This is a genomic window from Ruegeria sediminis (assembly GCF_005938215.1).
GTDB lineage: Bacteria > Pseudomonadota > Alphaproteobacteria > Rhodobacterales > Rhodobacteraceae > Ruegeria > Ruegeria sediminis.
In genome coordinates this window covers 284544-510834 of record NZ_VCPD01000003.1, presented here as the reverse complement: position 1 = coordinate 510834, position 226291 = coordinate 284544, and the positions used below count along the sequence as shown (strand labels likewise).

216 protein-coding genes, 4 tRNA genes and 1 other RNA gene (2 of these 221 only partly in view) are annotated in these 226291 nt (G+C 64.1%); 95 read left to right on the top strand and 126 right to left on the bottom strand.

Annotated features, from left to right (window positions below):
* Positions 1–401, top strand: partial view of an ABC transporter permease gene (locus FGK63_RS10955; protein ID WP_138842088.1) — the final stretch only. It extends 571 nt beyond the left edge of the window; only the last 401 of its 972 coding nucleotides appear in the window; its start codon lies off the left edge, out of view; it ends in the stop codon at positions 399–401.
* Between the two features lie 22 nt (positions 402–423).
* On the opposite strand, the gene FGK63_RS10950 is transcribed toward FGK63_RS10955, so the two are convergent.
* Positions 424–1023 (bottom strand): TetR/AcrR family transcriptional regulator, encoded by a 600-nt coding sequence (locus tag FGK63_RS10950; RefSeq protein ID WP_138842086.1) that lies wholly within the window; start codon positions 1021–1023, stop codon positions 424–426.
* A 79-nt stretch (positions 1024–1102) separates the two neighbouring features.
* Between FGK63_RS10950 and FGK63_RS10945 the strand changes: the two genes are divergently transcribed.
* The gene (locus FGK63_RS10945) at positions 1103–1732 is read left to right on the top strand and encodes an NAD(P)-dependent oxidoreductase (RefSeq protein WP_138842084.1); all 630 of its coding nucleotides are present in this window, start codon (positions 1103–1105) and stop codon (positions 1730–1732) included.
* Between the two features lie 5 nt (positions 1733–1737).
* Here the strand turns inward: FGK63_RS10945 and FGK63_RS10940 are convergent, their stop codons facing one another.
* From FGK63_RS10940 to FGK63_RS10915, 6 genes are all read right to left on the bottom strand, one after another.
* On the bottom strand, positions 1738–3015 hold the full coding sequence (locus FGK63_RS10940; RefSeq protein WP_138842082.1) for a DUF3422 family protein: 1278 nt from the start codon (positions 3013–3015) through the stop codon (positions 1738–1740).
* A gap of 107 nt (positions 3016–3122) precedes the next feature.
* Complete coding sequence (locus tag FGK63_RS10935) at positions 3123–3479, bottom strand: VOC family protein (protein WP_138842080.1); 357 nt, start codon at positions 3477–3479, stop codon at positions 3123–3125.
* 99 nt (positions 3480–3578) lie between these two features.
* Positions 3579–5033, bottom strand: coding sequence for an NAD(P)(+) transhydrogenase (Re/Si-specific) subunit beta (locus FGK63_RS10930; RefSeq protein WP_138842078.1), 1455 nt, complete (start codon positions 5031–5033; stop codon positions 3579–3581).
* A gap of 13 nt (positions 5034–5046) precedes the next feature.
* Positions 5047–6618, bottom strand: coding sequence for a Re/Si-specific NAD(P)(+) transhydrogenase subunit alpha (locus FGK63_RS10925; RefSeq protein WP_138842076.1), 1572 nt, complete (start codon positions 6616–6618; stop codon positions 5047–5049).
* 132 nt (positions 6619–6750) lie between these two features.
* Positions 6751–7200, bottom strand: coding sequence for a methyltransferase family protein (locus FGK63_RS10920; RefSeq protein WP_138842074.1), 450 nt, complete (start codon positions 7198–7200; stop codon positions 6751–6753).
* Positions 7201–7392: 192 nt separating this feature from the next.
* Positions 7393–8346, bottom strand: coding sequence for an MBL fold metallo-hydrolase (locus FGK63_RS10915; RefSeq protein WP_138842072.1), 954 nt, complete (start codon positions 8344–8346; stop codon positions 7393–7395).
* Positions 8347–8465: 119 nt separating this feature from the next.
* Between FGK63_RS10915 and FGK63_RS10910 the strand changes: the two genes are divergently transcribed.
* Both FGK63_RS10910 and kynU read left to right on the top strand, forming a co-directional pair.
* On the top strand, positions 8466–9218 hold the full coding sequence (locus FGK63_RS10910; RefSeq protein ID WP_138842070.1) for an SDR family NAD(P)-dependent oxidoreductase: 753 nt from the start codon (positions 8466–8468) through the stop codon (positions 9216–9218).
* 99 nt (positions 9219–9317) lie between these two features.
* Positions 9318–10511, top strand: coding sequence for a kynureninase (gene kynU / locus FGK63_RS10905; protein ID WP_138842068.1), 1194 nt, complete (start codon positions 9318–9320; stop codon positions 10509–10511).
* Here kynU and FGK63_RS10900 read toward each other — a convergent pair.
* The gene (locus tag FGK63_RS10900) at positions 10504–11082 is read right to left on the bottom strand and encodes a TetR/AcrR family transcriptional regulator (RefSeq protein WP_138842066.1); all 579 of its coding nucleotides are present in this window, start codon (positions 11080–11082) and stop codon (positions 10504–10506) included. The genes kynU and FGK63_RS10900 overlap by 8 nt on opposite strands.
* Before the next feature lie 102 nt (positions 11083–11184).
* Between FGK63_RS10900 and FGK63_RS10895 the strand changes: the two genes are divergently transcribed.
* Entirely contained in the window at positions 11185–11649 is a 465-nt protein-coding gene (locus FGK63_RS10895; protein WP_138842064.1) for a (2Fe-2S)-binding protein, read from the top strand.
* Between the two features lie 3 nt (positions 11650–11652).
* Positions 11653–13893 (top strand): xanthine dehydrogenase family protein molybdopterin-binding subunit, encoded by a 2241-nt coding sequence (locus tag FGK63_RS10890; protein WP_138842062.1) that lies wholly within the window; start codon positions 11653–11655, stop codon positions 13891–13893.
* A 54-nt stretch (positions 13894–13947) separates the two neighbouring features.
* On the opposite strand, the gene FGK63_RS10885 is transcribed toward FGK63_RS10890, so the two are convergent.
* On the bottom strand, positions 13948–14727 hold the full coding sequence (locus FGK63_RS10885) for a gamma-glutamyl-gamma-aminobutyrate hydrolase family protein (protein WP_138842060.1): 780 nt from the start codon (positions 14725–14727) through the stop codon (positions 13948–13950).
* Positions 14728–14904: 177 nt separating this feature from the next.
* Here FGK63_RS10885 and FGK63_RS10880 point away from each other — a divergent pair, with 177 nt between their 5' ends.
* Complete coding sequence (locus FGK63_RS10880) at positions 14905–15870, top strand: phosphatase PAP2 family protein (protein ID WP_138842058.1); 966 nt, start codon at positions 14905–14907, stop codon at positions 15868–15870.
* 4 nt (positions 15871–15874) lie between these two features.
* On the opposite strand, the gene FGK63_RS10875 is transcribed toward FGK63_RS10880, so the two are convergent.
* Together FGK63_RS10875 and FGK63_RS10870 are read right to left on the bottom strand one after the other, a co-directional pair.
* On the bottom strand, positions 15875–16300 hold the full coding sequence (locus FGK63_RS10875; protein WP_138842056.1) for a GlcG/HbpS family heme-binding protein: 426 nt from the start codon (positions 16298–16300) through the stop codon (positions 15875–15877).
* 69 nt (positions 16301–16369) lie between these two features.
* On the bottom strand, positions 16370–18517 hold the full coding sequence (locus FGK63_RS10870; protein WP_138842054.1) for a malate synthase G: 2148 nt from the start codon (positions 18515–18517) through the stop codon (positions 16370–16372).
* 231 nt (positions 18518–18748) lie between these two features.
* Here FGK63_RS10870 and pepN point away from each other — a divergent pair, with 231 nt between their 5' ends.
* The 4 genes from pepN to gatB all read left to right on the top strand — a co-directional run bounded on the left by pepN (position 18749) and on the right by gatB (position 24809).
* Entirely contained in the window at positions 18749–21301 is a 2553-nt protein-coding gene (gene pepN, locus FGK63_RS10865) for an aminopeptidase N (protein WP_138842052.1), read from the top strand.
* A 53-nt stretch (positions 21302–21354) separates the two neighbouring features.
* Complete coding sequence (locus tag FGK63_RS10860) at positions 21355–21786, top strand: hypothetical protein (protein ID WP_246044007.1); 432 nt, start codon at positions 21355–21357, stop codon at positions 21784–21786.
* A gap of 141 nt (positions 21787–21927) precedes the next feature.
* Positions 21928–23169 (top strand): hypothetical protein, encoded by a 1242-nt coding sequence (locus FGK63_RS10855; protein ID WP_246044006.1) that lies wholly within the window; start codon positions 21928–21930, stop codon positions 23167–23169.
* Between the two features lie 128 nt (positions 23170–23297).
* On the top strand, positions 23298–24809 hold the full coding sequence (gene gatB / locus FGK63_RS10850; protein ID WP_138842048.1) for an Asp-tRNA(Asn)/Glu-tRNA(Gln) amidotransferase subunit GatB: 1512 nt from the start codon (positions 23298–23300) through the stop codon (positions 24807–24809).
* A gap of 128 nt (positions 24810–24937) precedes the next feature.
* Here the strand turns inward: gatB and FGK63_RS10845 are convergent, their stop codons facing one another.
* Positions 24938–26041 carry an asparaginase gene (locus FGK63_RS10845; protein ID WP_218961131.1) on the bottom strand — a complete coding sequence of 368 codons (1104 nt, stop codon included), beginning with the start codon at positions 26039–26041 and terminating at the stop codon, positions 24938–24940.
* A gap of 199 nt (positions 26042–26240) precedes the next feature.
* On the opposite strand from FGK63_RS10845, the gene FGK63_RS10840 reads away from it, so the two are divergent.
* Positions 26241–26489 carry a hypothetical protein gene (locus tag FGK63_RS10840; protein WP_138842046.1) on the top strand — a complete coding sequence of 83 codons (249 nt, stop codon included), beginning with the start codon at positions 26241–26243 and terminating at the stop codon, positions 26487–26489.
* Positions 26490–26539: 50 nt separating this feature from the next.
* Here FGK63_RS10840 and FGK63_RS10835 read toward each other — a convergent pair whose 3' ends face one another.
* Entirely contained in the window at positions 26540–27898 is a 1359-nt protein-coding gene (locus FGK63_RS10835) for an MFS transporter (RefSeq protein ID WP_138842044.1), read from the bottom strand.
* Between the two features lie 219 nt (positions 27899–28117).
* Here FGK63_RS10835 and FGK63_RS10830 point away from each other — a divergent pair, with 219 nt between their 5' ends.
* On the top strand, positions 28118–28552 hold the full coding sequence (locus FGK63_RS10830; RefSeq protein WP_138842042.1) for a DUF4177 domain-containing protein: 435 nt from the start codon (positions 28118–28120) through the stop codon (positions 28550–28552).
* Here FGK63_RS10830 and FGK63_RS10825 read toward each other — a convergent pair.
* A complete protein-coding gene (locus FGK63_RS10825; protein ID WP_138842040.1) occupies positions 28549–28803 on the bottom strand; it encodes a BolA family protein in 255 nt (84 codons plus the stop codon). The two genes, FGK63_RS10830 and FGK63_RS10825, sit on opposite strands and share 4 nt — an antisense overlap.
* A 107-nt stretch (positions 28804–28910) precedes the next feature.
* Between FGK63_RS10825 and FGK63_RS10820 the strand changes: the two genes are divergently transcribed.
* The gene (locus FGK63_RS10820) at positions 28911–29534 is read left to right on the top strand and encodes a J domain-containing protein (protein ID WP_138842038.1); all 624 of its coding nucleotides are present in this window, start codon (positions 28911–28913) and stop codon (positions 29532–29534) included.
* A 63-nt stretch (positions 29535–29597) separates the two neighbouring features.
* On the opposite strand, the gene FGK63_RS10815 is transcribed toward FGK63_RS10820, so the two are convergent.
* A complete protein-coding gene (locus FGK63_RS10815) occupies positions 29598–30503 on the bottom strand; it encodes a Hint domain-containing protein (protein WP_138842036.1) in 906 nt (301 codons plus the stop codon).
* Between the two features lie 361 nt (positions 30504–30864).
* On the opposite strand from FGK63_RS10815, the gene cobS reads away from it, so the two are divergent.
* Positions 30865–31851: a cobaltochelatase subunit CobS gene (gene cobS / locus FGK63_RS10810; RefSeq protein ID WP_138842034.1), complete on the top strand. Its 987-nt coding sequence runs from the start codon at positions 30865–30867 to the stop codon at positions 31849–31851.
* An 18-nt stretch (positions 31852–31869) separates the two neighbouring features.
* Here the strand turns inward: cobS and FGK63_RS10805 are convergent, their stop codons facing one another.
* Positions 31870–33075 carry a chloride channel protein gene (locus tag FGK63_RS10805; protein WP_138842032.1) on the bottom strand — a complete coding sequence of 402 codons (1206 nt, stop codon included), beginning with the start codon at positions 33073–33075 and terminating at the stop codon, positions 31870–31872.
* A gap of 200 nt (positions 33076–33275) precedes the next feature.
* Between FGK63_RS10805 and cobT the strand changes: the two genes are divergently transcribed.
* The 3 genes from cobT to FGK63_RS10790 all read left to right on the top strand — a co-directional run bounded on the left by cobT (position 33276) and on the right by FGK63_RS10790 (position 37438).
* A complete protein-coding gene (cobT, locus tag FGK63_RS10800) occupies positions 33276–35150 on the top strand; it encodes a cobaltochelatase subunit CobT (protein ID WP_138842030.1) in 1875 nt (624 codons plus the stop codon).
* Positions 35151–35238: 88 nt separating this feature from the next.
* Positions 35239–37029 carry an aminopeptidase P family protein gene (locus FGK63_RS10795; RefSeq protein WP_138842028.1) on the top strand — a complete coding sequence of 597 codons (1791 nt, stop codon included), beginning with the start codon at positions 35239–35241 and terminating at the stop codon, positions 37027–37029.
* A 64-nt stretch (positions 37030–37093) separates the two neighbouring features.
* Positions 37094–37438, top strand: a complete 345-nt coding sequence (locus FGK63_RS10790; protein WP_138842026.1) for a DUF427 domain-containing protein — start codon at positions 37094–37096, stop codon at positions 37436–37438.
* Here the strand turns inward: FGK63_RS10790 and FGK63_RS10785 are convergent.
* The 15 genes from FGK63_RS10785 to ftsW form a co-directional block, all read right to left on the bottom strand.
* A complete protein-coding gene (locus FGK63_RS10785; protein WP_138842024.1) occupies positions 37435–39120 on the bottom strand; it encodes a chloride channel protein in 1686 nt (561 codons plus the stop codon). The genes FGK63_RS10790 and FGK63_RS10785 overlap by 4 nt on opposite strands.
* A gap of 103 nt (positions 39121–39223) precedes the next feature.
* On the bottom strand, positions 39224–40873 hold the full coding sequence (gene recN / locus FGK63_RS10780) for a DNA repair protein RecN (protein ID WP_138842022.1): 1650 nt from the start codon (positions 40871–40873) through the stop codon (positions 39224–39226).
* A gap of 35 nt (positions 40874–40908) precedes the next feature.
* The gene (locus tag FGK63_RS10775) at positions 40909–41766 is read right to left on the bottom strand and encodes an outer membrane protein assembly factor BamD (protein ID WP_138842020.1); all 858 of its coding nucleotides are present in this window, start codon (positions 41764–41766) and stop codon (positions 40909–40911) included.
* A 127-nt stretch (positions 41767–41893) separates the two neighbouring features.
* Positions 41894–42814: a UDP-3-O-acyl-N-acetylglucosamine deacetylase gene (gene lpxC / locus FGK63_RS10770; protein ID WP_138842018.1), complete on the bottom strand. Its 921-nt coding sequence runs from the start codon at positions 42812–42814 to the stop codon at positions 41894–41896.
* Between the two features lie 213 nt (positions 42815–43027).
* Positions 43028–44674, bottom strand: coding sequence for a cell division protein FtsZ (gene ftsZ / locus FGK63_RS10765; RefSeq protein ID WP_138842016.1), 1647 nt, complete (start codon positions 44672–44674; stop codon positions 43028–43030).
* A gap of 384 nt (positions 44675–45058) precedes the next feature.
* A complete protein-coding gene (gene ftsA, locus FGK63_RS10760) occupies positions 45059–46393 on the bottom strand; it encodes a cell division protein FtsA (RefSeq protein ID WP_138842014.1) in 1335 nt (444 codons plus the stop codon).
* A 7-nt stretch (positions 46394–46400) separates the two neighbouring features.
* Positions 46401–47411: a cell division protein FtsQ/DivIB gene (locus tag FGK63_RS10755; RefSeq protein ID WP_138842012.1), complete on the bottom strand. Its 1011-nt coding sequence runs from the start codon at positions 47409–47411 to the stop codon at positions 46401–46403.
* Positions 47399–48319, bottom strand: a complete 921-nt coding sequence (locus FGK63_RS10750; protein WP_138842009.1) for a D-alanine--D-alanine ligase — start codon at positions 48317–48319, stop codon at positions 47399–47401. The genes FGK63_RS10755 and FGK63_RS10750 overlap by 13 nt, the downstream gene beginning before the upstream one ends.
* A gap of 104 nt (positions 48320–48423) precedes the next feature.
* On the bottom strand, positions 48424–49350 hold the full coding sequence (gene murB / locus FGK63_RS10745) for a UDP-N-acetylmuramate dehydrogenase (protein ID WP_138842007.1): 927 nt from the start codon (positions 49348–49350) through the stop codon (positions 48424–48426).
* On the bottom strand, positions 49347–49640 hold the full coding sequence (locus FGK63_RS10740; RefSeq protein WP_138842005.1) for a hypothetical protein: 294 nt from the start codon (positions 49638–49640) through the stop codon (positions 49347–49349). Before FGK63_RS10740 ends, murB begins: the two co-directional genes overlap by 4 nt.
* 25 nt (positions 49641–49665) lie before the next feature.
* A complete protein-coding gene (locus FGK63_RS10735; protein ID WP_138842003.1) occupies positions 49666–49932 on the bottom strand; it encodes a DUF2484 family protein in 267 nt (88 codons plus the stop codon).
* Positions 49929–50186, bottom strand: coding sequence for a DUF2484 family protein (locus FGK63_RS10730; protein WP_138842001.1), 258 nt, complete (start codon positions 50184–50186; stop codon positions 49929–49931). The genes FGK63_RS10735 and FGK63_RS10730 overlap by 4 nt, the downstream gene beginning before the upstream one ends.
* A 247-nt stretch (positions 50187–50433) precedes the next feature.
* A complete protein-coding gene (murC, locus tag FGK63_RS10725) occupies positions 50434–51834 on the bottom strand; it encodes a UDP-N-acetylmuramate--L-alanine ligase (RefSeq protein ID WP_138841999.1) in 1401 nt (466 codons plus the stop codon).
* Positions 51831–52928: a UDP-N-acetylglucosamine--N-acetylmuramyl-(pentapeptide) pyrophosphoryl-undecaprenol N-acetylglucosamine transferase gene (locus tag FGK63_RS10720; RefSeq protein ID WP_138841997.1), complete on the bottom strand. Its 1098-nt coding sequence runs from the start codon at positions 52926–52928 to the stop codon at positions 51831–51833. The genes murC and FGK63_RS10720 overlap by 4 nt, the downstream gene beginning before the upstream one ends.
* Positions 52928–54091, bottom strand: a complete 1164-nt coding sequence (gene ftsW / locus FGK63_RS10715) for a putative lipid II flippase FtsW (RefSeq protein WP_138841995.1) — start codon at positions 54089–54091, stop codon at positions 52928–52930. Before ftsW ends, FGK63_RS10720 begins: the two co-directional genes overlap by 1 nt.
* A gap of 191 nt (positions 54092–54282) precedes the next feature.
* On the opposite strand from ftsW, the gene FGK63_RS10710 reads away from it, so the two are divergent.
* Positions 54283–55320, top strand: a complete 1038-nt coding sequence (locus FGK63_RS10710) for a glucosaminidase domain-containing protein (RefSeq protein WP_138841993.1) — start codon at positions 54283–54285, stop codon at positions 55318–55320.
* Between the two features lie 57 nt (positions 55321–55377).
* Complete coding sequence (locus FGK63_RS10705) at positions 55378–56568, top strand: BaiN/RdsA family NAD(P)/FAD-dependent oxidoreductase (protein WP_138841991.1); 1191 nt, start codon at positions 55378–55380, stop codon at positions 56566–56568.
* A 64-nt stretch (positions 56569–56632) separates the two neighbouring features.
* On the opposite strand, the gene murD is transcribed toward FGK63_RS10705, so the two are convergent.
* The 8 genes from murD to mraZ form a co-directional block, all read right to left on the bottom strand.
* Positions 56633–58033, bottom strand: coding sequence for a UDP-N-acetylmuramoyl-L-alanine--D-glutamate ligase (gene murD, locus FGK63_RS10700; RefSeq protein ID WP_138841989.1), 1401 nt, complete (start codon positions 58031–58033; stop codon positions 56633–56635).
* A 97-nt stretch (positions 58034–58130) separates the two neighbouring features.
* Positions 58131–59213, bottom strand: coding sequence for a phospho-N-acetylmuramoyl-pentapeptide-transferase (gene mraY / locus FGK63_RS10695; RefSeq protein WP_138841987.1), 1083 nt, complete (start codon positions 59211–59213; stop codon positions 58131–58133).
* Between the two features lie 24 nt (positions 59214–59237).
* Positions 59238–60632, bottom strand: coding sequence for a UDP-N-acetylmuramoyl-tripeptide--D-alanyl-D-alanine ligase (locus FGK63_RS10690; protein WP_138841985.1), 1395 nt, complete (start codon positions 60630–60632; stop codon positions 59238–59240).
* A complete protein-coding gene (locus tag FGK63_RS10685) occupies positions 60629–62110 on the bottom strand; it encodes a UDP-N-acetylmuramoyl-L-alanyl-D-glutamate--2,6-diaminopimelate ligase (protein ID WP_138841983.1) in 1482 nt (493 codons plus the stop codon). The genes FGK63_RS10690 and FGK63_RS10685 overlap by 4 nt, the downstream gene beginning before the upstream one ends.
* Positions 62111–62131: 21 nt before the next feature.
* Complete coding sequence (locus tag FGK63_RS10680; RefSeq protein WP_138841981.1) at positions 62132–63919, bottom strand: peptidoglycan D,D-transpeptidase FtsI family protein; 1788 nt, start codon at positions 63917–63919, stop codon at positions 62132–62134.
* Positions 63916–64284, bottom strand: a complete 369-nt coding sequence (gene ftsL / locus FGK63_RS10675) for a cell division protein FtsL (RefSeq protein ID WP_138841979.1) — start codon at positions 64282–64284, stop codon at positions 63916–63918. The genes FGK63_RS10680 and ftsL overlap by 4 nt, the downstream gene beginning before the upstream one ends.
* A complete protein-coding gene (rsmH, locus tag FGK63_RS10670; RefSeq protein ID WP_138841977.1) occupies positions 64281–65276 on the bottom strand; it encodes a 16S rRNA (cytosine(1402)-N(4))-methyltransferase RsmH in 996 nt (331 codons plus the stop codon). The genes ftsL and rsmH overlap by 4 nt, the downstream gene beginning before the upstream one ends.
* Before the next feature lie 4 nt (positions 65277–65280).
* Positions 65281–65784 (bottom strand): division/cell wall cluster transcriptional repressor MraZ, encoded by a 504-nt coding sequence (gene mraZ, locus FGK63_RS10665; RefSeq protein WP_218961130.1) that lies wholly within the window; start codon positions 65782–65784, stop codon positions 65281–65283.
* A 912-nt stretch (positions 65785–66696) separates the two neighbouring features.
* On the opposite strand from mraZ, the gene FGK63_RS21215 reads away from it, so the two are divergent.
* The gene (locus FGK63_RS21215) at positions 66697–66921 is read left to right on the top strand and encodes a DUF1127 domain-containing protein (RefSeq protein WP_138841973.1); all 225 of its coding nucleotides are present in this window, start codon (positions 66697–66699) and stop codon (positions 66919–66921) included.
* Positions 66922–67325: 404 nt separating this feature from the next.
* Here FGK63_RS21215 and FGK63_RS10655 read toward each other — a convergent pair whose 3' ends face one another.
* Positions 67326–69725, bottom strand: coding sequence for an ATP-dependent helicase (locus FGK63_RS10655; RefSeq protein ID WP_138841971.1), 2400 nt, complete (start codon positions 69723–69725; stop codon positions 67326–67328).
* A 135-nt stretch (positions 69726–69860) separates the two neighbouring features.
* Between FGK63_RS10655 and FGK63_RS10650 the strand changes: the two genes are divergently transcribed.
* Together FGK63_RS10650 and FGK63_RS10645 are read left to right on the top strand one after the other, a co-directional pair.
* Positions 69861–70994 carry an alpha-hydroxy acid oxidase gene (locus FGK63_RS10650; RefSeq protein WP_138841969.1) on the top strand — a complete coding sequence of 378 codons (1134 nt, stop codon included), beginning with the start codon at positions 69861–69863 and terminating at the stop codon, positions 70992–70994.
* Positions 70995–71147: 153 nt separating this feature from the next.
* Positions 71148–74585, top strand: a complete 3438-nt coding sequence (locus FGK63_RS10645) for a pyruvate carboxylase (protein ID WP_138841967.1) — start codon at positions 71148–71150, stop codon at positions 74583–74585.
* Positions 74586–74656: 71 nt separating this feature from the next.
* On the opposite strand, the gene FGK63_RS20740 is transcribed toward FGK63_RS10645, so the two are convergent.
* Entirely contained in the window at positions 74657–75523 is an 867-nt protein-coding gene (locus tag FGK63_RS20740; RefSeq protein WP_171052624.1) for a hypothetical protein, read from the bottom strand.
* A gap of 254 nt (positions 75524–75777) precedes the next feature.
* Here FGK63_RS20740 and FGK63_RS10635 point away from each other — a divergent pair.
* From FGK63_RS10635 to FGK63_RS10620, 4 genes are all read left to right on the top strand, one after another.
* A tRNA-Gly gene (locus FGK63_RS10635) sits at positions 75778–75852 on the top strand.
* Between the two features lie 32 nt (positions 75853–75884).
* Positions 75885–75959: transfer RNA gene (locus FGK63_RS10630), tRNA-Gly, on the top strand.
* A 127-nt stretch (positions 75960–76086) separates the two neighbouring features.
* Positions 76087–76824, top strand: a complete 738-nt coding sequence (locus FGK63_RS10625; protein WP_246044005.1) for a vWA domain-containing protein — start codon at positions 76087–76089, stop codon at positions 76822–76824.
* 110 nt (positions 76825–76934) lie between these two features.
* Positions 76935–77801 carry a GNAT family N-acetyltransferase gene (locus FGK63_RS10620; RefSeq protein WP_246044004.1) on the top strand — a complete coding sequence of 289 codons (867 nt, stop codon included), beginning with the start codon at positions 76935–76937 and terminating at the stop codon, positions 77799–77801.
* A gap of 3 nt (positions 77802–77804) precedes the next feature.
* Here FGK63_RS10620 and FGK63_RS10615 read toward each other — a convergent pair whose 3' ends face one another.
* Complete coding sequence (locus FGK63_RS10615) at positions 77805–78044, bottom strand: Lrp/AsnC family transcriptional regulator (RefSeq protein WP_138841963.1); 240 nt, start codon at positions 78042–78044, stop codon at positions 77805–77807.
* 175 nt (positions 78045–78219) lie between these two features.
* On the opposite strand from FGK63_RS10615, the gene hisB reads away from it, so the two are divergent.
* Together hisB and hisH are read left to right on the top strand one after the other, a co-directional pair.
* Positions 78220–78807 carry an imidazoleglycerol-phosphate dehydratase HisB gene (hisB, locus tag FGK63_RS10610; RefSeq protein WP_138841961.1) on the top strand — a complete coding sequence of 196 codons (588 nt, stop codon included), beginning with the start codon at positions 78220–78222 and terminating at the stop codon, positions 78805–78807.
* A gap of 58 nt (positions 78808–78865) precedes the next feature.
* On the top strand, positions 78866–79504 hold the full coding sequence (gene hisH / locus FGK63_RS10605; RefSeq protein WP_138841959.1) for an imidazole glycerol phosphate synthase subunit HisH: 639 nt from the start codon (positions 78866–78868) through the stop codon (positions 79502–79504).
* A 24-nt stretch (positions 79505–79528) separates the two neighbouring features.
* Here the strand turns inward: hisH and FGK63_RS10600 are convergent, their stop codons facing one another.
* On the bottom strand, positions 79529–79927 hold the full coding sequence (locus FGK63_RS10600) for a DUF2147 domain-containing protein (protein WP_138841958.1): 399 nt from the start codon (positions 79925–79927) through the stop codon (positions 79529–79531).
* Between the two features lie 131 nt (positions 79928–80058).
* Here FGK63_RS10600 and hisA point away from each other — a divergent pair, with 131 nt between their 5' ends.
* Positions 80059–80781 (top strand): 1-(5-phosphoribosyl)-5-[(5-phosphoribosylamino)methylideneamino]imidazole-4-carboxamide isomerase, encoded by a 723-nt coding sequence (gene hisA / locus FGK63_RS10595; protein ID WP_138841956.1) that lies wholly within the window; start codon positions 80059–80061, stop codon positions 80779–80781.
* A 109-nt stretch (positions 80782–80890) separates the two neighbouring features.
* Here hisA and FGK63_RS10590 read toward each other — a convergent pair whose 3' ends face one another.
* Positions 80891–81334 (bottom strand): DUF302 domain-containing protein, encoded by a 444-nt coding sequence (locus tag FGK63_RS10590; protein ID WP_246044003.1) that lies wholly within the window; start codon positions 81332–81334, stop codon positions 80891–80893.
* Positions 81335–81453: 119 nt separating this feature from the next.
* On the opposite strand from FGK63_RS10590, the gene hisF reads away from it, so the two are divergent.
* The 3 genes from hisF to FGK63_RS10575 all read left to right on the top strand — a co-directional run bounded on the left by hisF (position 81454) and on the right by FGK63_RS10575 (position 83185).
* On the top strand, positions 81454–82215 hold the full coding sequence (gene hisF / locus FGK63_RS10585) for an imidazole glycerol phosphate synthase subunit HisF (protein WP_138841954.1): 762 nt from the start codon (positions 81454–81456) through the stop codon (positions 82213–82215).
* Complete coding sequence (locus FGK63_RS10580) at positions 82212–82529, top strand: phosphoribosyl-ATP diphosphatase (protein WP_138841952.1); 318 nt, start codon at positions 82212–82214, stop codon at positions 82527–82529. Before hisF ends, FGK63_RS10580 begins: the two co-directional genes overlap by 4 nt.
* 80 nt (positions 82530–82609) lie before the next feature.
* Positions 82610–83185, top strand: coding sequence for a hypothetical protein (locus FGK63_RS10575; RefSeq protein WP_138841950.1), 576 nt, complete (start codon positions 82610–82612; stop codon positions 83183–83185).
* A 12-nt stretch (positions 83186–83197) separates the two neighbouring features.
* On the opposite strand, the gene FGK63_RS10570 is transcribed toward FGK63_RS10575, so the two are convergent.
* The 3 genes from FGK63_RS10570 to rlmB all read right to left on the bottom strand — a co-directional run bounded on the left by FGK63_RS10570 (position 83198) and on the right by rlmB (position 85244).
* Positions 83198–83668 carry a CoA-binding protein gene (locus FGK63_RS10570; RefSeq protein ID WP_138841948.1) on the bottom strand — a complete coding sequence of 157 codons (471 nt, stop codon included), beginning with the start codon at positions 83666–83668 and terminating at the stop codon, positions 83198–83200.
* A 199-nt stretch (positions 83669–83867) separates the two neighbouring features.
* Positions 83868–84314, bottom strand: coding sequence for a YHS domain-containing (seleno)protein (locus FGK63_RS10565; protein ID WP_138841945.1), 447 nt, complete (start codon positions 84312–84314; stop codon positions 83868–83870).
* Positions 84315–84470: 156 nt separating this feature from the next.
* Positions 84471–85244, bottom strand: coding sequence for a 23S rRNA (guanosine(2251)-2'-O)-methyltransferase RlmB (gene rlmB / locus FGK63_RS10560; protein WP_138841943.1), 774 nt, complete (start codon positions 85242–85244; stop codon positions 84471–84473).
* A gap of 116 nt (positions 85245–85360) precedes the next feature.
* Here rlmB and FGK63_RS20735 point away from each other — a divergent pair.
* A tRNA-Tyr gene (locus FGK63_RS20735) sits at positions 85361–85444 on the top strand.
* A 144-nt stretch (positions 85445–85588) separates the two neighbouring features.
* Here the strand turns inward: FGK63_RS20735 and FGK63_RS10555 are convergent.
* Both FGK63_RS10555 and FGK63_RS10550 read right to left on the bottom strand, forming a co-directional pair.
* Positions 85589–86107, bottom strand: a complete 519-nt coding sequence (locus FGK63_RS10555) for a DUF2478 domain-containing protein (protein ID WP_138841941.1) — start codon at positions 86105–86107, stop codon at positions 85589–85591.
* Between the two features lie 72 nt (positions 86108–86179).
* On the bottom strand, positions 86180–86845 hold the full coding sequence (locus FGK63_RS10550) for an NnrU family protein (RefSeq protein WP_138841939.1): 666 nt from the start codon (positions 86843–86845) through the stop codon (positions 86180–86182).
* 166 nt (positions 86846–87011) lie between these two features.
* Between FGK63_RS10550 and FGK63_RS10545 the strand changes: the two genes are divergently transcribed.
* Genes FGK63_RS10545 through FGK63_RS10535 form a run of 3 tightly spaced genes read left to right on the top strand, consistent with a single transcriptional unit; the run spans position 87012 to position 88862 of the window.
* Positions 87012–87416 (top strand): PaaI family thioesterase, encoded by a 405-nt coding sequence (locus tag FGK63_RS10545; RefSeq protein WP_138841931.1) that lies wholly within the window; start codon positions 87012–87014, stop codon positions 87414–87416.
* 58 nt (positions 87417–87474) lie between these two features.
* On the top strand, positions 87475–88137 hold the full coding sequence (locus tag FGK63_RS10540; protein WP_138841929.1) for a DNA-3-methyladenine glycosylase I: 663 nt from the start codon (positions 87475–87477) through the stop codon (positions 88135–88137).
* 41 nt (positions 88138–88178) lie between these two features.
* On the top strand, positions 88179–88862 hold the full coding sequence (locus FGK63_RS10535; RefSeq protein ID WP_171052623.1) for a hypothetical protein: 684 nt from the start codon (positions 88179–88181) through the stop codon (positions 88860–88862).
* A 4-nt stretch (positions 88863–88866) separates the two neighbouring features.
* Here FGK63_RS10535 and FGK63_RS10530 read toward each other — a convergent pair whose 3' ends face one another.
* Both FGK63_RS10530 and FGK63_RS10525 read right to left on the bottom strand, forming a co-directional pair.
* Positions 88867–89283: a c-type cytochrome gene (locus FGK63_RS10530; RefSeq protein WP_246044002.1), complete on the bottom strand. Its 417-nt coding sequence runs from the start codon at positions 89281–89283 to the stop codon at positions 88867–88869.
* 1 nt (position 89284) lies between these two features.
* Positions 89285–89698, bottom strand: a complete 414-nt coding sequence (locus tag FGK63_RS10525) for a c-type cytochrome (RefSeq protein ID WP_138841927.1) — start codon at positions 89696–89698, stop codon at positions 89285–89287.
* Positions 89699–89833: 135 nt separating this feature from the next.
* Between FGK63_RS10525 and FGK63_RS10520 the strand changes: the two genes are divergently transcribed.
* Entirely contained in the window at positions 89834–90271 is a 438-nt protein-coding gene (locus FGK63_RS10520) for a DMT family transporter (protein WP_138841926.1), read from the top strand.
* Here FGK63_RS10520 and FGK63_RS10515 read toward each other — a convergent pair.
* On the bottom strand, positions 90255–90941 hold the full coding sequence (locus FGK63_RS10515) for an ABC transporter ATP-binding protein (protein ID WP_138841924.1): 687 nt from the start codon (positions 90939–90941) through the stop codon (positions 90255–90257). The genes FGK63_RS10520 and FGK63_RS10515 overlap by 17 nt on opposite strands.
* Positions 90934–92220 (bottom strand): lipoprotein-releasing ABC transporter permease subunit, encoded by a 1287-nt coding sequence (locus tag FGK63_RS10510; protein WP_138841922.1) that lies wholly within the window; start codon positions 92218–92220, stop codon positions 90934–90936. Before FGK63_RS10510 ends, FGK63_RS10515 begins: the two co-directional genes overlap by 8 nt.
* Positions 92221–92499: 279 nt before the next feature.
* On the opposite strand from FGK63_RS10510, the gene FGK63_RS10505 reads away from it, so the two are divergent.
* The gene (locus FGK63_RS10505; RefSeq protein ID WP_138841920.1) at positions 92500–92859 is read left to right on the top strand and encodes a hypothetical protein; all 360 of its coding nucleotides are present in this window, start codon (positions 92500–92502) and stop codon (positions 92857–92859) included.
* Here FGK63_RS10505 and FGK63_RS10500 read toward each other — a convergent pair.
* Both FGK63_RS10500 and proS read right to left on the bottom strand, forming a co-directional pair.
* Positions 92856–93749, bottom strand: coding sequence for a glycosyltransferase family 2 protein (locus tag FGK63_RS10500; RefSeq protein ID WP_138841918.1), 894 nt, complete (start codon positions 93747–93749; stop codon positions 92856–92858). The genes FGK63_RS10505 and FGK63_RS10500 overlap by 4 nt on opposite strands.
* Positions 93733–95073, bottom strand: a complete 1341-nt coding sequence (gene proS / locus FGK63_RS10495; RefSeq protein WP_138841916.1) for a proline--tRNA ligase — start codon at positions 95071–95073, stop codon at positions 93733–93735. Before proS ends, FGK63_RS10500 begins: the two co-directional genes overlap by 17 nt.
* Positions 95074–95243: 170 nt before the next feature.
* On the opposite strand from proS, the gene FGK63_RS10490 reads away from it, so the two are divergent.
* From FGK63_RS10490 to FGK63_RS10470, 5 genes are all read left to right on the top strand, one after another.
* Positions 95244–96608: an FAD-dependent oxidoreductase gene (locus tag FGK63_RS10490; protein ID WP_138841914.1), complete on the top strand. Its 1365-nt coding sequence runs from the start codon at positions 95244–95246 to the stop codon at positions 96606–96608.
* Positions 96608–97582 carry an isopenicillin N synthase family dioxygenase gene (locus FGK63_RS10485; RefSeq protein WP_138841912.1) on the top strand — a complete coding sequence of 325 codons (975 nt, stop codon included), beginning with the start codon at positions 96608–96610 and terminating at the stop codon, positions 97580–97582. Before FGK63_RS10490 ends, FGK63_RS10485 begins: the two co-directional genes overlap by 1 nt.
* A gap of 89 nt (positions 97583–97671) precedes the next feature.
* Positions 97672–98745, top strand: coding sequence for an AI-2E family transporter (locus tag FGK63_RS10480; RefSeq protein WP_138841911.1), 1074 nt, complete (start codon positions 97672–97674; stop codon positions 98743–98745).
* Positions 98746–99435, top strand: a complete 690-nt coding sequence (locus FGK63_RS10475; protein WP_138841909.1) for an HdaA/DnaA family protein — start codon at positions 98746–98748, stop codon at positions 99433–99435.
* A 49-nt stretch (positions 99436–99484) separates the two neighbouring features.
* A complete protein-coding gene (locus FGK63_RS10470) occupies positions 99485–101029 on the top strand; it encodes a Ppx/GppA family phosphatase (protein WP_138841907.1) in 1545 nt (514 codons plus the stop codon).
* Positions 101030–101061: 32 nt separating this feature from the next.
* Here FGK63_RS10470 and FGK63_RS10465 read toward each other — a convergent pair whose 3' ends face one another.
* From FGK63_RS10465 to scpA, 7 genes are all read right to left on the bottom strand, one after another.
* Positions 101062–101448: a hypothetical protein gene (locus FGK63_RS10465; protein WP_138841905.1), complete on the bottom strand. Its 387-nt coding sequence runs from the start codon at positions 101446–101448 to the stop codon at positions 101062–101064.
* 38 nt (positions 101449–101486) lie between these two features.
* Complete coding sequence (locus FGK63_RS10460) at positions 101487–102500, bottom strand: endonuclease/exonuclease/phosphatase family protein (RefSeq protein WP_138841903.1); 1014 nt, start codon at positions 102498–102500, stop codon at positions 101487–101489.
* Positions 102501–102504: 4 nt separating this feature from the next.
* Positions 102505–103185 carry a molecular chaperone DjiA gene (locus FGK63_RS10455; RefSeq protein WP_138841901.1) on the bottom strand — a complete coding sequence of 227 codons (681 nt, stop codon included), beginning with the start codon at positions 103183–103185 and terminating at the stop codon, positions 102505–102507.
* Positions 103186–103194: 9 nt separating this feature from the next.
* On the bottom strand, positions 103195–103719 hold the full coding sequence (locus FGK63_RS10450; RefSeq protein ID WP_138841899.1) for a GNAT family N-acetyltransferase: 525 nt from the start codon (positions 103717–103719) through the stop codon (positions 103195–103197).
* A complete protein-coding gene (locus FGK63_RS10445; RefSeq protein WP_138841897.1) occupies positions 103716–104318 on the bottom strand; it encodes a VOC family protein in 603 nt (200 codons plus the stop codon). Before FGK63_RS10445 ends, FGK63_RS10450 begins: the two co-directional genes overlap by 4 nt.
* Positions 104319–104392: 74 nt before the next feature.
* Complete coding sequence (locus FGK63_RS10440) at positions 104393–104878, bottom strand: MAPEG family protein (RefSeq protein WP_138841895.1); 486 nt, start codon at positions 104876–104878, stop codon at positions 104393–104395.
* A gap of 7 nt (positions 104879–104885) precedes the next feature.
* Positions 104886–107012, bottom strand: coding sequence for a methylmalonyl-CoA mutase (gene scpA / locus FGK63_RS10435; protein ID WP_138841893.1), 2127 nt, complete (start codon positions 107010–107012; stop codon positions 104886–104888).
* Between the two features lie 229 nt (positions 107013–107241).
* On the opposite strand from scpA, the gene FGK63_RS10430 reads away from it, so the two are divergent.
* Positions 107242–107688 carry a DUF4174 domain-containing protein gene (locus tag FGK63_RS10430; RefSeq protein ID WP_138841891.1) on the top strand — a complete coding sequence of 149 codons (447 nt, stop codon included), beginning with the start codon at positions 107242–107244 and terminating at the stop codon, positions 107686–107688.
* Positions 107689–107784: 96 nt separating this feature from the next.
* Here the strand turns inward: FGK63_RS10430 and FGK63_RS10425 are convergent, their stop codons facing one another.
* From FGK63_RS10425 to FGK63_RS10405, 6 genes are all read right to left on the bottom strand, one after another.
* The gene (locus FGK63_RS10425) at positions 107785–109830 is read right to left on the bottom strand and encodes an acetyl-CoA carboxylase biotin carboxylase subunit (RefSeq protein ID WP_138841889.1); all 2046 of its coding nucleotides are present in this window, start codon (positions 109828–109830) and stop codon (positions 107785–107787) included.
* Between the two features lie 120 nt (positions 109831–109950).
* Positions 109951–110154 (bottom strand): hypothetical protein, encoded by a 204-nt coding sequence (locus FGK63_RS10420; RefSeq protein ID WP_138841887.1) that lies wholly within the window; start codon positions 110152–110154, stop codon positions 109951–109953.
* 472 nt (positions 110155–110626) lie between these two features.
* Positions 110627–110980, bottom strand: coding sequence for a hypothetical protein (locus FGK63_RS10415; protein ID WP_138841885.1), 354 nt, complete (start codon positions 110978–110980; stop codon positions 110627–110629).
* Positions 110981–111049: 69 nt separating this feature from the next.
* Positions 111050–111184 (bottom strand): hypothetical protein, encoded by a 135-nt coding sequence (locus tag FGK63_RS21125; RefSeq protein ID WP_281282115.1) that lies wholly within the window; start codon positions 111182–111184, stop codon positions 111050–111052.
* A gap of 214 nt (positions 111185–111398) precedes the next feature.
* Complete coding sequence (locus FGK63_RS10410) at positions 111399–111884, bottom strand: DUF6497 family protein (RefSeq protein WP_138841883.1); 486 nt, start codon at positions 111882–111884, stop codon at positions 111399–111401.
* Between the two features lie 203 nt (positions 111885–112087).
* On the bottom strand, positions 112088–113620 hold the full coding sequence (locus tag FGK63_RS10405) for an acyl-CoA carboxylase subunit beta (RefSeq protein WP_138841881.1): 1533 nt from the start codon (positions 113618–113620) through the stop codon (positions 112088–112090).
* Positions 113621–113802: 182 nt separating this feature from the next.
* Here FGK63_RS10405 and FGK63_RS10400 point away from each other — a divergent pair, with 182 nt between their 5' ends.
* Both FGK63_RS10400 and FGK63_RS10395 read left to right on the top strand, forming a co-directional pair.
* Positions 113803–115008, top strand: coding sequence for a multidrug effflux MFS transporter (locus tag FGK63_RS10400; protein ID WP_138841879.1), 1206 nt, complete (start codon positions 113803–113805; stop codon positions 115006–115008).
* A 63-nt stretch (positions 115009–115071) separates the two neighbouring features.
* Positions 115072–116472 (top strand): helix-turn-helix domain-containing protein, encoded by a 1401-nt coding sequence (locus tag FGK63_RS10395; protein WP_138841877.1) that lies wholly within the window; start codon positions 115072–115074, stop codon positions 116470–116472.
* A 51-nt stretch (positions 116473–116523) separates the two neighbouring features.
* Here FGK63_RS10395 and FGK63_RS10390 read toward each other — a convergent pair whose 3' ends face one another.
* The 7 genes from FGK63_RS10390 to FGK63_RS10360 all read right to left on the bottom strand — a co-directional run bounded on the left by FGK63_RS10390 (position 116524) and on the right by FGK63_RS10360 (position 123051).
* Positions 116524–116763: an HP1242/YdcH family protein gene (locus FGK63_RS10390; RefSeq protein WP_138841875.1), complete on the bottom strand. Its 240-nt coding sequence runs from the start codon at positions 116761–116763 to the stop codon at positions 116524–116526.
* A gap of 101 nt (positions 116764–116864) precedes the next feature.
* Positions 116865–117485, bottom strand: coding sequence for a thermonuclease family protein (locus tag FGK63_RS10385; protein WP_246044001.1), 621 nt, complete (start codon positions 117483–117485; stop codon positions 116865–116867).
* An 84-nt stretch (positions 117486–117569) separates the two neighbouring features.
* Positions 117570–119228, bottom strand: a complete 1659-nt coding sequence (gene betA, locus FGK63_RS10380; protein WP_138841871.1) for a choline dehydrogenase — start codon at positions 119226–119228, stop codon at positions 117570–117572.
* A gap of 93 nt (positions 119229–119321) precedes the next feature.
* Positions 119322–120830 (bottom strand): choline-sulfatase, encoded by a 1509-nt coding sequence (gene betC / locus FGK63_RS10375; RefSeq protein WP_138841869.1) that lies wholly within the window; start codon positions 120828–120830, stop codon positions 119322–119324.
* On the bottom strand, positions 120827–121399 hold the full coding sequence (gene betI / locus FGK63_RS10370) for a choline-binding transcriptional repressor BetI (protein WP_138841867.1): 573 nt from the start codon (positions 121397–121399) through the stop codon (positions 120827–120829). The genes betC and betI overlap by 4 nt, the downstream gene beginning before the upstream one ends.
* A 58-nt stretch (positions 121400–121457) precedes the next feature.
* Positions 121458–122411 (bottom strand): DMT family transporter, encoded by a 954-nt coding sequence (locus tag FGK63_RS10365; protein WP_138841865.1) that lies wholly within the window; start codon positions 122409–122411, stop codon positions 121458–121460.
* Between the two features lie 40 nt (positions 122412–122451).
* Complete coding sequence (locus FGK63_RS10360) at positions 122452–123051, bottom strand: LysE/ArgO family amino acid transporter (protein WP_138841863.1); 600 nt, start codon at positions 123049–123051, stop codon at positions 122452–122454.
* Positions 123052–123137: 86 nt separating this feature from the next.
* Here FGK63_RS10360 and FGK63_RS10355 point away from each other — a divergent pair, with 86 nt between their 5' ends.
* Both FGK63_RS10355 and FGK63_RS10350 read left to right on the top strand, forming a co-directional pair.
* Positions 123138–124022, top strand: coding sequence for a LysR family transcriptional regulator ArgP (locus FGK63_RS10355; RefSeq protein WP_138841861.1), 885 nt, complete (start codon positions 123138–123140; stop codon positions 124020–124022).
* A gap of 39 nt (positions 124023–124061) precedes the next feature.
* On the top strand, positions 124062–124751 hold the full coding sequence (locus FGK63_RS10350) for a nitroreductase family protein (protein ID WP_138841859.1): 690 nt from the start codon (positions 124062–124064) through the stop codon (positions 124749–124751).
* Between the two features lie 89 nt (positions 124752–124840).
* Here the strand turns inward: FGK63_RS10350 and FGK63_RS10345 are convergent, their stop codons facing one another.
* Positions 124841–125581, bottom strand: coding sequence for a YebC/PmpR family DNA-binding transcriptional regulator (locus FGK63_RS10345; RefSeq protein ID WP_138841857.1), 741 nt, complete (start codon positions 125579–125581; stop codon positions 124841–124843).
* Positions 125582–125688: 107 nt separating this feature from the next.
* Between FGK63_RS10345 and FGK63_RS10340 the strand changes: the two genes are divergently transcribed.
* The 3 genes from FGK63_RS10340 (at position 125689) to FGK63_RS10330 (ending at position 130022) form a co-directional block, all read left to right on the top strand.
* A complete protein-coding gene (locus FGK63_RS10340; protein ID WP_138841856.1) occupies positions 125689–127461 on the top strand; it encodes an SLC13 family permease in 1773 nt (590 codons plus the stop codon).
* Positions 127462–127509: 48 nt separating this feature from the next.
* Positions 127510–128244, top strand: a complete 735-nt coding sequence (locus FGK63_RS10335) for a glutamine amidotransferase (protein ID WP_138841854.1) — start codon at positions 127510–127512, stop codon at positions 128242–128244.
* 116 nt (positions 128245–128360) lie between these two features.
* Positions 128361–130022 (top strand): FAD-binding dehydrogenase, encoded by a 1662-nt coding sequence (locus tag FGK63_RS10330; protein WP_138841852.1) that lies wholly within the window; start codon positions 128361–128363, stop codon positions 130020–130022.
* Positions 130023–130057: 35 nt separating this feature from the next.
* Here FGK63_RS10330 and FGK63_RS10325 read toward each other — a convergent pair whose 3' ends face one another.
* The 5 genes from FGK63_RS10325 to FGK63_RS10305 all read right to left on the bottom strand — a co-directional run bounded on the left by FGK63_RS10325 (position 130058) and on the right by FGK63_RS10305 (position 135370).
* Positions 130058–130516 carry a cupin domain-containing protein gene (locus tag FGK63_RS10325; protein ID WP_138841850.1) on the bottom strand — a complete coding sequence of 153 codons (459 nt, stop codon included), beginning with the start codon at positions 130514–130516 and terminating at the stop codon, positions 130058–130060.
* Between the two features lie 96 nt (positions 130517–130612).
* A complete protein-coding gene (locus tag FGK63_RS10320) occupies positions 130613–131770 on the bottom strand; it encodes a patatin-like phospholipase family protein (RefSeq protein ID WP_138841848.1) in 1158 nt (385 codons plus the stop codon).
* Positions 131771–131814: 44 nt separating this feature from the next.
* Positions 131815–132561, bottom strand: a complete 747-nt coding sequence (locus FGK63_RS10315; RefSeq protein WP_246044000.1) for a YbaY family lipoprotein — start codon at positions 132559–132561, stop codon at positions 131815–131817.
* Positions 132562–132672: 111 nt separating this feature from the next.
* Entirely contained in the window at positions 132673–134451 is a 1779-nt protein-coding gene (locus tag FGK63_RS10310) for an SLC13 family permease (RefSeq protein WP_138841846.1), read from the bottom strand.
* 106 nt (positions 134452–134557) lie between these two features.
* A complete protein-coding gene (locus FGK63_RS10305; protein WP_138841844.1) occupies positions 134558–135370 on the bottom strand; it encodes a TIGR00282 family metallophosphoesterase in 813 nt (270 codons plus the stop codon).
* Between the two features lie 161 nt (positions 135371–135531).
* Here FGK63_RS10305 and FGK63_RS10300 point away from each other — a divergent pair, with 161 nt between their 5' ends.
* Positions 135532–135768, top strand: a complete 237-nt coding sequence (locus FGK63_RS10300; RefSeq protein WP_138841842.1) for a putative hemolysin — start codon at positions 135532–135534, stop codon at positions 135766–135768.
* Positions 135769–135771: 3 nt separating this feature from the next.
* Here the strand turns inward: FGK63_RS10300 and FGK63_RS10295 are convergent, their stop codons facing one another.
* Positions 135772–136338: a 5-formyltetrahydrofolate cyclo-ligase gene (locus FGK63_RS10295; RefSeq protein ID WP_138841840.1), complete on the bottom strand. Its 567-nt coding sequence runs from the start codon at positions 136336–136338 to the stop codon at positions 135772–135774.
* Positions 136335–137729 carry a magnesium transporter gene (mgtE, locus tag FGK63_RS10290; protein WP_138841838.1) on the bottom strand — a complete coding sequence of 465 codons (1395 nt, stop codon included), beginning with the start codon at positions 137727–137729 and terminating at the stop codon, positions 136335–136337. The genes FGK63_RS10295 and mgtE overlap by 4 nt, the downstream gene beginning before the upstream one ends.
* 138 nt (positions 137730–137867) lie before the next feature.
* Here mgtE and guaD point away from each other — a divergent pair, with 138 nt between their 5' ends.
* Positions 137868–139157 (top strand): guanine deaminase, encoded by a 1290-nt coding sequence (gene guaD, locus FGK63_RS10285; RefSeq protein WP_138841836.1) that lies wholly within the window; start codon positions 137868–137870, stop codon positions 139155–139157.
* A gap of 67 nt (positions 139158–139224) precedes the next feature.
* On the opposite strand, the gene FGK63_RS10280 is transcribed toward guaD, so the two are convergent.
* The 3 genes from FGK63_RS10280 to FGK63_RS10270 all read right to left on the bottom strand — a co-directional run bounded on the left by FGK63_RS10280 (position 139225) and on the right by FGK63_RS10270 (position 141884).
* A complete protein-coding gene (locus FGK63_RS10280) occupies positions 139225–140559 on the bottom strand; it encodes an 8-oxoguanine deaminase (protein WP_138841834.1) in 1335 nt (444 codons plus the stop codon).
* 116 nt (positions 140560–140675) lie between these two features.
* Positions 140676–141467, bottom strand: coding sequence for a histidinol-phosphatase (hisN, locus tag FGK63_RS10275; RefSeq protein WP_138841832.1), 792 nt, complete (start codon positions 141465–141467; stop codon positions 140676–140678).
* Between the two features lie 45 nt (positions 141468–141512).
* Positions 141513–141884: a helix-turn-helix domain-containing protein gene (locus tag FGK63_RS10270; protein WP_138841830.1), complete on the bottom strand. Its 372-nt coding sequence runs from the start codon at positions 141882–141884 to the stop codon at positions 141513–141515.
* Positions 141885–142228: 344 nt separating this feature from the next.
* Between FGK63_RS10270 and FGK63_RS10265 the strand changes: the two genes are divergently transcribed.
* The gene (locus FGK63_RS10265; RefSeq protein WP_138841828.1) at positions 142229–143185 is read left to right on the top strand and encodes an NADPH:quinone oxidoreductase family protein; all 957 of its coding nucleotides are present in this window, start codon (positions 142229–142231) and stop codon (positions 143183–143185) included.
* Positions 143186–143197: 12 nt separating this feature from the next.
* Here the strand turns inward: FGK63_RS10265 and FGK63_RS10260 are convergent, their stop codons facing one another.
* Positions 143198–144082, bottom strand: coding sequence for a LysR family transcriptional regulator (locus FGK63_RS10260; protein ID WP_171052621.1), 885 nt, complete (start codon positions 144080–144082; stop codon positions 143198–143200).
* Between the two features lie 122 nt (positions 144083–144204).
* Between FGK63_RS10260 and FGK63_RS10255 the strand changes: the two genes are divergently transcribed.
* Together FGK63_RS10255 and FGK63_RS10250 are read left to right on the top strand one after the other, a co-directional pair.
* A complete protein-coding gene (locus tag FGK63_RS10255) occupies positions 144205–144411 on the top strand; it encodes a DUF1127 domain-containing protein (protein ID WP_138841824.1) in 207 nt (68 codons plus the stop codon).
* 145 nt (positions 144412–144556) lie between these two features.
* Positions 144557–145333, top strand: coding sequence for a Bax inhibitor-1/YccA family protein (locus FGK63_RS10250; RefSeq protein ID WP_138841821.1), 777 nt, complete (start codon positions 144557–144559; stop codon positions 145331–145333).
* A 162-nt stretch (positions 145334–145495) separates the two neighbouring features.
* Here FGK63_RS10250 and FGK63_RS10245 read toward each other — a convergent pair whose 3' ends face one another.
* Both FGK63_RS10245 and rpmG read right to left on the bottom strand, forming a co-directional pair.
* Positions 145496–146008, bottom strand: a complete 513-nt coding sequence (locus FGK63_RS10245) for a hypothetical protein (protein WP_138841819.1) — start codon at positions 146006–146008, stop codon at positions 145496–145498.
* A gap of 252 nt (positions 146009–146260) precedes the next feature.
* Complete coding sequence (gene rpmG, locus FGK63_RS10240) at positions 146261–146428, bottom strand: 50S ribosomal protein L33 (RefSeq protein ID WP_010441901.1); 168 nt, start codon at positions 146426–146428, stop codon at positions 146261–146263.
* Between the two features lie 187 nt (positions 146429–146615).
* Between rpmG and FGK63_RS10235 the strand changes: the two genes are divergently transcribed.
* On the top strand, positions 146616–146852 hold the full coding sequence (locus FGK63_RS10235) for a hypothetical protein (RefSeq protein WP_138841817.1): 237 nt from the start codon (positions 146616–146618) through the stop codon (positions 146850–146852).
* Positions 146853–146925: 73 nt separating this feature from the next.
* Entirely contained in the window at positions 146926–147258 is a 333-nt protein-coding gene (locus FGK63_RS10230; RefSeq protein ID WP_138841815.1) for a GYD domain-containing protein, read from the top strand.
* A gap of 10 nt (positions 147259–147268) precedes the next feature.
* On the opposite strand, the gene rnpB is transcribed toward FGK63_RS10230, so the two are convergent.
* The 6 genes from rnpB to FGK63_RS10200 form a co-directional block, all read right to left on the bottom strand.
* An RNA gene (gene rnpB / locus FGK63_RS10225) (RNase P RNA component class A) lies at positions 147269–147674 on the bottom strand.
* Positions 147675–147686: 12 nt separating this feature from the next.
* Complete coding sequence (locus FGK63_RS10220; RefSeq protein ID WP_246043999.1) at positions 147687–148388, bottom strand: N-acetylmuramoyl-L-alanine amidase; 702 nt, start codon at positions 148386–148388, stop codon at positions 147687–147689.
* A complete protein-coding gene (locus FGK63_RS10215) occupies positions 148372–149091 on the bottom strand; it encodes a hypothetical protein (protein ID WP_171052620.1) in 720 nt (239 codons plus the stop codon). Before FGK63_RS10215 ends, FGK63_RS10220 begins: the two co-directional genes overlap by 17 nt.
* Before the next feature lie 38 nt (positions 149092–149129).
* Entirely contained in the window at positions 149130–150617 is a 1488-nt protein-coding gene (gatA, locus tag FGK63_RS10210; RefSeq protein WP_138841809.1) for an Asp-tRNA(Asn)/Glu-tRNA(Gln) amidotransferase subunit GatA, read from the bottom strand.
* Positions 150618–150620: 3 nt separating this feature from the next.
* Positions 150621–150908, bottom strand: coding sequence for an Asp-tRNA(Asn)/Glu-tRNA(Gln) amidotransferase subunit GatC (gene gatC / locus FGK63_RS10205; RefSeq protein WP_068335936.1), 288 nt, complete (start codon positions 150906–150908; stop codon positions 150621–150623).
* A gap of 120 nt (positions 150909–151028) precedes the next feature.
* On the bottom strand, positions 151029–151853 hold the full coding sequence (locus FGK63_RS10200; RefSeq protein ID WP_138841808.1) for a YiiX/YebB-like N1pC/P60 family cysteine hydrolase: 825 nt from the start codon (positions 151851–151853) through the stop codon (positions 151029–151031).
* Positions 151854–152052: 199 nt separating this feature from the next.
* Between FGK63_RS10200 and FGK63_RS10195 the strand changes: the two genes are divergently transcribed.
* Positions 152053–152745, top strand: a complete 693-nt coding sequence (locus FGK63_RS10195; protein ID WP_138841805.1) for a metal-dependent hydrolase — start codon at positions 152053–152055, stop codon at positions 152743–152745.
* A gap of 8 nt (positions 152746–152753) precedes the next feature.
* Positions 152754–153728 carry an adenylate/guanylate cyclase domain-containing protein gene (locus FGK63_RS10190; RefSeq protein WP_138841803.1) on the top strand — a complete coding sequence of 325 codons (975 nt, stop codon included), beginning with the start codon at positions 152754–152756 and terminating at the stop codon, positions 153726–153728.
* Positions 153729–153839: 111 nt separating this feature from the next.
* Here the strand turns inward: FGK63_RS10190 and FGK63_RS10185 are convergent, their stop codons facing one another.
* On the bottom strand, positions 153840–154307 hold the full coding sequence (locus FGK63_RS10185) for a nucleoside deaminase (RefSeq protein ID WP_138841802.1): 468 nt from the start codon (positions 154305–154307) through the stop codon (positions 153840–153842).
* Between the two features lie 61 nt (positions 154308–154368).
* On the opposite strand from FGK63_RS10185, the gene FGK63_RS10180 reads away from it, so the two are divergent.
* From FGK63_RS10180 to FGK63_RS10150, 7 genes are all read left to right on the top strand, one after another.
* Entirely contained in the window at positions 154369–155184 is an 816-nt protein-coding gene (locus tag FGK63_RS10180) for a pseudouridine synthase (RefSeq protein ID WP_246043998.1), read from the top strand.
* A gap of 176 nt (positions 155185–155360) precedes the next feature.
* On the top strand, positions 155361–156275 hold the full coding sequence (locus FGK63_RS10175; RefSeq protein ID WP_138841797.1) for a 5-bromo-4-chloroindolyl phosphate hydrolysis family protein: 915 nt from the start codon (positions 155361–155363) through the stop codon (positions 156273–156275).
* 27 nt (positions 156276–156302) lie between these two features.
* The gene (locus FGK63_RS10170) at positions 156303–157493 is read left to right on the top strand and encodes a toxic anion resistance protein (protein ID WP_138841796.1); all 1191 of its coding nucleotides are present in this window, start codon (positions 156303–156305) and stop codon (positions 157491–157493) included.
* Positions 157494–157518: 25 nt separating this feature from the next.
* Positions 157519–158460, top strand: coding sequence for a DUF2927 domain-containing protein (locus FGK63_RS10165; RefSeq protein ID WP_171052619.1), 942 nt, complete (start codon positions 157519–157521; stop codon positions 158458–158460).
* Between the two features lie 22 nt (positions 158461–158482).
* Positions 158483–159610 carry an SPFH domain-containing protein gene (locus FGK63_RS10160; RefSeq protein WP_138841794.1) on the top strand — a complete coding sequence of 376 codons (1128 nt, stop codon included), beginning with the start codon at positions 158483–158485 and terminating at the stop codon, positions 159608–159610.
* A 63-nt stretch (positions 159611–159673) separates the two neighbouring features.
* Positions 159674–160162, top strand: coding sequence for a cytochrome b (locus tag FGK63_RS10155; RefSeq protein ID WP_138841791.1), 489 nt, complete (start codon positions 159674–159676; stop codon positions 160160–160162).
* Between the two features lie 4 nt (positions 160163–160166).
* The gene (locus tag FGK63_RS10150; protein WP_138841789.1) at positions 160167–161288 is read left to right on the top strand and encodes a TFIIB-type zinc finger domain-containing protein; all 1122 of its coding nucleotides are present in this window, start codon (positions 160167–160169) and stop codon (positions 161286–161288) included.
* Between the two features lie 25 nt (positions 161289–161313).
* Here the strand turns inward: FGK63_RS10150 and FGK63_RS10145 are convergent, their stop codons facing one another.
* Positions 161314–161733: an Hsp20/alpha crystallin family protein gene (locus FGK63_RS10145; RefSeq protein WP_138841787.1), complete on the bottom strand. Its 420-nt coding sequence runs from the start codon at positions 161731–161733 to the stop codon at positions 161314–161316.
* Between the two features lie 149 nt (positions 161734–161882).
* Between FGK63_RS10145 and FGK63_RS10140 the strand changes: the two genes are divergently transcribed.
* From FGK63_RS10140 to FGK63_RS10095, 10 genes are all read left to right on the top strand, one after another.
* Complete coding sequence (locus tag FGK63_RS10140; protein ID WP_138841785.1) at positions 161883–162551, top strand: nitroreductase; 669 nt, start codon at positions 161883–161885, stop codon at positions 162549–162551.
* Positions 162552–162585: 34 nt separating this feature from the next.
* Complete coding sequence (gene dtd, locus FGK63_RS10135) at positions 162586–163023, top strand: D-aminoacyl-tRNA deacylase (protein ID WP_138841783.1); 438 nt, start codon at positions 162586–162588, stop codon at positions 163021–163023.
* Positions 163023–164126: a DUF4147 domain-containing protein gene (locus FGK63_RS10130; RefSeq protein WP_138841781.1), complete on the top strand. Its 1104-nt coding sequence runs from the start codon at positions 163023–163025 to the stop codon at positions 164124–164126. Before dtd ends, FGK63_RS10130 begins: the two co-directional genes overlap by 1 nt.
* A 51-nt stretch (positions 164127–164177) precedes the next feature.
* Positions 164178–166172: a CocE/NonD family hydrolase gene (locus FGK63_RS10125; RefSeq protein ID WP_138841779.1), complete on the top strand. Its 1995-nt coding sequence runs from the start codon at positions 164178–164180 to the stop codon at positions 166170–166172.
* A gap of 123 nt (positions 166173–166295) precedes the next feature.
* A complete protein-coding gene (locus FGK63_RS10120; RefSeq protein WP_138841777.1) occupies positions 166296–167879 on the top strand; it encodes an ABC transporter substrate-binding protein in 1584 nt (527 codons plus the stop codon).
* A gap of 15 nt (positions 167880–167894) precedes the next feature.
* Positions 167895–168851 carry an ABC transporter permease gene (locus tag FGK63_RS10115; RefSeq protein ID WP_138841775.1) on the top strand — a complete coding sequence of 319 codons (957 nt, stop codon included), beginning with the start codon at positions 167895–167897 and terminating at the stop codon, positions 168849–168851.
* Entirely contained in the window at positions 168848–169663 is an 816-nt protein-coding gene (locus FGK63_RS10110; RefSeq protein ID WP_138841773.1) for an ABC transporter permease, read from the top strand. Before FGK63_RS10115 ends, FGK63_RS10110 begins: the two co-directional genes overlap by 4 nt.
* Complete coding sequence (locus FGK63_RS10105) at positions 169660–171297, top strand: ABC transporter ATP-binding protein (protein ID WP_138841771.1); 1638 nt, start codon at positions 169660–169662, stop codon at positions 171295–171297. The genes FGK63_RS10110 and FGK63_RS10105 overlap by 4 nt, the downstream gene beginning before the upstream one ends.
* A 24-nt stretch (positions 171298–171321) precedes the next feature.
* Positions 171322–171870 carry a carboxymuconolactone decarboxylase family protein gene (locus tag FGK63_RS10100; protein WP_138841769.1) on the top strand — a complete coding sequence of 183 codons (549 nt, stop codon included), beginning with the start codon at positions 171322–171324 and terminating at the stop codon, positions 171868–171870.
* 140 nt (positions 171871–172010) lie between these two features.
* The gene (locus FGK63_RS10095; RefSeq protein ID WP_138841767.1) at positions 172011–172847 is read left to right on the top strand and encodes an alkaline phosphatase family protein; all 837 of its coding nucleotides are present in this window, start codon (positions 172011–172013) and stop codon (positions 172845–172847) included.
* A 45-nt stretch (positions 172848–172892) separates the two neighbouring features.
* Here the strand turns inward: FGK63_RS10095 and FGK63_RS10090 are convergent, their stop codons facing one another.
* From FGK63_RS10090 to FGK63_RS10040, 11 genes are all read right to left on the bottom strand, one after another.
* Positions 172893–173816 (bottom strand): alpha/beta hydrolase, encoded by a 924-nt coding sequence (locus tag FGK63_RS10090; RefSeq protein ID WP_138841765.1) that lies wholly within the window; start codon positions 173814–173816, stop codon positions 172893–172895.
* 11 nt (positions 173817–173827) lie between these two features.
* Positions 173828–175717: an acyl-CoA synthetase gene (locus FGK63_RS10085; protein WP_138841763.1), complete on the bottom strand. Its 1890-nt coding sequence runs from the start codon at positions 175715–175717 to the stop codon at positions 173828–173830.
* Between the two features lie 156 nt (positions 175718–175873).
* The gene (locus tag FGK63_RS10080) at positions 175874–177694 is read right to left on the bottom strand and encodes an ABC transporter transmembrane domain-containing protein (protein WP_138841761.1); all 1821 of its coding nucleotides are present in this window, start codon (positions 177692–177694) and stop codon (positions 175874–175876) included.
* A 273-nt stretch (positions 177695–177967) separates the two neighbouring features.
* Positions 177968–178041 (bottom strand) — tRNA-Gly (locus FGK63_RS10075).
* 296 nt (positions 178042–178337) lie between these two features.
* The gene (locus FGK63_RS10070) at positions 178338–178901 is read right to left on the bottom strand and encodes a biotin transporter BioY (protein ID WP_138841759.1); all 564 of its coding nucleotides are present in this window, start codon (positions 178899–178901) and stop codon (positions 178338–178340) included.
* Position 178902: 1 nt separating this feature from the next.
* Positions 178903–179517 (bottom strand): energy-coupling factor transporter transmembrane component T family protein, encoded by a 615-nt coding sequence (locus tag FGK63_RS10065; protein ID WP_138841757.1) that lies wholly within the window; start codon positions 179515–179517, stop codon positions 178903–178905.
* Positions 179492–180253 (bottom strand): energy-coupling factor ABC transporter ATP-binding protein, encoded by a 762-nt coding sequence (locus FGK63_RS10060; protein WP_138841755.1) that lies wholly within the window; start codon positions 180251–180253, stop codon positions 179492–179494. The genes FGK63_RS10065 and FGK63_RS10060 overlap by 26 nt, the downstream gene beginning before the upstream one ends.
* Positions 180254–180260: 7 nt before the next feature.
* Positions 180261–181571: an NAD(P)/FAD-dependent oxidoreductase gene (locus FGK63_RS10055; protein ID WP_138841752.1), complete on the bottom strand. Its 1311-nt coding sequence runs from the start codon at positions 181569–181571 to the stop codon at positions 180261–180263.
* A gap of 3 nt (positions 181572–181574) precedes the next feature.
* The gene (locus FGK63_RS10050; protein WP_138841750.1) at positions 181575–182984 is read right to left on the bottom strand and encodes a Glu/Leu/Phe/Val family dehydrogenase; all 1410 of its coding nucleotides are present in this window, start codon (positions 182982–182984) and stop codon (positions 181575–181577) included.
* A gap of 30 nt (positions 182985–183014) precedes the next feature.
* The gene (locus FGK63_RS10045; RefSeq protein WP_138841748.1) at positions 183015–184469 is read right to left on the bottom strand and encodes an NAD-dependent succinate-semialdehyde dehydrogenase; all 1455 of its coding nucleotides are present in this window, start codon (positions 184467–184469) and stop codon (positions 183015–183017) included.
* Between the two features lie 2 nt (positions 184470–184471).
* On the bottom strand, positions 184472–185749 hold the full coding sequence (locus tag FGK63_RS10040; protein WP_138841746.1) for a 4-aminobutyrate--2-oxoglutarate transaminase: 1278 nt from the start codon (positions 185747–185749) through the stop codon (positions 184472–184474).
* 144 nt (positions 185750–185893) lie between these two features.
* On the opposite strand from FGK63_RS10040, the gene FGK63_RS10035 reads away from it, so the two are divergent.
* Complete coding sequence (locus FGK63_RS10035; RefSeq protein WP_171052618.1) at positions 185894–186460, top strand: cupin domain-containing protein; 567 nt, start codon at positions 185894–185896, stop codon at positions 186458–186460.
* 110 nt (positions 186461–186570) lie between these two features.
* Here the strand turns inward: FGK63_RS10035 and FGK63_RS10030 are convergent, their stop codons facing one another.
* The 8 genes from FGK63_RS10030 to FGK63_RS09995 all read right to left on the bottom strand — a co-directional run bounded on the left by FGK63_RS10030 (position 186571) and on the right by FGK63_RS09995 (position 194560).
* Positions 186571–187581, bottom strand: a complete 1011-nt coding sequence (locus tag FGK63_RS10030; RefSeq protein ID WP_138841744.1) for an ABC transporter permease — start codon at positions 187579–187581, stop codon at positions 186571–186573.
* Positions 187578–189086: a sugar ABC transporter ATP-binding protein gene (locus FGK63_RS10025; RefSeq protein ID WP_138841742.1), complete on the bottom strand. Its 1509-nt coding sequence runs from the start codon at positions 189084–189086 to the stop codon at positions 187578–187580. Before FGK63_RS10025 ends, FGK63_RS10030 begins: the two co-directional genes overlap by 4 nt.
* A 69-nt stretch (positions 189087–189155) precedes the next feature.
* On the bottom strand, positions 189156–190232 hold the full coding sequence (gene torT / locus FGK63_RS10020) for a TMAO reductase system periplasmic protein TorT (RefSeq protein ID WP_138841740.1): 1077 nt from the start codon (positions 190230–190232) through the stop codon (positions 189156–189158).
* Positions 190233–190303: 71 nt separating this feature from the next.
* The gene (locus FGK63_RS10015; RefSeq protein ID WP_138841738.1) at positions 190304–191275 is read right to left on the bottom strand and encodes a 5-oxoprolinase subunit C family protein; all 972 of its coding nucleotides are present in this window, start codon (positions 191273–191275) and stop codon (positions 190304–190306) included.
* Positions 191265–192140: a 5-oxoprolinase subunit B family protein gene (locus FGK63_RS10010; RefSeq protein ID WP_138841736.1), complete on the bottom strand. Its 876-nt coding sequence runs from the start codon at positions 192138–192140 to the stop codon at positions 191265–191267. Before FGK63_RS10010 ends, FGK63_RS10015 begins: the two co-directional genes overlap by 11 nt.
* A 10-nt stretch (positions 192141–192150) precedes the next feature.
* Positions 192151–193521, bottom strand: coding sequence for an acetyl-CoA carboxylase biotin carboxylase subunit (locus FGK63_RS10005; RefSeq protein WP_138841734.1), 1371 nt, complete (start codon positions 193519–193521; stop codon positions 192151–192153).
* A gap of 1 nt (position 193522) precedes the next feature.
* The gene (locus FGK63_RS10000; protein WP_138841732.1) at positions 193523–193759 is read right to left on the bottom strand and encodes an acetyl-CoA carboxylase; all 237 of its coding nucleotides are present in this window, start codon (positions 193757–193759) and stop codon (positions 193523–193525) included.
* A 24-nt stretch (positions 193760–193783) separates the two neighbouring features.
* Positions 193784–194560 (bottom strand): 5-oxoprolinase subunit PxpA, encoded by a 777-nt coding sequence (locus FGK63_RS09995; RefSeq protein WP_138841730.1) that lies wholly within the window; start codon positions 194558–194560, stop codon positions 193784–193786.
* A 226-nt stretch (positions 194561–194786) separates the two neighbouring features.
* On the opposite strand from FGK63_RS09995, the gene FGK63_RS09990 reads away from it, so the two are divergent.
* The 5 genes from FGK63_RS09990 to FGK63_RS09970 all read left to right on the top strand — a co-directional run bounded on the left by FGK63_RS09990 (position 194787) and on the right by FGK63_RS09970 (position 199888).
* Positions 194787–195704: a LysR family transcriptional regulator gene (locus FGK63_RS09990; protein ID WP_138842315.1), complete on the top strand. Its 918-nt coding sequence runs from the start codon at positions 194787–194789 to the stop codon at positions 195702–195704.
* A 148-nt stretch (positions 195705–195852) separates the two neighbouring features.
* Positions 195853–196716 (top strand): carbon-nitrogen hydrolase family protein, encoded by an 864-nt coding sequence (locus tag FGK63_RS09985; RefSeq protein ID WP_138841728.1) that lies wholly within the window; start codon positions 195853–195855, stop codon positions 196714–196716.
* A complete protein-coding gene (locus FGK63_RS09980; RefSeq protein ID WP_281282118.1) occupies positions 196706–198196 on the top strand; it encodes a biotin carboxylase in 1491 nt (496 codons plus the stop codon). The genes FGK63_RS09985 and FGK63_RS09980 overlap by 11 nt, the downstream gene beginning before the upstream one ends.
* Positions 198196–199227 (top strand): C45 family autoproteolytic acyltransferase/hydrolase, encoded by a 1032-nt coding sequence (locus tag FGK63_RS09975; protein WP_138841724.1) that lies wholly within the window; start codon positions 198196–198198, stop codon positions 199225–199227. The genes FGK63_RS09980 and FGK63_RS09975 overlap by 1 nt, the downstream gene beginning before the upstream one ends.
* A 19-nt stretch (positions 199228–199246) precedes the next feature.
* Positions 199247–199888 (top strand): carbonic anhydrase, encoded by a 642-nt coding sequence (locus tag FGK63_RS09970; RefSeq protein WP_138841722.1) that lies wholly within the window; start codon positions 199247–199249, stop codon positions 199886–199888.
* An 879-nt stretch (positions 199889–200767) separates the two neighbouring features.
* Here the strand turns inward: FGK63_RS09970 and FGK63_RS09965 are convergent.
* A complete protein-coding gene (locus tag FGK63_RS09965; RefSeq protein ID WP_138841720.1) occupies positions 200768–201760 on the bottom strand; it encodes a helix-turn-helix domain-containing protein in 993 nt (330 codons plus the stop codon).
* Between the two features lie 165 nt (positions 201761–201925).
* Between FGK63_RS09965 and FGK63_RS09960 the strand changes: the two genes are divergently transcribed.
* The 4 genes from FGK63_RS09960 (at position 201926) to FGK63_RS09945 (ending at position 206766) form a co-directional block, all read left to right on the top strand.
* Complete coding sequence (locus tag FGK63_RS09960; protein ID WP_138841718.1) at positions 201926–203317, top strand: metal-dependent hydrolase family protein; 1392 nt, start codon at positions 201926–201928, stop codon at positions 203315–203317.
* Between the two features lie 58 nt (positions 203318–203375).
* A complete protein-coding gene (locus FGK63_RS09955) occupies positions 203376–204767 on the top strand; it encodes a metal-dependent hydrolase family protein (RefSeq protein WP_138841715.1) in 1392 nt (463 codons plus the stop codon).
* A gap of 72 nt (positions 204768–204839) precedes the next feature.
* Entirely contained in the window at positions 204840–205565 is a 726-nt protein-coding gene (locus tag FGK63_RS09950; RefSeq protein WP_218961129.1) for a DUF3299 domain-containing protein, read from the top strand.
* Positions 205558–206766: a carbohydrate porin gene (locus FGK63_RS09945; protein WP_246043997.1), complete on the top strand. Its 1209-nt coding sequence runs from the start codon at positions 205558–205560 to the stop codon at positions 206764–206766. The genes FGK63_RS09950 and FGK63_RS09945 overlap by 8 nt, the downstream gene beginning before the upstream one ends.
* Before the next feature lie 235 nt (positions 206767–207001).
* Here FGK63_RS09945 and FGK63_RS09940 read toward each other — a convergent pair whose 3' ends face one another.
* Positions 207002–209305: a GAF domain-containing protein gene (locus FGK63_RS09940; protein WP_138841711.1), complete on the bottom strand. Its 2304-nt coding sequence runs from the start codon at positions 209303–209305 to the stop codon at positions 207002–207004.
* A 216-nt stretch (positions 209306–209521) separates the two neighbouring features.
* Here FGK63_RS09940 and FGK63_RS20725 point away from each other — a divergent pair, with 216 nt between their 5' ends.
* Both FGK63_RS20725 and FGK63_RS09930 read left to right on the top strand, forming a co-directional pair.
* The gene (locus FGK63_RS20725) at positions 209522–209710 is read left to right on the top strand and encodes a hypothetical protein (RefSeq protein WP_171052616.1); all 189 of its coding nucleotides are present in this window, start codon (positions 209522–209524) and stop codon (positions 209708–209710) included.
* 216 nt (positions 209711–209926) lie between these two features.
* Positions 209927–210313: a hypothetical protein gene (locus FGK63_RS09930; RefSeq protein ID WP_138841709.1), complete on the top strand. Its 387-nt coding sequence runs from the start codon at positions 209927–209929 to the stop codon at positions 210311–210313.
* A gap of 923 nt (positions 210314–211236) precedes the next feature.
* Here FGK63_RS09930 and FGK63_RS09920 read toward each other — a convergent pair.
* The 4 genes from FGK63_RS09920 to FGK63_RS09905 form a co-directional block, all read right to left on the bottom strand.
* A complete protein-coding gene (locus FGK63_RS09920) occupies positions 211237–212757 on the bottom strand; it encodes a YfjI family protein (RefSeq protein ID WP_138841705.1) in 1521 nt (506 codons plus the stop codon).
* A 143-nt stretch (positions 212758–212900) separates the two neighbouring features.
* Entirely contained in the window at positions 212901–213077 is a 177-nt protein-coding gene (locus FGK63_RS21210; protein ID WP_425471845.1) for a helix-turn-helix transcriptional regulator, read from the bottom strand.
* A 52-nt stretch (positions 213078–213129) separates the two neighbouring features.
* Positions 213130–213834 carry a hypothetical protein gene (locus FGK63_RS09910; RefSeq protein WP_138841703.1) on the bottom strand — a complete coding sequence of 235 codons (705 nt, stop codon included), beginning with the start codon at positions 213832–213834 and terminating at the stop codon, positions 213130–213132.
* A 26-nt stretch (positions 213835–213860) separates the two neighbouring features.
* Complete coding sequence (locus FGK63_RS09905; protein WP_138841701.1) at positions 213861–214955, bottom strand: tyrosine-type recombinase/integrase; 1095 nt, start codon at positions 214953–214955, stop codon at positions 213861–213863.
* Positions 214956–215304: 349 nt separating this feature from the next.
* Here FGK63_RS09905 and FGK63_RS09900 point away from each other — a divergent pair, with 349 nt between their 5' ends.
* The 3 genes from FGK63_RS09900 (at position 215305) to FGK63_RS09890 (ending at position 219894) form a co-directional block, all read left to right on the top strand.
* Entirely contained in the window at positions 215305–216948 is a 1644-nt protein-coding gene (locus FGK63_RS09900) for a tetratricopeptide repeat protein (protein WP_138841699.1), read from the top strand.
* 136 nt (positions 216949–217084) lie between these two features.
* Positions 217085–218971 carry a PhoX family protein gene (locus tag FGK63_RS09895; RefSeq protein WP_138841697.1) on the top strand — a complete coding sequence of 629 codons (1887 nt, stop codon included), beginning with the start codon at positions 217085–217087 and terminating at the stop codon, positions 218969–218971.
* A 176-nt stretch (positions 218972–219147) separates the two neighbouring features.
* Positions 219148–219894, top strand: coding sequence for a hypothetical protein (locus tag FGK63_RS09890; RefSeq protein WP_138841696.1), 747 nt, complete (start codon positions 219148–219150; stop codon positions 219892–219894).
* 16 nt (positions 219895–219910) lie between these two features.
* On the opposite strand, the gene FGK63_RS09885 is transcribed toward FGK63_RS09890, so the two are convergent.
* Positions 219911–220477, bottom strand: coding sequence for a tetratricopeptide repeat protein (locus FGK63_RS09885; RefSeq protein WP_138841694.1), 567 nt, complete (start codon positions 220475–220477; stop codon positions 219911–219913).
* A gap of 30 nt (positions 220478–220507) precedes the next feature.
* On the bottom strand, positions 220508–220996 hold the full coding sequence (locus FGK63_RS09880) for an Lrp/AsnC family transcriptional regulator (protein WP_138841692.1): 489 nt from the start codon (positions 220994–220996) through the stop codon (positions 220508–220510).
* Between the two features lie 103 nt (positions 220997–221099).
* Here FGK63_RS09880 and putA point away from each other — a divergent pair, with 103 nt between their 5' ends.
* Positions 221100–224501: a bifunctional proline dehydrogenase/L-glutamate gamma-semialdehyde dehydrogenase PutA gene (putA, locus tag FGK63_RS09875; RefSeq protein ID WP_138841691.1), complete on the top strand. Its 3402-nt coding sequence runs from the start codon at positions 221100–221102 to the stop codon at positions 224499–224501.
* 43 nt (positions 224502–224544) lie between these two features.
* Complete coding sequence (locus FGK63_RS09870; protein ID WP_138841689.1) at positions 224545–225312, top strand: rhomboid family intramembrane serine protease; 768 nt, start codon at positions 224545–224547, stop codon at positions 225310–225312.
* A 17-nt stretch (positions 225313–225329) separates the two neighbouring features.
* On the opposite strand, the gene FGK63_RS09865 is transcribed toward FGK63_RS09870, so the two are convergent.
* Complete coding sequence (locus FGK63_RS09865; protein WP_138841687.1) at positions 225330–226115, bottom strand: inositol monophosphatase family protein; 786 nt, start codon at positions 226113–226115, stop codon at positions 225330–225332.
* Positions 226116–226224: 109 nt separating this feature from the next.
* A protein-coding gene (locus FGK63_RS09860) for a LysR family transcriptional regulator (RefSeq protein ID WP_138841685.1) crosses the window boundary here: on the bottom strand, positions 226225–226291 show its 3' portion. Its footprint extends 839 nt past the window's final position; the window shows 67 of its 906 coding nt (coding positions 840–906); its start codon lies off the right edge, out of view — the gene reads right to left on this strand; the stop codon is at positions 226225–226227.

Here is a 226291-nt window from a genome sequence, read left to right as displayed (position 1 = left end):
GGATCACGTCCTGGATGCCCACCGCGCGGATCGTCCGTGGCGACGTGCTGGCCCTGAAGGAGCGCGAATTCGTACTGGCGGCCCGTTCCATCGGCACCAGCAACAGCCGGATCATCATGCGCCACATCCTGCCCAACGTGCTTTCGCCGATCATGGTTTCGGCGACGCTGGGGATCGCGACGGCAATCATCACGGAAAGCGCCCTGTCCTTCCTCGGCCTCGGCTTCCCACCAGATTTCCCGACATGGGGGCGGCTGTTGCAGGATGGCGTCGACTACCTGCAGCAATATCCCGAGCGGGTATTCTGGCCGGGTCTCGCCATCTCGCTGACGGTGCTCAGCGTCAACTACCTGGGCGACGGTCTTCGCGATGCGCTTGACCCGCGCATCCGCGGGCGCTGAACCGGAAGCGAAATTTACCTCGTCAGTCGGTGGCGGCGGTCTTGACCAAGGCCGCGCGCGCCAACGCCTGCATGGTTTCAAGATATGCGGTCTGGGACCAGCCGCAGTCCCTCACCAGGTGTTCCCAATTTCTGACTGAAAGCAGTGTCCACAAGAGGTCGGTCGCCCTGCCCTCGTCCAGTTCAGGTTTCAACCCACCGTCCCGGCTCAGGTCTCGGACCACCGCCGCGCAACCGTGCCGAACCGCTTCCATCCGGCCCTGCCATGCCGATCGCGCCTCGGCATCCGTTTCCTGCATCGCCATCAGCGCCCGTCCGACACCGTGGATTTCCGGAATGTAATTCCCCCATGCATCGACGAAGGCCGTCAAACGCTCCTCTCCCGACCGCGCAGAGCGGCTTGGCGTCAGGCGCGACTCCATATTCTTGACCTCGTCGATATGCAGCGTGGTTTCCACCAGCAGTTCCGCGCGTGTCGGGAAGTGAAGGTATAAAGCCTGCCGGCTGATCCCGGCCTCGCGTGCGATATCGGACATGCGGACGGGTTCGCCCAAATTGGTCTCAAGCAACGTCCAGGCGGCATCGAGGATTCGCGTTCGGGTGTTTTTCTCTGCACTTGACATAATGTAAAGTTACTCCTATTTGACATCATGTCAACTTGACACGGTGTCAAATTGAGCAACCGCCAGAAAGGAGACGACCATGAAGATCATCGTATTCGGAGCGACCGGAACCGTAGGCCGCCTGGCCGTGACCCGTATGCTGGACGAAGGACATGACGTGACCGCCTTCGCCCGTTGGCCCGAACGGCTTGGCGAACGATCACCGCGGTTGACGCTGGTCGCTGGCGACGCCTTGAACCCAAAAGATGTCGATGCAGCTGTGCAGGGTCATGACGTGGTTGTAGTCGCCCTGGGGGCCGGAGCCTCACGCAAGAGCGTGATACGATCTCAGGGTACCCTGAACATCATCCGAGCCATGCATCGGCACGGCGTTCGCCGCCTGATCTGCCAGTCGACCTTGGGCGCCCACGAAAGCTGGAGCAACCTGAACTTCTTCTGGAAGCGGATCATGTTCGGCTTCCTGCTACGGCCGGCGTTCCGCGATCACGAGTTGCAGGAAAACCTTGTGCAGGCCAGCGGACTGGACTGGACGATTGTCCGGCCCGGAGCGTTCACCGACGGCCCTGCGTCAGGCGCCTACAAGGAGGGATTCAAGCCAAGCGACAGATCACTGCGCCTGAAGATCTCGCGGGCGGACGTTGCCGGTTTTCTTACCCGGCAACTCTCCGAAGCCCGCTATTTGCGGCGCGCGGTCGGCATCTCGTACTGAGGCGCTCACTCCAATCGGCGGCGGATTCTGCGGACCGACCACCAAACCGCCGCAACGACAGGCAGGGTCACGACCGCGGACAACATGCCCTTGCTGATCCCCGCCGAGGTCACTGGATAGAGCAGATAGCTGGCCAGCGACACGGCGTAGTAGCTGATCGCCACCACGGACAGCCCTTCGACCGTGTGCTGCAGCCGCAGGGCCAGATCCGCACGACGGTCCATACTTTCCAGCAGCGCCTGGTTCTGGGCGCTGCGCACCACATCGACCCGCGTCCGCAGCAACTCGCCAGCCCGGATCGCCCGATCGGACAGGGCGGCCAGTCTCTTTTCCGTCGACTTCACCGTCCGGATCGCCGGTTCATACCGACGCATCATGAAATCGGCAAATGTCTGCCGTCCCTGGAACCGCTGTTCCCGCAGGGCTTCGATCCGCTGGTTCACGATGGCTTCGTAGGCTCCGGTCGCGCCGAAACGGAAGGAACATCGTGCCGACAGGGTTTCGAGTTCCGTGGAAGTCGACAGAAGCTGCGGCAGCAGTTCATCGGGGCGCGCGGCATCGTTCGTCATCTCGGTCATCAGATCCGTCAGACGCCCGTCCAGTTCTCCGATCCGCGGCATGAGGTTCTTGACCCGGGCGAAGCCCAGCATCGACATCGCCTTGTAGGTTTCAATCTCGCACAGGCGCTGAATGATCCGCCCCGTCCGGCGCCGCCCGGTGTCGCGCGAGACGAAGACCGCGAACCGCATGTGCCCCGCCGGGTCGATCCGGAAATCACTGGCGGCGACGGCGGCATCGTCCAGCACGCGCGCTACCGCCAAGCTTTCGGGTTCGAACCATTCGGCCAGAGCGGTGTCGATGTCGTTGTCAACGTCACGCGCGACGACCCGCAGCATCGCCGAGGTGATCCTCTGGCCCGGGCTCTTGGCCAGCCAGTCCGGCGGAAAGATCTCGAAATCCGCCGGGTTGAAGGCGCGGTCGGTGACACCCTGCGAAATGGCGGTGTAGGTCACGAACTCGGTATGCTGCTCCCACTTCAGCAAGTGCCGCCCGATCCGGCCCGCGTAATGCGTCGCCCCCGGTTGCGGATGCGGGGCGCCGTGGCGGTCCAGCAGATCGACCAGGTGCGCGCGATCCTCCTCCTTGTCCCGCACGACCGCCGCAACAGGCTGCTTGATGGCCAGGAAGATCACCGTGCAGGGCGCCGCCGTCGCCGGGAAAGGCCGCGCGTGCAACTCGTTGGCCAGCGCATAGCGCAAAGGGTGGTCCTGGATCGGCGTCATGTTCTGCTCCTGCAATTGCAGGGCACTATACGCGACAACGAAAAGACATCAATTCCGTTTTATTTCAATCGCTTATCTGAACACCAAGGTATACAGTCGGAATTTTCTCAGTGATTTGGCTGCCATAGCTCGATCGGGTTGCCCTCGGGGTCGCGCAGGCGTGCAAAACGACCAATCTCGCTGTCCCATTCGGGCCGCGTTTCCACTTCGATCCCGGCGGTTCGCAATTGCGCGATCATCGCGTCGAGGTCGTCGACACGGAAATTGATCATCCATTGCCGATCGCTTGCGCCGAAATAGTCGGTGTCCTGCGCGAAGGGGGCAAAGACCGTGTAACCTTCGCGCTGTTTCCACGGAACGTTTCCAACACGATCCACCCCCAGGTGCTGCTCGTACCAGGCGGCCAGAGCGTCGGGGTCGCGGGCGCGGAAAAACATTCCGCCGATGCCATTCACCTTTTCCATCGACACCTCCCTGTTGCCGGCTGGCGCCAACCTCCTGGGCGAGAATACAAGAAAAGGCGCCCCGATGGGACGCCTTTCCGATCTGTGCAACCGCCTGGATCAGTCGATCATCGGCAACAGCTTGTCGAGCGACTGCTTGGCGTCGCCATAGAACATCCGGGTGTTCTCCTTGAAGAACAGCGGATTCTCGATGCCGGAATAGCCGGTGCCCTGACCGCGTTTCGACACGAACACCTGCTTGGCCTTCCAGCATTCCAGCACCGGCATGCCGGCGATGGGCGAGTTCGGGTCGTCCTGCGCCGCCGGGTTCACGATGTCGTTCGAGCCGATGACGATGGCCACATCCGTTTCGGGGAAGTCCTCGTTGATCTCGTCCATTTCCAGAACGATGTCGTAAGGAACCTTCGCCTCGGCCAGCAGCACGTTCATGTGGCCGGGCAGACGACCGGCGACGGGATGGATGGCGAACCGCACCTGCTTGCCCTTGGCGCGCAGCTTGCGGGTCAGTTCGCTGACCGCCTGCTGGGCCTGCGCAACGGCCATACCGTAGCCCGGGATGATGATCACGCTGTCGGCTTCGTTCAGCGCCGCTGCGACGCCTTCGGCTTCGATGGCGATCATCTCGCCCTCGACCGCCATCTGCTCGCCCTGGGGACCGCCAAAGCCGCCGAGGATCACGCTGATGAAGTGACGGTTCATCGCCTTGCACATGATGTAGCTGAGGATCGCACCGGACGAGCCAACCAGCGCGCCCACAACGATCAGCAGATCGTTGCCCAGCGAGAAACCGATCGCCGCCGCGGCCCAGCCCGAGTAGGAGTTGAGCATCGACACCACCACCGGCATGTCGGCGCCGCCGATACCCATGATCAGATGATAACCGATGAACAGCGCCGCCAGCGTCATCAAGAACAGCGGGAAGAACCCGCCGGTGTTGAAGTACCAGATCAGGCAGATCAGCGACAGCGCCGCCGCGCCGGCGTTCAGCATGTGACCACCCGGCAGCTTGGTAGCCGCCGACGTGACCTTGCCCGCCAGCTTGCCATAGGCGATCACCGAGCCGGTGAAGGTCACCGCACCGATGAAGACGCCGAGAAACAGTTCGACATGCAGGATCGCCAGTTCGGCCGAGGTCTTCTTGGCGATCAGCTTGGCGAAGGCGCCAAGATCGGAAAGATCCGCGTCCTTGGCCGAGTCCACGATCGCGAACACTTCGGCGACGTTTCTGATCTCGAAATGCGCGTTGAAACCGACGAAGACCGCCGCAAGGCCGACCAGCGAGTGCATGGCCGCCACAAGCTGCGGCATCTCGGTCATCTGCACGCGCTTCGCGACGTAGGTGCCGATGACGCCACCGCCCGCGATCAGGAGCAGCGACAGCAGCCACAAGCCCGATCCGGGCCCGACCAGGGTCGCGAAGACCGCAAGCCCCATGCCGACGATTCCGTACCAGACGGCGCGTTTCGCGCTTTCCTGGCCGCTGAGCCCGCCAAGGCTGAGGATGAAGAGAACAGCCGCAACGACATAAGCGGCAGTCGTGAAACCGAATTCCATTTCCCCGGCCTCCTTAAGATTTCTGGAACATGGCGAGCATGCGCCGGGTTACGAGGAAGCCGCCGAAGATGTTGATCCCGGCCATGAAGACGCTGAGCGCCGCCAGCAGGATCACAAGGAATGACCCAGACCCTATCTGCATCAGCGCGCCGACGATGATGATCGACGAAATTGCGTTGGTGATCGCCATCAGCGGCGTGTGCAAGCTGTGCGAGACGTTCCAGATCACCTGGAAGCCCACGAAGACGGCCAGCACGAACACGATGAAGTGCTGCATGAAGCTGGCGGGCGCCACGGCGCCGACCAGCAGCATCAGAAGGCCGCCCACCGCCAGCAGGGTCACCTGGCTTTTGGTCTGCGCCTTGAATTCCGCAACTTCCTTGGCCCGTTTTTCCTCGGGCGTCAGTTCCTTGACCTCTTTCTTGGGCTGCGCCGCGATCGCCTGGATCTTGGGCGGCGGCGGCGGGAATGTGATCTCGCCCTGATAGGTCACGGTCGCGCCCCGGATCACGTCGTCTTCCATGTCGTGGTTGATCCTGCCGTCCTTCTCGGGCGTCAGATCGGTCATCATGTGACGGACGTTGGTGGCGTAGAGCGACGAGGCCTGCGATGCCATGCGGCTGGGGAAGTCGGTGTAGCCGATGATGGTCACGCCGTTCTCGGTCACGACCTTCTCATCCGGCACCGTGCCTTCGACGTTGCCGCCGCGCTCGGCGGCGAGGTCGACGATCACCGAGCCGGGCTTCATGGCCTTCACCATGTCTTCCAGCCACAGCTTGGGCGCCTCGCGGTTGGGGATCAGCGCGGTCGTGATGACGATGTCCATCTCGGGCGCCAGTTCGCGGAACTTGGCCAACTGCGCCTCGCGGAACTCCGGAGACGAAACTGCGGCGTAACCGCCGGTGGCGGCACCGTCCTGCTGTTCTTCCTCGAAATCGAGGTAGACGAACTCGGCCCCCATGGATTCGACCTGTTCGGCCACTTCAGGCCGCACGTCGAAGGCATAGGTGATGGCGCCAAGCGAGGTCGAGGTGCCGATCGCGGCCAGACCAGCCACGCCGGCGCCCACGACGAGCACCTTGGCAGGCGGCACCTTGCCGGCGGCGGTTACCTGGCCCGTGAAAAAGCGGCCGAAGTTGTTGCCGGCCTCGATCACCGCACGGTAACCGGCGATGTTGGCCATTGACGACAGGGCGTCCATCTTCTGCGCGCGGCTGATGCGCGGCACCATTTCCATGGCGATGACGTTCGCGCCCTTGGACTTGGCCAGGTCCATCCCCTTCTCGTTTCCGGCGGGGTTGAAAAAGGAAATCAGCGTCTTGTTCTTGGTCAGGCGCTTGAGTTCGGTTTCGTTCGGCTGCCGCACCTTGGCGATGATGTCTGCGGTTTTCCACAGCGCCGCGGCGGTCTTGACGATCTCGACGCCGGCCTTTTCATACGCTTCGTCCGAGAAACCCGCGGCCGCGCCCGCGCCGGTCTCGATGGCGCAGTCATAGCCCAGTTTCTGCAGCTGCAACGCCGAGTCCGGGGTCATCGCGACCCGGTTTTCGCCGTCAAATGTTTCCTTTGGTGTACCTATCTTCACCAGTAGGGTCCCCCTTCTTTTTTGCCCGGTTTCCCCCGGGCAACGGAACTGTCTGCAAAGCAGAGGTGTATCTTGCGCAAGATTATTTCGCAAGCGCAGCATTCGCAACGTCAGGTCACTTAGACGATTCTCCTATAGCCAGCGTCGGGTCTTGCGTTCGTAACGGGCGAAATCCGCCCGGAAAGTACGGCGCAGTCGGTTTTCTTCGGGCAGTATGAACCGCCGCTCCAGCACCCAGACGAAGATCGGGACCAGGACAAGCGACAGAACTGCGTCCATCCGCAGGATGATCCCGGTCAGGATCAGGACGTCACCCACATAGATCGGGTTGCGGCTTCGCTTGTAGATGCCCGTCTGCACCATCGCCGTCGGCGTCTCGTGCGGCACGATGGTGGTGCGGTGGCGGCGGAATTCGACGACCGCCAGTACCATCAGAAGGATACCGCCGCCGATCAGCAACCCCGACAGCAGATCCGTGATGGCACCATCCAGCGACAGTCCCAACGACAGGTGCCGCGACTGCATCCAGGCCAAAACGGCAAACCCCACCAGCCAGACCGGCGGTATGTCAATCCGGTGCATGAATTTCCTCATGGGCAACAGCAAGCAAGGCTTCACACCCTTGTTGGTGCAAGTCCTAGACCCTTCCCGCCCGCTTGGCAAAAGTTATGTCGGTTTTTAAACGGAAAAGACCGGTTTTGTCACATCAGCCTGTCCTGCGGAACACGTCTTCCCTTACCGGCAGCGAATACGGGAACCGGTTCTTGACCTCCGCTATTCCCATTCCATTTCCTCGAATACGCGGCCCGCGTTCTTGGTCGCCAGTTCCTCGAACGTATCCAGGTGGGCCCAGTGCGACTGGTCCACGTAATAGGCGCCAGCAAGATCTCCACCTTCGTCGATATGCGCGCCGACCTTCTCGCGGAGATCCCTGAGATAATCGACCGAATAGCGCCGGACCTGCGCGAAGTTCGTGGGATGGCCGTGGCCGGGAATCACGTGGGTCGGCGCGATCGGCTCCAGCCGCGTTTCCCAGGTTTCGATCCAGCAGCTTGTGCAAGTATGCTCGAATATCGGCAGCATCCGCTCGTGAAAGGCGATGTCGCCGGTGATCATGATGTCCCATTGCGGAATCCATACCTGCGTGTCGCCGGGATCATGCGCCGGCCCGAGGTGCAGAACCTTTATCTCGATATCGCCCAGCTTGACGACGTGTTCATCCTCGAAGGTCAGGTTGGCGTGCTCGACCCGGGTGCCCTCGGCGCGGTCCCCATTGTAGCGCCGCATCCCCTGAAGGATGAAGTCGCCGTTTTCCATGGTCTCGGCGACCGCATCGACATGGGCCAGGATATCGACGCCTTGGTCGCGCCAATAGCCGTTGCCGAGCATCGCGTGCCCCTGCCCGTTCTCGTTGATGACCAGAACGACCGGTTGGTCCGTGACCTGCCTGATTTCGTCATGTAGCGCAGCGGCAAGCCGGCTGGAGGCGCCGGAATTGACGACGACCACCCCCTCGTCCGTCACGATGAAGGAGAGGTTGTTGTTGTGGCCCGCGTTTTCGTAGGTCGGCGGCGCAGTTGCGCCGATGGCCGAAAAGACATGCGGGATCACTTCCACGGGCTTGGAGTAAAGCTCGGACGCGGGGTACTGATCCGCGATGTCTTCGCTGGCGAATGCCTGTGCTCCGACAACCAATGCCAAAGCTAGAATCGTCGGTTTCGCGGTCATAGGTCCTCCACCACTATAATACACATTCACATGTTTGCATTGATTTTGGCGTGACGACACGGCGCGTCTTGTCACAGGCGGCAGGACATATAGGCTGCGCGGCAACAGGAGGAGCAGCAATGACATTGACTGGAAAACATGCGCTGGTGACCGGTGGCGGCACGGGCATCGGGTTGGCCATAGCGCGGGCGCTGGCCGATGAAGGCGCCGTCGTGACCATCACCGGCCGTCGGCAAGAGGTTCTGGACAAGGTTTCGACCGACCGCATCGCCGGTATGGTCATGGATGTCCGCGACGAGGAAAACGTCGTGACAGGAATCGCCGATGCGGTCGAAGCGCGGGGGCCGATCCAGGTCTGCGTCGCCAATGCCGGCATCGCCATGGGCAAGACGCTGCAGAAGACCGACATGGCGTTCTGGCGCGACATCATGGCGACCAACCTCGATGGCGCGTTCCTGACCATACGCGAAAGCTTGCGGTCGATGCTGGAAACGGATTGGGGCCGGGTGATTTCCGTCGCTTCGATTGCCGGTTTGCGCGGCGCGCCCGGAGCCGGTGCCTATGCCGCCTCGAAACACGGGCTGATCGGCCTGACCCGCAGTTATTCGGAAGAGTTCATGGGCAAACCCTATACCTTCAACGCGCTGTGCCCCGGCTACGTGGACACCCCGATCGTCGAGCGCAACATCACGTCGATCTCAGAACGCGCGGGCATCAGCCAGCAGGATGCATTGAAGGCAATGGTCGATCAGAACCGCCACAAGCGTCTTATCGTGCCCGAGGAAGTCGCCGCCGCCGCGCTGTGGCTGGTGCGGCCCGGATCGCAAAGCATCAATGGCCAGTGCATCGAAATCTCGGGCGGGCAGACCTGACGCCGCAACCCAAGGAAGGGCACAATTGCTGGACAAGGTCCTCGCGGGCCGCTATCCCACGCGCAGGTTCTTCAAGCTTGAAATAAATGTGAGGTCACGATGACCGATTTTGCCGCCACAAAGGCAATGTTCGATCTTCCCGAAGGCATCCTCTACCTCGACGGCAATTCGCTGGGTCCGCTGCCGAGCGCCGCAAAGGCGCGGGTTCAAGGCATGATGGCCGACGAATGGGGCGATATGCTGATCACCGGCTGGAACAAGGCCGGCTGGATGGGGATGCCGATGGACCTTGGCAACCGGATCGGCAAGCTGATCGGGGCCGAGCCCGACAGCGTGGTCGTGGGCGACACGCTGTCGATCAAGGTTTATCAGGCGGTCGCATCGGCGCTGGAACTCAACCCCGGTCGCAAGGTGGTTCTGTCGGACAACGGCAATTTCCCGACCGACCTCTACATGGTCGAGGGCCTGCTGCGCTCGCTCGGGCCAGAGTACGAATTGCGCGTGGTGGATCCCGAGGCGGTGACCGACAACATCAGCGAAGAGATTGCGGTCCTGATGCTGACCGAGGTCGATTACCGGACCGGCCGCAAACACGACATGAAGGCGCTGACCGAACTCGCCCATGCCAACGGTGTGCTGACGGTCTGGGATCTTGCCCATTCCGCAGGCGCGATTCCAGTGGATCTGTCAAGATGCAATGCCGATTTCGCGGTGGGATGCACGTACAAATACCTCAACGGCGGCCCCGGTGCCCCGGCCTTCATCTATGTCGCGCCACCACTGGCGGACAAGGCGCGGCCGGCGCTTTCGGGTTGGCTGGGGCACGAGGCGCCCTTTGCCTTCGACCTCGGCTATCGCCCCGGCGCGGGGATCGAGCGGATGCGCGTGGGCACGCCCCCCGTAATCCAGATGACCGCGCTAGCGGTGGCCATGGACGTCTGGGACCTGGCGGACATGGCCGATGTGCGCGCCAAATCCATCGAACTGACCGAACTGTTCATCCGCGAGGTCGAGGCCGCCTGCCCCGAACTGGAACTGGCCAGCCCGCGCGATGCCGAAATGCGGGGCAGCCAGGTCTCGTTCCGTTTCGCGGACGGGTACGCCGCGATGCAAGCGTTGATCGCGTGCGGAGTCATCGGCGATTTCCGCGCGCCAGACATCATGCGGTTCGGGTTCACGCCGCTCTACATTGACGAAGGTGACGTGTCGCGGGCAGTCGACATTCTTGCCGAGGTGATGCGCAACCGGCTGTGGGACAAGCCGGAGTACAAGATCCGTCAGCGCGTCACCTGACCTCCAGCCCGGCTCCGATCAGGATCGCGAAAGCGGAAACGCGTTCAGTATAGGTTTCAATGTCTTGCGCGGTGATCTTGATCCCCTTCAGGGCCGCTGTGATCATTCCGGCAATCGCCTGTGACGGTCCGGAAAATCGAACGCGGCCCTTCCCGGCTTCGCGATCCAGCCAGCCGGCATAGAGATCGCGAAGTCCCGCCTCACCGGCCGCGACGATGTCGGGCGCCGTCGACGATCCCGCATCCAGCAGTTCCAGGCCGTGCGGCGATGCCAGAAGCGCCGCGATCCCATCGCTCTGCGCCGCCATCGCCCGCCCGAGAACCTCGGGGATCGTTCCCGGACCATTCAGGCATTCGGCCACGGCTTCGGTCTTTTCCTGGTAGAAATGCTCGACAAGACTGCGAAAGATCGCCTCCTTGTTCCTGTAGTGCAGGTAGACCGCCGGACGGGACATGCCCGCGCCACGCGCTATGTCGTCCATCGAAGTCTTGCGAAACCCGTAGGTCGCAAAGGCCTGCCACGCGGAGGACAGAATTGCCTGTTGCCGGGGATCTGGGTGCGCATCTTTCATGCAAACATCTGTGACAGTTCCTGTAATTTTTGTCAATTGACACACTGACATTTTACGGCAATTATGTCAGAAGAACACACCGAAGAGAAAGAGAGACGCGCCATGGCTACCTCGCTCACCATCAACGGCAAGACGCATCAGGTCGACCTGCCCGACGACGTGCCCCTACTGTGGGTGCTGCGCGACGAAATCGGATTGACCGGCACCAAGTTCGGCTGCGGCGTGGCCGCCTGTGGCGCCTGCACCGTTCACATCGACGGCGAAGCGGTCAGGTCGTGCCAGGTGCCCCTGTCGGATGTCTGGGGCGAGGTGACGACGATCGAAGGCGTGGGGACCCCCGAGGCGATGTCGGCGGTCCAGCAAGCCTGGGTCGATCATCAGGTCGCCCAATGCGGCTATTGCCAATCGGGTCAGATCATGCAGGCCGCCGCGCTGCTGGCCGCCAATCCGGCCCCGACGGACACGGAGATCGACGAGGCGATGCAGGGCAATCTGTGCCGCTGCGGCACCTACCCTCGCATCCGCGCAGCGATCCATACCGCCTCGGCCAAGATGAAGGAGGCGTAAAAAATGGCAAGCATAGGAAAAATCCTCCGCCGCACCTTTTTGATCGGTTCCGCCGCGATCGTCGGCGGCGTCGCCTTTGGCGTCTATTACGTGAGGCGTCCCGCCCCGAACCCGCTCAGCCCGGGCGAGGGTGAGGCGGCGCTGAACCCCTTTGTCCTCATCGACCGGAACGGCGTCACGTTGTTTGCGCCGCGAGCCGAGATGGGTCAGGGCGTCAAGACCACCTGGGCCGCATTGATCGCCGAGGAACTGGACGTGGAGCTTGATCAGGTCACCGTTCTGCACGGCCCCGCCGCAGCGGCATATTACAACAGCGCGATGATCGGAGAAGGGCTGCCCAACAAGGGCTATGACGTGTCCAACTTCCAGCACAATCTCGGTGAGGCGCTTGGGGTCATCGGCAAGGTGCTGAGCCTGCAGGTCACCGGCGGCTCGACCTCGATGAAGGACGGGTTCGAGCGGATGCGGCACGCAGGCGCTTCGGCGCGCGAGACCCTGAAACAGGCGGCGGCCGGGCGTTTGGGCGTGGACCGATTGCAGCTGACAACCGAGGCCGGCCACGTGGTGGCGCCCGATGGGACGCGGATCGCCTATACCGAGCTGGCCGAGGACGCGGCCAAGCTCGAGCCAATCGAAGCCGACCTGCGCGACCCCTCGGAATGGCGCTACCTGGGCAAGACCCAGCCTCGCCTCGACATGGTCGAAAAGGCCACAGGTACCGCCGAATTCGCGATCGACGTGCGGCTGCCCGGCATGAAATTCGCAAGCGTCCGAATGAACCCCAAGCTGGGCGGCGGCATGAATGGCTATGACGACAGCGCCGCCAGATCCATGCCGGGCGTCGAGAAGGTCGTCGATCTGGGCAATGGTGTTGCGGTCATTGCCAGCAACACCTGGCTCGCCATGCGGGCCGTCGAGGCGATCGACGTGGACTGGGAAGACGCCCCCTACCCGCCTGAAACGCAGGCAATCTTTGCCAAGATCGCCGAAGCTTTCGATGCCGATCCCAACTCGACCATGCGGGACGACGGCGATGTAGGCGTAACGCCAGAAGGGGCAACCGAGATCACCGCCGAATACAGCGTTCCCTACCTTGCCCATGCCACTATGGAACCGATGACCGCGACAGCGCTGTACTCGGATGGCAGGTTGGAGTTTTGGGGCGGCAACCAGGCGCCGACCTTCATGCAGATGAAGGTCGCAGATGCAGCCGGTCTTGCGACCGAAGCGGTCGACGTGCACACCACCTATCTTGGCGGCGGTTTTGGCCGCAGGGGCGAGTTCGATTTCGGCGTTCTCGCCACCAAGATCGCCTTGGCGATGCCCGGCGTTCCGGTTCAGACCACCTGGAGCCGGGAGGAGGACATGCGCCACGACTTCTACCGCCCCGGCGCGACTGCCCGGATGCGTGGCGCGGTCAAGGACGGCAAGGCCATCCTGATCGACGGCAAGGTCGCGTCGCAATCCTGCACGCATCAGGCGGTCGAACGTATGACCGGAATGGGTGGCGGCGGCCCCGACAAGGTTCTGGTCGAAGGTCTGTTCAATCAGCCCTACGCGGTGCCGAATTATCGTATCAGCGGCCATATCGCGGATCTGCAGATCCCCGTCGGTTTCTGGCGCTCGGTCGGCAACAGCCACAACGGGTTTTTCCACGAGACTTTCATGGACGAGATGGCCCACGCCGCCGGACGCGACCCGCTGGAGTTCCGGCTGGAACTGATGCGGGACGAACATGCTCCATCGGCCGGATGCCTCGAGGCCGTACGCGAGATGTCGGGCTGGACCGGCAAGACGCCCAACGGCGTCGGTCGCGGCGTCGCCTTCACCTACAGCTTCGGAACGCCGGTCGCTCAGGTGATCGAGGTGGTGGACGAAAACGGCGTCATCCGCATCAACAAGGCCTGGATCGCTTGCGACATGGGGCTGGCCTTGGACCCGGAAAACGTCAAGGCCCAGATGTTCGGCGGCATGATGTACGGGCTGTCGGCGGCCTGTTATGGCGAGATCACCTTTGCCGAAGGCGAGGTGGAACAGGGCAACTTCCCCGACTACGACGCGCTGCGCATGCACACGGCGCCCGAAGTCGAGGTACGGGTACTCGAGACCAACCGCTTCATGGGCGGTGCCGGAGAACCAGGCACACCACCGTCAATGCCCGCTCTTGGCAACGCGCTGTTCGACCTGACGGGCAAGCGTGCGCGAACACTGCCGCTCAACCAGAACTTCAACCTGCTGGTTTGAGGAAACACCGGTCCCGCCCGCGCGCGAGCGGGCCTCATCCGTGGCGAGCGCCGGTCAAGCGGTCTTTTGAAAGAACGCCGCGCGACGGCCATCCGCCCAATTGCGCACTGCCTCTCCGAACGCCGTGAACAGCGGACGCGATACCGGATCGTTGGCGGCATCCCATTCGGGATGCCACTGAACCGACAGGGTAAAGCCCGGCGCATCCTTGACGTAGATCGCCTCGGGCGTACCATCGGGGGCGAGACCGTCGATCACGACCCCTTTTCCCGGCACCTTCAGGCCCTGCCCGTGCAGAGTGTTGGTCATAACCTCTCGCGCACCGAACAGGCGGTGAAACACTCCATCCTCGGACAGGGTCACCACATGGCGCAGCGCGAATTTCTCTTCGAGCGTGCCGTCAGGCGGCATCCTGTGGTTCAACCGCCCCGGAAGGTCGCGGATTTCTGGGTGCAGCGTACCGCCCAGCGCGACGTTGACCTCCTGAAAGCCGCGGCAGATTCCCAGGAACGGTTGGCCGCGTTCGACGCAGGCCCGGATCAGAGGCAGGGTGATCGAGTCGCGCGCCCGGTCGAATTCACCATGCGCTTCGGTCGCGGCTTCGCCATATTCTTCGGGATGCACGTTGGGCCGCCCTCCGGTCAGCAGGAAACCGTCACAGATCTCCAACAGCTCGGCCACCGACACGAAACGCGGGTCCGCGGGCACCAGCAGCGGCAGGCAACCGGACACATTGGCCACCGCATCCGAGTTCATGGTGCCGCCGGCATGCGTCGGATACTGATCGTTGATCAGGTAGGAGTTACCGATAATGCCGACCACCGGACGAGGCATTTGACTGTCTCTCTCTCGTTTGTTCAACCATTCCAACATTCATGCCAAAAAAAGGAAAGACATCAACATGTCGGAAAGCACAGCAATAGGTGAAAATCTCAACAATCCCTCAAATGCAACACAGATTGGCCACAATACCCTCTGAAAACCTTTAGGAGCAACGAGCCGAATTTCACCATGACGGAAACCGCACCGCAGTACGAAATTTTGCAGGCGAACAAGGGATGGTTTGGCTCGGTCGACCGGATCGAACGTTTGTTGCTGGGGCTTTTGCTAGGCTTGGTCGTTCTGTGTGCCATCCTGTCCTCCGCAAAGAACCAAGCCGTATCTTGGAGTGCTTTCGGACTAAGTCTCGCGCCGTCATTCGCCCTGTTCGTCGCGGGGATCTACATTCGCACAAAAAAGAACAAACCCAACTTGGCCAACCTCGCCGTCGCTAACAGCCTGTACCTAGGCTTCACAGGCGCCACTACCTTGCTGATATTTCTTAGGTTTCCGATTCAAACGCCCTTGTTGGACGAAAGGTTGATGCAAATCGATGCGGTGATTGGCTACTCTTGGCCAGAGTTCGTACAACTCGTCGGAACCTACCCGACTGCCGCCCGAATTCTGGGTTTCGTGTATATGAGTTCCCTGCCGCAGCTTTTTTTCCTGGTTGCGTTCTTGGCACTGACCGGTCGGGTGTTGTCCCTGCATCGCGCCCTATGCGCGGGCAGCCTAAGTCTTTTGATGACCACTATTATTTGGTGGGCGCTCCCTTCGATCGGCCCTTCCGCCTATTTCAATCTTCCGGAAGGTCTGGCTGACTCAATCGGGTTGGTCACCAATGCGGAATATGGGGCCTACCTTGTGGCATTGGCAAACAACGGCCTATCAGAAATTTCACCTGCAGATATTGTCGGTACGATCGCCTTCCCGTCTTATCACACCGTCATGGCGCTCTTGGTGGTTTGGTACCTGAGAGGAAGCGTATTTTTTGTTCCGGCAGCAATACTCAACTTGGCCATGATGCCCGCGATACTATCGCATGGCGGGCATCACATGATCGATGTGGCCGGCGGTGTTGTCATTTTTGCGATTGCGGCCGCTTTTGCTGCGACTTTGACTCCTCAAGCGTCATATCACTCGACTTGCAGTGCGTGACGCCTCAAATCTCGCCCGACAGCCCCGCCGCCTCGATGCCGGCAAGCGCAGCGGCGGCATCGTTGTCCGAGGTGTCGCCGGTGACGCCAACCGCGCCGATCACTGCGCCCTTCTTGTCGCGCACCAGAACGCCGCCCGGAACCGGAACCACCTGGCCGCCATAGACGCCGTTCACCGCGGCCATGAAATAGGCCTGACCCTCTGCACGCTTCATCTGCGCGGTGCCGGCCATTCCCAGCATGACCGAGCCATAGGCCTTGCCATGCGCGATGGCAAAGCGTCCGGGCGCCGCGCCGTCTTCGCGTTCAAAGGCGATCACGTGCCCGCCGGCATCGAGAACCACCACCGAAAGCGGTTTCAGCTCCAGTTCCTGACCTTTTTCCAGCGCCTTGCGTATGATCGTGCGCGCCTTGCGCAATGTGATGCTCATATCCGTCTCTTTCACCTGACCAAGAATATCGCGTGACGCGCGAGGGGCATCCCCCTCGCCGTCCAGATCTTATGCGCCCAGAGCGGCTTTCAACTCAAGCCGCCGCGCATGCAGAACCGGCTCGGTATAACCCGAAGGCTGAACCCGCCCCTTGAAGACCAAGTCGCAGGCCGCCTGAAAGGCGATCCCGTCAAAGCCGGGCGACATGGGCCGGTAGTCTGGATCGCCGGCATTCTGCTCGTCCACCACGGCGGCCATCTTGCGCATCGCGGACATCACGTCCTGGCCCGACACGACGCCATGATGCAGCCAGTTGGCTATGTGCTGCGCCGAGATCCTGCAGGTAGCCCGGTCTTCCATCAAACCTACGTTGTTGATGTCGGGCACCTTGGAACAGCCGATCCCCTGATCGATCCAGCGCACGACATAGCCCAGAATACCCTGCGCGTTGTTTTCCACCTCGCGGCGGATCTGTTCGGGCGACCACTTACGGAAAGCGGCCAGCGGGATGTCGAGAATGCCGTCCACATGCGCGCGGCGACCGCCTGCCTTCAGTTTGTCCTGAACCGCGAACACGTCGACCTTATGATAATGCAGGGCGTGCAAGGTCGCCGCCGTCGGGCTGGGAACCCAGGCGCAATTGGCGCCGGATTTGGGATGCTCGATCTTGGCTTCCATCATCGCGGCCATCCGGTCCGGCATGGCCCACATGCCCTTGCCGATCTGCGCCTTGCCCTGCAGTCCGCATTCCAGGCCGATGTCCACGTTCAGGTTCTCGTAGGCCCCGATCCAGGCCTTGCGCTTGATGAAATCCTTGCGGCTGAACGGCCCGGCTTCCATCGAAGTGTGGATCTCGTCGCCGGTCCGGTCCAGGAAACCGGTATTGATGAAGGCCACCCGTGATTTCGCGGCGCGAATGCACTCCTTGAGATTGACCGAAGTGCGCCGCTCTTCGTCCATGATGCCGATTTTCACGGTGTTGCGCGGCAGGCCGAGGATGTCCTCGACCATGTCGAAGGTCTCGACGGCAAAGGCGACCTCTTCCGGGCCGTGCATCTTGGGTTTGACCACATAGACCGAGCCACAGACGGAATTGCCGCCCGCGCGGTTCAAGTCGTGCTTGGCGATCAACACCGTGACCAGGGCGTCCATCAGCCCTTCGAACACCTCCTGCCCATCCGAGTCCAAAATGGCCGGATTGGTCATCAGGTGGCCCACGTTGCGCACCAGCATCAAGGCGCGGCCCTTCAGCGTCGCACTTTCGCCGTCGGGCCTGGTACAGACCAGATCCTCGGCCAGGCGGCGGGTGAACGACCTGCCGCCCTTGCTGACCTCTTCGGTCAGATCGCCTTTCATCAAGCCCAGCCAATTGGAATAGGCCAGCACCTTGTCCTCGGCATCGACGCAGGCCACCGAATCCTCGCAGTCCATGATGGCCGAGATCGCGCTTTCAAGCCGAACATCGGCCAGACAGGCCTGATCGCGGCTGCCGATCGGGTGCGCCCTGTCGAAAACCAACTCCACGTGCAGGCCGTTGTTGCGCAGCAGGACCGCGTCCGGCGCCCTTGGATCGCCGCGGTACCCGGCGAACTTCCCGGGAGTTTCCAACGGCAGGTCATCCACCAGAAGCGCGCCGTCCTTGACGTGATAGCGCCGCGCATCCGCGTGACTGGTGCCTGCGACCGGAAAAGCGTCATCCAGGAACACGCGCGACCACGCCACGACCCTTGCACCGCGGCCGCGATCATAACCGCCCTGTGGCGGAAGACCGCCCAGCGCATCGGTGCCGTAGAGGCAGTCGTAGAGGCTGCCCCAACGCGCGTTTCCCGCGTTCAGCGCATACCGGGCGTTGGTGATGGGAACGACCAGTTGCGGTCCCGGAATCGACGCGATTTCAGGATCGACATTGGCGGTCTCGATCTCGAAATCACCACCCTCGGGCAGCAGGTACCCGATTTCGGTCAGAAATGCCTTGTAAGCTTCGTGATCGTGCGGCTTGTCGCGGTGTTCGACGTGCCACGCATCGATCGTGGCTTGCAATTCGTCACGCTTGGCCAGCAGAGCGCGATTCTTGGGGGTCAGTTCGTTCACCATTTTCGCCAGGCCCGACCAGAACGCCTCGGCAGATACCCCGCTGCCCGGCAGGGCCCGCGTTTCGATAAACTCCGCCAGTTCGGCCGCCACTTGCAGCCCGTTTCGTTCCAGCCTGTCACTCATGATTTCGCCCCGCGATTGTGTGCCACCGTATGCCGCCCTCAATTAGATGGAAACTTCCCGGCAGGCAACTTCCCGCAGGAGCTTCGCCTTCCATATCCGCCACAGGGACTTTCAAGCGAGCCGGAACAATCCGCCAACGGTACATCCCTGCCGGACCAGACCGGGTCCGCTTGCAGCGCCGCCGCGAAGCCCATAACGTCGCGCCCGGAACCAACCGAAGCGAGGCCCCAGATGCGCGACGCCGCCCCGACCACGATCTACCTCAAGGACTACACCCCCTTCGGCTACATCGTGGACAGCGTACACCTGACGTTCGACCTGGCCCCACATGCGACCCGGGTGAAATCGCGCATCTCTTTCCGCCCGAACCCGGAGGCGACGGACACGACCTTCTTTCTTCATGGCGAAAATCTCAGGCTGATCCGCGCCAGCATCGACGGGGCCGAAGTCACGCCCGAGGTGACGGGCGGGGGCCTGTTTGCCGCCGCGCCCGCCGCCCCGTTCGTCTGGGAGGCCGAGGTCGAGATCGATCCGGCCAACAACACCGCGCTCGAGGGGCTTTACATGTCGAACGGCATGTATTGCACCCAGTGCGAGGCCGAGGGCTTTCGCAAGATCACCTACTACCCCGACCGCCCGGATGTGATGTCCACCTTTACCGTGCGCATCAACGGCGATCTGCCTGTGCTTCTGTCCAACGGCAACCCGACCGGCAGCGGCGAAGGCTGGGCCGAATGGACCGATCCCTGGCCGAAACCGGCCTACCTGTTCGCGCTTGTGGCCGGAGATCTGCTTGCCCATTCCGACAGCTACATCACCCGCTCCGGACGCGAAGTCGCGCTGAATCTCTGGGTCCGACCCGGCGACGAGGGAAAATGCGCCTTCGGCATGGAGGCGCTGAAGAAGTCGATGAAATGGGACGAGGACGTCTATGGCCGCGAATACGACCTGGACGTTTTCAACATCGTCGCCGTTGACGATTTCAACATGGGCGCGATGGAGAACAAGGGGCTGAATATCTTCAACTCAGCCGCTGTTCTGGCCAGCCCGGAAACCTCGACCGACGCCAATTTCGAGCGCATCGAGGCGATCATCGCGCACGAGTATTTCCACAATTGGACCGGCAACCGCATCACCTGCCGCGACTGGTTCCAGCTGTGTCTCAAGGAGGGGCTGACCGTGTTCCGCGACGCCCAGTTCACCTCGGATGTGCGCTCGGCCCCGGTCGAGCGCATCCGCGACGTGATCGACCTGCGCGCTCGGCAGTTCCCCGAGGATAACGGCCCGTTGTCGCACCCTGTCCGGCCAGAAAGCTTTCAGGAAATCAACAACTTCTACACCGCCACCGTCTATGAGAAGGGCGCCGAGGTGATCGGCATGCTCAAGCGGCTGGTGGGCGACGACGGCTACGCCAAGGCGCTGGATCTCTATTTCGACCGCCACGACGGGCAGGCATGCACAATCGAGGACTGGCTGAAGGTGTTCGAAGACGCCACAGGACGCGACCTGGGCCAGTTCCAGCGTTGGTACAGTCAGGCGGGCACTCCGCGCATCAAGGTCGAGGAGGCCTGGGCCGATGGCACCTACACCCTGACGCTGAGTCAGAGCACCCCGCCGACGCCCGGCCAGCCCCAGAAACACCCGCAGGTGATCCCGGTCGCCGTCGGCCTTCTGGGCCCGAACGGCGACGAAGTCCGCCCGACCGAGATCCTGGAACTGACCGAGGCGCGGCAGAGCTTTACGTTCCAAGGTCTTGCGGCGAAACCCGTGCCGTCGATCCTGCGCGGGTTTTCGGCCCCGGTGATCCTTGATCAGGACAGCACCCCCGCACAGCGCGCCTTCCTGCTGGCCCATGACACCGACCCTTTCAACCGGTGGGAAGCGGGGCGCTCGCTGGCTTCGGACACGTTGCTGAAAATGGTCACCCAAGATGCCGCGCCCGACGCCGACTACCTGGACGGGTTGCTGGCGGTTCTGCGCGACGACGGGCTGGACCCGGCCTATCGCGCGCTGATGCTGGATCTGCCAAGCCAGTCGGAACTGGCCGCGATGCTGCACGACAGGGGCGTGACGCCCGATCCGATGGCGATCTGGACGGCGGTGGAAACGCTGCGTCAGGCCACGGCACAGCACATGCAGGACGTCCTGCCCCGGCTTCACAGCCAGTCCCAGGTTGACGGCCCTTACAGCCCGGATGCGGAGCAATCCGGGAAACGCGCACTGGGAAGCGCGGCCCTGGCCCTGATCTCGCGGCAGGATGGCGGGGCGCAGGCCGCGTCGGAATACGCGCGGGCCGACAACATGACGCTGCAGCTTTCGGCCCTGTCCTGTCTGTTGAAGGCCGGAAAGGGCGAGACGGAGCTTGCCGCCTATTACGACCAGTGGCGCGATGACCGGCTTGTGATGGACAAATGGTTCGGCCTTCAGGTGGCGCTGGCCAGCCCGGACCGCACGCCGCAGATCGCCCGCCAACTGACGCAGCACGCGGATTTCAACTGGAAGAACCCCAACCGATTCCGGGCGCTGATGGGGTCACTGGCGATGAACCACGCCGGGTTCCATCACGAAAGCGGCGCATCCTACGCGTTGCTGGCGGACTGGTTGATCCGGCTCGACCCGGTGAACCCCCAGACGACCGCGCGCATGTGCTCGGCCTTCCAGACATGGAAACGGTATGACGCGGGTCGTCAAGCCATGATCCGGGCGCAACTGGAACGCATCGCCTCGGCCCCCGATCTGTCCCGCGACACGACCGAGATGATCTCGCGCATCCTGGGGGCTTGATCCATGCGGGTGATAGCGCTTGCCGCGCGGGCGGCCTTTGGTACCGGCGACAGATGATGGAGCCGTATCGCTTCGTCAGGCACAACCGCGCACCCCGGACGGTCGCGATTCTGATCGCGGTCTACGCCGCGCTGGCGTCGCTGATCATCCTGTTCGACGCGGCGTGGTGGCTGGTTGCGTTGCTCGCGCTCGCCACGCTTCCGGCGCTGTGGGACGTCTTCACCGACACCAGCGCCGGCCTGAGCATCGAAGACGGGGAATTGCGCTGGTTTACCGGAAAACGGTCCGGCCGACTTGCGTTGGGCGAGATCGAACACATGCGGTTCGACACGCGATGGGATCTCTCGGTCCGGGTTTCGGCCTGCCTGGATTCCGGCAAAAGGGTGCGTCTGCCTGACGAGGCCCTGCCACCGCACCGCCAATTCGAGCAGGTTTTGAGCGACTGCGGACTGAACGTCATTCGGCACCATTTCAGGGTTTTTTAGGTTATTGTCGCCAATTCGCGATCAATAATACCCACATCTAAGGCAATGCCATGATTTTGCCGCATTTCGCTGCCACCGAATTGTGACAGTTTTATTAGTATCTGCCAGTACGAGTTTCTCATGTTGTCCGTTGCAAAGAGCATGTCTGCTCTCTTTGCTGGGCTTGTCGGCCATCGCACCATTGCAAGCGCCCCTGTCCAGATTGATCCCGCCCCGCGAAAACCGCAGCTTGAGGATGCCCTTTCGATTCCGGTCGTGACACAGTCCGGCGACGATCCGGCGGGCCAGGACGCCTTCGAGAAAGGCCGTCATTTGGCGAGGCAGGAAAAGTGGTGCGAACTTGCGGCCGAAATCCGCTGCGCCGATGCGGCGCGGGCTACCGCCCCGGGCGGCATCCCGGTCGCCGAACTTCTGGCATTTGGCGCACGATCCGACGTCGTTCTCGCCGTCGAGCAGGCGCTGTCGGACAAGCAACCAAAGCATCATGCGACCCTGACCGAAGGGATCTCGGAGCTTGAATTCGTCCTGCGTGAACACCACGACGACCCCGTGATCGCGCTGATCGTGGCCCTGGCCCATATCGACATCGCCTGGATCTGGCGCGGCACCGGCTGGGAAAACGTCATTCATCAGATCAACCGCGAGCGGTGCGCCGCCCATTTCGACCGGGCGGCCCAAATTCTGCCGGTCTGCCGTGCGGCGTTTCCGGACAGCCCGCTGGTGACCTCGGCCAGTTGCAGCCTGCTGGCCGGGCAGCGGTCGCCCGGCGTAAAGGTCGCGGACGAGTACGAGCGCCTGATCGCGCTCGACCCGTGCAACCACCGGTACATGCGCGCCATGGGCAATCACCTGCTGCCGCGCTGGTTCGGCAGCTATGACGAACTGGAACTGGAGGCCCGCCGCGCTGCGTCGCTTACCCACAAGACCTGGGGCGCCGGCGGCTACACCTGGGTCTTGTTCGACGCGATCGCGCTGGACGAGATGGCCTGCGCGCGCGTGGACGTCGAATTCTTCCTGGACGGCTTGCGGGACATCGTGAAACGGCGCCCGGATCAGGAGATGATCAACCTGCTGGCCGCCTATTGCTCGATCACGCTGCAGCAGGGGTTTGGCCTCGACGAGGAAGCGGATCTTGTGCGAACGCAGCTCTGCGAGGCCGCCGACTGGCTGATCCGAGATCACCTGACCGAATTGCACCCGCTTATCTGGGCTCATGCCGCCGATGGCTTCAACAACAGCGCCCGCGTCAACTCGCCCGACCGCTTTGCCGCGCGCGGGCGGAAGCAGGCGCTGCAGGTGATCGCCGCCCTGTTCAGGGACGAGTTGCGGAACGGCCAGCGGGTCATCTTTACCCCATCGGGTCCGCGGGTCACCGCCAACTGAGCGTCGATAGGCCCGCCGGACAGCGCTTTCCCGGCGGGCAAACGGGTCGAAACACCCTTTGCCCCTTGCTCCCTGCGGCTGCCGGGCCTAATACGCGGGCCTAGAATTCCGCGGAAAAGAGGCGCGCCATGCTCGACCTGACCTACGAAATGCCGAAACCCAAGACCATTGCCGGTGCCAAGCACGACTGGGAGCTGGTGATCGGGATGGAAGTTCACGCTCAGGTCTCGTCCAACGCCAAGCTGTTCTCGGGCGCGTCCACGAAATTCGGAGCCGAGCCGAATTCGAACGTGTCCTTCGTGGATGCGGCCATGCCGGGTATGCTGCCGGTGATCAACGAGTTCTGCGTCGAACAGGCGGTGCGCACCGGACTGGGGCTGAAGGCCGAGATCAACCTGAAATCCGCCTTCGACCGCAAGAACTATTTCTACCCAGACCTGCCGCAGGGATACCAGATTTCCCAGCTTTATCAACCGATTGTGGGCGAAGGTGAGGTGCTGGTCGAGATGGGCGACGGCACCGCGCGCAAGGTGCGGATCGAGCGCATCCACATGGAGCAGGACGCCGGCAAGTCGATCCACGACATGGATCCGCACATGTCCTTCGTCGATCTCAACCGTACCGGCGTCTGCCTGATGGAGATCGTCAGCCGCCCGGACATCCGCGGGCCGGAAGAGGCCGCCGCCTATATCGCCAAGCTGCGCCAGATCATGCGCTATCTCGGCACCTGCGACGGCAACATGCAGAACGGCAACCTGCGGGCCGACGTGAACGTGTCGATCTGCCGCCCCGGTGCTTATGAGAAGTATCAGGAAACACAGGACTTTTCGCATCTCGGCACACGTTGCGAGATCAAGAACATGAACTCGATGCGCTTCATCCAGCAGGCCATCGAGGTCGAGGCGCGCCGCCAGATCGCCATCGTCGAGGCGGGGGGGCAGGTCGTGCAGGAAACCCGCCTTTATGACCCGGACAAGGGCGAGACGCGCTCGATGCGGTCGAAGGAAGAGGCGCATGACTACCGCTATTTCCCCGATCCGGACCTGCTGCCGCTGGAGATCGAACAGGCCTGGGTCGATGACATCGCCGCCCGACTTCCGGAGCTGCCGGATCAGAAAAAATCTCGTTTCATCAATGACTTCGGCCTGACCGACTATGATGCTTCGGTGTTGACCGCCGAGGTGGAATCGGCCGCCTATTTCGAGGAAGTGGCCAAGGGGCGAAACGGCAAGGTGGCCGCGAACTGGGTCATCAACGAGCTGTTCGGACGGCTCAAGAAGGAAGACCACGACATCACCGAGTCGCCGGTCAGCCCGGCGCAGCTGGGCGGCATCATCGACCTGATCGCCTCGGACGCGATCTCGGGCAAGATCGCCAAGGAGCTGTTCGAGATCGTCTACACCGAAGGCGGCGATCCCTTTGAAATCGTTGAGAAACGCGGCATGAAACAGGTGACCGACACCGGCGCCATCGAGACCGCGCTGGACGAGATCATCGCCGCCAACCCGGCGCAGGTCGAGAAGGCCAAGGTGAACCCGAAACTGGCCGGATGGTTCGTGGGCCAGGTGATGAAGGCGACCGGCGGCAAGGCCAATCCCAAGGCGGTGAACGATTTGGTCAGCCAGAAGCTGGGGCTGTGATCCGGGCGGAATCTTATGAATTGTACACGTCCGGCGGATCGCGTTGTCCGTTTTGTACACGCCTTATGACCCCTTCTCGCGGGGTCGGCGCTGCGGGATGAAACGGCCAGACGTCGTTCGGGCCCGCCTCACCCCTCGAACAGCTTGCGCAGCGCGTCGGCGTCGGGTCCGTGGCGCATCAGGCCGGCGATGAGCAGGAGCCGCGCCTTGCTGGCCGGCAGGTCGCCGGCAAGGATGCACCCCGCCCTTTGCAGCGTCGCGCCGCCGCCCTGATCGCCGTAGATCGGTTCGACTCTGCCGTAATACACACGGGTCGCCACCACGACCGGCAGGCCCTTGCCGATGGCATATTCGATCGCCTCGAAAACCTCGGCATTGACGTTGCCCGCGCCCACGCCTTCGACCACCAGCCCTTTCGCGCCGGTGTCGATCGCATGGCGCAGCAGGCGCCCGTCCGATCCGGCATAGGCCTGGATGATCGGCACGTCGGGCAAGGCGTCGGGCAGCGGGTCGGGCAACGGCACACGGATCCGGTGCAGCCGGTCGTTGAACCGCTGCACCTTCCGGTCGAAGACATAGCCGAGATAACCCTTTTCGCCCGAGGTGAAGGTCTGGACATTCGTCGTCTGGGTCTTGCGCACGTCACGGGCCGAATTGACGTAGCGGTTGAGCGTCACGGTCACGCCCCAGTTTTGCGCATCCTCCGACAGGACCTGGGCGACGGCGCGCAGGATGTTGCTTGGCCCGTCCGGGCTTGGGCTGGAGGCGACGTTCATGGCGCCGGTGAAGACCACGGGCTTGTCGCTTTGCAGGGTGACGTCCACGAAAAAGGCGCCTTCGGCCATGGTGTCGGTGCCGTGCGTCACGACGGCGCCGCTGATGTCCTTGCGCGACAGGACCCGGTCCAGATCGGCGCTGAGGCGCGCCCAATGCATCGGCGTCATCTGCGACGAATCGATATTGCTGAATTGCAGCACCCCGACATTCGCCAGCTTCGACAGCCCCGGCACGGCCTGCACCAGGTCCCTGGCCGAGACCGCCGGGACCGCCGCGCCGGTCTTGGGATCGGTGCGTTCGGCGATGGTGCCGCCGGTCGCCAGAATCGCCACCGACGGTAGGCCGGGTTCGGTGGTCGCGAACTGGAGCGGCGGGGAGGTGTCCTGTGCCGTCGCCATGCAGGTCGCCGCCAAGGTCACGAGACCGGCAAGCGCCATCGGTTGCAGAGATTTCACCCGTTTTCCTTGCATTCGCACCCTCCGTTGCCCGGAAACCAGTTTGCCCGCACCCGGAAATATTACAAGCGCGGCGGCGTTCCGGCGGGCGGCCGGGCCGCAGTTGCGGCTGCAAAAAAAGTGTCATGCCTCGTTCAAGATCCCTACACATTTCCATCCTAATGACCTAGATGCGGCACGAGCATTTCAGGAGACGACATTGTTGGTCGAGATTTTCAAGGACGGCGGAAATTACGTCGTGAAACTCCCGGATTCGGGGAAGTCAGCTTCGTGGTCGGTCCGGTTCCCGGATCTGGAAAAGGCGCGCGAGATGGCCGATGCCTGCGCCGACTGGTATCCCGACTGCAAGATCGTGTTCCAAGCCGAGCCGGAGCTTCACGATGCCATCCGGCACGAGCCGAGCCGGGCGCAGCATGTCGGTCTGGACACATGCGATCAGGCCGCCTGAACCGCGCCGGCCAACCGAGCCTTTGACACGGTGATTGACCGGGCGCGGCCTCAGGGTTTTGCCGGGGCCGGACGGGGGCGTTCCAGCGCCCGAAGCCCGTAGAGCAGCACGAGCAGCGACAGCGCCGCGGTGATCCAGAACACGGCGGCGAAGCTGCCCGTGGTCGCGTAGACCGTGCTGCAGATCGCCATGCCGACCGTTCCGCCCAGCAACTGGCTGCTGAGGACGAGCCCGCCCGCCTGCCCCTGCATTTCCGACGGCACCGACATCATCACCGCCCGCTGGGGCGGAACGAACAGGTACGAGACGGCGACGCCCCAGAGCAGCAGGCCGCCGAAGACCAGCAGCGTGAAGCCAGTGCTCATCCCCAGCGCCATCGCGGCGACCCCGAGCATCGTGCCCAGCACGCCCATGAGCGATGGCGCGCGGGTGCCGTAGCGGTCGGCGGCCTTGCCGGCGAAGGTGGCCATGAGCATCGGCGGGGCGACCGCCGGCAGCAGCGCCACCCCCGCCATCAGCGGCGACAGCCCCATCGCCGTTTGGAAATACATGGCGCCGAAGACGAAGGTCGCGATCTTGACGTATTGGGCCAGCAGCACGATCAGGTTCGCGGCGGCGAAGGTGGTGTTGGTGAAGAGCCGCACGGCGATCAGCGGCGTCGCGGAGCGCAGCTCGGCCGGGATCAGCATGGCCAGCATCGCAAGGCCCAGGATCAGCGGACCCCAGACATCCGGCTGCGCCCAGCCCCTGTCCGGCCCCTCCATCACCGCGAAGACCGTCAGGGTCAGGCCGCCGACCAGCAGGAACAGGCCGGGCCAGTCGAAGGTTTCCTCGGGCATGTTGGGCGGGTCGCGCCAGTAGCGCCAATTGACGACGGCCACGGCCAGGACGATCGGCGGGTTGATCCAGAAGATCCAGCGCCACGAAAGGTACTCGGTCAGCAGCCCGCCCACCAGCGGGCCGAGGGCCAGGAAGGTCGTGCCGATCGCGCCGTAGATGCCCAGCGCCATGCCGCGCTCGGAGTCCTCGAAGGACAGCGACACCAGCACCAGCGACAGCGGAAAGATGACCGCCGCCCCCACCCCCTGCACCGCCCGCGCCAGGGTGAGCGTGGTTCCGTCGCCGGCAAAGCCCGCCACGGCAGAGGCCAGACCGAAGATCACCAGCCCGCACACCACCAGGACCCGCGTGCCCAGGATGTCGCCCAGCCGCCCGGCCGCCCCGGCCAGCGCGGCCAGCACCAAGAGGTAGATGTTGACCACCCAATGCGCGCCCAGCGCGGTCAGGCCGATATCCCGCTGGATCGTTGGCAGGGCGACGCCGACCACGGTTTCGTCGAGCAGGATGACGCCGAGGATGACGCCCATCGCCCCCAGTATCCACCAGCGGGTCGTTCCGGCTTGGTCCATGATCGGCCTGCTTTCGCAATGATCGGGTTCAAACGGCAAAAATATGACCCCATTAGGCCGGACCGCCCGGCGCCGCGTCAAGGTCCGGGGTCCGTGCCGCGGGCGCGGCGAAGTCCGGCATGGGCGAAAATGCCGCCCTGCGGCGGGATCGGCGCGCTGCCCTCTGGCCTTTCCGCCACGGCTTGCAGTAACCTGCGGAGAAATAACAGAGGCCCGAGCATGACCCGTTACGAATACAAGGTTGTTCCCGCCCCGCAGAAAGGCACCAAGGCCAAAGGCGTCAAGACCGTGGAGGGGCGGTTCGCCCTGTCCATCGAACAGGCGCTGAACCAGATGGGCGCGGAAGGCTGGGAATATCTGCGCGCCGAACTGCTGCCGAGCGAAGAGCGCAGCGGATTGACCGGCTCGACCGTCAACTGGCGCAACGTGCTGGTGTTCCGCCGGGCGCTTGAGGATGAGGCCGAAGTGCCGGTCGTCGAGTTCCCCGCCCAGGCCGCAAGCGCGATTCCGCTGGCCCGCCCGGTCAGGGGGCCGGACAGCGTGAAGGCGCCCGCGCGCATATCCGAGGCGGCGAACGACCCGCCGATGTCTCTGAAGCCGAAAAAGGAGGCCGGCGCGGCGGACGAGGACGGCGACGCGCCGGAAAAGACCTAGTCGCCGATATCCAGCGCCAGCGCGTGAATGCGCGCAACGATGTCGCCCAGGGCGGCATGGACGGCGCGGTGGCGGGCCACGCGCGACTGGCCCGCGAAGGCGGCGGCGCGGATCCGCACGTTGAAATGGCTTTGCCCGCCTTCCTGATAGCCGGCATGGCCGCGATGACGCTCGCTGTCGTCGACGACCTCAAGCTCGCGCGGGTCGAAGGCGGCCTGAAGCCGCGCACGGATTTCTTCGGTAACGTTCATATTCTGCTCAGCGGCAATTATTTTACCGCTCCCCTCTTCTATCTGCGGCCACTTAGATTAAACTGCTGCCTCCGAGTCGAAAAGACGAGTTCGCTAGGAGCAGCGCAATGGTGAAATCAGACCCGTTCGGGTTCGACATGTCCGTTTCATCCGCCAAGAAGAAAAACCCGCGCGGGCGGCGCGGCATGTCCGGGGCATCCGAAACCTCGACCCGAATCTGCGACCATGAAGGGTGCCAGGAGGCCGGGAAATTCCGCGCTCCCAAGGCGCCGGACGTTCTGGACGACTTTTTCTGGTTCTGCCAGCAGCACGTACGCGAATATAACCAGAAGTGGAACTTTTTCGACGGCACCACCGAGGCCGAGATGAACGCGCAGCGGTCCAAGGACAAGGTCTGGGAACGCTCGACGCGGCCCTTCGCCGACCCCGAGACGCGGGCCTGGGCGCGGCTGGGCATCGAGGACCCGCACCAGGTGCTGGGCGAGAACGCCACCAAGAACCCTGGGCGCGCGGCCACCGGCGGCCGGCGTCTGCCGCCGACCGAGCGGCGGGCCATCGAGATCCTCGAAGCCAAGGACACCTGGTCCAAGGCCGAGGTGCGCGCGGCCTACAAGAAGCTGATCAAGGTGCTGCACCCCGACATGAATGGCGGCGACCGCAGCCAGGAAGAACAGCTGCAGGAAGTGGTCTGGGCCTGGGACCAGATCAAGGACAGCCGCAACTTCAAGTAGTTACGCAGTTCTGGAACGTCCTCAACCGGTCCGGGATCCGCTTGGCCGGTGGCGTTCCTGCGGTCATTGCAGGTAGATGTCCCTCGCCACCAGGGCTTCGCCGCGCTTCAGGCATCGCAGGCGGGTTTCCGGATGTTCGGCACGGTCCGAGTTCAGGTCCGGGAAGAGTTCCAGAAGCTCGTTCACGTCCGCGCGATCAAAGGCCATGAGAGCCATGTCGCCCGGAAACAGGCTTTCGGTTGGCAAGCCGTTCGCAATCAGCACCACATGGCGTTCGCAAGCCAGATGGAAGTAGGTGACCGGCTCGTCCGTCGTTACCCGACGGATGCGCCGGTCATCGACCAGGTGGACCGCGGCGGCGAAAACCTGGGGTTCGCCGAACAGCATCTCGGCCGGCCATCCTTGCAGAACGATACGATGCTGCGGCGAGACAAACAGGTCGCGGGACGGCAGATCCGGTCCCAGTGCGTTCTTGCCGATGCAGACGGGCCGGAAGTTGCTGTTCAGTTTCAGCTCTTCCGCCGACAACGTCCGCTTGCCGATCCAGACGATGGGAAGCAATTCGCCGCTCGCGACGCGCACCAGATCGCCGACGGCAAGGTCTTCGACGGGGCGCGGTCCGTACTCGGTCTCGATCAGGGTGCCGGCCACGAAACAGGGGACGACGCCCGCGGGCAGGTTGACGGTCACTCCGAGAGTTCCGTTGTTCCCGGCGCCGGGCTTTCCCGTGGTTGCGTTTATCCGCAAGGAAAGCGACGTTCCCGGCGGAATGTTTGTTCCCGGCGTCAGGGTGATCGTCAGCAGGCCGTTGGAATCTATCGAAACGCTGTAGTCCGCCGGGCTGAGAGGCCCGTCGCTGAGAACGGTGACACTCCAGGTGACCGATTTCGACGTGTTGTAGTCGGCAGAGAACGTGTCGGTGCCAGACGGGAAGTTGATGACCGTCGGACCGGTGATCTGAAGCGCCATAAAACTACCCCTTACCCAAACGCGAACACTTCACCGCATCGCGGCAACACAATCAACACCGTTGGACGGACAGGCGGAAAGTGCAATTTTTCTGTGTGTTTCAGGGAACATCCGCCGTACCCGCCCGCTGGCGGGCGGGGATTCTCGATGGTCCTTTCCTGTGTTTCCCGTCGGAAGATTGCGGGCAGCGGCCCCTACCGCGCCGGTGCAGGCTCCGGACCGGCCAGACGGGCGCGTCGGGACAAACGCGCCGTTACCCGGTGGCAAGCGCGGCTTTCCCTTGCCCTCTCCCGCAATATGTTGCACCACACACGAGTTCAGAGCCCGCACGGTGATGCGGCACAGGATAAGGACGACAGGCATGGCTGACGGCGCGACCGACATCAACGTGAAACCAACCGAAGAAATTTCGGTCAGTGACGTGTTCGGGATCGACACCAACATGCGTGTCAAAGGCTTTGCCGAGCGCAGCGACCGCGTGCCCGAGATCGACCACACCTACAAGTTCGACCCGGAAACCACGCTGGCGATTCTGGCGGGCTTTGCCCATAACCGCCGCGTGATGATCCAGGGCTATCACGGCACCGGCAAGTCGACCCATATCGAACAGGTCGCCGCCCGCCTGAACTGGCCCGCGGTGCGCGTGAACCTGGACAGCCACATCAGCCGGATCGACCTGATCGGCAAGGACGCGATCAAGCTGCGCGACGGCAAGCAGGTGACCGAGTTCCACGAGGGCATCCTGCCCTGGGCGCTGCGCAACCCGGTGGCCATCGTGTTCGACGAATATGACGCGGGCCGGGCCGACGTGATGTTCGTGATCCAGCGCGTGCTGGAGCATGACGGCAAGCTGACGCTGCTGGACCAGAACGAGATCATCACTCCGCATCCGTGCTTCCGCCTGTTCGCCACCGCCAACACGGTCGGCCTGGGCGACACCACGGGCCTCTATCACGGGGTGCAGCAGATCAACCAGGCGCAGATGGACCGCTGGTCGCTGGTCTCGACCCTGAACTACCTGAGCCACGACGCCGAGACGATGATCGTGCTGTCGAAGGCGCCGCATTACAACACCGAGAAGGGCCGCAAGACCGTCAGCCAGATGGTGACGGTGGCCGACCTGACGCGGACCGCCTTCATGAACGGCGATCTCAGCACGGTGATGAGCCCGCGGACCGTGATCAACTGGGCGCAGAACGCCGAGATCTTCCGCAATATCGGCTACGCGTTCCGCCTGAGCTTCCTCAACAAGTGCGACGAGCTGGAGCGGCAGACCGTGGCCGAGTTCTACCAGCGCTGCTTCGACGAGGAACTGCCGGAAAGCGCCGCGAACGCGACGTTGGGGTAAGCGGCGCCCCGCCTGCCCTCAATGCCCCGCTTTCGGGCTGAACTTGGCGGCCACGAGGCCGAAGGCGACGCCGATGCAGATTGACGGCAGCGTGTCGGCGCCGACCAGGAAGACCAGCACCAGCAGCGAGGCCACCGGCTTGCCCAGTCCCGCCGCCGTCGCCGCGGCAAGCCCGGCCGAGACGGCGACGGGCAGGTCCTGTCCGCCTTGCATGTGATGCGCGGCAAGCCCCGCCGCACCGCCGGCGAAGATCAGCGGAAAGATCGCCCCGCCCCGCCAGCCGGTCGACAAGCACAGCACGGTCGCGACCATCTTGACGACCGCGATGCCCAGCAGCGCCAGCACCGACGCCTCGGCCCCCAGTTCGAGCATCGACTCGAATTCGTGATGGCCCGAGAAGCGGACGAAGGGCAGCATCGCCGCGACCCCGCCGAACAGGATGCCGCCCAGCGTGGACTGGATGACGGGATGCGCGATGCGGGTCTCGACCTGGCGGGTGACGAAGACGCGGGCGTGCAGGAAGAAGGCCCCGAGAAGCGCGCCGAAAATGGCCGGAAACACCGCCTGCAGCAGGTCGGAACCGTCTCCGGGGCTTTGGTAATGCGGCAGGTGGATGCGGTGGAACCCGCCTTCGAACAGCAGGTTGGCCGCAAGCTTGAACCCGACGAAGCCCGCCACCGCGGCGATGAAGCCCAGATAGGGGATGCTGGCCTCGGCGGCCCGGGCCCAGCCGGATTTCCCCTCGTCCTCGACCGAGTAGGCGAAGCCGCCGGGCGGCGAGGCGTAGAGGCCCGCCAGCGCCGCCGACACGCTGGCCCGTCCGATGGTTTGCGCCTCGGCGGCGCTGCGCGCCAGGATCATCGACACCAGGACCGAGATTTCGGTGATGGCGGCGATCAGCCCGGCCTCGGGACCCAGCGCCCCGCCGAAGCCGACCGCGATGGCGGCGCCGAGCGCGGTCATCAGGATGGTGCGCTGCTGTTCCTTGAGCGGCTCGGACGCGGCGTCGATCTGTTCGTTCAGCGTCTGGACGTGGTTGCTGCCGGTCCGGGTCAGGCCGATCAGGAACCCGCCGACGATGCAGGCCCCGAAGATGTAGAGGGGCGACGCGGCGATCTCGTGCTGCCAGACCAGATCGGTGATCCACAGCATCGCCTTCAGGACCAGCGCAGTGAATCCCCCGGCGATGAAGCTGACCAGAATGGCGATGACGGCGATGCGCAAGGGCTTGTCCCGGCAAGTGTTTTTCCATCGCCATGACGCGGGAAAAGCCGCACCGGGTCAAGCCCCCGACATTGTCCGGGGGGTCCGGCGGGCTATATCCGGCCTCGGCGCTTGCCATTTCGCCCGCCATGGCCGAATAAGGTCCAAGCGCAAGGCATCGGGGTGGCTGTGCGGCCGCCCTTGCAGGAAACGGGCCCGACATGAAGAAAAACGACAACCCCGCCGATCCGTTCAAGAAGGCGCTGGCCGAGGCCACCAAGGTGATGGCCGACGATCCGGAACTGAGCGTCAGCTATACGGTCGATCCTTCGGGGATGACGGGAGATTCCATGCGGCTGCCGCAGGTCAGCCGCCGGATGTCGCGCGAGGAAGTGCTGCTGGCGCGCGGCACCGCGGATGCGCTGGCGCTGCAGCGCAGGTATCACGACGACGCCACCCATGCGCGCTATGCCCCGCCGGGCGACATGGCGCGCGATCTCTACGAGGCGATGGAGGTGGCCCGCTGCGAGGCGATGGGCGCTCGCGACATGCCGGGCACCGCCAGCAACATCGACGTCAAGATCAGCCACGAGGCGATCCGGCGCGGCTATGACCAGTGCAAGCAGCCCGCCGAGGCGCCGTTGCCGGTGGCCGCCGGCTACCTGATCCGGCACCTGGCGACGGGCCGCGATCTGCCGCCGGCCGCCGCGAACGTCATGGACCTGTGGCGCGGCTATTTCGAGGAGCAGGCGGGCGGCACCCTGGAGAACCTGAACGACATCCTGTCGGACCAGACCGAGTTCGCCAAGTTCGCGCGGCAGGTCATCAAGGATCTGGGATACGGCGACCAGCTGGGCGAGGATCCGGATGATCTGGACGAGGATCAGGAGGATCAGGCCGAGGACGACGCCGAGGAGCAGCCCGATCCCGACAGCACCGGTCAGGACGACCAGGACGAGCAGGAGGCGGACGCCAATCCCGAGCAGTCGCAGGACGAGCAGCAGGACCAGTCGCAGGCCCAGGTCTCGATGGACGAGATGGCCGAGGACGAGATGGGCGACGAGGCCGAGATGCCCGAGGGCGAAGCGCCGATGGAGCCGCCTGCCCCGCCGCCCGCATCCGAGGCCGACCCGGATTACAAGGTCTACCAGAACACCCATGACGAGGAAATCGCCGCCGAGGACCTGGCGGAACCGGCCGAGCTGGAGCGGCTGCGCGCCTACCTGGACCAGCAGCTTGAGCCGCTGAAGGGCGCGGTGAGCCGCCTGGCCAACAAGCTGCAGCGCCGCCTGCAGGCGCAGCAGAACCGCAGCTGGGAGTTCGACCGCGAGGAAGGGATACTGGATGCCGGGCGTCTGGCGCGGGTGGTGGCGAACCCGACGACGCCGCTGAGCTTCAAGGTGGAGAAGGACACGGAGTTCCGGGATACGGTGGTGACGCTGCTTCTGGACAACTCGGGCTCGATGCGGGGGCGCCCCATTTCCATCGCCGCGATCTGCGCCGACGTGCTGGCGCGGACGCTGGAGCGGTGCAACGTCAAGGTCGAGATCCTGGGCTTCACCACGCGGGCCTGGAAGGGCGGTCAGGCGCGCGAGGCGTGGCTGAACGACGGCCGGCCGCAGCAGCCGGGGCGGCTGAACGACCTGCGCCACATCATCTACAAGGGCGCGGACGCGCCGTGGCGGCGGGCACGGCCCAACCTGGGGCTGATGATGAAGGAAGGGCTGCTGAAGGAGAACATCGACGGCGAGGCGCTGGAATGGGCGCATCGGCGGATGGTGGCGCGGCGCGAGCAGCGCAAGATCCTGATGGTGATCTCGGACGGCGCTCCGGTGGACGATTCGACGCTGAGCGTGAACCCGGCGAATTACCTGGAAAAGCACCTGCGTGACGTGATCGCCATGGTCGAGAAACGCAAGATGGTCGAGTTGCTGGCCATCGGCATCGGCCATGACGTGACGCGGTACTATGACCGCGCCGTGACCATCACCGACGTCGAGCAGCTGGCCGGCGCCATGACCGAGCAACTGGCGGCGCTGTTCGACAGCGACCCGCGCGCCCGCGCACGGGTCATGGGGATCAGGAAGGCCAGCTGACGCTGGCCTTGCCTCCGGCGGGAGTATTTCCGAAAAGATGAAGATGCGGCGGCGGGACGACTGCCGCAGAGGGCGAGGGAGTTCCGACATGTTCCAGACCTTTGACGTGACCGCACGCCCGGAACAGGGGCCTCCGCGGCTGGCGGCGCTGCGGGAGGAGATGGCGGGCGAGGGGCTGGACGGGTTCCTGATCCCGCGCGCCGACGCGCATCAGGGCGAGTATGTGGCGCCGCATGACGAGCGGCTGGCCTGGCTGACGGGGTTCACCGGCTCGGCCGGGTTCTGCGTCGCGCTGACCGACGTGGCGGGCGTGTTCGTCGATGGGCGCTACCGCACGCAGGTCAAGGCGCAGGTGGCGGATGTCTATACGCCGGTGCCGTGGCCGGACGTGAGCCTGACCGCCTGGCTGAAGGAGAAGCTGCCGCAGGGCGGGCGTGTCGGGTTCGATCCGTGGCTGCATGCGGCGGGGCAGATCAGGAGCGCGACGAAGGAGCTGAAGGGTTCCGGCATCGAGCTGGTGCGCTGCGCAAACCTGGTGGACCGGATCTGGCCGGATCAGCCGGCGCCGCCGATGGAGCCGGTCAAGGCGCATCCGCTGGAGTTCGCGGGCGAGAGCGCGGAGGGCAAGATCGGGCGGTTGTCGGCGGAGCTGAAGGCGGCCGGCAACAGGGCCGCGGTCATCACCCTGCCGGATTCGATCATGTGGCTGCTGAACATCCGCGGGTCGGACATCGCGCGCAATCCGGTGGCCCACGGCTTTGCCATCCTGCATGACGACGGCCGGGTAGACCTGTTCATGGCGTCGAAAAAGCTGGAGGGGCTGGGCGATCATCTGGGCCCGCGCGTCACGCGGCACGAGCCCGCGCGGTTCCTGGAGGCGCTGGAGGCGCTGGCCGGTCCCGTGCAGGCCGACCTGGCGACCGTGCCGCAGATCGTGGCCGACGTGCTGGGCGACCGGCTGGCCGATGGCGGCGATCCCTGCGCCCTGCCCAAGGCGCGCAAGAACCCGGCCGAGATCGCGGGAACCGCCGAGGCGCACCTGCGGGACGCGGCGGCGATGGTCGAGTTGCTGTGCTGGCTGGACGCGCAGCCGCCCGGGAGCCTGACCGAGACGCAGGTGGTTTCGCGGCTGGAGGCGTGCCGCCGCAAGGACAACGCGCTGCAGGACATCTCGTTCGAGACCATCGCGGGGACCGGGCCGAACGGGGCCATCATGCATTACCGGGTCACGGAAGAGACCGACAGCCGTCTGGAGAACGGCCATCTGCTGGTGCTGGACAGCGGCGGGCAATATCTGGACGGGACCACGGACATCACCCGCACCATCGCCATCGGCGCGGTGGGCGACGAGGAAAAGGCCAGTTTCACCCGCGTGCTCAGGGGCATGATCGCCATGTCCATGCTGCGCTGGCCGGTGGGGCTGGCCGGGCGCGACATCGAATGCGTGGCGCGAGTGCCGCTGTGGCGGGCCGGGCAGGATTTCAACCACGGCGTCGGGCACGGGGTCGGCGCCTATCTGAGCGTCCACGAAGGCCCGCAGCGCCTGTCGCGGGTCAGCCACGTGCCGTTCGAGCCGGGCATGATCCTGTCAAACGAGCCCGGCTATTACCGCGAGGGGGCGTTCGGCATCCGGATCGAGAACCTGCTGGTGGTGCAGGAGGCCCCGCCCCTGCCCGGCGGCGATCCCGAACGCGCCATGCTGTGCTGGCGCACGCTGACCTTCGTTCCGATCGACCGCCGCCTGATCGTGACCGACATGCTGACGCGCGAGGAACGCGACTGGCTGAACACTTATCATCACGACGTTGCGGAAAAAGTGGGGCCGAGGCTAGGCACCGACGCAAGGCTGTGGTTGGATGCCGCAACCGCACCAATCTGAGGCCGGACCGTTGCAAGGATTGGCTGGTGGGTGAGGCTCTGACACGACGCTGGAAGGATAGGAAATGACCGCTCAAATCAAGATTCGCAAAGCAAAAGGCAAATGGAGCGTCCGCTCGGGCGGGGCCGTCCTGGGCGAGACGACGAACGCGCTGGAGCTGAGCGAGGGCGATCATGAGCCGGTGATCTATTTCCCGCGCGAGGACATCGCCATGGCCTTTCTGGACCGCTCCGACAAGGTGACGCATTGCGAGCACAAGGGCGATGCAATCTATTTCTCGATCGTCAACAAGTCCTCGGTCACCGAGAACGCGGTCTGGAGCTACGAGAACCCGTCGCCCGAGGCGGCGCGGATCAAGGATTACCTCGCCTTCGCGACCAGCGACTCGGTCAAGGTCGAACGGATCTAGGAATGCTCTTCGGCCGCCGTGGCGGCCAGCGCGCGGTTGTACGCCTTGAGCGCGTCGATGTGATAGAGCGCGCCCACGGGTTCCTCGGTGCCGTCCTTGTCGCGGACCACGACCGGAATGCAAAGAATGTCCTCGTGCCCGAAGAAGGGCATCGCGGCTTCGAGCGTCGCGTTCGCATCGACGCATAGCCCTTGGGCGATGAGCGTCCGCGCCTCGGCGGCGCTGATGCAGCGCGGACTGCCGAGCGGCCGCATCACCGCGCCGGCGCGGAGCATCGCCAGCAGATAGGCCTGCGGCCCGGCCGCCAGATGCACGTTCTTGCGCTCGAGCTGGGTCAGGAAGAACGAGCGGTCCACCAGCCGCGAGGCCAGCGCCGTCGACATCGACACCGAGGCCATCACCGCCAGGCCGATCTGCCAGTCGCCGGTCAGTTCGAACACGATCAGGGTGGTCGAGATCGGCGCGCCCAGCACGGCGGCCGCGACCGCGCCCATGCCGGCAAAGGCGTAGAGCGTGTGGGTGCCCGAAACCTCGGGCAGAACGCTGGTGGCGATGAGGCCGAAGGCGAGCCCGGTCAGCGCGCCGATCATCAGCGACGGGGAAAAGACGCCGCCGCCCATGCGCCCGCCCATGGTGATCGCCACCGCCACCGTCTTGACCACGGCGAAGAGGATGGCGGTGGTCAGGGCCAGTTCGCCGGTCAGGGCGAGGCGCGTGGTTTCGTAGCCGACGCCGATGATGTGCGGGAAGCCGATGGCGATCACGCCCAGCATCGCCCCGGACACCGCCGGGCGCAGCCAGCGCGGCAGCGACAGGCGCGACTGGAGGTGGTTGCCGATATCCTCGGCGAAGAAGATCGAGCGCATCTGCACCAGCGACACCAGCCCGCAGACCAGGCCCAGCAGCAGGAAGGCGGGCAGTTCGACGTAGAATTGCAGCGAACCGGGGGTTTGCAGGACGAACTCGGTCACGTCGCCGTATTCCAGCCGGTTGATGACGGTACCCGCGATCGAAGCGATGACGATGGGCGCGAAGGCATGGACCGCGAAGTGCCGCAGCACCACCTCGAGCGCGAAGAGCGCGCCCGCGATCGGCGCGTTGAAGCTGGCCGAGACCGCCGCCGCCACGGCGCAGCCCAGCAGGTCGCGGCCGGTGATGCCGTCGGCGTGGATCCTCTGGCAGACCCAGGTCGAGATCACGCCCGCCATGTGCACGACCGGCCCCTCGCGCCCCGAGGAGCCGCCGGAGCTGAGGGTGATCAGCGAGGCGAACATCGAGGCGACGCCGGCCCGGACCTCGACCCGTCCGTCGGTCATCGCCGCCCCTTCGATGACGTCCGCGACCGACCGGACCCGGCCGTCATCGGTGAAGCGGTGCAGGATGACGCCCACCACCAGCCCGCCGACGATGGGGATGACGAGGATCCAGTACCAGGGCAGCTTTTCCGCGTGGCTGTGGATGAACAGGATGTCGTCGGTCCCGTAGAGCTTGGCCTGCAGGGCGGCGATGCCCTTGCGGAAGAACAGCGCGGCAAAGCCCGCGGCGATGCCGATGGCGAGGGCGATGAACCAGAACTGGATCTGGCTGGGGCCGCGTCGGCGCAACACCCGCCAGGCGTCCTTGATCTCGGCGACGCCCTGATTGAGCATGTTGCGCAGAAGGGTGCGGGTGGGTTGCGTCATCTCGTCCCCTGGTCGTGGCCTAACCCTTAGTAAGCCCAACGCGCCAAACAGAAAAGGCGCTTCGCTCGGGAGTGGCCGGGGGTGTTGCCGGCGGAAGCGCGGCTCAGGCGTCGAGCAGGGCGCGGGCGGCGGCGCGGGCCTCGTCGGTGATGGTGTCGCCGGCGACCATGCGGGCGATCTCGTCCACCCGCTCTTCGGGGTTCAGGGGGATCACGGTCGAGAGGGTGCGGCCGTCCTCGACCTGTTTCTGCACCCGCCAGTGATGCGCCGCGCGGGCGGCCACCTGCGGCGAATGGGTCACCACCAGAACCTGCCCGTCCTGCGCCAGCGCGGCCAGACGCCGGCCGACCGCATCGGCGGTGGCGCCGCCGACACCGCGGTCGATCTCGTCGAAGATCAGCGTGCGGCCGCTGTCGTCGCCGGTCAGGCAGACCTTGAGCGCCAGCAGGAACCGGCTGAGCTCGCCGCCCGAGGCGATCTTGTTGAGCGGCCCGGCGGGGGCGCCCGGGTTGGTGGCGACGGTGAAGGCCACGGTGTCGCGCCCCTCGGGGCCCGGTTCGGCCTCGGACATGCCGGTTTCGAACACGGCCCGTTCCATCTTGAGCGGCGCCAGTTCCGCCATCACCGCCTTGTCGAGACGCCCGGCGGCCTCGGCGCGGGCCGCGGTCAGCGCGCGGGCCGAAGCGTCATAGGCGGCCTCGGCCGCGTGCAGCGCCGCGCGCCGGTCGGCCAGGTCGGCATCGCCGGCCTCGAGCCGGTTCAGGCGCGCGCGCAGCGTGTCGGCAAAGCCGCCCAGTTCGTCCGGCGCGACATCGTGCTTGCGGGCCAGCGCGCGGATGGCGAACAGCCGTTCTTCGACCGCCTCAAGCTCTGCCGGGTTGAAATCCAGCGCCTCGAGGCAGGCGTCGACGCCGTCCTGCGCCTCGCCCAGTTCGATCATGGCGCGGCCGAGGGCGGCGATCGGCTCGTCCAGCTGGCCCCCTGCCCTGTCCGCGACGCCTTCGAGCCAGCGCAACGCGTCGCCCATCGCGCCCTCGGCCCCGTCGCCGCCCAGCAGGGCGAAGGCGCGGGCCACGTCGTCGCGGATGCGTTCGGCCCCCTGCATCATGCGGCGGCGGGTGTCGAGTTCGGCGTCCTCGCCCGGCTGCGGGTCCAGCTTGTCCAGTTCGGCCACGGCGTGGCGCAGGAAATCCTCTTCGGCGCGGACCGCGGCAAGCGCCGCCTCGGCCTCGGCCAGGCTCTTGCGGCGACGCGACATCTCGGTCCAGGCGGCGCGGGTGTCGGCAAGGCCCGCGTCGAGCCCGGCATAGGCGTCCAGCATGGCCCGGTGGCCGCGCGGGTTCAGCAGACCGCGGTCGTCGTGCTGGCCGTGCAGTTCGATCAGGGTGTCGGACAGCGCCCGCAGCACCTCGCCGGAACAGCGGCGGTCGTTGACCCAGGCGGTCTTGCGCCCGTCCGCGGTGTTGATCCGGCGCAGGATCAGCTCGTCCGAGGCCGGGATCCCGGCCTCTTCGAGTATGGCGCGCGCCGGGTGATTCCCGGGCAGGTGAAACTCGGCCACCACTTCGCCCTGCGCGGCGCCCTGGCGCACCAGTTCGGCCCGGCCGCGCCAGCCCAGCACGAAGCCGAGCGAATCGAGCAGGATCGACTTGCCCGCCCCGGTTTCGCCGGTGAGGACGTTCAGGCCCGGCTGGAACGACAGGTCCAGGCGGTCGATGATCAACATGTCGCGGATATCAAGCGCGCGCAGCATCGGGTTCTACCATCCGAGGCCTGTCCACATCGCGTCTACAACCACTGCCCCTTGATCGACTGGCGGTAGATCTGGCTGAGCCAGTTGTTGCCGCCGTCCTTGAGCTCGAGCCCGCGCGAGGTCAGCAGCTTGTAGCTGCGGTCGTACCACTCGGTGGACTGGTAGTTGTAGCCGAGAATCGCGCCCGCGGTCTGCGCCTCGGCCACCAGGCCGAGGGAAAGATAGGCTTCGACCAGACGGTGCAGCGCCTCGGCGGTGTGGGTCGTGGTCTGGAAATCCTCGACCACGACGCGGAACCGGTTGATCGCGGCGGCGTAATGCTGACGGCGCAGGTAGTAGCGGCCGATCTCCATCTCCTTGCCCGCAAGATGGTCGAAGGCGAGGTCGAACTTCAGGATCGCGGAGGTCGCGTATTCGCTGTCGGGATAGACCTCGATCACGGTGCGCAGCGCCTGCAGCGCCTGGAAGGTCAGGCCCTGGTCGCGCCCGACCTCGTCGATCTGGTCGTAATAGCTGAGCGCCAGCAGGTACTGGGCATAGGCGGCGTCTTCGTCGGTAGGGTAGAAATCGATGTACCGCTGCGCCGCGGCGCGGCTTTCTTCGTAGTTCTTGCCGGTATGGTAGGAGAACGCCTGCATGATCAGCGCGCGCTTGGCCCAGTCGGAATAGGGATAGAGGCGCTCGACCTCGGAGAAGTACCAGGCCGCGTCGTCGGTGCGGGTCTGCGCCAGCTCGTATTCGCCGCGTTCGAAGATCTGCTCCGGGGTGAAGGTTTCCAGATTCTGGGTCCGGTCGGCGCTGCCGCGGAAAAGCCCGCCGCCGCTGCATGCCGCCAAAGTAGCTGTCAGGAGAATCGCGCCCGCAAGCCTGACTGCCGCTTTGCTGCCAACCATACTGCCCATCCTTAGTCGTCTTCTCAGTGGGGTCTTCCCCGGATTGGGTTTCGGTCTAGCACAGAATATTCCGGTGCAAAACGCCTTATCAGCAGGACCGGGCGACTCGCGGCCTGCCGAGGCGGGTTCATGCAACTGCGGGAATTTCGCCCCAGACCAACCCTTGTCCGGGAAGACGCGCCGCCTGTTCCGGCGTGCACAGGACGGGGCGCACCGCGCCCGGCGTCTCGAACAGCTTGCGCAGCAGGGTGTTGGTCATCGAATGGCCGGATTTCTCGCCCACGTAGCGCCCGAGGATCGGGCCGCCCGCCAGGTAGAGATCGCCTAGGGCGTCGAGCATCTTGTGGCGCACCGCCTCGTTCGCGCGGCGGAATCCGCCGGGGGTCAGGACCTGATCGCCCTGCACGACGACGGCGTTGTTGAGCGAGCCGCCCAGGGCCAGGCCGTTTTCGCGCATCGCCTCGACGTCGGACCGGCGGCAGAAGGTGCGGCAGTCGCTGAGTTCGCGGGCGAAAGAGCCGTTGCGCATGTCCAGCACCATGCTTTGACGGCCGATGGCGGCGTCCTCGAAATCGATGTGGAATTCGATCTGCAGCCCGTCGGAGGGCAACAGCGACGCCCTGGCGCCTTCGCGCTCGACGGTCACGGGCTGAAGCACTTCGTAGGCCAGCACCGGCGCGGCCTGCTGCCGTACGCCGCGGGCCATGATGCCGCGTACGAAGGCCACCGAGGAGCCGTCCATGATCGGAACCTCGGGCCCGTCAAGCTCGACCAGGGCGTTGTGAATGCCGCAGCCGGCAAGGGCCGCCATGATATGCTCGATCGTCGACACCGATACGCCGGCATCGTTGAAAAGACGGGTGCAGAGCGGCGTGCGCTCGACCGCGTCGTAGATTGCGGGGATGAGGACGTTGCCAAGCTCGATGTCGGTCCGCTTGAACCAGATTCCGTGACCGGCGGCGGCCGGGCGCAGAACCATTGTTGCGGGCTTGCCGCTGTGCAAGCCGACGCCTTTGAAGCTGACCGGGGATTTGAGCGTGTGTTGCAACGTGAGCCTCTGCGAGCCGTGTCCAGCCTCAACGGGCTGTGTTGGACACTCAGGTAAGTTACCGGAGCGCCGGGCACAATTCACTCTTTGTAACCGAATGAAACATGTATGTAACAGTTCGGCAAAACCCTGCTCATACCCTGCGAAACCATTGTCCGGAAACGGAAAAGGGCCGCCCGGAGGCGACCCCTTCTGACCATAATGTTACCGCTTTCAGTTGGCCTGGCGCCGCAGGAAAGCGGGGATTTCGATCTTGTCCTGCTCGGGCTCGACCTCGTCGCGGGCGGGTGCCGTAGCGTCATGCTGGCGCATGGTCGGTTGCTGGCGAACCGGCTGGGCCGGGGTATCCGGGGCGTGTCCGGTCATGCGGTCGATCAGCCGGTTGAAGCCGAAGCGCGGCTTTTCCTGCGCCTGCTGCGGTTGCCTTTGCTGGACCGGAGCGGCCGCCGGGCGCGGCTGCTGGGAGGGCACTTTCTGCACCGCGGCCTGCAAGCGCCGCAGGGCCTCGGGCGACGGCGTTCCGGGCGACGGAGCCCTGGGGGCGACGAAAGACTCGGCCGAGGTTTCGAACGCGTCCGGGTTCGGTTCGAACTCGGCGACGCGGGGCTGGTAGACCGGCTGCGGCAGGCCGTCATCGTCCGAGACTTCGGGTTCGTCGCGCTGGAAGACATCCTCGTTCCGCTCGGCCCGCGCCGCTTCGACGGTGTCGATGTCCTCGAACAGCGAGGGCTCGCGCTCGGCCCGGGCGGCGGGCGCCGCGACCGGTTCAGCCGCGGCCACCGGCGCGGGGGCCGGAGCCGGGGCCGGCTCAACCTCGGCCTCTTCGGCCGAAACCTTGCGGGTCAGCGGCGACGACATCGAGCGGCGGGGGACCGGGATGTCGGCCTGAACCTCGGTGGCGTCGATGCCCGTGGCCACCACGGAGACGCGCATCATGCCCTGCATGTCGGTGTCCAGCGTCGAGCCGACGATGATGTTCGCGTCCGGATCCACCTCTTCGCGGATGCGGTTGGCGGCTTCGTCCAGTTCGAACAGGGTCAGGTCGTGCGAGCCGGTGATGTTGATGAGAACGCCCTTGGCGCCCTTAAGGCTGATTTCGTCCAGAAGCGGGTTCGCGATCGCCTTTTCGGCGGCCTGCACGGCGCGATCCTCGCCCTCGGCCTCGCCGGTGCCCATCATGGCCTTGCCCATCTCGTCCATGACCGCGCGCACGTCGGCGAAGTCGAGGTTGATGAGGCCCGGGCGCACCATCAGGTCGGTGACGCCCTTGACGCCCTGGTAGAGAACGTCGTCGGCCATCGAGAACGCCTCGGTGAAGGTGGTCTTTTCGTTGGCCAGGCGGAACAGGTTCTGGTTCGGGATGATGATGAGCGTGTCGACGACCTTTTGCAGCGCCTCGACGCCCTCTTCGGCCTGGCGCATCCGCTTGGCGCCTTCGAACTGGAAGGGTTTGGTCACGACGCCGACGGTCAGCACGCCAAGCTCGCGCGCTGCCTGCGCTATGATCGGCGCGGCGCCGGTGCCGGTGCCGCCGCCCATGCCGGCGGTGATGAAGCACATATGCGCCCCGGCCAGGTGATCCACGATCTGTTCGATGCTTTCCTCGGCGGCGGCGGCGCCGACCGAGGCGCGCGCCCCGGCGCCCAGCCCTTCGGTCACCTTGATGCCAAGCTGCACCCGCGACTGCGAGCGGCTTTGCTGCAACGCCTGCGCGTCGGTGTTCGCGACCACGAAATCGACGCCGTCGAGTTGTTTTTCAATCATGTTGTTGACGGCATTGCCGCCTGCGCCGCCAACGCCAAATACGGTAATCCGAGGCTTTAGTTCATCCTGCCCGGGCATCGAAAGATTCAATGTCATGCTCTGTCCGCCTGTTAGTTATATGTCCGCCAATGCGGGATTTTCTTGCCTATCCACAGCCAATCCTACAAGCCGAATTGGCAAACGTCACGTCAAAAACGCAAAATCGCCACAAAATATGGAAGAAAATGCGCCTTTGCCCGCGGCATTTCGCCGAACCGGGCATATGTTGCGTAGTCTGGCGCATGGCGACACAACACGATGAGGGCCCGCAGCGCAGGGTTGCGGGGAAAGGCCGGATCGTCGTCTTTGCAGGTCTGCTCGACCCTTGATGCGCACCTCTTCTTCGGATGCTGATCGGGACCGTAACACGGCCCTTCGTCGCTGTCACCGCGCAAATCGGAAAATTTGCGCCTGATTTCAAGGGAAAGGCCGCTGCCGGCCTTACCAGTTGTCCTTGAACCATTTCACCGCGCGCGTGAACGAGCGGCCGGGATAGTTGTCGACCGGGATCTCGAAGTCCCACCATTCGTCCTGTGGATGCGCGGCAAAGAGGCACAGCCCCACCGCCGAGGAAAAGCCCGGCCCCGTCGCGGATTGCGGCAGGCCGTGAACGCGCAGGGGGCGACCGAGGCGGACGCGCTGGCCCAGGATGCGGCTGGCCAGCCCGTCGAGCCCCATCACCTGGCTTGCGCCGCCGGTCAGCACGATCTGCTGGCTGGGCATGTGGTCGAAGCCGGCGGCGTCGAGACGGGCGCGCACCTCTTCGAGGATCTCCTCGACGCGCGGGCGCATGATGCCGATCAGTTCGGCGCGGCTGACGGTGCGGCGGTCATGCTCCCAGTCTCCGGTGTCGCCGCCGATGTCGATCAGGTCGCGGTCGTCGGCCCCGGTGGCGTGGACGCCGCCGCTGAAGGTCTTGATGCGTTCGGCCACGGCGGTCGGAACCCCCAGGCCCATCGAGATGTCGCTGGTCACGTGATCGCCGCCCATGCGGACGCAGTCGGCGTAGATCATGTGCTTTTTCATGAAGATCGACACGCTGGTCGTGCCGCCGCCCATGTCGATGCAGGCCGCGCCCAGTTCCTGTTCATCCTCGACCAGCGCCGAGATGCCGGAGACATAGGCCGAGTTGGCGATGCCGGCGAGTTCCAGGTCGCACCGCTTGATGCAATGCACGATGTTCTGGATCGCCACCGCGTCCACGGTCAGCATGTGCATGTCCACGGCCAGCGTCTGCCCCAATTGCCCGCGCGGGTCGATGAGGCCCGAGCGGTTGTCGAGGGCGAAGTTCACCGGCTGGGCGTGCAGCACCTCGCGGCCCGTGCCGTAATCGGGAAGCTCGCAGGCGTTCAGGACGCGCCCGATTTCGGCCTCGGTCACGAGCTGGTCTTCCAGATCCACCTCGGCGTCCAAACCATAGGAGCGGGGATTGGCCCCCGAGAAACAGGCGATGACGTGATCGACGCGGATCTCGGCCATCTTCTGCGCCGCCTGCAGGGCGGTGCGGATGGCGCGCTCGGTCTCCTGCATCGCGGAGACCTCGCCGAACTGCACTCCGCGCGAACGGGTGGTGGCGGCGCCGATCACGCGAAAGCCGGTCTGGCCCGCCATCGACCCGATCGAGTTGTCGTCGCTCAGCCGCCCGGTCCCGTCGAACCGCAGCACCAGACACGCGATCTTGGAACTGCCGACATCCAGAATGGCCACCACGCCGCGTTGCATCGCCTGGCGGCGCATCTGCCGCATTGCCCGTTGAGACTGATAGATGTCCGTCATCATTGCTCTACTGCCCGTTCCCGGTTTTCGTCATTCTTGTGCTCCACCATTCTTCGCTGGCGGCTTCGGTCATTCGTATCGTCGGGCGCATGCCGAGGCGCATGTCCACCACGGCCACGTCGCGCTCGAGCAGGTCCTGCACCTCGCTGACGGCCAGCACCCGTTCCAGCGCCTGCACCGGCCGTTCGGTCGGCAGCATGATGCGCTGCCTGCGGTCGAGGACCAGATCCCAGCGGCGGTCACCGATTCGGACCACGCCGCGCACCCGGTCCCCGAGGCCGCGCGCGGCGCGCATGAGCGCGAGGGCCTCGCCGACATGTTCATCCGCGCCGTCGCCCGCGATCAGGGGCAGATCCGGCCGGTCGGCGCGCGACGCCAGGTCGGCCACATGCGCGCCGGTTTCGTCCAGCAGTTCGATCCCGTCCTGGGTGCGCCAGACCACGACCGGCTGGCGCTCGACCACGTCTACCTGCAGGATGCCGCCCGGCTTGATGCGGACGCTGGCCGATTTCACCGGATCGAGCCCCGAGATGGTGTCGCGGACCTGATCGACGTCCAGATCAAAGGAGCTGATCGGGAAATCCAGCGGCACCACCTCGCGGATGTCCTCGGACAGGCCGGGCCCGGCGCCGTCGACGGCCATCAGGTTGACCATGAATTCCGGGCGCTCCTGGATCGAGGTGCGGATGTCCGAAACGAAGATGTTCAGGGCGTCGCGCCGTTTCTGGTCCGCGAAGAAGATGCCGCCCGCCAGCAGGGCCAGGCAGAACGGCACCCCGATCCGCAGACCAAGCCGGATGCCGGGGGTCAGCATCCAGCGCTGGAAGCGGTAGCTGAGGCGCGAGGGCGCGGGATCGGCCTTGCGGGCCCCGCGGCCAAGCAGTCTGCGGCCCTTGAGGCGCAGCCTAGGTTCGGCGGCGGCGGGCCCCGCGTCGGCGCTGTCGAATTCCGCGTCCGGTCCGGCCAGCGGCTTTTCCCGGTAGGCGATCAGGGCGTGATGGTCGTTCACCGGTTGCATGACGCATCCTCCACCATCCAGACGCAAAGCTCGCCAAAGCTCATGCCCAGCTTGCCCGCCTGTTCGGGCACCAGCGAGGTCGGCGTCATGCCGGGCTGGGTGTTGGTCTCGAGCAGGAACAGCCCATCGGCGCCGCGCGCCTCGTCCCAGCGGAAATCGGTGCGGCTGACGCCTCGGCATCCCAGCGCCTCGTGCGCGCGCAGGGCGTAGTCCATGCACAGGTCGAAAATGTCGGCCGGGATCTCGGCGGGGACCACGTGGCGCGAGCCGCCGGGCTTGTACTTGGCGTCGTAGTCGTACCAGCCATCGGTCAGGATCTCGGTCACCGTCAGCGCACGGTCCCCGACGACGGTGGTGGTCAGTTCGCGCCCGGCCACGTATTGCTCGACCATCACCTGCTCGGGCATGTCCTCGGAGAGCTGCGGCGGCGCGTTGGCGCTTTCGTGCACGATGTAGATGCCGACGCTGGAGCCTTCGTTGTTCGGCTTGACCACATAGGGCGGCGCCATCACATGCGCGGTCATGGCATCGGACTTGGTCACGATCACGCTCTGCGCCACCGGCAGGCCCGCCGCCTGGAAGGCGGCCTTGCTGCGCTGCTTGTCCATCGCCAGCGCCGAGGCCAGCACGCCGGAATGGGTATAGGGCAGACCCAGCCATTCGAGCATGCCCTGGACGCAGCCGTCCTCGCCCCAGCGGCCATGCAGGGCGTTCAGGATCACGTCGGGCTTCAACTCGGCCAGGCGCGCGCAGAGGTCGGGGCCGGCATCCAGCTCGACCACCTCATAGCCTTCTCCCCTGAGGGCGGCTGCGCATCCGCGCCCGCTGCTGAGCGAGACCTCGCGTTCCTTCGAGGGTCCACCCATCAATACCGCCACTTTGGGGGTTGTCCTGCTCGACTTACCCACCTTCGTGCGCCTCAATGTCCCCGGACCTTATGCTGTGGCCCGTGTTTCGTTATGCCTTTGATCCGTCGCCTGAATTTGCCTGTTTTGGTCTGACGGTCGGGGCTTTAATCTGTCAGCGGATCACCGACCCGCATGATTTCCCACTCTAGCGTGATGCCGCTTGTTTCGTAAACCTTTTTTCGCACGTCCTCGCCCAGACCTTCGAGGTCGGCGGCGGTCGCGCCGCCGGCGTTGATCAGGAAGTTCGAGTGCTTTTCGCTCATCTGCGCGCCGCCGCGGCGGGCGCCGCGCATTCCGGCTTCGTCGATCACCTTCCAGGCCTTCAGGTCGTGTACGTCGTCCTCGCGCCCGGTCGAGGAGTATCCGGCCGGGTTGCGGAAGGTCGAACCGGCGCTGCGGTCCCTCGTGGGCTGGGTTTCATCGCGCTTTTTCAGCTGCGCTTCCATGCGGGAATTGAGGCTCTCCGGGTCTCCGGCAGAGCCTTCGAAGGTGGCCGAGACCAGCACGGCGCCCTCAGGGAAATCGGTGTGCCGGTAGGCGAAATTCAGGTCCTTGGCCGCAAGCTCGCGCAGTTCCCCCGTGCGCGTGACGATGCTGGCCGAGCGGAACACGTCGGCGACATAGCTGCCGTAGCAGCCCGCGTTCATGCGCACCGCGCCGCCGATCGAGCCGGGGATGGTGCGCAGGAAGGTCAGGTCCACCCCGGCATCGGCGGCCTTGCGCGCCACATGCGCATCCAGCGCCGCCGCCCCGGCGGTGACGCGCGTTCCTTCGACGGAGATGTCGTTGAAGCCGCGCCCGAGCCGGATCACCACAGCGCGCAGCCCGCCGTCGCGGACGATGAGGTTGGAGCCGACGCCCATCGGAAAGACCGGCATGTCCTGCGGCAAATCGCGCAGGAACTGGCGCAGGTCGTCCACGTCGGCGGGCTGGAACAGCCAGTCCGCCGGGCCGCCCACGCGCAGCCAGGTCAGTTCCGAAAGCTCGCGCCGTTCGGTGAGCCGCCCCCGGACGGTCGGCAGGTGGCTCATGCGTCCGACCGCGAGGCGAGGCTGCGCCCGCCAACGCCGCCCATGATCACCGAGAACAGGAAGGGCAGGACGCCGCCGGTCAGCCAGATGAAGGGTCCGAACGCCTGTTCTTCTTCGCCTCGGCCGATGGTGGCCAGAATGACGATCAGGACCAGCGCCGCGAACGAGGTCAGCCCGATCAGCCACAGCAGGCCGCGCAGGCCCAGCCAGCGCCCCGCGACGAATCCGGCGATCGCACCGACGACCAGCGCCACCAGGGGCATGTAGAAGAGAGTGGCGATGTTGCCCATGGCGGAACCTCCGAAATCATCCGAGTTACTTTTCGGAAGCCTTCTTGCCCTGCATTTTCGACTTTGTCCAACGGGTCAGGTAAATCACCGGCCAGCGCAGCACGGACATGCCGGCGGCCAGCGTCAGCAGGCCGATCCACGGTCCGTTCTGGTAGGTGACGTAACCAAGCAGCGGAATGCCGATGGCGATCAGGACATAGGCGTTGGTCCAGTGGTTGTCGCGGCTGGGCGTCATCGCCAGCACGTTGGCGGCAATGGCCCAGACGCAGGCGAGGATGAGCGAGGTGGTCATTCCGTCCCGGCCCCCTCATGGTTTCCGCGCCATTTGCGCCAGAAATGGCGCAGCGGGTTGCGGAACATCGACAGGAAGGCGGCCAGCGCCCCGGCCGCGGCGAGCCAGCCGTGCTGATAGCCGAGAAACCCGATCAGGACGGGCGCCGCCAACAGCAAAAGGCTGCCCGGCAGGAATTGCCGGCGCATTGGCAGAAAGGCCACGAAAGTCGCGGCGAAGACCCAGGCCACGGCGAGGGCGACGGGCAGGCTCACGGCATTCCTCCTGTTGCGACGGGCTGCGTCATCAGGGGCGGAACAAGGCCCGGAACGGGAACCGCGATACGGGCCATAGCATCCTGTCCCTTCTGCCGGATCAACGTGTGGTTGACCAGAGCAAAAACGCTCAACACGGTCGTCAAAACGGCCTCACGGCGCGCGCCGGGGTATTCGCCGGGCGACCAGGCGGCATCGTCCGCCGGGTGCCGGTTGCCGGGGTGTTTCGGTGCGATTCGGGGATGGTTCAGGCCGGTTTCAGCCGTCCGGGCAGGTTGTTGGCCCAGGTGCTGATGGTCCCCGCCCCCAGACAGACGACCAGATCGCCGGGATGCGCCTGCTCGCGCACCAGGCGCTCGAGCTCGTCCTCGTCGTGGATGGCGCGGGCGTGGCGGTGGCCGTGGCGGACCAGACCGGCCACCAGGTCGTCGCGGCCGGCGCCTTCGATCGGGTCCTCGCCGGCCGCGTAGACCTCGGCGATGCCCACGACATCGGCGTCGTTGAAGCAGGTGCAGAAATCGTCGAACAGGTTCGACAGGCGGGTGTAGCGGTGCGGCTGGTGCACGGCGATCACGCGGCCCTCGCTGGCTTGCCGGGCAGCCTTGAGGACGGCGGCGATCTCGACCGGGTGGTGGCCGTAATCGTCGATGATGGTGACGCCGTTCACCTCGCCCACCTTGGTGAAGCGGCGGTTGACGCCGCCGAAATTCGCCAGCGCCTCGCGGATCTCGGCGGCCTTCATGCCCAGATGACGGGCCACGGCGACGGCGGAGAGCGCGTTCGAGACGTTGTGGTCGCCGGGCATCGGCAGGGTGCAGCCCTCGATCACCCTGTCCTCGTGCTGCAGGTGGATGTCGAAATGCGCGACGCCGCCCTTGTAGGACAGGTTCACCGCCCGCACGTCGGCCTGCGCGTTGAATCCGTAGGTGCGAACGCGGCGGTCGGTGATCCGGCCCACCAGCGCCTGCACCTCGGGATGGTCGGTGCAGCAGACGGCAAGGCCGTAGAACGGGATGTTGGTGACGAATTCGTGGAATCCCGCGCGCAGGCGTTCGAAATCGCCCCAATGCTCCATGTGCTCGGGGTCGATGTTGGTGACGATCGCGATGGTCGCGGGGAGGCGGTTGAACGAGCCGTCGGATTCGTCGGCCTCGACCACCATCCACTCGCCCTGCCCCATCCGCGCGTTCGAGCCGTAGGCGTGGATGATGCCGCCGTTGATGACGGTGGGGTCGAAGTCGCCGGCCACCATCAGTTCGGCCATCATCGTCGTCGTGGTCGTCTTGCCGTGGGTGCCGGCGATGGCGATGTTGGATTTCAGCCGCATCAGTTCGGCCAGCATGTCTGCGCGCCGCACCACCGGCAGGCCGCGGGCTCGCGCGCCGTCCAGCTCCGGGTTGCCGGGCTTGATCGCGGTCGAGACCACCACCACCTCGGCGCCTTCCAGGTTCTCGGCGCTTTGCCCGATGAAGATCCTGGCGCCCAGCTTGGCCAGGCGCTCGGTGATCTTCGACGCCTTGAGGTCCGATCCCTGCACCTGGTAGCCCAGGTTCAGCAGCACCTCGGCGATGCCGGACATGCCGATGCCGCCAATACCGACAAAGTGGATGGGGCCTACGTCCTGGGGCAGCTTGGTTGCGGGGGTCATGCGGTCTCCTTTTGCGCCAGACCTTCGACAAGGGCCGCCAGACGCTCGGTCGCGTCGGGAACTCCTACCGACAGGGCTGCGCGGGCCATCGTCTGCGCGGCTTTGGGGTTGGTCAGAATCGTGGTGATTTGCTCTGCCAGAGAGGAAACGTCAAGGGCGCTTTCCGGGATCATGATGGCGGCGCCGGCCTGCACCAGCCCCCGCGCATTGGCGGTCTGGTGATCGCCGGCGGCCACCGCGTAGGGAATCAGGACCGACGGCCGGCCGATCACCGAGATGTCGGCCACGCTGGAAGCGCCCGAGCGGCTGATCACCAGCTGCGCCTCGGACATGCGCCGGGGCACGTCGTGGAAGAAGGGCTCGACCTCGGCGAGGACGCCGTGTTCCGAGTAGTAGGCCGCCACCCGCTCGCCATCCTCGTCGCGGGCCTGGTGCGACACGCGGATGTGCCGGCGCAGGTCGTCGGGAAGGGCGGCGATCGCGCCGGGCACCACGTCGCTGAGGATGCGCGCGCCCTGGCTGCCGCCCATCACCAGAACCGACATCGGATAGTCGCCGGGCGGGATGTAGGGCGCCGCGGCCCGTTCCAGCACGGCGGCGCGGACCGGGTTGCCGACATGGACGCCCCGCGCGCCTTCGGGCAGGTCGGTCGGCCAGACGCCGCAGGCGACCTGCGCCACCCGGGTCGCGAACATCTGGTTCACCTGGCCCAGCACCCCGTTCTGTTCATGGATCATGCGCGGCACGCCCAGCAGCGTCGCCGCCCCGAGCGCCGGGATCGAGGGATAGCCGCCGAAGCCCACGACGACATCGGGCCTGTCGCGCAGCATCTGCCAGGCCATGCTGGTCACGCCGCCCGCGATCACCGGACCCGCCATCGCCTTGCCCGCCAGCCCGCCGCGCGAGAAGGTGGCCGACGCGACCTGGGCGATCTCGGTCGAATGGGGAAACCCGCCGGTGTAGCGCGCGCCGCGCGCATCGGTGGACAGGCGCACCCGCCAGCCGCGCCTGAGCATCGTCTCGGCCAGTGCCTGGGCCGGGAACATGTGCCCGCCGGTGCCGCCCGCGGCGATCAGGAGATACGGTTGTCCCATCACCCCCGTCCGCGCAGAATGTCCCCAAGCTCGCCCTGCGGGCGGGTGCGGGTAAAGGCCAGGAGCATCCCCACCGCGATGCCGCCCGCGATCAGGGACGAGCCGCCGTAACTGACGAACGGCAGGGTCATGCCTTTGGCGGGCAGCAGGCGCACCGCGACGCCCATGTTGATCATCGCCTGCACGCCGAACATGCAGGCAAGGCCGGTGCCGGAAAGGCGGATGAACATGTCCCGCTCGCGCATCAGCCGCAGCAGCGAGCGCACCACGATCAGCGAGTAGAGCGCGATGATGATCAGCACCAGGATCAGGCCGTATTCCTCGGCGGCGACCGCGATGATGAAATCGGTGTGCGCGTCGGGCAGCGACCATTTCACCTGCCCCTCGCCGACGCCGACGCCGAACAGGCCGCCCTCGCGGATGGCGTTGGTGGCGTAGCCGAGCTGGGTGGTCGGATCCACGTCGGGATTCAGGAAGCCGTCGATGCGGCGCGCGAAGTGATCCGAGTTGGAATAGGCCAGCATCCCGCCCAGCACGACGACCCCCGCCATGCCCAGGAGCAGGACCATCGGCGCGCCGGCCACGAAATACATTACGCCCCAGCCGAACAGCACCAGGCAGGCCTGCCCGAAATCGGGCTGCATCACCAGCATGGCGACGATCGCCATGCAGAGCGCGAAGGACCACAGGCGGCCCGGCGGTCCGTTGATCTCGTGCGCGGCGGCGAAGAGCCAGGCCGAAACGACGACGAAGCCGGGCTTGAGGAACTCGGACGGCTGCAGCGAGGCGAAGCCCAGCGAATACCAGCGCACCGCGCCCTTGCCGAAATCGGTGCCGAAGACGGGCAGGAAGGCCAGCGCCACGAAGGAGGCGAGGAAACCCAGCACCGCCAGCCGCCGGACCAGCGTCGGCGACATCATCGAGGTCAGCAGCATCGCGATCAGCGCCAGCCCGCCGAACAGCGCCTGACGCTCGACGTAGTGGAACGGCTCGAACCCGTTGCGCGCCGCCAGCGGCGGCGACGAAGCCAGCCCCAGAAGCAATCCGATGACGAACAGGATCAGGACGCAGGACATCGTCCATTTGTCGATCGTGCGCCACCATTTCGGAAGGATCGGTTCGCCGCCCCGGTCAGGGGCCACGCCATACACCATCTCAGTCATGAGACCACCGCCACTCTCTGCCTCGTAAACGTCCCGTTTTCGGGATCTGTTCGCGATTCTACAGGCAAATTCGCGTTCAGGCCACCCTATTCCTGGCCCCGTTCGCCCGCCGGAAGGCCCGGATCGGCGGAAACGGGCCCGGGTTATGGTAAGATGATCTCATTTCAGCGACCGTTTTTCAGGAGGCATCCATGACCAAGAATTGGAAAAAGCTGATACGGACCTATGCCGAGGCGACAATTCCCGCCCCGACCCTGAAACTGATCACCCTGGCGCAATGGGCGCTAGAGTCCAATTTCGGCAAGAGCGAACTGGCCAAGGAGCACCTGAATTTCAGCGGGCTCAAGTTCCGCGCACGGGTCAATGCGCAGCGCCCCCTCGCGGAAGCGGTCGATTACCAGGCGCATGACGGGTGGGGCACCTACTGCAAGTTCGCCTCGCTTCAGGATTTCATCGACGGCTATTGGGCCTTCGTCTCGAACGGGCCGATGTATGACGGCTGGGAAGGCTTTGCCGATGACCCGTCGGGCTATGTCGGCCACCTGCACCGGAACGGATTTGCCCAGGATCCCGACTATTTCGACAAGATCATGCAGCTTTTGCCGCGCGTGCGGGAACAGGTCGGGGATCTGGGGTTCACCGGACTGCTGGAAACCAGCGGACTGCAGCCGCGCCCGAGGTTCAAGCTGGCGGTTCTGATCGGCCACAACTCGGTCGCGCAGGGGGCGTTTTCCGAGCGCCTGGTCGTGTCCGAATGGCATTTCAATCAGCGGGTCTACACCCATCTGGCCGAACTTGCGCCGGAATACGAGATCGAGCCGAAGCAGTTCTTCCGCCAGAAATCCACCAGCTACGAGAAGGAAATCGCCGAAGCCTATGCCGCGATCGACGCCTGGGGACCGGATGCGGTCATCGAGCTGCATTTCAACGCGGGCGGCGGCCACGGGACGGAAATGCTGTACTGGGACGGCTCGCGGAAGGGCAAGCTGCTGGCCGAGGCGCTGCAGGACGCGGTGCTGTCCGGGCTGGGCCTGAGAAACCGGGGCGCCAAGGGGCGCCGGTCGGGGCGCGGGTCATCCTCGCTGAAGGCGTCGTCGAAGCCGACCGTGCTGACCGAGCCGTTCTTCGGCGACTCGGCGGGCGATTGCGCCGTGGTGGCCTCGGTCGGAGAGGAGACGCTGGCCCGGGCCTATCTGATCGGCGCCCGTGACGCGCTGGAGGCGTTCTGAAGCCATTTCGCACATTGCCCCCTTGTGCTTGGGCGCGCGGCGGTGTTTTGACGCGGCATGAGGTACGACACCGTCATCCTTGGCGCCGGAGCCGCCGGCATGATGTGCGCCGCTTTTTGCGGCGGGCGTACGCTGGTGATCGACCATGCGCGCGCACCCGGCGAGAAGATCCGCATTTCGGGCGGCGGGCGGTGCAATTTCACCAACATCCACGCCGAACCGGCGAATTTCCTGTCGCAGAACCCGCATTTCTGCAAATCGGCGCTGGCGCGCTATACCCAGTGGGATTTCATCGCGCTGGTGGACAGATACGGCATCGCCTGGCACGAAAAGACGCTGGGCCAGCTGTTCTGCGACGGATCGTCGAAACAGATCGTCGCGCTGTTGCTGGCCGAGATGGAGCGCGCGGGGGCGGAGCTTTGGCTGTCGACCACGGCGCAGGCGGTGCGGCACACCGGGACCGGCTTCGCCCTGGACCTGGAGCGCGAAGGGAAACGGCATCAGATCACCTGCGCCAACCTGGTGCTGGCCGCCGGCGGTAAGTCGATCCCCAAGATGGGCGCGACCGGGCTGGCCTATGACATCGCCCGCCAGTTCGGTCTTGCCGTGACCGAGACCCGGCCCGCGCTGGTGCCCTTCACCTTTTCCGACGGGCGGTTCAAGGACCTGTCCGGCGTCTCGCTGCCCGTGCGGCTGAGCAATGCGCGCGCCAGTTTCGACGAGGCGCTGCTGTTCACCCATCGCGGCCTCAGCGGGCCGGCGGTGCTGCAGCTGTCGTCCTACTGGCGCGAGGGCGAGGCGGTCTTATTCAACCTGATCCCCGGCCTGCCGCTGTTCGACATCCTGCGGGAGCAGCGCCAAAGCTCGGGCCGCAAGGCGCTGACCACGGAACTGGCGCGCCATCTGCCGGCGCGGCTGGTGGACTTCCTGAAACCCGTTCTCGGCCTGGACGGCAATCTCGCCGACCAGTCGGATGCGCGGCTGGCCGAACTGTGCGCGGCGCTGGAATCCTGGCAGGTCACGCCTTCGGGGAGCGAAGGCTACCGCACCGCCGAGGTCACGCTGGGCGGCATCGACACGGATGCGCTGTCCTCGAAAACGATGGAGGTCAAGTCCGTCCCCGGCCTTTACGCCATCGGCGAGGCGGTGGACGTCACCGGCTGGCTGGGCGGCTACAACTTCCAGTGGGCCTGGTCATCGGGCCATGCGGCGGGCACGGCGATCGCCGCGCGGCCGCGCCGCGACTGACCGGCTTCATCTTTTTCCAAATACTCCGGGGGAGTCGCGCAAAGCGCGACGGGGGCAGCGCCCCCTACTTTGCCAGCCGCTTCGTCACCTCGGCCACGAAATCCTCGCCCCGCCGTTCGAAATTGTCGTACTGGTCGAAGCTGGCCGCCGCCGGGGCCAGAAGGACGGTGTCACCCTCCTGCGCTTCGGCCATCGCCCGCTCGACCGCCGCCGCCATGGTGGTGCAGACCTCGGCCTCGACCTCGAGCTGCATGGCGAAGGAGGCGGCCTCGCGCCCGATCACATAGGCTTTCAGCACCTCGCCCGACACGGCGTTGAGGGCTGACAGGCCGCCCTCTTTCTCGAGCCCGCCGCAGATCCAGCGGATCTTCCGGAACGCGCCCAGCGCCTTCATCGCGCTGTCGACGTTGGTGGCCTTGGAATCGTTGACGTAGGTGACGCCGCCCGCCTCGGCTATGATCTGGCTGCGGTGCGGCAGGCCGGGATAGCTGTGCAGCGCCGCCTCGATCAGCTTGGGGGCAAGTCCCAGCGCGCGGCAGGCCGCGTAGGCGGCGCAGGCGTTCTGATGGTTGTGCGCGCCGGGCAACCCCCTGATCGGCCGCAGGTCGATCGCGGCGGATTGCTTGCCCTTGCGGTATTCCGACAGGAACCCCTTGCGGGCGAAGACGTTCCAGCCCGGCCCGCCCAGCTTGCGCGCCACCGAGATCCGGATGACCCGGTCGTCGACCGCACCTTCGGACATCTGCCCGGCCAGAAACGCGCCCTCTTTCTCGTCCACGCCGATCACCGCGCGGTCGGGCCCGCCTTCGGAGAACAGGCGCCGCTTGGCGGCGAAATACCCGCCCATGCCGCCGTGCCGATCCAGGTGATCCGGCGAAAGGTTGGTGAAGACCGCCACGTCCGGCGTCAGCGCCCGCGCCAGTTCGGTCTGGTAGCTGGACAGCTCCAGCACGACGACGGACCCGTCGCCGCCCGGCTCGATGTCCAGAACGCCGCGCCCGATATTGCCGGCCAGCTGCGAAGGCCGCCCGGCCTCGGTCAGGATGTGATGGATGAGCGCGGCGGTGGTGGACTTGCCGTTCGATCCGGTCACGGCCACGACGCGCGGCGGGGTGTCGAAACGGTTCCATTCCGGCCCGGCGAAGGAGCGGAAGAACAGGCCGATGTCGTTGTCCACGGGAACCCCGGCCTCATAGGCCGCGGCGATGACCGGGTTCGGCTCGGGGTAGAGATGCGGGATGCCGGGGCTGACGATCAGCGCGGCGACGCCGTCGAAGGCGTCCTGCCGGCGCAGATCGGTGCAGGCGAACCCTTCGGCCTCGGCGACCTCGCGGGCGGCGGGGTTGTCGTCCCAGCACATCGGCTCGGCGCCTCCGGCGCGCAATGCCCGCGCCGTCGTCAGGCCCGAGCGGCCAAGCCCCAGAACCGCGACCTTCTGGCCCGAAAACCCTTTGACCGGGATCATCTCGCCCCTTCCTTTCCGCCCGCGAAATTCGCCGCCACACTGAGCAGAAGCGATTTCGATTGGCAAGAGCGGAAACGGCCGTGGCCGGCCTGCCGCCTCAGCGGACCTTCAGCGTCGCCAGACCGATCATCGCCAGGATCAGCGAGATGATCCAGAAGCGGATCACGATGGTGGGTTCGGCCCAGCCCTTTTTTTCATAGTGGTGATGGATCGGCGCCATCAGGAAGACCCGGCGGCCGGTGCGCTTGAAATAGAGCACCTGGATGATCACGCTCAGCGCCTCGACCACGAAGAGGCCGCCGACGACGGCCAGCACCAGCTCGTGCTTGGTGGCCACCGCGATCGCCCCCAGCGCGCCGCCCAGCGCCAGCGACCCGGTATCGCCCATGAAGACGGCCGCAGGCGGGGCGTTGTACCACAGGAAGCCCAGTCCTCCGCCGAACAGGGCGGCGGTGAAGATCAGGATCTCGCCGGTGCCCGGCACGTAATGCACGTCGAGATATTCGGTGAAGTCGACCCGCCCCACCGCATAGGCGATCACGCCCAGGGTCGAGGCCGCGATCATCGCCGGCATGATGGCGAGCCCGTCCAGACCGTCGGTCAGGTTCACGGCGTTGGCCGCGCCGACGATCACCACGATCGAGAACGGTATGTAGAACAGGCCCAGATTGACCAGAGTGTCCTTGAAGATCGGCAGGGCCAGCTGGTTCTGCAGCATCTCGGGATGATGCAGCGTGGCCCAGAGCGAGGCCAGCGCGGCGATGACGATGCCCAGCGCCATGCGCATTCTGCCCGACACGCCCTTGGTGTTCTGCTTCGAGACCTTGGCATAGTCATCGGCGAACCCGATGGCCGCATAGGCCAGCGTCACGAACAGGACCATCCAGACATAGGGATTGTCCCACCGCGCCCAGATCAGCGTCGAGGTCACGAGCGCCCCCACGATCAGCAGCCCGCCCATCGTCGGCGTGCCCGCCTTGGAGAAATGCCCCGCCGGCCCGTCGTCGCGGATCGGCTGGCCCTTGCCCTGCCGCTTGCGCAGCACGTTGATCAGCGGCTTGCCGAACAGGAAGCCGAAGATCAGGGCCGTCAGGAAGGCGCCGCCCGCGCGGAAGGTGATGTAGCGGAAGAGGTTGAAAAAATCCCCTCCGTCCGAAAGGGCGGTCAACCAATAGAGCATCTCGATACCTTCCTCAGTCGCGTATCAACGTTCAACCGCGGGGCCTTGCCCCATTTTGCGGACGCCGTCAACGATCCGCGCCAATCCCATGCTGAGCGAGCCCTTGGCCAGAACCACGTCCCCGGCCTGCACCAGGTCCGGCAGGCGCTCGGCCATTTCGGCGCTGTTTTCGGTCCAGAGGCCGCGCTTGGCCTCGGGCAAGGCTGCGTGCAGCGCCCGCATCAGCGGACCGATGCAATGGACCTTGTCCACGCGTTTCATCGCGTCCAGGCCTGCCATTCCCGCGTGCATCGACTCGGCCTGCGGCCCCAGTTCCTTCATGTCGCCCAGGAACGCCACGCGGCGGTCGCCCTGCGCGGCGGCCACCACCTCGAGCGCCGCGGCCATCGAGGTCGGGTTGGCGTTGTAGCTGTCGTCGAGCAGGTCGAGCCTGCCGCCGCCGGCCAGTTCGATCCGTTCGCGCACGCCGCGGCCCTTGTAGGGCGACCAGCGGCGCAGTCCTTGGGCGGCGTCCGGCAGGGAAAGCCCCAGTTCGACGCAGGCGGCCAGCGCGCCGAGGCCGTTCATCGCGAAATGCGTGCCGGCCGAGCCGATCCGGTAGTCGATCTCGGTGCCCTGCGCCACGGCCCTGGCGCGGGTGAGATCCTCTTGCGCGATCACCTCGGTCAGCCGGAAGTCCTTGGCCCTGCGCCCGAATTCGACGATCCGGGCGCCTTGCGCGCGGGCATGACCGCGCAGGATGTCCGCCTGTTCGATGTCGGCATTGACGATCGCCGCCCCGCCCGGCGTCAGGCCATCGAAGATCGCCGCCTTTTCATGCGCGATGCCGTCCACCGAGTCGAACGCCTCGAGGTGAACGGCGGCGACGGTGGTGACCAGCGCGACATGCGGGCGGGCCTGCAGGGCCAGCGGTGCGATCTCGCCGGGATGGTTCATGCCGATCTCGATGACCGCGAATTCGGTGTCGCGCGGCATCCGCGCCAAGGTCAGCGGCACGCCCCAGTGATTGTTGTAGCTGGCGACGCTGGCATGGGTGCGGCCGTGCGCGGCAAGGATCGTCGCCAGCATTTCCTTGGTCGAGGTCTTGCCGACGCTGCCGGTGACGGCGACGACCCGCGCGTCGCAGCGCGACCGCGCCGCCTGCCCCAAGGCTTCGAGCGCGGCCTGCACGTCTTCCACGATCAGCAGCGGCGCATCGGGCGCAACGCCTTCGGGAATCCGCGAGACAAGCGCGGCGCCCGCGCCGTTTTCCAGCGCCTGCGCCACGAAATCATGGCCGTCCCGCGACGCCTTGAGCGCCACGAAAAGGTCGCCGGGCTGGATGCTGCGGGTGTCGATGGAAACGCCGTCCGCCTGCCAGTCGGCGGTGGCGCGGCCTTTGGTGGCCTCGGCGGCCTCGGCGGCGGTCCAGAGCGTCATGCCACCCTCCCGTCCAGCGCGGCCACGGCAATGCTGGCCTGTTCGGCATCGTCGAAGGGCAGGATCTGGTCGCCCACGATCTGCCCGGATTCGTGCCCCTTGCCGGCGATCAGCAGCGCGTCTCCGGGCTGCAGCGCGTCGATGCCGCGCAGGATCGCCTCGGCCCGGTCGCCCACCTCGGTCGCGTCCGGCGCGCCCGCCATCACGGCGGACCGGATCAGGGCGGGGTCTTCGCTGCGCGGGTTGTCGTCGGTGACATAGACGATGTCGGCATTCTCGGCCGCCGCCCGGCCCATGAGCGGGCGTTTCCCGGCGTCGCGGTCGCCGCCCGCGCCCACGATGGCGATCAGGCGGCCCATCACATGCGGGCGCAGAGCCTTGAGGGCGGTCGAAACCGCGTCGGGCGTGTGGGCGTAATCGACGAAGACCGCGGCGCCGTTGCCGCGGGTCGCCGCAAGTTGCATCCGCCCGCACACGGTCGTCAGATGCGGCAGGGTTTCAAAGACGCGCTCGGGCTCGTCGCCGCTGGCGATGACCAGGCCGCAGGCCAGCAGGATGTTTTCGGCCTGAAAGCCGCCGATCAGGTTCAGCCGAGCCTGGAACGCCCTGCCCTGCCAGGAGAACCGCAGATCCTGCCCGGTGGCGTCGAAGCGCTGGTTCAGCAGGCTCAGGTCCCCGCCGGCGCGGCCGACCGTCAGGATCTTCTGCCCGCGCGCGGCGGCCACGGCCCGCATTTCGGCCCCCTTGGGGTCGTCCAGGTTGATGACCGCCGTCCCGTCCGGCGGCAGGACCCGGCGGAACAGCCCGGCCTTGGCGGCGAAATAGGCGTCGAAGGTCTCGTGATAGTCCAGATGGTCCTGGGTGAAGTTGGAAAAGCCCGCGGCGACCAGATGCACCCCGTCGAGACGGCGCTGTTCGAGACCGTGCGAGGACGCCTCCATCGCCGCATGGGTGACGCCGTTGGCGGCGGCTTCGGCCAGGCATCGGTGCAGGGTAATGGGTTCGGGCGTGGTATGGGCCAGCGGCGCGGTCCAGGCCCCTTCGACGCCGGTCGTGCCCAGGTTGACGGCGGAATGGCCAAGCTCGGTCCAGATCTGGCGCACGAAGGTCGCGACCGAGGTCTTGCCGTTGGTGCCGGTCACCGCGACCATCGTCTCGGGCTGGGCCCCGAACCACAGCGCGGCGGTGTAGGCCAGCGCCTGCCGCGGATCCTCGACGATCACCAGAGCGGCGTCCGAGGCGGCCAGTTCCTGCGCCGCGATCTCGGCCCCCTCGGCATCGGTCAGGATGGCGGCGGCGCCCATGCGCAGCGCGAACTGGATGAATTCGCCGCCGTGAACGCGGGTTCCGGGAAGCGCGGCGAAGAGATAGCCGTCCTTCACCTCGCGGCTGTCCACCGCCAGCCCGGTTATGTCGGGATTTCGGCCGCCCCTGGCGGTCAGGGCCAGTTGGTTAAGTTTCGTCGTCCTTACACCCATGACCCACCCGCATGAATCTGCCTAGTTTGAGGTCAGGGTTATAGCAGCGCTCGCGTCAGGCTCAAGCCGGGGACGCAGGCCCAGCAAAGGTGCGATCCGCCCGATCAGTTCGGCGGCGACCGGCACGGCGGTCCATCCGGCCGTCCGGCGCTTTTCGCCGTAGGCGACGATCGACGGCTCGTCGAGCGTGACGACGAGCACGTATTTCGGGTCATAGGCGGGGAACAGCGTGGCGAAGGTCGCGATCACCTTGTCGTCGTAATACCCGCCGCGCGGCTTTGGCTTGTCGGCGGTGCCGGTCTTGCCCGCCACGTCGTAGCCGGGCACCTCGCCGAAGCTGGCGGTGCCGCTGGTCACCACCCGGCGCAGCATGTCCTGCGCCTGGCGCGCCGCGTTTGCGGACATCACCCGGGGGCCGTATTGCGGGCCGTTGCGCCGCAGGATCGTCGGGCTGACATAATAGCCGCCATTGGCGATGGCGGCATAGCCCGCCGCCAGATGCATGGCGCTGGTCGACAGACCGTGCCCGTACGAGATGGTGACGGTGCTCAACTCGCCCCATTTCTTGGGCTTCAGGGGTTCGCTGCCCGTCGCTTCGACGATCTCGAAGGGGGTCGGCTCGAACATGCCCAGCGCCTCGAGGAACTGTTGCTGCCGCTCGGCCCCGATCTGCAGGGCCAGCCGCCCGGTGCCGCGGTTCGAACTTTTGACGATGATTTCGGCGACGCTGATCTTGCCGTAGTTCTTGTTGTCGAACTCGCCGATCGGAAAGCGCCCGATCCGCATCGGGCCGGAAGTATCGATGATGGTTTCGGAATTCACCAGACCCAGATCCACGGCCTGCGCGGCGGTGAAGATCTTGTAGACCGAGCCCAGTTCATAGACGCCCTGCACATAGCGGTTGAAAAGCGGGCTGTCGGAGGGGTCGAAGCCCGAGGTGGGCGGGCGCGGACGGTCGTTGGGGTCGAAGGACGGCAGCGAGGCGGCCGAGATCACTTCGCCGGTATGCGCGTTCATCAGCACCGCCGAGGCGCCCTTGGCGTTCATGATCTTCATGCCGCCGTAAAGCACCTGCTCGACCGCGGCCTGGACGGTCAGGTCCAGCGACAGCATGAGCGGTTTGTTGCCGTTGGCCGGGTCGCGCAGATAGCTGTCGAACTGCTTTTCCACGCCAGCGACGCCGATGACCTCGGCGGCGTTGACCCCCTCGCGGCCGAATCCGGCGCCGCCCAGGATGTGCGCGGCAAGCTGGCCGTTGGGGTAAAGCCGCATCTCGCGCGGGCCGAACAGGATGCCGGGATCGCCGATGTCATGCACCGCCTGCTTCTGTTCGGGTGAAATGCGTTTCTTGATCCAAAGGAACTTGCGGTCACCGGAGAAGTCCTGGATCAGGCGGTCCCTGTCCAGATCCGGGAAGACCTTGACCAGCCCATCGGCCGCGGCCACGGGATCGACCATCAGCGGCGGCTGGGCGTAGACCGAATAGGTTTCGAGGTTGGTCGCCAGAATGCGGCCTTCGCGGTCGACGATGTCGGCCCGCTGCATCGCGATCGAGGCGCCGGACGCGCTGGCCAGGGGCTCCTGCGCCTCGGACGTGGCAAGCATCCCCATTCGCGCCCCGATCACGGCGAAGACGCAGAAGAAGAAGGCGCCAAGGACCAGCAACCGGCCTTCGGCCCGGGCGCGGGCGCGGTCCTTCATGTCCTCGTGGCGCTTGCGGATGTTCTCGCGCTCGATGGCGTCGGGGTTTTCGCCGCGGGCGCGGGCTTCGAGGATACGGGCCAGGGGGCGGAGCGGCGTGCGTGTCATGGCTGCTGCACCTCGGCCATGGCCTTGACGTCGGTGATGGCCTGCAACTCGCCCGGATCGACGATCGGCAGGTCGGGATCCTCGCCATAGGCGATCTGGTCGGCGCGGCCGAACTGTTCGGCGCGCAGCGGCAGAAGTCCGAGCCGTTCAAAGTTCAGGTCGGCCAGTTCGCGCAGCCGGTCGGGCCGGTTCAGGTAGGCCCATTCGGCGCGCAGGATGCTGAGCCGGGCCTGCGCCGCGCCGATCTGGTGCTGCAGCAGCTGCGTTTCCTTCAACACCTGCTGGGTGCGGTAATTCTCCTGATACGCCCAAAGCGCCAGTCCGAACACGGACAGAGCGGTCAACACATACAAAACACTCTTCATCTCGCTCCTCCACTCAATTGTGGCATACCGATCGCGCGGGGATCGACGGCCCCCGCAGGCGCATCGGTCCGAATTGCAACCCTCAGCTTGGCCGAACGCGCGCGGGGGTTTTCCGCCAACTCCTGCGCGTCCGGGCCGATGGCCTTGCGGGTCTTGAGGGTGAATTGCGGCTTGTCTTCCTGCAATTCGGGCGCATGGCGGCTGCCGCGCCCGGTCTTGCCCGCCCGCGCCTGCAAAAAGCGTTTCACCATCCGGTCCTCGATCGAATGAAAGGTGACGACCGCCAGCTGCCCGCCGGGCCTGAGCGCCCGTTCCGCGGCCATCAGACCCTCGAACAATTCCTCGTATTCCCGGTTCACCGCGATGCGCAGCGCCTGGAACGAGCGCGTTGCGGGGTGGGACTGCCCCGGCTTGGCGCGCGGCAGGCAACCCTCGATGATTTCGGTCAGCCGCAGAGTGGTCGTGATCGGTTCCTCGGCGCGCGCCTTGACGATGGCCTTGGCGATGCGGCGGCTGGCGCGTTCCTCGCCGTAGTGGAACAGGATGTCGGCCAACTGCGCCTCGGAGGCGGTGTTGACGAGGTCGGCGGCGCTTGGGCCCTCCTGGCTCATTCGCATGTCCAGCGGGCCCTCCTTCATGAAGGAAAACCCCCGCTCGGCCTGGTCGAGCTGCATCGACGACACGCCGAGGTCCAGAACCACGCCGTCGAGATCCTGCGCGTAGTCGTCCATGCGCGAGAACACGCCGGGCTGCATCACCAGCCGGTCGCCGTAGTCGCCGGCCCAGGAGGCGGCCATCTCGAAGGCGAGCGGGTCGCGATCGACGCCGATCACCCTGTCCGCGCCGGCGTCCAGCAGGCCGCGGGCATAGCCCCCGGCGCCGAACGTGCCATCCAGCCAGACCCCCGAAACGGGCGCGACCGCCGCCAGAAGCGGCCGCAGCAAGACGGGAATATGCGGGCTGTCCGATTGAGGGCGGTCCGCGGCAGCCATGCCGTCACGTGCCCCCCGGACCGTCGAGGAACTGCATCGGGTCGAAATCGTCGCCCTGATCCGCCATCCACTGTTCGGCCTTGACCATTTCCTCGGTCTCATAGGTCTCGGGTTTCCAGATCTGGAAGGTGTCGCCGGCGGCGATGAAAAACGCCTCACCCTCGAGCGCGATCTTGTCGCGCAGCTTGGCCGGCAGCACCAGGCGCCCGGTTTCGTCCACGTTGGTGGGAAAGGACTGCCCGTGAAACATGCGCTGCAGGGCCTTGCGCTCCATCGAGCCGCGCGGCAGCGCGTCGATCTTGGCGTCGACCTCGTCGATCGCCTCCATGGTGTAGCATTCCAGGAATTTCCGGCGGTGGTCGCCGTAGACGATCACAAGTTCGGGGTTGCCGCCGGATTGCCAGTTGGGGTCGCCGGCTTCGAGCACACGGCGAAACGAGGCCGGGATCGACACCCTGCCCTTGCTGTCCACCTTGTGGTGGCTTTCGCCTCTGAACCTGCGCGCCAAGACGAGAGTCCCTTTCGCTTGCGCCCCTAAAAATTCCGCCCCCGGAGTTAAAAACGGCGGGTTGATCTGCTGCCACCGATCAACCCGCCGCATTTGCCCGCTTTGCGGGATGTCCAGCTGCGCGCGCCACCTGGGGGGATGTCTGCTCGCCCGCGCGCCGGATCTCTTGGTCTGATGAAAGCGAGATGCCTGTATGAAACCTGTTTGTTTTTGGTTGGGGTCGTTTGGTGCCCCGGTCGCCTCGTCCTCATCGGATGTATTAGGGATGACATGGGAATTCATGGAAATCAACAGGTATTTTGGGGAAAAGTTCAGAACAGGCGCATCTGAACGCCCAATGGATACTGTGTTTTTCAAGTGCTTCGGACAAAAATGTGGCACTTGTTGTTATCAGTCCGAAAACCGACACAACATATAGCAAGAAACCCTTGCGCCGAAATTTGTCCCATGAATTCCCGGAAAATTCGCTTCGAACAAGGAATTTCCGCCTTTGCACCCCGTGTCGGCCCAAAATCTCCGGCGAATCACCCGGGTTTCCTCTGCTGAAACCTGGGGAGCGGAGCATTCATTCGGACAGGCCGCGCATTCGTCCCATGATTTCCCGCCCGCGATTCCGGCGCTGCAAAACGCCGATCCGTGTCAAGCTCAATCGATATGCAGGGCGCCCAAGACACGGGCAAGGTTCTTTTCGGCCCTCTGGTGCCCTAACGGCAACCAAATCCGCATGTTGCCCAAAACGTCAACCTTTCTTGGCCTTTCCGGGCGCCTCCGGAATTCTCCAACCAATCCATGCATTTGCTGCATAGCAGCATTGATCACGTCCCCCATTGTGCAGCCGCAGCAATCGCTTATTTTCGCTCTCAAGCAAACGGCGGCACACGCCGCAAAGACAAGAAACTACAGGTTACTACCATGGCTGTCATAAGCGACCACACGGCCCATAAAGGCACATTTTTCGCCGGCCTCTCCTCTCTGATCGAGGCCGCCAAAGCCCGCTACACCCGTCACAGGGTGTATCGCCAGACCGTCAACGAGCTGTCGGCCCTGTCGACGCGCGACCTGGCGGACCTGGGTCTGCACCGGTCGATGATCCGGCGCGTGGCCCTGCAGGCGGCAGAAGACTTCACCGCGCGCTGAGCGCGAAGGAATACACGGGATCGGACCCTTCTCCTCCTCCCTGGAGGGTCTGAAACTTGGCGGCGGCATCCTCCTCCTCCCTGATGCCGCCGCACGTCATACCGGCCCCGAAAGCCGGACGCTGATACACCGGGTTCTCCTCCTCCCTACCCGGTGTTGCAAGCGCGCGGCGATGCCTCTCCTCCTCCCTGGCATCGCCGCGACCTTCATACCGGGATGAAACCCGGGTTCGGATACATCGGGTCTCTCCTCCTCCCTGATCCGGTGTTGCAAAGAACGGCGGTTCCCCTCCTCCTCCCTGGGAACCGCCGTTTCTGTTTTTTTGGGACGCGCATGAAAAAGGCGCCCGGTTTGCGGCCGGACGCCCATCTGCATCGGGGCGAGAGGCCCCGTTTCACGCCATTTCAGAACGGCACGTCGTCGCTGGCCGAGAGGAACCGGGCCACGACCTTTTTGGTGCCGGCCTTTTCGAATTCCACCTCGACCTTGTCGCCTTCGATGCCGATGACCGCGCCATAACCGAATTTCTGGTGAAACACGCGGTCGCCCAGGGTAAAGCTGGCCACCGCGTCCAGGTCGATCACCGTGTTGCGGCTTTCGCGCGGCTGCGACATGCCGTATTGCCCCTGCCGCGCCTGCATCCGCTTCCAGCCGGGCGAGTTGTAGACATTGGCCGCGGCGGCGCGGGTCTCGATGCCGGGCGTGCTGTAGCCGCCCCCACCATAGAGGCCCGGCGGCGTCAACACCTCGACATGATTCTCGGGCAGTTCGTCGATGAAGCGCGAGGGCATTGAGTTCTGCCATTGCCCGAACACCCGCCGGTTGGCGGCGAAGGAGATGGTGCAGACCTCTTCGGCGCGGGTGATGCCGACATAGGCCAGGCGGCGTTCCTCTTCGAGGCCCTTGAGGCCGGATTCGTCCATCGACCGCTGCGACGGGAACAGCCCGTCCTCCCACCCCGGCAGGAAGACGGCGGGGAATTCGAGGCCCTTGGCGGCGTGCAGGGTCATGATCGAGACCTTGCTTTCCGCGTCCAGGCTGTCGTTGTCCATGATCAGGCTGACATGCTCGAGGAACCCTTGCAGGTTCTCGAAGCTTTCCAGCGCCTTGACCAGTTCCTTGAGGTTCTCCAGCCGCCCCGGAGCCTCGGGCGTTTTGTCGTTCTGCCAGTGGGCGGTGTAGCCGGATTCGTCCAGCACGATCTGCGCCAGTTCGATGTGGGAGGTTTCGGGATCGCCATATCGGACCGGCGTGGCGCCGTCGTCGATCACCGAATCGTCGTCGATCTCGATACGCGGACCGCGCGTCATGGCGTTCCAGCGGGCCAGATCATCGACAAGCTGCCGCAGCGCCGCGGCGCCCTTGCCCTTGATCGCCCCCTGTTCGACCGCGAGACGCGCGCCCTCGACCAGCGACACGCCATGCGCGCGGGCGGTCATCTGGATGGTCTGCTGCGCCTTGTCGCCAAGGCCGCGCTTGGGCACGTTCACGATCCGCTCGAAGGCCAGATCGTCTTCGGGGCTGACGACCAGCCGAAAATAGGCCATGGCGTCGCGGATCTCCATCCGCTCGTAGAAACGCGGGCCGCCGATTACGCGGTACGGCAGGCCGATGGTCAGGAAACGGTCCTCGAAGGCGCGCATCTGGTGGCTGGCGCGGACGAGGATGGCGATTTCGTCCAACGCCATCGGGCGCATGCCCCGCGTGCCGCCCTGCATCGCGTCGATCTCTTCGCCGATCCAGCGGGCTTCTTCCTCGCCGTCCCAATGGCCGATCAGCCTGACCTTTTCGCCCTGCTCCGCCTCGGTCCACAACTCCTTGCCCAAGCGCCCCTCGTTGCCGCGAATGACGTTCGAGGCGGCGGCGAGGATGTGCGGGGTCGAGCGGTAGTTCTGCTCGAGCCGCACCACATGCGCGCCGGGAAAGTCCTTTTCGAAACGCAGGATGTTGCCGACCTCGGCGCCGCGCCAGCCATAGATCGACTGGTCGTCGTCGCCGACGCAGCAGATGTTCTTGTGCCCGCCCGCCAGCAACCGCAGCCACAGGTACTGGGCGACGTTGGTGTCCTGGTATTCATCCACCAGGATGTAGCGGAACCAGCGCTGGTACTGCTCCAGCACGTCCGGATGGGTCTGAAAGATCGTGACCATGTGCAGCAGCAGGTCGCCGAAATCGACGGCGTTCAGCTCGCGCAGGCGGGTCTGGTATTGTTCATAGAGATCGACGCCCTTGTGGTTGTAGGCATCAGAATCCATTGTCGGCACTTTGTCAGGCGCCAGCGCTCGGTTCTTCCAATTATCAATGAAGTTGGCCAGCAAACGTACAGGCCACCGTTTGTCGTCGATACTCGCCGCCTGCACCAGTTGCTTGAGCAGGCGCAATTGGTCGTCGGAGTCGAGAATTGTGAAATTTGATTTTAGATCTACCAATTCTGCGTGGCGGCGCAGCAATTTTGCCGAAAGAGCGTGGAAGGTGCCCATCCACGGAATTGGGTGTTGTAAACTGAAAGGCGTTTTTGCCAGCCGTTTCTTCATGTCTTGCGCGGCCTTGTTGGTAAAGGTCACCGCGAGAATTTGGTCCGGCCGCGCTCGCCCGACGGTGATGAGATGAGCAACGCGGGCCATGAGCGTTTTCGTCTTGCCCGTCCCCGCGCCCGCCAGCATCAGGACGGGGCCGTCGAGTTTCTCGACCGCCTCGCGCTGCGCCGGGTTCAGGTCGTCCATGTAGGCCGCCGGGCGGGCTGCCATGGCCCGCGCGGACAGCGATGCGCCTTCGAAGGCGTCGGTTTCGTCGAAACTGCTCATGTCCGCAAACTACGCCGGAATTAACCGGAGGGAAAGGGTTTGTTCCCGCCTTGTTCCCCTCATTTCCGGTGATTTCTCAAGTGCCTGACAACGTTGAGTCCTTGCCGAATCGCGGTGCGCGCCCGATCAATCCTCATGGACTTGCACAGCACCTACCCGGGAATCGAGGATCTGAAGCGGCGCGCCCGGCGGCGGATACCGCATTTCGTCTGGGAATATCTCGACAGCGGCACTGGGACCGAGGCCACCGTGGGCCGCAACCGCGCGGCGCTGGATCGCGTGGGTTTCATGCCGTCGATTTTGCACGGGCCGCTGGATTTCGACCCGGAGGTGCGGTTTCTGGGCAAGGACCATCCCCTGCCCGTCGGCATTGCGCCCATCGGCATGTCGGGGCTGATCTGGCCCGATGCCGAGGGCATTCTGGCCCGCGCCGCCGCGCGCGAGGGAATACCCTATACCCTGTCCACCGTCGCCAGCCAGAGCCCCGAGGATCTGGCCCCGCACCTGGGGGAAAATGCCTGGTTCCAGCTTTACCCGCCGAAGGATCCCGGAATCCGCAAGGACATGCTGGACCGCGCCCGCGCCGCCGGGTTCTCGACGCTGGTGCTGACCGCCGACGTGCCGGTCGCGTCGCGGCGCGAGCGCCAGACGCGATCGGGACTGACGCAGCCGCCGAAACTGACCCCGCGCCTGATGGCTCAGGTGGCGCTGCGACCGGCCTGGGCGCTGGGGATGGCGCGGGCGGGGATGCCGCGGATGCGGACGCTGGACAAATACGTGCAGGAGCGGCTGAACCTGCCGCCGACCGCGCATGTCGGTTATCTGCTGCGCACCTCGCCCGGCATGGACTACGTGAAATGGCTGCGCGACAGTTGGGATGGGCCTTTCGTCGTCAAGGGCGTGCTGCGGCCCGAAGATGCGGCGCCGCTGGCGGCGGCGGGGGTCGATGCGCTCTGGGTTTCGAATCATGGAGGCCGGCAATTCGACGGCGCGCCGGCCAGCATCGACGCCCTGCCCGCCATCCGGGCGGCCGCGGATCTGCCGCTGATCTTCGACGGTGGCGTCGCCGGGGGGCTGGACATCCTGCGCGCCCTGGCGCTTGGCGCCGATCTCGTGATGCTCGGACGGGCGCTCCTCTATGGCCTCGCCGCCTTGGGAGAGGCCGGGCCCGGTCATGTGATCGACCTGCTGCGAAGGGACCTTGAGGCCAACATGGGCCAGCTGGGTGCGGCGCGGCTGGCCGATCTGCCTCGGCCGATCACTCTGTAGAATCACGCCGCGCCGCGGCAGCGGTAACGGTCAAAGCGTCGCATCGCGGCGTTTGCGAGCGATAACATGCCGGTTCTACCCAGAACTACAGATATACCTGCGCGTATTGTCCGCCTAAAACCACGGCCAAGCTGAAAGACAACGGGACCTGCCATGACCGACTTCAAGAAAATCCTGATCGCAAACCGCGGAGAAATCGCCATCCGAGTGATGCGCGCGGCGAACGAGATGGGCAAACGCACCGTTGCCGTCTTTGCCGAGGAGGACAAGCTGGGCCTGCACCGCTTCAAGGCGGACGAGGCCTATCGCATCGGTGAAGGCATGGGGCCGGTCGCGGCCTATCTGTCGATCGACGAGATCATCCGGGTCGCCAAGGAAAGCGGCGCGGACGCGATCCATCCGGGCTACGGCCTGTTGTCGGAAAACCCCAGATTCGTGGATGCCTGCGTCAAGAACGGCATCACCTTCATCGGCCCCAAGGCCGAGACCATGCGCGCGCTCGGCGACAAGGCCAGCGCGCGGCGCGTCGCCATCGAGGCCGGTGTGCCGGTGATCCCGGCGACCGAGGTGCTGGGCGACGACATGGACGCGATCCGCAAGGAGGCGGCCGAGATCGGCTATCCGCTGATGCTGAAAGCGTCCTGGGGCGGCGGCGGGCGCGGCATGCGGCCGATCCTGTCGGAAAAGGAGCTGGAGGAGAAGGTGCTGGAAGGCCGCCGTGAGGCGGAGGCCGCCTTCGGCAACGGCGAAGGCTATCTGGAAAAGATGATCATCCGCGCCCGCCACGTCGAGGTGCAGATCCTGGGCGACAAGCACGGGCAGATCTATCACCTTTACGAACGGGACTGTTCGGTCCAGCGCCGCAACCAGAAGGTGGTGGAGCGCGCGCCCGCGCCCTACCTGAGCGAAGAGCAGCGCGCCGAGATCTGCGACCTGGGCCGCCGCATCTGCGCCCATGTGAACTATGAATGCGCGGGCACCGTCGAGTTCCTGATGGATATGGACACCGGCAAGTTCTACTTCATCGAGGTGAACCCCCGCGTGCAGGTGGAACACACCGTCACCGAGGAAGTCACCGGCATCGACATCGTGCAGGCGCAGATCCTGATCGCCGAGGGCAAGACGCTGGCCGAGGCCACCGGCATGGCCGGCCAGGAGGACATCAAGCTCAACGGCCACGCGCTGCAGACCCGGATCACGACCGAAGATCCGCAGAACAACTTCATCCCCGACTATGGCCGCATCACCGCCTACCGCTCGGCCACCGGCATGGGCATCCGCCTGGACGGCGGCACGGCCTATGCGGGCGGGGTGATCACGCGGTACTACGACTCGCTGCTGACCAAGGTGACGGCCTGGGCGCCGACGCCCGAGAAGGCGATTTCCCGGATGGACCGCGCGCTGCGCGAATTCCGCATCCGCGGGGTTTCGACGAATATCGACTTCGTCATCAACCTGCTGAAGCACCCGACCTTTTTGTCGAACGAATACACCACCAAGTTCATCGACACGACGCCCGAGCTTTTCACCTTCAAGAAGCGGCGCGACCGCGGCACCAAGGTCCTGACCTATATCGCGGACATCACGGTGAACGGTCACCCCGAGACCAAGGACCGCCCGCTGCCGCGCGCCGACCTGAAAGAGCCCAAGGCCCCGGCGAAGAAGGCCGAGCCGCAGATGGGCACCCGCAACCTGCTGGAGCAGAAAGGCCCGCAGGCGGTCGCCGACTGGATGAAGGCGCAGCGGCAGCTCTTGATCACCGACACCACCATGCGCGACGGGCACCAGTCGCTGCTGGCGACGCGGATGCGGTCGATCGACATGATCCGGGTGGCGCCGACCTATGCCGCCAACCTGCCGCAGCTGTTCTCGGTGGAATGCTGGGGCGGCGCCACGTTCGACGTGGCCTACCGTTTCCTGCAGGAATGCCCGTGGCAGCGGCTGCGCGACCTGCGCGAGGCGATGCCGAACCTGATGACGCAAATGCTGCTGCGCGGCTCGAACGGGGTGGGCTACACCAACTATCCCGACAACGTGGTGCAGGAATTCGTGCGCCAGGCATCGAAGAACATCGACGTGTTCCGCGTCTTCGACTCGCTCAACTGGGTCGAGAACATGCGCGTCGCCATGGATGCGGTGATCGAGAACGGCAAGATCTGCGAGGGCACCGTCTGCTATACCGGCGACATCATGGACCCGGACCGGGCCAAGTACGACCTGAAATACTACGTCAGCACCGCCAGGGAACTGCGCGACGCGGGCGCGCATATCCTGGGCCTCAAGGACATGGCGGGCCTGCTGAAGCCGGCCGCCGCCAAGGCGCTGATCCGGGCGCTGAAGGAAGAGGTGGGCCTGCCCATCCATTTCCACACACATGACACCGCCGGCGTGGCCTGCGCCACCATCCTCGCCGCCTCCGAGGCGGGCGTGGACGCGGTGGACTGCGCGATGGACAGCTTCTCGGGCAACACGTCTCAGGCGACGCTGGGCACCGTGGTCGAGGCGCTGCGCCACACCGACCGCGACACCGGGCTAGACATCAAGGCGATCCGCGAGATCAGCGACTATTTCGAAGCGGTGCGCGGGCAATACGCGGCCTTCGAATCCGGCCTGCAGGCCCCTGCCTCGGAAGTCTATCTGCACGAGATGCCGGGCGGGCAGTTCACCAACCTGAAAGCGCAGGCGCGCTCGCTGGGGCTGGAGGAACGCTGGCACGAGGTGGCGCAGATGTATGCCGACGTGAACCGGATGTTCGGCGACATCGTCAAGGTCACGCCGTCCTCGAAGGTGGTGGGCGACATGGCGCTGATGATGGTGAGCCAGGGCCTGACCCGCGAGCAGGTCGAGGATCCGAACACCGACGTGGCCTTCCCGGACTCGGTCATCGACATGATGCGCGGCAACCTGGGTCAGCCGCCGGGCGGCTTCCCCGACAAGATCATCCGCAAGGTGCTGAAGGACGAGGCGCCCAACACCGAGCGGCCCGGCAAACACCTGCCCGCCGTCGATCTGGAAGCGACCCGCGCCGAGCTGTCCAAGCAGCTTGAAGGCAAGGAGGTCGATGACGAGGACCTGAACGGTTACCTGATGTATCCCAAGGTCTTCCTCGACTACATGGGCCGTCACCGGACCTATGGGCCGGTGCGCACCCTGCCGACGCGGACGTTCTTCTACGGCATGGAGCCGGGCGAGGAGATCACCGCCGAGATCGACCCCGGCAAGACGCTCGAGATCCGCTGCCAGGCCATCGGCGAGACCGACGAGAACGGCGAGGTCAAGGTGTTCTTCGAACTGAACGGCCAGCCGCGGGTGATCCGGGTGCCGAACCGGCTGGTGAAAGCCTCGACCATCCAGCGGGCCAAGGCGGAAGCGGGCAACCCGAACCACGTCGGCGCGCCGATGCCCGGCGTCGTGGCCACCGTAGCCGTCAGCGCCGGACAGGTGGTCAAGGAAGGCGACATGTTGCTGACCATCGAGGCGATGAAGATGGAAACCGGCATCCACGCCGAACGCGACGCCACCGTCAAGGCCGTCCACGTCCAGCCCGGCGGCCAGATCGACGCGAAGGATCTGCTGGTCGAGCTGGAATGAAATCGGGCGGCCGAAACGCCGCCCGCATGTAAAGCGTCGCGCCGCCCGGCTGTTGCGGGCGGCGCGTATCGTCAGTCGGTCAGCATGTCGTTCAGCGCGCTCACGGCTTCGTCCGACAGTTCCTGATCGCCGGTCAGATCCGCCAGGGCCTGATCGGTGACATCCTGCGCTTCGTCTACGGCATCCTCTGCGTTCTGGACATCGGTTTCGGCAGTCGCCACCGCTTCACTGGCGCTGCTCACCGCGTCATTGTAGTCGTCGACCGAGTCAAACCGATCCGCAATCTCGTCGTCGGACAGGCTTTCCAGATCGCTCAAATCCGTTTGCGCATCCGCCAAGGCCCCGAGCGCACCGGCCAGATCGTCCTGCGCCGTTGCAAGGTCGCCAAGCGTATCGCGGTAGCCGGACAGTTGCCCCACCCGGCTTTCGGGCGCGGCATTCGCGAAGGCCTGGGCGCTGGCATGTGCCGCGTTCAAGCCTTTCAGCTCGGATGAGATCTTGCCGTGCGTGTTCGGGGCGACCGCATGTCTCGCCTCTTTGGATTTGCCGTTGAACAGCCCCGAGACCTTGCCGGCGAATGCATCGGCCTTTGCGCCCAGCCCGAGGCCCTTGCCCTTGCCGTTACCCTTGCCGTTGCCGAGCCCCGAGAACACGCCCGAGCCGTTGCCGGACTTGCCCTTTCCCTTGCCGAAGCCATGGCCGACGCTCTTGCCGCCGGCATCGGCCTGACCGGCGCCGTGACCGCCGCCCTTGCCGCCACCGTTTCCGCCGCCCTTGCCGCCACCGTTTCCGCCGCCATTGCCTCCGCCGTTCCCGCCGCCGTTGCCGCCTTCCTTGGCGAAAGCGGCGTCAGGCGCGGCCACGGTGACCGCGAACCCGATGGCGCCGAGGAACAAGAATGACGTTGCCGCGACCCGGGCGATGGACAGAAGTTTCATGGGCACACCTCCGAAAGATCTTCGATGGAAAAACTCCATCCGCCGCGCGCGAACAGACCAAATTCCAATGCACAATTCATCGGGTAAAGAGCGTAGCGAAGGAATGTGGCAAAACATTGCCTGACAGGAACGCGCATGAAGCCGCCGATTTGCAGGGATCACTTCGTGATTTGCGGGCAACTTTTTTGGAGCGGATGCGATTTTCCTCTTGCAGCTTCCGGCCAGAATTAATACTTCCCACCTCACTCAACCGGGCGGGCGTAGCTCAGGGGTAGAGCATTACCTTGCCAAGGTAAGGGTCGTGAGTTCGAATCTCATCGCCCGCTCCAGTTGGGACCTCAGGCCATCAGGCCACACGGATGCGGGCGTAGCTCAGGGGTAGAGCATTACCTTGCCAAGGTAAGGGTCGTGAGTTCGAATCTCATCGCCCGCTCCAGATTTCAGACAAGCGACAGGATCAATCGTACCCGGCTTGCGAGATGCGGTACGGTGTCCGACCATCGCGGCATGGACAGGCGGCGTTGCGACCGGCATTCTGGTGCCCAGGTCAGGAGGGCCGCCGGATGCGATGGGAGCGCCTGAAAACCCCGGGGCTGGCTGCTGCCGTCTGGGCTGTTCTGTCCGCGCCGGCGGCTGCCACCAATTGTACCGAAGAGGCGATGCTGGTCTTCGACGCCTCGGGCTCGATGGCCGAGATGGGCTATAACGGCCTCGACCGGCCGCGGATCACCGACGCCCGCTTAGCTCTGCGCCGCGCCCTGCCCCGCATCACGCCGATCCGCCGCGTCGGGCTGGTGACCTATGGCCCCGGCGGCAGCGAGGACACCTGCAGCCACGTGGCGCTCAGGCTTGTACCCTCGCCTGATGCGGCGGAGCGGATCCTGTCCGAGATCGACCGGCTGGAACCCGACGGCAGCACCGCGTTGACGCGGGCGGTGTCCGCCGCGGCAAATGCATTGGGCGCGCCGTCGCGCCCCGGCATCGTGGTGCTGGTCACCGACGGCAAGGAGACCTGCGGCGGCTCGCCCTGCGCGCTGGCGGCGCAACTGGCCGCGGAGGCGCCCAAGCTGACCGTGCATGTGATCGGCTTTCGGGTCAGGCCGGATTTCTTCGCCTGGGAGGGCGGCGACAGCAATCCGGATTTCGACGCGCCGATCAGCGCGGCCCAGTGCCTGGCCAAGGAGACGGGCGGGCTGTACGTGTCGACCGAAACCGTCGACGACCTGGTGAAGGCGCTGAACCGCACGCTGGGATGCCCGGTCGTCAGTTCCCTGGATGCGGCCCATGTCGGAAGGCCCTGAGATGTGCCGCGCCGGTCGGCGTCCTGGCCCGCGCCGCAAACGGCGGTGGCGATGCGATGCCTCTTGCGTCATTCTGGCCCGGCTTCAAACACCAAGGCGAGGCTGAACCCGTGTCCGACTATCACATCCGAACCCTGGCCTCGGCCGAGGTTCAGAGAGCCGTGGACTGGGCGGCCCGCGAAGGTTGGAATCCCGGCCTGCAGGATGCCGAGTGTTTCCGCGTGACCGACCCCGACGGTTTTCTGGGCGGGTTCCTGGGCGGCGAGATGATCGCTTCGGTTTCCGTGGTGAACTACGACGACAGCTTCGCGTTTCTCGGCTTCTACATCGTGCGCCCCGAATACCGGGGCGCCGGTCATGGGTTGCAGCTGTTCCGCCACGCCATGACGCATGGCAAAGGCCGCAATGTCGGCCTGGATGGCGTGGTCGATCAGCAGGAGAATTACCGCAGGTCGGACTTTGACTTTGCCTACAACAACTGCAGGTTCGGCGGCACGGTCGCGGGCGCTCTCAAGAGGTTGGGGAACGTGCACACGGGCGCGGTCCAGCCTTTGAGCGAAGTTTCCGGCGCGCTGAAAACCTATGACCGGATGATGTTCCCGGCGCCGCGCGACGCCTTTCTGGCAAGCTGGCTGGGCGCGGCGGGGCATCACTCGCGCGTTTGCCTCCGGGGTGGCGACATCAAGGGCTATGCCACGTTGCGCCCCTGCCTGTCGGGCTACAAGGTCGGGCCGTTGTTCGCCGACGACGCTGGCACGGCGCGGGCGCTTCTGGCCTCGGTGCTGGGCGCGGTGCCGGAGGGGCGAAAAGATCAGCCCGTCTTCATCGACATGCCCGCGCCCAATGCCCGCGCCTTCGACCTGGCCGGCGAGTTAGGGCTGGAAAAGTCGTTTGAAACCGTGCGCATGTATACCGGCGATCAGCCGGACATCGACCTGAGCCGAATCTACGGCGTCACGACGTTCGAGCTGGGGTGAGCCTCAGAACACCTTGAAGGTCATGGTGGTCAGCGACCGTTCGATGTTCGGAATGACCAGCAGATGCTCGTTGATGTAGTGGCCGACATCCTCGCCCTCGGGAATGTAGAGCTTCATCAGCAGGTCGTATTCGCCGCTTGTCGAGTAGAGTTCCGAATGGATTTCGCGCAGGGCGATATCCTCGGCGACCTTGTAGGTCGTGCCGGGTTTGCAGCGGATCTGGATGAAGACGCAGGTGGTCATGCCGGGATGTTCCGATGGTTCTGGGCGATTTTGACAGGCTTCAAGCTGGCATGGCCCGGAACCGGGTGCAATCCCCTGTTTTTCGCGCAACACATCGCCGCGGCGGCCTCAACCGGGCTGGAAATCGCCCCCGCCCCGGGCCTATAAGCACGCCTGTAGCATAAGGAAATCGCCCATGCGTCGCGCCTCGATCAGCCGCAAGACCGCCGAGACCGAGATTTCGGTCGAGATCAATCTCGACGGGACCGGAGCCTATGACAACCAGACCGGAGTGGGGTTCTTCGACCACATGCTGGACCAACTGGCGCGCCACTCGCTGATCGACATGACCATCCGGGCCAAGGGCGACTATCACATCGACGATCACCACACGGTCGAGGATACCGGCATCGCGCTGGGTCAGGCGCTGACCGCCGCCCTGGGCGACAAGAAGGGAATCCTGCGCTACGGCGAATGCCACCTGCCGATGGACGACGCGCAGGTGCGCTGCGCGCTGGACCTGTCGGGCCGCCCGTTCCTGGTATGGAACGTGGACCTGCCCGCGCCCAAGATCGGCACGTTCGACACCGAACTGGTGCGCGAGTTCTTTCAGGCGCTCAGCACCCATTGCGGCATCACCCTGCACGTGGACCAGTTGCACGGCTTCAACAGTCACCACATCGCCGAGGCCACCTTCAAGGCGGTGGCGCGGGCCCTGCGCATGGCGGTCGAGACCGATCCGCGCAAGGCGGACGCGATTCCCTCGACCAAGGGCGCGCTGTGAGCGCAGCCGGAAAAGCGGGATCCGGCTTTCGGACCAGTTGCGCGCGGAAAGGGAGCAAATGCTGACCGCCATCATCGACTATGAAAGCGGCAACCTGCATTCCGCCGAAAAGGCGTTTCAGCGCATAGCGCGCGAACTCGACGCGGGCGAGGTCGTGGTGACCTCGGATGCCGAAGTGGTGGCGCGCGCCGACCGGCTGGTGCTGCCCGGCGACGGCGCCTTTCCCGCCTGCGCGGCGGAACTGCGCGGCCACAAGGGCATCCATGACGCCATGGTCGAGGCGGTGGAGCAGAAGGGCCGCCCCTTTCTGGGCATCTGCGTCGGAATGCAGCTTATGGCCACGACGGGCCATGAATACGAGGAAACGCCGGGTCTGGGCTGGATCGCCGGCGATGTGGTCCGGATCGAGCCCGGGGACAGGAAGCTGAAGGTTCCGCACATGGGCTGGAACGATCTGGTCATCGAGCACGACCATCCGGTGTTCGCGGGCGTCAGGACCGGCGATCACACTTATTTCGTGCATTCCTACCAGTTCCATGTCGACAACCCTGCCGAGCGGCTGGCCTACGTGGACTATGGCGGCCCGGTGACGGCGGTGATCGGACGCGGCACGATGGTTGGGATGCAGTTCCATCCCGAGAAAAGCCAGGATGTCGGCCTGCGGCTGATCGGCAATTTCCTGACCTGGGCCCCCTGAGCGGCGCGGGTCACGCGGCCCGGCTTACTCCAGCCGGGTCCAGACCTGACCACGGCAGATCAGCCCGCCCACGACGCAGCCCTCGACGGTCAGCGCGTTGCCGTCGAGCGACATTTTCGAGCGGTAGGTCTTGTCGGAATCCGGCGCCCAGATCTTGCCCTTGTCATAGGTGCCGTCGCCTTCGGGGATCATGTCCCAGATGATCTGCTTGCCCAGATGTTCGTAGTCGAGCGACTCGTCTCCGGCGGCGTCGAACGCGTTGTCGATGGTGCCGCAGATGGCGCTGCCGCAGGGTGCGATGGTGACGTGCAGATAGCCGCCCTCGTCGCCTTCGGCCGTCTTCCAGAGGCCCTCGACCGGATCGGCCAGCGCGCCGCCGGCCAGACCCAGCCCCAGAGCGGATGCCAGAATCAGTTTCTTCATCGAAAACCTCCCTGTTTCGCACAGTGTTGCGCGGCGCACTCGCGACAGGCAAGACTGACTTTGGGTCGCGTTGCATTCCCCGCCCTGCCCGTGCCATATCGCGCCGGAATTTCAGCGAAAGGCCGCGACACATGATCCTCTACCCAGCCATCGACCTCAAGGACGGCAAGGCCGTGCGCCTGCTGCGCGGCGACATGGACAAAGCCACCGTGTTCAACGACGACCCCGCCGCGCAGGCCCGCGCCTTTGTCGAGGCCGGGTGCGAGTGGCTGCACCTGGTCGACCTGAACGGCGCCTTCGCCGGCGAGCCGGTCAACGCCGCCCCGGTCGAGGCGATTCTGAAGGAATGCGGCGTGCCCGCGCAACTGGGCGGCGGCATCCGCGACATGGCCACCATCGAGAACTGGCTGGAGAAGGGTTTGGCGCGGGTGATTCTGGGCACCGTCGCGGTCGAGAACCCCGATCTGGTGCGCGAGGCGGCCAAGGCGTTTCCGGGCAAGGTCGCGGTCGGCATCGATGCGCGCAACGGCATGGTCGCCACCAAGGGCTGGGCCGAAGAGACGGATGTCGAAGCCACCGATCTGGCCAAAAGCTTCGAGGACGCCGGCGTCGCCGCCATCATCTACACCGACATCAACCGCGACGGCGCCATGCAGGGACCGAATGTCGAGGCGACGGCAGAGCTTGCCCGCGCCGTGTCGATCCCGGTGATCGCCTCGGGCGGCGTCAGTTCGCTGGCCGACCTGATCGCCTTGCGCGATTGCGGCGTGGCGCTGAACGGCGCGATTTCAGGGCGGGCATTGTACGACGGCGCGTTGGATCTGGCCGAGGCGCTGGCCGCATTGCGGGCCTGAGCGCAGGCGGGCGGCCGAACCGGGCCTGCTTGGTTTTCCGGGAATACCCTGATCTGTCACTGCTTTGCGCGGCCCGTCAGCAGCCCGAAACGACGGCGCGCATTCGCACCTAGTTGGTTGCCGCTTCCGTCAGTTTCTGCAAGGCGCCCTGCATCTTGCCCACGACCGGCGCGTCGCCGGGAATGTTCAGGCCGCCCAGCATGTCCGCCGGGTCTTCATAAACCAGCCAGACCTGACCGTCGGCATCCGAATAGGCAAGAACCTTGAGCGGAAGATAAAGCCCGGCGACGGGATCGGCCTGCATGGCCGGAGTTCCCAGTTTCGGATTTCCGAAGATCAGCAGTTGCGCATCCGCCAGTTCCATATCGACGTTCTTTGCCCCGGCGGCGTGATCGACGCGGGCAAAGACGGTCGCCCCGGCATTGCCGACGGCCGCCTCGAGCGCGTCCATCGCCTCGGACACGGACTTGTCGGTTTTGACCTTCATCAACTCGTCCGCCATTGCGGAAGCGCCTGCAAGCGTCAGAATCGCGGCAAGAAAATGAGCCCTCATGTCGAAATCTCCCTTGTGATTATGCTTCACGAATCTCCACAGATGCGGCGTTTCATCCAGTCACAACTCTGGCATCGGCAGGGCTTTGCCGCTAGGACAGCCCCAAACAAGGATCGTTCATGCTGAAAACCCGCATCATCCCCTGCCTCGACGTGGCCGACGGCCGCGTGGTCAAGGGCGTCAACTTCGTCGGCCTGCGCGACGCCGGCGATCCGGTGGAATCGGCCAAGGCTTATGACGCTGCGGGGGCTGACGAGATCTGCTTTCTCGATATCCATGCCACCCATGAGAACCGCGGCACCATGTTCGACGTGGTGCAACGGACGGCCGAACAGTGCTTCGTGCCCCTGACCGTGGGCGGCGGTGTGCGCAGCAAGGAGGACGTGCGCAACCTGCTGCTTGCCGGGGCCGACAAGGTCAGTTTCAACTCCGCCGCCGTCGCCAATCCGGACGTGGTGGCCGAGGCCGCCGACCAGTTCGGCAGCCAGTGCATCGTCGTCGCCATCGACGCCAAGACGGTGAGCCCGGGCAAATGGGAAATCTTCACGCATGGCGGCCGCAAACCCACCGGCATCGACGCGGTGGAATTCGCCAGAACCGTTGTGGCGAAAGGCGCGGGCGAGATCCTGCTGACCTCGATGGACCGGGACGGCACCAAGGCGGGGTTCAACCTGCCGCTGACCCGCGCGATCTCGGACGCCGTCGATGTTCCGGTCATCGCCTCGGGCGGCGTCGGCACGCTCGACCACCTGGTCGAGGGCGTGACCGAGGGCGGTGCCAGCGCCGTGCTGGCGGCGTCGATCTTTCACTTCGGCGAATTCACCATCCGCGAGGCCAAGGAACACATGGCCGCCGCGGGCATCCCGATGAGGCTGACATGAGCGTTCTGCACGACCTTGCCGCGACCATTGCCGAGCGCAAGGGCGCCGATCCCGAGTCGAGCTGGACCGCCAAGCTGCTGGCCAAGGGGCCCGAGAAATGCGCCGAGAAATTCGGCGAGGAGGCCGTCGAGGCGATCATCGAAGCCGTCAAGGGCGACCGCGCCCGGCTGACCGCCGAAGCCGCCGACGTGCTGTATCACCTGCTGGTCATGCTGGCGGTCCGCGACGTCGATCTGGATGACGTGCTGGCCGAACTGGCCCGCCGGCGGGGCACCAGCGGCATCGCGGAAAAAGCCTCGCGCGCAGGCGATTGAAACGCGGTGCCCTTGCCATTACCATCCTGTACCCGACAAGGCCGGAACCTCCGGCGCCCGAATTCCAGAGGGGCATTGGAATGAAGAAATTTCTCGCACCCGTGTTGGCGATCCTGGCACTTGCGGTGATCAGCGGATGCAGCACGCAGCCGACCGTCAACCAGCGCGATGTCGAGGCACTGGCGCTGGAACTGCGGGGGCTGGGGCCGGATGTCGACCCCGAAGAGGCCGAGCGGGCAGCTCGCGTCGCCTTCGCCTATTCCAGCCAGCTCCGGCAGGAGTATCAGGTGACGAGCTCTCCCATCGTCCACAACGCCAAGGTCAACAACGGCTTCCGCGAGCGCGGCCTGTGCTGGCACTGGGCCGAGGATATCGAACGTCGCCTGAATCAGGAGAATTTCCGCACCCTGACCCTGCACCGCGCCATATCCGACCCGGAAAACCCGTTCCGCATCGACCACAGCACGGCGATCATCAGCCGCCGCGGCGATTCGATGTATGACGGCGTCGTGCTGGACGGGTGGCGCAACGGCGGCGCGCTGTTCTGGGCGCCGACCCGCGAGGACACGCGGTACAACTGGCGGCCGCGCCTGGATGTTCTGAAGGACAAGGAACGCAAGCTGTACAAACAGCGGGCGACCCTGACCACCGGCTGACGCGGTAGAGGCTTACAGCTTCGACGATATGATGCCGGTGGCGAAACCGCCCATGCGCAGTTCGCCGAAAAGGCGCTGATATTCGATCTTGGGGCAGCGGTTCATCACCACGTCGACGCCGCGCGCCTGCGCCTTGGCGGCGGCCACGGGGTGTTCGACGCCGATCTGCATCCAGATGGTCCTGAGTTTCGGAAACGCTTCAAGAGCTTCGTCAACGATGGGCGGCACCGACTCGGAACGGCGAAAGATGTCGACCATGTCCACCGGTTCGGAAACCTCGGATAGGGTCGCGCGGACGGTTTCGCCGAACAGCAACTTTCCCGCATGGCCCGGATTGACCGGGATGACCCGGAACCCCTTGAGGCCCAGGTAACGCGCCACGTAATAGCTGGGCCGCACCGGATTCATCGACACTCCGACCACGGCGACCACCTTGGTGCGCCGCAGGATGTCCTTGAGATGCGAGTCGGAATAGTCTGGCATGGCGTCACACTAGCCTTGGCCCACAAAAGAAAAAAGCGCCCAAGTGAGGCTTGGGCGCCAGTTGTGGAACGAGGGACAGTGAAATGACCCGCGGCAGTTCCGTTCCGCGGTCACTGTGACATTTAGGCAAGCAAATCGAGAAAAAAAGGGGCAAACGCAAAAATGTGATGACAGTATTTCGCCGTCGGCGCCGCGCCGCTCAGTCCTGCAGAACTCCGGGCCAGTTCTGCTCGGCCAGGACGATGTTGCCTGGGATATCCTGTCGCCAGAGACGCGCGACATCGGGCGAATGGGTCAGGTAGAGTTTGCCATCCACGATCCGCCACGCTTCGGGGTCGGTGGTGGCCAGGTAGCCGCGCCCGACGGCATAGGCGCAATAGCCGCCGAATTGCGGGGCGTAGGCGCGCGGGTTGGCTTCGAAAAGCTCGCGATTGTCCTGCGAGGCGAATTGCCAGACGGCGCCCTTCCACATCACCGCATATTCCGGCCGGCCCGGAATCGGCCCGCCGGATCGGAAATAGGATACGGTATCGTATCCACCGATCGCCGCGCCGTGGTTGACGTAGAAAACCGGCGTTTCCGCATGAGCCGCGGGAGCGGCTAGAAAGGCGGTCAAACCGGCAAGCAGGATGCGTCGCGAAAGCATGGGTCTCTGAGCTTGGTGGCAGTGCCACACAAGATGCCCAGAACAGGGCGATTCAGGAACCCCGGCTGACGGTGATGTGATCGGATCGTGTGCAACTTTGGCGCCAGACAGGGAAAATCCGGCCGGCAAGGAAGGAATCCGGGCGGCGGTTCACCGTCACTTGTAACGCGACGCGTAAAGCGCGATCGCGGCGGCGTTCGAGACGTTGAGCGACCCGAACCCGCCCGCCGCGTCGATCTTGACCAGACGGTCCACTGTTTCCTTGGTCTTTTGCCGCAATCCCGGACCCTCGGCGCCCAGCACCAGCGCAACCGGCCGGTCGCGAAGGCCGTCCAGGGCCGCTTCGATGGTATCGTCCGCCTCTCCGTCCAGCCCGAGGACCAGAAAGCCCATGCCCTGCAATTCGACGATGGCGTCGGCCAGGTTGCGAACCCGCAGATAAGGCTGCCGTTCCAGCGCGCCGCTGGCGGTCTTGGCCAGCGCCCCGGTCTCGGGCGCGGAGTGATGCCGGGTGCCGATCACCGCGCTGGCGCCCAGCACCTCGGCGGAGCGCAGAATCGCGCCGACATTGTGCGGATCGGTGACGCGGTCAAGCAGGATGACCCGGGGGTGTTCGCGCCCCACGCAGTTCTCGGCCAATCCGCCCCAATCCAGCGGCTTGACCTCGAGCGCGGCGCCCTGATGGACCGAGCCCGGGTCGATCGGCGCGGTAAACTTGCGCGGATCGACCTGCTCGGGGACGATCCCTGCGAATTCAATGGCCTCGGCCAGCTTGTCCTGTGCGTTCCGGGTAACGATCAGGCGCAGTTTCTGCCGTTTCGGGTTCATCAGGGCGTCCCGCACGGCATGCAATCCGAACAGCCAGACGGTCTCTGCCGCGGCGGCTTTGCGCGACTGTTCCTTTTCGATGACCCATTTGGGTTTCTTCATTTTGCCGGCCTCCGGGCCATGGAATCGGTTTCCTGCGCCAATGCGGAATTTTCCTGTTGACGCTCCTTTGGCGCGCTAGTAATCACGCCTCCACGTCAGGTGCAACGCCTGACAGTGGGCGACAGGCCGCAAGGTGTGGCAGGGGACTGTAACTCCCTCGCGGAGACGCACGCCTGGTTCGATTCCAGGGTCGCCCACCATTCTCCATGACATCAGCGCAGTAGCGAACGGGGCCGGCGCCTTGCCGCATGCGTGTTTCACCCCCGCCGCAAGCACCTGTTTTTCAACGGTAAACGGGCCTTGTGGCATCCGGCCCGGCCTCCCCTCGGGGCCTGGGACATTCGTCAGGCCGCGGTCCGTTCGCGGATGACGGCGCGCAGCCAATCCTCGATCGCTTCGGGATCGGCGGGCATCTTTTTCGCCGCGCCGTCGGTGAATTCCAGGAACCTGCCCTCGTTCAGCCCGTTGACGCCGACGAGAACGGGGATGTCCCGCGCCAGCGCCTCGGCGATGACCGGGCGAAATCCCCGGCCGTCGGCCTCGTGCTTGCCGAACTTGTTCACGATCAGCAGCTGCGGCGCATCGTCGAGCGAGGCGGTCACCTCGGCCACCGCCTGTTCCAGCGCCGCCGCATCCAGCCTGCATCCTCGCGCCATAGCGCCAAGCGACTGCGAGATCCGGATGGTCCCGCCGTCGGGCAGAACCCGAAGGTCCATGTCGCACCTGCGGTCGTCCGCGCATTCGGTGTTCGACTGCACAACGCCGGCCAGAGCGAAGCCGTTGGCCAGCAGACGCTCGGCTGCGGCGCTGAGAAGGCGGTCCGTGGCGCCGCGATCCGTGGTGGTCACATAGGCCAGATGCATGGGTTTGCTCCTGAACTTCAAAGGTCGGTTTCGGTGATAGCACGCGGGTCGGGCAAGGGCCACTCCTGGCGGTTACGGCAGTGGCGACAACCCGATGACCGGCATGTGCAGATGCAGAAGGGCAACGAAGGCGACGGCGGCGACCAGCCAGACCCAGAGGCGCGGCCAGGGCTGCGGTGCGCGCAGCGACAGCGGCGCTGTGTTGCGCGCCAGTCGCTGCCATTCCTCGCCCATTTCCCGCGCCTTCCGCTTGTCGATCAGGGTCATGCCGAGCAGGGCGAAGCCCGAGAACAGCCCGAACAGGATGACATGGGCGAGGCTGCCGTTGGCAAACAGGTGCGCCAGCGCCCATAGCAACAGGGCCAGCAGGATCGGGTGGCGGCTGAGGCGGAGGATGCCGGGGTTGTCCGGATCGAAAGACCCGCGCCCCAACCCGCCGAACGAGAACGGGTTGCGGATCGCCAGCCCCGCCACCGCCAGCCAGCAGACGACCGGCATGATCAGCACCGGCACCCAGCGCAGGGCGGGATATGGCGGGATGACCTCGACATAGGGCGCCCGCGCCGCCGCCACGATCAGCCAGCCCAGAACCGCCAGGGAAAACAGTGAATAGGCGGCGAAATAACCCCTGCGGCCCATGCGGGCGATCAGCCAGGGGCGCACCGGCGGGCGCACCGGGATGACATGGCTCAACAAAAAGACGCCCAGCGCCAGCAGAAATTCGCCCCAACCACTCATGCATTCTCTCCGGTTCGTTTGGACATGGCCTAGTCGCAGGTAACGGCCTGTTCCTTGCCCGATGTCAAGTTTCGAACGATCGGGCCAGCCTTGCTGCAAGCCGCAGCATTCTGCTTGCCGGGATTGAGCCAAGGGATAAGCTGTGACCGGAAGGACGGAGGATTGAATGACACCGGAAAAGGCACAGGAGTTTCTGCACGAGAACTTCGCCGAATGGGTGAAAGCGTTGGACATGCGGGTGCTGGAAACCGAACCCGGCCATGTTCTGGTCAGGATGCCCCTGGCCCCGCACCTGGCGCGCGTCGGCGGCATCGTCTCGGGGCAGGCTTTGGCCGCATTGGCCGACACGACGATGGTGCTTGCCGCGATCGCGCATACGGGCGAGTTCAAGCCCTTCGCCACGACCGACCTGCACACCCAGTTCCTGCGCCCCGGTGTGGGATCCGCGATCCTGTGCCGGGCCGAGGTGGTGCGGGCCGGCCGCGCGCTGGTCTTTGCACGGGCGGAGATGACCGAGGAGGACAGCGGCAAGAAGGTCGCCGCCGCCACCGCCACCTTCTTCGCGCCCTGAAACCGGGCTTGCCAAGCGGGAGCTTAACGGAAACCCTGTCGTCCGGGAGGAGGCGCACATGCATCACTTCGACGAGATCTATGAACTGGCGGCGGACAGGCATGGCGGCGCCGACGCGCTGGAGAAAAAGCTGAGCAAACCGAAATCGCCGGAGGAACTGGCCGCCGTGCCCGAGGACCGATGGCTGTCCACGATCACCCGGTGCGTGTTTCAGGCCGGGTTCAACTGGAAGGTCATCGAGGCCAAGTGGGACGGGTTCGAGGCCGCATTTGACGGTTTCGACGTGGGACGCTGCGCCTTGATGGACGACGAGAAATTCGACGCCTTGCTGCAGGACACCCGGATCGTGCGCAACGGCACCAAGATCGCCGCGGTGCGCGACAATGCCGCGTTCCTGATGGAGTTGCGCGACGAAGGCGGGGCGGGCAAGGTACTGGGCGGCTGGCCCTCGACGGATTACGTGGGGCTTCTGGCGATGCTCGGCAAGCGCGGGTCGCGACTGGGCGGGACGACGGCGCAATACGCGATGCGCTTTGCCGGGCGCGACAGCTTCATCCTGTCGCGGGACGTTACCGCGCGGCTGATCGCCGAGGGCGTGGTGGACAAGGCTCCGACCTCGAAAAAGGCTTTGGCCGAGGTGCAGCGGGCCTTCAACACCTGGATGCGGCAATCCGGGCGGTCCCTTACCGAAATCAGCCGCGTTCTTGCCATGAGCCTTTAAAACGACTTGCGGAAGAAGCGCGGTGAACTACGCTCAATCCCATGATACTGCGCGCTTTCCTCGTTCTGTTTCTCGTGGCTGCCTGCGGGCGGCCCCTGACCGACACGGAACGCGCCTTCGCAACCCGTGTCCACGGCGAAGACCTTGATCTGAACCGGGTGCGGCTGGTCGAAGGCGCGCCCGTCGGCGCGGTCACGTTCAGGCGCACGCCGCGACCGCGCGTCACCTGCCGCGAACGGATCCTGCCCCCGGTCAAGGACGAGATCGTGACCAGCAAGCCGGCGGCAGTGGCGCTGTTCAACCGGGTCTTCTTTACCCGCGACTGGTATCTCGAGGACTACATGACCGAGTTTCCGGACACCATCAACCTGGTCGCCGCGATGCTGCTGGCGCATGAGTTGACCCATGTCTGGCAATGGCAGAACCGGAAGGAAACCGGATATCACCCGCTGCGCGCGGCCGCCGAGCACAGCCGGGGCGATGACCCATATCTGTTCGATCTGGACGGCACGGCGGATTTCCTGAGCTACGGATTCGAACAGCAAGGCGCCATCGTCGAGGAATATGTCTGCTGCCGTGCGCTGGCGCCCGAAGCGGCCCGCACCAAGCGCCTGCACGCGATGCTGGGCGACGTATTCGACGTTGCCGACCTGCCCGTCAAAGGACGCGAGAGCGACGTCCTGATCCCCTGGAAAGGGGCCAAGATCGAAGGCATCTGCGACTGATGATTCAGCCGGACACCTGAATGCTTTCAAGATAGGCCAGCAGCGCCGCCAGCGGGCGCGGTGTCGGGGTCAGCACCCCGTCCACTTCGACCGGAACAAGGTCGCCTTCCAGCAGGGTCCCGAATTCCGGCATGACCTCTTCGGACACCTTGCCGCGCCCGTAGCCGTCGATCTGCGACAGGACCTCGGCCCGCGGGAACACTCCGCCGTTCCGTTCGGCGATCCGGGTCAGATCGGGAGCGGCCTGCCCGCCCACCAATGCGCCGCCGGTGCCGGCATAGTCGTGGCAGGCCGCGCAATTGGCGGCGAAAAGCGCCTCGCCCTCGTGCGGCGTCGGCATTTTCGATCCGACGGCGCAGGCGAACGGCAGAAAGGCGATGGCACCGGCGGCCAGCAACCGGATCATTCGTGGCGATTGCATTTCAGCTTCCCTGAATAGTCTGCAGATAGGCGACCAGATCCGCGATCGGCTCGCTGGTCAGAATGGGCTGGCCCGCGGGCGTCTTGATCGCGATGTCGTTCCCTTCGAAATAAGGTCCGTAGATCGGCATGGCGCTGCCGTGGCTGACCAGCGGGTCGCGGCCATCGATCCGGAAAACGACACGCTCGGTCGGAAAGACCCCGTCCTCGCCTTGCAAAGTCGTCAAGTCCTTGGGCTGAACCACCAGAACCGCCGCCATCGGACCATTTCCGGAGGCGTCAAGGCCGTGGCAGGTGGCGCAGTGATGGCGATAGATCTCGGCCCCGCGCTCGGCGTCCTGAGCCGGAAGCGGAGATGCCCAGACCGCCGCCAAGGCCAGGGCCGTGATCTGCAACTTGCCAAAAACCGTTCTCATTCTTGCCTCCTCCTGCCTGTGTCTTGCCGTGGGTTTCGGAAAAATCCAGCCCTTTCCACGCCTTTGCAGGCTTGCCCACAACCGTCACAGTAGCAATGATCCAAATCAACAGTCGAGGCCAGAGGGAATTGGAACATGGCACAATACGCGGCAATCATGCTTGTGGCCGGGATCGGGATACCGGTCCTTGCGGCGCTCAACGCGGCCCTCGGACGGCTGATCAACTCGCCCACGGCCGCGGCCGTCGTCCTGTTCACCGTGGCGCTGGCCTCGTCGGCGCTGGTGCTGCTGCTGTTTCCCGGCCCGGGCGCCCTGAGCAAGGTCGCGGGATCGCCCAAGCACCTGTTCCTGGGCGGCGTGCTGGTCGCCTTCTACGTGCTGTCCATCACCCATGTCGCGCCGCATTTCGGGGTGGGAAACGCCGTGTTCTTCGTTCTGCTCGGCCAGCTCATCAGCACGGCGGCGATCGACCATTTCGGCCTGTTCGGCGCGCAGGTGACGCCGCTGACCATGGCGCGCGCCGGCGGCATTGCGGTCATGGCCATCGGCGTGGCGATCACTCAGCTGGCCTGAGCATGCCGCCCTCCAGCCGGATCACGCGGTCCATGCGCGCCGCCAGGTCCAGGTTGTGCGTCGCGATCAGCGCGGACAGGCCGGTGTCCTTCACAAGGCTCATCAGCGCGTCGAAGACCTGATCCGAAGTCCCGGGATCGAGGTTGCCGGTCGGTTCGTCCGCCAGCAATATCCGCGGGCTGTTCGCCAGCGCGCGACAGAAGGCGACGCGCTGCTGTTCGCCGCCCGACAGCTCCGCCGGCCGGTGCCGGGCGCGCTCTGCCACGCCGACACGGGACAGAAGGTCCATTGCCCGGGCCTCGGCCGCACGCTCGGCCACGCCGTTGGCCAATTGCGGCAGGGCGACGTTTTCCAGCGCCGAGAACTCGGGCAGCAGGTGGTGGAACTGGTAGACGAAGCCCACGTCCCGCCGCCGGATCGCGGTGCGGGTGCGGTCGCCCTTGCCGGTCGCATCCTGCCCCGCGATCTCGAGGGTTCCGACATCCGGCGTGTCCAGCAGGCCGGCGATGTGCAGCAGCGTCGACTTGCCCGCGCCCGACGGGGCCACCAGCGCCACGGCCTCGCCCGCGCGCAGTTCCAGGTCGGCGCCGCGCAGCACCTGCACCTCGCCCGGGGTGCCTTTCAGATAGGTCTTGGTCAGACCGTTCAGCCGCAGGGTCACGTCATTCATAGCGCAGCGCCTCGACTGGGTTCAGCCGCGCCGCGCGGCGGGCGGGGAAATAGGTGACAAAGAAGGAAAGGCCCAGCGACAGGGCCACCGCCTTGAGAACGTCGGAAAGGTGCAGTTCGGCGGGCAGCGCGTAGATGCCCCTGATCGCCGGGTCCCAGACCCCGCCGCCCATGGCGTAGTTCACGAAGGAAAAGATCGGGTCGATGTAGATCGCGAACAGGCAGCCGAGAACCACGCCCAGCGCCGTGCCGATCAGGCCGGTGAAGGCGCCGCAGATGAAGAACACCCGCAGTACCGAGCCTTCGCTCAGGCCGATGGTGCGCAGGATGCCGATGTCGCGCCCCTTGTTCTTGACCAGCATGATCAGGCCCGAAACGATGTTCATGGCCGCGATCAGGACGAGGATCGACAGGATGATGAACATCACGTTGTCCTCGACCTCGAGCGCGCGCAGGAAACCGCCGGATGCGTCCATCCACGTCCAGACCTGCGCCCCGTCGCCGGCGGCGTCCAGTATCGGGATGAGCACATTGTCGAGCTGTTCCGGCCTTTCGACCATCACCTCGATCTCGTCCGCGATGCCTTCGCGGTTGAAGAAGCTCTGCGCCTCGGCGAAGGGCAGGTAGACGCGGGTCCGGTCGATGTCGTAGCGCCCGGCGGAAAAGACGTAGACGACCTCGTAGGCGTTCACGCGGGGCGACGTGCCGAAAGCGGTCTTGACCCCGTTGGGCGAGGTCAGCCTGACCCTGTCCCCGACGGTAGCGCCGATGGCGCGCGCGATGCCCGATCCGATGGCGATGCCTTCCTCGAACCGCGCGAGATCGCCATAGGCCTGATCGCTTTCGGCAATGCCGGGAAGGTCGCGCAGGTCTTCGGGCCGGATGCCGAACACCTCGGCGCCCGAACTTTGATCGCGGTTGGTGATCAGGACCTGCCCCTTGACCAGCGGGGCCGCCCGGATCACGCCGGGCACCTGCGCCACCCGTTCGGCCATCGCGTCGAAATCCTCGATCCGCCGGTCCACCCCGCCCTGCGCGTCCGCGGAGCCGACGGAATAGACCGTCACATGCGCGTTCGCCCCGAGGATCGTGCCGACGAATTCCGAGCGGAACCCCGAGCGCACGGCCAGCGTCGCGATCAGCGCGAAAACCGCCAGCGTGATGCCGATCAGCGAAATCCAGGTCATCACGCTGACGCCGCCCTCGGCCCGGCGGGCCCGCAGGTATCGCCAGGCGATCTTCCATTCAAACGGCGCGAAGGGTGGTGGTGTGGCGGCCATTGCTGCTCCGATGAAAATTTTTCGGGACCCTCAATCCAAATGCCGCCGTGGTCAAGGTCTGGTTTCGCGGGCAGGGCGGGTCACCGCCGCCGATCGGCGGCGGATTTCCCGCAAAGCACTCGATCCGGTTGCGACAGCCGGGACAATCCCCGGATGTGAGCGCAAACTGAATCCTTCCAGCAACGGTGAATGCGAAACATTATTTCGCGTTTTGATTATTTCGTGGAATTTTGTCATAATGGTGAAGTTGAAATGTACGATTGGAGCGAGGGTACGCTCATGGATTTTCATAATCACTTTGGAAGCCCCAGACTGGCCGGGGTCACGAACACCTCATCCGACATGGACTGCGAAACGGCGGCGCTGCTGCGGGCGGCCATCCGTCCGCTGTTCACGAACGCGGCCAATTGGGGGTCGCTGGCGGACATTCTGAGGGAAAAGGGATACCGGCTTGCGTTCCGCGACGGGCGGCTGTGCCTGACGGACACGCGAACGGGCGCGCGGGTCTGCGGGCTGCGGTTTCTTGGGCTGGACCTGAAGGACCTGGTCCGCAAGCTGGGACGCCCCGTCGTGATCGCCCGAGGCGACCAGGCCGACGGCGACATTCTGAGTGCGCGCCCGGGTGACGCGAACGCCTAGAAACGACGCCAGGGCTGCAGCGAACGGCGCAGGGTCTTGAAGAAGCTATGGCGCGCCGCAGCCTTGATGGACCTGGGGGTATCCGGCCTTCGCAAAACTTCCAGTAACAGGGACGCCGGCATGTGCCCCCGGCGGTAGTACGTTTCAAAATCGCCTTGGGTCAGGTTTTGCGCCGCGCGATACCCGGCAAAGTACTTCTCCCACACGCGGGCATAATCCTTGGCGGTCCGCGCAGCGTCGCCGGAAATCCCGCGAGTCCAGAACAGCGAAACCGGATGCTCCATCCGCTCGCCGCGATATCCCTCGCTGATCAGGCGCAGAACCAGGTCATAATCGGCGGCGACGGGAAACTGCGTGTCGTGCCCGCCGAGTCCCAGAAACACGTCGCGCCGCAGGAAAACCGAATTGTGGCAGAACGGCATCCTCTGCAGCACCGCCTTGAGCGACATGCGGTACCGCACGGCATTGCCGTCGTCGCCGGTGTGCCCAAGCGTGGCCCCGTACAGGAAATCCGGGCGGCAGCTGGCAAGACGTTCGGCCGCCTCGTTCAGCACGCCGTCCGAGGCCAGCGCGTCGTCGGAATTCAGGAACAGCACATAGTCGCCCCGGGCCGCTTCGACCCCTCGGTTCATGGCGTCATAGAGCCCGCCATCCGGCGCGCTGATCAGGCGCGATCTGGGGGCGCCGTCAATCAGGCCCCGGATGAACTCGACGGTTCCGTCCGTCGAAGCGCCGTCCTGAATGACGTGTTCGGCCACGGGACAATTCTGCCGCGCCATGCAATCCACGACGCGGCGGAAACTGTCTCCCCTGCCCTGCGACAACAGATTGTAGGTCGCCGTAACGACCGAGATCAGCGGCTTGCCGGTCGGGTCAGCCTGTGCGCCCATAGATCCCGGCGATCTGCCTGACCGCCGCCTCGGGGCTCAGTTCCTCGCTTTCGCCGGTGCGGCGGCTGGTCAGTTCGACCACGCCGTTCTTGAGGCCGCGCGGTCCGACGGTGATGCGCCAGGGCAGGCCGATCAGGTCCATGGTCGCGAACTTACCGCCCGCGCGTTCATTGCGGTCGTCGTAGAGCGGCTCCAGCCCGAGCGCGGTCAGCGCGGCGTAAAGCTGTTCGCAGGCCGCATCCGCCTCGTCGTCGCCCTGCTTGAGGTTGACGATGCCGCAATGGAAGGGCGTCACCCCCTCGGGCCAGATGATGCCCTTGTCGTCGTGGCTGGCCTCGATGATGGCGCCCACCAGGCGGCTGACGCCGATGCCGTGGCTGCCCATGTGAACCGGCACCTGCTTGCCGTCGGGGCCCTGCACGTTGGCGCCCATCGGCTCGGAATACTTGGTGCCGAAGTAGAAGATCTGCCCCACCTCGATGCCGCGGGCCGAACGGCGGCGGCCTTCGGGGATCTGTTGGAACACGGCCTCGTCGTGGGTTTCGTCGGTGCGGGCGTAGAGCGAGGTGAACTCTTCCATCACCGCCTGGCACTGCGCCTTGTCGTCATAGTCGATCTCGCGGCTGCCCAGGCGGATGTCGGTCACGGCGCTGTCATAGAACACCTCGGATTCGCCGGTGTCGGCCAAAACCAGGAATTCGTGGGTGTCGTCGCCGCCGATGGGCCCGCTGTCCGCGCGCATCGGGATCGCCTGCAGGCCCATCCGTTCGTAGGTGCGGATATAGCTCACCAGGTGGCGGTTGTAGGCGTGCAGCGCGTCTTCCTTGGTCAGGTCGAAGTTGTAGCCGTCCTTCATCAGGAACTCGCGCCCCCGCATCACGCCGAAGCGCGGGCGGATCTCGTCGCGGAACTTCCACTGGATGTGGTAGAGCGTCAGAGGCAGGTCCTTGTAGCTGCTGACATGGCCGCGGAAGATGTCGGTGATCAGTTCTTCGTTGGTGGGACCGTAGAGGATGTCGCGGTCGTGACGGTCCTTGATCCGCAGCATCTCCTGGCCGTAGTCGTCATAGCGGCCGCTTTCGCGCCACAGGTCGGCCGATTGCAGCGTCGGCATCAGCATCGGGATGTGCCCGGCGCGGATCTGTTCTTCGTGGACGATGTTCTCGATCTTGCGCAGCACCTTGAAGCCTAGGGGAAGCCACGAGTAGATTCCGGCGGCGGCTTGCTTGATCATCCCGGCGCGCAGCATCAGGCGATGGCTGACGATCTGGGCCTCCGAAGGGTTCTCCTTGAGAACAGGCAGAAAATAGCGGGACAGGCGCATAGGCTCTCTCTTTTTCGTCACACGGGCGGTTTTGTTGGCGGTCTATGCGATCAACGCGCGACAGGCAATCGGACTCTGGCGCTTTTGCGACCGGGCGCTGGTCGCATTTTAGATTGACTGGCCGATCAAGAACTCAAATGGTGGCGCCAACCGAAGTTGAGGGGGGCCAGATGGAACATATTTCGGAACCGGCACGCCAGACGCCAGTAACCCACAAGACGGACGTATTGGTGGTCGGATCGGGTCCGGCCGGGCTGGCGGCGGCCCTTGCCGCGGCGCGCGCCGGGGCCGAGGTGTCGCTGATGGACCGGTTCGGCTGTTTCGGCGGCAACATCACGGCGGTCGGCGTCGAAGGGTTCGCCTGGTACCGGCACGAAAAGACGGTCGAGGCCGGCGGCATCGGCTGGGAATTCGAGCAGCGCGCCAAGGAGATGGGCGCGGCCGTCCCGGAAAGCCAGTCGCTGAGCTATGAGCTCGACAGCGAGGGGTTCAAGCTGGTGGCCGACAGGCTAGTGGAAGAGGCCGGCATCCATCCGATGCTACACCGGCAATTCGTCGCGCCGATCATGGAAGGCGACCGCGTCGTCGGCGTGATCGCGGAATCCAAGGCGGGCCGCGAGGCGATCCTGGCCAGGGTGGTGATCGACGCGACCGGCGACGCCGACGTGGCCGAACGCGCGGGTGCGCCGACCTGCAAGAGCGCGCCGGAGAAGATGATGGCCGCCTCGGTCATGTTCCACCTTGCCGGCGTGGACAAGCGCGCCTTCATCGAGGGGATCAAGGCCGATCCCCAGACCTACAAGGATTGGGGCGGCGGCGGCGAATGGAACATCGAGACCTCGGGCAAGGAGGACGACATGTTCTCGCCCTTCATCCACAAGCCCTTCGCCCGGGCCATCGCCGAGGGCCTGATTCCGCCGCATCTGATCACCATCGCGGGGACATGGGGCGCGATGCATGACACGGGCGAGCTGACCTACATGAACCTGATCCACCTGGACCGGATCGACGGCACGGACCCGGACAGCCTGACCCGGGGCGAGATCGAGGGACGCCGCCAGACCATGCTGGCCATCGACGCGCTGCGCCGGTTCATGCCCGGCTGCGAAAACGCGCGGCTGCGCAATTTCGGCATGACCATCGGCATCCGGGACACCCGCAAGATCGACGCCGTCTACAACATGACCGAGTCGGATGTCCGCAACCAGGGCCGGTTCGAGGACTCGATCGGCATCTATCCCGAGTTCATCGACGGCTACGGCATCCTGATCCTGCCGACCACCGGGCGCTACATGCAGATCCCCTATCGCTCCATGCTGCCCAAGGGGGTGAAGGGGTTGCTGGTCGCCGGACGCTCGACCGGCGGCGACCGGATCGCGCACGCGGCGACGCGCAACATGGCCTGCTGCGCGGTCCAGGGACAGGGCGCGGGCATCGCGGCGGCGATCGCGCTGACCAGCAACCGCGAGCTGGACGAGCTTGACATGGCGGCCGTCCGGAAGGAGCTGGACCGGCAAGGCGTGAGGATCCACTGATGGAACGCATCCCGACGATCGACATTTCGCCGTTGCGCGACGCTGGCCACCCGGACCGGGCGGCAACCGTCGGGCGCATCCTGGACGCCTGCACCGGCATCGGCTTTCTTTCGGTCACCGGGACAGGCGTCGCCCAGGAAACGATCGAGGCAATGCGCACCGTCGTCCGCCAGATCTTCGACGTGCCTGAGCCGGACAAATGGGATCAGGCGATCACCCGCCAGAATTACCGCGGCTACATTCCGATGGGGTTCTTCACGCCCAATGACGGCAGCGGCACTCCGGACAGGTACGAGGGGTACAAGCTGCATCAGGAAGTTCCGGAGGACGCGCCGATCCGGGCCGCCTGCCCTCTTTACGGGCCGAACCGCTGGCCGCGCGAAGTGCCGGCCGCGCGGAAAACCATCTTGGGCTATTGGGCCGAGCTTGACGCCGTGGCCCTCCTGTTGCTCGGCGCTCTGGAGGATGGTCTCGGTCTTGAAGCCGGCGTCCTGCGCAGCGCGTTCGAGGACCCGCTGACCAACATGACCCTGCTGCACTATCCGCCGCAGGCGCCCGACGAGGACGGGTACGGCATTCACCCCCACAAGGACACCGATGCCCTGACCATCATCGCGCCCGATCCCGTCGGCGGGCTGGAGGTGCGCACGCGAGGCGGCGACTGGATCACGCCCGATTGCCCGCCGGGCGGTTTCGTCGTCAACATCGGCGACATGCTGGAGCTGTGGTCCGGCGGACGGCTGAAATCCACGCCGCACCGGGTGGTGAACCGTTCGGGACAGGAACGCTATTCCTTCCCCTATTTCGCCGTGCCGCGGCACGATGTCGTCGTGAAACCGCTGCTGGAGCCGATCCCCGGATTCGACCGGCCCGCGGTCCATTGCGGCCACTGGTCGGCGGAAATCTGGCGCACCAACTGGTCCGACGAGACCGCGGGCGACGACACGCCCGAGCTTGGCACCTTGCACAACTGAACGGCGATTTCCCCGGTCCCCGAATTGCTTGCATCGCGCGCGCCCATGGGCCAAGTAAGTTTGCAAGTGCCGCAACGAAGGAACGCACGATGGCTTTGCCGGTGAGGGACCAGCTCAGGTATTGGGGTATTGCGGCGGCGGTCTTCGTCCTTGTCCTGTGGCTGCTGGGGGACGTTCTGCTGCCCTTCGTGATCGGCGGCGCCATCGCCTATTTCCTGGACCCGGTGGCGGACCGGCTGGAAGGGCTGGGCCTGTCGCGCATCGCCGCCACGGCGCTTATCAGCATCGTCGGCATGGTCGTTTTCGTCCTTGCCCTGGTGATGGTGGTGCCCGCCCTCGTCACCCAGCTGGTCGAACTGACCGAAGCGTTTCCGCAGCTCTTCAAGAACTTCCGCACGTTCATCGAAGAGCGGTTCCCCGCGATTCTGGACCGGAATTCCAACACGCATCAGTTCCTTGTCTCCGTCGGCGAAACGCTCAAATCCAAGACCGGAGAGGTCGTACAGGCCATCGTCGCATCGGTGGGTTCCGCGATCAACGTCGTCATCCTGCTGGTGATCGTGCCTGTGGTGACGGTCTATCTGCTGCTGGACTGGGACCGGATGATCGCCCGGCTGGACCAGCTTTTGCCGCGGGATCACGCGCCGGTGATCCGGCGGCTGGCGGGCGACATCGACAACGTGCTGGCGTCCTTCGTGCGCGGCATGGGCAGCGTCTGCCTGATCCTCGGCACCTACTATGCCGTGGCCCTGATGGCGGTCGGCCTGCAATTCGGCCTGATCGTGGGCTTCATCGCGGGGCTGATCACCTTCATTCCCTATCTCGGCTCGCTGATCGGAGGCTCGCTGGCGATCGGGCTGGCGCTGTTCCAGTTCTGGGGCGACTGGGCCTCAATCGGGCTGGTCGCCGCCATTTTCGTCACCGGCCAGGTGGTCGAGGGGAATTTCCTGACCCCCAAGCTGGTCGGCAGTTCCGTCGGTCTGCATCCGGTCTGGCTGTTGCTGGCGCTGTCGGTCTTCGGCGCCCTGTTCGGCTTTGTCGGAATGCTGATCGCGGTTCCGGTGGCCGCGGCCCTGGGCGTGCTTGCGCGATTTGCCACGGGGCAGTATCTGACCAGCCGCCTGTATACGGGGCTTGTCGGACAGGAGCAGGACGACGACTGAATGGCCAGACAACTGAGCTTTGATCTGCCAGCCAAGACGGCGCTGGGGCGGGAGGATTTCTTTGTCTCGCCGGCAAACGCCCTGGCTGTCGCGATGATCTCGGCCTCGTCCTGGCCGGGAAAGAAGATGGTGCTGAGCGGCCCCGCCGGATCCGGCAAGACCCATCTGGCCCATGTCTGGGCGGGCGAGACCGGCGGGCGGATCGTGCAGGCGGCGGCGCTGGGGCACGAGGACGTGCCCGACCTGGCCCGCGGCCCGGTCGCGGTAGAGGACGTGCCCGATATCGCTGGCGACATGGAGCAGCAGAAGACCCTGTTCCACCTGCACAACCTCGTGCTGGCCGAGGGCAAGGCCCTGCTGATGACCGGCCGTCTGACGCCCAACCTCTGGCATCTGCCCCTTGCGGATCTGCAAAGCCGGATCGAGGGCGCGCATCACGTGGCGCTGGAGCCGCCCGACGACGCGCTGCTCTGCGCTGTGCTTGCCAAACTGTTCGTGGACCGGCAACTCAACCCGCGCCCCGAGGTTATTCCCTATCTGGTGAAACACATGGACCGCCGCTTTGCGACCGCCGCCGAGGTGGTCCGGCGTCTGGACCGCGTCGCGCTGGCCGAAAAGCGCGAGATCACCCGCGCGCTCGCCATCCGGGTGCTCAACGATGACGCAGATGCCGCACGGGCCGGCAATTGACCTGAAACACGGGATTTCGCATCCTGCCAGCGGCAAGGGCCGGAGAAAGATGGACAAACCAGCCGAAACCACCGTTCCCGATTGGGGGCCATTTGGCCGACCCTTGTTCGACGACCCCAGCGCCCGCGCCCTGTCCCGGGTCGGCGTGGTGGATGTGGGATCGAACTCGGTCCGGATGGTCGTCTTCGACGGGGCTGCCCGCTCGCCCGCTTATTTCTACAACGAAAAGGTCATGTGCGCCCTGGGTGCCGGCCTGTCCGATACCGGCCGCCTGAACCCGCGCGGCCGCGTCCGCGCGATGGACGCCCTCAGACGTTTCCAGCATCTGGCCGCCGATCTCGATCTGCCGCCCCTGCACGCGGTGGCGACGGCCGCCGTTCGCGAGGCGTCCGACGGGCCCGAGTTCTGCGCCGAAGTCGAAAGAGAAACCGGTCTGCGCATCGCCGTCATCAACGGCGAGGAAGAGGCCCGGCTTTCCGCGCAGGGTGTGCTGCTGGGATGGCCGGGCGCGCACGGTCTGATCTGCGACATTGGCGGGTCTTCTATGGAACTGGCCGAGATCGGCGGCGGCAAGGTCGGGCGCCGGGTCAGCACGCCGCTCGGCCCGCTGAAGCTCAAGGACATCAAGGGCGGCCGGCGTGGCCGCAAGGACCACATCAAGGCGGTCATGGAAGATCTGACGAACCGGCTTGGCCCCCAGCGGGACAGGCTGTTTCTGGTTGGCGGCAGCTGGCGCGCCTTTGCCCGTATCGACATGCTGCGGCGGGGATACCCGCTGAAGGTCCTGCACGAATACCGCATGACCACGAAACAGGTCCGGGACACGATCAAGTTCATCGAAGCGTCAGATCCCGAAAAGATCCGCTCCAAGGCGGGCGTGTCCGGGTCGCGCATGGCGCTGCTGCCCTATGCGATGGACGTGCTGTCGCGCCTGATCCGGACCTTCAAGCCCAAGGACATCGCCATATCGAGCTACGGCATCCGCGAGGGGCTGCTTTACGAACAGATGCCGCAGCGCCTGCGGGACCGCGATCCGCTGATCGAAGCCAGTTACTTCTCCGAAGCCAAGGATGCCCGCCTGCCGGGATTCGGCAAACATCTGTTCGACTTCGTCATGCCGCTGTTCCGCTCGGCTCCGGCGTCGAAGGTGCGGCTGATCAAGGCGGCCTGCCTGCTGCACGATGTCTCGTGGCGGGCGCATCCGGATTACCGGGCCGAAATCTGTTTCGACAACGTGACCCGCGCGAACCTGGGCGGCCTGAAGCATTCCGAGCGCATTTTCATCGGTCTCGCGCTTCAGCATCGCTACCGGAACAAGCGCGAAAGCGATCAGTTCGAGGCGCTTTACGGATTGCTCGACGAGAACGGCCAGAAGCAGGCCGAAGTTCTGGGCAAGGCCATGCGTTTTGGCGCGATGCTCTGGATGCAGCATGAGGTCAAGATGGGCAGGCTGCGCTTCTATCCGAAAAAGAAGGTGCTTGAGCTCGTCCTGCCCAAGGCCACGGTTCCGCTATTCAGCGAAGTGGCCGAGGCCAGGCTGAAATCCCTTGCGGATGCGCTCAAGTCCGAGGTCAAGGTGACCGTGCAGAAATGACGTGTGGGTCGGTAGACGGCCCCTGTCCCCGGCTAGATGTCGGTTCCGCCGTCCGGCGCCTCTGGTCCCTCGTTCTGGCCGTCGTCCTGCGGTGCGTCCGGTTCGGGCTGCGGCTTCTTGCGAATGATGATGTCGCCGTTGGGCAGCATTTCAGGCGCCTCATAGGCGCTCCAGTCGCGGACCTCGGTCGCCAGTTCGGCCAGCGCCGGGCCCATCACTTCGAGAAACGACCGGATCGAGGGGCCGAATTCTTCGGCCATGCCCCGCAGGCTGTCCAGCGCCGGCTCCATTTCCTGCCGCAGCCCTTCGAAGAACAGCTCGGCCCCCTGTTCCATCAGGGACGGCCCGGTCTCTTCTTCGGCGGCGGCGGGAAGGGCGGGCAGGCCGGCGATGGCGCAAATGGCAAGGAACCGTTTCATGTCTCGAATATAGGGCGCTGCCGGGCGTCCTTCAAAGGTCATATGTCGATATCGAGCGATACCGGGAAATGATCCGAGGCGGTCAGCAGGGCGTTGCGCAGCTCCGGCATCTGCCAGCATTCCACATCGTCGAACGGGTGCCAGATCCGCCAGGACGGCTGCCGCTCGCGCAAACCCGGGCTGATCATGATGTAGTCGAGCAGGGCCTGCAGATAGCGCCCCTTCTCCGGCAACTGGAACCGCGCGGTGGTGGGCAGAGGGCCGGGGCGCAGTTGCCGGGACTTGACGGCATTCGGGTCGTAAAGCCCCGCCTCCAGCAGGATTTCGACCGAGGACCGGCCGAACAGGTGTTCGAACTGGTCCAGCCCCGGGCCGTCGTTCAGATCGCCCATCAGGATCACGTTTTCGCCCGCCTCCAGGTGCCGCTCCAGCCGGGCCCGCAGCCAGATCGCCTGCGCCAGCTGCTTGCGCCGGTTGGAGATCGAGATCTGGATCTCCTCGTCCCGGGTCTCGGCGCCGTGCGGGTACTTGGACTTGAGATGCGCGCCGAGGATCCTCAGCTCGGTCCCGGACCGGGTACGCACCGCCAGTTCGATGGGCGGCTTGGAGAAGCGCACGATATCCTCGGTTGCATCGACATCCAGGTCGATGCGGAACGTGCCGTCGAACCGGGGCGCCTCGCCGCTGCCCTTCTTGCCGGTCGGCGGCCCTTGCGGATCGTGGCGCGCGGTCAGCCGGTCCGGGTCGTAGAGCATGGCCAGTTCCTGATGGGTTTCGTTGGCGAAACCCATAACCGCTTCGCGGGTGCGCAGGTCGAAAGCCCTGACGAACCGCTCGAGCGCCCGAATGGTGTTCTGCGTGCGCCCGGTATTGGGCGCTTCGACGATCATGACCGCGTCGGCGTCAAGCGCGGTCAGAACCTTGGCCACCGCTTCGACCTGCTGCGCCTTGGTGACGTCGTGCCGCCCGGACCAGCTGTCATCGACGATCAGCGCGTCGTTCCTGTCGAAGAGATTGGCGAACCATTCGATGTTGTAGGTCGCCAGCCGCATGGCATCACACCCGCGCGCCGTTGATCTCGTCCCAGGCGCGGTTGATGTCGATCATCCTTTTCTCGGCAAGGCGGATCGCCTCTTCGGGGACGCCGCGCGCCATCATCGCATCAGGATGCGTTTCGCGCACAAGCTGCCGCCAGATCTTGCGGATCTCCGGCAAGGGCATGTCCGGCGTCACCCCGAGAATGGTGTAGGGATCCGCCTGCGCGTCGGGAACGAAGCGCGCGCGCAGCGCCTTGAACTGCGCTTCGGTCTGGCCGAAGATCCGGCTGACCTCTTCCAAGAACTCGTTCTCGCCCGGGTGATAGAACCCGTCGGCCATCGCGATGTGGAAGAGACCCTCCATCAGGTCGCACAGGGTTGCGCTGTCTTCGGCGAACATCCGTTTGATCTTGCGCGCATAATCCTGATAGCCCGCGACATCGGTGCGCGCCATGTTGAACACGCGCGCCGCGCCGTCCTCGTCTTCCCGGGCGATCTGGAACACTTCGCGAAACGCCGTCACCTCGTCCCGCGTCACCTGCCCGTCCGCCTTGGCCATCTTGGCGCCAAGGGCGATCACGGCGATGGCGAAGGCGACGGATCTTTCGGGCGGCGTTCGCAGACGTTCGAACACCGCGGCCAGGCTTTCGCCTTTGGCCAATGCGCTGATCGCGTCGGAGATGCGGGTCCAGAGTGACATGGCCTCACCCTATCCTGCGCCGCTGCCCCTGTCAGGTGCAACCGTTCCCGCCCGGCCGAGAATTTTCTGCATCAGAACAAGGTCCAACCACCGCTCCCGCTTGCGCCCGACCTGCGGCAACCGGCCCACTTCGGCATAACCCAGGGCTGCGTGAAAGGCGATGCCCGCGGCGTTCTCGCCCGACACGCCCGCGACCAGCACGTGAACGCCGTTGTCCCGCGCCACCGCCTCCAGCCGGTGCATCAGTTCGCGCCCCAGCCCCTTGCCGCGCGCCTCCGGCCCCAGCTGCACGGTGTGTTCTCTGGTATGGACATAGCCCGGACCGGCGCGGAACGGGCCGTAGGTCGCGAAACCGGCAATGCCGCCGCCGAGTTCCGCGACCAGATAGGCCGGCCCCCGCGCCGCAATGTCCGCCGCGATCGCCTCGGGGGTCCGCAGATCGGTCGTGAAGGTGATCAGCGTGTCGCGGATGATCGCGTTGGTGATCGTCGCGATTGCCACGGCATCCTCCGGCGTTGCCGGGCGAACCGTCATTCCAGCACCCGCAGGCCGTGCGGTGTTTCGATTTCGGCCCGCAGTCCTGCCGGCCCCGTCACCAGTTCCACGCGCGGCAGAGACCCGAGCAGCGCCGACAGATCCCGCGCCTGCGGGTGCGCGACGACCAGCCGTTTCAGACTGCATCCGCTGGGTTCCAGCATGTTGCCGGGATGCAGGTCGCCCTGCCACTGGATGAGCGCCGGAAAGAGGTTGTCGTAGGGCAGGCGTCCGTCCCCGGGCACCGCCATCATCCAGCGCAGCGCGCCGCGTTCCAGATCGACAGGCGCGCCCGCCCCATCGGGCAGCCCGGCGAGGGCTGCGTCCAGGTCCTTTACCCGGCAGATCCAGTTGCTCAGCCGCGCGGGGCCGCTGAACCGGTCCAGGTCGAACCAGCGCGGCCGGTCCGGGTCGGGCGCATCAGGGTCGATGGCGATGGCTTCGAGGTAGAGCCCGTCCGCCAGCCCCAGCAGCCTGTTGTAGGTTCCGAATTTCGCATGGTGCCCGCCGGGCTGCATCCGGACGCCAAGCGCGGTTTCCACGCGCTCGGCGGCTTCGTCCAGCGTCGCGGCCGCGACCGCAAGATGATCGAGTTCCATGGCATCTCCTCCGTTGCCCGAACCCTACCTCTCCCGCCATCCGGCACAACGGAAAAAGCGGTGATGCGACGGCTTCAGACAAGCCAGGCGGTCAGCGACCACAGGGCCGCCAGCACGGTCGGATAGAAGGTCGCCGCGAAACCGAACCCGCGCAGCGGTGGCGAGCGGTGATAGCCGATCCAGAACAGGACCCGCGTCAGACCGAAGGACAGTCCCAGCGCGATCGCGACACCGCCGCCCAGCGTCAGCGCGGCGAAGGGCCAGATCGCGAGGGCGAGAACCAGTTGCTCGGCCGTGTTCGTCAGAACCCGCTGATCGATTTCGGCGGCGGTTCCCCGTGCGAAAGACTCTCCATCAATGATGGCGTCGTCGAAGAACCTGCGCTGCGCCAGCCGCCCGACCATTGCGGTCATCACCAGGCCGGGCAGCAGAAATGCCAGCGGCAGGGCCATCGGCAGAGGAAGGAAAGGCAGGTCAAGCTGCTGCGGTACCCCGACGACGGCGAACGCCCACAGCGCGCCCGCCGCCATTCCCGTCAGGATGACCGCGCGTTTTTGCATCGCGGGTTCAGCCGCGCGCCTCGGCGATCAGCTTCAGGATGTCCTGCGCCGCCTCGGGGATGTTCGTGCCCGGTCCGAAGATCGCCTTGACCCCGTGATCGTAGAGGAACTGGTAATCCTGCTGCGGGATCACCCCGCCGCAGATCACGATGATGTCCTCGGCACCGGCCTTTTTCAGTTCCTCGACCAGTTGCGGCGCCAGCGTCTTGTGGCCCGCGGCCTGGCTTGAGATGCCGATCACGTGGACGTCGTTGTCGATGGCGTCCTGCGCCGCTTCGGCGGGGGTCTGGAACAGCGGCCCCACATCCACGTCGAACCCGATGTCGGCAAAGGCCGTCGCGATCACCTTGGCGCCCCGGTCGTGACCGTCCTGCCCCATCTTGACGACCAGCAGGCGGGGACGGCGCCCTTCGGCCTCGGCGAATTCCTCGATCGACTTCTGGATCGCGGCAAAGCCCTCGTCACCCTCGTAGGCCGCGCCGTAGACCCCGGCCAGCGTCTTAACCTCGGCGCGATGACGGCCGAATTCCTTTTCCATCGCCATGCTGATCTCTCCTACGGATGCACGGGCGCGCGCGGCCTCGACAGCCGCCGCTAGCAGATTGCCGCCTTCCCGCGCGCAGCGGGTCAGCTCGTCCAGGGCCTTCTGGCAGGCGGTCTCGTCCCGCGTCGAACGGATGCGCTGCAACCGGGCGATCTGCGCGTCGCGCACGGCCACGTTGTCCACGTCCAGAATGTCGATCGGGTCTTCCTGCGCCTTGCGGTACTTGTTGACGCCTACGATCACCTCTTCGCCCCTGTCGATCATGGCCTGACGGCGCGCGGCGGATTCCTCGATCCTGAGCTTGGGCATGCCCGAGGCCACGGCCTTGGTCATGCCGCCCATCTCTTCGACCTCTTCCATCAGCGCCCAGGCCTTGTCGATCAGATCGTTGGTCAGGCTTTCGACATAGTAGGAGCCGGCCAGCGGATCGACCACGTCGGTCACGCCTGTCTCCTCCTGCAGAACCAGCTGCGTGTTCCGCGCGATCCGGGCCGAGAAATCGGTCGGCAGCGCGATGGCTTCGTCCAGCGCGTTGGTGTGCAGGGACTGGGTGCCGCCCAGAACCGCGCTCATCGCTTCGTAGGCGGTGCGGATCACGTTGTTGTAGGGGTCCTGCTCCTGCAGGCTCACGCCGGATGTCTGGCAATGGGTGCGCAGCATCTTGGAGCGTTCGGACTTGGCCCCGAACTCGGTCATCACGCGGTGCCAGAGCGTGCGCGCGGCGCGCAGCTTGGCGATCTCCATGAAGAAGTTCATGCCGATGGCGAAGAAGAACGACAGCCGCCCGGCGAACTTGTCCACGTCCATGCCCGCGTTGATCGCGGCGCGCACGTATTCGCGCCCGTCGGCCAGGGTATAGGCCAGTTCCTGCACCAGGTTCGCGCCGGCCTCCTGCATGTGATAGCCGGAGATCGAGATCGAATTGAACTTGGGCATCTCGTTCGACGTGTATTCGATGATGTCCGAGATGATCCGCATCGACGGTTCGGGCGGATAGATGTAGGTGTTGCGCACCATGAACTCTTTCAGAATGTCGTTCTGAATGGTTCCGGCCAGCAGCGACTTGTCATGCCCCTGCTCTTCTCCGGCGACGATGAAACTGGCGAGAATCGGGATCACCGCACCGTTCATGGTCATCGAAACCGAGACCTGGTCCAGCGGAATGCCGTCGAACAGGATCTTCATGTCCTCGACGCTGTCGATGGCCACCCCGGCCTTGCCGACGTCGCCGACCACGCGGGGGTGATCGCTGTCATAGCCGCGATGCGTCGCCAGGTCGAAGGCCACCGACACGCCCTGCTGACCGGCGGCCAGGTTGCGGCGGTAAAAGGCGTTCGATTCCTCGGCGGTGGAGAACCCGGCATATTGCCGGATGGTCCAGGGACGGCCCGCATACATCGTCGCCTTGACCCCGCGGGTGAAGGGGCCGAAACCCGGCAGCGATCCCATGTGCGGCAGGTTGGCCGTATCTTCTTCGGTATAGAGCGGTTTGACCTTGATGCCTTCCAGCGTCGTGCGGGTCAAATCGTCAACAGAACGGCCGCGCAGCTCCTTCTCAGCCAGCGCGCGCCAGTCGTCGGTCTTGCTCATTGCGTCTTCCTCTTGTCGATTCCAGTCGCGGCGGGCTCTGCCCCGCCGATCCTTCACTTTGCTTGTCGATCGGTTGCGTCGGGCCGTCAGGCCGGGCCAAAGGGAACGCGCGCATCGTCATTCCGCCTCTCCGGCGCAGCGGACTGCGACAATGTTTTTGCTGCGTTCATGCAATTCCCTTGTCGCATTCACCTCGGCAGCGTCTATATTCAATGTGACAGGAGACCAAATGACACGCACGCTAGCCATTGTTTTCTCTGCACTAATCCCCCTGGCCGCGATGGCCGCGGACGCAACGTTGCCTGCCGAGGACGAACTGGTCCGGGCGGCGGGCGACACCGATCTGAGCGAGTTCCTGTGGGTGAACCGGCCGATCGTCGTATTTGCCGACAGCCCGGCCGATCCCCGCTTCCAGCAGCAGATCGAGATGCTGCGCGAGGGTGAGGCGATGCTGCGCGACCGCGACGTGGTGGTGCTTACGGACACCGACCCCAAGGCCCGGTCCGCAGTGCGCAGCAAGCTGCGCCCGCGCGGTTTCCAGCTGGTGCTGGTGGACAAGGACGGCGTCGTCAAACTGCGCAAGCCGGCGCCATGGAGCGTGCGCGAGATCACCCGCTCGATCGACAAGACCCCCATGCGCGAACGCGAGATCCGCGAGCGACGCGAAAGCAACTGAGCCTCCGATCCGCCCCTGCGGCCCATTTCGGGCATGTATGTCCTTGCGCGTCGCACGATGTCCTTCCCTTTCCGGTGAGGGACCGGGGTTACCCGGTCACTCGAATTCCATGATCACCTCGTCCACGGCGAGGCTGTCGCCGGGGCCGGCGTTGATCTTGGACACGACACCCCTTTTCTCGGCGCGCAGGATGTTCTCCATCTTCATCGCCTCGACGGTGCAGAGCGCCTGCCCCTCCTGAACTTCCTGACCGACCTCGACATTGACCTTCACGATCAGGCCGGGCATCGGGCAGAGCAGCATCTTCGACGTGTCGGGCGGTAGCTTTTCCGGCATCAGCCGGGCCAGTTCCGCCTGGCGCGGCGTGCGCACATGCACCTTGATGTCCGCGCCGCGGTTGCGGATGCGGAAACCACCCGAGATCTTTCCGACCTTCAGGACCAGCGGGCTGCCATCGACGTCCAGAGTCGCCAGCTGATCGCCCGGCGTCCAGTCGGACGCCACGCGATGCACACCGCCGCCTTCGAAGGTGACGGTCGAACCCTGGTGATCGGCCGCGATGGTCACGTTGTATTCGTGATCCTGCAGACTGACGGTCCATTCAGTGCCGACCTTGCGTTCATGGTTGTCCATCCGGCCCGAAACGCGGGTGCGGCGGATCTCGGCGACACGGTGCATGGCCGCGCAGGAGGCGGCGATGCGGCGCAGTTCGTTTTCGTGCAGGGTCACGCCCTCGAACCCGTCAGGGTATTCCTCGGCGATGAACGCGGTGGTCATGTCGCCCGACACGAACTTTGGATGGTCCATCACCGCGCTGAGGAACGGCAGGTTGTGGCCGATGCCTTCGACCTCGAAACTGTCGAGCGCGACACGCATGGCCTCGATCGCATCATCGCGCGTCGGCCCCCAGGTGCAGAGCTTGGCGATCATCGGGTCGTAGTACATCGAAATCTCGCCGCCCTCGTACACGCCGGTGTCGTTGCGCACCGCCGTGGCGCCCTCGGGCGCCTCGCCCTGCCATTTCCCGTTCGCCAACAGCGGCCCGGCGGCGACTTCGGCGGGCGGACGGTAGCGGGTCAGACGGCCGATCGACGGCAGAAAGTTGCGGTAGGGATCCTCGGCGTAAAGCCGGTTCTCGATGGCCCAGCCGTTCAGTTGCACGTCGTCCTGGGTGATGGACAGCTTTTCGCCGGCGGCCACCCGGATCATCTGCTCTACCAGATCGACCCCGGTGATCAATTCGGTCACCGGATGTTCCACCTGAAGGCGGGTGTTCATCTCGAGGAAGTAGAAGTTCTTCTGCCCGTCCACGATGAATTCCACCGTACCGGCGCTGGCATAGCCTACGGCCTTGGCCAGGGCGACGGCCTGTTCACCCATGGCGCGGCGGGTCGCCTCGTCAAGGAAGGGCGACGGCGCCTCCTCCACGACCTTCTGGTTGCGGCGCTGGATCGAGCATTCCCGCTCGCCCAGGTAGATGCCGTTGCCGTGGCTGTCGCAGAGAACCTGAATCTCGATATGGCGCGGCTGCGTGACGAATTTCTCGATGAAGATCCGGTCGTCGCCAAAGGAACTCGCGGCCTCGTTCTTGGAACTCTGGAAGCCCTCGCGCGCCTCGTCGTCGTTCCAGGCGATGCGCATGCCCTTGCCGCCGCCGCCCGCGCTGGCCTTGATCATCACCGGATAGCCGATTTCCCGGCTGATCTTCACCGCCTCGTCGGCGTCCTCGATCAGGCCCATGTAGCCCGGCACGGTCGAAACATTCGCGTCCTGCGCGATCTTCTTCGAGGTGATCTTGTCACCCATCGCCTCGATCGCCCCTTTCGGCGGGCCGACGAAAACCACGCCCTCGGCCTCGAGTGCCTCGGCGAACTTGGAGTTTTCCGAAAGGAACCCGTAACCCGGATGCACCGCCTGCGCGCCGGTCTGGCGAATGGCCTCCATCACCTTGTCGATGACGATGTAGGACTGGTTCGCGGGCGGCGGGCCGATGCGGACGGCTTCGTCCGCCATCTGGACATGCAGCGCCTGCTTGTCGGCGTCGGAATAGATGGCGACGGTGCCGATACCCATCTTGCGCGCAGTCTTGATGACCCGGCAGGCAATCTCGCCCCGGTTGGCGATCAGGATCTTGTTGAACATGGAACGTCCTTTGTCTTGGGGTTCTTGGAACGCAAAACGCCACCGAAGGCCTTTCGGCCCGCGGTGGCGTCAAGCGTGATTGCGGTCCGGCGCCCGAAGGCCCCGGAGAAAGCGATTACGTCAGTCGCAGTTGTTCTGGGTCTGGCAATACAGCAGGTTGCCCGCCGCGCCTGCCGCCGCGCCGACAACCGGGTCGGTGTTGAGAACGAGAGACCCCAGAACGCCGGCGCTGCCGCCGTAAAGCGCCTGCTCGGCCGGAGTGTCGCCGCAGGCAGCGAGGCCCGCGCAGATTGCGAGTGCCGGGATGAGTCGTTTGATCCGCATGTTTGATGTCCCTTGTCAGACGTTGACTGCTCGCCCGTCTGATGCCGGGGAACGCCAGCGGTCTGCAACAAAATTCGGCACCCGGAAAAAGCCTGCGCAAAATCCTGCCAATGCCCGTCAGCGGCCGGCGGGCAGAAAAAAGCGGGCAGGAATCTGTGGGGTACACGGACCTGCCCGCCCAAGGAAGGGGTACGGAATAGTAGGTGCATGCACGGCATAGGCAAACAGACGCCGTGCGGCCCGATCACTCTGCCCGTGTCCGTTTGCGCCGCCAACTCGCCACTGACACGAACCGGTTTTCCGGCCAGTTTCTGCCCATTCCGTAAATCCGCGCGCAAGATTGCGCCGACGCGACCGCGGGAAGTCGGCTGAAACCGCGCCAAATTCCCCGCCGCAAGCGTTTTTTGCAACCGCGCGTGCGGCGATCCCGGAAACGCCGGGAAAGTCGCTGGCAGAGGAGTGCGGGACATGGTCAGTGCTCCTCCGAGAAAACGTCGGGATAGCTTGACTGCGCCACGGCCACGTCGATCACCAGCAGGGCTTCGTAGCTGGCGGGATCGAACGGCTCTTCGGCGGGAACGACTTCGCGTCCGAACAGCCAGCTCAGCCGTCCGGCATCCAGGTTGCCGCGTTCGAAGGGCTGGTCTCCGAAGTGAATCCACAGCGCCTCCATGAAGGCCGCATCCACCCTGCGGTCCACGGCCTTGCGGTCGCGGTACCTTTCGCGCCGGATCAGCGGCGTGACGCCCTTGGGATTGGCGCGGCGGATGGTGAACTGGAAATCGGTGCCGGGGAAGCGGCTGGGGAAACCGCGATGCTTCAGCATGGCCGGCCCTCCCCGAACAGGGCCGCCGGACGGCGCGGGACCAGCCGCAGGGCCGGTCCCGCGGCAATCTTATCCGTACTTGCCGGTGTAGGTCGGCTCAGTCGTGACCGGTTCCGGCACGATGACTTCTTCTTCCTGCTGACTGCAGCCCGCAACGGCGCCGACGAATGCCACCATTGCGAGGAACTTGACGCATTTCGACATTTATTTCTCCTGTCTCCGTTCGCTGATTTTGACGGGGGCAGAGTCCATGCTCTCCCCTCAAGCGAGGTCACGGCTGCCCGATTGCAACCGCACGCCATGGTACTTGAAAATGAAACAGAAATACATCCGGGAGTGGATGGGTTCATGGCATGTGCCTCCAAAGCCGTTGGTTTCCGCCGAGAGGTTCGGGCGATGTTCGGAATCCCTGTCATCGTCAGAACCCCTCCCAGATACAGCGGGAATTTTCCAACCGGTAGGCTTCGAAGAATTGGGTGGTGTCGGGCGCGGACATTCCGAAGTCGACCGCGCGATCGGACATCGAGATGATCACCCGGGCCGGCTCCAGCCGGTGCTTGTCGACATAGGGAACGGCCAGGGTCCGGCACAGGTGCTCCATGTCGATGGTGGCCACGTCATAGCCGATCTGGCCCACGGCCGAGCCGATCTTTGGAGCGATGAAGCGGAAACGCACCCACAATTCGCCGGGATTGTCGTCCAGCAGGACATCGGCAAGCTGCACGGGCTGTCCGGAAGGGACCGGCAGCAGCGCCTCGGCCCTGGCCGTCGCGGCGGCGACGAAGACCAGAAAGCCCGCGGCGATTCCGCAGCCCCGACCCCGCGAAACGCAGGCTCCTCCCGCCGGGGCTGCTTGCGCGTCGCTTTCGGCGCACGCGGTTCTATGCCGATTCGCGCGGATCATGGGGCGGATTGGCCTCGTGAGTCAAACGGTGTCGCGACGACCCCGGCAACGCCCGCGTGACCCTGCGCGAACGGCAAGGCGTCCGTGAGGCCAATCGGGAACGTCCGGGTCGTGCAAAGCTTGGTCATCGCGTCTTTCCGAAAGGCGGGCGCATCCCGCGGTTTGCGGACCGGCGGGGGATACCCCGCCCTGTCCCTGCTGTCTTACAACGGAATGTTGTCGTGCTTTTTCCAAGGGTTCTGCAGCTGCTTGTTGCGCAGGCTGGCAAAGGCCCGGGACACGCGGCGGCGGGTCGAATGCGGCATGATCACCTCGTCGATGAACCCGCGCTCGGCGGCCACGAAGGGATTGGCGAAACGATCCTCATAGCTCTTGGCATGGGCCGCGATCTTCTCGGCGTCGCCCAGGTCGGCGCGATGGATGATCTCGGTCGCGCCCTTGGCGCCCATCACCGCGATCTCGGCGGTCGGCCAGGCATAGTTGAAGTCGCCGCGCAGGTGCTTGGACGCCATCACGTCATAGGCGCCGCCATAGGCCTTGCGGGTGATGACGGTGACCTTGGGCACCGTGGCCTCGCCATAGGCGAACAGCAGCTTTGCGCCATGCTTGATGACCCCGCCATATTCCTGCGAGGTTCCCGGCAGGAAGCCCGGCACGTCCACGAAGGTCAGGATCGGGATTTCGAAGCAATCGCAGAACCGGACGAACCGCGCGGCCTTGCGCGAACTGTCGATGTCGAGACAGCCGGCCAGGACCATCGGCTGGTTCGCCACGACGCCTACGGTCTGACCTTCGAGGCGAATGAACCCTGTGACGATGTTCTTGGCGAAATTTTCCTGGATCTCGTAGAAATCGCCCTCGTCCGCCACCTTGGCGATCAGTTCCTTCATGTCGTAGGGCGTGTTCGGGTTTTCCGGCACCAGCGTATCGAGCGACATCTCAAGCCGGCCCGGCTCGTCGAAGAAGGGGCGCACGGGCGGCTTTTCCCGGTTGTTGAGCGGCAGGAAATCGACCAGTCGGCGGACTTCGGCCAAGGCCTCCACGTCGTTCTCGAACGCGCCATCCGCGACCGAGGATTTCCGCGTATGGGTCGAGGCGCCGCCCAGTTCCTCGGCGGTCACGACCTCGTTCGTCACCGTCTTGACCACGTCGGGGCCGGTGACGAACATGTAGGACGTGTCCTTGACCATGAAGATGAAGTCGGTCATCGCCGGCGAATAGACCGCGCCGCCGGCGCAGGGCCCCATGATGACCGAGATCTGCGGCACCACGCCCGAGGCCATGATGTTGCGCTGGAACACTTCGGCGTAACCGGCCAGCGACGCCACGCCCTCCTGGATCCGCGCCCCGCCCGAGTCGTTCAGGCCGATCACCGGCGCGCCGTTCTGCATCGCCATGTCCATGATCTTGCAGATCTTCTGCGCGTGCGTTTCGGACAGCGAACCGCCGAACACGGTGAAGTCCTGGCTGAAGACATAGACCATCCGGCCGTTGATCGTGCCCCAGCCGGTGACGACGCCATCGCCCGCAGGCTTTTGCTTTTCCATCCCGAAATCGGTGCAGCGGTGCGAGACGAACATGTCGAACTCTTCAAAGCTGCCCTCGTCGACCAGCAGTTCGATCCGCTCTCGTGCCGTCAGTTTGCCGCGCGCGTGCTGCGCGTCGATCCGCTTTTGCCCGCCGCCCAGCCGTGCATCGGTGCGGCGGTCTTCGAGCTCGGAAAGGATGTCTTTCATCGCGAGTGTCCCCTGTCAAATTTGACCGGACCATATAGTGTGGGCCGCACGGGCCAAAGAACAATTCGGCAAATTTGCAAATTATTGGCAATTCATCCTCAGCTAAACGCAAATTTGTTAATTAACATCTTAACGCAACACCGGGCATGGATTCACGGAACCGCATATCCTAGATGCGAACCATGCAGTTCAGTTCCGCCGATACCCACCGCAGCCCCCCGACCCTGGCGACGCTCATCCTGCTGTCCGGCCTGTCTGCGCTGAGCATGAACATCTTCCTTCCCAGCCTGCCGAACATGGCCGAGCATTTCCGGACGGATTACCGGGTCATGCAGCTTTCGGTGGCGCTGTATCTGGCGATGAGCGCGCTGCTGCAGATCGTGATCGGCCCGCTGGCGGACAAGGGCGGGCGGCGGCCCGTGATCCTTTGGGGCATCGGCCTGTTCCTGCTGGTCACACTGGGCTGCATCTATGCGCCGACGGCCGAGATCTTCCTGTTCTTCCGCATGTGCCAGGCCGTCATCGCGGTCGGCATCGTGCTGAGCCGCGCCGCGGTGCGCGACATGTACCAGCAGGACAAGGCCGCTTCGATGCTGGGATACGTCACGATGGGAATGGCGGTCGTCCCGATGATCGGCCCGGCGATCGGTGGCGTTCTGGACATGGCCTTCGGCTGGCAGGCCAATTTCTGGCTGCTGTTCGGGCTGGGCGCGATGGCCCTGCTGCTGACCTACAAGGATTTCGGGGAAACCGCGCACAAGAGCGGCAAGACGCTGACCCAGCAGTTCCGCGAATATCCGGAACTGCTGACCTCGCCGCGATTCTGGGGCTATGCGCTGGCCTCGGGCCTGTCCTCAGGCGCCTTTTTCGCCTATCTCGGGGGCGCGCCCTTTGTCGGCACCGAAGTGTTCAAGATGGCGCCGACCGAGGTCGGCATCTATTTCGGCGCACCGGCTGTCGGGTATTTCTTCGGCAATTTCATCAGCGGGCGCTATTCGGTGCGCTTCGGCGTGAACCGGATGGTACTGTGGGGCTGCTGGCTGAACGCGATCGGCGTCGCGCTGTCGCTGATAATCTTTCTGGCCGGTCTGGGCACAGCGATCAGCTTTTTCGGCTTGATGACCTTCGTCGGTCTCGGCAACGGCATGTCGATTCCCAACGCCACCGCAGGTTCGCTCTCGGTCCGCCCGCATCTGGCGGCGACGGCCTCCGGGCTGAGCGGGGCGATCATGCTGGGCGGCGGCGCGGGGCTGAGCGCGCTTGCGGGTGCGCTCTTGACCCCGGAAACCGGCGCATTGCCGCTGCTGTGGCTGATGCTGGTCACGTCGATCCTTGGTATTCTGGCGATCCTGGTCGTGATCCGGCGCGAACGCCAGTTGGGCTTGTGACCGCTTGAACCCAGGGCTTTGCAAAGCTAGCCTTTGCGGCAGGAAAACCTGCAAAGGCACCCCATGGCCACCCAAAAGCTCTATGCCGGCGCCAAGCTGCGCGAAATTCGCACGCGCCTGTCCCTGACGCAGAAGGATTTCGCCGGAAAGCTCGGCGTATCGCTGCCCTACCTGAACCAGATGGAGAACAACAACCGGCCCGTTTCGACGACGGTTGTCCTGGCGCTGGCGCAGGAATTCGGGCTGGACGTCACCGAACTCAGCACCGGCGACAGCGAGCGCCTGGTCTCGGACATGCGAGAGGCGCTGGCCGACCCGATCTTTGCCGACGCGATGCCGCCGCTGGCCGACCTGCGCCTGACCGCCTCGAACGCGCCTGCGCTGGCGCGCGCCTTCATCGAACTGCACCGGGCCTATCGCCAGACCCACGAAAGGCTGGCCTCGCTGGACGAGGCGCTTGGGCGCGAGGATGCCCGCCTTCAGGCAAGCCCCTGGGAGGAGGTGCGCGATTTTTTCCACTATTGCGACAACTACATCGACGCGGTGGACCGCGCTGCCGAACGCTTTGCGGAACGCTCGGGCGCTGCCGGCGGGATCAGGACCATCGCGATGGAAAGCCTGAATGAACGCGGGATCGCCGTGGAGTTCGCCGATATCGAGCCCCTGCGCAGCTACGACCCCGAGACGCGGACGCTGCGCCTGTCCTCGCGGGCGGCGCCGCAGACGCAGGTCTTTCAGCTGCTGCTGCAGGTGGCCCTGCTCAGCCAGGACAAGCTGCTGGAAGCGACGCTGGATTTCGCACGGTTCCAGAGCGAGGAGGCGCGCGCAATCGCGAAGATCGGCCTTGCGAACTATTTCGCGGGCGCAGCCCTCATGCCCTATGGCACGTTCCTGGCGGCGGCGCAGGATTATCGGCATGACCTGGAACTGCTGAGCAACCGCTTCGGCGCTTCGATCGAGCAGGTCGCCCACCGCCTGTCGACGATGCAAAGACCCGGCGCCAAGGGCATACCTTTTTTCTTCGTCCGCGTGGATCAGGCGGGCACCATCACCAAGCGCCATTCGGCGACCCGCCTGCAATTCGCCCGGTTCGGCGGCGCCTGCCCGCTTTGGAACGTGCATCGCGCCTTTGAAACGCCCGGCCATTTCCTGCGCCAACTGGCGGAAACGCCGGACGGTGTCCGCTATATTTCGCTGGCGCGGGATGTCTCGAAACCCGGCGGCTCCTTCGGCGCGCCGGTGCGCCGCTACGCCATCGCCCTGGGGTGCGAGGTACGCCACGCCGACGCGCTGGTCTATGCCGACACCCTCGACGTCAGCAATGCCAGCGCCTTCGAACCCATCGGGATTTCCTGCCGCATCTGCGAGCGCAAGACTTGCCACCAACGCTCGGTCCCGCCGCTGGAACGGCGGCTGACGATCAATGCCGACGAACGCGGCACGCTTCCTTACGAAGTGAACTGAACTCTCCGGGCATGGCGAGGCAGGCATCGCCCGCCCCGTCGCCCGTCCCGGTCAGGCTTTGGACAGGATTCCCCATATCTCGTCCTTCAGCGCGGCGCGCTTCTTGCGCAGATCGACTTCGGCCAGCCCGTCCATCGGTTCGACATTGGTTTCGGCGCGGTGCACGGCGCGGTTGATTTCGTGATATTCGTCGGCCAGCCGGGCGAAATGCGCGTCCGATTGCTTGAGCTGGCTGATGCGTTCGGCCTTTTCCGGGAACTCTTCTGCCAGTTCGTGCGGCGTGTGGGTCATGTCTGTTCGCTCCTTGACTTGCTGTTGCGATCCACAGCTAAAGCGCAATCGCGCCGCCCTCTTTGACCCGGATCAAATCGGCCGCGAACAGGCGCGGTTTCTCAGCGCCGGGCGGCGCGCCAACCCGCCTCGCGGGCCTCGGCGGCAGAGCAGAACCAACGTTCGCCCTTCTTCGGGTTGATCTGCGTTCGCGCGTAGTGCCTTTGCCCAGGAACGTGATAGATCCGCTCACCTTCGGCCGAGATGTTGCCCTTGATCCGGCAATCGCTTGGGGCCTTTGCCGCGCCGCCGGCGGCCCGGAACAACCAAGGCGCCTGCACCGTGCCCGAGTGCAACCCGGATTTCTCGGCCATCGCCACCCGTTCCTGTGAAACGTAGTCGCCGGAATACTTGCGAAAGGCAAAAGCCAGCCCCTTTTCGACCAGGGTCCGCCCCACATCCTCGCCCGCGACCTCGCAACGCGCCACGGTGCGACCATAGCGATCCCGGTCCAGCGGGCGGCACCGCGCGGTGCGCCCTTCATAGGCGCGGCGCACCTTGTCGGTCGCCCAGACGCCGCAGGACCAGTCGGCGCCCTCCCTGCTCTGACAGGTCTGATCCATCTCGGGCGCATCGATGCCGTGCAGCCGAACCCGGACGCCCCCGACATCCCACGTATCCGCGTCCACGACACGCACGGGTCCGGAAATTTCTTCCGACGCGGCCGCGGCGAGCGGCAGCATGAGAACAAAGATCAAACAAATCCTTAACATACCCCCGATATGCACCCCCTGAGGGGTGCATTCAACGGGTCTTGTTAAGAAAGGTTAACGCTGTGCCGTCGCCCAGCCGGGATGGATCCATGGGCGATCGTTGGCCCGCGGCAGCGGGTCCTTGCCCAGAAGGTGATCCGAGACTTTCTCGCCCACCATGATCGACGGCGCGTTCAGGTTGCCGTTGGTGATCTGCGGAAAGACGGAACTGTCGGCCACGCGCAGCCCGTCCACCCCGATCACTCGGCCCTGCGGGTCGACCACCGCGCCGCGGTCGTCGGGGCGCCCCATCCGGCAGGTGCCGCAGGGGTGATAGGCGCTTTCGGCATGTTCCGCGATGAAAGCGTCAAGTTCCTCGTCGGTCTGCACCGCATCGCCGGGCTGGATCTCGTGTCCGGCAAAGGGCTTGAACGCGTCCTGACCGAAGATCTCGCGCGTGAGCCGGATGCAGGTGCGGAAATCCTCCCAGTCCTTGTCGTGGCTCATGTAGTTGAACCGGATGACAGGCGCATCCTCGGCCCGGGCCGACCGCAATGTCACTGAGCCGCGGGACGGCGAGCGCATGGGCCCCACATGCGCCTGGAACCCGTGCCCCTCGGCGGCGGCCTGCCCGTCATAACGCACGGCGATCGGCAGGAAGTGGTACTGGATGTCCGGGTATTTCACGCCCGGCTTCGACCGGATGAAAGCCGCGCTCTCGAACTGGTTCGATGCGCCGAGACCGGTCTTGGTGAAAAGCCATTGCGCGCCGATCAGCCCCTTGCCGACCAGATTCCAGTGCTTGTAGAGCGTGATCGGCTGGATCGCCGCCTGTTGCACATAGAGTTCCAGATGGTCCTGCAGGTTGGCCCCCACGCCGGGGCGGTCGGCCACCACCTCGATCCCGTGCTCGGCCAGATGCGCCGCCGGGCCGATTCCCGACAGCATCAGCAGCTTGGGCGAGTTGATCGACGAAGCCGCCAGAACGACCTCGCGCCGGGCGCGGATCACCTTTTTCCTGCCGCCGCGGATCAGTTCGACCCCTACGGCGCGGCCATCCTCGATCACCACGCGCGAGGCCAGGCCGCGCACGATGTCGCAATTGGCGCGTTTCAGCGCGGGTTTCAGATAGGCGTTGGCCGCCGACCAGCGCCGCCCCTTCCAGACGGTCTGCTCCATCGGGCCAAAGCCTTCCTGTTTCGCGCCGTTGTAGTCGCCAGTCACCTCGTAGCCGGCCTGGCGCCCCGCCTCGACAAAAGCGCGGAACAGGGGGTTCGATCGCGGGCCGCGGGTGACGTGCAGCGGACCGCTGGTGCCGCGCCAGGTGGCGTCGCCGCCATGGCCGCCATCGTGCCAGGTCTCCATCCGCTTGAAATAGGGCAGCACGTCGGAGAAGGACCAGCCATCCGCGCCCATCTCGGCCCAGGTGTCGAAGTCCATCGCGTGGCCGCGCACATAGACCATGCCGTTGATCGACGACGACCCGCCGATCACCTTGCCGCGCGGGCAGACCAACCGCCGGTCGTTCAGATGCGGCTCCGGCTCGGACTGGTACCCCCAGTCGTAGCGCGACATGTTCATCGGGTAGCTGAGCGCAGCGGGCATCTGGATGAACGGGCCGGCGTCGGTGCCGCCATGTTCGATCACCAGAACCGAGGCGCCGGCTTCGCTGAGGCGATAGGCCATCGCGCAGCCGGCGGATCCTGCGCCGACGATGACGAAATCTGCTTCCATGGTCACGGCTCCTTTGACCCGCCGCAGCAGCGATTCCTTTTCAAGCTCGCTTTCGATGCCTTCGGCGGGAGTCTTTTCAGTAGGTTGAAGAGGTCATTCGCCCCGCGGGAAACGTTGGCTTTCCTCGAGATTGTCCAGGTTCATGTGGTTGCGCATGTATCGCTCCGACGCCTTCTGCAGCGGCTGGTAGTCCCAAGGGTAATAGCCCCCTTGTCGCAGCGCCTCGTAGACCACCCAGCGGCGGGCCTGGCTGGCGCGCACCTCGGCATCGAACCTGTCGAGATCCCAGCGCGCCTCGGATTTGGCACGCAAGGTCTGCAGCGTCCCCTGATGCTCGGGCTTGCCGGCAAGGTTCTCCATTTCGTGCGGGTCGGTTTCGAGGTCGAACAGTTGATCCGGGTCCAGCGCGCAGCGGTTGTACTTCCATTTGCCGTAGCGCAGCGAAACAAGCGGCGCATAGGATGCCTCGGCCGCGTATTCCATCATCACCGGTGCCGTACGTTCGGCGCCGTTCGCCAGCGGCACCAGATCCTCGCCGTCGGTCCAGGGGGCAATCTCGGCCATGTCCACACCGGCAAGCGCGCCCAGCGTCGGGGTCACGTCGATGGTCGAGACCGGCGTGTCGATCCTGCCTGCCGGCATGCCCGGCGCCGAGATCATCAGCGGCACCCGCGCCGATCCTTCGTAGAAATTCATCTTGAACCACAAGCCCCGCTCGCCCAGCATGTCGCCGTGGTCCGAAACGAACAGGATTATCGCCTCCTGCCGGGTGGTTTCCAGAACTTCGAGGATCTCGCCGACCTTGTCGTCCAGATAGGTGATGTTGGCGAAATAGGCCCTGCGCGACCGGCGGATATCCTCTTCGGTGATGTCGAAGCTGCGCCAGTCATTGGCGTCGAAAATGCGCTTGGCATGGGGGTCGTGGTTCTCGTATCCCAGATCGCCCACCTCGGGCAGCAGATGCTCGCAATCCTCGTAGAGATCCCAGTATTTGCGCCGCGCCACGTAGGGATCGTGCGGGTGGGTGAAGCTGACCGTCATGCACCACGGGCGGTCATCCTTGCCCCGCGCCAGGTCGTAAAGCTTGGCCTTGGCGTGGTAGGCGACCTCGTCATCGTATTCCATCTGGTTGGTGATCTCGGCGACACCAGCCCCGGTGACCGAGCCCATGTTGTGGTACCACCAGTCGATCCGCTCGCCCGGCTTGCGGTAATCCGGCGTCCAGCCGAAATCGGCGGGGTAGATGTCGGTGGTCAGCCGCTCTTCGAAACCGTGCAGCTGGTCGGGGCCGACGAAATGCATCTTGCCCGACAGGCAGGTGTAATATCCTGCCCGGCGCAGGTGATGGGCGAAGGTCGGGATGTCGCTGCGGAACTCGGCGGCGTTGTCGTAGACGCCGGTGCGGGACGGAAGCTGGCCGGACATGAAACTTGCCCGTCCCGGCGCACAGAGCGGCGACGCGGTGTAGGCATTGGCGAAACGCGTCGATCGCGCGGCCAGCCTTTTCAGGTTCGGCGCGTGCAGCCACTCCGCGGGACCGTCGGGAAAGAGGGTTCCGTTGAGCTGATCCACCATCAGGATCAGAATATTCGGTCTTGTCATTTTTCGGCCTCGATCAGGGTATTCAAAACGCGCATGGCATGGCTGACGGCCAGTTCAGGCTCTTCCGGGGCGCTCAGGGCTGCGCGGATGTAAAGCCCGTCGATCAGAGCGATCAGGTTTTCGGCCGCTTCGACCGGGTCCGCGACCGAGGGCCGCAACGCGTCGATCAGGTTCGAGCGCATTCGGGACTGGTAGATCTGCCAGAGGCGCAGGGCATCGCTGTTGGTCTGCGCCAGCACGTAGAACGTCATCCAGGCCGCGACGACGTCGGGGGTGAAGCAGGACGGGTCGAAACAGGCGCGAATGATCGCCTGCGCCCGCCCGCCCGGGGCGGCGGCCTTCAGCTTGGATCGCGCGACCTCGCTGAAATCCGTCAGGATATGTCGCATCGCGGCCAGAAATATCTGCTCTTTGCCGCCAAAATAATGATGCGCCAGGGCGCTCGACATGCCGGCCCGCTTGGCGATCTGGCTGACGGTCACGTCGAGGGACTTTTTCACGCCGAGTTCCGCGATCGTGGCCTTCACGATCGCGTCGCGCCGGATCGGCTCCATTCCGAGTTTCGGCATGACTCGCCCCTTCCAAGCAGATTGCTTGCCGAAACGCTAAGAGAATTTTATTGACTCGTCAATCAATAACGTTTTTTGGCGCACCGTCCCGAGGCGAAACAACCCTCACGGTCGGCGTGATGCCGGGCGGGGTGATCTCGCGCCGCTTGAGCACCGCCTCGCGCCAGGTGATGAAGCTGACCGCAGCAAGGATGAGCGTGCCGCCGGCGACGACCCAGATGTCCACGCCCTCGTGAAAGACCAGCGCGCCCAGCAGGGTCGCCCAGATCAGTTGCAGGAACGTCACCGGCTGCGTCACCGCCACCGGCGCGGCCTGAAGGGCCAGGGTCATGAAATAGTGCCCGCCAGTCGCGAAACAGGCGATCAGGAACAGGACGCCCAGATCGCTCCAGCTTGGCGGCGTCCAGACCGCCGCCGCGAAGGGGATCAGGAACAGCGTCACCCAGATCGACAGATGCGCAACGACCACCGAAGGCCGCACATCCGCGACGATCACCTTGGCCAGAATGTATGACCCCCCCAAAGTCAGCGAGGTTCCGAGCATGGCCAGGTGACCGGGCGAGATTTCACGAAATCCGGGCCGCAGGATGATGGCGGTTCCGATCAGCGCCACAAGAATGGCGGCGATCCTGCGGAAGGCCAGCTTTTCCCCAAGGAACAGCGCAGCGCCCAGGGTGACGTAGACCGGCGTCAGGTAGTTCATCGCCGTAACCTCGGCCAGCGGGATCTGCGTCATCGCGAAGAACCACAGCATCACCCCGAGCGCGTGAATGGCGCCCCGAATGCCGAACATCGTCACGAGCCGTTTGGTGAGTCTGGTGTTCACGATCGCGGACAGCGCCGGGATAAGGAACACGAGCCCGAACAGGTATCTCAGAAAAGCCGCCTGAATGGGGTGCATCGTCGTGCCCATGGACTTGACCAGCGCCGTCATGATCACGAAGGACATGCCGGCGGTCAGCATCCAGAACATGCCCGCCAGAGGTCGGGATTGGGCGGCGATCGTGGTCATGCGGACGGTTGAACACCCAAAATCTGACCAAGGCAACCCTTCACATCGCAACAAGTTTTAGGGCGATCGCCAGCATGGTGAAACCGATCAGCGTGTCCAGGACCTGCCACGCCCTCGGGCGGGAAAACCAGGGCGCGATCAGCCTGGCGCCGTAGCCCAGCGAAAAGAAGAACACGAAGCTGGACGAAGTCGCGCCAAGGGCGAACCCCAGACGGTCCTCGTACTGTGCCGAGATCGAGCCGATCAGCACCACCGTATCCAGGTAGACATGCGGGTTGAGCCAGGTGAACGCCAGCACCGTGATCAATGCGGCGCGCAGGCTGGTGCGCTGTCCGTTGCCCGCCTGCAGCGCCGCGCCGCCCTTCCACGCCGACATCAGGCTGCGGGCGCCGTACCAGGTCAGAAAGGCGGCACCGCCGTAGCGCATGACCGTCTCGAACAGGGGCGCCGCGGCGGCCAGTGCCCCGAACCCGGCAACCCCAGCCGCGATCAGCAGTGCGTCGGACACCGCGCAGGTCAGGCACAGGACGAACACATGCTCGCGCCTGAGCCCCTGGCGCAGAACGAACGCGTTCTGCGCGCCGATGGCAAGGATCAGGCTGAAGCCAAGGGCGAACCCTGGTACGAAAGACGCGGACATAATGCCTCCGGACGATGCCCGGATTGACTAGGCCAGCCGAGCGACTCTATCCAGTTAAAGATGCTAACACGAATTAAGATCTGCTAATGTCCTTCGACCCCAACCAGTTGGCCGCCCTGGCAGCCATCCTGCGGCTGGGCAGTTTCGAGGCGGCCGCCGCCGAACTGGCGGTGACCCCGTCCGCGATCTCGCAGCGCATCAAGGCGCTCGAGGACCGGATCGGCACGTCGCTGATCGACCGGGGCCCGCCCTGCAGCGGCACGCCCGCCGGACTGAGGATCGCCAAGCACGCCGAGGATATCGGCCTGCTCGAAGCCCAGCTCAGCCGCGATCTGGCGCTGGAACAGGGCGCCGGACCGGCCCGCCTGAAGATCGCGGTGACCGCCGACAGCCTTGCGACCTGGTTCATCGACGCGATGGCGCAGGCGGGCGATGTCCTGTTCGACCTGTTGATCGACGATCAGGACCATTCGGCGGACTGGCTTCGGCGCGGCGAAGTCAGCGCCGCGATCACGCTGGGCGGCAAGACGGTGACCGGATGCGACGCGACACCGCTCGGGACGTTGCGATACATCGCGACGGCCAGTCCCGAATTCATGCGCCGCTGGTTCCCGCACGGGGTGACGCCGCAGGCGCTCGCGGCGGCGCCCTGCCTGACCTTCAACCGCAAGGACGGTCTGCAACGCGCCTGGCTGGCGGCCAATACCGGCACCCGGATCGTCCCGCCAACCCATTACCTGCCGTCGAGCCACGCCTTCGTCGATGCGGCCTGCGCCGGGCTGGGTTGGGGCATGAATCCCGAGTCGCTGGTGCAACGCCCCCTCCGGGACGGCAAGCTTCAGGTATTGATTCCCGACACCCCGCTGGACGTGCCGCTGACCTGGCAGGTCAGCCGCATCATGTCGCCCGCGCTCGGGCCGCTGACCCGCGCCGTCAAGGCAGCCGCTGCCGAGGGGTTGATCCCGGGCTGACCGCGCCGGATAACGGTTCAGGACAATGGAGGACATGCCATGTTTGCCCGCGACGCGCTCAGCTATGATCCGATCCCCCTGCCCGACCGCAACGACCTTGACGACGAACGGATGCTGGCCGCGGCGCAGGGTTTCCTCGACGTGATGCGCCGCAGGCATACGGTTCGTGACTATTCCGATCGCCCGGTGCCGCGCGGCGTGATCGAAACCTGCATCCGGACCGCCGGCACGGCCCCGTCCGGCGCGAACCACCAGCCCTGGCATTTTGCTGCGGTCTCGGACCCGGCGTTGAAGCGGCGCATCCGCGAAGAGGCCGAGGAAGAGGAGCGCCGCTTCTACGCGGGCGGCGGCGGCGACGAATGGATCAAGGCGCTGGAACCGATCGGGACGAATGCGGTCAAGGAACACCTGACGGCCGCGCCGTGGCTGATCGTCGTATTCGCCCAGCGCTGGGGCCAGTTCGAGGACGGCACGCGTTACAAGAACTACTACGTGCCGGAAAGCGTGAACATCGCCACGGGCTTTCTGCTGGCGGCGCTGCACCATGCCGGGCTCTGCGCATTGACCCACACCCCCAACCCGATGCGGTTCCTGAACGATGCGCTGAAGCGCCCGGCCTCGGAGAAACCCACCATGATCATCGCGGCGGGTCATCCGGCGGCCAACGCGACCGTGCCTGCGGTGGCAAAGATGAAGAAGCCGTTGGAGGAAATCTCGAGCTTTTTCTGACGGTCCGGAACCGGCGGCGCCTTCAGCCTGTTCCTGAAATAAAAAAACCCGGCGCAGGCCGGGTTTCCCTGCCAAAAAACCTTTCGGCTCTACAACTGCTCCATCACCTCGTCGGTGGCTTCGAAATTGGTGGTGACGCGCTGAACGTCGTCGTCATCTTCGAGCGCGTCGATCAGCTTCATCAGGCGCTGCATGTCGTCGAGCCCCAGTTCCGTGGTGGTGGTGGGGCGCCAGACAAGCTTGGTCGATTCCGACTCGCCCAGCGTGGCTTCCAGCGCGCTCGAAACCTCGTTCAGGTCGGTATCGGCGCACCAGATGACGTGGCCGTCCTCCGAGCTTTCAACATCCTCGGCGCCGGCCTCGATGGCGGCTTCAAAGATGGTGTCCGCGTCGCCTGCCGACGCCGGGTATACAACTTCGCCCTTGCGCTCGAACATGAACCCGACCGAGCCGGTCTCGCCTAGGTTGCCGCCGTTCTTGGCGAAGGTCGAGCGCACGTTCGACGCGGTGCGGTTCTTGTTGTCGGTCATGGTCTCGACGATGACCGCGACGCCGTTGGGGCCATAACCCTCGTAGCGGATCTCTTCATAGGAATCGGCATCGCCGCCCATCGCCTTCTTGATGGCGCGTTCGATGTTGTCCTTGGGCATCGACTGGCCCTTGGCTTCCTTCACCGCAAGACGCAGGCGCGGGTTCTTGTCGGGATCGGGGTCGCCCATCTTGGCGGCGACGGTGATCTCTTTCGACAGCTTGGAAAACAGCTTGGACCGCGCGGCGTCCTGGCGCCCCTTGCGGTGCTGGATGTTGGCCCATTTGGAATGGCCGGCCATGGTGCGTCCTCGTGATGATTGCCTGTTCGGCGCCCATATAGACTTTTGCGGGGGCCCGGATCAAGAGACCGGCTTGCCGGGGCCGAGTTGCCGCGTATGGTGGGGCCATGACCACGGATCAAATCATTCTGTTCACCCTGTTCGTCGCGGTTTTCGCCCTGCTTCTCTGGGGGCGGTTCCGCTATGATCTGGTGGCGTTCTCCGCGCTGATGGCAGGAGTGATCCTTGGCGTCGTTCCCGTGGACGACGCCTTTTCCGGTTTCGGCCACCCGGCGACGATCGTGGTGGCCTTGGTGCTGGTGGTGTCGGCGGGTCTCGTGCGCTCGGGGGCGGTCTTCATGATCACCCGCACCCTGGTCGATGCCTCGCTCGGGCTTGGCGCCCATATCGCGCTGATGGGCGGGATCGGCGCGGTCCTGTCCGCCTTCATGAACAACGTGGCCGCGCTGGCGCTGCTGATGCCGGTGGACATCCAGACCGCCCGCAAGGCCGGCCGCGCGGCGGGGCTGACGCTGATGCCGCTGAGTTTCGCCACCATCCTCGGCGGCATGGCCACCCTGATCGGCACGCCCCCAAACATCATCATCGCCTCGATCCGGAACGAGGCCCTTGGCGCGCCCTATCAAATGTTCGATTTCGCCCCGGTGGGCGGGCTGGCGGCGCTGGCCGGCCTGATCTTCGTCGCGCTGATCGGCTGGCGGCTGATCCCCGAGCGGGGCATGCAGGGCGACGCCTCCGAGGCGCTGGCGGAATACATCGCGGAGCTCACGGTGCCGGCCGAGTCGTCGCATATCGGCAAGCGGCTGGGCGAACTGGACGAAACGGCCGAGAAAACCGACGTGGCGATCCTGGGCCTGATCCGGGACGGGCGCCGGCGCTATGGCCGCGCCGCCAACGTGATCCTGGAAGAGGGCGACGCGCTGGTGCTGGAGGCGACACCGGAGGCGCTGGACGAATTCCGGGCGGCCCTCAGCCTGGATTTCGCTGAGACCGAAAGACAGGGCGTGCTGGACGCTGCCGGCGAGGGGCTTGAGATCATCGAGGTCGTCGTGCCCAGAACCGCCCGCATCGCCGGGCGCACGGCGCAGGGGCTTGGCCTTGCCTGGCGGCACCGAACCATCCTGATGGGAATTTCGCGGCAGGGGCGCCGCATGTTCAAGCACGTCCGCAAGACCGAAGTCGAACCCGGCGACATCCTGCTGCTGTTGTGCCCGCGCGATCACGGCGGGTATGTCACGGAATGGCTGGGCTGCCTGCCGCTGGCCGAGCGCGGGCTGAACGTGACGGCGGATGACAAGGCGTGGCTGGCGATCGGCCTGTTCGCTGCCGCCGTTCTTGCCGCCAGCGTCGGGCTTCTGTACCTGCCGATCGCGCTGGGGCTGGTGGTCATCGGCTATGTCCTGACCAGGATCCTGCCGATTGCCCAGATCTACGACCACATCGAATGGCCGGTCGTGGTGCTGCTGGGGTCGATGATCCCGTTGGGCGCGGCGCTGGAGACCTCGGGCGGAACGGAACTGATCGCGGGGGCGCTGGTCGGCCTGACCAGCGGGATGCCGGCCTGGGCCATTCTGACGGTCCTCATGGTCGTGACCATGACGCTGTCGGACGTGCTGAACAACACCGCAACCACCATCGTCGCCGCCCCGGTCGGCATCCAGATGGCGCGCACGCTGGAGGTGTCGCCCGATCCGTTCCTGATGGCGGTCGCCGTCGCCGCCTCGGCGGCGTTCCTGACGCCGATCGGGCACAAGAACAACACGCTGATCCTCGGCCCGGGCGGCTATCGCTTCGGCGACTACTGGCGCATGGGGCTGCCGCTGGAAGTGCTGATCGTCGCGGTCTCGATCCCCGCGATCCTGGTCTTCTGGCCGCTCTAGGCTTGCTGCCTGTTGCCAAGCGGCGCACGAAGGGGCTAAGGGCAGGCGATGAAACGCTTTCTGATCCTGCAGCTTCGCCCCGAAAAGGATGCGGCGGATGCCGAGTTCGCCTCGATCCTCGGTAAAAGCTGCCTGCCGCCCGAACGCGCCCACCGCATCCGGCTGGACTGCGAGGACCTGCCGCCGGGGCTGCAGGTCACCGACTACGCCGGCGTCATCGTCGGCGGCGGCCCGGGCTGCGTCAGCGACGAGCCATCCGCGAAGTCCGCGATGGACGCCCGGATCGAAGCCACGATCATGGGGCTGATGCCACAGATCACCAGGACGGATCATCCGTTCATGGGATGCTGCTACGGCCTTGGTATCCTGGCGGCGCATCTTGGCGGCGAGGTCAGCAAGGCCCGCTATGGCGAACCCGTCGGCCCTTCGACCTGCACACTTACCCAAGAAGGCGCGCAGGATCCGCTGACCACCGGCCTGCACCCGGTCTTCGACGCCTTTGTCGGCCACAAGGAGGCGGTGCAGACCCTGCCGGTTGGCTGCGTTCACCTGATCGCATCCGAGCCCTGCCCGTTCCAGATGATCCGCTGGGGTCGGAATGTCTATGCCACGCAGTTCCACCCCGAGGCAGACGCCATGGATTTCGAGCAGCGCATCAACATCTACCGGAACTACGGCTACTTTCCGCCCGAAGACGCCGAGCGGCTGATCTCGCTCTGCCACTCCGCCGAGGTGACGCAGCCGGGCCTGATCCTGCGCCGGTTCGCCGAACGATACGGATGACCTCGCGGCACGCGGCATTGCGCAAACGGCGAACTGACCGCTAGGCTGGCCGCAGGACGGTATCGGGAGCGGTTACGTGCCGTGCGGCCCTCCCCCGCCTTAAGGGAGGAAGCGGCATGACCTCAAACTCTGCGGACGCGATCGTCGTCGGCGCCGGACTGGCCGGACTGGCCGCTGCCGCCGAACTGGGCGACCGGGGCAAACGGGTGATCGTGCTGGACCAGGAACCCGAAGGTTTCCTTGGCGGCCAGGCGTTCTGGAGCCTCGGCGGCCTGTTCATGGTCGATACCCCCGAACAGCGGCGCATGGGCATCAGGGACAGCCACGACCTGGCGTTGCGCGACTGGATGGGCAGCGCCAGGTTCGACCGCCCCGAGGATGACTGGCCCCGGAAGTGGGCCGAGGCCTTTGTCGAGTTCGCCGCGGGTGAAATGCGGCCCTGGCTGCACCAGATGGGGTTCCGCTGGTTTCCTGTCGTGGGTTGGGCCGAACGCGGCGGAACCTATGCCGACGGCCACGGCAACTCGGTCCCGCGCTTTCACATAACCTGGGGCACCGGTCCCGGAGTGGTGCAGCACTTTGAAAACCGCGTGCGCGCGCATGTCGATGCCGGTCTGATCGAACTGCGCTTTCGACATCAGGTCAGCCGGATCGTCATGCAGAACGGCGCCGCAGCCGGAGTATCGGGCGAGATCCTCGCCGAGGACGCCGCCGCACGCGGACAGAAGACCAACCGGGAACAGGTCGGCGCGTTCGAAATCCACGCGCCCTCGGTGCTCGTGACCTCGGGCGGGATCGGCGGAAATTTCGAGATGGTGCGCAGGAACTGGCCCCGCGACCGGCTGGGCGAACCACCGCAGGACATGGTCGCGGGCGTTCCCTTCCACGTCGATGGCCGGATGATCGCCGTCAGCGAACAGGCGGGCGGCCACGTGATCAACGGCGACCGCATGTGGCATTACACCGAAGGCGTGCGCAACTGGGACCCGATCTGGCCCGCACACGGCATCCGCATCATTCCGGGGCCAAGCTCCATGTGGTTCGACGCGCGCGGCAACCGGCTGCCGCCGCCCTGCCTGCCGGGCTTCGATACGCTGGCCACCCTGCGCGAAATCCTGAAGACAGGACACGAATACAGCTGGTTCGTGCTGACGCAAAAGGTGATCAAGAAGGAATTCGCCCTGTCCGGTTCCGAGCAGAACCCGGATTTCACCTCGGGCAGCTGGATGGAGGTGATCCGCCAGCGCATCCTCTCGGGCTCCAGGGCGACCGGGCCGGTCGAGGCCTTCAAGGAAAAGGGCGAGGATTTCGTCGTCGCCGGCACGCTGCCCGAACTGGTCGAAGCGATGAACCGCCTCGGCGGGGGGCTGATCGACGAAACCCACCTGCGTGCCCAGATCGAGGCGCGGGATTCCCAGATCGACAACCCGTTCTCGAAAGACGTGCAGATGATGGCGATCCATGCTGCGCGGAACTACCGCGGCGACCGCCTGGTCCGCACCGCCAAGCCGCACCGGTTCCTGGACCCGGCCAACGGACCGCTGATCGCGGTGAAGCTGCACATCCTGACCCGAAAGACGCTGGGCGGGCTGCAAACCAACCTGGACAGCCAGATGATAGGCGCGAATGGGCAAGTCGTCCCCGGCCTTTTCGCCGCAGGCGAGGTGGCGGGATTCGGCGGCGGCGGGTATCACGGCTACAACGCGCTCGAGGGCACGTTCCTCGGCGGATGCATCTTTTCGGGCCGCAACGCGGGCAGATCCAGGGCGATCGCCTGACGGCGGGTCCGACAAGGGGTTCCGGCGTTTCCCGTCTAAAGCGGCGGGCCCAAGAACTCGATCTGCCACTTCCTGCTGAAGGCGTTCAGGGATTCGGGATCCAGTTTGCCGCCCTTCATCGTTTCGGCAAGGCCCGAGAAAAACGCAGCCGCGTCCAGGCCCGGAACGATCATGATAAGCTGCCGTGACGGCGTCGACGCCTCGTTTCTGAACGCATGGACCGCGCCTCCGGGGATCGTCACCACGTCGCCGGTTTCGGCGGTGAACCGTTTTCCGTCGATTTCGTACAGGTATCTCCCTTCGAGAACCCGGAAGATCTCGGTTTCCCTGTGCCGGTGCAACGGCGGACCAAAACCCGGCGCATTCTCGGTTTCGATGATCGACATGCTTCCGTCGCTGTCGCTGGGCTCCATCCGCACATGCAGCTTCAACCCGATCTCGGGAATGTGGAGCGGCGCGTCACTCAGGCGCGAATGCAGGAAATGGAACGGCATCGGTGCATCCCGGTTTCTGTGTCCATGCCCGCAGATGTTAGGCGAGACACGACATCCGCGCCAGCCTCGCCCCCCGCGCGCGCAAGTGGATCGCACTCAGCGCGGGATGGCGCGAAAGCCTTCGGGAACACGCCCTGTCCAGACCGTCCCGTCGCGGGCCGCCGCCTGCCCGAGCGCATAGATTTCCTGCAAATGCCTCTGAGTGAAGTCCAGCGCGTGCGCGGCCAGCGGCCAGTCCGGGCGGATATAGGCAAGCGACAGCTTCGCCCCGCTCTGCCGCAGCAGCGTTTCGGTCAGCGCCAGATCCGCGTGAAGCCCCGCGCGGAACAGCGTCGTGACGGCGCGCCCGCTCAGGCTGGCGGCATTGGGATGAATCACCTCGAAATCCGCCTCGACCGCGTTGTTGACGATGATGTGATAGGTCGCACCGGCGCCGCCCTCGCGCCGGATCACGCGCGGGTCGGGCGCCCAGAACTGCGTGATGACGCCCGCATCGGCATGCAATTCGTCCCGGATCCCAAGCACCGACGGCGCCGAGACCTGAACGGGCGTGAAGGCGGCTGGTATCGCCGCAGCCGCGACAAAGATGCCCTGAATGGCCTGCGTCGCTTCGGCGCCGCCGATTTGTGCGATCGCGCCGATGTCCCAGACCGCCACGCGCTGCGCATCCAGATCGGTGGTCGCGACGAACAACCGCCTGCCCTCCCGGTGTTCGCGCGCGATCGCGGCGATCACGTCCGGGGTCAGCACGGTTTGCACCAGGTTCGACAGGGCGTTGCGCTCGAAGGCCCCGGCATCGAACAAAAGCCCCGAAACCCGCAGTTCCGGCCGCTTCAGCTTGCCCGTGCGGTTCAGGACCAGATCCTCGAGCCGGCGGTCATAGTCGGGCCCGAGAAAGGCGTAGGGCGCGATGATCGCCCCGATGCTGACGCCGGTGACGACATCGAATTCGGGGCGGGTTCCCTTGGCCGTCCAACCGGTCAGGACACCGGCTCCGAACGCCCCGTCCGGGCCGCCGCCTGACAGGACCAGAACATCCCGCACGTCGCGGCCACGCGGCAGATGCGCGGCCAACGACCCTGCCGGGTCATCCGCCCAGAACCGCAGATCGCGCGAGACGACCTCGGGTGCGTCCGTGCGGTCCCCGGTCATCTCCGTTCCGCGCTCGAACGGCGCGCAGGCCGCCATGATCGCCAGCACGCCAATCCCGACAAGACCCGCGATCCGGCTGCGCCGGAAGCCCAGTTTGTTCATTTTCTCGATCCGATGTTCGCCGGTGAACGCCCTTAGGCGGACCGTTACTTTTTGGCCTCGAAGCGCATGACCAGATCCCCTGCGCCATTCGCCAGCACCAGTTGGTCGCCTTCGACGAAGTATTCCTGAACCGTTGGCAGGGTCTGCAGGAAGTCCCGTTCGATCTCGTCATAGGGCGGCGGGCAGGCCATCATCGTGACGGCCATGTTTCCGGGAAAGCTGATCTCGCCCTCGGCGATTTCGGCCTGTCCGGAAAACCGGTTGCACCCGGCGTTGCCGCTGATCGCTCCCGCCTCGGCAAAGGCGAGCTCGGGCTTTTTCTCGACCTCCAGCGCCTGGCCGTTCAGCTCGGTCGCCTGCCATGTCGTGTTGTCCAGAACCGCCGCTCGTTCCTCGGCGACCCTGACCAGCACCAGATCGACGGTGTCCCCGGCCCCACGGGTCAACACCGGATAGGCGGTGTCGGTGGTGAAGAGCAGTTTCCCCGCCTCACGGATCGAGGCCCGGACGACATAGCTCATGTTCTTGGCGATCAGCGCGTCGTCATAGCTGAGTTGGAATTCGGCGGGAACGCCCTTCAGCGCATAGCGTTGCGACGACAGAACCACCGCAGGAGCATCGGCCAGCGACACATCCATCAGGGCGACCTCCAGGACCGCGCCCGGCGGCACGGCGATGCGTTCGCGATAGGTTGCGGTGCCCTGAACCGTTCCGGCCTGTGCCATGTCATACCCTCCGGCCCAGATCAGAAACCCGGCCAAACCCGCAGCAAACACTCCCTGTACACGCATGATCGACAACCCTTTTCTCTCTACGGCAGCATGTCCAAGATCGTGCAATCCCACGCGAATTCAACCCGCGGCGGCCGGGATCGGCGGTAATGCGCTGCCCGATGCCGGGGGTCAGAGCGGCCAGATGAGCGGTATCAGCAACGACGCCAGCAATCCCACCGACAGGTTCAGCGGAATGCCGACGCGCATGAAATCGGTGAATTTGTACCCCCCGGGACCGTAGACCATCATGTTGGTCTGATAGCCGATGGGCGTCGCGAACGACGCCGACGCCGCCACCATGACCGCCACCACCAGCGGGCGCGGATCGACGCCGACGGCCTGCGCCAGCCCGATGGCGATGGGGGTGACCACGACGGCGACCGCATTGTTCGACACAAGCTCGGTCAGGACCGACGTCAGCAGGTACACCGCCCAGACGACCATGAAGGGCGGCACCATGGTCAGGCCCGGCGCCAGGGCATTGACGATCAGTTCGACGGCGCCCGAGCTTTCCAGCGCCGCGCCGATCGCGAGCATGGCGAAGATCAGTGCCAGCAGGCGGCCTTCGACGAACGAAAACGCCTCGTCGGCATCGATGCAGCGCGTGACCAGCACGATCGCCACCGCCAGGACCGACAGCAACAGGATCGGCGCGACGCCCAGCGCCGCCAGCAGCACGATCCCCATCAGGGACGCGATCGCGATGGGGGCATGGCCGCGCCGGTAGGCCCGTCCCGAGGGTTGCGACACGTCCACCATGTCCATGTCCGCCGCAAGCCTCTGGATGTCCGCGGGCGAACCTTCCAGCAGCAGCGTATCCCCCACGCGGACCACCAGCTGATCCAGCTGCCGTCCGATGTTCTGGTTGCGCCTGTGAACGGCCAGAACGTAGACGCCATAGCGCCGCCGCAAGCGCATCGCGCCAAGCGTGCGCCCCACCATCCGGCAGCCCGGCGTGATCAGCACTTCGACCGTCCTGGTTTCGACCGCCGAAACCTGGTCCACGCGCTTGAGTTCCTTGTTGCTCTGCAAACTCAGGAGTTCGGTCATCTGGGTGCGCAGCACGACGCGGTCGCCGACCTGCAACTCGACGCCTTTCAGGTTGCGGCGCAGCGATTCGTCGCCGCGGATCACGTCGATCAGCCGGACGCCCGGGCGCTTGAACAACTGGACGCCCGTCACCTCGCGCCCGATCAGGTTGCTGTCCGGGGGAATGACCGCCTCGGTGAAGAACTTCATCTTGGACCGGTCGCTCAGCATCGTCGCCATGCTGTCGCGTTCGGGCAGCAGATGCGGCGAGACGAAACGCAGGTAGAGCATCCCGTATGCCACCAGGATGATCCCAAGCGGCGTGACCTCGAAAATCGTGAAGGCGGTCAGGCCCTGGGCGCGGGCCACACCGTCCACCAAGAGGTTCGTCGAGGTTCCGATCAGCGTAAGCGTACCGCCAAGGATCGCCGCGTAGCTGAGCGGGATCAGCAGCTTCGAGGCCGGTACGTTCAGCGTGCGGGCGATCTGCACGAAGACCGGGATCATAACCACGACCACAGGCGTGTTCGAAACGAAGGCCGAGGCGATCACGACGAACCCCATCAGCAGCGCGATGGCAATGCGGGGGTTGGTCTGCGCCTGCTTCTGCGCCTGTGACGTGAAGGCGTCAAGCGCCCCGGTCCTGACCAGGGCGCCCATGATGATGAACATCGCCGCGATGGTCCAGGGCGCCGGGTTCGCCAGCACGGCCAGGCCGTTCTGGTAGGGCAGCACCCCGGTCACCAGCATCAGCGCCACGCCGACGATGGCCACCACTTCGGTCGGGTATATTTCGCGCAGGAACATGACAAACATGGCCGCGACGATGACCAGCGCGAGGATTGCGCTGCCGGTATCTGAAAGCTGGAGGAGATGCATTCGCGGTATTCTGCCCGATACTCTTGCCTGGACCAATCGCCCGTCGGGCAGTTTCACGCATTGCCGGGCGGCGGGCAAGCCCATCCTGCGTCAGGCAGGATCGGCTTCAGGGTCCTGCCTGCTCCAGCCGGCCACCGACACGCACCATGCGCACCGAATTGGCGGCCCCGGTCCGGTCGTCGGTCTCGACAAGGACACCCGACAGGGTCGCCTCGCCGGTCGCGGGCGTGAACCGCGCCTTGGCCATGCCGGTGATGAAGCGGCGCATCGGCTCTTTCTTGTCCATCCCGATCACCGAATCATAATCGCCGCACATGCCCGCGTCGCTGAGATACCCGGTTCCGCCCGCAAGCACCTGCGCGTCCGCCGTCGGAACATGCGTGTGCGTGCCTACGACCAGACTGGCCCGGCCGTCGCAGTAGTGCCCCATCGCCATCTTTTCCGAGGTCGCCTCGCAATGCATGTCGACGATCACCGCCTGCGCCTGGCCGCCGCGCGGATGCGACTTAAGCACGGGCTCGATGGCCGAGAACGGATCGTCAAAGGGCCGTTTCATGAACACCTGCCCCAGCACCTGCACCACCAGCACCTTGCGCCCGCCGGGCGCAGCATACAGGCGATGGCCCCGCCCCGGCGCGCCCTTGGCGTAGTTGAGCGGCCGCACGATGCGCGGCTCGGTCTCGATGAACTGCAGCATGTCCTTCTGGTCGAAGGCGTGATCCCCAAGCGTCAGGCAATCGGCCCCGGCCTCGAGCAGCAGCTTGGCGTGCTCGCCGCTGAGCCCCATGCCGTTCGAGGCGTTCTCGCCATTGACCACGACGAAGTCGAGCCGCCACTCCTTGCGCAGGCGCGGCAGATGCTCTTGCACGGCGGCGCGCCCGGCGCGGCCCATGACATCACCAAGAAACAGTATCTTCATGGGCATCCGTCCTAGGCGTTGCGTGTGGCAAGGACAAGCGGGAACAGACGCCGTGGCGGCATGGCCGTGTTTGGAATTGGGCTGACCTGAATTTGCCGTGGGGTTGAAATTTTTGCGGGCGGCTGCAACCTGACGTAATCAAACCATCAAGGATCCGTTCGATGAAAACCATTCTCTGCTTCGCCGTCCTCACCGTGATGGCCAGCGCCGCCTACGCCAAGTCGGCCCCCGAGACCAAGACGTCCATGGCCAATCCGGCGGCCACCTTCTGCGTCGAGAATGACGGGGAATACCAGATCCGCAAGGACGCGGATGGCAGCGAATACGGCGTCTGCATCCTGCCGGACGGGCAGGAACTCGACGCGTGGGAGTTCCTGCGGAGCCATTTCGAGAACTGACGTTCAGAAACTCAGCACCCGGCTTTCGGTGACGATCATGTCGAGCCGCTGGTCGGTCGGTTCCACCGGCAGGCGATCGGCCTCCTGCGCGTCAAAGGCGAATCCGATGGCAAGCGTCGGCCTTTTGGCGCGCAGACCTTCCAGCGTGCGGTCATAGAACCCGCCGCCATACCCCAACCTGCTGCCCTGCGCGTCAAAGGCCACCAGCGGAACAATCAGGATTTCGGGATCGAAATAGTCGTCCGCCACCGGCACCCGCGCGCCGAACGGCCCGTCCTTCATGGGGCCTTCCGGGGTCCATCGGGAAAAGCGCAACGCCTGCCCCGGCCCCTGGATAACCGGCACGCCGACCGGGCCATGGGCCGCGGCCTCGGCCATGGCCGGCAGGGGATCGATTTCAGTTCGGATCGGCACATAACCCGACAGGGGCACGCCGCGATAACCGGCCAGCACTTCGGACAGCCGGCCGGCGGCGCCCGGCGGGCGGCTTTCGAATGCCAGCTTGCGGCGGGCAAAGGCGGCCTTGCGCGCGGCGGCCTTCACTTCGGTCAGATCAGTCGTTTCGGTCACAGCAACACCACGCTGGCAAGCCCAAGAAAAATAAAGAACCCCATGACGTCCGTGGTCGTGGTCACGAAGGTTCCCGAAGCCAGCGCCGGGTCAACGCCCAGACGGTCCAGCACGACAGGTACTACCGTACCCGCAAAGCCCGCGATGATCATGTTCACGACCAGAGCCGAGCCGATCACGACACCAAGCATCGGAGAAGCGAACCACATCATCCCCACGGTCCCGAGCACGATCGCGAAACACAACCCGTTGAGCATCCCGACCATCAGTTCCCGCCGGATCACGCGCGCCACGTTCGAGCCGGTCAGGTCGCGCGTGGCAAGCGCGCGGACAGCCACCGTCAGGGACTGCGTTCCCGCGTTGCCGCCCATGGATGCAACGATAGGCATCAGGATCGCCAGAGCCACCAATTGATCGATCTCGGCTTCGAACTGGGAAATCACCAGAGAGGCGCAGATGGCCGAAATCAGGTTCACCGCAAGCCACGGCAGGCGGCGCCTGCTTGTTGTCGCCACGCTGTCGGACAGCGAACTGTCGTCGCTGACGCCGGCCAGCCTCAGCATGTCCTCTTCGTATTCTTCGTCCAGCACGATCATGGCGTCATCGATGGTGATGACGCCGACCAGCCGGCCATCCTGATCCACGACCGGGGCCGAGATCAGGTGGTACTGGTTGAACGCATAGGCCACGTCTTCTTCGTCCTGGTCGATGGGAATGACGTGGAAATCCTCTTCCGCGATGTCCTTGAGAGGCACCTCGCGCCGGGTTCCCATCAGCTTGCCCAGGCTCACATAGGAAATCGGCTTGAGCCGCGGGTCCACCAGGATGATGTGGTAGAACTGCTCGGGCAGGTCGTCGCTGGCGCGCAGGAAATCGATGGCCTGCCCCACCGTCCAGTGCTCGGGCGCCATGACCACTTCGCGCTGCATGAGGCGCCCGGCCGAGTTTTCCGGGTAGGACAGCGCCTTTTGCGCCGCCACCCTTTCGGCATCCTCGAGAACCCCCAGAATGGCCTTCTGTTCAGGTTCGTCCAGATCTTCCAGCAGATCGACCACATCGTCGCTGTCAAGATCGCGGACGGCTTCGGCCAGAACGTCCGGAGACAGGACGCGGATCACCTCTTCGCGGACGCCTTCTTCGAGTTCCGACAGGATCTCGCCGTCGAACTCGCGGTCGTAAAGGCGGATCAGCCGGGTTCTGTCGTAGGGGTTGATCTGTTCCAGAAGGTCGGCGATGTCCGCGGCGTACAGCGGCTCCATCAGTTCGGTAAGCTTGTCCCGATCCTCGATGTCCACCGCGTAGAGGATCGCCGCCACGGTCTTCCGGTCCAGCGCATAGGCATCGTCATCGCGGGATTGTTCGGTGCCAGCGGTGTCATCGCCTGTCGTCATGCGCTGCCCCTTTCTCGTTGATTGGCCCTTAAATAGAAGAAGCTGCTACCTGAAAACAATGACAATAGCGCGATTTACCCGCATCTTCCCGCCACCTATGCTGAGGACCGGTTCCAAACAGGCGGAGATCAAGACGAGATGGCGCAGGATACCCTTCTGAAAGGGCGCGTTCTGTCCTTCACCGGATCGCCCTTCGAGGCCGAACCGGAGGACGCGGTGCAAGTGAACGAGGCCGTGGTTCTGTCCGGCGGCAGGATTGCGGCGGTCGGCGGCGCGCAGGACCTTGCCAGGGCCCATCCCGGGGCCGAAGTGACGGATCACGGGGAAAAGCTGATCCTCGCGGGTTTCGTCGACGCGCATGTCCACTATCCGCAGACGGCCATGATCGCCAGCTGGGGCAAGCGGCTGATCGATTGGCTGAACAGCTATACCTTTCCGGAAGAGATGAAATTCGCCGCGCCCGATTACGCCGCCGGGATCGCCGCCCGCTACCTGGACCTGACCGCGGCCCACGGGACCACGACCATGTGCAGCTTCTGCACCATCCATCCCGAAAGCGTGGACGCCTTCTTCGCCGAGGCGCAGTCGCGCGGGCAACGCGTCGTCGCCGGCAAGACCTGCATGGACCGCAACGCGCCCGAAGGGCTGCGCGACACCGTGCGGACCGCCTATGACCAGTCCAAGGCGCTCTTGCAGAAATGGCACGGGGTGGACCGGCTGTCCTACGCCATCACGCCGCGCTTCTCTCCGACTTCGACGCCCGAGCAGCTCGAGGCCATGGGCGCACTCTGGGCTGAACATCCGGACTGCCTGATGCAGACCCACCTGAGCGAACAGACCGACGAGATCGAATGGGTCAGATCGCTGTTCCCGTCCGCACGCGACTATCTGGACACCTACGAAAGCTTCGGCCTGCTGGGCGGGCGCGGCCTATACGGTCACGCCATCCATCTGGAACCGCGCGAACGCGACAGGCTGCGCGAGGTGGACGCGGCGCTGATCCATTGCCCCACCTCGAACACCTTCATCGGTTCGGGCCTGTTCGACATGGCCGGGCTGATGTCCCGGGGCCATCGCATCGGGCTGGCGACCGACACGGGCGGCGGATCGAGCTTTTCCATGCTTCGCACGATGGCCGCGGCCTATGAGATCGGGCAGTTGCGCGGGGTGCCGCTGCATTCGGCGCAATTGCTGTGGCTGGCGACCGTCGGTTCGGCCCGGGCGCTGCGGATGGATGACGCGATCGGGAACGTCGCTGCCGGGATGGAAGCGGATCTGGTCGTGCTGGACCTCGCCTCGACACCCGCCATCGCCCAGCGGTCGGAACGCGCCCAGGACCTGTGGGAGGCCGTCTTTCCCACAATCATGATGGGTGACGACCGGGCGGTGGCCGAGGTGTGGATCGGCGGACGGCGCGTCACGGGCTGAAGCGACGCGCCTTGCGGCGCGTGCCTCCGGCGGGAGTATTTGCCAAAAAGATGAAGGCTGGGCGTGGCTAGGCTTGCAGAGCGCGGGCCAGGCGGTTCTGGCGTTCGATCAACGCCGGCAGGTCGATCGTCGCGATCTGACCGTCGCGGACGATCTGGCGGCCTTCGACGAACAGGTGCCTGACGCGGGTCGGACCGGCCAGCAGCAGCGCCGCCGGATCCCAACTGCCGGCGCTGTCGATGCCGCTGGTGTCCCAGATCGCGATGTCGGCGCGTTTGCCGGGCTCCAACCGCCCGCAATCCGGGCGGTTCAACACATCGGCGCCGCCGCGGGTCGCGATCTCCAGCGCCTCGCGGGCGGACATGGCGTCCGCGTCTTGCGCCACCCGTTGCAGCAGCATGGCCTGGCGGGCCTCGGCGATCAGGTTGCCGCTGTCGTTCGAAGCCGAGCCGTCGACGCCCAGCGCGACCCGCACGCCCGCGTCCCGCATCGCCCGCACTGGCGCGATGCCCGACCCGAGGCGGCAGTTCGAACAGGGGCAATGCGCCACCCCGGTTCCGGACCTCGCGAACAGGCCGATCTCGTGCCCGTCCAGTTTCACGCAATGCGCGTGCCAGACATCGGGGCCGGTCCAGCCCAGATCCTCGGCATATTGGCCGGGGCGACAGCCGAACTGCGCCTCGGAATAGGCGATGTCCTCGTCATTCTCGGCCAGATGCGTGTGCAGCATCACGCCCTTGTCGCGCGCCAGAACCGCCGCATCGCGCATCAGGTCCCGGCTGACCGAGAAGGGCGAGCACGGCGCAAGCCCCACTCGGCACATCGCCCCCTCGGACGGGTCGTGAAAGGCGTCGACGACGCGGATCATGTCATTCAGGATCGCGTCTTCGCGTTCCACCAGGCTGTCCGGAGGCAACCCCCCATCGCTTTCGCCGATGCTCATGGCGCCGCGGGTCGGGTGGAACCTGATCCCCAGCTCGGCCGCCGCCGCGATGGTGTCGTCAAGGCGCGACCCGCCCGGATAGAGGTAAAGGTGGTCCGAACTCAGCGTGCAGCCCGACAGGGCCAGTTCCGCGAGGCCGATCTGGGCCGAGACGAACATATCCTCGGGCCCGAAACGGGCCCATATGGGATAGAGCGTCCGCAGCCAGCCGAACAGCAGCGCGTCCTGCCCGCCGGGCACCGCCCGGGTGAGGCTCTGGTAGAGGTGGTGATGGGTATTGACGAGGCCGGGCGTGACCACGCATCCCGAGGCGTCTTGGATTTCGCCCGGGCTCGCCAGATCCTTGCCGATTTCGGCGATCTGGCCGCCGCGGATAAGGATGTCGGCGCCGTGAAGTTCGCGGCGGCCGTCATCCATGGTCAGGATGGTATCGGCGTTTCGTATGAGGATTTCGGTCATGGCTTCACACTCCTGCAAGCGCCCGTCTCGTGCAAGAAGTGTGCTGGCCGGCGGAAAACGGGCTCAAGAACCGGCATCGTCAGGCTAACCTCCGGCCCGGACGCTGGCAAGCGGGTTCAGAACCGGCGCAGGATCTCCAGCGCCGAGGCTTGAATGTCGGCATTGGCCGCCGCCAGCACCCGCCCGCCGTGATGCGCCGGGCCGCCCCGCCAATCCGTCACGACGCCCCCCGCCGCCTCGATCACCGCGATCGGCGCCTGAATGTCATAGGCATTCAGGCCCGCCTCGATCACCAGATCGACCTGCCCGGCGGCCAGCAGCGCATAGGCATAGCAATCCATGCCGTATCGCGTCAGCTTCACCCGGTCGGACACCGCACGAAAGGCGGCGCCTTCTTCGGCCGTGCCGACTTCGGGAAACGTGGTGAACAGGATCGCCTGATCCAGCGACCGTGTCGGCCGGGTGCGCAGCGGCATCTTTCCCGCCGGGCCGGTCGCATGCGCCATTCCGGCCATGCCGACGAAGCGTTCACCGATATAGGGCTGGTCGATCACGCCAAGAACCGGGCCCGCACCCTCGGTCAGCGCGATCAGCACGCCCCAGGTCGGTGTGCCGCTGATGAATCCACGGGTGCCGTCGATCGGGTCGAGCACCCAGGTCCGGCCGCTTTTGCCCGCGCTCTGCCCGAACTCCTCGCCCCAGATGCCGTCGGCCGGGCGATGCGTGGACAGCAGATCGCGCATGACCTCTTCGGCGGCGCGGTCGGCGACCGTAACCGGGTCGAAACCGGCCTCGAGCTTGCTTTCGGTTTCCAGTCCGGCCTGCCGGAAATGGGGCAGGATCGCCGCGCGCGCGGCGTCCGCCAACAGTTCCGCGACCTCAAGGTCACTGAGCGGGGTATTTCGCATGGCCTACCCGTGCGCGCAGCGACCCGGAAAGTCAAGACGGTCGGATCAGGCCACTTCGCTCAGCACGCGGGCCAGTTCGAACAGGCGGCGGCGCTGGTTTTCGGGGATCGCATAGTAGGACCGGACGAGATCGAGCGCTTCCTTGTCGCCCATCAGATCGGCGGGAACGTTCTTCTTGTCATGCGTGTCCTTGTGGGCTTCGTCGAGACCTTCGAAGAAAAAGCTGACCGGCACGTCCAGAGCCTCGGCGATGTCCCAAAGGCGGGATGCGCTGATCCGGTTGGCGCCGGTTTCGTATTTCTGGATCTGCTGGAACTTGATCCCGACCTGTTCGGCCAGCTGCTGCTGCGTCATGCCGATCAGCCAGCGGCGGTGCCGGACACGTTTGCCCACATGGACATCGACGGGATGGGTCATGGCATTTCTCCTCTGCTACACTGACAACCGTCCGGGCACTATCACCAACAGCGACTAGAGCCAGAGTAGCGAGCGACCGATTAAGAACCCACTAATTCCGGTAATGCATCCCGAACTGCACCAGTGCTGAATATTGCGAAATTCCTGTCGTTTTTCAAGAAGGTTGAATCGCAATCCGCAAATGGAGGTTTGTGGTTGTGTCGCATAGTGCGGCCAAGGCATTGTTTCCACCCCATCAACAAGGTCGGACCGCAACCGCCCCGTTTCGAACCCTGGCGCGGCAGGGAACCGAATTGACAATCGCGCATTTCCCGCGGTGTATACGCAAAACCCAAGGAAAACCGATGCGTTCTTACCAGATCCAAGCCGCCGGAGCCGCCCCGGAACTGATCGAAACCGACTTGCCGGAACCGGGTGACGGACAGGTGCGCGTGGCCATCCGCGCCTGCGGGTTGAACTTCGCCGACCTGCTGATGCAGCGCGGAACCTATCAGGACACCCCCGCGCCTCCGTTCACGCTCGGCATGGAAACCGCGGGCATTGTCGACAAAGTGGGGACAAATGTAACGCATCTGAAGCCCGGAGACCGAATCGCGGTCTATTCCGGTCAGGGCGGATTGGCGGATTTCGGCGTATTCGACGCCGAGCGCGCGATCGCCCTGCCCGAGACGATGAGCTTCGAGGACGCGGCAGCCATCCAGATCGCCTACGGGACCAGCCACATCGCGCTGGAGCACCGCGCGCGGCTGCGGCCGGGCGAAAACCTGCTGGTCACCGGCGCGGCGGGCGGGGTCGGTCTGACCGCGGTCGAGGTCGGCAAGCTGATGGGTGCGACGGTGATCGCCCAGGCGAGGGGCGCGGACAAGCTTGCCGTGGCCCGGGCCGCCGGGGCAGATCACCTGATCGACGCCGACGAGGATCTGCGTGAAAGGGTCAGGGCGCTGGGAGGCGCCGACGTCGTCTATGACGCGATCGGGGGCGATGTCTTCAAGGCCGCATTCCGGGCCACCAACCCCGAAGGGCGTCTGCTGCCCATCGGTTTCGCCGGGGGCGAGGTGCCGCAGATCCCCGCCAACCACCTGCTGGTCAAGAACCTGACCGTCATCGGCGTCTATATCGGCGGCTACCTGACCTTCAGGCCCGAGGTTGTGCGCAACAGCTTTGAAACCCTCTTCCGCTGGCACGGCAAAGGCCGGATCAAGCCGCATATCAGCCACGTCCTGCCGCTGGACCGGGTGGCTGAGGGGATGGGCCTGCTGAAGGAACGGAAATCCACCGGCAAGGTCGTGATCACGCCCTGACGGCGGCCGCCCCTACCCCGCCACCGCCTTGAGTTGCCTGGCCCGAAGCATCCGGAAGTTCTGCCGCACGAGATCCGCCAGCGCCTCGACGACCGCGCCGCGCCCCGGCTCTCCGCCATAGAGGTTGATCACGTGGGCCGGCAGTTCCGGAAGGGCGCCGCCGGACTCGATCTGTTCGAGATGCGCGGCCTCGGTCCCCTCCAGCATGGCATGGACCGCCAGATCGGCGCTGACCGTGGCCTCGATCGCGCGGTCGTTTTCGGTCTCGACCGCCAGTTCCCACGGGATGTCGGCGGCGTCGAGCGCGGCGATCATCTGCGGGCGGAACATGCAGCGCCGCCCGACGGCCAGCCGCAACGGGCGTTGCCGCCACGCGCATCCGCCTGGCGCGCCGATCCAGCGCAGCGGCAGATCCGCCACCGTTTCCGATCCCTCGGCGCCCGCCGCCTCGGTCGTCAGGATCAGGTCGCATTCGCCGCGCTGAAACATCTCCTTCAACTGCAAGGAGTAGGATGAGATCAGCTGTACCTTGACCCGCGGAAAGTCGGCGCTGAACCGTTGCAGCACGCGCGGGATCGCCGGATAGACGATGTCATGCGGCACCCCCAGCACCACCTCGCCCTCAAAGGCCTGGTCGGTCAGCCGCCCGATCACCTCGTCGTTCAATGCGACCATCCGGCGGGCATAGGCAAGCAACTGCTCTCCGGACGCGGTGAGTGCGATCGTCCGGCCGCTGCGGTCCAGCAACTCCAGCCCCAGCAACTCCTCCAGCCGCTTGAGCTGCATGGACACGGCGGATTGCGTCAGATGCAGAAATCCGGCCGCCCGGGTCACGCCGCCATGGTCGGCCACGGCCACGAAGGACCGCAACGTGGTGATGTCCAGATTCCGCATCATCACACTCCTTGATGTTATCCATCATAAACATTCGCTTTCACAATGAAGCACCTTGCCCCATATAGATCAAGGAATTTGATGCAAAAAGGAAAAGCATCACCAATCCAGAAAAGGAGCACGCCATGTCACTGACCACCGCCTCCCATCCCTGCCGCCCCGCCCGCGTTTCCCGCCTTGGCGCGCTTCGGAACGCAATTTCCGTCTGGCGCCAGCGGCGTGCGCTCGCCCGATTGGACGACCGCGCCCTGAACGATATCGGTCTGAACAGGACCGAAGCCCGACGCGAGGCACGCCGCCCGATCTGGGATGCGCCCGAGACCTGGTATTGATTTGCCGCGCCATTCCGAGTTGATGAGTTTTTCGTACAACTTGGCGCCGGAAAGTCTTGAATTGGGGGCCTTCCTCTCCGATATTTGACCCGAGAGCCGCGGGCCTTGCGCCCGCGGCGCCAGATATAATTGTAGGGAGACCCCAATGGCTCAATTCGACACGATCCGGACGGCGACTGGCGCGCGCGCTGCCCAGATTGACGAGGGCTTGCGCGCCCATATGAACAAGGTCTACGGCACGATGTCCGTAGGCATGCTGATCACGTTCCTCGCGGCCTGGGCCATTTCCGGCCTTGCCGTGACCACCGATCCGTCGGCTGCCGCGGCGCAACTGAGCGCGGACAAGTATCTGACCCAGTTCGGCTACTCGATCTACGCCTCGCCGCTCAAGTGGGTGATCATGTTCGCCCCGCTGGCCTTCGTCTTCGGCTTCGGCGCCGCGATCAACCGCCTGTCGGCCGCGGCCGCGCAACTGGTCTTCTACGCCTTCGCCGCGGTAATGGGCCTGTCGATCAGCTCGATCTTCCTGGTCTTCACCGGTCAGTCCATCATTCAGGTCTTCCTGATCACCGCGATCGCCTTTGCCGGCCTGTCGCTCTATGGCTACGTCACCAAGAAGGACCTGTCGGGAATGGGAACGTTCCTGATCATGGGTCTGATCGGTCTGATCGTCGCGTCGATCGTCAACATCTTCATCGCGTCGTCGGCCATGACCTTCGCGATCTCGGTGATCGGCGTCCTGATCTTTGCGGGCCTGACCGCCTATGACACGCAGAACATCAAGACCACGTACATCCAGATGGCCCATTCCGGCGATCAGGAATGGCTGGGCAAGGCCGCCATCATGGGCGCGCTGAGCCTGTATCTGGACTTCATCAACATGTTCATGTTCCTGCTGCAACTGTTCGGCAACCGCGAATAACACGCAGCCGGAAGTCAGAGAATCGCAAGGGCGGGTTCCGAGGAACCCGCCCTTCTTGTTTCTGGCAACGCGCTGCAGAGCTGGAAATGCGCCGTTACGGCAAAAGGGCCTCGCCGCGCGCGGCAAGGCCCTTTTGCATTCAATCCAGTCGCGTATCTGCCGTCAGCTGCAGTTCAACGGCACCGAGAATCCGGTGGCCCGATTGCTGGAACCGCCCTTCTTGTACACGTCTCCGGCCGGAAGACAGCCGGTCAACCGCTCCACCCGGCTTCCGAACTGGGCGCCGACCGACGTGTCGACCCGGGTGCTGTCCCCCTCCGCCGGACGAAGGACCGCATAGAGGGTGTTGTTCACCTGGACCGTGCTCAACATCAGGTTCTGGCCGTCGCCCGTAACTTCGACCGCGTTGGCCGGGTTGCGCCCGCCATTGTCGACGGCGATTCCCGCCATCTTGTCCGGCTCGGTCTGATCGGTGCTCACCCGGATCGTCGGCACACCGGCCAGTTCAGCCGGGATGTTCGTGTCCCGGGCGACATAGGCCGCCGCGCCTTTCTTCAAAGCCGTCGTTCTCGGTTCACCGTCGATACCGGTGAACCCGACACCCTCGCGGTTCCAGATATCCTCACAGGCCGAGAGAGCGACGAAAGCGATTGCGGGCAACAGGATTTTTTTCATGACACTCAGCGTTTTGTGGCGATCTGCCGGAGCGTAGCTGCACGCGGGGCTTCATAGCAAGCGGGTGCCAAGGTGATTGAGTCGAAAGCTGATGCTTGTCTGCAACGGCCCGCCATCGGCCCGATACGGGCAAACGGCGCCCCGCCGACCAGGGCGAACCCTCGCGCCGCATGGGTTTTCGCCACCGAAAACGGAAAAGGGCCCTGCCTCGGCAGGACCCTTGTCGGAAAATCTTCAAGCCCGGAAAGCGGCTTACTTGATCTTGCCTTCCTTGTACTCGACATGCTTGCGAGCGACCGGATCGTACTTACGAATGGTCATTTTCTCGGTCATGGTGCGAGCGTTCTTCTTGGTCACGTAGAAGTGGCCCGTGCCCGCGGTCGAGTTCAGACGGATCTTGATGGTCGTCGGCTTCGCCATGGTTATCTCCTGCGTCCGAAAAGGCAGGGGCCTTTCGGTTGAATCCTCTTGAGCGTGCGCTTTTACCCGGCTTGCAGGGCGAGTCAACCGGAATCCGCGGCTGACGCAGAGAATTTGAATGGCCGGGCCATGTTGCGATCGGAAATAGAAACATTCCGATCCGTGCAATTGGCCGGATCACCGGTTTGTGATACTGTTCTCCCATCGCTCCCAACCCGGACCACTCCGATCCGGGCATGGCGACCAGGGCACCTTCGACGGGCAAGACACGCCGCGAGCGTCCTTTTTCGACGGGTCATTTCTGGGGGCATTCACAGAGGAACGGACCATTCAGGGCGTGGCGGCGGTCGTCTGCGGCATCGAGAATGTTCGGGACATCGGCATCGCCCTCAACGACAAGGCCAAGCGACCGCCGCCCGCCTGACCCCGTTTTTTTACGGCCCGGGACCGGCCCAAGTCAAAGGTCCGATCAAGACTTGCCCAAGGAGGCTATCACCATGCCATTGTTCATTACCTACGCGTCCTATTCACAAAACGGGATCAAGGGCCTGCTGAAAAAGCCCGAGAACCGGGCAGAGGCGATCCAGTCGCTTCTGAGCAAGGTCGGCGGCAAGGTCGTCGCGCTTTACATGACGACCGGCGCCAATGACGTCGTGCTGGTCAGCGAGGCGCCCGACGGCGCGGATACGGTCGCGGTCGGCATGGCCGTCGCGGCGTCCGGGTCGGTGACCAAGGTGGAAACCGTCCGCGCCTGGACCGGCGACGAATTCGCCGGCATCGCGCAGAAGGCCGCCAGCCTGACCGGCGCCTACAAGCCGCCGGGATCGTGAACGGGAAAAAACGCGCGGAGGGCCTGTAAGCCGGATCCTGTTCCGAGGTCGCCCTCTTCGATGACCATTCCTCTAGGCCGCGCATTGCTGCGCGGCTCGAGCTGCCAACCCGATCCCTCTCGGCCAAGGCGGGCCTAGCGGCGGTTTCCCGGACCGGGGTCCGGGACCAGCCCGCGCGGGGATCCTATTCGGCATTGCTCCCGGTGGGGCTTGCCGTGCCGCCCCTGTTGCCAGCGGCGCGGTGGGCTCTTACCCCACCGTTTCACCCTTACCCCGCAAAAGCGGGGCGGTCTGATTTCTGTGGCGCTTTCCGTCGGGTTGCCCCGCCCGGGCGTTACCCGGCACCGTTGCCCTGTGGAGTCCGGACTTTCCTCTCGGGCAGGTCGCCCCGCCCCAGCGGCCATCCGGCCCTCCGCGCAGGTTTGCAGTTATGTGGTGGGCCGGTCGCGGTCAAGGGCAAGCGCCCTGACCATGGCGCGATCGGCCGCATCTTCGGGGCCGCGGGCCCAGGGGCGGAACCGAAGGCGCAGCGCCTGCAGCAGCGATTGCGGGTCCTCCGACCCGGTGTAACCGGCGTCGCGCGCCAGTTCCGCGAACGGCTCGTCGCCGCCTTCCGGCTGAGGGTCCTTCTCGGGGCAAGGCCGCGCCAGCCCCAGCCGCGCCAGTCGCGCCCAGTCGAACCGCGCACCGGGGTCCAGCTTGCGCCCCGGCGCCATGTCCGAATGCGCGATGACGCCCTCGGGCGCGATGCTCCAGCGATGCAGGATGTCCATCAGCAGATGCTCCAGCACGGCCATCTGCGCTTCGGCGAACGGATGCGTACCGCGGTTGTCCAGTTCGATGCCGACCGAGCGCGAGTTGATGTCCGCCTGCCCGCGCCAGCTTCCGGCCCCTGCGTGCCAGGCCCGGTCCTCTTCCCGCACCATCTGCCAGAGCGTTCCGTCCGCGCCGATCAGGTAATGCGCGGAAACCTCGGCCTGCGGGTCGCACAACCGGTCCAGCGCCGCCCCGGCGCCATCCATCGCGGTATAATGGATGACCACCAGCGACGGGATCAAGCCGTTCCGGCGCGGTCCGAAATTCGGCGACGGATGCCAGACGGGTCGCAGGCGCTCAGTTGTTGACCGCACGGCGGAAGGGGCCCGGGTCCCAGCTGCAGGCGAAGCCGTCGCCATCCGGATCCAGCCCCTTGCGGTCCCGCTGCGGCCCGCCGTTGCTCAGGAAGTCGATCTGGGCCTGATCCGGAGACGGGTACTTGGCGCAGTTGCGCTGCGCCTTGGCCTGCAGGTTGAAGCCGGCGCGGCTGTAAAGCGGTGTTCCCACCGGGTTCGAGGTGTTGATCGCGTACTGAACGATGTTCGGCGTCGACTCGCCGCCGCGTTCGGGAACGGCGGTCGGCGCGACCACCTCGTAGTTGGACCGGTTCTGCTCGATCCGCGCGGCGTCGCTTTCGATCGTCTGGCGGTTCGACACAGCCTCGAAATCCTGTTCGTCCGAGATCGCCGGGTTGCCCGGATCCTCGACCGGCGACACGGGCACCATGGTGGGCTGCGCGGACGTGCTGGCAAGCGCGGCCGCCGTTTCGTTGGCAATATCGGCGGCGCTGGGATCCTGCGACGCAAAGGGATCCAGCGGCGCACCGCCCGCGGACAGGTCTTCCGACGAGATCGCCCCCGGCGGAACAAGCGGGTTGCCGCCAACGCCCTGCCCGCTCAGCTGCGCCTCGCGCTGCGCCTGGTATTGCGGAGTGTTGAAGCCCGCGCCGGCGACCGGGGTCGTCTGCTCGCAGGCCGCCAAAAGGCCGATTGCAGGAAGTACAAGCAGTGCACGCATTCTAGGCTGCCTCATTCTTCGTTCTTGCCCCGTAGGAATTACCACCATTTGCCGGGCTTTGCCACAAATCCGGCGGCATTCTCCAGCGCATAGGCGGTATTGAGCAGATCGCCTTCCTCCCACGGACGTCCGATAAGCTGCAGCCCCAGCGGCAGCCCCTGCGCGTCCAGTCCCGTGGGAACCGAAACGCCGGGCAGACCGGCCAGGTTCACCGTGACGGTGAAGACGTCGTTGAGATACATCTGCACCGGATCGGTTTCCTTCATCTCGCCCAGCCCGAACGCCGCCGAGGGCGTCGCGGGCGTGAGGATGGCATCGATGCCGGCGGCAAAGACGTCCTCGAAGTCCTTCTTGATCAGCGTCCGGACCTTGCGGGCGCGGTTGTAATAGGCATCGTAGAACCCCGCCGACAGCACGTAGGTTCCCACCATGACGCGGCGCTGCACCTCGTGGCCAAAACCTTCGGCGCGGGTCTTTTCGTACATCTCGGTGATGCCGTCCCCCTGCGCCAGCGCCGCGCGGCGGCCATAGCGGACGCCGTCATAACGCGCCAGGTTCGACGACGCCTCGGCGGGCGCGATCACGTAATAGGTGGGCAGCGCGTATTTGGTGTGCGGCAGCGAGATGTCGATGATCTCGGCCCCGGCGGCCCTCAGCATCTCCGCCCCTTCGGCCCACAGCTTTTCGATCTCGGCGGGCATCCCGTCCATCCGGTATTCCTTGGGAATGCCGATCTTCTTGCCCTTGATGTCGCCGGTCAGCATGGCCTCGAAATCCGGCACCGGCAGATCGGCGCTGGTGGAATCCTTCGGGTCATGCCCGCACATCGCCTCGAGCATGATGGCGGCGTCGCGCACGTTCTTGGTCATCGGCCCGGCTTGGTCCAGCGACGAGGCGAAGGCCACGATGCCCCAGCGCGAGCAGCGCCCATAAGTCGGCTTGATGCCGGTAATGCCGGTAAACGCGGCGGGCTGGCGGATCGAGCCGCCGGTGTCGGTTCCGGTGGCGGCCAGGCACAGATCGGCCGCGACCGCGGCGGCCGAGCCGCCGGACGAGCCGCCCGGCGTCAGCTGCGCGTCATCGTTGCCGCGCCGCCAGGGGCTGACCGCGTTGCCATAGACAGAGGTTTCGTTGCTGCTGCCCATGGCGAACTCGTCCATGTTGAGCTTGCCCAGCATCACCGACCCGGCATCCGCCAGCTGTTGCGACACGGTGGATTCGTACTCGGGCCGGAACCCTTCCAGAATGCGGCTCGCCGCCTGCGACGGCACGCCCTTGGTGCAGAACAGGTCCTTGATGCCGATGGGCAGGCCACACATGGACGGCGCATCGCCCGCCTTGATCCGCGCATCGGCGGCCCGGGCCCGCTCCATCGCGATCTCGGGGGTCTTGTGCACGAAGGCGTTCAGCGCGTCGGCGGCGTCGATGGCCTTCAGGCAGGCCTCGGTCAGTTCGACCGACGTGGTTTCACCCTTGCGCAGCGCGTCGCGGGCCTCGGCCAGGCCCAGTGTGTTCAACTCGCTCATGTCTTACTCCACCACCTTCGGAACCGCGAAAAAACCCTCGCGCGCGTCGGGGGCGTTGGCCAGGACCTTGTCCTGCTGATTGCCGTCGGTCACCACGTCCTGACGGCGCTTCAGCCGCATCGGCTCGACCGAAACCATCGGCTCGACGCCTTCGACATCGACCTCGTTCAGCTGTTCGATGAATCCCAGGATCGTGTTGAACTCCGAGGCCAGCGCCGGCAGCGCGTCGTCCTCGACCTTGATCCGGGCCAGTTTGGCCACCTTGGCGGCGGTGCTTTGATCAATCGACATGGGAAACCCTCGTATGCGTCAGGCAGGCATTTACCCCTGCGCCGCGCGGGTCGCAAGGGCGGCGGCGCGATTCGGCGGTCATTGCCGCGGCCGCCGCCCCTCGCCCTGTGCCGAAAGGCGTCACCCGAACGGGTGTTCGACCGGCTGCGCCCAGTCCTCGCCGCGTTTCAGCGGCGCGTCCCATTCGATTTCCCGGAAATCGAAACCCAGCGCAAGCGTCGGCTTCACCACCTCGAAGAACGGCGATATGTCGAAGTCCCGCGGCGCGAACAGCGAGTGGTGGCGGATGTGGAAGACCTCGCGCCGCGAGAACTCGCCCTCGCTGCCCACCTGGAAGATCTGCGGCAGGATCGGATAGCGGATCGACTGAAACGCCTGCGCGATCAGCGACGAACAGATGGCGCGGGTCGGATCGCCCGAACCGAAGGCCAGCATCCGCCGCCGCCAGCGCACCGGCACCGGTGGGGTCGGAAAGAAATAGCGCAGCAGGTCGAAGATGTTGCGCATGTCGTAGCGCAGCCCGATCCGCTCGACCATGAACTGCACGATCGCCGCCCGCTCGGCGTCGTTCAGCCCGGCGGCGCGGCAGATCCGGGTGTTGAAGCAGCGGTATTTCGACACCGGCACCGCCACGCAACCCTCGCCCAGGTTCACCTCGACCAGCTGCGGCCGCTCCGACCCGTCCGCGGGTTCCGGCAGGGCATCGCCGACGAAGACCGCCGCGTGCGACCACGTGGACTGCGTCAGGTACTTGATGGCGTTGGCGATGCGTTCGTTGCCTTCGACCAGCAGAACGTCGCCGGGTTTCAGCGTCCGGCACAGCGCATCGTAATCCGAGGGCGTAAAAGGATGATAACCCGAACTCGTCCGCCGTAGCCTGGCCGACAGCCAATGGCCCAGCCCGTCGAGCGCCTTGTCCAGAAACGTGTCTTTTTGCGTGGTCATCTGCGGCCTTCTCCGGGTAACAGAATGCCCGGATATCGTAACGGAAAACAAAGCCGGCAACCCGGGAAACACGCGGAAATGATCATCCGCGATGCGTTGCGCCCCGTTCCGGCCCCGGCGGCCGCGCGCACCGTCCGACGGGGCTGGCGCCGCGGCCGCGCCATGCTACTCTGCCGCAAGGTTTATCGGGAGGTTCTTCATGAAAATCATCTGGCTCGGCCACGGCTCATTCCGCATCGAAACCCAAGCGCAGGTACTGCTGATCGATCCCTGGCTCACGGGCAACCCAGTCCTGCCCGAAGACCGGCACGAGGCCGCCGTGACGGGCGCCACCCACATCCTGCTGACCCATGCGCATTTCGATCACGTCGCGGACGTGCTGCCGCTGGCAAGGAAACTCGGCGTGCCGGTGGTCGGGCAATACGACCTGTTGAGCCACTGGGCCGAAAACGAGGGGATCGAGACCGTCGGCTTCAACAAGGGCGGCACCGTCGATCTTGGCGGAGTAAAGGTGTCGATGGTTCCGGCCTCGCACAGTTCGACCTTCGCGACGCCGGACGGGCCGCGCACCGGCGGCAGCGAGGTGGGGTTCATGATCGGCGCCGAAGGCAAGACCCTCTATGTTTCGGGCGACACCGACATCATGGCGGACATGGACTGGATGGGCGACTACTACAAACCCGACATCGGCATCCTGTCGGCGGGCGGCTTCTTCACCATGGACATGAAGGCGGCGGCCTATGCCGCGCGGCGCTATTTCAACTTCAAGACGGTGATCCCCTGCCACTACAAGACCTTCCCGATTCTGGAGCAGTCGGCGCAGGACCTGATCGACGGACTGCCCGGCGTCGACGTGATCGAACCCGAGGTGATGGTCGCGGTCGAACTCTGAGGGCGCTGATGGACGACACACCCCACCCCTCGCCCGAGCTTGAGGCCATCGCGATGCGCTGGGCGCGGGCGCTGATATCAGCCGATGGCGATACGCTGGCCAACCTGCTGTCCGACAGCGACGCGCTGCTGTTCTGCGGCACGGACGACAGCGAACGGATGGAGGGGAACGCCCTGCGGGACGCCTATGCGGCGCATGTGAGGGAGATCCCATGCGGCACCATACTCGACTGCAATGTCCGCGCCTACGAGACCGGCAACAGCGGCTGGTCCCACTGGTGGGGAACAATTGATTTCGGCAACCGCGGGATTCCGATCCCTTCCCGGATTTCGCTGGTATTCGGTATGGAAAAGGGCATCTGGAAGGTCCAGCACATCAACAACTCGTTCTCCACGTCCAACCTCGAACTGCTGGGCTACCAGCACTCCGCGCTGGACAATCTGCTCGAGGCCGCCCGGGAGATCGACCCGCAAGTCGCCCATGCCGACATTGCTTCGGTCATGTTCACCGACATAGCCGGATCATCCTCTGTCGCGGCCGCGGTCGGCGACAAGACCTGGACAACCGCGATCAACCGGCACCTGGCACTGCTGAAAGAGCTGATTGCCGGCCATGATGGAAAACTCGTCAAATCGCTGGGCGACGGCACCATGTCCACTTTCTCCTCGGCCGGGGCAGCGATGTCGGCGGCCTGCGACATCCAGGGCCGGCTGCAAGCCGAAACGGACGAGCCGAAGTTGCAGGTGCGGATCGGCATCCATACCGGTGACGTGATGCATTCGGGCGACGACTTCTTCGGGACCGTTGTCAACAAGGCCGCCCGTATCGCCGCCTTGGCCCGTCCGGGCGAAATCCGCGTGTCCGATGCTACACGCATCATGGTCGGCGGCTCACCCGAGTTCACCTTTTCCGACCAGGCCCGCATCTCCCTCAAGGGGCTGGAGGGGGAGCATCTGGTCTATCGGCTTGACCGGCGCAACTGACGGGCCAAGCAAGCGTATTGCGGCAAACCTCTGCAACTGCCGCGCAAAAGCCGTTGGCACAGAAGGCGTTGCCCCCGTCAGATCAGGCCGGGCGCTGTTTTCGCGGCGGCATCAATCCCCTGCGCCGCTGCCCCGTCTGGATGCGAAGAACTCCCGAAGCAGCCGCGCCGCTTCATCCGCCGCGATCCCGTCATAGACCTCGGGCACGTGATGCGCCTGCGGATGGGTGAACACCCGCGCGCCATGCGCCACGCCGCCGGATTTGGGGTCGGCCGCGCCGTAGTAGATCCGCCTGATCCGCGCCGCGGCCATCGCGGCGGCGCACATCGCGCAGGGCTCCAGCGTCACGTAGATGTCATGACCCGGCAGGCGTTCGGACCCGGCGGCGGCGCAGGCCGCGCGCAGGGCGAGGATCTCGGCATGGGCGGTGGGATCGTTCATCTCGCGCGTCCGGTTGCCGGCCGCCGCCACTTCGGCTCCGTCGGGTGACACGATCACCGCGCCGATCGGCACCTCGCCCCGGTCGGCGGCCGCGCGGGCCTCGTCCAGGGCCCGTTTCATGTGCGATCTGAATTCCATGCCCCTGACTGCCCCACAAACCCGCCTTTCGCAAGCCGCCGGTATGCGCTATGGCCGATTCATGACACAGAGCCCACCTCCCGGCGAGCGCATCGCCAAAATCCTGGCCCGCGCCGGCGTCGCCTCGCGCCGCGAGGCCGAGCGCATGATCGAAGCGGGCCGCGTCGCGGTCAACGGAAAGACGATCGACAGCCCCGCGCTGAACGTGACGCCCAAGGACCGCATCACCGTCGATGGCAAGCCGGTGTCGGAACCCGAACCGGCGCGCCTGTGGCTCTATCACAAGCCCCCCGGGCTGGTGACGACCACCCGCGACGAAAAGGGCCGAGCCACCATCTTCGACGACCTGCCGGAAGACATGCCCAGGGTCATGAGCGTCGGGCGGCTGGACCTGAACTCCGAAGGTCTGCTGCTCTTGACCAATGACGGCGGCATCAAGCGGCGGCTGGAGCTGCCCTCGACCGGCTGGCTGCGCAAGTACCGCGTGCGGATCAAGGGCACCCCCAAAGACGAGGATTTCGCACCGCTCCGCAAAGGGCTCGTCGTGGACGGCGAAAGGTTCCAGCCGATGATCGTCTCGCTCGACCGCCAGCAGGGCGCGAACGCCTGGCTGACCGTCGGATTGCGCGAGGGCAGGAACCGGGAAATCCGCCGGGCGATGGAAGACATCGGCTTCGCCGTGAACCGCCTGATCCGGGTGTCCTACGGGCCGTTCCAGCTGGGCAACCTGAAGGCTGGCGAGGTCGAGGAAATCCGCCGCCGGGTCCTGCGCGAACAGCTCGGGCTGGATGCCGACGGCAAACCCGCCGAGGCGCAGAAACGCCCGGCGCGGCCGCAGCGAAAACGCCCCCAGGCGGGCAAGAAACCCCGGCCCTGACTGCATTTAACCAAGCTTCCCCCTAGCGCGGTGCGGGTGCATCCACTAGATTCCATGAACAACTGCTATCGTGGGGGGCGCCATGTCTCAGACTGGTGTACAGAAAATGGCCTATGCGGCGCTGCTGGTGCTGCTGTTCGGGGTCTGTACCGGCTGGCTGGGAGGGCTCTGAGCAGATGGCCCAGCGCTACGGCGGGAAATTCAGCCCGGAGAAACCCCAAGACCCCGAGGAACCGCCCCGGCGCGGGCAGTTCGAGGGCGCAAGGGTCGATCCCGCCGGAGCGCGCGCGAATGTCATGTTCGTCCCCGCAATTCCGCTGGTGTTCCTGTCGCTGAACGACGGCGCCATCGGCATGACGCTGGGGCTGGTCGCCGCCGGGGTGCTGACCGCGGCGGCCCTGCTGCTGCGCGAAGGGCTGCGGGCCGAAGCGGCCTATCGTTCGCGCCGCGTTGCGCGCCGCCCGGCCTTTCCCCGCAAGATCTTCGCCAGCGTCCTGACCGGGCTGGGCGTGGCGCTGGCCGCCTACCGGAACGAATATCTCGACGCCGACGCGACCGCGCAGGTCGGCCTTTTGGCGCCGCTGCTCTTCGGCATCACCGGCACGGCTCTGCATTCGGTGGCCTTTGGCCTTGATCCCCTGAAGGACAAGGGGATGGAGGGTGTCGATACCTTCCAGCAGGACCGCGTCGCCCGCGCAGTGGGCGGCGCCGAAACCATGCTGGCCGAGATGACCGACGCCATCGGGCGCGCGGGCGACCGCCGCATCGAAGCGCGCGTCGAACGCTTTCAGGACACCGCCCGCGAGCTGTTCCGCACGGTCGAGGAAGACCCCCGCGACCTGACCGGCGCCCGCAAGTACCTGACGGTCTATCTGCGCGGCGCGCGCGACGCGACGGTGAAATTCGCCGATGTCTATTCCCGCACCCGCGACGCGCAGGCCCTGGCGGATTATTCCGCGCTGCTCGACGATCTCGAGCAGAACTTCGCCGCGCGGACCCGCAAGATGCTGCTGGACGACCGCAGCGACCTGACAGTTGAAATCGACGTGCTGCGCGAAAGGCTGCAGCGCGAAGGCGTCCGGCCCGAGTGACCGGACCATTTTAGAAAGGGAAATTTGATGTCCGATCTAGTCAAGAGCAAAGCAGTCGAAGCCGAATCCCTGGTTCAGGAAGTCACGGCGGTCACCCTGGCCGAACCGCAGGCCGAGATCGTTCCGCTGCAAGAGGCCGATGAACCCGTCGGCGCGGAAATCCGCAAGCGGATGGACGAGATCGACATGGGCGACACCAATTCGATCGTCTCGTTCGGGTCCTCCGCGCAGGCCGAATTGCAGGAAATCAGCCAGGCGATGCTGGCCGACGTACGCAACAAGGATGTCGGCCCCGCCGGCGACAGCCTGCGCAACATCGTCACCACGATCCGGGGTTTCACGGTCAGCGAACTGGACGTGCGCCGCCAGCGCAGCTGGTGGGAAAGGCTGATCGGCCGGGCCGCGCCCTTCGCCAAGTTCACCGCCCGCTACGAAGAGGTGCAGGGCCAGATCGACCGCATCACCGACGACCTGCTCGGGCACGAGCACACCCTGCTCAAGGACATCAAGTCGCTGGACCTGCTCTACGAGAAGACCCTCGGCTTCTACGACGAACTGGCGCTCTACATCGCGGCGGGCGAGGAAAAGCTGGCGGAACTCGACAGCCACGAGATCCCGGCCAAGGCGGCCGAGGTGGACGCCGCCCCGGAAGGCGAACAGGTGATGAAGGCGCAGGAACTGCGCGACCTGCGCGCCGCCCGCGACGATCTGGAGCGGCGGGTGCATGACCTCAAGCTGACGCGGCAGGTGACCATGCAGTCGCTGCCCTCGATCCGGCTGGTGCAGGAAAACGACAAGTCGCTGGTCACCAAGATCAATTCGACGCTGGTGAACACCGTGCCGCTCTGGGAAACCCAGCTGGCGCAGGCCGTCACCATCCAGCGCAGCGCCGAAGCCGCCGCCGCGGTGCGCGACGCCAACGACCTGACCAACGAGCTTTTGACCTCGAACGCCGCCAACCTGCGCGAAAGCAACAAGATGATCCGCGAAGAGATGGAGCGCGGCGTGTTTGACATCGAAGCGGTGAAGAAGGCCAATGCCGACCTGATCGGCACCATCCAGGAAAGCCTGCAGATCGCCGACGAAGGCAAGGCCAAGCGCGCCGCCGCCGAGGAAGAGCTGAAGAAGATGGAGGCCGAACTGCGTGACACCCTGGCCTCGGCCAAGGCGCGGAGCGACGGCCTGGGCGACACGGCCGGCACGTCCGTACCGGGCTGACATCTTGAGAAGGGATCGGGCCAGAATGATGCGTTCGTTGGCGGCGGCGGTTGCGCTTCTGGCGTTGGCCGGCTGCGAAACCGCGTTGACCAGCGTCGTGCCGCCGCAGCCCCGGCCGCCCGATCTCGGGACGACGACCGATGTCGTGACACCCCCCTCGGCGGCCAGTCTCGACCTCGCCCGGTATTACGAAAAGGTTCAGAACGACCTGCTGACGCGCGGCCTGTTGCGGACCGACGGCGGCGGGCCGGACACGCCCTATGACGCCGACGACCTGGTGCGGAACTTCGAGGCGATCGCGTTCTACAATGAATATCCCGGGCAGGCGATCCTGGCGACCAGCCGGCGGACCAGCGGGCATCTCGGCCGCTGGAAGGGGCCGGTTCGGATCGGCACCGAATTCGGGCCCAGCGTCCCGCTGGACCGGCGCGCCGAAGACGCCGCCCGGGTGAACGACTATGCGGCGCGTCTGTCGCGGATCACCGGCCACTCGATCACCACCACCGACCGCAACCCGAACTTCCACGTCTTCGTCGCGGGCGAGGACGACACCGCCTTCGTGCAGAACCGGCTGCGGCAGCTGATCCCGAACATCGGGCAGGCGCAGCTCGACCTGTTCGAGGATCTGCCGCGGTCCTTCTACTGTTTCGTCTTCGCCTCGGCCACCAACGGCTCGCCGCATGTCTACACCCGCGCGGTGGCGCTGGTGCGGGCGGAACATCCGGACCTGGTGCGCCTCAGCTGCATCCACGAAGAGATTGCGCAGGGCTTGGGCCTGCCCAATGACAGCCCGACCGCGCGGCCCTCGATCTTCAACGACGATGACGAGTTCGCGCTGCTGACCAGCCATGACGAAAAGCTGCTGGCGATGCTCTACGACCCCCGCATGGTGCCGGGGATGAGCGCGGAAGAGGCCCGCCCGACGGCGCATGTCATTGCCAAGGAATTGACCGCAAAACCGCGTTGACCGACATGACAGGAGAAAACCCATGGGAATTTTCGATTTTCTGACCGGCGAATTCATCGATGTCATTCACTGGGTGGACGACACCCGCGACACCATGGTCTGGCGGTTCGAGCGCGAGGGCCACGAGATCAAGTACGGCGCCAAGCTGACGGTGCGCGAGGGGCAGGCCGCGGTTTTCGTCCATGAAGGCCAGCTTGCCGACGTGTTCACGCCGGGCCTCTACATGCTCGAGACCAACAACATGCCGATCCTGACCACGCTGCAGCACTGGGATCACGGCTTCAAGAGCCCGTTCAAGTCCGAGATCTATTTCGTCAACACCACCCGGTTCAACGACCTGAAATGGGGCACCAAGAACCCGATCATGCTGCGCGACCCGGAATTCGGCCCGACCCGCATCCGCGCCTACGGCACCTACACCATCCGGGTGAAGGACCCGGCGCGCTTCATGGTCGAGATCGTCGGCACCGACGGCGAGTTCACCATGGACGAGATCAGCTACCAGATCCGCAACATCATCGTGCAGGAATTCAGCCGCGTGATCGCCGCATCGGGCATCCCGGTGCTGGACATGGCCGCCAACACCGCCGATCTGGGCAAGCTGATCGCGGCCGAGGTCGCGCCCGTGCTCGACACCTACGGGCTGGAAATGCCCGAGTTCTACATCGAGAACATCTCGCTGCCCCCGGCGGTCGAGGCGGCGCTGGACAAGCGCACCTCGATGGGGCTGGCCGGCGATCTGGGCAAGTTCACGCAATATTCGGCGGCCGAGGCGATGACGGCTGCGGCGCAGAACCCCTCCGGAGGCGGCGGCATGGGCGCGGGGCTCGGCATGGGAATGGGCATGGCGATGGCGCAGCAGATGGCATCGGGCCAGCCGGGCGGCCCCTGGGGCACGCGCCCCGCGGCCCCGGCGCCGTCCGTCGCGCCGCCCCCGCCGCCGGTCGAGCGCGTCTGGCATGTCGCCGAAAACGGCCAGACCAGCGGCCCGTTCTCGCGGGCCCGGCTGGGGCGAATGGCGGCGGCGGGCGAAATCACCCGCGACACCTATGTCTGGACCGCCGGTCAGGACGGTTGGAAACGGGCCGAGGACGTGCAGGACCTGGCGCAGCTGTTCACCATCCTGCCGCCGCCTCCGCCGGGCGCCTAAACCGACGGAGCCTCGCTTGCGGACAGTTTCAGTGAGGTCCGCAGCCGGAAAGGAAGCAGAGACATGCCGCGACGCAACGGGTATTCCGCCCTGCAAATCACGCTTCACTGGCTCATCGCCGTCCTGATCGCCGCCGCCTGGTTCACGCACGAAGGGATGGGGCGCGCCTTGGAAAAACGGATCGAAACCGGAGCAAGCGGGATCGAGGGGAACACCGCGCATGTCTGGATCGGCGGCGCGGTCTTCGCGCTGATCCTGCTGCACCTCATCGTGCGGCTGATCCAGGGCGCGCCGGGGCCGGTCCCGGGCAGCTCCCCTATGATCGCCGCCGCCGCGCTCTGGGGGCACCGCCTGCTCTACCTGCTGATGGTGGTCACGCCCGCGCTCGGCGCCACGGCCTGGTATGGCGGCGTCGAACCGGCGGGCGAGGTGCATGAACTGTTCGGCTTCACGCTGATCCTCGTCTCGCTGGGACACGCCGTAATGGCCCTCTGGCATCAAAATGTCTGGAAGGACGGCACGATGACGCGCATGACGAAACCGCAGGCTTGAGATCATGTCCGGAACGCTCTCGAACGGCAACAGCCCGGCCCCGCAGGAACACCGCTTTCCCTGCGACCAATGCGGTGCGGACTACCGGTTCGATCCAGGCCAAGGCATGCTGGTCTGCGATCACTGCGGCCATTCCGAACCGATCCGGTCGGGTCCGTGGAAAGGCGCCAACCTGCGCGAGCTTGATTTCGACGCCGCCATCGCCCAGCGCCTGCCCGAGGTGGAGATCGAGGAGACCCGGGTTCTGACCTGCCCGAACTGCGCGGCGCAGGTCGAATTCGACCCCGACACCCACGCCGCCGAATGCCCGTTCTGCGCGACGCCGGTGGTGACGGATACCGGCATCAACCGCCACATCAAGCCGCGCGGCGTCCTGCCCTTCGCCCTCGACGAGCGCGAGGCGCACAAGGCGATGGGCGACTGGCTGGGGCGCCTGTGGTTCGCGCCGAACGGGCTCAAGGATTACGCGCGCAAGGGCCGCAGGATGCAGGGCATCTACGTCCCCTACTGGACCTTCGACGCGGACACCCGCTCGGCCTACCGGGGCGAGCGCGGCGTCGTCTATTACGAGACCCGCATGGTGGTGCGGGACGGCAAGCGGGTCCGCCAGCAGGTTCCCAAAGTCCGCTGGAGCCCGAAATCGGGCCGTGTCGCGCGGTTCTTCGACGACGTGCTGGTGCTGGCCTCGCAGTCGCTGCCCAAAAGCTACACCGACGCGCTGGAACCCTGGGACCTGCCCGCGCTGGAACCCTATCAGCCCGAATACCTGGCGGGGTTCCGGGCCGAGGCCTACACGGTCGAACTGCGCGAAGGGTACCAACTGGCGCGCGCCCACATGGCGCGGGTGATCGAACGCGATGTGCGCTTCGACATCGGCGGCGACCGTCAGCGCATTCACGACATCGACACGGACGTGCGCGACGTGACCTTCAAGCACATCCTGCTGCCGGTCTGGTTGGCCGCCTACAAGTACAGAGGCCAGACCTACCGCTTCGTGGTCAACGGCAGGACCGGCCGGGTGCAGGGCGAACGCCCGTGGTCCGCGATCAAGGTCACGATCGCGGTCGTGCTGGGCCTGCTGGCGGCGGCCGGCGTCGGCTACCTGATGGCGACCGGCCAGCAATGACCCTAGCGGCCCCGACAGGCCCGGATCAGCCGCGGTCGATCGCGATCTTGCGCGAGGATTCGGCCCTTTCCGCAGGCTTCTTCGGCACCGTGATGTGCAGCACGCCATCCATCATCCTGGCGCTCGCCTTGGCGCCGTCCGCGTCCTCGGGCAGGCGGAACGACCGGCGGAACGCGCCGTACTGGCGTTCCGAGAAGTACCAGGTGTCGCCCTTCTTCTCTTCGTGGGTCTTCTTCTCGCCGCGGATGGTGACGACGCCATCGTCCACCGTCAGTTCGATGTCCGCTTCGGATACGCCCGGCAATTCCATCGAGATGTCATAGGACTTGTCGCTGCCGGACGCTTCGGTGGCGGGGCTCAACCAGTCCGCCAGCCGTGATCCGAAATGCCGGAAGGGGTCATAGAGCGATGGCCAGAGGCCAGCTTGATCGGATTTCTCAACCATGAACAGTCCTCCTTTCTTGCTGTTCTGAATATAGTGCCACACTTGGCGGGATTCATCATTGATCCCGCTCAAAAACCCGGGCGGAATGCCCCCTTGCACAGCAGGCGCGCGGCGGCCATCTTGCGCGGCGACGAGGAAGGGGAACACCGATGGAACTTGCCGACCTGGACGATCTTCTGGCCCGCCGCCATTCCTGCCGCGCCTTCCGCCCGGACCCGGTTCCCCGGGCGGACATCGAACGCATCTTGTCCAGCGCGCGCCGCGTGCCCAGCTGGTGCAACGCCCAGCCCTGGCAGGTGGTGGTCACCAGCGGCGACGAGACCGACAGGTTCCGCACGGCGCTGCTGCACGAGGCCGCCACCGGCGCCCATGCTCCCGATCTGCCCTTCCCCACCTCCTATTCCGGCGTCTACCAGCAGCGCCGCCGGACCTGCGGCTGGGCGCTTTACGAAGCGGTGGGCGTGGAAAAGGGTGACCGCGCCGGCTCGGCCCGCGAGATGATGAAGAACTTCGCCCTGTTCGGCGCCCCGCATTGCGCCATCGTATCCAGCCCCGCCGAGCTGGGATCCTACGGCGCCCTCGACTGCGGCGGGTTCGTGACCGCCTTCACGCTGGCGGCGCAGGCGCTTGGCATCGCCACCATCCCGCAGGCCGCCGTCGCCTCCTACAGCCCGTTCCTGCACCGCCATTTCGGCATCCCGGATGACCGGCTGGTGCTCTGCGCCATTTCCTTCGGCTATGCCGATCCCGACCATCCGGCCAATGCCTTCAGGACCGACCGCGCCGAGCTCGACGAGTTCGTCGACTGGCGGGGTTGAAACCACCGTCAGCCAGGAAACGGAAGGAGATGAAATGCGCGCCCTGATCCAACGTGTGTCCCGCGCCTCGGTCGCCGTCGACGGCGAGGTGATCGGCAAGACCGGCCCCGGCCTTTTGATCCTCGTCTGCGCCATGCAGGGCGACGCCGAGGCACAGGCCGATCACCTGGCCGCCAAGATCGCGCGGCTGCGCATCTTCAACGACGAAGCGGGCAAGATGAACCGTTCCGTTCTCGACATCGGCGGCTCGGCCCTCGTGGTCAGCCAGTTCACGCTGGCCGCCGACACGTCGCGCGGCAACCGCCCCGGCTTTTCGGCGGCGGCGGCCCCCGCCGAGGGCGAACGCCTCTACGAGTATTTTGCCGCAAAACTGGCGGAACAGGGCGTTCCCGTCGCGACGGGAAGGTTCGGCGCGGATATGGCGGTAGAGCTGGTCAATGACGGGCCGGTGACAATCTGGATGGAAAGCTGATGGACAGGCGCGACATGGCCCGCACGATCTGGCAGGCCGGTGTGGATGCGGTCGGCGGTTACGCGGCCACGGCGGCGGCCCTGGCCGAAACGCAAAGGCCCGACCGCATCCTGGCGGTCGGCAAGGCCGCCGGGGCGATGGCGCGCGCGGCGCTCGACCGGTTCGGAGCGGTGCCCTGCCTTGTCGTCACCAAGGACGGCCACGGCGACGGCCTGCCCGGCCATGTCCAGCTGATCGAGGCGTCGCACCCGGTTCCCGACGCCCGCAGCCTTCAGGGCGGCCAGGCGCTGCGCGAGGCGGTCGAGGCGATGGAGCCGGGCACGCACCTGTTGTTGCTGGTCTCGGGCGGGGCCTCGTCGCTGGCCGAGGACCTGATGCCCGGCAAGACCCTCGACGATCTGGCCGCGCTCAACCGGCGGCTTCTGGCGGCGGGGCTGGACATCACCGCGATGAACGCCGAACGGCGCGGGATTTCACGGATCAAGGGCGGCGGGCTGCTGTCGGGGTTCCAGGGGGCCGAAGCCGTGGTCCTGGCGATCTCGGACGTGCCGGGCGACGACCTCATGGTGATCGGCTCGGGTATCGGCGCGTTGCCGGACGGGCTCAGCTTCAGGGCGCGCGCGCGGATCATCGCCTCGAACGCCCACGCCCGGGCCGCTGCGGCGCAGGCAGCGGAAACGGCGGGGTACGCGGTGCTGGCCAACGAGGAAGCGCTGCATGACGACCTTCCGGCCCTGGCCGCGCGCCTGGGGCCGCGCCTGCGCGACATGCCGCGCGGCGCGATGATCCTCGGCGGCGAACCGACCGTCATCCTGCCCGAGAACCCGGGAAGGGGCGGCCGCAACCAGGCGCTGGCCCTGGCCCTGGCGCACGAGATCGCGGGCTGCGGCGGGATCACCCTGGTGGTCGGCGGCACCGACGGCACCGACGGGCCGACCGATGCGGCGGGCGCCATCGTGGACGGGTCCACATGGGGCGACGGCGCCGCGGAAGCGCTGAGTGCCGCCGACAGCGGCAGCTACCTCGATCGCAAGGGCGCATTGCTCGTCACCGGCCCCACCGGAACGAATGTGATGGACCTTCTGGTCGCAATTCGCGAATGATCTGTCGATTACCCCCTTTTATTTGTCGGAATTGCGGATGACACTCGCCGCATGACATCCGCCCCCAATGCCCTGCGCGACATCGAAGAGATACCGGATCTCGGCATCACCCTGTCCGACGGCTGCCGCCTGTCCGCCCGGGTCTGGCGGCCGGTGGATGCCGACGACGACCCGGTGCCCGCGATCCTGGAATACCTGCCCTACCGCAAGCGCGACGGCACCGCCGCGCGCGACGCGCTGACCCATCCCTGGTTCGCCAAACGCGGCTATGCCTGCATCCGCGTAGACATGCGCGGCAACGGCGACAGCGAAGGGCTGATGGCCGACGAATACACGCAGCAGGAACTGGACGACGCGGTCGAGGTGATCGGCTGGCTCGCAACGCAACCCTGGTGCAACGGCGGCGTCGGCATGATGGGGATCAGCTGGGGCGGGTTCAATGCGCTGCAGGTGGCGGCGATGCAGCCCGAACCGCTCAAGGCCATCATCACCCTGTGTTCCACCGCCGACCGCTATGCCGACGACATCCACTACAAGGGCGGATGCCTGCTGAACGAGAACCTTGGCTGGGGCGCGACGATGTGGGCCTATTCCTCGCGCGCGCCGGATCCGGACCTGCGCGAGAACTGGCGCGAACTGTGGCTGAAGCGGCTGAAGAACGAACCCTTCCTTCCGTCGCTCTGGCTGCGCCACCAGACCCGCGACGCCTATTGGCGGCACGGCTCGGTCTGCGAGGACTACGCCGCGATCAGGGCCGCCACCCTGGCGATCGGCGGCTGGGGCGACGCCTACAAGAACGCCGTGCCGCTGCTGGTCGAACGGCTGGACGCTCCGGTCAAGGGGATCGTGGGGCCCTGGGTCCACAAATACCCGCATTTCGCCGTTCCCGAACCCCGAATCGGCTTTCTGCAAGAGGCGTTGCGCTGGTGGGATCACTGGCTCAAGGGCATCGACACCGGCGTCGCCGACGATCCCGACTACCGCGCCTACCTGATGGACGGCGTCCGGCCCGCCCGCTGGTACACCGAACGTCCCGGGCGCTGGATCGCCGAAACCTCGGGCGCGACCTCCCACCTGCCGCGGCAGCACCTGTCCCTGAGCAATGCCGGCCTCGGCGCCGACGGCGCGCTGGACGTCCGCGTGCGGTCTCCGCATCACTGCGGCATGGAAGGCGGCGAGTACTGCGCCATCTGGCTGGGCCCTGAGATGCCAGGCGACCAGCGGCCCGACGACGCGCTGTCCGTGTGCTTCGACGGCGCGCCGCTGGCGGAAAACCTCGACATCGTCGGCGCGCCGCGGCTGCGGCTGCGGCTCAGCGCCGACAAGCCGCAGGCGCAGATCGCCGTGCGGCTGAACCACCTCCACCCCGACGGCGCCTCGACCCGGATCACGTATGGCGTGCTGAACCTGACCCACCGGGACAGCCATGCCGACCCGCAGCCGCTGGAGCCGCGGGAAACTTGTGACATCGCGCTGGACCTCGACCAGATCGCCTACCGGGTGCCCAAGGGCCACCGACTGCGGCTCGCCATTTCCAGCGCCTATTGGCCGATGATCTGGCCCTCGCCGGAAACCGCCGAACTGCACCTGACGGGCGGAGAGCTTTCGCTGCCCCAGCGCCCAACGCCAGACGCGGACGAGCATGTCTTTCCCCCGCCCCAATCCGAGACGCCCTGGCAGGTGGAAACGCTGCGCGCGGCCTCGAACGCGCGGCGCGCCGAGACCGATCTTGCGACCGGCGAGGTGCGCCTGGTCATCGAGGACGATTTCGGCCTGCGACAGGACAGCGAGCATGGCCTGATCAGCGGCGGCGTGGCCCGGGAACGCTGGTCCATCCATCCCGACGATCCCCTCTCCGCCCGGGGCGCCTGCCACTGGACCGAAGAGTTGGGGCGCGGCGACTGGCGGCTGAGAACCGAGACGCGAAGCGAGATGTGGTCCGACGCCAACACTTTTTTCCTGCGCGCCTCGATCACCGCATACGAGAACGACGAAGTGGTATATACCCGTGAAATCGAGGACGCCGTGCCGCGAAACCAGATGTAATCCGCATTCCCCTGCGGCCCGGACATTAACGCTTGCCCGCCTGCCGGAAATGCGCCAACCTTGACTCGTGCGTCAATAAAAACAGCCCGCAGAGGCAAAAGTACAACCAACTGGGAGATTCCGATGAACGAACAACTCACTCACATGACTGGGCAGGTGACTGCCGGCAAGATGACCCGCCGCGAATTCATGGGGAAAGCCGCGGCCCTGGGCGTGTCCGCCGCCGTCGCCAGCAGCATGTTCGCCAATGCGGCCCGGGCAGCCGGCCCGAAAAAGGGCGGCGACCTGAAATTCGGCCTGCAGGGCGGCGAATCCACCAACTCGCTCGACCCCGCGACCTATGCCAGCTCGGTTCCGTTCATGAACGGCAAGCAGTTCGGCGACACCCTGGTCGAGGTCGCGCCGGACGGCTCGATCGAACCGCGCCTCGCGGAAAGCGTCGAGGGCAGCGCGGACGCCAAGGTCTGGACCTTCAAGCTGCGCCAGGGGGTCGAATTCCACAACGGCAAGACCATGACCAGCGAAGACGTCCTGAAGACGATGGAGCGCCACTCGAACGAGGATTCCAAGTCCGGCGCCCTGGGCATCATGAAGGGCATCGAGTCGATGAAGGCCGATGGCGACAACTTCCAGGTCACGCTGACCGACCCGAACGCCGACCTGCCCTATCTGATGGCCGACTATCACCTGATCATCCAGCCTGACGGCGGCATGGACAATCCCGGCGCCGGCATCGGCACCGGCCCCTTCAAGCTCGAAGTCGACGAGCCGGGCGTCCGTCACCTGTTCTCGAAATTCGAGAACCACTGGAGCGATTACGGAAACTTCGACAGCGTCGAGGTCATCGTGATCAACGACGCCACCGCCAGAACCGCGGCGCTGCAGTCGGGACAGGTCCACGCCATCAACCGGGTCGAACCGAAGATCGCGGAACTGCTGAGCCGCGCGCCGAACCTGACCGTCCATTCGACGGCGGGCCGCGGACACTATGTCTTCATCATGCATGCGGACACGGCGCCGTACGACAACAACGATCTGCGCATGGCCCTGAAATACGCCATCAACCGCGAAGAACTGGTCGACAAGATCCTGCGCGGCTACGGCTCGGTCGGAAACGACATGCCGATCAACGCGGCCTATCCGCTGTTCGACGAAACGATCCCGCAACGCGAGTTCAGCCTCGAAAAGGCGGCGGAGCATTACAAGGCGTCCGGCCATGACGGCTCGCCGATCATCCTGCGCACGTCCGACGTCGCCTTCCCCGGCGCCGTGGACGCGGCGGCCCTGTTCCAGCAAAGCGCGGCGCAGGCCGGCATCCCGCTGGAAATCAAGCGCGAACCGGGCGACGGCTACTGGTCCGAGGTCTGGAACGTTCAGCCCTTCTGCGCCTCGTACTGGGGCGGGCGTCCGGTGCAGGATCAGATGTACACCACCGCCTACCTGTCCACGGCGGACTGGAACGACACGCGCTTCAAGGTTCAGGCCTTCGACGACCTCCTGTTCGCGGCCCGCGCGGAACTGGACCCGGCCAAGCGCAAGGAGATCTATTCCCAGATGGGCATGATGGTGCGCGATACCGGCGGCCTGATCTGCCCGATGTTCAACGACTTCATCGAAGGTGTCAGCAACCAGCTCGACGGTTGGGAAACCGACCCGACACAGGAAATGATGAACGGTCAGATCTCCCGCAAGATGTGGTTCGTCTGATACGGGTTCCCGAATATGCACCCGATCATCAAACTGGTTTCCCAGCGCATCGCGCTGGGACTCCTGCTTCTCTTCGGCGCCTCCGCCCTGATCTTCGGCCTGACCGAAGCCCTGCCGGGGGATGCCGCCCAGGCCGTTCTGGGACAGGCGGCAACCCCTGAATCGCTTGCCAACCTGCGCGAGGAAATGGGCCTCGACCGCCCTGCCCTGACCCGCTATGTCGAATGGCTTGGCGGCATCCTGCAAGGCGATCTGGGCACGTCCCTGACCAACAAGCTGGACATCGCCGAATCCGTCGGCAAGCGTCTGGGCAACACGCTGTTCCTGGCCTTCTGGGCGGCCCTCATCTCGGTGCCGCTGGCCATCCTGCTGGGCCTTCTCGCCGTACGCTACAGGAACCGCTGGCCGGACAAGCTGATCTCGGCGGTCACCCTGACGACGATCTCGATCCCCGAATTCCTGATCGGCTACGTGCTGGTCTACTTCATCGCGGTGAAACTGGGCTGGTTCTCGCCGCTGGCGATGATCAACGACAGCATGTCCATTTGGCAGAAGCTCTCGGCGATCGCGCTGCCGGTCATCGTGCTGACGATGGTGGTGCTGGCGCACATGATGCGCATGACCCGGGCCGCGATCCTGAACGTCATGCAATCCGCCTATATCGAAACCGCGGAACTCAAGGGCCTCAACAACTTCAAGATCATCTACCGCCACGCCTTCCCCAACGCCATCGCGCCGATCGTCAACGTGGTGATGCTGAACCTCGCCTATCTCGTCGTGGGCGTCGTCGTGGTCGAGGTGGTGTTCGTCTATCCCGGCATGGGACAGTACCTGGTGGATCACGTGACCAAGCGCGACGTGCCGGTGGTGCTTGCCTGCGGCGTCATCTTCGCCGCCATCTACATCGGCCTCAACATGGTCGCCGACATCGTCGCCATCCTGGCGAACCCCAGGCTGAGGCATCCGAAATGAAGAACATCCCTATCTCTGCCCTGATCGGCCTGGGCTTCACCGTCCTCTATTTCTTCGTCGCGGTCTTCGCCCCGCTGCTGGCGCCCTACGGCATGGCCGAGATCGTCGGCGACGTGTGGGAGCCGTCCAGCTCCGAACACTGGCTGGGCACCGACAACATCGGCCGAGACCTGCTCAGCCGCATGATCTACGGCGGCCGCACGACGATCTTCGTCGCCACCGCCGCCACCATCCTCAGCTTCGTCACCGGCTCGGTGCTGGGCTTTCTGGCCGCCGTTCTGGGCGGCTGGGCGGATCAGGTCCTGTCGCGCGGCGTCGACCTGGTGATGTCGATCCCCTCGCTGATCACCGCGCTCGTGGTGCTGGCGATGGTGCCCGTCACCATCCCCGTGCTGATCATCGTCATGGGGCTGCTGGACGCCACCCGCGTCTACCGCCTGGCCCGCGCCGTGGCGGTTGACATCGAGGTGATGGACTATGTCGAAGCCGCCAAGCTGCGCGGCGAGGGCCATGTCTGGATCATCTTCCGCGAGATCCTGCCCAACGCCCTGTCGCCGCTGGTCGCCGAACTGGGCCTGCGCTTCATCTTCATGGTCCTGTTCGTCTCGACCCTGTCCTTCCTCGGCCTCGGCGTGCAGCCGCCGCTGGCCGACTGGGGCGGCATCGTGAAGGAAAACAAGGACGGCATCGTCTACGGCATCGGCGCAGCGCTCTACCCGGCCGTGGCCATCGCGACGCTGGCCATCTCGGTCAACCTCGTGGCCGACTGGGTTCTGAACCGCACCACTTCGCTGAAAGGAGGCCGCGGATGAGCGATCCCCTTCTCAAGGTCCGCGACCTCAAGATCGGCGCGACCGTCTATCCGCCGGGCGAAAAGCCCCACGACATCGAGATCGTGCATGGCGTCAGCTTCGACCTGCAACCCGGCAAGGTGCTGGGCCTGATCGGCGAATCCGGCGCCGGCAAGTCCACCATCGGGCTGGCGTCGATGGCCTATGGCCGCGGCGGCGTCAAGATCACCGGCGGCGAAGTCTGGGTGAACGGCCGCGACATCCTCAAGACCTCGCTCAAGGACATCCGCGCCCTGCGCGGCGGCGAGGTGACCTACGTGTCGCAATCCGCCGCCGCCTCGTTCAACCCGGCCAAGAAGATCATGGATCAGGTCGTCGAAGCCGCGGTCGAGCAGAAGAAGTTCTCGCGCAAGCAGGCCGAGGCCCGCGCGCGCGAGCTGTTCGCCAAGCTCGGCCTTCCCGATCCCGACAATATCGGCGACCGCTACCCGCACCAGGTTTCGGGCGGACAGCTGCAGCGTTGCATGACCGCGCTCGCCCTCTGCCCCGAGCCGGATCTGGTGGTGTTCGACGAGCCCACGACCGCGCTGGACGTGACCACCCAGATCGACGTTCTGATGGCGATCAAGGAGGCGATCCGCGACACCGGCGTCGCCGCGCTCTACATCACGCACGACCTGGCGGTCGTGGCGCAGGTGAGCGACGAGATCATGGTGCTGCGGATGGGCGACATGGTCGAATTCGGCTCCACCGACCAGATCATCAACAACCCTCAGAAGGAATACACCCAGGCGCTGGTCTCGGTCCGCTCCATCGACCACGAGGAAAAACAGCCGACGCCGGAACCGGTGCTGAGCGTGCAGGGCATCACCGCACGCTACAAGGGGCTGAACTTCGACGTGCTGCACAATGTCAACGTAGACCTGCATCCGGGCCAGACCCTCGCCGTTGTGGGCGAATCCGGGTCGGGGAAATCCACGCTGGCGCGGGTGATCACCGGCCTGCTGCCGCCGCGCGACGGCGACATCGTCTTTGCCGGCCGCACGCTGTCGCCCAGCCTCGCCGGGCGCACCCGCGAGGACCTGCGCGAATTGCAGATGATCTACCAGATGGCCGACGTGGCGATGAACCCGCGCCAGACGGTGGGCACGATCATCGGGCGGCCGCTCGAGTTCTATTTCAACATGCGCGGCGCGGAAAAGCGCAAGCGCATCGTCGAACTGCTGGACGAGATCGAACTGGGCGAAAAGTTCATGGACCGCTACCCCGCGGAACTGTCCGGCGGCCAGAAACAGCGGGTCTGCATCGCGCGCTCGCTGGCGGCCAAGCCCAAGATGATCATCTGCGACGAGGTCACCTCGGCGCTCGACCCGCTGGTGGCCGACGGCATCCTGAAACTGCTGCTGGACCTGCAGAAGATCGAGGATGTGGCCTACCTGTTCATCACCCACGATCTCGCCACCGTCCGCGCCATCTCGGATTCGATCGCGGTGATGTACCAGGGCCGCGTGGTGCGCTACGGACCCAAGTCCCAGGTGCTCAGCCCGCCCTTCGACGACTATACCGACCTCCTGCTCAGCTCGGTTCCCGAGATGCACCTGGGCTGGCTGGAAGAAGTGGTGGCGCACCGCAAGATGGAGAGCGCGGGGAACTGACGCCCCGCCAGCAGGAGCGCACGGATGCCACATCTTCCTTCCCTGCCCGACAAGGCGACGCTGTTCGATGTATACCGGCGGCACCCGGCCGTCGCGCAGGCCATGCTTGCGCTCAACGATGCGGTGATGCGCCAGCCCTCGCCCTTCACCCCGGCGGAACGCGAGGCGATCGCGGCCTATGTCTCGGCGCTCAACGACTGTCAGTACTGCCATGCGCTGCACGGGCGCGCGGCGGTCAATCTCGGCATGGAAGACGGGGCCGTCGCCGCGATCTGCGAACGCCCCGAAGCGCCCGAAGACCCCCGCCTGATCCCGGTGCTGGCCTATGTGGCGCGGCTGACCAGCGATCCCGCCTCCGTCGGCCCCGAGCATGTCCGCGCGATCCTCGACGCCGGCTGGACCGAAGACGCGGTCAGCTTCGCGGCCTTCATCGCCGCGACCTACGCACTGATGAACCGGGTGGTCGAAGGCCACGGCATCCGCGCCGACGAAGCGCAGGCCGATGCCGGCGGCGCGCGGCTTGCCGGCCCGGGCTACGCTGGTATTGCGCAGATGCTCGCCAGCGAGGGTTGATGGCCGAATTTCCGACCGGCACGACCCGGATGTCACGCTGATGTCACTCCCTCCAATTCACAAGCGCGCACCGGCGACCGCGGCGCCGGCAAACTGGCCCCGCCGCGGGCAAGCCCTCTGATCAGGAAATGCACACACTCATGGACCGGAAAATCCTTCTCATCATCCTCGACGGCGTCCCCTACCGGAACTTCCGCCGTCTCTTCGGCAATCTCGAAGGCTGGGTCGACAGCGGCGATGCGCGCGTCTGGAAACTGCGTTCGGTGCTGCCGTCCATCTCGGCCAGCTGCTACGCCTCGATCCATACCGGCGTCACCCCGGCCGAGCACGGCTGCACCGGCAACGGCAACGTCTTCCGGCTGGGCCACAAGGACGTCTTTTCCCAGGTCCGCGAGGCCGGCGGCGTCACCGGGGCGGTGACGCACAGTTTCTGGTCGCAGTTCTTCAACCGCCACCCGTTCGATTACGTCCGCGACATCGAATATGACGAACCCGACAGCTCCACCATCAACCACGGCCGGTTCCACACCATGACCGGCTACGGCCACGACAACCAGATGACGCCCTCGGACGTCGATCTCTACGCCACGCTGACCAACCTGTGCCTGCGCTTCGGCCTGGATTACGGCATCCTGCACACCTGCACGCTGGACAGCATGGGACACCGTTTCTTTCACGACGCCCGCGAAATGGATCACGCCTGTTTCGTCGCGGACGAGATGCTGGCCCCATTCATCACGCGCTGGCGGCAGATGGGATACGAGGTGATCGTGACCGCCGACCACGGCCAGGACGATCGCGGCCACCACGGCGGCCGCTGCGCGCTGCAGCAGGAGACCGCGCTCTATTATTTCGGAGAGGCCGAAGGGCCCGCGGACGATTTCGTCATCGACCAGCTCCAACTGGCACCGACCCTGCTCAGGCGGATGGGGGCGCCGGTCGCCGAGACCATGAAGGCCGCGCCTTTCCTTCAGTGACCGAAAGCGGCCCGGGCCGCCGGGGCGCGGCTCGGGCGCACCCGCCTAGTCGTAGCACCAGATCCCCTGCCCCAGCGCCTCGATGGCCACGGTGATGCGCTCGAAACTGTCGCTCGCCCGTCCGACGGTCGTGCGCGCGCGCAGATAGCCGTGGACCAGCCCCTTTTCGTTCATCCAATGCGCGGTGCCGCCCGCAGCCAGAATCCGGTCGCGATAGTCGCGGCCATCGTCCCGCAAGGGATCGCAATCGGCGGTGACGATGACGGTCGGCGGCAGGTCCGAGAAATCCGTGTCCTGCAACGGCGCAAAGGTCGGGTCGCCGGTCGGTTCGTCGCCCTCGAACCGCACCGACTTGTAGAACAGCACGTCCTCGCGGGTCAGCATCGGCGCATTCGCGTGTTCGACATAGGATCCGCTGTCCACGTCGCCGCCGAGAACCGGGTAGATCAGCACCTGCCCCAGAACGTCCTTCAGCCGCCAGCGGCTGTGATGGGTGACGCAGGCCGCCAGATTGCCCCCGGCGCTGTCCCCGGCCAGAACCAGCGGGTCGCCGAATTCCTCCGCCGCCCAGACGGTGGCGGTCCAGCAGTCGTCGAACTGCGCCGGGTGGCGGTGCTCCGGGCACAGCCGGTAATCGACGGCCACCACGCGGTACCCGGTCGAGGCGCAGATTTCGGCGCAGACGTCGTCATGACTGTCCAGACCGCCAAGAACGAAACCGCCGCCATGGAAATAGACGACGGTTCGCGTGGGATCGCCAAGGGTGTAGACCCGGACGGGGACGCCCTTGGCGTCCCGGTCCTCGGTCTGGATCACTTCCGGATAGGGCTGCCGGAACGCGCGGCACAGCTTGTCATAGATCCGCCGCTGCTCGTCGATCGGCAGATGCACCGCGTCTTCCGGGTAGCTTTCGGCCGTCCGCCCGATGAAGTTCCAGGTTTCCTCGTCGATCAGCCGCTCATAGTCCATTGGCCCTCCGATCAGGCTGCCCATTCCCAAGGCCGGGTATAGGCACCCAGGACCTTGTTCACATCGTCCTCGGAGGAGCCGTTCGCGTCAAGCTGCGCGACCAGTCCGCGTTTCTTGTCGTCCACGACCGAGACCACCCGGGCCGCAACCCCGGCCTTTTCCAGCGCGCCGTTGTAGACACGGGTGATCGCCTGCTTGCGCAGCTCGGGCTTGAACACCTTGCCGACGGCGGTCTTGGGCAGTTCCGGCAGGATCGTCATGTGCTTGGGATGCGCGGCGCGCTCGTGCACATGCACCTTGCAATGCTCCAGCAGCTCTTCCTCGGTGGCCGTCGCGCCGTCAACCAGTTCCACGAAGGCGCAGGGAACCTCGCCGGAATGGGCGTCGGGCTGGCCGATGGCACCGGCAAAGGCCACGGCGTCATGCGCCAGCAGCGCCTCCTCGATCTCGGCGGGATCGATGTTGTGGCCGCCGCGAATGATCAGGTCCTTGGCCCGCCCCGTGATCCAGAGATAGCCGTCGGGATCGAACCGGCCCAGATCGCCGGTGCGCAGGTAGGTGCCGTAGTGATAGAGGTTCGTGTTCTTCTCCGCCTCGGTATAGGTGTTCCCGGCATAGACGCCCGGGTTCGAGATGCAGATCTCGCCCACCTCGTCCACGGCGCATTCGGTGGGGCCGTCGGGGCCGTCCTGCAGGATCTTCACGTCCGTATAGGGGAACGGTATGCCGATCGACCCGATCTTCTTCTCGCCGTCGACCGGGTTGCACGACACCAGGCAGGTCGCCTCGGTCAGGCCGTAGCCTTCGACGATGGTCACGCCGGTCGCCTTTTCAAAGCGGCGGAACAGCTCCACCGGCAGCGGCGCCGATCCCGAGAACGCGGTCTTGACCGTCGAGATGTCGGCATCGACCGGGCGCTGCATCTTGGCCGAGATCGCCGTCGGCACGGTGATGATGAAGGTGACCTTCCAGCGTTCGATCAGCTTCCAGAAATTGTCGAACACCCCGTCGCCGCGATACCCCGCCGGGGTCGGGAACACCACATGTGCGCCCGAGGCCACCGCGGCCATGACGATCACGTGGCAGGCGAAGACGTGGAACATCGGCAGCGGGCACATGATCGTGTCCTCTTCCGAGAACAGCAGCGTGTGGCCCAGCCAGCCGTTGTAGATCATGCCGGAATACTTGTGCTGCGCCACCTTGGGCATCCCGGTGGTGCCGCCGGTGTGGAAATAGCAGGCGACCCGGTCCTCAAGCACGTCCTCGAACGTCAGCGTCTTGGGGTGTTTGGCCAGTTCCTTGTTGAAATCCATGTAATCGGCATGGGCCAGATGCTCCTTGTCCGCCATCTTGGGCCGGACCAGCGGCACGATCCAGGATTTCGGCGGCGTCAGGTAGCGGTTCAGGTCGATCTCAAGAACCGTATGCACGCGCGGCGCGTGGCGCACCGCCTCGGCGACCTTCTGGGCCACGTCGGTCTTGGGGAACGGCTTCAGCGTCACCACGACCTTGGCGTCGGTCTCGCGCAGGATGGCGGCGATCTGTTCCGGCTCCAGCAGCGGGTTGATCGGATTGACGATGCCCGCGACCGCGCCGCCCAGCAGCGTGACCAGCGTTTCGTTCGAGTTGGGCAGCACAAAGGCCACCACGTCCGACTGGCCGATCCCGAGCGACCGGAACAGGTTGGCGGCCTGGTTGACCTTGCCCAGCAGCTCCGACCAGGTCAGCGTCTCGGCCTTGTCCTTGGGGCCCGAAAGGATCTGGAAACTCAGCGCCTTGTGATCCGGAAACTTGCCGGCCGTGCGCGACAAAAGCTGATGCAGCGTCACCGGCAGGTCACGCTCCTCCCACGGCATCTCTTGTTCAATCCGTGCCCTGTCTTCGAACCCCGCAAATGCCATCCGGCTCCTCCCTGATGCGGCCCTGCCTGGCGCGGACCCTTTGTTCCGCCCCAAGATGAGAGCAAATCCTCGTTCGTGCAAGCGAGGGCTTATCGGGAGGATGGAAGATTTTGTAGAATGACGCTGCGGCGATACGAGGGGTGCCGGAACGTCACCTCATTCGGCGGCGACCCCGTCGGTGAACTGCAGCCGCGCCAGCCGCGCATAAAGCCCGCCTTCGGCCACCAGATCGGCATGGGTGCCCTGCGCCACGATGCGGCCCGCCTCCATCACCACGATCCGGTCGGCCTTCTTCACGGTGGCCAGGCGGTGCGCCACGATCAGGGTCGTGCGCCCGGCGCTCAGTTCGTCGACCGCCCCCTGCACCGCCCGCTCGCTTTCGGCGTCCAGCGCCGAGGTCGCCTCGTCCAGCAGCAGCACCGGCGCGTCGCGCAGGATGGCCCGCGCGATGGCGATGCGCTGCTTCTGCCCGCCCGACAGCATCACCCCGCGCTCGCCCACGAAACTGTCATAGCCTTCGGGAAGCGCCGCGATGAAATCATGCGCGGCGGCGGCGCGCGCCGCCTCCTCCACCTCGGCATCCGTGGCCTCGGGGCGTCCGAACCGGATGTTCTCCCGAGCCGAGGCGGCAAAGATCACCGGGTCCTGCGGCACCAGCGCGATGTGGCGGCGGAAATCGGACCGCTTGAGGCTGCGCAGGTCGATCCCGTCCAGCGTGACCGCGCCCGCGTCCGGGTCGTAGAACCGCTGGATCAGCTGGATCACGGTGGTCTTGCCCGCGCCCGACGGGCCGACAAAGGCCACGGTCTCGCCCGGATTGACCGTCAAGGTCATGTCGTCCAGCGCCGCCACGTCCGGGCGCGAAGGATAGCGGAAGCTCACGCCATCAAACCCGATCTCGCCCCGCACCGGCTGCGGCAGCGTCGCGGGATTGGCGGGATCGGTGACGGTGTCCTCGACCGTCAGAAGCTCCACCAGACGTTCGGTCGCCCCGGCCGCCCGCTGCAACTCGCTCCAGATTTCCGACAGCGCCCCGACCGAACCGGCCATGATCACCGAGTAGATCACGAACTGGATCAGCGTGCCTTCGGTCATCAGACCGGCGCGCACGTCGTTGGCGCCCATCCACAGCACGCCCACGACGCCCGAGAACACCAGGAAGATCACGATCACGGTCAGCACCGCGCGCGTCTGAATGCGGCGCAGCGACACGATGTACGAGGTTTCGGTCAGGTCCGCGAATTGCCCGCGGCTGGCGGTTTCGTGGGTGAAGGCCTGCACGGTCTGAACCGCGCCCAGCGCCTCGCCTGCATTCCCCGACGATGCGGCGATCCAGTCCTGGTTCTCGCGGCTGATGCCGCGCAGGCGGCGGCCCAGCACCAGGATGGGCACGACCACCACCGGAATGAGCAGCAGCACCATCGCCGTCAGCTTGGCCGAGGTCAGCAGCATCAGCACCAGTCCGCCCAGGAACATCAGGATGTTGCGCAGGGCGATCGACACCGACGAGCCCAGCACCGACTGGATCAGCGTCGTGTCGGTGGTGATCCGGCTCAGCACCTCGCCTGTCATGATGCGCTCGTAGAATTCCGGGCTCATGCCGATCACCCGGTCGAACACCGCCTTGCGGATGTCGGCCACCACCCGTTCACCCAGCCGCGTCACCAGCGCATAGCGGACGCCGGTCCCCAGGGCCAGAACGGCCGCGATGCCCAGCGCGGCCAGGAAATACTGGTCCAGCAACTCGCCGCTTTCGATGCGGAAATGATCTACCACGCGGCGCACGGCCAAGGGCAGCGCCAGCATCATGCTGGCCGTCACCACCAGCGCCAGCGTCGCGCCGATCATCAGCAGGCGGTAGGGCTTCATGAACGGCCAGAGCGAGGCGAGAACGCTCAGCTTCCTGGACTTCGCCCGCTCCTCGCTGGCGCCGGGTGCAGGGCTTGATGCCGGTTTTTCGGACTGCGGTCTTGCCATGTCGGGCCCTTGTGGTCTGGTCACTTCCGATTGGCCGCTTCTTGGCCCCGCAGGTGCGCGGGGTCAAGCCAAAGCCGCCCGCCGCAGCGCGCGAAACGTCCATTTGACGCAATTGCCGGAAGGAAAGCCGAGACTGGAGCGGGCGGCGGGAATCGAACCCGCGTCATTAGCTTGGAAGGCTAATGAATATGCCGCAAAAAAACGTTTAAAAACATATAATTACCGCAAGTCGCCAGGGATTTTTGTCGGCAATTTGTCTAAAAGGAAAGTTTCTGGAGCGGGCGACGGGAATCGAACCCGTATCATCAGCTTGGAAGGCTGAGGTCTTACCATTACACAACGCCCGCTCAACGATCTTCGGTACTAGTCTATTGATTCTCGGGCGTCAAGTTAGGAACGATAGTCTTCAAAAAGGCTTCGAACATGCGACCTCTTTTTGCTTAAGGCGACGACAACCGTACCGCACCCGGCTTTCGGCCAGCTCCTTCTGTCGCATGCGAAGTTCCACCTCAGGATCGCGCCTAGATTGGTATCTGTGGGAAGCCGCTTGGCCGCTTTTCAGAAGCGCTCCAGAGTGGCGCGTTCGATCCGATCATCCGTTTATGCGCGGACCGAACGACATTGCGCCAATATCTTTGCTGAATCAGACTGCATCGGCTGGTTCTGAACGCGACAGAACACTGGAAGGCCGCGCTTTCGCCATGGCGGACGTCAGCATCCCAGCAATGATGGCTTTGAGAAAGTCGCCAAGGATGAAAGCAGTCACTAGCCCCGTCGCTTCAACGAGCGATTTTTCAAGTGTGATGGACATCCCGACGATGCCGAAGACGTACATCACAAGGATGCCACCAATGATCGAAGCCAAACTTGCTACGAGCGCTAGTGGTGCGCTCCGCCATTTTTCGACGATTAGACCTGTGACGAACGCAGCAATTGGCCAACCAATCAGAAAGCCTGCAGACGGTGAAACAAAGAGGCCAAGCCCACCGCGACCGCCTGAGAGAAGTGGAAGACCGATGGCTACAAGCAGCAGAAACAACAGGACCGCGAGCGCGCCACGCTTTGAGCCTAGAATCGTGCCACACAGCATGACACCGAGACTTTGCGCCGTGATCGGGACACCAAATGCCAAAGTGACTTTCGGGATAAGGCCCAACGCGGCAATGAGTGCCGCAAAGAGCGCAATATGAGCTACGTTTTTTTCCATCTCAGATCTCCTCGAGACTGTTGAATCCACCACGCGCGCGCAGGGCTTCGGCGACGTGATCTGCGTCATCCAGTGCGAGCACGGTGAAAGGTGAAATGATGCGCCAATTGGGCACGCGCGTTGAACGGGCTTTCCATGCATGAGTGAGTTGGCCACCTCGCTCTACGAGCACCGGCGTAAGCCGGATGACTAGCGCGATTGCGAGCGCCAATACCTGGGAATTCAGCCCAATCCACCGAAGTGGTATGGTAATTTTTTTCACAAAATCGATCATATCGGAAAGGCGCGTGGTCATGGTGACCAAGTTTGCCAAACCAACCGCCGAGAGCATTCTCAGAACGATGGACGCCCCGAGCTCATACTCTGCAGTCCAGATATGCCATAGCCCGACGACGAAAACGAACAGCCACAAAAGCTTCATCTGCCTGAGGCCGGCAAAAAGAAACGCTTTGCCTGGAAGAGCATAAAGCAGTGAGACAAATGCGAAGACCAAGCCCTGAACCAGTAGATTGTCGATCGCAAAGAGCATCGCGGTCGCAATACAAAGCCCGAGAAGTTTGGCGCCAGCTGGCCAGCAGTGGGCAGACGTTCTAACGGGAGAGGTCAGAGATATCATCCAGCCCTCCCAGTCTCTTCATTTTCTCGATGTAATCATTCAGGATCGGCGCCGCATCGCCTAACGATATCAGCTGTCCTTGGTCCAGCCAGATGACTTTCTCGTAATTCAGCAGATCAACAGGATCATGCGAGATGTGGACCAACCCGCCCTGGTAGCGTGACAGATAACGTTTCAGCTGCGTCTTTGTCGGCAAATCCAATCCCGTGAAGGGTTCGTCCAGAATGATTAGCTTGGGCTCCATGGCGACGACCGCCATCATGCATACCAAGTGCTTTTGTCCTTGCGACAACGCATTGATATGCGCAGTCGTCCAGTGCGATTTTTCAAATTCGCTCAGTGTTGCGGCCGTCCGGTCAGCTGCATCCCGCTTTGAACGACCTTGCTGTTGTAAGCCGAACGAGATCTCCTCTTGGACTGTCGGGAAAATGATTTGATGATCCGGATTCTGGAAGAGAATGCCGACTTCAGCCAAAGCAGCTTTCCGGTCCTTGGCGAGATCAAGACCGTTGATTTTCAGTTCGCCTTTGGTTGGCGAAACGAGCCCGGCCAATAGACGTGCAAGGGTCGATTTCCCAGACCCGTTGCGGCCGACAATACCAATCCGTGTTGCGGAGATTTCAAAGGAAACCCCGTCCAAGATCGTCTTGCCCTCGAGATCGAAACCAACATCTGCCAGGCTGAGAGTTATGCCCGTATTGCGTTCATGTTCGGCTGGGAAGCGTTCAATCTTCATGTCGACCTCAGTGCAGCTTCAATCGGGGGCGCACACGGCGCATGGCCATCGACAGGACAGTGCGGAGCAATGCCCGGAAATGACCCTGGACGGCCGCTTCATGTCGGTAGTGGAGATACTTGTAGGCCCGGCGGGCGAGCCAACCTTTCAGGGTCATTGTTCCAAGCGCTCGTCCCATGAGCGACCCGATGGCAGAGCTGGAGCTGAGAGCAACCAAGGACCCATGGTCAGTGTAGCGGAACTCCTTGAGATCATCGCCCCGGACCCATCGTTTCAGTTGCTCTTCAAGGAAGGCAGCCTGCTGGGATGCGACCTGCGCACGCGGAGGAAGCGGGCTGTTCATCTCTTGCCAAAGACAATCCGCAGCATCACCCATGACGAAGATCCGGTCCTGATGCGTCGTTTGCAGCGTGGGCCGGACCCGAAGACGTCCGAGGCTACCGACTTCGAGATCGGCCGCAGAGGCAAGTGCCTTATTGCTTTGAATGCCGGCCGCCCAGACGATGATCTGCGCCTCAAGCGACGACCCATCACCAAACTCAAGTGTCTTTTCCGTAACGCGCGTCACACGCGTTCCAAGAAGCACGTCGACACTCAACGATCCAAGTTCGTTCAAGACCTTCTTGGAGATGTTCTCAGGCAAAGCTCCGACAAGTCGATCAGAACCCTCGATGACGGAAATGCCAACCGAGTCCGGGATGCGAAGCTTGTCGATCCCATTGCGGCCCAGCTGCTCCGTTGCCTCTCGCAACTCGGCAGCGAGTTCGACACCTGTGGCGCCCCCGCCCACGATCGCAAGGCGAATTGAGCCTTTCTCGTTCTCGAGCGCGCCTGTCTCCATGCGCAGGCAAAGGTTCAGGATCTCGGACTGCAAGCGTTTGGCTTCTGTCGGCGTATCCAGGAAAAGGCAGTGTTCTATTACACCAGGTGTTCCGAAGTCATTCGACCTGCTGCCGATCGCAAGTACCAACACGTCATAAGGGGCCGCGCGCGCCGGGGACAGTTCAACATCCTCGGCACCCAAAACCGGATCGAGCATCACCCAGCGTTCCTGGTAGTCGATGCCTGCGAAACGTCCCAACCGAAACTTGTATCCGTTTCGGTTGGAGTGCTCGAGAAAGCTGATCTCTTCTTCGGGTCCCTTTGTTCCCGCTGCAAATTCATGCAGCGAGGGTTTCCAGATGTGGGACAGGTTTTCATCGACGAGCGTGATGTCAGCCCGTCCCTTTCGCCCCAAAGACCTGCTCAATCGGGTGACAAGGTTCAGGCCTCCTGCTCCGCCTCCAACAACAACAATGCGTGGTACCTGCGCGTCCATGGCTCAGATGCCCAGTGCTTTGTAGATGCCAGCAATCCGACGCACCGCGATGATGTATGCTGCTGTGCGAAGGTCCGGAATCCGGTCATTGGTGTTCCAAAGATTTGACATCTCCGCGTAGGCGGAGCGCATCTTGTCATCCAAGCCGGAACGGACGAGATCGATCTCCCTTGCGCCCTGCAAAAACGCAGTGGCACCATCTTCGGGAAACTGGTTGCCCGTCATGCGCTCCAGTGACTGAGCAAGGACCCTGTGCCCCATCTCATCGCGCCGGCGTTCCATCAGCCCAAAAGGAATGTGCGTGAGGTTCTTAACCCATTCAAAATAGCTCACGGTAACGCCGCCAGCGTTGGCAAAGAGATCCGGAATGACGACGACGCCCAACTTCCGAAGGATCTCGTTCGCCTTGAAGGTCATCGGCCCGTTTGCCGCCTCCACGATGAGCTTCGTGCGAAGGTAGGGTGCGTTGTCTTCGGTTATAACACCTTCTAGGGCAGCTGGGATCAGAATATCGCATTCATCGGCCAAAGCGTCCGTTGCATCCAGCGAATGCACGCCACCGTCAAAACCTCGAACACCGCCGGTCTGAATGATGTGCTGCTTAAGTTCTTCAATGTTGAGACCATCGGGGTTTCTGACGACACCGTCGCGCTCGATGACTGACACGATCCGACAACCGTCCTCTTCAGAGAGGAACTTTGCAGCATGGTATCCAACGTTCCCGAGGCCTTGGACGACGACGGTGGCACCCTTAAGCGTGTTAGGTAGCTTGGTCTTGGCCCGGTCAATTTCTGACTCGAAGAACGCTTGGATGGAATACTGAACTCCCCTGCCCGTCGCTTCGATCCGGCCTTCGATCCCGCCAGCGGCAAGGGGCTTGCCTGTGACGCAGGCTGATCCGTTGATATCTGTGGGTCTCTGGCGCCGATATTCGTCGGCCATCCACATCATGGTTGTTTCATTTGTCCCAACATCAGGCGCCGGTACATTGAGGCTTGGCGTAAGGAACTCGTGGCGCACCAGTTCCTGCGTGAACCGACGCGTGATGCGCTCAAGCTCATCCTGGGTCCATTCCTTGGGATCAATCTTCAGCGCGCCTTTTGAGCCCCCAAACGGAATGTCCATCAAGGCACATTTATAGGTCATCAAGGCCGCCAGCGCTTCAACCTCATCGAGATTGGCGTAGGAGGCGTATCTGATCCCACCTTTCGCGGGGCTGGGGTGGTTGGAGTGAACCGATCTCCAGCCTTCGAACGTATGCATTCTCCCACGCAGTCTCACGCCAAATCGCGTGATATATGTTGAGTTCGCCACCATAATTTTCGTGGCCAGTCCCTCTTCCATCGAGATGAGGTCTGCGGCTTCCTGGAACATCGAGTTGACGTCTTGGAGAAAGGTTTTGCTGCCAGACATTTGCTTGTCCTTGGGGTTAGTTCAGCGATCTCAGTGGATCTCGCCGAAGCACATGTATTTGATTTCGAGGTAGTCATCGGCTCCGTATTTGGAGCCTTCGCGGCCTTGGCCCGATTGCTTGACACCGCCGAAGGGGGCGACTTCCGTCGAAATCAGACCGGTGTTGATGCCGACCATGCCCGTCTCTAGGCGTTCGGCGACGCGCCAGACGCGGGAGATGTCCTTGGCATAAAAGTAACCGGCAAGGCCGAACTCCGTATCGTTCGCCAGTTCGACGGCTTCGTCTTCCGTTTCGAACTCAAAGAGCGGCGCAATCGGCCCGAAGGTCTCTTCGTGCTGCACCTGCATGCCGCGGGTCACATCGGTGACGACAGTCGGTTCGAAGAAAGTCCCGCCACGAGAATGCCGGTTGCCGCCTGTTGCAATTCTTGCGCCTTTGGCAATTGCATCCGAGAGGTGCGCTTCGACCTTCGACAGGGCGGCCTCATTGATCAATGGACCGATCGCCACCCCCTCCTCGAAGCCATCCCCGACAGACAGCGCCGACACGCGCTTTGCGAGTTTCTCGGAGAATTCTTTGTAGACACCCGATTGAACGTAGATCCGGTTGGCGCAGACGCATGTCTGACCGGCGTTCCGGTATTTGGCGATCAGCGCGCCCTCAACTGCGGCGTCGACATCGGCGTCGTCGAACACGATGAACGGCGCGTTACCACCAAGCTCCATCGAGACTTTCTTGACCGTAGCAGCCCCCTGCTCCATCAGGATCTTCCCGACACGGGTGGAGCCGGTAAAGGTGATCTTTGCCACCTTGGTGTTGGCGCAAAGCTCCTTGCCGACAGTGGATGCGTCGCTGCTCGGGATCACGCTGAACACACCTTTGGGAATACCGGCGCGTTCGCCCAGCACAGCCATGGCCAGGGCAGACAGCGGCGTCAGTTCAGCAGGACGCGCAACAAAGGTGCAGCCAACGGCGAGCGCAGGCGCCACCTTGCGGGCAATCATCGCATTGGGGAAGTTCCAGGGCGTGATCGAGCCGACGACACCGACCGGCTGCTTCAGGACCACAATGCGTTTGTCGGGCTGATGGCCGGGGATCACATCCCCGTAGATGCGTTTTGCCTCTTCGGCAAACCATTCGACATAGGACGCACCATACATGATCTCGCCCTTGGCCTCGGCCAGAGGTTTGCCCATTTCAGCGGTCAGGATCGTGGCCAGATCGTCGATGTTCCCAACCATCAGATCGTGCCATTTGCGCAGGATCGTGCCGCGCTCCTTGCCTGTCTTGGCCGCCCAGGCTGCCTTGGCATCATAAGCGCCATCAATGGCGAGCGTGACGTCTTCGACGCCAAGGTCGGTCACATCGGCAATCTTCTCCCCGGTCGCAGGATTGAAGACCGGAAAGCTGTTGCCGTTCTCGATCCAGTGCCCATTCACATAGGCGCGGGTCTCGAGAAGCGCAGGATCGTTCAGCTTCAGCATGATCAGTTCTTCCGCGCGGCAGCGATAGACGCTTCAAGAATGTCGAGCGCCTCGGCAAAGACCTCATCCTGAATGGTGATCGGGGCGAGGAAGCGAATGACGTTGCCATAAACGCCGCAGGTCAGAAGGATGAGGTTGCGTTTGAGAGCTTCAGTGCGAACTTTCTGCGTGAATTCAGGGCTGGGGGCTGAGCCATCGCTCGTATTGAATTCTGCAGCCACCATGAAACCGGGACCACGAATGTCGACGATTTCCGGAGTTGTGGCACGGATCGATTCAAGCCGTTGGCGCAGACGCGACCCCAGCTCATTTGCGCGTGCGCAGAGGTCTTCTTCCTCGATGACATCAAGAACGGCATGGGCCGCCGCAATCCCGAGCGGGTTGCCGCCGTAGGTTCCGCCAAGACCACCAGGGCCGGCGGCATCCATGATCTCGGCCTTGCCGGTAACGGCCGCGAGCGGCAAGCCACCTGCGAGTCCCTTGGCCATCGTGGTCAGATCGGGTGCGACGCAATAGCCATCCATGGCAAAGAGATTGCCAGTGCGCGCAAAGCCGGTCTGAATCTCGTCCGCGACCATCACAATCCCATGCTCATCACAAAGCGCGCGGATCTCGCGCACGAGCTCGGCAGGAGCAGGATAGAAACCGCCCTCCCCTTGCACCGGCTCAAAAATGATCGCTGCAACGCGTCCGGGATCGAGATCCGCTTTGAAGAGCTTGTTCAGGGCATTCATCGAGTCTTCCGTGGAAACCCCGTGCACATCGATCGGGAACGGCACGTGATAGACGTCGGGCATCATCGCCCCGAAGCCTTGCTTATAAGGCGCGACTTTACCCGTGAGGCTCATGCCCATGAACGTGCGACCATGAAAGCCGCCCCCGAAGGCGATGACCGCCGGGCGGCCAGTGTACGCGCGCGCCACTTTGATTGCGTTCTCGACAGCTTCGGCGCCGGTTGTCACGAAGACGGTCTTCTTCTCGAAATCGCCGGATACGCTCGCGTTCAGGCGCTCAGCAAGTCTGACGTAGTTCTCGTAAGGCAGCACCTGGTGACAGGTATGGGTGAAGGACCCCATCTGCCGCTCCACTGCTGCCATGACTTTCGGATGGCAGTGGCCGGTGTTCACGACGGCAATGCCTGCGGCGAAATCGATGTAGCGCTTTCCCTCCACATCCCAAACTTCCGAGTTCTTTGCCCGGTCTGCGTAGATCTGGGTTTGCATCCCGACGCCGCGAGAGATGGCTTTGTCTTTGCGAGTGCTGATTTCTGCGTTCAACATGGTTTTCTTCCTTTTCGAATCAGGGCGACGAGGCCTGCTTTCCGTATCCTGTAGGCGTTCACTATGTTGTAAAAGCCTGTTTCTTGTGTTTAGCAACTAGTTGATTTATAAGGAATCAAAGTTCACATTTTGAGTATTCTGAACATGACGAACACATCGCAGGAAGACCTCATTCTTGGTGCCCGATTGCGGGCTCTCAGAGAGCGAGCCGGGTTGTCTCAAAGGGCGCTTGCCAAGAAGACCGGCGTGCCAAACTCGACGATCTCGCTCATGGAATCCGGTAAGACAAACCCATCTGTCGGAGCGTTGCGGCGGGTCCTGGACGGCATCCCGGTCAGCCTCTCCGAGTTCTTCGAATTTGAACCGGAGATGGAGAAGACGACCTTTTATGCTGCCGAAGATTTGCCGGAGATCGGGAAGGGTCGGCTCTCTCTCAAACAGGTCGGGACCGATCTGCTGGGCCGTGCCATGATGATACTCTATGAGACCTATGAGATCGGGGCTGACACCGGACGGGTCATGTACGTCCACGAAGGCGAAGAAGGCGGGGTCGTCATCTCAGGTCGGATCGAAATTACGGTCGATGATCAACGCAAGATACTCGGTCCCGGAGATGCCTACTATTTCGATAGCAAGAGGCCCCATAGATTTCGCCAGATCGGACCTGAACCTTGCGTTCTGGTGAGTGCGTGCACGCCCCCAACATTCTGACGCTCAATCTGTCGGCACCTGTGAGCCCCATGTGTTCGAGATTGTTCTCCTTTCATGACTGAAACCAAAATGGGGCCGGTTTTTGCCGGCCCCAGTCTTTTGCGTATTCGTCAGTTTCCGCTCAGGATCATGCGGTAACGCATCTGATCGAAGATCACGGCCAGGATCAGCAGGGCACCGAGGAGCACCATCTGCATGTAGGAGCTGACCTGCGCGAGGTTCATGCCGTTCTGGACAAGCACGATGAAGAAGGCCCCGAGGACAACGTTTTCCACCCGACCGATGCCGCCTCTCAATGACACGCCCGCGATCACACAGGCTGCGATCGACTCGAGCGCAATTGTGCTTCCAAGGTTGGCTTCGCCCGATTCGACGCGTGCCGTTAGGAGCAACCCGGTCAAAGACGCGATCAACGCACAGATCACATAGGCCATCATGAGCGTGCGCTTTGTGTTGATCGCCGAAAGATGTGCCGCCTTGATATTGCCGCCAACAGCGTAGACCTGTGTGCCAAGGCGCGTCCGGGACATGAAGAGCCACATGACGACAATGCAGATGACGGCGATTATCACTGGAATTGGAACCCCGAAGAGCCTTCCGAAGCCGAAAGTGTCACCGAATGCGAAGGGCAGGTTCGAAACCGGAACCCCACCCGTCAGGAAGAGCGCGAGGCCTGCGCCGACAGAGGAAACACCCAACGTCATGATGAACGGGGAAACATCGAAATAGGCAACGCCGACACCGTTGATCAGACCGACAGTGATTGCAGCCGCAAAGCCCATGAAAGCACCAAGGGTGATGGCGAGCCAAATCGCGTCAGGGAAAATTCCGGCGAGCCAGACCATGCCGAGCGCGGAGACCACCGACGTCAAGGCAATCGAGGTGCCGACGGAGAGGTCGAAACCACCCGAAATGAGAACCAACATCTGCCCCATCGACACCAGCACAAGATAAACCGATTGTCGGGCGACGTTGACGAGGTTCTGCACGCTGAGGAACTTGTCGGAAAGCGCAGTGAAGATGATCAGTGCGCCAACCAGGAAGAATGGCAAGACGCCAACCTTGATGAACGTTTTGCGGATGGGATCGAAGGCCCCGGTTTCTTTAGCTTCTGTCGTCATAGTTTTGCTCCGGTTTCGTCGAAGAAGAATTTGAGAACTTGCTCTTCCGTCATGTCGTCACCGCTCAGCTCTGCCGAGATGTGGCCATGCGCCAGAACAATCATTCGATGGGAGAGGTTCATGACCTCGGGAAGGTCGGAAGAGATCACGACCACGGCTTTACCGGATTCCGCCAATTCCTTGATCAGAAGGTAGAGTGCCGCGCGGGTGCCCATGTCGACACCGACCGTGGGCTCATCAAAGATGATGATGTCGGCATTCTGACCAAAGCATTTGCCAAACAGCACCTTTTGTTGGTTGCCGCCAGAAAGCTGGGACACCGGCTTGTTGCGATAGCCCGCGTGCAACTCCACATGGTCCGAGATTGTCGCGGCCTCGGCGTTGACTTCGGACCATTTGACCAGCTGGCCGTCGCCCCCAACCTTGTCCCCCATGACAAGATTGATCGCGAGATTGTCCTTGGACGGTTTGGCAAGGTCGAGCCCTTCCCCCTTCCGGTCCGGCGAGAGGTAGTAGATCCCCTCCTTGATGATGTCGCGCGTCGGCGCATGACTGATGTCCTTGCCGCGCATTTTCACCGTTCCTGCCAAGCGTGTGGTCAATCCCATGACCGTGCGGAAAAGGCGCGATTTGCCTGAACCGACAAGGCCCGCGACCCCCAGGACTTCGCCCGCCCGCACCTCGAAGGAAGCATTGCGAATGCCTGCCGTTCTGAGGCCCTCGACGGTCAGCAGAACTTCCCCCGATCCTTTTTCGATCTTGGGATAGATCTCGTCGATCGACCGCCCGGTCATCATCTCGACCAGAGCGTCTTCATTGGTTTCCGCCATATCGACGGTACCGATTTTGCCGCCGTCGCGCAGAACCGTGACCCGGTTTGCAATGCGCGAAAACTCCTGGATGCGGTGCGATATATAAATGATACCGACGCCCTTGGCCTTGAGCTCGTTGACGAACTCAAAGAGGTGATCGACTTCCTTGTCCGTGAGTGATGCCGTCGGCTCGTCCAAAATAAGCACTTTGAGATCGCCGTGAAAGGCCTTGGTTATCTCGACCATCTGTTGCTGCGCCCGCGATAGGTGCGAGGTGGTCTCATTCGGATCGATATCGAACCCAAGCTCGAGGAGCATTTCATGTGCGCGTTTGCGCATGGTGCGATGGTCGATGAAAGGGCCCTTCATGGGCTCCCAGCCCAGGAAGATATTTTGCGCCACAGTAAGGGTCGGGATCAGCGAAAATTCCTGAAAGACAGTGTAGATACCCTTGTCCTGGGCATCGGCGACGCTGTCGAATTTCATTTCCTGACCATCAAGGACAACGCTGCCTTGTGACGGAGTGTTCGCGCCCGCGAGCATTGAAATCAGCGTTGATTTCCCGGCACCATTCTCACCGAAGAGAACGTGTACCTCGCCCGAATGAAGGTCGAAATCGACGGCATTGAGGGCAAGCACGCCTGGGTATTGTTTCGTGAGCGCTCTTGTTTCGATGAGTGGTTGTGCTGACATGTCAGTCTCCAAAAAAATGCGGGCCGGTGGGACAGGCCCAGACCGGCCCGCAGTCCAACAGGGAGGAGGTTAGTTGGACACAGAGAAGACAGGCGAGAACCCTTCCGGCGGAAGGATATTGGTGCGCTCGACGTCTCCAATGTTTTCAGGATCAACCACGAAGATCTTCGGACCCACGTGTTTGATGTAGTCTTTGCCTTCGAGGATGCGGACGGCCTGATCGATTGCGATACGGCCCTGAACCACCATGCTGTCAGCAGGCGCCGCGAGGATGAAACCGCGCTCGATGCCCGTGTAGACGCCCGGGGTCATGTAGAAGGCGAGCAGATCGACCTTGCCCTGCAGACCGCGCTCACGGATGAGACCTTGAGCCGCTTCGGCGGTCACGGCTGTGCCGGCCAGGTAACGAACATCCGGGTTGGCTTGCAGAACGTCTTCGACGAGCTTCAGCTGAGTTTCCTTGCCCGTATCGCCGAAGCGGGGCTCGAGAACTTCAACTGCGGAGCCTTTCACGGCTTCCATGAAGCCGGCGTGCGCGGCCTCAACCCATCCTGCACCTGCAGGGCCAGGGAACCAGCCGACTTGCACAGGGTCTGTGCCGGCAGGGTGCTTCGCGGCGAGATAGGCGCCGGTCTCATAGCCCATGACCTTGAACGACACCAAGGATTTGGCCGAAATGTCTTCCGAAGAGACGCCATTGATAACGTCGATGACTGGAATACCCTTCGCTGCAACCTCACCGATGACGTTGTTCAGGCCATCATAGGAGATCGCGCCAATGACCACGGCATCCGCACCGCCCGAAACACAGTCTTCAATCTGGCTGATTTGTTTGTTCAGCTCGGTATAGCCCCCGGCTTCCACGAGATTGAGGTTCACGCCAAGGCGCTTGGCTTCATCGACGACACCATAGTCAACGCCCAGCCAGTAAGCGTCTTTCATGTGCGGGAAAGACACGCAGATGTTCCAGGCTTTCTCGGCAGCGGCGAGCGCTTCATAGGTGACGGCGTTCACTTCGCCATCTGCGGAAAAGGCCGGGGTGACTTCTTCGGCAGCATAGGGGAACCATGCTTCTTCGGCGAAAGCGATGGCCGGTAGTGCAGCACTCAATGCCAGTGCTGTGGCCGTCTTCAGGACGAGTTTCATTGTTCTGATCTCCTTGTCAGTTAAAGTAGTCTGAAGCGATTGCTCGCGATTTCAGCTTGGGTTTCTGGCTCTTAACCGAGCTCTTCTCTTATTTTAGCAAGCATTACTTTGCGTTCCTTGCGGGCCCCAAGCGCCTGGGCCATGTCGACTTTCTCGAACTTGACGGAGGTGTGAGGTTGAAGCTGACCGATAAGGTCCATGTCAGCCGAGATGACTGCTCCCAGGGTGAAATAACCGCCGCCGGAGACCGCATCGCGGTGCAGTACGATTGGTTCGGTTCCGCCCGGGACCTGGATGGACCCATAGGAATAGCACCCATCCACGATGTTCGATGGGTCTGCGCCCGCTCCGAACGGTTGTTCGCGCTCGACGAACTTAAGCGGGCGTCCGCCTTTGAAGCGATATCCCATCCGATCCGCCTCAGGAGCAACTTTCCATTCATCTTCGAAGAACCCGGCGCCGGCTGCATCCGTCAGGCGATGCCAGTACAGCCCGGGGAGGACGCGCAGACTGGCAGGTGTTCCTGGTTTGCGGCGGAGAGGTTCCGACACGGTTCGGCCGGCACCGGGCCCTTCCGAACCGCCTGTCGGCAGTTCATCCCCAGCTAGAATTGCGCGCCCTTCCACGCCACCGAGCGAGCCGATGGGATATGTGGAACGGCTACCCAAAGCTTCGGGCGTTGTGATCCCGCCACTGACGGCAATGTAGATGCGTGCGCCGGATTCCAGGAAGTCGAAGCTGAGTGTCTGGCCAGCCTTGACAACAAAGGACGTCCACGGCTCCTGGTATTCCCCATCAACCTTGATCGGGAGTTGAGCGCCGGTCACCGCGACAGTGGCGGTCTGAGTGAACTCGATCTCAGGGCCCATGAAGACTGCCTCTAGGCAAGCCGCCCCTTCATCGTTGCCGACGAGCATGTTTGCCGCGCGGAGTGCGTACCGATCCATCGCACCACCAAGGGGGATGCCCAGATGGAAATAGCCGATGCGGCCAAGATCCTGAATGGAGGTCGCAAGGCCAGGGTTTTTGATCTTAAGCGTCATTGAGGGCCTCCAACATCTTTGCATTGGTGCCGCGCATATCGGCGTTGAATTCATCCAAATCGAATTCGACCTTGGCGATCCTCGGCACGTAGGTTCCGTCTTCAACAGCTGCCAGGATTGCGTCGTATTCGGCGCGATCGATTGGCTTCCATTTCACGATGTCGCCGGGCTTGAAGAACACCATGAAGTCCTTCAGATGGGCGACCTTCTGTTCCGGGTCGTAGATCGGCATCGGGGTGATGCCGAACATCTGGTAACCGCCTGCACCGCGAACGGAGTAGATGCAGGAGAAACATCCGCCGTAGCCCACGGTTTGCTTTGGCGTGTCCGTGCGAGGGCTCAGATACTTTGGCACCTGAAGCTGCTTGTCGCGATCCACCAGCTGGTAGAGGAACGGCAAGCCCGCAACGAAGCCCACCATCGACACGAACCAGGGTTGTGAGTGATGCGCCTCGATGAATTCGTCCGCCGAGGCAAAACCATTGATTTTTGCGGCGTAGTCGAGGTCGGTCCCATTCGGATCCTGATGGCGTTCGCGGAATCGCATCAGCGTTTCATGTGTCCACGGGTCCTGGTAAAAGACGGGGATCTCGACAATGCGCGTGGTCAGGCGCTTTTCTGCAGATTCCGCCTTATGCTCCAGTTCCTTGACCTTCGCCATAATGTCATCGGGAGAAATGACATCGGGGTCGAAGCGGACCTGGAACGAGGCGTTTGCAGGGCAAATCTCAGTGACGCCCTCAATCTTAGCATCTCGCACCGCGTTGCTCATGGACAGAGACTTGAAGAACGCGTCGAGGGACATTTCGTCATCCATCTCGACATAGACGTGCTCGTCGCCTCCAAATGTGTATCTGGTTTTCATGTTGGCTTCCTCACGTGTTCTCGGGAGTCAGGTTCCCGGCTTCCAGCCAAGGCTCGAGCCATTGGGTGTGGAAATCGCCAGAGGCGACGCCGGGGTCTTTTGCCAAGGCCTTGTGGAGCGGGACCGTTGTTTTCAGGCCATTGATTTCAAGACTTTCAAGCGCGGTGGCCATCTTGGAAATGGCATCGGTGCGATCCTTGCCGTGAACGATCAGCTTTCCGATCAGCGAGTCGTAGAACGGCGGGATCTGGTAGCCCTCGTACATGAAGTGATCGAAGCGGATCCCCTCCCCCTCTGGGATCTTCAACCTCTCGACCTTCCCAGGCCACGGCAAGAACTGCATGAAGGGATCCTCGGCGTTGAGACGAACTTCGATTGCATGCCCGGATTTCTTGACTTGGTCTTGGCTGACGCTCAGGGATTCTCCGCCACATACGCGGATCATTTCCTGAACGAGGTCGAAGCCGGTGATCATCTCGGTGACCGGATGTTCAACCTGGATGCGAGTGTTCATCTCAATGAAGAAGAACTCATTCGTGCTTTCTTCGTAGAGATATTCAAGCGTTCCTGCGCCGCGATAGTTGACGGATTCCGCGAGAGCGACGGCCGCCATGCAGAGGTTCTCGCGCGTCTGATCGTCAAGGCAATCCGCGCCTGCCTCTTCCCAGACCTTCTGGCGCCGTCGCTGGAGGGAGCATTCGCGCTCGTAGAAATGGACGGCCTTCTTACCGTCGCCGACAATCTGCACCTCGATATGGCGCGGAGATTTCACGGAACGCTCGACATATAGCCCACCATCGCCAAATGCGGCGGCTGCCTCTTGTTGCGCTTGCGGGGCCAGTGTCCGAAGCTCGTCTTCGTTCTCAGCGATCCGGATCCCCTTGCCGCCGCCACCTGCAGCGGCTTTGACCATCACAGGATAGCCAACCTTTGCGGCAACCTCGACAGCTTCATCGACTGACTCGATCCGCCCTTTGGAACCGGGCACCACCGGAACACCGGCTGCCTCAGCTGCCTGACGCGCAGCGACTTTGTCCCCCATCCGCTCAATGGTGTCAGCGGATGGCCCAACGAACTTGATACCGGCCTGCTCGATCGCACGTGCGAATTCGGGGCTCTCGGAAAGGAAACCGTAACCGGGGTGAACCGCGTCAGCAGATTTCTCGATGGCTGCGGCAACCACGCCATTGATGTTGAGATAGGACTCGGTGGCCTTGGCAGGCCCGATGCAAACTGACTCGTCGGCAAGTTTGACGGCAAGCATATCTGCATCGCCTTCCGAATAGGCCTGGATCGTTGTGATCCCGAGCTCCTTAGCGGCGCGAATGATGCGAACGGCGATCTCGCCGCGGTTTGCGATAAAGAGGCGCTCAATGCTCATTTCAGACCACCAATTCTGCAAGCGCCTGACCTGCGGTCACCGGCACACCATCAACAGCTAGGTATGCGGAGAAGGTCCCGGCAAACTCGGCTTTGACTTCTATGAATGTCTTCATCACCTCGATGAGACCGATCGTGTCACCAACAGCGACGGGATCGCCGGGGTTCTTGTAGAGTGCGGCTTCCGGCGACGGCTTCATGTAGAATGTGCCCGGTAGCGGCGAAAGTACTTGTGCCATTGTGGTATTCCTCCCTCAGTATTCTCAAAGTCCCAGCACGGTCGCGGCTGGTGCGATTGTGATCCCGGCATTCGTCAGTCCCGCGCGGATAGCTTTACCCATGTCCAGCGCGCCTGGCGTGTCGGAGTGGAAACAGATGGACTCGAACTCGATGGAGATATCTTCTCCGTCGACTGTTCTCACGACGCCTTCCTTGCAGGCTCGCACGCATTTTTCGGCGACTTCCTCTGGTTTGGGGCGCGCCACGTGACGGGCGAAGACAATCGATCCGGATTTGTCGTAGTCACGATCGGCGTAAAACTCCCTCACCACCGGATGTCCGACCCGTTTCGCCACTTCGAAAGTTTTGGAGACGCCCATGCAGAAGATGATTGCAGTGCCACAGGTCTTGCTCAAGGTATCGACGATCATCTCTGACAGCTCTTCATTAACCGCGGCTTCCATGTAAAGTGCGCCATGCGGTTTTACATGCTGAAGACTGATCCCGTGCCGGCGGCCAAATTCGCGAATTGCCCCAACTTGGTAGACAATGTCGTTCACAAGCTCTTCTGAACTGGTCTTAATGTAGCGACGTCCGAACCCTTGAAGATCATTGTAGCCTGGATGCGCTCCCAAACCCACACCATAGGTCTGGGCGAGTTTGACCACGCGATCCATGGAGTTGGGGTCGCCCGCGTGAAACCCGGCCGCGATGTTAGCCGAACTGATAAGGGCCATGATCTCTTCATCAGGAGCTTCGCCCAATTTCCATTGACCAAACCCCTCGCCCATATCGCAGTTGAGGTCGACAATCTCTTTCATGCTTTGCTTCCCTGTCTAAAGTTTCGAATACGTTCACAAAAAGCGTTGAGGATTGAAATTTCTTTATTCTGAAGCGCCTGTATCGGAATTTTCGATACTGCAACTGCCAAGGAATTCTCTCAGGATATTGCTTTTTATGACAAAAAAATTTCTGCAGCTGCACAGTGAGTTACGGGCATCGAAATTTCCGATAGGTAGGCTTCAAATATTGTGCTATCCGAATGGCATGAACCTGCGTCACCTCAAATATTTCGTCGCAACAGCAGAATCGGGCCAGGTGAGTCGGGCTGCGAACGCTCTATCGATCTCTCAATCCTCGGTTACGGGTGCGATCAAGGAGCTTGAGGCTATTTTGGATGCGGAACTTTTCGTTCGATCATCGCAAGGCATGGAGCTGACAGATGCAGGGCGGGAGTTTCTCGCCGCCTCACGGGAAATCCTGGACAAGGTCGACGACGCCAAGAGACTGACGAAGCGCCGCTCTGAAGTGAGCGGTACGATCACCTTGGCTGCGACCTATACGGTGCTGGGCTATTTTCTGCCCTTTCACATCGATCGGCTTGCGCGCCTCCATCCTGGCCTCGACATCCAGATCAGCGAGCTTAACCGGGAGAGCATCGAGGACGGGCTTCTGGCTAATCGTTTTGATCTCGCCGTGCTGCTCACATCGAATCTCAGCAATCCCGACCTTGAATCGGAGACACTCCTGAAGTCGTCGCGGAGGCTTTGGCTTCCGGCGGGACACCGCTTTCTGGAGCGCGGAAAAGCCAGCTTCAAAGAGATTGCGGACGAAGACTACATCATGCTGACCGTCGACGAAGCAGCGCATACAGCTATGAAATATTGGAGTAAAACCAACTATCTGCCCAACACGAAGCTCAGGACGTCGTCCGTTGAGGCGTGCAGATCGATGGTCGCGAATGGGCAAGGCGTGGCTATCTTGTCCGACATGGTCTATCGCCCGTGGTCTTTGGAAGGCAAACGCCTGGAAACCGTTTCCACCGATGTGGAGATTCCGACGATGGACGTTGGTATTGCATGGCGAAGCGGCGTCGAGTTTACACCGGCGATGAACCTCCTAGTGGACTACTTTAAGGCAAGTTTTGTCTCACCGCAGATGGCGCAATTCAGCGGACGGAAGTGATCCAGCTTTGCCGGGTAAGCTAGAAATCGGTTCTTCCGATGGGGCGCTATCGCGAATTTGAACTATATTTTGGTCCCCTTTCCCACCTAACAGAATAAGAAAAGCAAGGCGCCTGGCAGCCTTGCACCCATGTTCGAAGGTGCGATGGATGACTCATTTCTCAGTGGCCGGCGTGCAGATGCCTGTGTCCGTATCAGGCAACAACATTCCTGCGATGCTGCAGCGAGCTAGCAAGATCGTCCACGTCCATCCCTGGACAGACATGATCCTGTTTAGCGAGCTTGCCCCGCACGGTCCGTCGATCGGTTTTGCTACCGAGGATGCTGAGAGCATCGAAGCGCCCTTTCGCGAATTCGCGGCCAAGCATCGGGTCTGGCTCTGCCCAGGGTCCTACTTCGTCAAACGGGGTGAGGACGTGTTCAACCACACGGTGGTCATCAATCCCGAAGGAGAGATCGTCGGAGAATACGACAAGATGTTTCCCTTCCGCCCCTATGAGCACGGGGTCAAGGCAGGTGAGAACTTCCTCATTTTCGACGTCCCCGATGTCGGGCGCTTCGGTCTGAGCATTTGCTATGATATCTGGTTTCCGGAAACGACCCGAACGCTCGTTTCCCAAGGCGTCGAAGTCCTGTTGCATCCGGTCCTGACTGGCACGACAGACCGCGATGCAGAGCTGGCCATTGCCCGCGCAACGGCCGTCATGTTCCAATGCTACGTCGTCGACGTAAACGGCCTCGATGCCGGTGGGATCGGGCGCTCGGTGGTCGCTGACCCCACCGGCCGCATCTTGCACGATGCCGGACAGGCAGATTCCGTATTCCCGCTCGAACTTGATTTAGCCCTTGTTAAGCGCTGCCGCAAACGTGGCGCGAACGGACTGGGCCAGACTCTCAAGTCCTATCGCGACAAGTCGATCGATTTCGACATTTACAAACCGGGTCCCACCACAACCTATCTTAGGGGGCTTGGCCCCCTGCAGATGCCCCTTCGGGACCTCTATCCATGCTGAACCGTGGGTCCAACGCTCCAGAAAGGAACTCGTCATGTTGACTTCGGTTGCAGATGCAAGATTGTTTTTTCACCGGAACGAACAACCGATCTATTTCATCGGGGCCAGCCCGTTCAATCTCCTCGGGATCGACACCTGGGTCAGCAATTTCAAGTTCATCAACCTGATCGATTGCTTTGATGGGCGCCATCCAAATGTCTTCGTGCCCCCGCGCGATGCGGCGCAGGAGTTCGAGAGCATGGAAGAGATCAACAACCATCTACTCGCAAACAAGGACGTCCTCGACTTCATTCGCTCGAAGAAACGCGGCCAAGGCGTTTTCCTCATGTTCGACGAGCAGACAGAACAGCTCGCCAAGGCGGCGAAGCTCAAGATACCTTTCCCGAAAGCGCGCCTGCGCAACAAGCTCGATGACAAGATCGAGACGGTGAAGATCGGCGAGCGTGCGGGTGTGCCGAGCGTTCAAAATATCCTGGCGCGCGTTTCCTCCTATGAGGATCTCTGCAAGAAGGCCCAGCACCTTGGAACCGATCTCGTGATCCAGACCGCTTTCGGGGACTCGGGTCACACCACCTTTTTTGTCTCCAGCAAGAGCACTTGGGACAAACACGCAGATGAAATCGTCTCAGGTGGCAAGGTCAAGATCATGAAGCGGATCAAATGCCGTCAGGCCGCGATTGAGGCCTGCACCACGCGTTGCGGCACGGTTGTTGGCCCGCTCATGACCGAGATCGTCGGCTTCAAGGAGCTGACACCCTATCGGGGTGGCTGGGCGGGTAATGAAATCTCGCCCGATGCCTTCCCGCTGGAGATCTCTGAGCAAGCCCGCGACCTCACCTTCAAGTTTGGTGAGGAGTTGCGCAAGACCGGCTATCGCGGGTATTTCGAGCTGGATTTCCTGATCGACGAAGTCACCGGTGAGGTTTGGCTCGGAGAGCTCAATCCCCGCGTGACCGGTGCTTCGGCCATGACGAACATCGCGTCTTTCGCCTTCGCCGATATGCCACTGTTCCTCTTCCACCTCCTTGAATTCAGTGGCCAGGATTTTGACATCGATATCGCCGAGGTGAACCAGCGTTGGAGCAACCCCGAAAACATCGACACCTGGTCGCAATTGGTAATCAAATACACCAAAGACGATGTCGGCGTAATCGAAGACGCACCGGAAAGTGGCATCTACCGCGTCGATGCGAATGGCAAGCTGCAGCTTGACCGCTTCGATCTGCGTCGCTCGAACCTCGACAATGCGACCGAAGGCTTTTTCCTGCGCATCGCGGGCAAGGATGACTACTGCTATGAGGGCGCGGACCTCGGCATCCTGATCACCAAGGGCCGGTTGATGTCGAAGAACCACAAACTCACGAAACGCGCCAAGGACTGGGTCAATGCCATCCGGTCCGGCTATAGCGCGCGCCCCTTTGCACCCTTCGAGGACTCACCTGCGCAGATTCTGGAACCGGGAGCGTTCAAGATCATCTGATGTCCCGCAATCTGAGCTTCAATTTCGTCAAGTACGACAGGGCGGATACGCGTTGGAAAGCAGCGTTCGACAAGTTCTGGCCCGCTTACCGGCGTTGGTATCTCTCTGAGGGGATCGCACATCGGCAGACTTTTGTGGCCTGTGAGAAATCTCTCCGCGCACATATGCCGGAGCTCTTTGCGATCTATCAGGACCTGATCTCCGCCCAAGGCGTGGACGATACAGCGGCAAGGTTTCTGTCGATGTATTGCCCACCGGCCTATGTGACCGGGTGCAGCCAGATCGGCCTCTGGTCGAGCGGACAGCCCGTGCTTTTTCGCAGCTATGATTACAGCCCGCGCCTTTTTGAGGGGACCGTCGCCCTGACAAACTGGGGCAATACGCGCGTCATCTCGACGATAGACAGCCTTTGGGGGTGTCTTGATGGCATCAACGAATTCGGATTGGCAGTCAGCCTCGCGTTTGGCGGCAGCCGGGCCACCGGCGTCGGCTTCGGTATCCCGATCATCCTGCGGTATGTTTTGCAGACCTGCGACACCACCCAGCAGGCCATCGAAGCCTTGAACTACGTGCCCTGCCACATGGCCTATAACATCACACTCAATGATTGCTCAGGTGATGCGAGGACCGTCGAGATTGCGCCCGGCACGCGCGCGAAGGTGTTGGAGCGTCCCTATGCCACCAATCACCAATCCGCAAAACGGTGGGAGGCCTATGTGGCGCTCGCGCGCTCAGAAGAGCGCGCGTCGGTCCTTGAGGACCTGTCAAAGGCAACGCATCGCCCGACCACGCAAGACCTCTTCGCGAGCTTCCAGAAGCCTCCCTTGCGATCTTACGCTTACAACCGAGGCTTTGGCACGCTCTACAGCTGCCTGATGTCACCGCGCGCAGGCGACGTCGATTACATCTGGGATACCCAACTGATCAGCCAGTCCTTCGATGACTTCCGGGAAATGACTGTAACCGTCGCGCTGTCCGATGCACCGAGGACGTCCAGCCGGTTTTTGCATGGGTTTTCGAGTGTGGAATGACAGGCCTTAGGAGGAGATCATGGGAATAAGCGCATTGCCTGAGTTCTTGATTGAGGGATACGCAAGATGGAAGGCGACCGACTTCGATCAAGCCAGTGAAAAGTACCGTGAGCTTGCCGATCATGGTCAAACCCCAAGGGTCTTTGCCATCGGATGTTGTGACAGCCGTGTCCAGACTTCGAAGATCTTCGATGCGGACCCGGGTGATATCTTTGTGCACCGCAACATAGCCAACCTCGTTCCGAAGTTCCACGATGAAGGGGGCCACCATGGCACGGTCGCTGCCATCGATTATGCCGTTGATGTCCTGGAAATCAGTCACATAGTCATTGCTGGTCATTCACAATGCGGGGGCATCAAGGCCTGTCATGATCTGGCCGTGGATCCCAACTCAATCAGCGTCACTCCTGCGCTTTCGACTTGGTTGAAGATCGTGGGCGATGAATTCCATCGCGTAGAAGGGCTTTCATCGCCACAAGCCCGGGTGCGCGCACTGGAGTTCATCAGCGTGATGACGTCGCTGGAGAACCTCATGACCTACCCCAATGTTGCAAGCGCTGTTGCAGATCGGGGTCTACGTCTGCATGGCATTTGGCAGGATCTCGGTGGCGGCACTTTGATGGCATTCGATCCGGAGACCAATCAGTTTCAGGCGCTTTGACCTCACAACACGGCGTTGGCACATTCAACCTCAAGCTGTTGCAAATCAGTCTGTAGAAGCACAAATCTTGATCGACGGATTTTTGAAGAACACAACACCAAACGACCACATAGTGCCCTGAGCTAAGGCCAGGGAGGTTCACGATTGCGCCGGAAACCGTCGTCGCGATGGACCAAGGGCTTGGTCATGCGATAACAATCAAACTCGACCACTCAGCTGGGGCTGAACACTCGGCAATCGACTGTCGGGAAAAATGATTCCCAAAACAGCTCGAATCTCCTCACGCCCCAATTGGGTGAGAAACCAGTGACATCCGCAAGCCAACCAACCGCATAAGCCACTATAATATAGGTAATATTCTTCTACTCCTCGTCCCTCGCCAACTAAACCAGATACGACCAACAAATTTTTTTTGTTATCCTCGACTTGCTCGAAAACTCGACCATCACGGGAAAAAAAGATCTGCGCGTGGGGGTAGAGACGGGTTTGGTGCTTGGGCGGTTTCAGGGATTTGCCCCACCCCCTCCCCCATTATGATCCAATGACTTTTTTCTGGAAGTTGATTGCAGGTCGCCAATTCAACAACAACAACCTTATCCTCAACCCTGCATTGGCACGCGACACACCGAGGTCACGGGGCGCGAATTGCCCACACGAGGGAAGGACTCAGGAAGGACCCAACCGACGGTTTTTGCCGCGTATGCCACAAGCAGGGCGGAAACCGGTCGTTCGCTGCGGTTGGCTTGTTCCTTTCGCGTTTTGTGCAATGCAGACCTTTGGTCCTCGACATCTGTCTTGGTTGCGCAGGATACAGGCAAGATCTTCTACCAATCAGAAATCTGGGGAGCAGTTTGGGGCAATGCGGCAGCGACGCCAGAGTCACCGCCAGCCTTCGCGCCAGTTGGACGGTGCAACGCCGCTCCAGCGGCGGAAGGCGCGTGAGAAATTGGACACGTCCGTATAGCCGAGCGCCTGGGAGATTTCTTCAAGAGATTGGTCAGTCTGCTCGAGCAGGTTGAAAGCAAGCTTCCTTCGTTCTTCTTCGATTAGATCGGCGAGGCCTGAACCGCGCTCGCGCAGGTACTTCTGTACCGATCTTCGATTGAACCCCATTTGTTCAACGAGGTAAGGCACACCAAACTCGGGATTGGCGAGGTTCAGACGGATGTTGGAACGGATTGCGGCGATCAACGCGTCTGACGGCGGTTTGGGGGTCCTTGTCGCGGCCTCGGTGCTTTGCTGACGCTGCAGGGGCAATACGAGCCACTCCGACGGAAAAGAGAATGCAAGTGTTCGTGCGTCGCTTTTGGCGAGCGCACAATTCCCGATTGCCTTAATCCGTGCGACCTCTGGGTCGCAGACCCGAAACGTCATCTTCGCACCTTGCCAGCGGTCGCCGAGCGCCTCTCGGAAAAGGTTTACGAACAATCCGACGGAGAAGGCATCAATCTGGGCCGGCATTTGACTTGGCGCGAAACCGCGATCTCTCTCGAACCAAGACACCTCGCCGCCAAGCTGGAGGCGAAAGTCCACCTTTGTCGTGAACTTCTGCGCATCGAGAAGAAATCGGGCAAAAAACTCGACCATAACACTCGAGTTCAAAAAAGCATCGGCGACCACCGGCCACTGGGTGATTTCCGGGTCCAATCCAAGTTTGACTCCGAGATGCGGCTCTCCCATCACATCTGACGCCAACTCAGCAAAGCGATAGATGGAGTTTGCCGGAGCGAGCGCTGACGGATCGGAAAGCATTTCCGGTGTGATTCCAACCGAAGCGCCGAGGTCGATCGCGGATAATCCTGCTCTCTCCACAGCTTGCAGAAATGGAGCCATGGTTGAAACCTGAATGAGCGGCGCAGTGTTTCCCGTCACATGTTTCTCCGGAGTTGTTGCGGGATCCTACACGCACTTCGCCGCAAAGAGCAGCTTTGCATGTCATTTCTGCCCGAAATTCCCAGCCCGGTGTCCATACATGACATGGCCGGTCGACTGGGCGGCGCTAACCTCTTTCCCAGAAAACGAGACGGGAAAGTGATCATGAAACTGAATTTGACTGGATTTGCGGGCGCGTTGTTCGTCGCGGGGTCCGCACTCGCTCAGGACGATGCACCGCGCCAGGTGTTGTTCAGCAACGTCAATATCTTCGACGGGGTGAACGAAACGCTGATCGAAAACGGCTCGGTGCTGGTCGAGGGCAATCTTATCAAACAGGTGTCGGTCGAGCCGATCGAGGCGCCCGGTGCTTTTACGGTCGATGGCGAGGGGCGTACTCTGATGCCAGGTCTGATCGACATGCACTCGCACCTCTGCCTGCGCAACGGCATGCCGGAGTTCCGCACCGCCTACGACCAGATGGCCGCGGGCGCCAACACGGCTCATGTACTGCTCGAATACCTTGATCAAGGCTACACCACCGCCCGCGATGCCGGTTGCAACGTGCTGGGCGTGGCCAAGTTGGTGAACGAAGGCGGCATTCCTGGCCCGCGCATCTTTCCTTCGGGCGGTTTCCTGAGCCAGACCGGCGGTCACGCCGACACCGGCTTTTTCAATGACCGCATCGGCGATCAGGATGATCTGGAGCGCCATGCCTTCGGCTATATCATTGATGGCGTCACCGAGGCACGCCGGGCGGCCCGGATGAACTTCCGCGCTGGGGCCACCCAGATCAAGGTCATGGCCGGTGGCGGCGTGGCCAGCGAGTTCGATCCGATCCACGCGACCCAGATGTCAGTGGAGGAACTGGAAGCCATCGTGAACATTGCCGAGGATTACGGTAGCTACGTCATGGTCCATGCCTATCACGACCGCTCGGTCAACCGGGCCATCGACGCCGGCGTTCGGGTGATCGAACACAATTTTCTCGTATCCGAGGACACGATCAAGCGGATGGCCGAGGAGGGCGTCGCGCTCTCTGCGCAGGCGGTCATGTCGCTTGAAGCTTTTGCCGACCCCGAGAGCATCACCTTCTTCAGCGCCGATCAGAAGAACAAGGCGCGCTCCGTCAACAAGGGCGCGGAGCAGATGTTCAAATGGGCGCTGGAGTATGATGTGCTGATCGTCACTGGCGGCGACATGTTCGGCCCCGACGTGGTGCGTCAGGCCGAGAACATCCTGTGGTTCGACAAGATGGCGCAGAACCCGTTCCTGTCGCTAAAGACGGCCACATCGAACGCGGCAGAGGTGCTGAGTTGGTCGGGCGAGATGAACCCTTACAAGGAAGGCTCGCTTGGCAAGATCGAGGAAGGCGGCTATGCCGATATCATCCTCGTCGACGGGAATCCTCTGGAAGATCTCGCTGCGGTGCTTCGCGAAAACGTCGATTTCGTAATGAAGGACGGGCTGGTCTACAAGAACTGGCTGCCGGACGAGAACGCGCCGGCTTTCCTGCCCGCCGGCCCGAAGCGCGAAGCCTATTTCGGCAATCTTTGATCATGTGCTGGCGCGCCGTGTAAGGCGCGCCATTTGTTGCTGCCTTCGAGGAAACACCATGAAATCCGTTCTTTGCACAGTCTCCTGCTGCGCCTTTTTCGCGTCCGGCCTCCAGGCACAGGACGCCCGGCCCCAGATTCTGTTCACCAATTGCAACGTTTTTGACGGGGTCTCCGATAGCCTCGCGAATGGCCGCAACGTGCTGGTGGAAGGCAACCTGATCGCGGAGATTGGAGACACCTCGCTGGTTGCGGAAGGGGCGGAACAAATCGATTGCGCCGGGCGAACCTTGATGCCCGGCATGATCGACGCGCACACGCATCTTTTCATGAACATGCCGGGCGGCGTGGCCAGCATGGAGGCGGGCACCTGGGATCAGATCGGTCCCCGTGCGGCGCATCAGGCGGCCGAGTACCTTTACAGCGGCTTCACAACAGTACGCGAGATGGGTGGTGGTGGCTCGGGCCTGAAGAAAACCGTCGATGCCGGACTGGTTGAAGGGCCGCGGATTTATCCCAGCGGCGCCTTCATCTCGCAGACCTCCGGGCATGGCGACCTGCGCAATGCCTCACAGCGGAACCCCAACCTGCCGCCCTATGCAGATGACAGCAACGCACAGCGGCTTGGCATCACCATCGTGGCCGATGGCAAGGATGCCGTGCTGGCCGCCGTCCGGCAGAACCTTTCCACAGGCGCGTCGCAGATCAAGCTGATGGCAGGCGGCGGCGTGGCCTCAATCCTCGACCCGCTCCACACCCTTCAATATCTGCCGGAGGAGATCGAAACGGCCGTGCGCGCGGCGGCCGATTGGGACACATATGTGGCGGTGCATGTCTTTTCCGACGAGGGCATACGCCGCGCGGTTGATGCCGGGGTGAAGAGCGTCGAACATGGCTTCTTCGCCAGCCGCGAGACGCTGCAGCTGATGAAGGACCGCAATGTGTTCCTCGTGGCCCAGTTGACCGGCATCTCGCCCTACCTGGCGCAGAACCCGGGGCTCCAGTCTCCGGCCAATCAGGCCAAACTGGCGCTCTCCACTGATCTCGCCAAGGATTTTGTTGAGAACGTGAAAGCGATCAAACCCAAGATGGCCTTCCAGTCAGACATCGTCTTTGCTACCGGAGAGCAGTTGCGGGCGCAGCTGGACTACGAGAAGTGGTTCCATGCAGAGTTGTTCGGCAATCACGCCATGCTTGTCGCCGCGACCTCCGGGGCGGGTGAATTGATGACCTATACCGGCCGCGCCAACCCCTACCTTGACGGCCCGCTGGGGGTGATCGCGGAAGGCGCCTATGCCGACATCCTGATCGTCGATGGCAACCCGTTGGAAGAAATCTCGGTGATCGGTGGCAATGAGAAATGGTATGATGCCGCCCCCCGTTCCCGAGACATCCCTACCATCCACATGATCATGAAGGACGGCGTGATCTACAAGAACACTCTGGAATAGGGGATGCATGTGACAATCCGCAGACAATTGGATCTGGTCTTGTCGGCCCTTTGGACAAGCGTTTCAGGGCTCGTGTTCGCAGCGGCCCTTGTTCCCTCGATTGTCGGAGCGGACACTTCTGTCGATTGGCCCGATCTGATCGACGCCGAGGCGCAGGTGTTCGATGACCCGTTCCGCAACCTGAGCGAAGACCAGATCGACTTGTTGCGGACAATCGTGCGCGCGCGGGAGAAACTGGCGCGCGGGTCTGCGCCAGTGGAGGAGATCCCGGAGGTTGAGGCCCGTCTCGAGAACGCCCTGCAGACACTTGCTCAAGCGGGGATCGACGCCGACGACCTGATCGACCTGCGCTGGACCGTTGCGGGCCTGCGGGAGACAGCGGCCAATGCCGGGAACCCGGCGCTGGATGGCTCGGAGGTCAGCCTTGCCGGTTTCGCGATCCCGGCACCGCCGGAAGCGGATGGCACCTCGACCGTGTATCTGGTGGAACTGGCCGGCATGTGCAGCCACACTCCGCCGCCGCCGCCTAACCAACTGATCCGGGTGCGCCTCTCGGATGGCTGGCGGCCGGATTACATGCACCAGCCGGTCCGCATCCGGGGCCGCGTACATATCGACCCGTCCGAAAGGGTGTTCCCGGTGGTCGATGGCGACGTGCCGATGAAGGCCACGTGGCGGCTGGATGCAGATAGCGTGGAGGCCTTCACGCCGAAGCCGCGTGCAGAGGGCGCAAGCTCGGACTGGGTAGAACAGCTCCGTGCCCAGCTGAAATCCAGGCGGAATTCAGCAGATGAATAGGAGCAACATGTTGCTCTGCAAGATCGCCGGAGCTGCCCTGCTGGCGTTCTTTCTCCTGTCGGAAGAGGCATTGTCACAGCAGGGCCTGTCTGGTCCGTCCTCGGTCGAAGCCGAACTGGCACCCGGCGATGGCCTTTCGGACCCGAAGCCACGCAGCGACTTCCCCCGAAATGTCCTGCCAGGTTATTTCGCTTGGAAAGACGGGCTTGCGGAGAACGGGTTCCGTTTCAACTTCGACTATCTCGCCCTCGGCCAGTGGAGCGACAGCGACCTTGGGCAAGGTGATGCGGGCAGCGGCATCCTGAGATTCTACGGCTCTTGGCAGGCAACCGAGACTGGCAGCCTGACCTTCAAGGTTGAGAACCGGCAGGCCTATGGCGCGGTCGCCCCGCAATTCTTCGGCTTCGACTCCGGTGCACTCTCCATCACCGGAACGGCCTTCAACGACAGCGGTAATCTGCTGACCAACCTGTTCTGGACCCAACGGGACCCGGAGGGGCGGTGGACCATTCAGGTCGGCCAGATCGACGTGACCGATTTTCTCGATGTCTATGGTCTTGTCAGCCCCTACACGGCGTTCCAGAACCTCGCCTTCAACACAAACCCGACCATCAACGCACCCAATCCCGGCCTCGGGATAGCGGCGGGGGCCAAGCTCGGAAACAATTTCTACTTGGTCGGTTCGATAGCCGATGCCAATGGCGACCCGAGCGCGCCAAGTTTCGACGTGTTTCAGACCGGGGAGACCTTCAAGTCCATCGAGATCGGCTATACCAGCGGCGGCGAACGGCTCTATTTCGACAATGTCCACCTGACCTTCTGGCAGTCGGACGAGGCGGACGACGGCAGCCGCGCGGAAGACAAGGGTGTTGCCTTTTCCGCGGCGTGGTTCATCGACAACACATGGATGCCGTTCCTTCGCGCGGGCCGGTCCGAGGGCACGGCAGCGCTCTACGAACGCTCGCTGTCGACCGGGCTCGGCTGGTATCGAAGCAACACCGACCTTGCCGGGATCGGGTTCAACTGGGCCGAGGCAACGGGATTCGACGATACACAGTTCACCACCGAGGCCTTCTACCGCTTCAACATCTCGCCCGATTTCCAGATAACGCCGTCGATCCAATACATCTCCAACCCGCTGCTGAACCCGGGATCGGACGACCTGACCATCTTCGGCCTGCGCGCCCGCATCGTGTTCTGAGAGAGCCCGTGGTGAATTGAGTCAGAGCAAGAATGCCATCAGAAGCTTTTGCTGACAGGGCTTGGCAAGACAGCTCCCAGGAAATCCCAAGGTCCGATTTCTCGGCGCTGCTTCGCAGCACACAATCAATTGGTGAAGGTCGGGTGTGGGCCGAACCTTGCATCGCATAGCGACCCCGATCGTGCACGTGCCGCACCGCACCCGAGGTCAGCATTGAGCCCTAAGCGCTCATTGACTAAGCCTCAGCGATGCCGGTCAGCCGGAACACTTCCACTGGCTCCCGGATTCCTTTCAGCGTTAACTCCCCACGCGATTCCACCAGGAACCGATCCTCGACTGCGATGGCCGCCCGCGGACTCAGAAGGATCTCTCCATCCTGTGCCTCGTCGCAGAGACGCGACGCTAGGTTGATCGGTGTGCCGGAAGCCGTGTAGTCGAACCGCCCCTCGAACCCCACGATCCCAATGTTCGCATAGCCAAGGGAGACAGCCACACCGAAGCCTAGCCGGTGGCCCAGTCGCTTCCATTGCATGCAAAGCTCCACCATCCGAGCGCGCATGGCGATCGCCAGCCGCGCCGCCTCGCCCGCAGGGTCGTCACAGGGCAGCGGATCGTTGAACAGCACCATTATGCCATCCCCCATCCGCAGATCAACTCCCGCCTCGTGGGCGTTGATCAGCTTTCCCATCTCTTCGTGATAGGTTTGGAGAACCTCGATGGTCTCCTCCGGCTCCGCCGTCTCGCAAAAGGCGGTGAAGCCCCGGATGTCGCAGAACAGCGCGCCCAGAAGCGCCCGATGGCTCGACAGCATCTTCTCAGACCCCGACGAAATGACTGTATCTGCCACCGCCGCCGGCAGGAACCTCTTTAGGCGCCCCATGCGCTCGATCTCGTCCACCTGGGCTTGCACCCGGTCGCCCAATTCGGCATTGAGCGCCTCCAGCGCCCTGAACTGGCGCACGTTCTCGATGGCGATGGCGGCCTGGGAGGCGAAGCCTTCGACCAGTTGGGTATCCGAGTCACGGGGGAGGCGGTCGGGCGGCCACATGAGGTTGATGCTGCCCCACACTTCGCCGCGGACGAAGATAGGTACACCTATCAGATACTTCAGGCCCCGCGCCCGGACCCATTCGTAGTCAAGATAGCTTTCGTCTGTAGCATCGTCGATCCGGGCGACCGCTCGAGAGCGGAAAACCCGGCCAGTCAAAGTATTGTCGGCAAGCGGTTCTGCTGGCGTCAGTTCCGTCTCGGCGAGGGCTTCGCCGTGGACGCCATAGCTGGCGCAGTAGTGGATAATGCCATTCTCGACGCGCCACAACGTGCACACCGGTGCACCACATAGTATCGCCGCGCTCCGCGTGATCAGGTCGAACACTGGGCCATCATCGTCCCGATTCTGGCTGATGACTTCCAGAATGTCCCGCGTCGCCACTTCACGCTCTAATCTGGCCTGCAACTCGCTGAACTGCCGCACGTTCTGAATGGCGATAACGGCTTGTGCGGCGAAACTTTCGACTAGGGCCACTTCGTCTGCGTCATAGGGCCGGACTTCACCCCTTGGTAGGAAAAGAGCCCCAATGCCAGTGCCATCGAGAATCAGCGGCACCACAATGTTCGAGCGCGCACCAAAATCCCGAACCAGCGCGACGAACCGTTCGTCCCCAGCCCGGTATTCAGGGATTTCTGCCATATCCGGGATGTTGAGCACCTGGCGGCCGAGGATGGCCCTTGGCGCCAATGCAGTGGTCGGGTCCATGCTGAACGCCTGCTCATCGTACATCTGGGCAATATGATCGGGGAGTCCACGATGCGCGGCTAAGCGCTGACAGGCATCGCCTTCTTTCCCCAATACCAGCACTGCAGATTCTGCATCGCAGAGACGCCGAGCATATTCAACGATCGCCTCGAAAACTGGTTGTTCGTCATCACGCGACTGCGAGATCGTATGCAGTATTTTACGTAATGCCTTTTCCCGCTCAAGCCGCGTCCGCACCTCTCGAAATTGACGCGCATTCTCTATGGCGGTGACAGCTTGAGATGCGAATGCTTCGACCAGATCAACCTCTCGGTCAGTGAATGCCTGAACTTCACGCCGATACAGAATGATGCAGCCCAATGCCAAGCCATTCAATTGCATGGGTACAAAGAGAATTGTGCGCATTCCCTCTTTTTCGACGGCTTCCTGGCGATGCCGCATTTCAGAGCCGGTGATCGTCGCATCGGCAACATCTTCCACTTGAAGCACTTCAAGTGTCTGCATCGCTTGAGCAGCGAGAAATTGGTTTGGTTCAAATGCAGGCGGGTTCTCTTTGAGAAAGTCGAAGTAGTCAGTGCGTGCGCCGAGGTGCGAGGCTATTTCAATATGTGTCCGCTGCTGATTGAGAACCCCAAGCAAGCCCATAGGAGCGTTGCACAGCTTCGATGCGTGCTTCAGGATTGCGCAGAACACCGGATAGGGGTCACCGCGGCTCTCGTTGACTAGGTCGAGAATCTCCCGGCTTGCTGCCTCGCGCGCTTGAGCGTTGTTCAGGTTGGCCAAAAGGCTTTCCCTATCTGAACTATTCTGCACGGCGTTTCTCTAAGGATTGTATCACTCTTCCCAAGTTAGAGATGCTAGACATCTCGCGCCAGAAAAATGCATTGCGGTAGTTCCGTTAATGACGGTTCTGTCCGGCGATACGGCCATAGGGACCAGGTTTGGGTGTGCTGCGCTGCCGCAGGTCCGCTATGAGCCCATGGCGGAAGTGGAGAAACTATGCTGCGTGCGCGCGCGGCACGTGAAGCCAATGCAACGTCGAGGTTCACCCGCCGTGTGGAAGGAGAAAATGCAGCTTTTCTGGAAGCACGCGGCAAGTCTGAAAGCACGAACTCACACAGTGTGCAGACCTACCAGGAAGCACGCGTCCATGACGCGAAACGCTCCACTTCAGAAAATCGCGGATGATCGCCGCGGCTCACCGCCCAAAAGGGTCTGCCAGGTACACTGCCTTTGTGCGGGATTTTGCTGCGCCGAAGTATCGACCGGCAACTCTTCGCCGGTTTCTATGGCAAGTGGGCAACGGTAGTGTGTCTTGCCTCAGACATGGGGCTGTATGGGTCGAAAGATTGAGAAAAGCTGTTAGCTCGCTGCTCAAAATGGATTGTTTCAGGATCCACCAACATGACTCTTTCTGCTCCATCCAGCCAAGAGCTGGAATTTCTCATCGACACCTATCTCGACGCCAGCCGGACGGGTATCACCGCAAGCGAAGGTGTTCGACGAGCGGCACGGGCCGTTGTGCTGGAGATGAGCGAGACGGAGCGTCAGCGCATGCTGTACCTGGCCAGGCAGAAAGAAGCGATCGCATTGAGGAGTTTGGTTCTCTGGGTTGTGCAGGTGGTTGCTCTGGCGGGGGTATATGTGGGCGTGTTCTACGGCGTTCTGGTCATGCAGATCTCGCTTCTGCCGGTTATTTTGCTCGTCGTTCTTACCGGTATTCTATTGGTTGGTTATGACAGTGTTCGCGATTTTCTCCGGGACAGCTCAATGGCTGCAGACCTGAAATAGTCCCCCTTACGAGCGCTTATCCATGCTGCAACTCGCAACGGTTTTGGACCGCTACAAGTACGTTCCGACATAAAGTGTACTCCCTTCACTGTGCGACGCCGCACCTTGGATCTTCAGAGCCTGTCGGAGAAAAACACTCGCACAAAGCCTGGCTATTCAGGTATTCCGGCAGCCGCCATCATTTCGTAGTAAGTGCGGTATATGCTTGGCTTGGTGAGGGGCCTTAGGCACGTAGAGCGGCAATGGATGAGGTTGGGACGCCGCCCTATCGAGCGTGGCTGAGAGCTTCTATTTTTTGGTAACGGTTTTTAGCTGGCAAAAGTCCAGTGCCACTCAAGGCGCCCAAAGGCCGAGAAAACCGAGCAAATGATACATGATGCCGTCAACACACGAGAACAGCCCCCTCCAGCCCACTCCCAATCCGAAGCCACCGGGCACGAATATCGAGCTGGTGAGAGCAAGGGGTCAGCCTCTGGCTTTCTGAGTTTGCGTGTCTTTGCATCTAACCGAAACGCGTCGCGGGAATAGACGACTATCCGACCGCTAGGTTAGGCTGGAATGGGCCAGAGACGAGGTAGGCTCCCCAAAAGATTGATGTTTTCAGAACGACCTCAACGTCGAGCTGATTGGTCATTTGCTTTTTGCTCCACGTCGCGCGCACCAGCGCCCAGCGAGAAACTCAGCCAATGGTCGCGGCAAGCCACCGTCATACTCCATGATGGCAGCCCGCTCCTCGAAGGCGTCTTCCCAATCGGTCAAAGTTTTGGGTGCAGGCTGTTGTTGCTGCGGCAATTGCGGCATTTGCGGCAAACGTCTCCATGGGGTTGACCGACCGTCCCCCTCCCTGGTGCGAGGATCTCCTACCGGAAAAATCTCTTCTGCGTTTTCAAAACATGCCCTGATGCAGGCGATACCAGCCGGGTTCATTTTGTGGTACCTGAACGAACAACCCGCCAATACGTACGACTGATGGCGCCGCCGATCACTTGCTTTCCGGCTTCGCGTACGAGCCAACCGTGCTCCTCGAGAATTTGGATGCAGCGCGTCAGGGTGTTGCCGTCACGCAGATGCCCAGGGCCGTATTTCATCATCGTGCGCTTGTCGATGAAATCCTCGTGCCACTTCTCGCAAACCCAGGACCGCAGCTCTTCTGCTGCACAAAGTTCTTTGTCCGGCCGACCGGTATCGGTGATGCGCAACATTTCTGAGAGGTACCACTCCATCATCCCGATGCCGTTTTCCATTGCCTCGGCGGTGACCTCGGCGGCGTTTTCATCAGCGAAGATGGTTTGGATCCCGGCAATCCGAACGGCCATTTCAGGCGACTTCGCGGCGAAGCCCGTCATGTATTCAAATGCCCGCCCCTTTCCTGAAGCCTCCTCGACCCGATTGTAGAAGTCCTCAAGCTGTTTCCGCGCCATCTCGGACAATGCCAATACCCTCGGTTGCAAATCAGCCCGTGTCCCCGGATGAATTGGCAGGTCCGCATTCAAGAGTTCAGTGATGCGTTTATCGAACGCGGCCAAAACAGATTTGGCTTCGGTCTCTTCTGCCGAGCGAGCCTCGCTTTTGCGAATTACCCTTGAACCGATCTTGCTTTCGGGCCAGGCGATAAGAACCCGCGACAGCAATCCCTGGTCTTTCATTATGGGATCGCCAACCACACTCTGCGCGACGCCAGGTTGGATCATCAGATGCAGCGACACGCGCTTGCCGCTTAGCTGGATGGGTTCGGCAGATGCTCTGCTTTTGGTAAGTGTGGCTCCATCCCAAAGCTTGGAAAACCCTGCGGCGGTTTTGAGCGCGTTTTCCTTTTTCATGCTGTGCCCGCCAAAGAACTGGCCACCTTCATCAGTCATCACGGCAACGGAAGGCCAACCAATTTCCAACTGGCGTATTAGCCCCTCGATGGTCGGGTCGCTGATCCGGCTAGCGGGATAGATTGGGGGTTCAGGCGGGAGGTCTGCGTCCAGTTCTGTGTGGTCATCGTCGACAACATCAAAGTCATCATTCGATTTACGCCTGTTGCCCTTCTGAAATGCCAGCTTCGCCGCTTCAAATTCGCGTTTTTCAAGACGATATTTCCGACCACGTTCCAGATCGATGCGCTCGATCGCAGTTGACGCCAGATGGTCACATGCCGATTTCCGCTCACCTGACTGAGCCACGGTCAGTGCGAAACAACTCAACGGGACAGACCCAACAAGAAACTCCGCATCCGCGTGTGCCTGGGTGGCCAAACTGACAACGATCAGAACGCTTTGCATCGCAATCGCCTCGGGGGCTTGCGTTAGCGTTGAGATAGCCCTGACCACTTCTGCCAAACGCCCCAAAGCATCCCAGGGAACCGGCTCTGAGGCCCTCAGTTCTCCGAACAATGGGGTGGGTTCGGCTTGGGGAGTGGAGACATAGCTCTCCCCTTTGCTAAACTCTGAAGTCAGCATCATTCTCTCCAGCGATATGTTGATGGGCTGGTTTCCAAGCCCCGACAATTCTGTGTGCTAGTCGGCGGGATCCGTTAAAGTTTTACGGAAATTCTGTGCTGATCGGAACGGATCTCATTGACGACACCTTGCCGATACACTGCTCACCTGCACCCAGATGTCATCCAATCGTCGAGATCGGCCTTCAGGTATCGAATAGCCCTAGCGCCAACCCGTAGGAAACGGGGTCCCTTCTCGTACATCCGAAGCTTTGCCAGATAGCTTTCACTCAAGTTAGTGTAGTTCGCTGCCTCTTTGGAGGTAAGGTAAACTTGCTCCAATATTTTTCTCCACCTTGATTTCCTGTCACCAAAATGGGGGGTTTTCGTGATGTTAATCTATGGGTAGCAAATCCAAAAATTCACGATTTCTATCTATATGTTCGACCCAACCGTTGAACGCAGCGTCCACGTTTGCATTGATGTTGTAGAGATCGAAAAGATCGACAAGCAATCGGCGCAGTGGCCCCGAACCGTTCATCTTTTTGGGCACGTTCATTTTGTCAGGGTATCTGCGGCTCACTTCAACTGCGGCCTCCACAACCTTCCAGGCGCCAATGTTCCGATTCCCGGTCGCGATACCAACGGGCAATTCGTCCTGTGTGTATTTTATCGCCTTGTCGATATTCTCCGAAAAGGACATCAAGCCACGAAACACTTGCTTGGCGGTATCAACCTCGGCGAAACTGGGAGCCCGTTCAAACACCTCTTCCGCGCAAGTTTTGCGGTCGTAGGTTCCGTTCAAGACCTCAAGTGGCAAAGTCAGGTTCGCCTCGACCTCAACCAAAACGCCCGGGTGGATATTGGACAGGCTCTCCGCAGCCAGCCGAAGCTGGGCACGCAGGCGCGACAGGTGATTTTTCTGTTGATCACGATTCCAACTCTCGTACAGAGCGACTTCTTTTTCGGCTAGGAAGAGTTGAATGATGCCCGGAATGCGTTGCGGATCAACCGAAGCAAAGTGCTTTTCTAGTATAGGCCGTACGGCGCGATACTGTCTGCGATATTCTTCTTGATGTTCTTCCATAGATTTCTGCATCTCACCCATCCTTCGAGCGCGCAGTATCAGCGTTCATTGTTCTTTACAGATTCTATTCGGTCTTGGATTTCCCTGCAGGTCGTCTCCATCGACGGGCGCAGGGCATCCAGACTGGGTTTCACATACCGTTGACCTGTTATGGACAAAGGTGTGTGGTTCAGCAAGCGGCCAACAACCTCTTCCAGAATTCCCGCCTCCATGGCCACCGTCGCAAAGGTGCGCCGATGCGCGTGCGGAGACCAGGTGATCTTTTCCGGGCCAGTGATGTGGCCCGTCAATGACTTGGGCGTTGGAAACACCCACTGACGGCTCAGGCCTCGAACCGGCGCCAGGATTTCATGGTGAATCTGCGTGATCGGAAAATCGAAACTGCGCCCGTTCTTGGTCACGGGAAGGTGAATGTGATCCTCGCGAACATTCTTCCATTCCAGCGTCAGGGCTTCGGTCTTGCGAAAGCCCGTGAACAGGATCAACTCGTAGAAGACCTTGTGGATCGGGTTGTGGAGGTTGTCCACTTCGCGGCGCCATTCCTTCAGATCCTCGATGATCGTCCCCTTCGGCTGCTCTTCAAACCACTCGATTGCCATCGTCGGAGATTCCGGCAGTTCATGCACACGACGAGCATGGTTCCAGACCGTACGAAAGTACTTCAAAAGATGGTTGGCCGCCGATGGGGTCGCGGCAAGTGACCTGTGCCGTTCCACGACCATCGATTTGGTGATTTCATCGAGAGGCAGGCGTAACCAATCCTTGAGATGAAGCTCGAACTGCTGTCGCATAGTCAGCTTATGCGTATCGGATCGGAGCTTAGGGCGCGCCAAATAGACCTCCAGCGCTTCCTTCAAAGTGGGCGCGCCAATTTGGAGATTCTTGCCGGCACCCCTGCCCCATTCCAGGGCAAAGCCCATGGCTGTTTGGCGGGCGACATCAGCTGAGATCGTCGGAAACCGTCCGATCAGAATACGCCGCGTTTGCCCGCCCACGTCTTTCTGGAAATACCAGGTCTTGGACCGCTTCCCGACGAAGAGGACGAGGCCTCTGACCTCATTGTCCCAATGTTTGCTGGTCCCCGATTTTGTCTGCGGAACCTTGCGGGCGAAGGTCTCTGTGAGCCTTGGCATTTTGTCGGCTTTTTGTCGGACTTGGATTGAAACACACGGAAACAGCAGGAATGACCGTGCACAATTTTCTTACATAAAGTGAATGACTTGGCAACCACAGGAATGTCAGGGAAATCTAAAAACGTTGCTTGGAAGGCTAAGGTCTTACCACTACACAACGCCCGCTCAGCAGAACCGTGACCTAATCCATCGGATTTACGACGTCAAGCCGGTTCTGCCGCCGATGTTCCGCAAGGTTGGCCAGCCGCCCCGAAACCGCCGGATTTGTGGTATCCTGCGCCCGACCGAAAGAACGCCGCGCATCTGCCCGCGCCTGCGATGGTCGGCTCACGAAAGGGGGAACCTCACGATGACAGAGTTCAATCTGGGCACCTACCGCCGCGACATCACCATCTCCTCGCCCGAAGCGAAGCACCAGTTCGACCAGGGCCTGATCTGGCTTTACGGCTACAACCACGAGGCCGCCGCCGACTGTTTCGAAAAGGCGCGTCAACTGGACCCCGACTGCGGGATGGCGCATTGGGGCGTCGCCCATGCGATCGGCCCCAACTACAACAAGCCGTGGGAATTCTTCGAGCCCGAAGAACGGGTGGAGACCCTGAAACGCGCCCACCGGGCGATCGAATCCGCCCTGGCGCTGCGCGACGCGGTGACCCCGCTCGAAGCGGCCCTGATCGACGCCCTCGCCCACCGCTTTCCGACAGATCCCGGGATCGAGGACTACGGCCCGTGGAACGATTCCTTTTCGGATTCGATGCGCAAGGTCTACGCCGATCACAAGGACGATCTCGATGTCGCCTGCATCTTCGCCGAGGCACTGATGAACCGCACCCCCTGGCTGCTGTGGGATCTGCCCAGGGGCCAACCCGCCGAAGGCGCCTCGACGGCCGAGGCGCAGGCCGTGCTGGAAACCGCGATCGACACCCTGCCCGGCGCCTGGGACCACCCCGGCCTTCTGCACATGTACATCCACCTGATGGAGATGTCGCCCACCCCCGAAAAGGCGCTGCGGCACGGCGACCGGCTGCTGGAACTGGTCCCCGACAGCGGGCATCTGCTGCACATGGCCACCCATATCGACGTGCTGTGCGGCGATTATCAGAACGTGGTCTCGCGCAACCGCCGCGCCGCCGAGGTGGACAAGAAATACGAGGCCGTGGCGGGGGGCGAGAACTTCTACACCGTCTACCGCGTCCACAACGTCCATTTCGAGGCTTACGGCGCCATGTTCCTCGGCCAGCCGGAAAAGGCGCTCGCCGCGTCCGAGGAACTGATGCGGATGCTGCCCGACAACGTCATCCGCTTCTTCCCGGACCTCTTCGAATCCTTCTACGGCAAGAAGATCCACGTCATGGTGCGCTTCGGCATGTGGCAGGAGATCCTCGACGAGCCGTTTCCCGGCGACCGCGAGCTTTACAGCTACACCACCGCCGCCATGCACCAGGCCCGCGCGGTGGCGCTGGCGAATCTGGGCCGGATGGCCGAGGCCAGGGCCGAGCGCGACGTGGCGGTCCAGGCCCGCAAGGACGTTCCCGAAAGCCGCCTGGTCTTCAACAACACCGCCGAAAACGTGCTGATGATCGGCGAGGCGATGATGGACGGCGAGATCGACTTCAAGTCCGGCGACCGCGAGGGCGGCCTGGCGCATCTGCGCCGTTCGGTCGAACTCGACGACAGCCTGATCTATGACGAACCTTGGGGCTGGATGCAGCCGACCCGCCACGCCCTGGGCGCGCTGCTGATGGAGGACGGGCGGTTCGACGAGGCCGAGGCGGTCTACCGCGCCGATCTGGGCCTCGACAACACGCTCGCAAGGGCCTGCCAGCATCCGCGCAACATCTGGAGCTTGCACGGCCTGCACGAATGCCTTGTGCGCAGGGGCGAAAAGACCGAGGCCCTTCACATCAAGCTGCAGCTCGATCAGGCGGCGGCGCGGGCCACGGTGCCGATCCACGCCTCGTGCTATTGCCGCAGCAAGGCGCAGGCCGCCTGATCCCCGGCACGTGCAATTCGGGATCCTGCGGATTTTCTGGTCCGCGGGCCCGACTTCGGTGAAGTTGTCAACTAACTGTAACACTCCAGGTCTAAACCCGCGCCATACTGCAACCTCCAACGACCAGGAGAACCAAATGCAAGACGCTGATCGCAGGCTGTCCGCCGACGACTGGGACGAACTGCACTTCCCCCGCCCCGAAGAAAACGACTTTGACCGGGTCGTCGAAAGCGCCATTTCGCGCCGCGGTTTCCTGGGGGGCGTTCTGGCCTTCGGTTCCGGCGCGGCGGCGATGGGCGCCGGCCTTCTGGGGGCGGCATCGGCGCGGGCGATGGAAACCTCGCGTTTCGCCTTCACCCCGATTGCGGCCCAGACCGACGGCACCGTGCACGTGCCCGAAGGCTACGGCTGGAAGGTTCTGATGCGCTGGGGCGACCCGCTGTTCTCCGAGGCCGACGGCTATGACATCACCGATGGCGGCCCGGTGGAAAACTCGGACAAGGTGTTCGGCGAAAACACCGACGGCATGGAAACCTTCTCGTTCCAGGGCCGCCAGCTGATCGCCGTCAACCACGAATACCCCAACGAAGACATCAACCTGCCCGCGTCGCAGGACGGCAAGCCGGTCAGCGCCGATGACGTTCTCAAGCTGCAGAACATCCAGGGCGTCACCGTCATGGAGATCGCCGAAGGCCCCGATGGCTGGAACGTGGTCAAGGACAGCCCGTTCAACCGCCGCATCCACCACAACACGCCGATGAAGATCGTCGGCCCCGCCGCCGGCCACGACCTGCTCAGGACCGAGGCCGACCCGACCGGCACCTCGTCGCTGGGCACGTTCAACAACTGCGGCTCCGGCAAGACGCCCTGGGGCACCTACCTGACCTGCGAAGAAAACTTCAACGGCTACTTCGGCTCGACCGACGAGGCCGCCAGCCATGACGAAAAGGTCGCCGCGGGCTTCGCGCGTTACGGCATCAAGGCCAAAAGCTGGAACGGCTACGAAGGCTTCGATCCGCGCTTCGACACCTCGAAGAACCCGAACGAACCGCACCGCGCCGGCTGGATCGTCGAGATCGACCCGACCGATCCGCAAAGCACCCCGGTCAAGCACACGGGCCTCGGCCGCTTCAAGCACGAGAATGCCGAGGTCGTGCTGGCCAGGGATGGCCGCGTGGTCGTCTACATGGGCGACGACGAGCGCGGCGAGTACCTCTACAAGTTCGTCTCGAACGGCACCTACCAGCCCGGCGCCGAAACCGAAGGCCTGCTGAACGACGGCACGCTATACGTCGCCCGGTTCAACGACGACCTGACCGGCCAGTGGCTGCCGCTGACCCCGGAAACGACCGGCATGGAAGCGGCCGAGATCCTGATCTTCACCCGCATGGCCGCGTCAAAGGCGGGCGGCACCACCATGGACCGTCCCGAATGGGTCGCCGCCAGCCCCGTGGCGGCCGAGGCCTATTGCTGCCTGACCAACAACAAGAACCGCGGCGTCAAGCCGAATGCCGGCGGCGACGACACCTCGGCCAACGGCCCCAACCCGCGCGACACCAACCGCTACGGCCAGATCGTGCGCTGGCGCCCCGCGGACGAGGATCACGCCGCCGACGACTTCGACTGGGATCTCTACGTCATGGCCGGCAACCCGACCGTCCACGCCGACGCCTATGCCGGTTCGGACAACATGAACGAGGGCAACCTGTTCAACTCGCCCGACGGCATGGCCATCGACTCGACCGGCCTGGTCTGGATCCAGACCGACGGCGACGACGAAAACCAGGGCGACTTCGCCGGAAACGGCAACAACCAGATGCTGGTCGGCGACCCGGTCACCGGCGAGATCGTGCGCTTCATGACCGGCCCCAACGGCTGCGAAGTGACCGGCCTCGCATGGTCCAGCGACCTGCGCACCATGTTCGTCGGCATCCAGCACCCCGGCAGCAACTGGCCCGACGGCGGCACCCCGCGCTCCGCGATAATCGCCATCAAACGCGACGACAACGCCCTGATCGGCTGATTGCAGGCACCGCGGAACTCGGCCCCCGGAACTTCTCCGGGGGCTTGTCCCTGCCCCCCCTCACCCCATGTTGATTGGGAAACCCGGCACAAGCCCTATCTGGTGAAAGGCGCGCCCCGAAAGCGCCCCGTCACCGGCGCCGAACCGGCCGCGCCCGGATCAAGGAGGGCCCGACGATGCGGTTGCCGATCCTGTTCGCCGTCCTGCTGCTGGCCGCCACCCAGGCGGGCGCCCGCGAATGCGGGTACACCACGGCCTCCGGCTACCGCGCGTCACGCGCCGCGCCGCCGCCCGAATTCTTCGCCTGCCTTTTGGCCGAGATCCGCGACCTCAAGCGCCAGCAGCGCGAGATGGAGCGTACCCTGCGCCAGTTCGAGCGCCTGATCGGCGAACTTCCGGCGCCCTACCTGAACGACAACGGCCAGATCACCGCCGATCCCGGCCGCCGGATCGGCAGCGCCACCTTCATCCTCAACCCGGGCCAGACCAGCAGCCCTTCCGCCCTGCCCATCGACCAGAACGTTCTCGAGGAACTCTGCGCCCCCGGCACCTGCGAGGTCTCGCTGCACTTCCAGTCCTTCGGTTTTCTCAGCGACACGCCCATCCAGTCCACCATCGTCGGCCCCTGCAACTTCGCCTTCGATCCTCTGACGGGCGGCTGGACGCGCGGCCCGGGCTGCGGCGGCAGCACCGTCAGCGGGGTGGACGGCGACGGCGGGATCGGCAATGGCGGCACCGGCGCGGACATCATCGTCGAGGCCGAGCGCGCCTGCCTGCTGGCCGATGCCGGCATCCGCAAGGGCGTCGGTACGGATCACGCGTTCTTCGAAAAGGACCACGCCATCGGGCTGTTCCTGATCACCGCGCCGGCACGGCGGGCCGATGGCGTCCGGCGCTTCAAATGCGAGGTCCGGATCCGCTGATCCGCTGAAAGACCGTTCAGATGTCCTGCCCGGTCACTTCCAGCGGGCCGCCCGGCGCGGCCAGGCCGCGTTCCGGCAGCCACGGGTTCAGCTCCAGCGCCTCCGCCAGCGCCTCGCGCGCCTCGTCGGTGCGTTTCAGCGCCATCAGCGACAGCGCCCGCCCGCTCATCGCCGCGATGTGGCGCGGCGACAGTTCAAGCGCCCGGTCCAGGTCCACCAGCGCCGCCTGGAAATCCTGCCGCAGGAAATTGACGAAGGCGCGCTGGTTGTAGCCTTCGGCATATTCCGGACAGTATTCGACCAGCTTGTCGAAATCGTTCAGCGCGCCCAGCAGGTCCCAGGCTTCGCGCCGCCGCATGCCGCGGTCCAGAATGGCCTGCGACTGGTCGTCCGGCGCGTCGGCCCAGAACTCCCACATCCGGTTCGAGATCAGCCGGGCCTCCTGCTCGGTCTGCGCCTTCTGGATCTGTGCGATCAGCTCGTTCAGGCTGTCCGAATGATCCGGCGCGGCGGGGCAGGTCTCGGCCAGCGCGGCGCTGGCGATCACAAGGGGCGCGACAAGCAGAAAGGCAAACGGTCTCATGCACCAATGCTGCCTCTTCCCGCCCGCCGGTCAACTCACATTTTCGAGCGGGCCCAGCAGGCCGGTCTCCTTGACCGCCTCCATCGCCACGAAAGTCGAGGTGCTGCCGACATGCGGCAAGGACGAGATCTTCTCGGCCAGAACCGCGCGGTATTCCGACATCGACCGCGTGCGGACCTTGAGCAGATAGTCGAAATTGCTTGCGATCATGTGCGCTTGCTCGATCTCGCCGATCCTTCGGACCGCGGCGTTGAACTCGGCCAGCGCCTTTTCCCGCGTGTCGGTCAGGCGGACCTCGACGAAGGCGACATGATCCAGGCCCAGCCGGATCGGATCGACCAGCGCCCGGTAGCCGGTGATGATGCCCTCGGACTCAAGCCGTTTCAGCCGCGCCTGAGTCGGCGATTTCGACAGGCCGATCCGCCGCGCCAGATCCGCGATCGACATCCGCCCGTCCTCGGACAGCACTTTCAGGATGGCCTGGTCGAAGCGATCCAGCCCGGGCAAGTTCATTTGCATCGTCATTGGCCTGATATTCGGGACATCGGCCCTCAACTAACAAAAAATCAGGCGATTGTCCCGCATTGCAGAGTATATACTTCGCAAAAATCCCGGAGACACCATGACCCACGCCCTGCGCACCCTGATTGACAGCCAGACCTACGCCGATCAGTCCGCCATCCTCAGCGCCCTGACCAAGCAGGCCGCCCTGACCTCCGCGGACCGCACCGCCATCTGCGAATCGGCGGCGCAGCTCGTGCGCGACATCCGCTCCAGCACCGCGCCGGGGCTGATGGAGGTGTTTCTGGCCGAATACGGCCTCTCGACCGACGAGGGCATCGCGCTGATGTGTCTTGCCGAGGCGCTGCTGCGCGTGCCCGACGCCGACACGATCGACGCCCTGATCGAGGACAAGATCGCGCCGTCGGACTGGGGCAAGCACCTCGGCCATTCCTCGTCGTCGCTGGTCAACGCCTCGACCTGGGCCCTGATGCTGACCGGCAAGGTGCTGGACGAACGCAAGGCCTCGCCCGTCAGCGCCCTGCGCGGCGCGATCAAGCGGCTGGGCGAGCCGGTGATCCGCACCGCCGTCGGGCGCGCGATGAAAGAAATGGGCCGCCAGTTCGTTCTGGGCGAAACCATCCAGAACGCCATGAAACGCGCCCAGGGGATGGAGGCCAAGGGCTACACCTATTCCTACGACATGCTGGGCGAGGCCGCGCGGACCGAGGCCGACGCCGCCCGCTATCACCTGTCCTATTCGCGCGCCATCGCCGCCATCGCCGATGCCTGCACCCATGACGACATCCGCGCCAATCCCGGCATCTCGGTCAAGCTCTCGGCGCTGCACCCGCGCTACGAAGTGGCGCAGGAGGCCCGCGTGATGGACGAGCTGGTGCCGCGCCTGCGGGCGCTCGCCCTGCTCGCCAAGGCCGCCGGCATGGGCCTGAACGTGGACGCCGAAGAGGCCGACCGCCTGTCCCTGTCGCTGCAGGTGATCGAGGCGGTGATGGCCGAACCGGCGCTTGCCGGCTGGGACGGGTTCGGCATCGTGGTGCAGGCCTATGGCCCGCGCGCCGGGCTGGTGCTCGACACGCTCTATGAAATGGCCGAACGCCATGACCGCAAGCTCATGGTGCGGCTGGTGAAAGGCGCCTACTGGGACACCGAGATCAAGCGCGCCCAGGTCGCCGGCGTCGACGGCTTCCCGGTCTTCACGCAAAAGGCCGCGACCGACGTTTCCTACATCGCCAACGCCCGCAAGCTCTTGGGCATGACCGACCGGATCTACCCGCAATTCGCCACCCACAACGCCCATACCGTCGCCGCCATCCTGCACATGGCCAACGGCCAGCCCTTCGAGTTCCAGCGCCTGCACGGCATGGGCGAAACCCTGCACCGGCTGGTCAAGGACCGCGAAAAGACCCGCTGCCGGATCTACGCGCCGGTGGGTGCGCATCGCGACCTGCTGGCCTACCTGGTCCGCCGCCTGCTGGAAAACGGCGCCAACAGCTCTTTCGTCAACCAGATCGTCGACGAGAACGTGCCGCCCGAAGAGGTTGCCGCCGACCCGTTCAAGGCCGCCCGCAAACCGGCCAAGCATCTGCCGACCGGGCCCGAGCTGTTCCTGCCCGAACGCCCGAATTCGCGCGGCTTCGATCTGGCGCACACCCCGACGCTCGATTCCATCGACGCGGCGCGCGACGCCTTCCGCGCCCACCACTGGTACGCCCGCCCGCTTCTGGCCGAAGAGGCCGCGCCCGAGGCCGACGAGACCATCGCCAACCCGGCGCGCCCGCAGGACCGGCCCGGCGCCGTCGCTCCGGCCAGCGCCACGGATGTCGAACTGGCGCTCGCCGCCGCATCGCCCTGGCTGGCCGCGCCCGACGAACGCGCCAAGGTCCTCAACCTCGCCGCCGATCTCTACGAGGCGCATCACGGCGAGTTGTTCGCCCTGCTGGCGCGCGAGGCCGGCAAGTCCCTGCCCGACGCGATCGCCGAATTGCGCGAGGCGGTGGATTTCCTGCGCTACTACGCCGCCAACATCCCCGACGCCGCGCCGTCGGGCACCTTCACCTGCATCAGCCCGTGGAACTTCCCTCTGGCCATCTTCACCGGCCAGATCTCGGCGGCGCTGGCCACCGGCAACGCCGTGCTGGCAAAGCCCGCCTCGCAGACCCCGCTGATCGCCCACCGGGCGGTGCAGCTTATGCACGAGGCCGGTGTGCCGCGCGAGGCGCTGCAGCTTCTGCCGGGCGGACCGGCGGTCGGGGCCGCCCTCACCTCGGACCCGCGCGTTTCCGGCGTGGCCTTCACCGGCTCCACCGCGACCGCGCTCAAGATCCGCGCCGCAATGGCCGAGAACCTGAAGCCCGGCACGCCGCTGATCGCCGAGACCGGCGGCCTCAACGCGATGATCGTGGACAGCACCGCGCTGCCGGAACAGGCCGTGCAATCGATCATCGAAAGCGCCTTCCAGTCGGCGGGCCAGCGTTGCTCGGCGCTGCGCTGCCTCTACCTGCAGGACGATGTCGCGCATGACGTGCTGACCATGCTCAAGGGCGCGATGGACGCGCTCAGGGTGGGCGACCCGTGGCCGATCTCGACCGATTGCGGCCCGGTGATCGACGAACAGGCGCGGCAGGCCATCGCCGACCACGTCGCGCAGGCCCGCGCCGAGAACCGCGTGCTCAAGGAACTTTCCACCCCGCCCGAGGGCACCTTCATCGCCCCGACCCTGATCGAGATCCCGGGCATCCAGGCGCTGGAACGCGAAATCTTCGGGCCGGTCCTGCATGTCGCCCGCTTCAAGGCGCACGAGATCGACAAGGTGATCGCGGACATCAACGCCACCGGCTACGGCCTGACCTTCGGTCTGCACACCCGCATCGACGATCGGGTGCAGCACGTGACCGAGGCGATCCACGCGGGCAACATCTATGTCAACCGCAACCAGATCGGCGCCATCGTGGGCAGCCAGCCCTTCGGCGGCGAAGGCCTGTCGGGCACCGGCCCCAAGGCGGGCGGCCCGAACTACATGGCCCGGTTCTGCGCGCCCGACCGCCAGAACAGCCAGGAAAGCTGGACCGATGCGATGACCCAGCTGCCGGAACCGACAGGCTCTCCGGCGCCGGTCCTGACCCGTTCCCTGCCCGGCCCGACCGGCGAATCGAACCGCCTCAGCGAGTTTGCCCGCGCGCCGCTGCTGTGCTTCGGCCCCGGTGCCGACGCCGCCCGCGAGCAGGCCGAAGCCGTGCACGCCCTGGGCGGAACCGCCATCTGCGCCACGGGCCGGCTGGACCCGGGCGTGCTGGAAACGCTCGACGGCATCTCGGGGGTGATCTGGTGGGGCGACGAAAAGACCGGGCGCGAGATCGAACGCCACCTCTCGCGCCGCAACGGCCCGATCATCCCCATGATCCCGGGCAAACCCGACCGCGCCCGGGTATTGGGCGAGCGGCATGTCTGCGTCGACACCACCGCGGCGGGCGGCAACGCGGCCCTGCTGGGCGGCGCGGCCTGAGCCATGACTTGACGCTGGGCCGGGAAAGGCCCAGCGTCGCTGCATGATACCCATCCGCGACCACAATCCCTCGGGACGAACCCCTTACGTCGTCTACCTGCTCATGGCAGCCAACGTGCTGATATTCCTGAGTTACGTGGGGGTCATGAACGATGCGCGGCTGATCAACCGGATCTTGTTCGACTACGCCGTCATCCCGGCGCGGATCATGGACGGGTACGGCTTCCAGACCCTGATCACCTCGATGTTCATGCATGGCGGCTGGATGCACCTGGCCGGCAACCTGCTGTTTCTCTGGATCTTCGGCGACAACCTGGAAGAAGAGATGGGGCATGTGCCCTTCCTGATCTTCTATCTCGTCAGCGGCATCGGCGCCGGGCTCCTGCACGTTTTCGCCGCCCCGGCCTCGACCGTGCCGACCATCGGCGCCTCGGGCGCGATCGCCGGGGTGATGGGCGGGTATTTCCTGCTGTTCCCCCGGGCGCGCGTCGATATCCTGCTGTTTCTCATCATCTACATCCGCGTCATCCCGATCCCCGCCTTCGTGATGCTCGGGGTATGGCTCGGGATGCAGGTGCTCGGCGGCTTCGGCGCCGATCCGGACCAGGGCGGCGTCGCCTACTGGGCCCATGCGGGCGGGTTCTTCGTCGGGCTGATCCTGTGCATCCCGCTGTGGATCCGGCGCGGCGGCCCGCGATACTGGAGGCGCACCCACGGCCATCCGCCGCATCCCGCGCAAGAGTATGAATACTCGCCCAGCCGCATCCCGCGCCTGCCGCGCAAGAAGAACCGCGGCCCCTGGAACCCCTAGCTACCGCCGAACGGGCGTCAGCCCCGGATCACCTTGGCGAAGCCGTCGAAAATCGGCTCGTTGGCGCAGATCACCTCGCCGTCCGACAGGACGTCGCCCTCGGGGTTCAGCGGCTGCACCAGCCCGCCCGCCTCTTTCACGATGATGATGCCCGCGGCCAGGTCCCAGGCCTTCAGCCGGCGTTCCCAGAACCCCTCGTAGCGGCCCGCCGCCACATAGGCCATGTCAAGCGCCGCCGAGCCCCAGCGCCGCACCCCGGCGCAGACCGGCATGATGCGGGCAAGGTCCTGCAGCGTCGCCGGCAGGTCCGAACGGCCGCCATAGGGCAGCCCGGTCGCGAACACCGACTCGATCATCCGGTGCCGCCCCGACACGCGGATGCGGCTTTCGTTCATCCAGGCGCCTTCGCCTTTCTCGGCAAAGTACATCTCGTCCTTGGCGGCATCGTAGATCACCCCCGCGACGACCTTGCCCTTGTGCTCCAGCGCGATCGAGATCGCCCAGTGCGGCAGGCCGTGCAGAAAGTTGGTGGTTCCGTCCAGCGGATCGACGATCCAGCGCCGGGTCGGATCCTCGCCCGCGATCTCGCCGCCCTCTTCCGCGATCCAGCCATAGGTCGGGCGCGCGCCCATCAACTCTTCCCTCAGGATCTTCTCGGCCGCGATATCCGCCTTGGACACGAAATCGCCCGCCCCCTTCATCGACACCTGCAGGTTCTCGACTTCGCGGAAATCCTTGACCAGCGACCGCCCCGCCTTGCGCGCGGCCTTGATCATGATGTTGAGATTTGCACTGCCAATCATTGTGGTGGGGCTCCTGTCCGGTCAAACCGCGCGTATACTGGCGCAGCGCAGGCTTGCCAAGAGGCAAGACGCGCATGGCAGCCCCCGCGATCTTGCCCGGCCCGCCGCCCTATTGCGCCTGCAGCTTGCGCGCCTCGCTGCGGGCAAGGCCCACCAGTTCCTGAACGAAGGGCTTT

Bases quoted from the DNA above. Each gene is read 5' to 3' on its own strand.
- FGK63_RS10090 (WP_138841765.1), bottom strand. From the start codon at position 173,816: ATGGACTATGAGCGGCTGATCGACGAGGAAACCTGGAACTTCATCGGG.
- FGK63_RS10515 (WP_138841924.1), bottom strand. From the start codon at position 90,941: ATGAATGACGTGACCCTGCGGCTGAACGGTCTGACCAAGACCTATCTG.
- FGK63_RS10550 (WP_138841939.1), bottom strand. From the start codon at position 86,845: ATGAGTGGTTGGGGCGAATTTCTGCTGGCGCTGGGCGTCTTTTTGTTG.
- FGK63_RS10215 (WP_171052620.1), bottom strand. From the start codon at position 149,091: ATGCGTGCACTGCTTGTACTTCCTGCAATCGGCCTTTTGGCGGCCTGC.
- FGK63_RS10360 (WP_138841863.1), bottom strand. From the start codon at position 123,051: ATGTCCGCGTCTTTCGTACCAGGGTTCGCCCTTGGCTTCAGCCTGATC.
- FGK63_RS10125 (WP_138841779.1), top strand. From the start codon at position 164,178: ATGACATCCGCCCCCAATGCCCTGCGCGACATCGAAGAGATACCGGAT.
- scpA (WP_138841893.1), bottom strand. From the start codon at position 107,012: ATGAGCAAGACCGACGACTGGCGCGCGCTGGCTGAGAAGGAGCTGCGC.
- rsmH (WP_138841977.1), bottom strand. From the start codon at position 65,276: ATGGCTGCCGCGGACCGCCCTCAATCGGACAGCCCGCATATTCCCGTC.
- FGK63_RS10685 (WP_138841983.1), bottom strand. From the start codon at position 62,110: ATGGGTGTAAGGACGACGAAACTTAACCAACTGGCCCTGACCGCCAGG.
- FGK63_RS10860 (WP_246044007.1), top strand. From the start codon at position 21,355: ATGATGGAGCCGTATCGCTTCGTCAGGCACAACCGCGCACCCCGGACG.
- FGK63_RS10520 (WP_138841926.1), top strand. From the start codon at position 89,834: ATGGCACAATACGCGGCAATCATGCTTGTGGCCGGGATCGGGATACCG.
- FGK63_RS10895 (WP_138842064.1), top strand. From the start codon at position 11,185: ATGGCTACCTCGCTCACCATCAACGGCAAGACGCATCAGGTCGACCTG.
- FGK63_RS10025 (WP_138841742.1), bottom strand. From the start codon at position 189,086: ATGTCAGCACAACCACTCATCGAAACAAGAGCGCTCACGAAACAATAC.
- FGK63_RS09960 (WP_138841718.1), top strand. From the start codon at position 201,926: ATGAAACTGAATTTGACTGGATTTGCGGGCGCGTTGTTCGTCGCGGGG.
- gatB (WP_138842048.1), top strand. From the start codon at position 23,298: ATGCTCGACCTGACCTACGAAATGCCGAAACCCAAGACCATTGCCGGT.
- ftsA (WP_138842014.1), bottom strand. From the start codon at position 46,393: ATGACGGACATCTATCAGTCTCAACGGGCAATGCGGCAGATGCGCCGC.
- FGK63_RS10080 (WP_138841761.1), bottom strand. From the start codon at position 177,694: ATGGCAAGACCGCAGTCCGAAAAACCGGCATCAAGCCCTGCACCCGGC.
- FGK63_RS09945 (WP_246043997.1), top strand. From the start codon at position 205,558: ATGAATAGGAGCAACATGTTGCTCTGCAAGATCGCCGGAGCTGCCCTG.
- ftsZ (WP_138842016.1), bottom strand. From the start codon at position 44,674: ATGACATTGAATCTTTCGATGCCCGGGCAGGATGAACTAAAGCCTCGG.
- FGK63_RS10470 (WP_138841907.1), top strand. From the start codon at position 99,485: ATGGACAAACCAGCCGAAACCACCGTTCCCGATTGGGGGCCATTTGGC.
- FGK63_RS10835 (WP_138842044.1), bottom strand. From the start codon at position 27,898: ATGGACCAAGCCGGAACGACCCGCTGGTGGATACTGGGGGCGATGGGC.
- murB (WP_138842007.1), bottom strand. From the start codon at position 49,350: ATGAGCCACCTGCCGACCGTCCGGGGGCGGCTCACCGAACGGCGCGAG.
- FGK63_RS10245 (WP_138841819.1), bottom strand. From the start codon at position 146,008: ATGAAAAAAATCCTGTTGCCCGCAATCGCTTTCGTCGCTCTCTCGGCC.
- FGK63_RS10050 (WP_138841750.1), bottom strand. From the start codon at position 182,984: ATGTCTGGCAGCAAAACCTTTCTCCAAGACGTCAACTCGATGTTCCAG.
- FGK63_RS10815 (WP_138842036.1), bottom strand. From the start codon at position 30,503: ATGGCGCTTCAGATCACCGGTCCGACGGTCATCAACTTCCCGTCTGGC.
- FGK63_RS09985 (WP_138841728.1), top strand. From the start codon at position 195,853: ATGACTCATTTCTCAGTGGCCGGCGTGCAGATGCCTGTGTCCGTATCA.
- FGK63_RS10265 (WP_138841828.1), top strand. From the start codon at position 142,229: ATGCGTTCTTACCAGATCCAAGCCGCCGGAGCCGCCCCGGAACTGATC.
- FGK63_RS10900 (WP_138842066.1), bottom strand. From the start codon at position 11,082: ATGAAAGATGCGCACCCAGATCCCCGGCAACAGGCAATTCTGTCCTCC.
- murD (WP_138841989.1), bottom strand. From the start codon at position 58,033: ATGATCCCGGTCAAAGGGTTTTCGGGCCAGAAGGTCGCGGTTCTGGGG.
- FGK63_RS09990 (WP_138842315.1), top strand. From the start codon at position 194,787: ATGAACCTGCGTCACCTCAAATATTTCGTCGCAACAGCAGAATCGGGC.
- FGK63_RS10255 (WP_138841824.1), top strand. From the start codon at position 144,205: ATGTCACTGACCACCGCCTCCCATCCCTGCCGCCCCGCCCGCGTTTCC.
- hisA (WP_138841956.1), top strand. From the start codon at position 80,059: ATGATCCTCTACCCAGCCATCGACCTCAAGGACGGCAAGGCCGTGCGC.
- FGK63_RS10030 (WP_138841744.1), bottom strand. From the start codon at position 187,581: ATGACGACAGAAGCTAAAGAAACCGGGGCCTTCGATCCCATCCGCAAA.
- FGK63_RS10490 (WP_138841914.1), top strand. From the start codon at position 95,244: ATGGAACATATTTCGGAACCGGCACGCCAGACGCCAGTAACCCACAAG.
- FGK63_RS10425 (WP_138841889.1), bottom strand. From the start codon at position 109,830: ATGTTCAACAAGATCCTGATCGCCAACCGGGGCGAGATTGCCTGCCGG.
- putA (WP_138841691.1), top strand. From the start codon at position 221,100: ATGACCCACGCCCTGCGCACCCTGATTGACAGCCAGACCTACGCCGAT.
- FGK63_RS10355 (WP_138841861.1), top strand. From the start codon at position 123,138: ATGTCCTTCGACCCCAACCAGTTGGCCGCCCTGGCAGCCATCCTGCGG.
- FGK63_RS10155 (WP_138841791.1), top strand. From the start codon at position 159,674: ATGCCGCGACGCAACGGGTATTCCGCCCTGCAAATCACGCTTCACTGG.
- FGK63_RS10120 (WP_138841777.1), top strand. From the start codon at position 166,296: ATGAACGAACAACTCACTCACATGACTGGGCAGGTGACTGCCGGCAAG.
- FGK63_RS10385 (WP_246044001.1), bottom strand. From the start codon at position 117,485: ATGCTGCCGCTCGCCGCGGCCGCGTCGGAAGAAATTTCCGGACCCGTG.
- FGK63_RS10280 (WP_138841834.1), bottom strand. From the start codon at position 140,559: ATGACCGAAATCCTCATACGAAACGCCGATACCATCCTGACCATGGAT.
- FGK63_RS10555 (WP_138841941.1), bottom strand. From the start codon at position 86,107: ATGCATCTGGCCTATGTGACCACCACGGATCGCGGCGCCACGGACCGC.
- FGK63_RS10910 (WP_138842070.1), top strand. From the start codon at position 8,466: ATGACATTGACTGGAAAACATGCGCTGGTGACCGGTGGCGGCACGGGC.
- FGK63_RS10070 (WP_138841759.1), bottom strand. From the start codon at position 178,901: ATGGAAAAAAACGTAGCTCATATTGCGCTCTTTGCGGCACTCATTGCC.
- FGK63_RS10005 (WP_138841734.1), bottom strand. From the start codon at position 193,521: ATGAGCATTGAGCGCCTCTTTATCGCAAACCGCGGCGAGATCGCCGTT.
- FGK63_RS10645 (WP_138841967.1), top strand. From the start codon at position 71,148: ATGACCGACTTCAAGAAAATCCTGATCGCAAACCGCGGAGAAATCGCC.
- FGK63_RS10795 (WP_138842028.1), top strand. From the start codon at position 35,239: ATGTTCCAGACCTTTGACGTGACCGCACGCCCGGAACAGGGGCCTCCG.
- FGK63_RS10735 (WP_138842003.1), bottom strand. From the start codon at position 49,932: ATGACCACCTCGCTCATCCTCGCCTGCGTCTGGGCCATTGCCGCCAAC.
- FGK63_RS10085 (WP_138841763.1), bottom strand. From the start codon at position 175,717: ATGGCATTTGCGGGGTTCGAAGACAGGGCACGGATTGAACAAGAGATG.
- FGK63_RS10105 (WP_138841771.1), top strand. From the start codon at position 169,660: ATGAGCGATCCCCTTCTCAAGGTCCGCGACCTCAAGATCGGCGCGACC.
- betI (WP_138841867.1), bottom strand. From the start codon at position 121,399: ATGCCGAAACTCGGAATGGAGCCGATCCGGCGCGACGCGATCGTGAAG.
- FGK63_RS10510 (WP_138841922.1), bottom strand. From the start codon at position 92,220: ATGGCCGCCACACCACCACCCTTCGCGCCGTTTGAATGGAAGATCGCC.
- FGK63_RS10615 (WP_138841963.1), bottom strand. From the start codon at position 78,044: ATGACCACCTGCGTCTTCATCCAGATCCGCTGCAAACCCGGCACGACC.
- FGK63_RS10440 (WP_138841895.1), bottom strand. From the start codon at position 104,878: ATGCAAAAACGCGCGGTCATCCTGACGGGAATGGCGGCGGGCGCGCTG.
- kynU (WP_138842068.1), top strand. From the start codon at position 9,318: ATGACCGATTTTGCCGCCACAAAGGCAATGTTCGATCTTCCCGAAGGC.
- FGK63_RS10270 (WP_138841830.1), bottom strand. From the start codon at position 141,884: ATGACCCATCCCGTCGATGTCCATGTGGGCAAACGTGTCCGGCACCGC.
- FGK63_RS10185 (WP_138841802.1), bottom strand. From the start codon at position 154,307: ATGGAATTCAGATCGCACATGAAACGGGCCCTGGACGAGGCCCGCGCG.
- FGK63_RS10310 (WP_138841846.1), bottom strand. From the start codon at position 134,451: ATGCATCTCCTCCAGCTTTCAGATACCGGCAGCGCAATCCTCGCGCTG.
- FGK63_RS10260 (WP_171052621.1), bottom strand. From the start codon at position 144,082: ATGATGCGGAATCTGGACATCACCACGTTGCGGTCCTTCGTGGCCGTG.
- FGK63_RS10475 (WP_138841909.1), top strand. From the start codon at position 98,746: ATGGCCAGACAACTGAGCTTTGATCTGCCAGCCAAGACGGCGCTGGGG.
- FGK63_RS10350 (WP_138841859.1), top strand. From the start codon at position 124,062: ATGTTTGCCCGCGACGCGCTCAGCTATGATCCGATCCCCCTGCCCGAC.
- FGK63_RS10230 (WP_138841815.1), top strand. From the start codon at position 146,926: ATGCCATTGTTCATTACCTACGCGTCCTATTCACAAAACGGGATCAAG.
- FGK63_RS10600 (WP_138841958.1), bottom strand. From the start codon at position 79,927: ATGAAGAAACTGATTCTGGCATCCGCTCTGGGGCTGGGTCTGGCCGGC.
- FGK63_RS10785 (WP_138842024.1), bottom strand. From the start codon at position 39,120: ATGACGCAACCCACCCGCACCCTTCTGCGCAACATGCTCAATCAGGGC.
- FGK63_RS10855 (WP_246044006.1), top strand. From the start codon at position 21,928: ATGTCTGCTCTCTTTGCTGGGCTTGTCGGCCATCGCACCATTGCAAGC.
- FGK63_RS10485 (WP_138841912.1), top strand. From the start codon at position 96,608: ATGGAACGCATCCCGACGATCGACATTTCGCCGTTGCGCGACGCTGGC.
- FGK63_RS10705 (WP_138841991.1), top strand. From the start codon at position 55,378: ATGAGGTACGACACCGTCATCCTTGGCGCCGGAGCCGCCGGCATGATG.
- FGK63_RS10340 (WP_138841856.1), top strand. From the start codon at position 125,689: ATGACCACGGATCAAATCATTCTGTTCACCCTGTTCGTCGCGGTTTTC.
- FGK63_RS10740 (WP_138842005.1), bottom strand. From the start codon at position 49,640: ATGGGCAACATCGCCACTCTCTTCTACATGCCCCTGGTGGCGCTGGTC.
- FGK63_RS10190 (WP_138841803.1), top strand. From the start codon at position 152,754: ATGGACGACACACCCCACCCCTCGCCCGAGCTTGAGGCCATCGCGATG.
- FGK63_RS10010 (WP_138841736.1), bottom strand. From the start codon at position 192,140: ATGAAAACCAGATACACATTTGGAGGCGACGAGCACGTCTATGTCGAG.
- FGK63_RS09895 (WP_138841697.1), top strand. From the start codon at position 217,085: ATGCAAGACGCTGATCGCAGGCTGTCCGCCGACGACTGGGACGAACTG.
- FGK63_RS10115 (WP_138841775.1), top strand. From the start codon at position 167,895: ATGCACCCGATCATCAAACTGGTTTCCCAGCGCATCGCGCTGGGACTC.
- FGK63_RS10790 (WP_138842026.1), top strand. From the start codon at position 37,094: ATGACCGCTCAAATCAAGATTCGCAAAGCAAAAGGCAAATGGAGCGTC.
- hisF (WP_138841954.1), top strand. From the start codon at position 81,454: ATGCTGAAAACCCGCATCATCCCCTGCCTCGACGTGGCCGACGGCCGC.
- FGK63_RS10305 (WP_138841844.1), bottom strand. From the start codon at position 135,370: ATGAAGATACTGTTTCTTGGTGATGTCATGGGCCGCGCCGGGCGCGCC.
- FGK63_RS20740 (WP_171052624.1), bottom strand. From the start codon at position 75,523: ATGAAACTTCTGTCCATCGCCCGGGTCGCGGCAACGTCATTCTTGTTC.
- FGK63_RS09905 (WP_138841701.1), bottom strand. From the start codon at position 214,955: ATGCCAAGGCTCACAGAGACCTTCGCCCGCAAGGTTCCGCAGACAAAA.
- ftsW (WP_138841995.1), bottom strand. From the start codon at position 54,091: ATGACTGAGATGGTGTATGGCGTGGCCCCTGACCGGGGCGGCGAACCG.
- FGK63_RS09885 (WP_138841694.1), bottom strand. From the start codon at position 220,477: ATGAGACCGTTTGCCTTTCTGCTTGTCGCGCCCCTTGTGATCGCCAGC.
- FGK63_RS10100 (WP_138841769.1), top strand. From the start codon at position 171,322: ATGCCACATCTTCCTTCCCTGCCCGACAAGGCGACGCTGTTCGATGTA.
- FGK63_RS10345 (WP_138841857.1), bottom strand. From the start codon at position 125,581: ATGGCCGGCCATTCCAAATGGGCCAACATCCAGCACCGCAAGGGGCGC.
- FGK63_RS10755 (WP_138842012.1), bottom strand. From the start codon at position 47,411: ATGCAACCGGTGAACGACCATCACGCCCTGATCGCCTACCGGGAAAAG.
- FGK63_RS10570 (WP_138841948.1), bottom strand. From the start codon at position 83,668: ATGCCAGACTATTCCGACTCGCATCTCAAGGACATCCTGCGGCGCACC.
- FGK63_RS10110 (WP_138841773.1), top strand. From the start codon at position 168,848: ATGAAGAACATCCCTATCTCTGCCCTGATCGGCCTGGGCTTCACCGTC.
- FGK63_RS10055 (WP_138841752.1), bottom strand. From the start codon at position 181,571: ATGGACGCGCAGGTACCACGCATTGTTGTTGTTGGAGGCGGAGCAGGA.
- FGK63_RS10175 (WP_138841797.1), top strand. From the start codon at position 155,361: ATGGCCCAGCGCTACGGCGGGAAATTCAGCCCGGAGAAACCCCAAGAC.
- FGK63_RS10945 (WP_138842084.1), top strand. From the start codon at position 1,103: ATGAAGATCATCGTATTCGGAGCGACCGGAACCGTAGGCCGCCTGGCC.
- FGK63_RS09930 (WP_138841709.1), top strand. From the start codon at position 209,927: ATGACTCTTTCTGCTCCATCCAGCCAAGAGCTGGAATTTCTCATCGAC.
- hisH (WP_138841959.1), top strand. From the start codon at position 78,866: ATGCTGACCGCCATCATCGACTATGAAAGCGGCAACCTGCATTCCGCC.
- gatA (WP_138841809.1), bottom strand. From the start codon at position 150,617: ATGAGCGAGTTGAACACACTGGGCCTGGCCGAGGCCCGCGACGCGCTG.
- FGK63_RS10935 (WP_138842080.1), bottom strand. From the start codon at position 3,479: ATGGAAAAGGTGAATGGCATCGGCGGAATGTTTTTCCGCGCCCGCGAC.
- cobS (WP_138842034.1), top strand. From the start codon at position 30,865: ATGGCTGACGGCGCGACCGACATCAACGTGAAACCAACCGAAGAAATT.
- FGK63_RS10650 (WP_138841969.1), top strand. From the start codon at position 69,861: ATGGACTTGCACAGCACCTACCCGGGAATCGAGGATCTGAAGCGGCGC.
- FGK63_RS10060 (WP_138841755.1), bottom strand. From the start codon at position 180,253: ATGAAGATTGAACGCTTCCCAGCCGAACATGAACGCAATACGGGCATA.
- FGK63_RS10415 (WP_138841885.1), bottom strand. From the start codon at position 110,980: ATGCTGAAGCATCGCGGTTTCCCCAGCCGCTTCCCCGGCACCGATTTC.
- proS (WP_138841916.1), bottom strand. From the start codon at position 95,073: ATGCGCCTGTCCCGCTATTTTCTGCCTGTTCTCAAGGAGAACCCTTCG.
- FGK63_RS10680 (WP_138841981.1), bottom strand. From the start codon at position 63,919: ATGACACGCACGCCGCTCCGCCCCCTGGCCCGTATCCTCGAAGCCCGC.
- rlmB (WP_138841943.1), bottom strand. From the start codon at position 85,244: ATGAAGAAACCCAAATGGGTCATCGAAAAGGAACAGTCGCGCAAAGCC.
- pepN (WP_138842052.1), top strand. From the start codon at position 18,749: ATGCGCGACGCCGCCCCGACCACGATCTACCTCAAGGACTACACCCCC.
- FGK63_RS10830 (WP_138842042.1), top strand. From the start codon at position 28,118: ATGACCCGTTACGAATACAAGGTTGTTCCCGCCCCGCAGAAAGGCACC.
- FGK63_RS10625 (WP_246044005.1), top strand. From the start codon at position 76,087: ATGCGATGGGAGCGCCTGAAAACCCCGGGGCTGGCTGCTGCCGTCTGG.
- FGK63_RS09900 (WP_138841699.1), top strand. From the start codon at position 215,305: ATGACAGAGTTCAATCTGGGCACCTACCGCCGCGACATCACCATCTCC.
- FGK63_RS10250 (WP_138841821.1), top strand. From the start codon at position 144,557: ATGGCTCAATTCGACACGATCCGGACGGCGACTGGCGCGCGCGCTGCC.
- FGK63_RS10590 (WP_246044003.1), bottom strand. From the start codon at position 81,334: ATGAGGGCTCATTTTCTTGCCGCGATTCTGACGCTTGCAGGCGCTTCC.
- FGK63_RS09910 (WP_138841703.1), bottom strand. From the start codon at position 213,834: ATGCAGAAATCTATGGAAGAACATCAAGAAGAATATCGCAGACAGTAT.
- FGK63_RS21215 (WP_138841973.1), top strand. From the start codon at position 66,697: ATGGCTGTCATAAGCGACCACACGGCCCATAAAGGCACATTTTTCGCC.
- hisN (WP_138841832.1), bottom strand. From the start codon at position 141,467: ATGCGAAATACCCCGCTCAGTGACCTTGAGGTCGCGGAACTGTTGGCG.
- FGK63_RS10465 (WP_138841905.1), bottom strand. From the start codon at position 101,448: ATGAAACGGTTCCTTGCCATTTGCGCCATCGCCGGCCTGCCCGCCCTT.
- betA (WP_138841871.1), bottom strand. From the start codon at position 119,228: ATGGAAGCAGATTTCGTCATCGTCGGCGCAGGATCCGCCGGCTGCGCG.
- FGK63_RS10325 (WP_138841850.1), bottom strand. From the start codon at position 130,516: ATGCCGTTCCATTTCCTGCATTCGCGCCTGAGTGACGCGCCGCTCCAC.
- FGK63_RS10140 (WP_138841785.1), top strand. From the start codon at position 161,883: ATGGAACTTGCCGACCTGGACGATCTTCTGGCCCGCCGCCATTCCTGC.
- FGK63_RS10045 (WP_138841748.1), bottom strand. From the start codon at position 184,469: ATGCTGAAGCTGAACGATCCTGCGCTTCTCGAGACCCGCGCCTATGTG.
- FGK63_RS10875 (WP_138842056.1), bottom strand. From the start codon at position 16,300: ATGAGCATCACATTGCGCAAGGCGCGCACGATCATACGCAAGGCGCTG.
- hisB (WP_138841961.1), top strand. From the start codon at position 78,220: ATGCGTCGCGCCTCGATCAGCCGCAAGACCGCCGAGACCGAGATTTCG.
- recN (WP_138842022.1), bottom strand. From the start codon at position 40,873: ATGCTGCGCGCGCTTGATATCCGCGACATGTTGATCATCGACCGCCTG.
- FGK63_RS10330 (WP_138841852.1), top strand. From the start codon at position 128,361: ATGACCTCAAACTCTGCGGACGCGATCGTCGTCGGCGCCGGACTGGCC.
- FGK63_RS10395 (WP_138841877.1), top strand. From the start codon at position 115,072: ATGGCCACCCAAAAGCTCTATGCCGGCGCCAAGCTGCGCGAAATTCGC.
- FGK63_RS10315 (WP_246044000.1), bottom strand. From the start codon at position 132,561: ATGCGTGTACAGGGAGTGTTTGCTGCGGGTTTGGCCGGGTTTCTGATC.
- FGK63_RS10145 (WP_138841787.1), bottom strand. From the start codon at position 161,733: ATGGTTGAGAAATCCGATCAAGCTGGCCTCTGGCCATCGCTCTATGAC.
- FGK63_RS10390 (WP_138841875.1), bottom strand. From the start codon at position 116,763: ATGACCCACACGCCGCACGAACTGGCAGAAGAGTTCCCGGAAAAGGCC.
- murC (WP_138841999.1), bottom strand. From the start codon at position 51,834: ATGACCCCCGCAACCAAGCTGCCCCAGGACGTAGGCCCCATCCACTTT.
- dtd (WP_138841783.1), top strand. From the start codon at position 162,586: ATGCGCGCCCTGATCCAACGTGTGTCCCGCGCCTCGGTCGCCGTCGAC.
- FGK63_RS10450 (WP_138841899.1), bottom strand. From the start codon at position 103,719: ATGACGGTTCGCCCGGCAACGCCGGAGGATGCCGTGGCAATCGCGACG.
- FGK63_RS10915 (WP_138842072.1), bottom strand. From the start codon at position 8,346: ATGACCGCGAAACCGACGATTCTAGCTTTGGCATTGGTTGTCGGAGCA.
- FGK63_RS10300 (WP_138841842.1), top strand. From the start codon at position 135,532: ATGAAAACCATTCTCTGCTTCGCCGTCCTCACCGTGATGGCCAGCGCC.
- FGK63_RS10455 (WP_138841901.1), bottom strand. From the start codon at position 103,185: ATGTCACTCTGGACCCGCATCTCCGACGCGATCAGCGCATTGGCCAAA.
- FGK63_RS09955 (WP_138841715.1), top strand. From the start codon at position 203,376: ATGAAATCCGTTCTTTGCACAGTCTCCTGCTGCGCCTTTTTCGCGTCC.
- FGK63_RS10690 (WP_138841985.1), bottom strand. From the start codon at position 60,632: ATGACGCTCTGGACCGCCGCCGAGGCCGCCGAGGCCACCAAAGGCCGC.
- torT (WP_138841740.1), bottom strand. From the start codon at position 190,232: ATGAAACTCGTCCTGAAGACGGCCACAGCACTGGCATTGAGTGCTGCA.
- FGK63_RS10095 (WP_138841767.1), top strand. From the start codon at position 172,011: ATGGACCGGAAAATCCTTCTCATCATCCTCGACGGCGTCCCCTACCGG.
- FGK63_RS10565 (WP_138841945.1), bottom strand. From the start codon at position 84,314: ATGCTTTCGCGACGCATCCTGCTTGCCGGTTTGACCGCCTTTCTAGCC.
- FGK63_RS10530 (WP_246044002.1), bottom strand. From the start codon at position 89,283: ATGCAATCGCCACGAATGATCCGGTTGCTGGCCGCCGGTGCCATCGCC.
- FGK63_RS10035 (WP_171052618.1), top strand. From the start codon at position 185,894: ATGACGAACACATCGCAGGAAGACCTCATTCTTGGTGCCCGATTGCGG.
- FGK63_RS10540 (WP_138841929.1), top strand. From the start codon at position 87,475: ATGCATCACTTCGACGAGATCTATGAACTGGCGGCGGACAGGCATGGC.
- guaD (WP_138841836.1), top strand. From the start codon at position 137,868: ATGGCGCAGGATACCCTTCTGAAAGGGCGCGTTCTGTCCTTCACCGGA.
- mgtE (WP_138841838.1), bottom strand. From the start codon at position 137,729: ATGACGACAGGCGATGACACCGCTGGCACCGAACAATCCCGCGATGAC.
- FGK63_RS10525 (WP_138841927.1), bottom strand. From the start codon at position 89,698: ATGAGAACGGTTTTTGGCAAGTTGCAGATCACGGCCCTGGCCTTGGCG.
- FGK63_RS10320 (WP_138841848.1), bottom strand. From the start codon at position 131,770: ATGAACAAACTGGGCTTCCGGCGCAGCCGGATCGCGGGTCTTGTCGGG.
- FGK63_RS09970 (WP_138841722.1), top strand. From the start codon at position 199,247: ATGGGAATAAGCGCATTGCCTGAGTTCTTGATTGAGGGATACGCAAGA.
- FGK63_RS10930 (WP_138842078.1), bottom strand. From the start codon at position 5,033: ATGGAATTCGGTTTCACGACTGCCGCTTATGTCGTTGCGGCTGTTCTC.
- ftsL (WP_138841979.1), bottom strand. From the start codon at position 64,284: ATGAAGAGTGTTTTGTATGTGTTGACCGCTCTGTCCGTGTTCGGACTG.
- FGK63_RS10545 (WP_138841931.1), top strand. From the start codon at position 87,012: ATGACACCGGAAAAGGCACAGGAGTTTCTGCACGAGAACTTCGCCGAA.
- FGK63_RS10000 (WP_138841732.1), bottom strand. From the start codon at position 193,759: ATGGCACAAGTACTTTCGCCGCTACCGGGCACATTCTACATGAAGCCG.
- FGK63_RS10165 (WP_171052619.1), top strand. From the start codon at position 157,519: ATGATGCGTTCGTTGGCGGCGGCGGTTGCGCTTCTGGCGTTGGCCGGC.
- FGK63_RS10410 (WP_138841883.1), bottom strand. From the start codon at position 111,884: ATGATCCGCGCGAATCGGCATAGAACCGCGTGCGCCGAAAGCGACGCG.
- FGK63_RS10195 (WP_138841805.1), top strand. From the start codon at position 152,053: ATGAAAATCATCTGGCTCGGCCACGGCTCATTCCGCATCGAAACCCAA.
- FGK63_RS10720 (WP_138841997.1), bottom strand. From the start codon at position 52,928: ATGGGACAACCGTATCTCCTGATCGCCGCGGGCGGCACCGGCGGGCAC.
- FGK63_RS10655 (WP_138841971.1), bottom strand. From the start codon at position 69,725: ATGAGCAGTTTCGACGAAACCGACGCCTTCGAAGGCGCATCGCTGTCC.
- FGK63_RS10775 (WP_138842020.1), bottom strand. From the start codon at position 41,766: ATGGTTGGCAGCAAAGCGGCAGTCAGGCTTGCGGGCGCGATTCTCCTG.
- FGK63_RS10400 (WP_138841879.1), top strand. From the start codon at position 113,803: ATGCAGTTCAGTTCCGCCGATACCCACCGCAGCCCCCCGACCCTGGCG.
- FGK63_RS10065 (WP_138841757.1), bottom strand. From the start codon at position 179,517: ATGATATCTCTGACCTCTCCCGTTAGAACGTCTGCCCACTGCTGGCCA.
- FGK63_RS10940 (WP_138842082.1), bottom strand. From the start codon at position 3,015: ATGACGCCGATCCAGGACCACCCTTTGCGCTATGCGCTGGCCAACGAG.
- FGK63_RS10170 (WP_138841796.1), top strand. From the start codon at position 156,303: ATGTCCGATCTAGTCAAGAGCAAAGCAGTCGAAGCCGAATCCCTGGTT.
- FGK63_RS10160 (WP_138841794.1), top strand. From the start codon at position 158,483: ATGGGAATTTTCGATTTTCTGACCGGCGAATTCATCGATGTCATTCAC.
- FGK63_RS10870 (WP_138842054.1), bottom strand. From the start codon at position 18,517: ATGAGTGACAGGCTGGAACGAAACGGGCTGCAAGTGGCGGCCGAACTG.
- FGK63_RS10180 (WP_246043998.1), top strand. From the start codon at position 154,369: ATGACACAGAGCCCACCTCCCGGCGAGCGCATCGCCAAAATCCTGGCC.
- FGK63_RS10200 (WP_138841808.1), bottom strand. From the start codon at position 151,853: ATGACCACGCAAAAAGACACGTTTCTGGACAAGGCGCTCGACGGGCTG.
- FGK63_RS10430 (WP_138841891.1), top strand. From the start codon at position 107,242: ATGACACGCACGCTAGCCATTGTTTTCTCTGCACTAATCCCCCTGGCC.
- FGK63_RS10580 (WP_138841952.1), top strand. From the start codon at position 82,212: ATGAGCGTTCTGCACGACCTTGCCGCGACCATTGCCGAGCGCAAGGGC.
- FGK63_RS09890 (WP_138841696.1), top strand. From the start codon at position 219,148: ATGCGGTTGCCGATCCTGTTCGCCGTCCTGCTGCTGGCCGCCACCCAG.
- FGK63_RS10505 (WP_138841920.1), top strand. From the start codon at position 92,500: ATGGATTTTCATAATCACTTTGGAAGCCCCAGACTGGCCGGGGTCACG.
- FGK63_RS10820 (WP_138842038.1), top strand. From the start codon at position 28,911: ATGGTGAAATCAGACCCGTTCGGGTTCGACATGTCCGTTTCATCCGCC.
- FGK63_RS10335 (WP_138841854.1), top strand. From the start codon at position 127,510: ATGAAACGCTTTCTGATCCTGCAGCTTCGCCCCGAAAAGGATGCGGCG.
- FGK63_RS10150 (WP_138841789.1), top strand. From the start codon at position 160,167: ATGTCCGGAACGCTCTCGAACGGCAACAGCCCGGCCCCGCAGGAACAC.
- FGK63_RS09920 (WP_138841705.1), bottom strand. From the start codon at position 212,757: ATGCTGACTTCAGAGTTTAGCAAAGGGGAGAGCTATGTCTCCACTCCC.
- FGK63_RS10885 (WP_138842060.1), bottom strand. From the start codon at position 14,727: ATGCCTCGTCCGGTGGTCGGCATTATCGGTAACTCCTACCTGATCAAC.
- FGK63_RS10015 (WP_138841738.1), bottom strand. From the start codon at position 191,275: ATGACGCTTAAGATCAAAAACCCTGGCCTTGCGACCTCCATTCAGGAT.
- FGK63_RS10890 (WP_138842062.1), top strand. From the start codon at position 11,653: ATGGCAAGCATAGGAAAAATCCTCCGCCGCACCTTTTTGATCGGTTCC.
- FGK63_RS10445 (WP_138841897.1), bottom strand. From the start codon at position 104,318: ATGGAACTCGATCATCTTGCGGTCGCGGCCGCGACGCTGGACGAAGCC.
- FGK63_RS10880 (WP_138842058.1), top strand. From the start codon at position 14,905: ATGACGGAAACCGCACCGCAGTACGAAATTTTGCAGGCGAACAAGGGA.
- FGK63_RS10130 (WP_138841781.1), top strand. From the start codon at position 163,023: ATGGACAGGCGCGACATGGCCCGCACGATCTGGCAGGCCGGTGTGGAT.
- cobT (WP_138842030.1), top strand. From the start codon at position 33,276: ATGAAGAAAAACGACAACCCCGCCGATCCGTTCAAGAAGGCGCTGGCC.
- betC (WP_138841869.1), bottom strand. From the start codon at position 120,830: ATGACAAGACCGAATATTCTGATCCTGATGGTGGATCAGCTCAACGGA.
- FGK63_RS09975 (WP_138841724.1), top strand. From the start codon at position 198,196: ATGTCCCGCAATCTGAGCTTCAATTTCGTCAAGTACGACAGGGCGGAT.
- FGK63_RS10920 (WP_138842074.1), bottom strand. From the start codon at position 7,200: ATGCACCGGATTGACATACCGCCGGTCTGGCTGGTGGGGTTTGCCGTT.
- gatC (WP_068335936.1), bottom strand. From the start codon at position 150,908: ATGTCGATTGATCAAAGCACCGCCGCCAAGGTGGCCAAACTGGCCCGG.
- FGK63_RS10535 (WP_171052623.1), top strand. From the start codon at position 88,179: ATGATACTGCGCGCTTTCCTCGTTCTGTTTCTCGTGGCTGCCTGCGGG.
- mraY (WP_138841987.1), bottom strand. From the start codon at position 59,213: ATGCTCTATTGGTTGACCGCCCTTTCGGACGGAGGGGATTTTTTCAAC.
- FGK63_RS10710 (WP_138841993.1), top strand. From the start codon at position 54,283: ATGACCAAGAATTGGAAAAAGCTGATACGGACCTATGCCGAGGCGACA.
- FGK63_RS10480 (WP_138841911.1), top strand. From the start codon at position 97,672: ATGGCTTTGCCGGTGAGGGACCAGCTCAGGTATTGGGGTATTGCGGCG.
- FGK63_RS20725 (WP_171052616.1), top strand. From the start codon at position 209,522: ATGCTGCGTGCGCGCGCGGCACGTGAAGCCAATGCAACGTCGAGGTTC.
- FGK63_RS10575 (WP_138841950.1), top strand. From the start codon at position 82,610: ATGAAGAAATTTCTCGCACCCGTGTTGGCGATCCTGGCACTTGCGGTG.
- FGK63_RS21125 (WP_281282115.1), bottom strand. From the start codon at position 111,184: ATGTCGAAATGCGTCAAGTTCCTCGCAATGGTGGCATTCGTCGGCGCC.
- FGK63_RS10040 (WP_138841746.1), bottom strand. From the start codon at position 185,749: ATGTTGAACGCAGAAATCAGCACTCGCAAAGACAAAGCCATCTCTCGC.
- FGK63_RS09995 (WP_138841730.1), bottom strand. From the start codon at position 194,560: ATGAAAGAGATTGTCGACCTCAACTGCGATATGGGCGAGGGGTTTGGT.
- FGK63_RS10825 (WP_138842040.1), bottom strand. From the start codon at position 28,803: ATGAACGTTACCGAAGAAATCCGTGCGCGGCTTCAGGCCGCCTTCGAC.
- FGK63_RS09865 (WP_138841687.1), bottom strand. From the start codon at position 226,115: ATGATTGGCAGTGCAAATCTCAACATCATGATCAAGGCCGCGCGCAAG.
- FGK63_RS10420 (WP_138841887.1), bottom strand. From the start codon at position 110,154: ATGCGGATCAAACGACTCATCCCGGCACTCGCAATCTGCGCGGGCCTC.
- FGK63_RS09870 (WP_138841689.1), top strand. From the start codon at position 224,545: ATGATACCCATCCGCGACCACAATCCCTCGGGACGAACCCCTTACGTC.
- FGK63_RS10365 (WP_138841865.1), bottom strand. From the start codon at position 122,411: ATGACCACGATCGCCGCCCAATCCCGACCTCTGGCGGGCATGTTCTGG.
- FGK63_RS10950 (WP_138842086.1), bottom strand. From the start codon at position 1,023: ATGTCAAGTGCAGAGAAAAACACCCGAACGCGAATCCTCGATGCCGCC.
- FGK63_RS10460 (WP_138841903.1), bottom strand. From the start codon at position 102,500: ATGCGGCTGGCGACCTACAACATCGAATGGTTCGCCAATCTCTTCGAC.
- FGK63_RS09880 (WP_138841692.1), bottom strand. From the start codon at position 220,996: ATGCAAATGAACTTGCCCGGGCTGGATCGCTTCGACCAGGCCATCCTG.
- rpmG (WP_010441901.1), bottom strand. From the start codon at position 146,428: ATGGCGAAGCCGACGACCATCAAGATCCGTCTGAACTCGACCGCGGGC.
- FGK63_RS10500 (WP_138841918.1), bottom strand. From the start codon at position 93,749: ATGGGCGCACAGGCTGACCCGACCGGCAAGCCGCTGATCTCGGTCGTT.
- FGK63_RS10405 (WP_138841881.1), bottom strand. From the start codon at position 113,620: ATGAAAGACATCCTTTCCGAGCTCGAAGACCGCCGCACCGATGCACGG.